Raw genomic sequence first — 230,686 nt, forward strand, 5'->3', positions numbered from 1 at the left:
CGCTGATCGAGCTAGCTAATCCCGTCGACTCGTGAGGCTCGCCGAGCTTTCATGCGCGCCAAGCGCTGCTGCGTGGTAGGCGCCGTCCACATGTGCATGCCGGCGCCCTTGACCCAGCGTTGACCATGCGAACGTTGCTCAGTTCCGCACCAGCGGCACCCGCTGGGTGTCGGTGCAGTCGCGTGTCGTACGTCGTAGTGCAGTTCTGAGGGCATGGCCTACCTCCAAGCCTTGATGTAGTCAAGGATGACACGGGGGTATGACACTTTCTAGCCACGCTCAAGATCGACTATAAGCGGTATTGTCACTCGGTGCTGTACCTGCCGCTACACTGCGATCATGGTGGGGACGCTGAAGCGTAGATGACGGCGCCCCGTTGGGTGAACGAGCTGACGCGGGCAACTACGCACGGCACAGTGAGGTTGCGTTCGCACCAAACGAAGCTGAGCCAAGTCTCGCTGCAGGTACTCGGCGAAGGCGGAGAGCCTGCAGAAGATTTGCAACTTTGGTGGATCCCCAAAAATCAAGGACCGAGCACGTCACGCTCTTCACGGCGTGGCAGACCGTTGTGAACGGTTAAATCGCAGGTCAAACGAGCTTCGGCGGAGGAGTTGATCGAAGGCAGCGGGCCGCCGCGATCGTAGTCGTCTTTGAGTTCCATGCGTTCGAAGAAATGCAGCACAACAAGTTCGAGGTCGTGTTGGCTGAGGAAGTCGCGTAGGTAGCTGGCCCGGACCAACAGGGCACGGTTGCTGCTGCCGGGCTCCTGGTAGAACGTGAATATCGGTGATCCTTGGGTGTCGAGCCAGCTCGGCCCCCGCATGTCGAAGGTCAGCCCGGCTGTCTGCTGTAGCAGGGTGGAGGGCAGCAGCGTGTTCGCAGTCTCGCCGATCGAGCAGTCGTAGATGTTGCCTTCCCATGTGTAGGGCTCAACGGTGCGACCGATGGTGAACCGCTTGTCGGCTACGGAGACGGTGTCGAAGCCGGCGTGGCGGTGGTGACAGGCTGGCCCGGCACGGCCGACTTCGCCGACGTAACAGCAGTCGACATGCCCGTGGCTATCGATCAGGTCCAGAGCCCGATACCGACTTCGCTCGGCGAGCGTGGTGAGAAAACCAGCTGCGCCGGTGGCTGCGATGAGCAGGGTGTGGACGGAGCAGGACTGTTGCAGGCCACGCCAGCTTTTGTGCGCGGCAGGGTCAGTCACTCTTGTAGAGCTCTCGAGCACCACCCAGTCGGTTCCGTCAGTGTCGCGGAGGAACGTCGAGTTGCTGATGGTGGGTTCGGTAGCGGTGTCGGCCAGCAGCCGTTGAATGTCGCCGTGGTAATGGCGGAATTCGAGGTCCACCGCAGGCCAGGTGGTGAGGCGGATCAGGGTTGGTTGCCATGCCGTCGCGTCGAGGCCGTCATGTTCGCTGAAGACGCGGAAATCGATCGGCGGGAGGCTGGGGTCGATCTCGCGGTCACCGATGAGGCGGTGCAGCCCATCGTAGGTGGGGGAGTCGTCGTAGCGATCGGCGCTCGCGTAGTTGTCGGCGACGCGGGCGAGGAGCTCGTGGTACGCCATCCACTGGTACTTCTTACCCCACCGTTCGCTCTTGTGACCTTCGCGGCCGCGGCCTTGGCCGATCGTGCGATCTTTGGCCCGGAAGCGTGCTGGCGTCCAACCCAGGCTCAGAGTTCTGCGGAAGACCCACCGGCGGGCCTGGTCGGCCGGGTAGTCGTCGTCGACTATTTCCGGGTATTTCCAGACGGCGTCGAGAAGCTTGTGCTGCTCGGGTGTGAAGGGGTCTTTACCAGTAGTGAGGCTGTATCGCCGTAGGGCAATGGCGTGAGGCTGAGGGTCGGCCAGCCAGGCGGCGTGCTCAGTCTTCTGCTGCGGGCTCAGGGAAGCAAGGAACCTGGCCCAGCGATACTTGATCAGCCTCGGTCCGGCCCGCTGGGGCCCGCGGCTTGGGCGTGACTGACCTCGTCTATGGCGGGAGAAGTAGTGCATGCCGGACTCGACAACGTAACGGCCGAAGTCGCCCATTCCGAGCACCGAGACAAAGACCGACAGATAGTCCTGATCGGCCGGCACGTCGTCGTAGCGGCCGTACTTGGCGTCGAGGGTCGCCTGCGTGGGTGCCGCGCCCGGCAGTGGCAGGCCGTAGGGACGTTCGGCCGCTCGTGACGCGGTAGCGGGTAGGAGCAGATGGGCCACGGCCCAGCGGGTGATACCGCGGGCAGCGTCCAGCAGCAGTTCATCAGCACGGACCGGCCGAGCGAACACACGGGTGTGCACAGCGGTGGCCAGGGCTGCGGCGTCAGCGGCCTGCGTGGGTGCGCTGCGCAGCAGCGCGCCGTAGGCGATTGCGATAACGCGTTGTACTACGTACGGGTCGTCGACGTTCCAGAACCGCTCGACCAACGCGCGCATCACGTCGAGATGCCCGTGCAGCAGTTGGACGAGAGCCTTTGTGATCCAGTCGCGCATGTATCGGTTGGGCGATGACAGCAGCCAGCACAGGGGGATGCATGCGAGCTGGATGACGAGGGGATCGTAATGTGGATATGGGCCGGTTGCTGCCCATCGAGCGAGGCGAGGTACCGGGCTGGAGTCGTCGAACAGCTCGTCGTAGGTGGCGAACCCGAAAATGGTGTCGCGTTCAGGCATACGCATCAGGGTGAGACTGCGGTGCAGGCGTTCGGCGTTGAGCAGGTTGCCCGGCTGCGGGGCGATCGCGAATAGCACCCGGTAAAGGTCATTGGCAGAAAGCCCGGGTGCGGCGTTGAGCAGCTCGACGGTTCGCTCGGTGACAGCTGTGGTTGCCCGGTACGGCAGCATCGCCGTCAAATTGTGGATGAGGCGCTCTGCGCGGTTCCGCCGTTGAAGATTGCTTCCTCGGCTAGCGGCAGGGACGTCAACGCCCAGCACGTCGGGCAGTTCGGCGCCATAAACCTCGGGGAACACGATAGTGGCTGCTTCTACGATGCCCTCGCTGGCGTCTTGTGCCAGCCACTGGTGCAAGTCCGTGTCGTTGAGCGGATCCGGTGAGGTGGTCAAGCGGCGTATGAGCAGCAGGAAGTCGGAGAACGCTTGGAAGGTGATACGGAAGCCGTCACCGAACGTGCCGGCGCCCAGGTGGAGCCGCTCGCGGTTGAGGACACCTTCGTCCTGCAGTAGGCCGAGGATCTTGGTGGGTGGCAGCACCGTGTCTTTCAGTGCTGTCTGGACGACAGTGTCGGCCTCGCTGCTGGTCAGTCCTTCGCGCCCGAGTAGTGCCATCTCGTCGACGAGCGTGTCAAGAACGGCCCGGATACGGGCCCGGGCCGCTTCTCGCTCGGAGTCAGCGACCGCGTCTGGGGTGAGTCTGCGGGCGACGGCGCCGATCTTCGCCTCAAGGTAGTTCTCGAAGATTGTTACCCGGCCTTGGTGGCCCTCGTAGGTCGTGGCCGGGCCGGTGTAGGCGACGCTTTCGCAGTACATGCGCAGGAACAGCGGCAGTGTGAACTCTGGCGTTAGCAGCGGAATCTTCGGCGCTTCGAGGCCGAAATGCGCGAAATACTTAAGAGTGGCCTCGATTTCATGGCCGGCGAAGCCAGGATGGGTGCGCTGATGGAAACGAGCCTGTTCGGCGCGGTCCGCCACAATGTTTCGGTAGGTGTCGCGGCATGACACCACGAGCGCAACATGCGGATACTGGGCGACCTTCGCGCGCAGCCCCGCAAGCCGCGAGTACCAGAAGTCCGCCGGCACGGTCTCGTTAACGGCATCGATGATCAGCAAGAACCGGCTGCCGTACCTGGTGGCGGCTTCCCCTGCGGTATCCATTGCCTTGAGCAGCACGTCAGCGCCGAGATTCTCCAGCCCCAACTGATCACAGATGCTCGCCCACAACTCGCCCCGGCCTAGCTGTGCGCCGGCCAGAAACACAGCGGGCCGCCCCTGATCGAGAGCCCGTCCGGCGGCGTCGAGCAGCAGGTGCGTCTTACCGGACCCGGCCACCCCAGACAGGAAATAGGCCTGGCGTCGCAACGTTCGCCCCGGTGAGGAGAAAAGCCAGGATGACAGCTCGCGGACGGCTTTGAGTAAGTCACGAAAGTCGGTTCCGTGCTGTATTTGTTGCTCGCCGTCAGCGGTGGAACGCTCTTGCCGGATGAGCGCCTCGGCGGCTCGCTGGACGTCCTCCAGCCGAGTTTCGAGTCGCTCCAACGTCACGACGGCATCGCCGGCTTGTAGATCGAACCCGGCGGCTACCGTTGCAAGCCGGTCCACAGCCTGCGCCACCGCCGCATACAAATGGCTGGGCTTAGCCGGCGGATAGCGTCGCGACTCCGCAATGCCTGCGACGACCTCGTGCACCAACAGCCGCAAGTGCTCGCGTACCCTGGCGTCGAAGCCAAGCGCCAGCAAATCCTCCTGGATGGGAACGTCGACCTGCAGATCGGGACGGTATTTCTCGCCCGCCACCTCCGCCTGAACGGCGAAGTGATCGCGCAGCCAGGCATGACCAAGGACAGTCTCGCCCCACCAGAACCAACGACGTCCTACATGTTCTGGCTTGGACAGCTCGTCGAGTAACTCGCTACCCTGCACCAGCTCAAAAGCGATCTTGTCGGCGCCTGGGATGGTCTTCTTCCATACGGCGATCTTGTCGTTGAACTTGTCACGCTGTGACTTGAGCTGTCTTCCCTGACGGACCTGCCGGCTGGACCCCAGGTTCCACGAGATGACGAACGTCAGCGTTCGCAGCGTGGGCCGCTCCTTCGCGACCCGCTTGACCGATTCGGTCATCGCTGTCAACAACGGTCCGATCTCGTGTACATGCTTGGCCTGCCAACCATGCTCCGTACCATCCGCCTCGACCGCGTACCACTCGACGCCGCCATCCGGATTGCCCGTGCGGATCGCCCGCGTCCCAGCCGGCACCCGATCCCTGAGGAGCTGGTACGAAAGCTCCTCGAAAGCTCGGCTTTGCTCACCCTCCCACTGACGCAGCGTGTCGAAGCTCGTCACCGGAAACCGGGACATACTTGGGCCTCCCCCCTGGCGCTTCCCGTCGCGACCAGGTCGGGGCAAGCCGCTCCATACTAGTAACGCCCCCGACATCGGGTGAGCGCCACCACGCGCCACGCTAGACGCACGAGAGCTGTTGACTCTGCCTCTCACCACACGGGCCGCGTTCCACGGTGCAGCGGCTCGAATGCTGAAGGCCAGTAATCAGGCAGCCGGTGGCTAGCAAGAGTGAGTGATCATTCGTCCGCCTGGCCGCTGCTGGCTGTACAAAGCGGTTGATCTGTCAAGCAGTCACGAGCCCGGTGCCGAGACACCAGCAGCGGCGGAGCCTTGCCAGCTCGGCCACCGAGGTCAAACTCGTCGACGTACATCACGTCAACTGCCGGCACTCGCCCCTGGCAGTCGATTCCATAGACGCTGCCCCGGTCCAGCGGCCGCTGATGCAGCCGGTGCCATACGAACAGCAAAGCGGATTCAACTGCGTGCTGATCTACTCGCGGAATCCGGATCTTTACAAGACAGCTCTTCGCCTTCGCTTCAAAACGAGCCTGTAAATCAAAATCAACACACCGCGCGATGTCCTCGACGATCTCCGGACTCTTCACGTATGCATGCTCGCCATCGATCGGTTCAAGAGCATGCTGACGTACGAGCGACGCATAGGGCCCGTAGTGGGCGGGGGTGCCGAACTTCAGGCGATACGTCCAGGCACCATCTCTGTCATGTAGCGGCGTTCGAGTATCGCCCTCGAGCTCTTGCCGGAGAGCACTCCACTGCTCAGGCGTCATCCGATCGACGCAGAGCGTATGCAGGTCGATCCAGAGCCGGTCGAGCATGTTGTCCAGTGGTAAGACACCTTCAGTAAGGAAGGAGTGCGGGTCCAGAACGCGGCTGCCGTGAAAGTAGTGGGCGCCATCGAAGCCGATCTTGGTTATGTCTGCGCCCGCCTCGGCGCACAGTGCACGTGGAGCAGCCACCCACGGATCCTCCTCACCAAACTCATTGAGCTGGTCGGGGTCATGCGCCAGTAGAGCCCGGCGGAGCAGCAGCACATCGACGCCCGCAGCCGCGGCAAGCGATCGAAGCGCCGTGGTGGAGGTCTCACAGTCGAGAATTAGCATCCAAGCTCCCAATTCACGAGTAACCGCGGTTGCATGGCTCGCGCTGTATACCGAACGGCGATCGTCATGCCGTCGACGTCATACTACGAGCCATGTATCTAGCTGATTACACCCGCCTCTCAAGATCATGCAATGAGGGCAACTCCGGCTTCACGTCCTTCAAATACCATCCCGACGTCTTGGAACTGCAATGGCCGGACGACGTTCTAGAGCAATGGCTATACGACCACGCAGCCAACGAGTCGTTTCTCGACGACTACGGCGCCATTGATCTTTCGCGCCTTCAATGGAAAGTAGAGGCGGTTTCAGTGGAAGATTTCGTTCAAATGCCAACCGGACCCTCCGACGATGGTTACATCGACGAGATTGCAGAAAATCCTGATCACTGGATCGGCAACCGAAATATGGGAGTACATGAAGGCGTCGCTTTGTGCTGGCAGATACACGGCACCTGGAAGCGGTGGCCAATCCTCCTGCATCGATCAGTCCTCAAGTCGTCGGGGACAGGTCTACAGGTCGTCGAAGGCAGAACCCGCGTCGGAATCCTCAAAGGCCGACACCTCAAAGGTGACCTCGTTGCCGCGAACCACCTCGCATGGGTTGGTCGCCTACGGAAATAGATGCCCATCGGGTATCATCAAATTTGCACGAGCCGTTCCGAGTCGGCAGGCCTTTCGGTGGCGGGTGAGGGTTGTGGCCCTCATTAGGTGTCAAGTGCCCGCTACTGCAATCGTGCCTTTGCATCTCTCGCAGCGCGTCGGAGATGAGCGAAGCCAATTCCTGGAATCTGCTGCTCATTGGCACTGCACTGCTGTCCTTTCGAGCACTCAAGAGCCGCAATGGACCGAATGGCACGTACCGCACTTGATCGGCTGTGGTCACGCGCCTGGTCACGGCGTTGATCAACTTCTGCTGGATCGGTTGAAATTGGACGGCATGGCGGTGCCGCTCTGTCCGTTCTCGTGTACATTTAGACATAAGCTGACAGTGCTTAACCGAATTGCAACGCGACCTGGGGGTCAAGGGGTCGCAGGTTCAAATCCTGTCAGCCCGACTTAACAAAAGGCCAGCTTAGCTGGCCTTTTGCATGTCCGGACATCGATGCAACCGCAGCGCCGTGACACGCATTTCTGCACGTACGCGCGTACGGTTTACGCCGGGATTCCGGCCGATCTTCGCGGCCGGTTCGTAATCGATAGCTCTTGAGCTTTCTCTCCGTGTCGATCTCCTTGGCGGGGACCCTGGTTGAGCAGGGCGTTGATGGGCGGACTGAGCGAATCTCGATGTGACCGGCCTTCTTGCGGGTGATGTCGATCGTCGATGCGAAGCGGCATCCTATGTGGATGATCGCGACACCTCGATGACACGAACGCCCGTACGGTGATTTCGTCGGTCCCGTCCGGGGCCGGTAATTCCATGATCGTGGTTGCTTGTGGGGTTCGGAAGTTGGCTGCGGTTGTCCCTGGTTGTCCGCAGTAGTCCCGGCTGGTTGATAGGCCTGTCGGGGCGGCTCCAGGCCGGTGGCGGGAGTCGTTGCTCACGAAGTTCAGCGGCCACTGGTCATTGCCGGTTCCTGAGGCGAAGGTGCCGTTGGTGGAGGCTGGTGTGCGCACTGCATCGGATGGTGGCAGGGTCGGGCCCGGCCGTGATCGTCAGGCCGGAGTTCACGGTCCGGTGCACGCGTGCCCGGCGCCTGTGACCGCATGATGTCTGATGCCGGTGAACCACCTGTCCGAGGTTGAACGTGTCGAGCGGCAGCTTGCGTCGGTGATGGCCGCGCGTCCGCGTGACGATGGTGCCTGCCTGGCGGCGTTGCCGGAGGTGGTCGCGCTGACCCGCATTGACGCGGGCGCTGCCGGGGTGTTCTACCTCCCGGAGCTGCTCGACGAGCTGGCGCAGGCTTACGCCGACACCGGGCGGTTCGACGAGGTGTTGCAGACCAGCCGCGAGGCTGTGGACGCCGGGCTGGCGGGCAGCCGGACAGTCGGTGCCGTATCGCTACCGGCTTCCTGTTCCCGTGCAACCTCGGCCCGCTGGTTGTCGTCCACCCGGACGACATCTGGTACCAGCATGTCGAGCCAGAAACCGCTCGCCGGATCCGCCGACGAACATCCGCGGGACGGCCGCCGGCTCGGCGGCCGCGGCCCACGAAACGCCTGAAATTCACGCGTGTGCGCGGCAGCCCACAGTTGCCACACCTATGCAACAGCCCGAGGGTGTCAATATGCTGCCGCGGAATCGTGAAGGAGAAACGGTGGATACGACGGTAGCGATGCACATCGCGAACGGGATCATCAACGGTCCCGTCTCGCTGCTCTTCATAGCGATAGCGGTGGCCGGCCTGGCGGTCTGTGTCTGGCGGGCCAAGACCGATCTCGATGACCGGCTCGCGCCTATGGCGGGCCTTGTCGCGGCGTTCATCTTCGCCGTGCAGATGCTCAACTTCCAGGTGCTGCCGGGTGTCTCCGGGCATCTGCTGGGCGGCACTCTGGCGGTCATCCTGGTCGGCCCGTGGGTCGGTGCCCTCTGCGTGGCGACGGTTCTGCTGGTGCAGTGCCTGGTTTTCGCCGACGGTGGCCTGACCGCGATCGGGCTCAACGTCACCAACATGGCGCTGATCGGTACCGCTGCGGCGTACCTGCTGGTCGCCCTGCTGCTGCGGGTCCTGCCGAGGACTCCCGGTGGCCTTGGCGCGACCGCTCTGATCGCCTCGATCGTCGGGGTGGTGGTCGCCTCTCAGGGATTCGTCGTCGAGTACGCCCTCGGCGGCACCACCGAACTGTCGCTGGGTGGGATCGCGGCCACGATGGCCGGTGTGCACGTGTTGATCGGCATCGGTGAGGGCCTGATCGCCGCCACCACCGTGGTCACCGTCGCCAAGGTTCGCCCCGACCTGGTCTATGCGCTGCGCGCGTTCCGTACGCGGTCGATGGGAGTGAAAGCATGAAGAGGTTCCTGATCGGCGGCCTGCTCGTCGCGCTGCTGCTGGCCGGTGTCGTCTCCAGTTTCGCCTCCGGCAGTCCGGACGGTCTCGACTACGCGGCCCGGGAGGGCTGCACGTTCAACGCCGACGACGAGATCACCGGTGGCTCCTGCATGCTGCAGCGGGAGCAGGACCACCAGCTCGGGGACAGCCCGTTGGCTGACTACGGCATCAAGGGCATCGACAACGAGTACCTGTCCACCGGGTTGTCCGGGGTGGCGGGGGTGCTGCTCACGTTCGCGATCGGCGGCGGGCTGTTCTGGCTGATCAGGCGCCGTCCGACGGTCGACGGGAAAGCCTGACGGCGGCATTGGCGTGTCGCGAAGGGGCGTTTCGGTCGTGGTGATCCAGTGGCCGGGACGCCCTTCGCTGTTCAGGGGTGTTGCTGGCGGCAGTCGCCGCAGATTCCGGTCAGGGTGATGCCGACGCTGTCGAATGCGAAGCCGGTGGCTTCGGCAGCCGTGGCCAGGGCCGGTGCGACGGCCGACGCCGGGATCTCCGCCTCGTGGCCGCATCGTGCGCAGACCGCGTGGTGGTGTGGCTGGTCGGCCATCCCGTACCGGGCCTCGCCCTGACGGCCGAGCACGTGCACCACGTGCTCGTCGGCCAGCGTCAGCAGCACCCGGTGCACCGTCGACCGGTCGATCTGCGGGAACCGTGTGGTGATCTCGTCGTGCACCTCCTGCACCGACAGGTGACCGCCGTGGCCGATCAACGCCTCCACAATCGCACCCTTGGCGATCGTCCAGCGGCGCCCGCCGGCGCGGACCCTTTCCCGGACCGCTGCCAGCCTCTCGTGCTGATGCACCGCCATCACAACCCACCTCGTGTTCCGTCGCCCCCGCCGGCAGCCACGTTATCCCGGATGGTCCCGTCCTCCGAGGGTGAGGCCAACCGTGGCCGGCGGGTCGCTGCCGGCCCAGGCGGTGAGGGCTGCCAGGGCCCGCCGTGCCGCCGTCATGCCTGCGGCGCCGATCTGGTGAGTGACCTCCTGCTGGAGTTCCTCCTGCAATCTGCGGTCGAGGTCGTTGGCGGCCCGTCCGGCCGCGGAGATGACGACGACGCGGTGGCGGATGTCGCCTGCCGTACCTTGACGGTGTGCGTAGGCACGTGCCTCCAGCAGGCCGATCCGCTGGGCGGCGTCGTGGACGGTGATGCCCAGCATGGTGGCGAGCTCCCCGATGGTGTGGTCCTGGGCGGCGAGCGCGGTCAGGATCGGCATGAGGCCGCTGTGCAGGCCGGGGTATCCGGCCCGGTGCAGCCGGCTGCGGCGGTGCTGTTCACAGGCGGCCTCGGCCTGGCGGCAGAGAGCCACCAGGCCGAGGGTGTCGTCGGTCATCGGGCTCAGGCGCCTGAGGTGATGGCGGGCAGGTGGCTGCGGACCCAGTCGGCGACCCCGGTGGCGGTGCGGTCCTCGGTCAGGGACTGGAAGATCGTGGGCAGGTCACCGCGGCGGGCGCGGGCGTCGCGGTCCATCACCGACAGATCGGCGCCGACCATCGGGGCGAGGTCGGTCTTGTTGATGACCAGCAGGTCGGCGGTGGTGACGCCGGGGCCGCCTTTGCGGGGGACCTTGTCGCCTCCGGACGCGTCGACGACGAAGATGTGCACGTCGATCAGGCCTTTGCTGAAGGTTGCGGTGAGGTTGTCGCCGCCGCTTTCGACCAGGATCAGGTCGAGGTCACCGAGAGTGCGTTCGAGGTCCTCGATGGCGTCGAGGTTGGCGGAGATGTCGTCGCGGATGGCGGTGTGCGGGCAGCAGCCGGTCTCGACGGCCCGGACGCGTTCGGGTGGCAGGACACCGTTGCGCAGCAGGAAATCGGCGTCCTCGGTGGTGTAGATGTCGTTGGTGACCACCGCCAGGCGAAGTTCCGCGGCCAGGGCCCGGCACAGTGCGGCGACGAGCGCGGTTTTCCGGAGCCGACGGGGCCGCCGATGCCGACGCGCAGCGCCCGGCGCCCGGCGGAAAGGGGTGAGTGCGGGTCGACGCCGGGTTCGGGGTGGGTGTGCGGGACGTCATCGGGTCCGTGCACATGCGGCTCGGGCGCCATGGGGCCTCCGGAGCGTGTTCGCCGTGAATGTTCGGCTCGGGGAAGTCGCTGCATGCTACGCGTTACTGCAAGCCGACTGCAGGAAGCCGCGCGACAATTTCCCGGGATGAAACATGGCCGGGTGGGATCGGCGGCAGTTCGCCGCTTCTTCTTGCATCTCTATTGCAACTACTAGAGAATCGCAGCAGGAGCACCGGTGTTGCTTGGCCGTGACCCGTCGTTCCGTCGTCAAGGGTGTTCCGGCAAGCGATGATCCAACCTCGCCGGAACGCCCTTGACTGTCTGCCGGCCCAGGCGACCTAGCTGCAAGTCAATTGCAGTAGCAGCTAGAGTGCGGCAATGCCCGCGCGACCGATCACGCACTACGGCAATCCCGTCCTGCACCGGCGGTGTGCCGACGTCACGACCTTTGACCAGGCACTCGCTGACCTGGTCGCTGACATGTTCGACTCGATGTACGCCGCCAACGGTGTCGGCCTGGCCGCCAACCAGATCGGCGTCGACCTGCAGGTGTTCGTCTACGACTGCCCCGGCGACGACGGCGTCCGCCACAAGGGGCACATCGTCAACCCGGTGCTGCAGGCCGCCTCGGCGCTGGCCGGCGACGTCACCGCCACCGAGGGCTGCCTGTCGGTGCCCGGCCCCAGCGCCGAACTCGCTCGCGCCGCGCTGGCGTCGGTCACCGGCTTCGACCAGGACGGCACACCGATCACGATCTCGGGCACCGGCTACTTCGCCCGCTGCCTGCAACACGAGACCGACCACCTCGACGGCACCCTCTACGTCGACCGGTTGCCCGCGAGACGACGTGACGAGCTGCTGCGTGAGGCCGGGCTACGCTGACGTGCCACTGATCCTCGGTATCGAGACGTCCTGCGACGAGACCGGCGCCGGCCTGGTCCGCGACGGGGTTCTGCTCGGTGACGCGCTGGCCTCCAGCATGGACGAGCACGCCCGCTTCGGCGGCGTCGTGCCGGAGATTGCGGCCCGGGCCCATCTGGAGGCGCTGCCGCAGATCGTGCGGGCCGCCGTCGACCGGGCCGGTGTGGGTTTCGGGGACATCGACGCGGTCGCGGTCACCGCCGGGCCCGGCCTGGCCACCGCGGTCCAGGTCGGTCTGGCCGCCGGCAAGGCGTACGCGCTGAGCCTGGGTGTGCCGCTCTACGGGGTGCATCATCTGGCCGGGCACGCCGCTGTCGACGTGCTGGAACACGGTCCGCTGCCCGGGCGGTGCGTGGCGCTGATCGTCTCCGGCGGGCACACCTCACTGCTGGTGCTCGACGATCTGGTCCGGGATCCGATCGTGCATCTGGGTGACACCGTCGACGACGCGGCGGGGGAGGCCTTCGACAAGGTCGCCCGTCTGCTCGGCCTGCCGTATCCGGGTGGGCCGGCGATCGACCGGACGGCCCGTGACGGTGACCCGGCGGCGATCACGTTCCCCCGTCCGCTGACATCGGCGCGCGATGACCCGTACGGCTTCAGTTTCTCGGGTTTGAAGACCGCTGTCGCCCGCTGGGTCGAGCAGCACCGCGGCGCGGTGCCGGTCGCCGACGTCGCGGCCTCGTTCCAGGAGGCCGTCGCCGACACCCTGTCGCGTAAAGCCGTTGCCGCCTGCCGGGAACACCGCAGCGCGACACTGCTGATGGTCGGTGGGGTCGCTGCCAACAGCCGGGTCCGGTCGCTGATGGCCCAGCGATGCGCGGCGGCGGGGATCGAGTTGCGGGTGCCGTCGCCGCGGCTGTGCACCGACAACGGGGCGATGATCGCCGCGGTCGGTGACCTGCTGCTCCGGGCCGGGCTGCCACCCAGCACACTCGGTCTGGGCATGCGCCCGACGGTGACGCTCAGCCGGGCCCTGATCGGGTGAACCCTCGCCGGTGCGGGCAACTCGGTGTCGTCGCCTCGTTCGCGCATCGGCCGCGACGGTGAACGCTCCGATCGCGAAACCGACGGGCGCCCCTCCCGCATGACCTGCCAACGAGCAGGGATCTCCCAGGAGCGTCCACGTCGGTCAGCGGGCAGTTTCGGTGTTGAGGTCTTCGATGCGGTCGGTCCAGCGGGTGAGCAGGGCGGGATCGTGGCTGACGACCAGCACGCCCATGCCGGTGTGCTGCTGCTGGTCGGTGATCATGGCGGCGACATGAGCCTGGGTGGAGGCGTCGAGCATGGTGGTGGCCTCGTCGCAGAGCAGGTAGTCCGGGTCGTGGGCGAGTGCCCGGGCCAGGCAGGCGCGTTGCAGTTGGCCGTCGCTGACCGCGTGGGGCCGGCGGTCCAGCAGGTCGGGGGTCAGACCGGCGCGTTCGGCGAGATCTGTCACGCGGCCGGTGATCTGTTCGCGTGGGTGCCGGACGGCGCGCAGCGGTTCGGCGATCAGGTCGGACAGGCTCAGGCGTGGGTCGGCGGCGGCGCGTGGGCTCTGGAAGAGGACCCCGATTCTGGTACGAACGGACGCCGGCACCCGATGCCCGTGACCGCGAATCCGCTGCTCGTCGAGGGTGACGTGCCCGGAGTCCGGGGGATGCAGCAGTGCCAGCACCCGGACCAGGGTGGACTTGCCGGTGCCGGACGGGCCGCGCAGTCCCACGGTCTCGCCCCGTTCGATGGTCAGTGACACGTCGTGCAGGACCCGGCGGCCGCGATAGCCGGCGTGGATCCCGGAAGCGGTCAGACTCATGCGGCGGCCTCCGTGACCAGAGGGTGATGGCAGGCGACCGGTGGTCCCGCGGGCAGGGTGGCGCAGGCCCCGTCCGCGTGGGTGCAGCGTGGCGCGAAGGCGCAGCCGGCCGGCAGTGCGGTCAGCATCGGCGGATGCCCGGCGATCGGCTGGAAGGCCCGGTCCGGCAGGGCGTTCAGCAGCGCACAGGTGTACGGGTGAGCCGGTGCGGTGAACACGTCGGCGGCCGGCCGGTGTTCGACGATGCGGCTGGCGTACATGACCGCGACGGTGTCGGCGACCCGCTCGGCCGCCGCCAGGTCATGAGTGATCAGCAGGACCGTGCCGCCGGAGTCGCAGCGGCGCCGCAGCAGGTCGAGGGTGTGATCGACGAGTGGCCGGTCGAGGCCGGTGGTCGGTTCGTCGGCGATCAGCAGCGCCGGATCCGGTGCCAGTGCGAGGGCGGTGACCAGGCGCTGCGCCATGCCACCGGACAGTTCGAACGGGTACTTGCCCAACGCCGCCGCGTCCAGGCCGACCTGCTCGGCCAGTGAGTCCGCGAGGGCCGGATCACGCTGGTGGGCGCGCAGGGTCTCGGCGAGCAGCCGCCGCCCGGTGCGGACCGGGGTCAGCGCGGTGGCGGGGCTCTGCGGCACCAGCCCCAGCCGGCGGCCCCGGATCTCACGGGCGAGTCGTTTCTCGCCGCAGCCGATCAGGTCGACGCCGTCGAGTATCGCCCGGCCGCTGACCTCCGCGTTGCGGGGCAGCAACCCGAACAGGGCGTGCGCCAGCACCGATTTGCCGCACCCCGACTCGCCGACGATCGCGAGCAGTTCTCCCCGCCGTACCGCGAAGGTGTGATCGGAGACGGCCTGGACCGTCGCATCGCGCAACCGGAAGCGGACGCTGAGCCCGTCGATGTTCAGCAGTGTCACAGGTCCAGCTCCGCTCGCACACGAGGGTCGAGATGATCGCGCCAGCGGGCGCTGAGCGCCGCGATGGCCAGGGTGACCACGATGACGGCCAGGCCGGGGACGATGCTGGCCCACCAGGCGCCGGTCAGCAGCGACCGCTGGCCGTCGTTGATCATGTTGCCGAGCGACGCCAGGTGTGGTGGCAGGCCGAGACCCAGAAACGACAGGGAGGTCTCGTGCCAGACCGCGTGCGGCACCATCAGCGTGGTGGCCAGCGCGATCTTCGGCAGGACGTGCGGCAGCAGGTGCCGGGTCAGCACCCGGGCCCGGCTCGCACCGCCGGAGATGGCGGCGTCGATGAACGGCCGGGTGCGTAGCGACAGCAGTTCCGAGCGCACGATCCGGGCCGTGGACAGCCAGTGCGTCAGCCCGATCGACAGGATCACCGCGCCGAGGCTGGGCCGCAGCATCGCCACGATGAAGATGCCCAGCAGCAGGTGCGGCAGGGCGGCGACGGTGTCCACGACGCGCATCAGGATCCGGTCGGGCCATCCGCCGAGCAGCCCCGCGACACCGCCGAGCAGCCCGCCGACCAGGGTGGCGGTGACCGCGGCGATCACGCCGACCAGCAGCGACACCCGCAGCCCGTAGATGCTGCGGTGCAGCACGTCGCGGCCCAGGTCGTCGGTGCCGCCCGGGTGTGCCCACGACGGTGGCAGGCCGACCTGGTCGAGGGCGACCGCGCTCTGGTCCAGCGGCCACAGCACCGGCACGGCCAGGCAGACGACGACCGCGACCACGAGAACCGTCGCGGCGACCACGGTGCCCCGGGCCCCGGGCCGCAGCCAGCGTAGGCGTCGGGGCCGGGGGAGAGTCAGTTCAGCCATCGACGCGCACCCTCGGGTCGGCGGCGGAGTACGCCAGGTCGGTGACCAGGTTCGCCGCCAGTACCACGGCAGTGGTGATCAACGTGATCGCGGCGAGCAGCGGGAAGTCACTGCCGAGGGCCGCCTGCACGCTGACCGCACCCAGTCCGGGTAGCGAGAACACGGTCTCCACCAGCACCGACCCGCCCACGAGTTCGGGCAGGTGGGTGCCGATCAGGGTCAGGTAGGGCAGCAGCGCGGTCCGCAGAGCGTGCCCGAACAACACCGTGCGGCCCGGCAGCCCCCGGGCGCGGGCGGCCAGCACATGGTCGTCGCGCAGACTGTCGGCCACCGAGTCCCGGACGAACAGCAGGAACCACGGGGCCTGCGAGATCGCCAGCACGGCCACCGGCAGCACCAGATGATGAGCCACGTCCCCGACACCGGTGCCGGTGGCGCGCACGTCGGTCAGCCCGCCGGCCGGGAACCAGCCCAGGCCGAGGGCGAACACCGCGATCGCGGCGAGCGCCAGCCAGAACACCGGCATCGACTCGACCGCGTACGCCGCCGCCCGCACACCCCGGTCGAACAGCCCACCACGGCGGTACGCGGCGATCGTGCCCACCAGCAGGCTGCCGGCGAGCACCACCAGCAGGGTCACCCCGATCAGCAGCAGCGTCCAGCCGGCCCGGGCGCCGATCACCTCCGCCACCGCCTGATGCCGCGACGTCGACCAGCCCAGATCACCCTGCGCCAGGTTGCCCAGCCAGCGCAGGTACTGCACCGGCAGAGGGTCGTCGACACCCCAGTTGGCGCGGATCTGCGCCAGGTTCTCCGGGCTGGCGGTGAACGCGGCGGCGCCCGCGTACTGCGCTGCCGGGTCGTTCGGCGACGCCGCGCCGAGCACGAACATGCCCACGCTGGTCGCGAACAGCACCGGCACGGCGACGGCCAGCCGCCGGCGGATCAGTCGGATCACGTACGCGTCCAGGTGTTGATGTTCCACCACAGGCTGTTGGCGACGTCGTGCTCGTGCGGCTCGACCCGTGGCGTGACCCCGGCGATGCCGTCGGCGACCACATAGGTGTGCTGCAGATAGGTCAGGAACACCCACGGCACATCGGTGGCCAGTTGCTTCTGGAAACTCGTGTACGCCGCCAGCCGCTGCTCGCTGCCGGTAACTGACCGGCCGTCCTGCAGTGCCTTGTCGACGACCGCCGACTGGTAGGAGCCCGGGTTGAAGTAGCCCTGCTCGGCGAACTGAGAACTGAACAGCTTGTAGGAGATGAAATCCGGGTCGTACGGGGTGCCCCAGCCCATGATCAGCGCGTCGTTCTTCATCCGCGGTGTGATCGCGTCCCAGGTCAGTCCCTCCGGCGTCACCTCGATGCCGATCTTCTTCGCGTCGGCGGTGACGGCGAGCGCGAGTTCCTTGCGCAGGCTGTCGGTGGCCGGGTACATCAACGTGAACGCGGCCTTCTGCCCGTTCTTCGCCCGAACGCCGTCGGCTCCGGCGGTCCACCCCGCACCGTCCAGGATCGTGGCCGCGTCCGCTGCCGGTGTGATCGACGGGTCGGCGTAGGGCGAGGTGGGTGGGATCGGGCCGTAGGCGGGCTCGCCGGCGCCGCCGAGGACACCGGCGACCATCGCGGCCCGGTCCACGGCCGCGTTCAGCGCCTGCCGGATCGCGACGTCACCGGTGACCGGGTTCTTCATCGGCAGCATCACACCGCGGTAGTCGCCGGTCGGTACCTTGACCGCCTTCGGGAATCCGGCGGCCAGCTTCGGCGCCAGCTCCACGGCGTCGAACTCCCCGGCCCGGGCCCGCTGCGCCCGCACGTTGTCGTCGGGCACGAACGCGACCACCACCCCCGAGTTGGACGGCTTACCACCCCAGTAGGAGTCGTTCGCCGCCAGCACCAGCCGGTCACCGGGCGTCCACGCCGTCACCTTGTACGGCCCGGTGCCGATCGGCTTCTGATTGAAGGCGGCCTTGTTGACGTCCTGGCCGTCCAGCGCCTTCGCCGGGACGATGCCCAGGGTGAGCCGCTGCAGGAACGGCGCGTACGCGTACTTGAGCGTGAACACCACCGTGGACGCGTCCGGCGCCTCCACTTTGTCGATCATGTCCAGGTCGGAGCGCAGCGTGGAGTCGACCTTCGGATCCAGCACCGTCCGGTAGGTGAACACCACGTCCTGCGCGGTCAGCGCACTGCCGTCGTGAAAGGTCACCCCGGGCCGCAGCTTCGCGGTCACGGTCGTCGCGTCCACGGTCGGCAGTTGCTCTGCCAGCGCCGGGACCAGCTCGTTACGCCCGTCGCGGGCCACCAGACCGTCGAAGATCAGCGAAGCGCCGTCCGTGCCGTACCCCAGCACCGGGTTCAATGTGTCCGGCTCACCCGAGGTCGCGACGACGAGCGTGTTCGCCGTGTTGCTGCTGTCGGTAGTGGACGGGGTGGAGCAGCCGGTCAGCAACAGGACTGCTGCGGTCAATGCACTGATCAGGTGTACGCGGGGACGGGAGCGCATCATAATTGCCATGATCTACTAGTTGCAAAAGGCTGGCAATAGTGTGTGATGGGCTGCGACGGCGCGGGCCGCCCTCCGTGGGCGTCCCCGTGACCGGGCAGGGCTGCCGATCAGTCGGCTGCGGCCAGGGCGGCGATCCGCAGCGACAGGTCACGGACCACGTCCGGTACGGGCCGGCCGCTGCCACCGCTCACCAGGGTCAACGAGACCTCGGTGAGCAGCAGGAACGCGTGTGCTCGCTCGGCGTCGTCGGTGAACTCGGCGGCCAGCGCCTGCGCGCCCGCGACATCGCCGTGGTGGCGGGCCGCGATGATGCCGAGGGCGCGCTGCATGCCGGCGAGCAGGGCAGCCGAGTCCGGTGTCATGCCGTGCGGGTGAGATCTCGCAGGCGTACGAGCAGGTCGGCCGGATCGCCGGTGGCCCTACCTTGGGCGAAGGCGTCGTTGCCGCCGCCCCGCCCGGCGAGCAGCTGCTTGATCAGGCCCGCGGCGGACAGGCCGCGCTCGGCGGCGGCCGGGGTGACGGTGACGACGATGCCGGCGCCCGCGATCACACCGATGACGCCGGGCCGGTTGCCGAGCCGCTGGCGGACCTTCTCGGCCAGGCGTTTGCCGTCGCCGGTGGTGGTGACACCCACGTAGGCGATGCCGTCGACGTCGACGGCGTTCGCCGCGAAGTCCTCGGCGTCCAGATCGACGAGCCGGTCGCGAAGCGTCTCGGCCTCCTTCTCGACCTGCTTCATCCGGGCCAGCAGGGCGGCCACCCGATCGGGCAGCTCCTCCGGGCGGGACTTGAGCTGGGCGGCGAGCCGGCCGACCAGATCACGTTCGCGCGCCAGGTAGCGGAACGCCTCGATCCCGGTGACCGCCTCGATGCGGCGCTGCCCGGCGCCGACCGACGACTCGCCGGTCACGGCGAGGGACCCGATCTGCGCGGACCGGTCGACGTGGGTGCCGCCGCACAGTTCCCGGGACCAGTCGCCACCGATCTCGACGACCCGCACGGTGTCGTCGTAGGTCTCGCCGAACAGCGCCAGCGCCCCCTCGGCGCGGGCCTGATCGAGGGGGACGTAGCGGACGCCGACCGGCAGGTCACGGCGGATCGCCAGGTTGGCGACCTCCTCGACCTCGCTGCGGGTGGCATCCGACAGGCCGCCGCGCCACGCGAAGTCGAGCCGCAGGTAGCCGGGACGGTTGTAGGAGCCGGACTGCAACGCGGTCGGGCCGAGCACGTGCCGCAGCGCGGCATGCACGATGTGCGTGCCGGAGTGGGCCTGTCGGGCGCCGGTGCGCCACTCGGGGTCGACGGCCGCGTGCACGGTGTCGCCGGTGGTGATGGTGCCGTCGAGGATCCGGACGGCGTGCGCGATCAGGCCTTTGACCGGCCGCTGCACGTCGATGATCTCGGCCTTGAGGTTCGGCCCGGTGAGCAGGCCGGCGTCGGAGTCCTGGCCGCCGCTCTCGGCGTAGAACGGGGTCCGGTCCAGGAACACCGTGACGATGTCACCCGCGCCCGGCAGCACGGCCAGGACCTTCGACTCGGTTTCCAGAGTCTCGTAGGCCAGCCAGGTGGTCGGCCCGTTGGCGTCCAGTACCGCGCGGTACTGCGACAGGTCGGCGTGGCCGGTCTTTCGGGCCTTCGCGTCGGCCTTGGCACGGGCACGCTGCTCGGCCATCAGCGCCCGGAACCCGTCGGCGTCCACGGCCAGGCCCTGCTCGGCGGCGATCTCCAGGGTCAGATCGATCGGGAAGCCGTACGTGTCGTGCAGTTGAAACGCCTTCGCACCGGACAACTGGGCGCCGCCGGACGACTTGGTATCGGCGATGGCGGTGTCCAGGATGGTGGTGCCGGCGCGCAGCGTACCGAGGAAGGTGTCCTCCTCGCCGTAGGCGATCTGGCTGATCCGCTCGAAGTCGGCGGCCAGCTCCGGGTAGGAGGGGGACATGCAGTCCCGGGCGATCGGCAGCAGCTCGGGCAGTGCCCGGTCGTGCCAGCCGAGCAGCCGCATCGCCCGGATCGCCCGGCGCATGATCCGGCGCAACACGTAGCCGCGGCCCTCGTTGGACGGGGTCACACCGTCACCGATCAGCATCAGCGCGGTACGCACGTGATCGGCGATCACCCGCAGTCGCACGTCGTCCGCGTGACTCTCGGAAGCGGCGTGCCCGGACTGCTTGCCGTAGACCTTGCCGGTCAGCTCGGCCGCACGGGCCAGGATCGGGCGGACCTCGTCGATCTCGTACAGGTTGTCGACGCCCTGCAGGATCGACGCCATCCGTTCCAGGCCCATGCCGGTGTCGATGTTCTGTTTCGGCAGGTCACCGACGATCGTGAAGTCCTCCTTGGAGGTCACGTCGGTGATCTCGTGCTGCATGAACACGAGATTCCAGAACTCGAGGTAGCGGTCCTCGTCGACCTCCGGGCCGCCGTCCGGGCCGTAGGCGGGGCCGCGGTCGTAGTAGAGCTCCGAGCACGGGCCGGCCGGGCCGGGGATGCCCATCGACCAGAAGTTGTCCTTCTTGCCGCGCCGCACGATCCGCGACTCGGGCAACCCGATACCGCGCCACAGCGCGTACGCCTCGTCGTCGTCGAGGTAGACGGTCGCCCAGATCTTCTCCGGGTCGAGGCCGAAGCCGCCGTCGGCGACCGGCTTGGTGGACAGTTCCCAGGCCAGGCGGATCGCGTCGGCCTTGAAGTAGTCGCCGAACGAGAAGTTGCCGTTCATCTGGAAGAACGTGCCGTGCCGGCTGGTCTTGCCGACCTCGTCGATGTCCGGCGTCCGGATGCATTTCTGCACGCTGGCGGCCGTCGCGTACGGCGGGGTGCGCTGGCCGAGGAAGAACGGCACGAACTGCACCATGCCGGCGTTGATGAACAGCAGGTTCGGGTCCGAGATCGCGGGCAGCGGAGCCGACGGCACCACCGTGTGCCCGTGGGCCGCGAAATGCGCCAGGAATCGTCGCTTGATCTCCGCCGTCTGCATCCGCGCACCCCTTATCGCAACACCATTGCAGTTGCATCCTATTGGTGATCAGTGGCAGCGTGGGCAGCGGGTCGACACCGTGACCGGGCCGAGGGCGAAGCCGGCCGCGGTCACCTCGGCGAGCAGGGCGGTTGCGGCCGCGGCGGTCAGCGGAACCGTTCGGCCGCAACTCGGGCACGTCAGGCAGTGCTCGGCGCGGTCGGCGATCCGGTATCCCATCGCGGAGTCGCGGGGGATCGGGACCACGGCTCCGGCCTCCGTCAGGCGCCGCAGGATCCGGTGCACGGTGGTCAGATCCATGCGGACGTCGCGCGCTCGCAGGTGGGCCTGCACCTCGGCCGCCGTGGGGCAGTCGTGCCGCACCAGCACCTGGGCGACCGCACGCGTGGCCAGGGTCCGCCGCATTCCCGCCCCGCTGAGTCGAGTGAGCAGGCGATCCACCGCAACGGATGAATCCGGCTCGTCAACGATCGTGATCACGGTCACCGAAACTCCGACACGACATCGATGAGAAGTCCTTCCGCCGTACGACCGAACCTGATTTATTGCAAGATAGTCGCAAGAGCCAAGACTAGGCAGAAGAGAAGGTTCACCAATGGCGGTCTACACGCTTCCCGACATGCCGTACGACTACGGCGCACTCGAGCCCGCGATGAGCGGCCAGATCCTCGAGCTGCACCACAGCAAGCACCACGCGGCGTACGTCAAGGGCAGCAACGACACCCTCGACCAGCTCGCCGAGGCCCGCGACAAGGGCGACTACTCGGCACTGGTCGGCCTGGAGAAGACCCTGGCGTTCAACCTGTCCGGGCACGTGCTCCACTCGATCTTCTGGAACAACCTGCGCCCCGGCGCCAGCGCCGACCGCCCCGAGGGCGACCTCGAAGCGGCGATCGTCGAGCACTTCGGATCGTTCGAGGCGTTCTCCGGCCAGCTGTCCACCGCGACCAAGGGTGTGCAGGGTTCCGGCTGGGGTGTGCTGGCGTGGGAGCCGCTGTCGCAGCGGCTCATCGTCGAGCAGATCTACGACCACCACGGCAACGTCGGCCAGGGCTCCACGCCGATCCTGGTCTTCGACGCCTGGGAGCACGCCTACTACCTGCAGTACAAGAACGTGCGCCCGGACTACGTCGACCGCCTGTGGAGCCTGGTCAACTGGTCGGACGTGACCAAGCGGTTCGACGCGGCCCGCGCCGCCGGCAACCCGCTGATCGTCGCTCCGTGACCGACGCCGGCCCCGGGCCGGCGTTCCTCGCGGCGCAGCAGGCGGCCGGAGTCATCGCGGCCAAACACCGCGGTGACTTCGCCGGCGCCGAGGAACTGCTCGCCACCATCGGGGACGAGAGCACCCGCACCCGCGGGTTCATGCTGCTCGCCGAACTGGCGCTGACCCTGGTCCGCACCCAGACCGGGCAGAGCATGGACGAGTTGGTCCAGGAGCTGTCGCTGCTGATGGCCGAGGCCGGCTGACCTTGTTCACGATCACGGCGGCGACCGCCGAAGAACTCCGCGAGCAGGTGAACCGGCTGCACACGGTCTACCGGCAGTGCTTCGCGGCGCCGCCGTGGAACGAGACCCCCGAGGACATCGCCGCCTACCCGCGGCAACTCGACCGCCAGACCAGCTATCCCGGCGCCCACGGGTTCATCGCCGAACACGACGGACAGATCGCCGGAGCGGTGTACGGCTGGCCCGCCCCACCACGGCTGCCGGAGAACAACGAGTACGACCTGGCCGTCCGCGACGCCGCCGGCCCGGACGTCGCGGATCTTCTGGTCGCACCCGCCGTGATCGTCGCCGAACTGATGGTGGCGCCCGCCCACCGCCGCCGTGGCCTCGGGCGCACGCTCCTCGCCCGGTATGTCGCCGGGCATCCCCGAGCCTGGCTGGCCACCCACCCGCAAGCCCCAGCGGTCGCCCTCTACGAGACAGAAGGCTGGATCCGCCGCGCCGCCTACCTCGTCGGCCGCAAGCCGCTCGTGCTCTACACCCGGGAGGCGACGACCGCGCGGCACATCGTTGCCGGCGGCGGCATGTTCGCGACGCCGCTACCCCCGGACCGCCGCCCACGAAGCCGCCCGTACTGATCCTCGGACTTGCATCCGGTACCGGGGTACAGGCTTACCGTCGAACCATGAGCACCGATGACCTGCTGTGGGCGCCCGAGGCGTGCACCCTGCCCACCGCCGAGCGGCCACTACGCGTCGCCGAGTTCGACGACCTGTTCACCACCGCCCTGCGTGACCAGCAGCGGCTGTCACCCACCCTGCTGCGCTGGCACCTCGACCCCGCCGCCGAGGCGATGGCCCGGAACTTGACGGCGCGCGAGACCGGCTGCTGCTCGTTCTTCTCGTTCGCCTTCACCACTGACGGCGGGGCGTTGCGGGTGGACGTCGAGGTGCCGGCGACGCAGGTCGAGGTTCTCGACGCCCTCGCCGACCGGGCCGCCGTGTGGATGCCGCGATGACCGGGCTGCGCAGCAGCCAGCTCGCGGCAGCCGCCGGGGTCAACCAGCAGACGCTGCGCTACTACGAACGCCGCGGCCTGCTCGCCGAACCCGAACGGACCCTGGGCGGGCACCGGATCTATCCGGCCGAGGCCGTCACCGTCCTGAAGGTCATCAAGGCCGCCCAGCGACTCGGATTCACCCTCGACGAGGTCGCCGACCTCGTCGAGACCGGCCGGCACCGGCACGGCTCCGGCCCGGACGCGGGTCTGCAGGCTCGCGCGCGGACCAAACTCGACGAAGTGCAGCAGAAGATCGACGACCTGCAGCTGATAGCCGGCACCCTGCGGGCGGCGATCGACGCCGGCTGCGACGACCTGGTCACCTGCGCGGGACAGCCGTGCTGCCCGATTCCGTTCGCCGCGATCACGGTAGGAGCACCGGATGCCGACCCCCACCACTGACCGGCGTGGTCGTCTGCTGCCCAGCGGGCTGACCGGGCTGGCGGGCGCCGCCTGCGCGGCATGCTGCCTGATCCCGATGCTGCTCGCCGCCGGTGTGCTCTCCGGCGCCGGGTGGGCCGCGGCGGGAGCATGGATGCCCGGCATCGCCGTCGCGCTCGCCGGACTCGCCGCCGCGGCCTGGTGGCTGACCCGCCGCCGACGTCACCGCACCGGCTGCCGGGGCGGGACCTGCGCCTGCGGCACCCCGTGATCACCACGCCCGGCGCCGGGCCGATACGGTGCCGGTCGTGACCGTACTGCGCTCCCTGATGCTGTTCGCCCTCGCCGCCGTCGCCGAGATCGGCGGGGCATGGCTGATCTGGCAGGGCTGGCGGGAACACCGCGGACTGTGGTGGATCGCCGGTGGAGTGATCGCGCTCGGCGCCTACGGGTTCGTCGCCGCGTTCCAGCCGGCCGCCAACTTCGGCCGCATCCTCGCCGCCTACGGCGGTGTCTTCGTCGCCGGGTCACTGATCTGGGGCATGGTCGTCGACGGGTTCCGCCCGGACCGGTGGGATCTGATCGGCGCCGGGATCTGCCTGGTCGGCGTGGCCGTCATCATGTACGCACCCCGGGCCGTCGGCTCCTGACCGGCCACCCGCCGGTCAGAGCACGCCGGCCACATCCGGCCGGAAACCGGCGAGCAGCTGCCACAGCCGCGGCCGCCGAAACCGAACTGGTGCCGGCCGCGGCGATGTCCGGGCTCGTCGCGGGGCGTTCCACCCTGATCATCGCCCACCGCCTGTCCACCATCCGCACCGCCGACCGGATCGCCGTCCTCGACAAAGGGCGACTCGCCGAGACCGGCACCCACGATGATCTGCTCGCCGCGAATGAAACCGACGCCCACTTGATAAAGCCCAGACGAACTGAGGCGACCACCTGTGCCTCACAGCCGACCTCCCGCGAAACCCCTCGGAGCCCGCTGGGAGGGGGCGTCGTCAACTTCACGATCCCCGGGTCCGTCCCGGCCCGTCTTCTCCACCTTGCAACGGCCACGCCGATCGCCGAGAGAGTCGCTGTCAAGCCCGGGGAAGATCAATGTCTCCATCAAACCCGGAGCGGAACACCCGCCGCGGAGCGCACCTGTTGCTCCAGGCAAAGGGCAACCAGCCCACTCTTAATGCCCAGCTCAAGGCAGTTCCCGGGCGCGATCCCGGTCGGCGACCGCACCCGTGACCGCGGCCACGGCCGCAAGGAGACCCGCACGGTCAAGGCCGTCACCATTCAGGCCTTGGACGGGATCGCGTTCCCGCACGCCCGGCAAGCCGTCCGGATCACCCGGACCCGCACCACCAACCGCAAGACCCCCCGGGAGACCGCTTATTTGGTCACGTCCGTGCCCGCCGCCGGCGCTCGACCCGCTGACCTGCAGAAGTGGGCAATTCGGAGCGGCTGATCGAGAACCAGATCCACAACGTCAGAGATGTCACGTTCCGTGAGGATCTTCATGTGGCCCGGACCGGCACCGGACCCGCCGTCATGGCGACACTGCGCAACACCGCGATCGGCTGGCACCGCATCAACGGCGAAGCCAGTGTCGCCCGCGCCAACCGACGTGTCGACCGCCGTTCAAACGACCTCATCACGGCCGTGACCAGCAGCTATCCGAACATGCAATGCTCTGGGCCTGCCGGCTGCGGGGCGGGTGCCTTCTTGCGGGTCGTCGACCGCCTCCTCGAACGAGTTCCGGCGCACGATGCCGATCAGTGGCCACGCGCGGACGAGGTCGACCGGGCGTGGCCGGGAGCGTTCGAGAGCGGAGGTGCGCCTCGTAGGGAATGGGATGACGCCCGGGTCAGGTTGCTTTCTTGAGGCATTCGAGGATTTTGGGGCCGGCGCTTTCCGGCGGGGCCTGGCCGGCCAGGAATGCCTCGCGGGTCTTGTCGGATGCGTCGGTCGTGTACCAGTCCGCGATGCAGTCGACGACCGCGTCCGGGGCGTCCGCCATGTCGGGGTCGGCTCGGATCTTGGCGACCACGGCGGCTCGGTCGGGGCTGTCCGACGAGCAGGCGGCGACCGGCAGCAGCAGGGCGGACATGCAGGACGAGATCAGCAACGCGAGGATCCGGCGGTGTGCGGGCACGGCGGCAGCGTAGCCCGTAACGCCCCCCGGCCGGTGCCCCGTCCGTACCGAACTTTTATCGTCATGTGTCAATCTTTAAACTTTGCTTGCTGATGTTGGAGTGTTTCGGCAGGTGAGTCGGCCGACGGGGGGCAACAGTGGCGGAAAAGGGGGCGGCGGCCGGCGGATTGTTTCGGTTACGTTGACGCCGATCGATGGACTGGCCCATTGATCTGATCTTTCGGGGGGATCAATGCGGTTCCGTCTGCCTGCTCATCTGATCCACGTCGCGGTCGCCGTGACCGTCGCGGTCGCCGGACTTCCGGCCGCGGCGGCCGCTCAACCCGCCCCGCCAGGGCAGCATCCCCCGACAGCGAACGCTACAGCGCACGCGGCGGCAGCGGCCGGGCCCCGGGAGTTCTTCTACGACGCCGCCGGACAACTGGCCGGCGTCACCGACCCCGCCACCGGGTCGGCGGCCTACCGCTACGACGACGCCGGCAACCTGCTGCGCACCGAGCGGATCGAACCCGGCGCGGTGGCCGTGTTCGCTCTGGTCCCGGCGCGGGGCCCGGTGGGGTCGTCGATCGAGATCGGCGGCGCCGGGTTCAGCGCCACGACCACCGCCAACGAGGTGACCGTCGACGGCATCGCGGCCACGGTCAGCCGCGCGACCACCGGCCGGCTGCGCATCCAGATCCCGAACGGCGCCACCGACGGCGTGGTGAAGGTCAGCGTCGGCGACCGCTCCGCCACGAGCCCCCGCCCGTTCCGGATCGAGGACGGCACGCCGGCGCCGGGCATCACCACCCTGTCGACCGACCGGGGCAACAAGAACGACCTGGTCACCATCACCGGCACCGGCTTCGACACCGACCCCGCGCGCAACGTGGTGATGTTCCACCGCACCACCGCCCGGGTGCAGGAGGCGAGCGCCACGACGCTCAAGGTGCGGATCCCGGCGGCGGCACAGTCCGGGAAGGTGTCGGTGCGTACCGCCGGCGGCACCGCGGAGAGCGCCGGGGACTTCTACGTCGCTCCGCGGGGCTTCGTGATGAGCGACCTGGTGCCCAGCGGCCGGATCAAGGCCGGCAGCCCGACGCTCACGGTGACCGTGCCGGCGGGCAAGGCGGCGCTGGTGCTGATCGACGGCGTCGCGGGCGAGAACCTCAACCTCAAGTTCGACGGCAACACCGTACCCAAGCGCTCCGCTCTGTGGCTCTACCAGCCCTACGGCGGCAACTTCGCCCGCGGGGTGCTCGGCGACCCCCTCGACCTGTGGTCCGGCGGGCCGCTCAGCCAGGACCTGCCGAAGCTGACCGCCACCGGCACGTACGCCATGGTGATCAAGCCCAACGACGGCGCGTCGGGCAGCATGCGCATCACCGCGTCGAACACGCTGAGCGGAACCGCACTGACCGCCGACGGATCCGGGGTCCCGTTCCAGATCACCGTGCCGCAACAACCGTTCCAGACCACGTTCACGGCCACCGCCAACCAGTGGATGAGCTTCGGCCTCACCGAGCTCAGCGAGCCGGCCAACACCTACGTGGTCAAGGTGACCGCGCCCGACAACTCGGTGTTCACGTGGCAGGCGTCGCTGACCCGTTACACGCCCACGATGGTGTTCAAGCCCAAGCAGACCGGCACCTACAAACTCTCCATCACCTTCGGCGCCAACGAGCTCGGCTTCGGCCGGGTGTGGCTGTCCACCGTCATCAACGGCGCCACGATGACCGTCAACGGCTCCTCCGTGCCGGTCACCATCCAGCGTCCCGGACAGTCCGTCCGACTGCCGTTCGCCGGCACCACCGGTCAGGTGCTGCAGCTCGGCTACACCGACAACACGCTGCAGCAGAACGACCGGCCCGCCTACCCGGCGGCGATCATGGTGGAGCCCGACGAGGTCCAGGTGACCCTCGAGACCGGGTGGGCCGAGTCGCGGGACATCCCCACGCTGCGCAAGACCGGGCAGCACAGCATCTTCGTCACCGGCTGGCACGCCGTCGGCGGCCTGGAGGCCTGGCTGTCCACCCGGGCCGAGGGTGGCGAGTTGCCGGTCAACTCCATGAAGACCGTGACCGTCGACCGGCCCGGCCGTGACGTGTGGCTCGACTTCAACGGGGTGCAGGGCCGGCCGCTCTATCTCGGCACGACCGACCGGTCGCTGCCCGGCGAGGTGAACCTGCGCCTCTACAAGCCGGACGGGTTCCTGGTGTCGCTCGGCAGCGGCCGCACCATCGACATCGCGGCGCTCCCGGTCACCGGCAAGTACCGGCTGCAGGTCGATCCCGAGTCCGCCGGCAAGGGCACCCTCGCCGTGGTCGCGGCCGAGCCACGCAACGTCGGCGCGCTGACCCCGGACGCGCCCGCCACCAAGGCCGACGTCACCCTGCCGGGCCAGCGCATCGTGGCCACGTTCACCGGCACCACCGGCCAGCGGCTGTCCTTCGGCGCCACCGGCGACATCGACTTCGTGCTGACCCGCATCTACAAGCCGGACAACGCCCAGCTCGACTTCTGGGGAACCATCGACCTGCGCTACGGCATCGACCTGCCCGCCCTGCCGGCCACCGGGACCTACCGCATCGAGCTGACCCCGAACAACGCGGCCACCGGCGCGTACAACCTGCTGCTGTCCTCGGAACTCAACGTCGGCAAGGCCGAGGTCGGCGGCGCCGCCAAGAGCTTCACCATCACCCGGCCCGGCCAGAACGGGCTGATGACCTTCGACGGCACGGCCGCGGTCACCACCCAGATCACGCTGTCCAACCTCAACCTGGGCGGCAACACGATCTACTTCACCGTCCTGGACCCGACCGGCGCGGTGCTGGCACGCCGCTGGCGCATGTACTACTTCACCGAACTGCTGCCCAACCTGCCGACGACAGGCACGTACACCCTGATCTTCGACCCGGGCAACGGCGCCACCGGATCGTTCGACATGGCCGTGCACCGCAAGGCGGCCGTCACGGCCGCCAAGGCGCCCTTCAAAGAGGAGCCGGGTACGGCCGGGGCGGTTCTGCCCAGCTGCGCCACCGGCGCCGAGCAGACACCGGCACTGAGCGCTCCCGTCCTGCAGCAGCCCGGTGAGCCCGCTGCGGCTCCCGCGCCGCAACCGGCGACCGCGCCGGCGTGCGAGGACACCGGCTGGACACCCGACGCGAAGAACCTGGCCGGCGTGGACTGGTCCACCCGCCGTGCGCCGGCGCCGACCCGGGAACGGGCGCTGCAGTTCCCCGCCGGCGTGACCGGTGTGGTGGGCCGGGTGCTCGCCACCGGCGGCAACCCCCTGGGCGGTGTCACCGTCAGCGCCCGCGGCAAGACCACGACGACCGGCGCGGACGGCCGGTTCGCCCTCGCCGGCCTCCCGTCCGGGCATCTCGCGCTGCACGTCGACGGCCGCAGCACCACCGGCACCGCCCGCGGCACGTACGGAGTCTTCGACATCGGCGTGGACGTCACCGAAGGTGAGGTGCTCGTCCTGCCGTACACCGTCTTCCTGCCCAAGATCGACACCCGGGCCACGGTGTCCGTGCCGAGCCCGACCACCCGCGAGATCGTGCTGACCACGAAAGCCATCCCCGGCCTCGAGGTGCACATCCCGAAGGGCACCGTGATCCGCGACGCCGACGGCAACGTGGCCCACGAGCTGAGCCTGACACCGATCCCGATCGACCGGCCCCCGTTCCCCCTGCCGCCCACCCGCGTCCCGGTGTACTTCTCCGTCCAGCCCGGCGGCGGGGTCCTCTTCCCGCAGGGCGCGCGGATCGTCTACCCGAACTACACCAAGGAAGCGCCGGGCACCCGGACGCAGTTCTGGAACTACGACCCCGACGTCAAGGGCTGGCACCTGTACGGCCTGGGCACGGTCACCCCGGACGGCAAGCAGATCGTCCCCGACCCGGACGTCAAGTTCTACCGGCTCACCGGCGCGATGACCGCCGTGCCCGGCATGAACCCCGCCCAGAACGCGCCCCGCCCCAACGGCGCCCGCGTCGGTGACCCGGTGGACCCGTCGACCGGCCTGCTCGTCGACGAGACCGTCGACCTGACCGTCGACGACATCGTGCCGATCGAGATCAAGCGCACCTACCAGCAGGGCGACGTGGACACCCGGGCGTTCGGCGTCGGCACCAACTTCGACTACGGGCTGTTCCCCTGGTCGCCGGGGCAGATCGGCAACTTCGACTTCCAGCAGTTCGACCTCGTCCAACCGGACGGCAGCAAGATCCACTACACCCGGACGTCCCCCGGCAACGACTACGCCGGCGCCATCTTCAAAGCCGACCCCACCCCGACCCGGTACGACGGCTCGACCGTGGCCTGGAACGGCGACGGCTGGGACGTCAAACTCCGCGACGGCACCGTGTACGTGCTCGGCGACGAGTCACCGGTGCAGGAGATCCGCGACAAGTTCGGCAACACCACCACCATCACCCGGGCCACCGCCGCACCCGGCACCGACGGCAAGGTCCGCCTCAACGGCGCGGTCACCCAGATCACCTCGCCGAACGGCCGATGGGTGAAATTCGGCTACGACCAGGCCAACCCGCCGAAGATCACATCGATCGAGGACAACATCGGCCGCAAGGTCGGCTACACCTACGACACCGGCAACCGGCTGTCCACCGTCACCGACACCCGCGGCGGCGTCACCCGCTACACGTGGGAGAACGGCCTGCTCAAGAGCATCACCAACCCGCGCGGCACCGAATACCTGGTCAACACCTACGACGCGAACAAACGGGTGAAGACCCAGAAGGGCCCCGACGGCGGCCTGACCACCTTCGACTACGTCACCTCCGGCACCTCGGTCACCGAGACGACGATGACCGACCCCGAGGGCAACAAGCGGCGCTTCACCTTCAACACCCAGGGCCAGGTCCTCACCGACACCAAGGCGTACGGCACCAGCCTCGCCCAGACCACGACCACCACCTACGACACCTCCGGCGTCCGCCGCGCCACCACCGTCGACGCCCTGAACCGGCGCACCGCCTACACGTACAACACCGCCGGACAGGTCAACAAGATCACCGTGCTGGACGGCACCGCCCAGGCCCGCAGCGAGACGTTCGACTGGACCGGACCCTACGCCGAGCTGACCAAGCACACCGACGGCTACGGCAAGGCGACCGTCTACGAGATCGACGGCAAGGGATACCTCAAGAGCGTCACCGACCGGCAGAACCGCAAGTCACTGATCACCACGGACGCGGCCGGCCAGGTCACCCGGCTCACCGACCCGGCCGGCAAGACGGTCACCACCGTGTACGCCGGCTCCGACGCGGTACAGACGACCGACGAGACCGGCAACGTCAGCCGCACCGCGTACGACGGGATCGGCCGTGCGGTCCGGGCCACCGACGGCCTCGGCGTGCGCACCGACACCACCGTCGACGCGGCCGGCCTGGTCCGCGCCGTCACCGACGGCCTCGGCCGTACCGTCCGCTTCGACTACGACGCCAACGGCAACCGCACCGAGGTCACCGACGCCCGCGGCGGCACCACCCACTTCGACTACAACACCCGCGACCAGGTCGAGACCGTCACCGACCCGGCCGGGAAGTCCGAGGCCTACGAGTACGACCTCAACGGCAACGCGGACAAGCACACCAGCCGCCGCGGCGTGGTCACCGAGAACACGTACGACGAACTCGACCGCCTCCACCAACGCACCGTGGCCGGCGGCGGCACGATCACCTACGGCTACGACGCGGGAAACCGGCTGCGCCGTACCGAGGACAGCGTGTCCGGCGTGGTCACCACCGACTACGACGACTTGGACCGGATCACCGGCGAAGGCACACCCCAGGGCAGCGTGACCTACGGCTACACCGCCGCCGTTCGGGACCGGACCCTCACCGTCGCCGGGCGTACCGCGACCCGGCACCTGTACGACGCCAACGGCGCCCTCCAGGAGATCCAGCAGGGCGGCACCGCGGTGACGACCGTCGGACGCGACGCCACCGGCCGCGCCGAACGGGTCGGCGCCCCGAGCACCGGCATCAGCCAGACCTACGCGTACACCGACGCCGGCCAGGTCAAGACCATCACCTACCGCAACGGCACCACCGTGCTCGGCGACCTGGGCTACGAGTACGACGCCGCCGGCCGGCCGATCCGTGTCACCGGAACGTACTCACGGACCGCCCTGCCGCCGGAGTTCGGCCCGGCCACCTACGACGCCGCCAACCGGATCGAGAAGATCGCCGACACGACGGTCACCCACGACGCCGACGGCAACATCACCTCCGACGGCGTCACCACCTACACCTGGAACGCGCGCGGCGAACTCGCCGCACTGTCCGGCCCGGACCACAGCGCCTCCTTCACCTACGCCACCGACGGGCGCCGCACCGGACGGACCGTCGACGACGCCACCACCACCTACCTGCACGACGGCCCGAACCCGTTGCAGGAAAGCGTGAACGGCGCCGTCACCGCCACCATGACCAGCGCGGGCACCGACGGCTTCCAACTGCGCGAGAGCGGCGGCACCACCCGCCGCTACCTCACCGACGCGCTGGGCAGCACGGTGGGCCTGGTCGACACGACCGGAGCCGGGGCGCAGTACACCTACGAGCCGTTCGGCGCCACCACCGTCACCGGCGCCGACAACGGCAACCCGTACCGCTACACCGGCCGCGAGGACGACGGCACCGGACTCTACTTCTACCGCGAGCGGTACTACAGCCCGATCCTGCAACGGTTCCTCAGCGAGGACCCGATCGGCTTCGCCGGCGGCCTCAACCTGTATGCCTACGTCAGCAACCAGCCGACCCTGCTGACCGACCCCACCGGCGAGAAACCGGCCAACCCGGGCGGCGGCTCCACCGGCACCGGCGACGACGGCTACATCCCCGGCTACTACCTGCTGGACAAGGGCTTCAAGGCGCCGAAACAGACGACGCCCGGCACCCGGATCATCGAGGGCACCTACAACAACAACCGAGGCCCCGGCGGTGAACGGCAGGAACCGTGGACCGCTCATTACGATCAGTACGGCCGGCTCATCGGGCGCACCGACTACAACGCCGGACTGCCGGGCCAGGGCATCCCCGACACCCATTACCACCGGTTCGTGTACGGCCCCGGAAAGAACGGCCACGAGATCGAGAAACACGTACCGGGAGAGTTCACACCATGACCATCGATCCACTGGCGGCCTACGACGCCCTGCTCGCCCGCGCCGCGTGGGTGATCGGGCGGGTCGAGATCGACAACGCCGCCGACGGCCTGCGCCTGTCCATCCAGGCGCGGGCCACCGCCCCCGGGGCAGGCGAGGCGCCGGTGCTCCACTTCACCGGAGTCACCGGGCTCGAATTCCACCAGGAGGCCGGCGACCTGCCGCTCGGGCTCCAGATCGTCGACATGGCCGCGGACGGCTGGGAGGACCTGCGCTGGCGGGTCACCGACCCCGAGTACGGGATCGCCTCCTTCTGGTGCGCCGGCTTCACCGTCGGCGAGCACTGACCACGAGTACGCACATGGGGGAGGACACGATGGGAAGACGTACCCGGCGACTCGCCGGAACGATGCTCGCTGCCGCGGTCGCCGTCACGCTGACCGGTGCCGCCGGCAGCGCGGCGGCGGCGCCCCTGACCGGCCCGGTGCACGTGCCGGCCGCAGGAGCCGTCAAGGACCGCTACATCGTCACGCTCAAGGCCGACGCCGGACCCGCGGCCCTCGCGTCGGACTCGGTCACCGACCGCTACGGCGGGGAGGTCGTCCACTCCTACGGCACGGCCCTGCACGGCTTCGCGCTACGGGCGACCGAGACCCAGGCCCGCCGGCTCGCCGCCGACCCCCGGGTGGCCCGGGTCGAGGCCGACGCCGTCGCGTACGGGACGACGTCGCGACCGTACCCGTTGTGGAACCTCGACCTGGTCGACCAGCGCTCGTCGGTGCTGGACGACATGTACAGCTTCCCGGACTCGGCCGGCAGCGGTGTGACCGCCTACGTCATGGACACCGGCATCCGCACCACGCACAGCCAGTTCGGCGGGCGCGCCACCATCGGCGTGGACACCGTGCAGGACGGCTGGAACGGCCAGGACTGCAACGTCGACGGGCACGGCACCCACGTGGCCGGCACGGTGGGCGGCGCCACCTTCGGCATCGCCTCACGGGTGTCGCTGGTCTCGGTGCGGGTGCTCGGCTGCGACAACGCGGGCCTCTACAGCGAGATCATCGCCGGCGTCGACTGGATCACGCAGAACGGCGTCCGCCCCGCGGTGGTCAACATGAGCCTGGGCGGCTCGCGGTCCACCGCCCTGGACACCGCCGTCACCAACTCGATCAACGCCGGCTTCACCTATGTCGTGGCGGCCGGCAACTGGAACGCCAACGCCTGCGACTACAGCCCGGCGGCGGTGCCCGGCGCGATCACCGTCGCAGCGAGCAACTCCATCGGGGAACGCGCGACCGGCTGGGGCGGCACCCAGTCCGGCTCCGACTACGGCACGTGCGTCGACCTGTTCGCCCCCGGCCAGGAGATCCGGTCGGCCCACAACGCCACCGACAACGCCACGCGCGTCCTCAAAGGAACGTCCATGGCGGCGCCGCACGTCGCCGGGGCCGCCGCGCTGCTGCTCGCCGACCAGCCGACACTGACACCGGCCCAGGTGGCCGCCGCGCTGACCGCCAGCGCCACCCCCGGTGCGCTGCGCGCGGACACGCTTCTCGGCTCACCCAACCGGCTGCTCTACGTCGAGCATCCACCGGTCGAGAGCCTCCGCCGCCGATGACCGGCCCCCGTCGCCGGACAGTGCTGGCCGCCGGGCTCACGAGCGCGGCGGCCGGCCTGACCGGCTGCTCCGATCCCGATCCCGCTCCCGCTCCGCCACCGGTGCGGACCGCCCCCAGCGTGCTCACCGGCAACCCCGTCGTGGTCGCGCCGGTCCGCCGGGCTGCAATCCTGACCGCCTACGACATCAGCGGCGCCGACCTGGCGGCGCCGCTGTCCGCCCTCGAGGAACACCTGCGCGGCACCGCCGCCACGATCGCGGTAGGGGCGTCGCTGTTCGACGGCCGGTTCCCGATCGACAGGCCCCGCCTGCTCAGCCAGATGCCCGCCTTCCGAGCCGACGTGCCCGACCCGCAGTGGTGCCACGGCGACCTGCTCGTGCAAGCTGTCGCCGACGACCTCGAAACGCTGCGCGCGCTGACCCGCCCCTCCATGCCGGGCCTGCGACGGCGATGGAGCATCGAGGGCTCCCACCCGAACGCGCCCGGACCCGGCACCCGCAACGCGTTCGGGTTCCAGGAAGGCCTCGGCAACCCGGACGCCGCCGACCGGCAGCTGATGGGCGAACTGGTCTGGGTGCAGCCCGGCGACGGCGAACCCGCCTGGTGCACCGGCGGCACCTACCAGGTGGTCCGGCTCATCCAGATGGCGATGCCGACCTGGGACTCCGATCCGGTCGCCGAGCAGGAACGCGTGATCGGCCGGCGCAAGGACACCGGAGCCCCCCTGAGCGGGCAACGACAGACCGACGAACCCGACCTCGACGGCGAGGCGATCGCCGTCGACGCCCACATCCGCCTGGCGAACCCGAGAACACCGGACAGCATGGCCCACCGCATCCTGCGGCACGGCTACACCTACCGGCTGTCCGCGGAGAACACCGGCCAGATCTTCATCTGCTACCAGCGCGACGTGGAGAAGGGCTTCGCCACGATCCAGCGCCGCCTCGCCGGCGAGGCGATGGAACGGTATCTGCTGCCGTTCGGCGGCGGCTACTTCTTCGTCCTGCCACCGGCCGGCGTCCGGGCACTCATCGGCTAGCGGCTCGTCGAGGGGCGGCGCGGCCGGACGACCTCACCGACAGATCCCACGATCCGGCCCGTCCTCGTTCCCGGCGTCGACAGCGGTCGTGGGTGCCGCCCTACAGTCCTTGGTCCAGCTGGGCGATCAGGGTGGCCAGGTCACGCCGGCGGGAGTCGGCCGGCCAGACCGCCCAGGTGCGCCGGACCAGCGGGGATCCGGTCAACGGCCGCCAGACCACGCCGGCCGGCAGTGGCGTCGACCAGTCGCGGGGCGCGAACGCGAACGCCTGACCGGAGCTGACCGCAGCGAACTTCACCTCGGCGATCAGGAACCGCCCGGGCGCCACGGCCGGCCTCGGCGACGGCGACGAAGGTCCGCAACTCTCGCAGCTCCACCCCGGCATCGCACCACATCGGCCCTGATGACGGCCGATAAGCCGGGCTTATCGCGGCCGGGATGGCGGCGCCCGGCGATCGGCTTACACCCTTCGCGAGCCCGATCCGGGGCCGCGGAACAGAGAAGGTGTACGGACATGGCAACTGCACTGTCGGGCAAGACGGCCCTGGTCACCGGCGGCAACAGCGGGATCGGGCGGGCCACCGCGACGGCGCTGGCCGCCCTGGGCGCCACGGTGGTGATCACCGGCCGTGACACGCTGCGCGGCGAGCAGACGGTCCACGAGATCGCCAAGGCCGGCGGCACGGCGCACTTCGTCGCGGCGGACCTGGACGGCGAACGGTCGGCCCGGAAACTCGCGGCCACCGCGCAACGGCTCGCCGGACCGATCGACATCCTGGTCAACAGCGCCGGCGTGTTCCCGTTCGGGCCGACCGCCTCGACGACCACGGAGCAGTTCGACCAGGTCTACGCGCTGAACGTGAAGGCGCCGTACTTCCTGGTGGCCGAACTCGCTCCGAAGATGGCCGCCCGCGGTGGCGGCACGATCGTGAACGTGACCACGATGGTCGCCGAGTTCGGCATGGCCGGCATGGGGTTGTACGGCTCCAGCAAGGCCGCGATCGCGTCGCTGACCCGCTCGTGGGCCGCCGAGTTCGGCCCGGCCGGGGTCCGGGTCAACGCGGTGAGCCCGGGCCCGACCCGTACCGAGGGAACCGCCGCGATGGGCGAGAACCTGGGCAACCTGGCGTCCGCCGCACCGGCCGGCCGCGCGGCCGGCCCTGAGGAGATCGCCGCCGCGATCGTCTTCCTCGCCGGCGACGACGCCTCCTTCATGCACGGGGCCGTGGTCCCGGTCGACGGCGGCCGCACCGCGGTCTGACCCGACGCGGACGGGCGGCACCGGCCGCCCGTCCGTCCCGGGTGGATCACGACCCCTCCGAACCTCGGCACGCGCGCGTGCCGGCGGCCTTGCCCGCCCTCGCCTCGATCGGTGATCATGACTGTATCGGGGGAGGGGTGGATGATGGCTCGGTGGCGCCTCGGTGGTGTCCGGCACCTGCGGACGCGTACCGTGCTGATCGGGGTCCTGCTGTTCGCCACCTCGGTCGGCATGCTGGTGGCGGCCCGGTCCTTGCACGGTTTCTACAGCGATCTCCTGCTGAATCTCGGCTCCAGCATGGTGCTCGCCGCCGTGTCCTACGTGATCTTCGATCCGTTGTTCGAGGAAGCCCGGAAAGCGCGCGTGCAGGAGCACGACCGATTCGACCAGACCGCCTTCATCGACCGGATCCGGGAGACCCGCCGCAACATCCGGATCCTGGACACCTGGACCATCCTGCTGCAGGGCAAGGCCCGAGCCCGCACGTTGCACGCGATGCGGGAGGCACTCGAGCAGGGCGCGACCATCCGGGTGCTGCTGCTCGACCCCGGCTCGGCAGCCGCGCAGCAGCGCACCGACGAACTGGAGCGCCGTCAGATCGACGTCGCAGCCCAGATCATGGAGAACCTGCGGCACCTGCACGCGTTCCGCGAAGGACTCGACAGCGCCGAGCAACGCTCACTGCTGAAGGTCTGCGTGTACGACGCGTCACCCTCGATCCAGCTCTACCAGTGGGACGGGCGCGCGCTGATCTCGTTCTTCCCGATCGGCAAGGTCTCCTTCGACGTGCCGCAACTCGAGGTCGACATGGCGAGCCCCTGGGGCCAGTTCGTGGACCGGCGCTTCGACGAACTCTGGGACCACCGCGACTACATCCGCACCCTCGACCGGTATTGGCGGCTCACGGTGACCCTCACCCACGGCGGGACGCCACTGGAGGCCGTTCCCGTGCCGTACATCAGTGCCGAGGACGTCATCTACATCGACGGCACCGGCCCCCTCGCCAACCAGTTCGCCGCACGGATGCTGCCCGGCCCCGGCGAGCAACCGCACACCGAGGCGTCGTTCGGCGCGCTCGCCGTCTGGCCGCCCCGCCGGTCGGGGCAGCAGAGCCGGGAGTTCGACCTGATCCGCCTGGACGAGGACCAGGTACCCGGCACGACGGCCGAGGTCCTCGCCCAGTTCGAGAAGAAGTACGGCGGCTACCCGCCGGACCGCGCCGGGGCCACGCTGCTGCTTCGCCTGGTCCCCCGGTAGCCGCCGGCCCCTTGCCCCGTACCCGTGTGCTGCGGCTGCTCCGCCCGCCACGACAGAAGACCGATCATCTCCTCCACGGTCAGGGTCTCGGCGCGGGCCTGTGCCTCGGCCCGCACATCGTCGTCGAGTGCCGCCAGCCGGGACCTCAGCGCCGCCATGGCCGGCGGGTCGGCGTTGTCCAAGCGGATGCCGCGGCGAGCCGCGTGACCGAAGACGGCCACGACCAGCGTGGCAGCCGTTCCGGTCCGGCCGATGCCGAACAGGGCGACGGCGCCGTGGGCCAGGCAGGCCAGCACCTCCGACAGGTCGTCCTCGGCACGGAACCAGGTGATCGCGTCGTGCAGCAGCGCGATCGCCCGATCCGGATCCTCCGATAGCCACGAGCGGGCCAGCAGATGGGATGCCAGGCCGCCGCTCCACCCGTACCCGGCTCGCCGCGCCTCGCCGATCGCGGTGTCCAGCAGCCGCCGGCCGCCGGCGACGTCCCCCTGCCCGATCAGCGCCGCACCGAGCGCGGCCTGCGGCAGCACCCCGAACCAGGCGGCCCCGGTCGTGGCGGCCAGCGCGACCGCCTCCCGGGCCGCCGCGGCGGCGCTGTCGAAGTCGCCGTCGGTGCTCAACAGCAGCGCCTCGTAATAGCGCAACTGCCCCAGCAGCCGGTGGCCCTCGTCGCCGGACGGCTCACCCAGCGCGCCGACCGCCTCATCGAGCCTGCGGCGGACCTCGGCCAGATCACCACCGATCCAATGCAACGCGGCACACGCCGACAGAGCCCGCGCCCGGTCCTCCGGCGGCGCGCCGGGCGCCCCCTCCAGCGCCGCGGTCAGCACCTGCAGACCCTCCACAGTGTGCCCACCACGCAGCCAGAACCACTCCAGCAGGGCCGCCGTGCGCAGAGCGGCGCCGGGATCGGCGGCGAGGTCGTGGAGCAGCCCGGCCCGCAGGTTCGGCAGCTCCCGGTTGAGCACCCGGATCGCCCACGCCGACCGCGCACCCCGCAACTCCGGCACGGTACGCGCCACGAGCCCCCGCACCCACGCGGCATGCGCGGCCCGGCTCGCCACCGCATCCGGATCATGGTCGCGGCAGTACGCCCGGATCATCTCCAGCAGCCGGTACCGGGCCGGCGTGACAGTGGTGTCCGCAACCACCACCGAGCGAGTGACCAGCGACGACAAGGCAGCCAGGTCGGAGCCGAGCGCGGCCGCGCCCTCCAGGGTGAAACCGCCCTCGAACGGCCACAACCGCAGGAACAGGCGCCGGTCCCGCGGTGGCAGCAGGTCCACGCTCCACGCCACCGTGGCCTCCAGGGTGGCGTGCGGGGAGAGACCGCCCCGCGGGGACCGGCCGAGTGCCGGGAACCGTTCGCCGACCAGATCGGCCAGCTCCTCGATGCCGAGCACCCGGGCCCGTGCCGCCGCCAGCTCCAGGGCCAGGGGGATGCCGTCCAGGCTGGCCGCCAGCCGGTCCAGCGGGGCGACGTCCCCGGCACCGGGGCGCCAGCCGGGGCGTACCGCGGCGATCCGATCGGTGAGCAGGGTGACCGCGTCGGCCCGGGGCAGCGGATCCACCGGCAGCAGCCGTTCGCCGTCGACGCCGAGCGCCTCCCGGCTGGTCGCCAGGACCCGTAGCCCCGGACTGTCGGCGAGCAGGGCCAGCACCAGGTCACCGACCGGCTCGATCAGATGCTCGCAGTTGTCCAGCACCAGCAGCCCGCGGAATCCGGTGAACCGGGGCGGCGTCTCCACCAGGCCCAGCGCCGTGGCCACCGCGGACGGCAGGTTGCCGGGCGACCGGACGTCGGCGAGCCGGACCAGGAAGGCGTCGGCCGCCCACTCCACGGCCAGCCGGGTCTTGCCCGCGCCACCCGGCCCGACCAGCGTGACCAGCCGCGACTCCCGCAGCGCGGTGGTCAGCAGGGCCCGTTCGGCGGTACGGCCGACGAACCGCGACAGCGGCCGGGGCAGCGACGGCGGACGAACCGACGGCGGCGCCAGCAACAGCGCCGGGTCCTGCGCGAGCAACCGGCGCTCCAGGCTCTGCAACTCCGGGCCCGGGTCGACACCCAGATCGTCGGCGAGCAACGCCCGCACCTCACGCAGCGCCGACAACGCCTCGCCCTGACGCGCGCTGCGATACAGGGCGAGGATCAGAAGCTCCCAGCGGCGTTCCCGGTACGGCTCCTCACGTACCGCCGGATGAAGCTCTCGCACCGCCGCCGGAGCGTCGCCGACCGCCAGCAGCGCCGCCGCCGTCTCCTCGGTCGCGACCGAGCGCAGCTCGGTGAGCGCCGCCCGGTCCGGGCCGGCGTACTCCTCCAGCTCCGGATAAGGCCGGCCACGCCACAGCCGCAGCGCCGCCCGCAACGCCGGCAGCGCGTCGCCGGGCCGTCCCGCCCGTAACGCCTCCCGGCCCCGGGCGACCGCCGCCTCGAAATCGGCCACGTCGCTGGCCGCGGCCAGCGACCAGCCGCCCGCGCCACGGGCCAGCGCGCCGGCGCCGGACGAGCCGAACGCCCGGCGCAACCGCGACACATACGCCGCCAGCGACGCCGCCGGGTTCGCCGGGGGAGCATCGCCCCAGACCGCCTCGGTCAGCCGGTCCTCGGTCACCGGCTCGCCCCGCGCCGCGACCAGCGCCGCCACCAGACGCCGGGGCCGGGGACCGCCGAGGTCCACCCGATCGTCGCCGGTCAGCACCTCCAACGGCCCCAGCACCCGACACGTCAGCACGCGCTGCAGCATACGCACCTCCCGACGACTGCAAAGAAACTGCAAAACCCGGCCGTCAAGGTGCTTCCATGACCAACACGACCACACCTGTGGACACCTGGGAGATGGTGCTGGCACACCGCCTCTACCGCCGCGAGTTCCGGATCCTGCCGGCCGTCATCCGGGCCGTCCCGGCCGGTGACCTGGCCCGTTCCAGGACCGTCGGCGGCCACCTCGCCACCGTCGTCACCATGCTGCACCACCACCACGAGGCCGAGGACGAGCTGCTCTGGCCGATCATGCTGGACCGGGTGGGGCTGCACGCCGACCTGGTGCACCGGATGGAGGCGCAACACTCCCGGCTCGAGGGTCTGCTGTCCCGGCTGATCCCCCTGAACGGCTCCTGGCGGGCCACCGCCTCGGCCGACACCCGCGATCAGCTCGCCGACCTGCTCGCACAGGCGTCGGCGGTCCTCGACGAGCACCTCGACGACGAGGAACGCGACCTGCTGCCACTGGTCGCCGCCCACGTCACGCAGGCGGAGTGGGACGCGATGAACAAACGCGCCCGCGGCGGGCCGCCGGTCAACCTCAAGCTGGCGCTGATCCAGCTCGGCGCGATGCTCGAGGACGCCACCGCAGAGGAGCGCCGGCGGTTCCTGACCGAGCTGCCGCCACCGGCGCGGCTGCTGTGGCGGATGTTCGGCAAGAGCACCTACGCGAAGGCACGTGACCAGGTCCGCCGTGGTCCCGCCCGGCGTGCCGCATGATTTGATGACCCGGCATCGGGGGAGGAGCGGATGATGCGCCTCGAGCTTTCCCTGCTCGGCCCGCTGACCGGCCGCCGCGACGGCCGCGATCTCGACCTGGGCGCGCCGCAGCAGCGGGCCCTGCTGGCGGTCCTGCTCGTGCTCGGCGGCGACGAGCCGGTCGGCACCGACACGATCATCGACGTGCTGTGGCGCACCGGGTCGGCCGCCGACCCGGCCACGATGGTGCACCAGTACGTCAGCCGGCTGCGCCGTGCGCTGGGCCCCGCGCCCGGCGGCGGCCGCTGGATCGAACGATCCCGCGGCGGCTACGTGCTCACCGGCGATCGCGTCGTGGACCTGGCCCGCTTCCGGCAGCTGCGAGCCGGCGGCGCGCTGGTCGAAGCGCTGCGGCTGTGGCGCGGGCCGGTCGCCGCCGACATGCCGTCCACCGTCCGTGAGCATCCCGCGTTCGTCGCCGTCGGCCAGGAGTACGTGACAGCGGTACGCGCGGCGGCGGACTCCGCCCCGCCCGAGCAGGTGCTGCCACTGCTGGAACAGGGGGCGGCATGGCACCCGTACGACGAAGGGCTTCAGGCCCGGCTGCTGCGGCTGCTCGCCGGGAACGGCCGCCGGGCCGACGCCCTGACCCGCTTCCAGCAGCTGCGTGACCGGCTGGTGGACGAGCTGGGCGTGGAACCCGGCGCCGACCTGCAACGGGCACACCGCGACCTGCTGCGCGATCCGGCCCCGGCGACTGTCGCGCCACCTCCCGCCGAACCGGCACGGCCCGCACAGTTGCCCGCCGCGCCGGCCGGATTCACCGGCCGTACCGATGAGATGCTGGCCCTCGACCGGCTCGCCGGCGACTCCCGCGGCGTGCTGGCGGTGATCTCCGGCCTCGGTGGGGTCGGCAAGACCGCCCTGGCCACCCACCTCGCCCACCGCTTCGCGCCGAGCTTCCCGGACGGCCAGCTCTTCGTCGACCTGCGCGGCTTCGCGCCGGTCGCCGAGCCGGTGCGCCCCGCCGTGGCGCTGCGCGGCTTTCTGGAGGCGCTCGGTGTGCCCGGCGCCCGCCAGCCGGAGGATCTGCCCGGGCTGTCCGCCCTGTACCGCAGCACGCTGGCCGCACGGCGGATGCTCGTCGTGCTGGACAACGCAGCCGACGAGGAACAGGTACGGCCGCTGCTGCCGGGCGGACCGGGCTGCGCCGTCGTGGTCACCTCCCGCCGCTACCTGGGCGGGCTGGTCGCCTACGAGGGCGCCGAGGCGGTGGTCCTCGGACCGCTGCCGGCCGAGTCGTCGCGTGCCTTCCTGGCCGCACGGCTCGGCGACGCCCGGGTCGGCGCCGAGCCGGAGGCAGCCGACCGCATCGTCGGCATCTGCGGCGGCCTGCCGCTGGCCCTGGCCGTCTGTGCGGCGTGGGCCGGCCGGCACCCGCGGTTCCCGCTGGCCGCCATCGCCGACGAACTCGACGCCGCGCCCGGCCTGGACGCGTTCACCGTCGCCGGCGCCCGCCACGACGTCCGGACCGTCTTCTCCTGGTCCTACCGGCACCTGTCGGACCCGGCGGCCCGGCTGTTGCGGCTGACGGCGCTGCACCCCGGCCCGGACGTCGCCCGAACCACACTGGCGAGCACCGCAGGGCAGGACCCCGCAGCGATCCGCGGGCCGCTGGACGAACTGGTCGACGCCAACCTGCTCACCGAACGACGGCCGGGCCGGTACGTCAGTCACGACCTGGTCCGGGCGTTCGCCGCCGAACTGGTCGACGGCGACCCACCCGCCGAAACCGGGGAGGCGGTGCGCCGGCTGCTCGACCACTACGTGCAGACCGCCGTCGCCGCAGTACACCGGATCAACGCGAACCGGTCGCACGTCGACTGCGGTCCGGTTCTGCCCGGCGTCACCCCACTGCGGTTCGGCGACCAGGCGTCGGCCACGTCGTGGTTCGCCCTCGAACGCGACAACCTGCGCGCCGCCGCCGACCTCGCCACCGAGTCCGGCAACGACAGCCATCTGTGGCGGCTGTCCTGGGCGGTCAACCCCTACCTGCAGCACCACGGCGGAGGCTGGCAGGAGTCGACGGCGCTCGCCGAGCGAGCGCTGGCCGCGGCACGCCGACACGGCGAGAGCTGGTGGCAGTGGTATCTGCTGAACACCCTCGGCCGTGCGGCCATGGCGCTGTGGGATCCGGTCGCCTCCCGCGGCTGGGCCGGGCAGCTGGTGGACCTGGGCCGCGCGGAGGGCGACGACCTGTGGACGGGGTACGGGCTGGGCGCCCTCGCGGCCACCTACTGCGACCTGATGGACCCGCCCGGCCCGGACGGCGCCGCGATGGCCGAGCGGTACGCCGACGAGGCACTGCGACTGTGCGACCGCATCGACGCGGCCGGCGGCCCCGCGGACCGGGCTGCCAGCGCCCGCCGGCTGCGCATCGCGGTGACCCCGATGAAGGCCTGGAGCCTGCTCCACGGCTCCGGCGGACCGGCCGCGGCGGTACGGCACCTGCACCGCTCCCTCGACGCCTGCCGGACCGCCGGCGACCGGATCGGCCTGCAGAACACCTGGAACGAGCTGGGACGCGTCCACCTGTTCACCGGCGATCACGCGGCGGCCGCCGCCGCGTACACCGAGGCGCTCGCCCTGCTGTTGCCGCACGAGACACCCCGCCCCGACATGCTCGCGAGCCTGGCCGTCTGCCGGCACGAGCTGGGCGACCGGGAGGCGGCCGCCCGGCACCGCGACGAGGTGCTGCACCTGATCGACGGCGTTCATCACAGCGTCGCGCAGCGGCTGCGCGAGCAGATGCGCGGCCTGGACACCGCCGGTCATCCGGACTCGGCGGTCAGGTAGAGGTAGCCGTCGGCGTCCAGACATCCGGTGTCGCCGGTGTCGATCCAACGGTCACCGGTGCCGGCCGTCCACGCCTGGACCAGACCGGGCCGCCCGGTCGCCAGCGCCCGCCGCGACGCCGGGTCCACGATCCGCAGCAGCACCCCCGGCAACGGCCTGCCGACCGACGCCAGCCGCTGCGTCCGGCTGCCGTCGCGGTGGTCCTCCGGACTCAGCAGCGTCAGCATCCCGCCGATCTCGGCACACCCGTGCAGACGCGCCAGGTCGGTACGCAACTCCGTGGTGCACGCCCGAGCGATGGCCGGAGTGAGCCGGCCATGGGCGTACAGAACATGGGGCCGTGCCGGCAGCGGGCCGATCCGGTCGCGGGGCTCGGCGACGACCGCGGCCAGCAGGCCCGGCGTCACGAAGGCGTGGGTGACCCCGGCCCGTGCCATGGTGTCCAGGACGGTGGCCGGTGACCCGTCGACCGGGAGCACCGTGGTCGCGCCGTACCGGATCGCGGTGACCGCCTGGACGAAGGCCGCCGCGACGATCAGCGGGGCGGCGACCAGGTTGACGCTCGCCGACCGCAGGCCGGTGACGCCGGCCAGGGTGTCACCGGCCGCGGCCACCGCGGTGTGGGTCAGCACGGTGTCGCCGTCGGCGGGGAACCGGCAGAACGGCGCGTCACCCTGCGGCCCCGCCGGCGGTGTGCCGGTGGCGCCGGCCAGCAGCCGTTCGTAGTCGCGGCCGAGGTCGATCAGGGTGCCGGTCCATGCCCGGACGGCGGCGTTCGCGGGCCCCGCCAGGATCACCGGCGCGCCGCACCGGGACGCAGCGTCGACGAGCGCGTCCGGCGACGACCCGGCCGCCATCGGGGTGAAGACGGCGCCGATCCGGGCGCAGCCGAGCGCCACCTCCAGCGTGGCCGGCCCGAGGGGCGCGGCGAACACCACCCCGTCACCCGGACGTACGCCGAGCGTGTGCAACATCGCCGCGACGGCCCGCACACGTCCCGCGAAGACCGGCCAGGAGTGGGAGACGGCCCCGTGGACCAGGGCGGCGCGGTCCCGGCCGCGGCGGGGCACATCGTCGGATCTCATGGCTACAGCGCACCAGCCGGCTGTCAACGCCGCGATGACACGAAAACCTGAACACGGCGTTCAGGTTTTCGCTCAACGTTCGTATCGGCGCGCCCTCCTACGCTTCCCGGCATGGTTGATGTCGTTCGTGAGTTCCCGACCTTCAGCGTTCTCGGCCCGGTGCGGGCGTGGCGCGCCGGCGCCGAGATCGATCTCGGTTCGCCGCAACAGCGGACCACCCTGGCGATGCTGCTGCTCAATGAGCGTGCGGTGGCCACCCTCGACGAGTTGATCAAAGGGATGTGGGGAGATCAGCCACCCCGGTCCGCGGGGACGACCATCCGCACCTACATCTCCCGCCTCCGGGCCGTCCTCGGCGCCGGCTCGCGCCTGGTGTCGATCGGCGGCGGATACGCCTTGGACGTGCCGCCGGAGGCGTTGGACCTGGCGCGGTTCCAGCGGCACACGGCACGCGGCGCGGTGGCGGCCCGCTGTGGTGACCACGACGCCGCCGCCCGGGAGCAGACCGCCGCCCTGGCCCTGTGGCACGGGCAGCCGCTGGCCGGGACGTCCGGCCCGTACGCCGGCTGGCAGCAGTCGCGCCTCCAGCAGCTGGTGGACACCGCCCGGGTGGATCTGCTGACCGCGCAGCTGGCTCTGGGCCGGCACCGTGAGGTGCTGCCCGAGGCCGTCGCGATGGCCGCCGCGAACCCGCTGTGGGAGGACGCACAGACGCTGACCATGCAGGCCCTGTACGGCAGTGGCCGGATCGCCGAGGCGCTGGAGCACTACCGCCGGGTCCGCCGGAACCTGCTCGACGAGCTGGGCCTGGAACCGGGGCCGCGGATGCGTGACGTGCACCGGCGCATCCTGGCCGGCGACCCGTCGCTGGCGCCCGCACCGCCGGCCGCCACCGCACCGGCACCGGCCCGCCGCCGTCCCGTCCGCCGGACCCTGTCATCGCGCGCCGGCACCCATCTGGCCCGGACCTCGCTGCGCCGCGTCGGATGACCGCGGTGTCAGGCCGTCGCCGTGGTGGTGAGCGCCGCCAGCCGGGCCCGCAGGCCGGCCGCATTGGAGTGGTAGACGCCGTCGAGGTCACGCAACACCCGGTCGCGGACCTCGGCGAGCCGGTCCGGATCGCCCAGACGGGCGTGGCACTCGGCGACGGCGGTCAGCATCGCGGTCGTCGCCCACGCGTCGTCCCCGAGAGCGATCGCCTGCTCGTAGGTCCGTACCGCGGCGGCGTCGTCCCCGAGACGGCTCCGGAACCGGGCCATGTTCTCCAGCAGCCACACGGTGAGGTACGGCGCGTTCCCGTGGATCCGCAGCCCGTTGCCGAGTTCGGCCTCGGCGGCCGCCAGGTCCCCGGTGCGGTGCAGCACCCGTAACGCCGTGAACGAGTACGTATCACCCAGGATCTGCCGGGCCCGGACCCGGTCGGCCTCCGTCGCGGCGGCGACCCCGTCCAGGACCCGGACGCAGAGCACCACGGCCTCGTCGGCCAGCGCCCCCGCTCGTTCGATCTGCTCGCCGCTGGGCCAGCCACCCGGGTCGACGAGTGCGGTGGCGATGTGCACGAGCGCCCCGGCGGTCCGGATCGGATCGCCCGCCGCACGCCCGATCGCCGCCGTGGTCTCGAGCTGCCGCAGCGCCTCCGGATGGTCCCCACGCTGGTAGTGCCAGGAGGCGAGAGCGTGGTGCAGATAGCCGCGCCACCACACCTCACCGGCCCGCTCGGCGGCGGCCAGAGCCCGCCGCACCAGCGACGGCGTCTCGTCGGAGCGGCCCAGGGTGGCGGTGAGGAAACTGTCGAACGCCCAGCACGTCAGCCACAGCGGCGCGTCCGCCCCGGCCCGCTCCGCGGCGTCGAACGCGGCCAGCAGGTTGTCGTGCTCGGCGGCGAACCAGGCCAGCGCCTGTTCCCGGCCGGACGGGGTCCACGCGGTGACACCCGGCGCGGGCGTGCCGGCGTCGACCGGGGCGCGATGCGGGGCCACCGTCATGGCGCAGCCGATCAACGTATGCAGGTAGTGGTCCACCACCCGCCGCAGGGTCCGCTGCCGCTCCCGCGGGTCGCCGAGCTCGATGGCGTACGCCCGCACCAGATCGTGCATCGCGTACCGCCCGGGCTGCACCTCGCTCACCAGCTGGGCGTCGAGCAGCTCGGTGAGCAACCGCAGCGTCCCGGCCCGGTCGAGCCCGGCGACACTCCGCACGGTGGTGGCCGCCACATCCGGGCCCGGGTGGGCGCCGAGCGCCCGGAACAGTTCCGCCGCCTCCACCCCGAGACCCTGGTAGGACCACGAGAACACGGCCCGCACATCCCGCCCGGCGGCGACACCGGTGAACGCGTCCAGCCCGTCGCGCTGCCGCAGCTCGGCGGCCACGTCGGCGAGGGCGAACCCGGGATGCCGCCGGGCCCAGGCCACGCACAGCGCCAGCGCCAGCGGCAGCCCGCCGCAGACCTCCGCGATCACGGCCGTCGCGTCCGGCTCCGCGTCCACCCGGGCGCCGAGCAGCGAACGCAGGTAGGCGCGCGCCTCGGCGCCGCTGAACAGGTCCAGGCCCATCGACCGGGCGCCGTCCTCCACCACCAGCCCACCCAGGTGGCTGCGGCTGGTCACCACCACAGCGCACCCGGCGGCAGCGGGCAGCAGCGGGCGGGCCTGCTCGTCGTCGCGGGCATTGTCCAGCACCACGAGCACCCGGCGCCCGTCGAGCCGGGTCCGGTAGAGGGCGGCCAGCTCCGCGAGCGACGACGGCTGGTTGGCACGGGCCACCCCGAGGGCCTCCAGCAGCGTGTGCAGCGCCTCGGCCGGCTCGACCGGCACGTTGCCCGGGGCGAACCCGCGCAGATCCACGTAGAGCTGGCCGTCCGGGAAATCGGCCACCCGGCGATGAGCCCAGCGCAGGGCCAGGGTGGTCTTGCCGGCGCCGCCCAGGCCGGTCACCACGGTCAGCGGCCGGTCACCGGTCATCAGGGCGTCCAGCTGCTCGATCTCGGCCGTACGCCCGCTGAAGGTCCGCGGGTCGGCCGGCAGCATCGCGGGCCCGCCCGGCACCGGCTCCTGCCGGGACTCCGCCGGAGACGGCTCCGGATCGGCGAGGACCAGCCGGTGAGCATCCTGCAGCAGCTTCCCCGGCTCGACGCCCAGCTCGCCGGTGAGGGCCTCGCGGACCGTATGGAAATGGCGCAGCGCGTCGGCGCGCCGGCCGGTCGCGGCCAGGACCCGAATCAGCCGGGCATGCACCGCCTCGTCGTACGGATACCAGGTCACCGCAAGCTGCAGGGCGCCGGTCAGCTCGCCGGCCCGCCCGGAGGCCAGCGCCTGATCAGCGGCCGCACACAGCACCGCCGCATGCTCGCGAGCCAGCCCCGCGAAGACCGGATGCTCCCGCGACTCGGCCGGCAGGTCCGCCGCGACCGGCCCCGACCACACCCGCAGCGCCTCCCCGGCACGCCCACCGGCGACGAGTCCCCGCCACGTCAGCACGTCGAGGTCATCGCCGTCGAGCCGGTAGCCGCCACGGACCCGGCGGATAACATCGGGCGTACCCAGCGCACGGCGCAGCCGGCTCACATACTGCTGGATCGTGGACGACGCGGACCGCGGCGGATCGTCGCGCCACAGCACGTCGGCGATCGTCGCGGCGGCCACCGGGCCACCCGCCCCGGCCACGAGCACCGCCAGCACGACCCGCTGCTGCGGTGTCCCCAGATCGGCCTCGGCATCGTCGCGGCCGGCCCGGACCGGCCCGAGGACACGAAACCAGGAGCCGCCACGCATGGACGTGGATTCTACGGCCGCCGGCATGACGACATCGACCAGCCGTCGACAACCGGCCGGTGCACTGGACCCATGACGACGACCACCGTACGTACCCTGGCCGACCTGCCGATCCCGGACGGGATGCCGGTGGTGGGCAACCTGCTGCCACTGGCCGGACCCGGCCGGCATCACGCCCTGGCCCAGTGGTGCGACGAGCACGGCTCGACCTTCCGGCTGCGGGTGCCGCAGGAGATCCTGGTGACAGCCGACCCCCGGATGATCGACACGATGCTGCGGGACCGGCCCGGCGCCTTCCGGCGCGGCGCGCGGGTGTCGAACGTCCTGGATGAGATGGGCGCGCACGGCGTCTTCACCGCCGAGGGCGAGGAGTGGAGACGGCTGCGCCGGGCGGCCACCCGCAGCCTCAGCGCGGCCTACATCAACGCCTACTTCACCACCCTCGTCCGCAGCACCGAACGGCTGCGCCGCAAGTGGCGGACGGCGGCGGCCGCCGGCTCGCGGGTCGACGTGCTGGACGACATGCTGCGCTACACCCTGGACAACACCGCGGGCCTGGCCATGGGGTACGACCTCAACGCGCTGGAGAGCACCGGCGACGGACTGCACGCCCGGCTGCCGGAGATCTTCCCGGAGATCGGGCGGCGCACCGGGGCGCCGGTGCCCTACTGGCGCTGGCTGCCCCTGCCCCGGCACAAGCGGATCGCGGCCACCCTGGCCGAGCTGAACGACCTGGTGGCCGAACGGTTCGCGGTGGCCCAGCAGGTGATGGCGACCGGGGCGTCACCCAGCAACTTCCTCGAGGCCCTGGTGGCGCCCCTGGCCGACGAACCCGCCCTCACCCGCGACGAGCTGTCCGGCAACGTGGTGACCATGCTGCTCGCGGGCGAGGACACCACCGCGGCCCTGGCCGCCTGGGCGGTCTACTACCTGGCCACCCACCCACGGGTGCACCGCCGGGTCCGCGAGGAGGCGGACCGCGAACTGGGCACCGACACGATCGCCGCCGACGCCGGAAAACTGCGCCGCCTGCAGTACGCCGAAGCGGTGGTCAGCGAGGCCGTGCGGCTGCACCCGTCCGCGCCCACGATGGCCCTGCAGGCGATCGACGACGTGGTGCTCGACGGGGTCGACGGGCCGCTGCTGGTGCCCGGCGGCACGACGATCTTCGTACTGCTCACCAACGGCGCCCGCACCGACGCCGACCGGTTCCCCGACCCGGACGACTTCCGGCCGGAGCGCTGGCTCGACGGCGGCCCGCCACCGCCGGCGCCGGACGCACAACCGTACCTGCCGTTCGGTGGGGGACCCCGCTTCTGTCCCGGCCGCAACCTCGCCCAGATCGAGGCGCGGCTGGTGGTGGCGATGGTGGCGGCCGAGTTCGACCCGGTTCCCGAGACGTCGGCCGGGCCGGTCACCGAGCGCAGCGCCTTCACCGTCTTCCCGGAGAACATGGGACTGACCCTGCAGGCCCGGACCCGCTGAGAACGATGACGGCCGGCCCCCACCCGAGGGGCCGGCCATCACCGTCCTCTCAGGGCCGCGCCGGGCGACCGGCGATCAGCACGGTGTGCACGTCCGCCGGCGTGCTGCCCTCGATCAGGGCGGCGACGTCCCGGCATCCGCGAGCCGGGACGTCCAGGATGATCAGGTCGGCGCGGGCACCCGGCGCCGGCGTGGCCCCGCTCGCCTCGGCGCCCGGCACATGCTGCCAGAGGTGCCGGTGAACGGGCCGGAAACCGAGGATCACGATCATGCCGGAGACGTCGATCGCCACGGCGTCCACGGCGTCGACCCACAGCCCGATCTCGGTGATCACCGCGCCGTCGATCAGCACGTCCCCGGAAGGCAGATCGCCCCGGGCCGGGTCCAGGGTCACCACGTGGCCGCCGTAGAACAGTGTCGAAGCCATCAGATCCCCTCGTAGAGACGCTGGTAGAGCGGATACAACTGCGGAGCCGTCGACGGCCTGACGATGTCGTGCTCCAGGTTCAGCACGGCCGGCAGGACGTGACCGGTCAGCGTGGCCCCGGAGGCGCCGGCCAGGGCACCGGGCACGGCCACCGCCTCCCGCTGGTCGATCAGCGTGTCGCCCGGGGCCACCACGACGGCGGTGCTGCGAAGTACGGTGTCCGCCGGCGGCGGCCCGAGGTTCGCGGCGATCCGCAGATACTGGGCCAGCGCCGCATACGAGTAGCCGCGCCCGTTGACGTGGTCGGGCAGCAGCCGGAAGCCGTACCCGACGAGCATCGGCCGGACCGCCACGGCGGGAGCCTGTGAGCTGCCCGGACGGTAGAACGGCGACAGCGCCAGCAGATGCCGCACCGAGTCGGGGCGATGGTGGGCCAGCCAGGTGGCCAGCACCGCGCCGGCCGAGACACCGGTCACCCCGGCCTCGTCGCCGAGCGCGGCCGTGACGTTCCAGGCGCTGTTCGCATATCCGGTGAGCTCGGGCGCCTCCACGCCGGCGTGGGCGGCCCGGTCGGTCAGGCCGTGCCGGGGCGCGCGGGGCACGTACACGTTGTAGCCCAGCCGGAAGAAGTGGTCGGCCAGGCCGGACATCTGATCCGGACAGGCCGTGTAGCCGTGCAGCAGCAGCACCGCCTTGGCGGTGGCCCGGCCGTGCGACAGCAGACGGGTGGCGCACTCCGGGCGTACACCCGGGTCGGCGGCGTCGGCGTCGGCGGCCCGGCGGGCCTCGGCCTCGGCGGCGGCGAACGCCATCGGGGCCACCTCCGCCCGGTGCAGCCGCTCGTCGTCGAGCGGCCAGGTGAACACGGCGATCACGGTCAGCAGCAGCAGAGCCGACACCGCGGCGCCGGCGATCGTTGCGATGCGCCGGCGCCGCCGTACCGGCCGGTCGTTCTGGTCAGGCAAGGGACTCGTCTCCGGACAGGCGGCGTCACGCGCCGCACGTCGGCGCGCGCGGTCGGGCGCGCCTGCTCCCAGTCCACCGGCGCGCCGATGGTGTCCGGTCGACGCCGTGTCGACGTGCCGGTCACCGCCGGGGTTCGGGCCCGCCGAGACGCCGGTAGAGGGCGGCGACCTCGTCGGTGAGCGGCCGGCCGAAGCAGCGCATCATGAAGACCTCGGCGACGAACTCCCGCGGGTTCTCCTGGGCGTAGTGGCTGACCGTCTCCGCGGTGCGGCGGGCCGCCGGCTCGTACGCGGCGAGCTGCAGGTCGGCGAAGAGGCCCGGGCTCTGGCGGTGGTGCAGGAAGTGACCGAGCTCGTGCACCATCGACGCGACCCCGAACGTCTTCAGCTCGTGTTCCGGACGGACGGCGTTGACCTCCCGGTCGAGCTGGGTGGAGAGATACGCCGGCAGCGGGGTGCCGTAGGCGTGCGCGGACAGCAGCAGGGTGCCGTGGACGTACTCGTTGCGGAAGATCTTCTCCCCGACGGTGATCCGGTCCGGCGCCAGGATCAGCTTCCGGGAGTACCGCGGCAGCCGTACGGTCAGCTCGGGAATCTCGAAACCGGCCGCCCGGACCCGGCCGACCGCCTCCCGCAACAGCTCGTACCGGGGCGCGTAGTGCTGGTCGGCGGTGTCGCCGATGACGAAGATCGGCGCCCCGGGCACGTCCATGGTGCGGACCGAGACGGTGTTCCACCTCGCCGTCGGCACGCCGTCGGCGAGGTAGGAGGCGACCTCCGGGTACTCGCTGGTCCCGGTGACCGGGTTGGCGTACGAGCCGGCCAGGTCCCGGACCTCGGTGTCGGTCATCGACGGGTCCCGTTCGATGCCGGCGTGGCCCAGGGTGTCCAGGCGTTCGGCGAGCGTCTGGCCGTTGCGGTTCTCGATGGTGGCGACCGAAGCGGGGCTGAGCCGGCCCTCGTCGTCGCGGTCGGCCAGGAACGCCCGGTGGACGGGCGCGTCGGGATTGACGGTCGGGCCACGCCGGTGCGCGATGCCCTGCAGCCGGGGGTCGATGCGCTGGAACAGCTCCGTCGCCGCCGCGGACCTCTGCCGCTGTCTCTCCTGGTCGGCGACCTCGGCGCCGGTCTCGGTGAGCGCGGCGGCGAGCCGCTGGGCCAGCGCCCGGATGTGCGGGGCGCGGGCGCTCCGGGCGACACGGTCACCCTTCGACAGGCTCCACTCGACGACGGCCTGCTCCACGTGGCGCAGCCCCTGCATGGTGGGGATCGGCGCCTGGGAGGCCTGGTACTCGGCGGCCCACCCGGCCAGCGCGTCGTCGATGCGCCGCAGCGGCGCGGAGCGGTTGCGGGTCCGCCATCCCTGCGAGGTACGCGACCAGGTGCCGGCGTAGGCGAGCAGGGCGCTGTTGGCCGGCTGATCACGGCGGACGGCCCCGGTCCGTTGCACTCCGACCGCCGCATCGGTCCGGGGAGCCCGCCGGTCATGTGCCCGGGGTGTCACCGCGCGGGCCTCGGTTTGCGGAACTGAACCTGGGAGGCGTCGAAGCGGACCTCTTTCTGCAGCAGCGCCTGCGGCCGCAGGAAGGTTCGCAGCAGCACGTTGACCAGCTCGTCACCGGACTTGTCGATCAGTTTCTGGGCGGCCAGCGGATGACCCTTGCGTATGTAGGAGATCTCCAGGACACAGCGGCGGGCCAGGCCGGGGATGACGTCGCCACCGACCAGCGTCATGTCCGGCCGCCTGTCGTAGCGGATCGCCTTGGCCGAGTTGCGGTACGCGAAGTTGTTCGCGTGTGCCGGCCCGTAGTAGATCTGCTGGTAGCGCTCCCTCCGTTCCTCGACTCTGAGGTTGGGGTCGTTGTCCGGGCGGTAGGTGCGTACCGGGTGCCGGAAGCGCTGGACCTCGGCCAGGGCGCGTTCGCACTCGTCGTTCGCCTTCGTCAGCTCGGCGAGGGCGTCGTCGTACCAGGCCCGGTAGTCCGTGTCGAGAGTTCGCAATTGCTCGATGTACTCCAGCGCCTTCGCGGAGTCGGAGGTGGCGGCGAGCTCCGCGAGAACGGCGGCGTTCTTGCTGATCTGGCGGGCGATGGGGAAGGTCTTGCCCAGCTGCTTCTGCAGTTCGTTGTACCGGGCCCGGGCGACCTTCAACGCCCCGTGCGGGGAGCCGGCCGCGACGGGGAAGGTCTCCATGACGTCCGGGCCTGTCTCGGCGCGGGTGTAGGAGACCAGCTCACCCTCGTCGTCGGCGCGGATGGTCGGGAACTCACGGTCGGCGAAGTCGTTGAGCATCACCCAGCCGTTGCGGCTGGCGAGCAGGTCGATCGGAACGGTGACGCGGGCCGGGTCTTCCCCGCCGAAGCGTGATTCACGGAAGTCCGCACCGGCCGGTTCGATGTAGAAGAATACGAACCCGGTGTTGGCGAAGTCGGTCTGGTCGACCTCCTCGGTGTTGTGCTCGACCGGGCGGCCGGTGTGCCGCAGCAGCTCCAGCGACTTCAGCATGCGCTGGTCGTCCGGGCCGTCGAGGATGCGCTGCAACCGGTCCGCGGGCGCGTAATGCCGTAGCACGCACTTTCGCAGGCTGGCCTGGACCTTGCTGTCGACCTCGTCCATCCAGGCGTCGTCGCCGGTGCGGTTGCCGTCGAGCGACCGTGTCATGGAGGTCAGGTTGCGGGCCGAGACCTGCTCGAACGGACTGGCGAACGAGTTGCCGACCGGGTATTGCCCGATGTCGAAGTCCGACTTCCAGATGGTCCCGAACTGGCGCATCAGGTAATAGCCGTAGTCGTCCCACTTGCGCTGGGCGGTGGCCCGCTCGTCGGTGACCGTGTCCACGACGTGCTGATACCAGTCATCCGGTCGGGTGCGGAACCTGGCGCCGCCCTTGACACCGATCTCCTCCAACAGAACCATCATCCGGTCGAGCAGGACCATCTCGGTGTCCGGGCGCCGGGCCGTGGCACGGATGTGACCACGGAACTCCTTCAATTGCCCGCGTAGCCGCCAGAGCAGCGGCCAGACCCTGGGCGGCGCCGTCAGGAATGCCGGGTTCAGGTCCTTGCCGTGCATGGCCGACGGCACCCGCTGGACGGCCGTTCCGGCCGCCGGGGCCAAGGCCGGCCCGTGCAGGTGCTTGGTCGGCGCGGGCCCGGCGAGGACGCGGGTGGCGTTGGCCTCGGCGGCCCGTTCGAAACGGTCGCCCGGGTCGGACATCGACAGGCCGTGGCCGTCCGGGGTGCCGGCGACCGGGCCCTGGCGCTGCTGGATCACGTGGGTCAGCTCGTGGGCCAGGGTGTGCCGGTCACCGCCGCCCGCACCCAGCACCACATGGCTGCCGGAGGTGTAGGCGCGCGCCCCGATCTCGGCGGCCGACCGCTCGGCCAGGCCACCGGTGTGCAGCCGCACATCGGAGAAGTCCGCCCCGAGGCGGGCCTCCATGTCGCGCCGGACACCGTCGGCCAGCGGACGGCCGGTGCCGCGCAGCACCTCCGGCACCAGCGAGCGCTGGACCGCGGCGTTGCCGCCGGCGCGTTGCAGCGCGGCGAGCCGGTCCTGGTCGGGGCGGCGCTGGGTGGACCTGGCCGGCGGGGCGCCGGAGCCGCCGGCGCCCCGGTGCTCATGCCGGTGCACGGAACAGCTCGATCTCACAGATGGCGACCTGCCGGCCGCCGGTGGCGCCGTAGGCGGACTCCAGCACGACCTGCACCTGCCGGGCCTCCGGCACGTCGATCTCGGCGAGCAGCGGCTTGCCGTCCTCCAGGCGGTAGCGTTTCTCGCTGCCCTTGCCCTGCCCGTCGGTGACGATGACCCGGATCTCCCGGGGGCGGGCCTGCTTCTCCTTGTCGGCGGGCCGGGTGGAGACGCCGGGGTGGATGCGGATCGCCCGCAGATGCACCGGCCGGACGTAGCGGGCCTGCACGGCCTCACCCTTGCCCTCGCCGGCCCGGCCCGGTCCCCACCAGGAGTCGGTCACCCCGTCGAACGCGTTGCGCACCGGATGCTGTGGATCCTCCCGGGTGGCCTCCGCCTGCTCCGGCGGGGCCACCACCAGCCCGGCCGGCACCAACGCGTCGCCGCCGGAGAAGGCCCGGACCGCCGCGACGATCCCGGCGACCAGCGCCAGGCAGGCCAGCACGGCGACCGCGATCAGCAGCGGCTTCTTCAGACTGCGGCGCGGCGGTGGGGGCAGCTGGAGGGTCGGCGGATTGCGCAACTCGGCGCCGCAGTTGCGGCAGAAGATCCGGTCCTCCCGGTTGCCGAAGGAGCAGTTCCAGCAGGTCAGGCCGCTCTCCTCGGCGGGCGTGGCGAGCCGGGTCGGCGGCTGGGCCGGCTCGGGGCGGCCGGGCAACACGGCCGGCACCCCGTCGCCGTCGAGGTCCTGGGTGCCCTCCGGCTCGGACACCGGCAGCAGCAGCGCCCGCGCCCGGTCGGCTTCGGACGGCGGCGCCGGGTCGCCGGGACGGCGCGGCGAGGTGGGTGAGGTCATGATGATCAGGTCCTTTCCGGGAGTACCGCGACGCGGTAGGGCAGATGGGCCGGCCGGGCGGCCGCCACGACGGCGTCCAGCCGGGCCGGGTCGACGGCGGACGGATCCGGCACCCGGAGGGTCACCGTCAAGCCGGGCGTACGGTCGCCGGGGAACGGCCCGAGCGGACGCGCCGACCAGACCGCCCCGCCGCTCTCGGTGATCTCCGGCAGCACACCGAAGGCCAGTCGCACCGCCGCGGCCAGCCCGGCCCGGGTGCCGCGGCGGCGGTGCCGGTCAGCGGCCAGCGCGACCGCCTCCCGCAGGTGCTCGGCGGCGACCAGCGCCGGTTCGACACCGGTCCAGGCGCCGAGGAGATCGACGAAGTCGTCCGGGGCGGTGCCCGGCCGGAAGTAGGCGTCCAGGTTGTCCAGCACGCCCAGCAGCGGGGCCAGCAGGTCGTCCAGGCCGCCGGCGAACGCCTGCATCAGCACGTCGTCGGCGTACACGGCCGGGAGCTGGGCGCCCAGCGGGTACGGGCTGCGCAGCCCGTCGATCGCGGCGCGCATCAGTCGTCCACCCGTACCGAGTGCTCGAAGGAGAAGAACAGCGCGGCCGGGCTCAGGTCGATCCGGTCGCCGGGCTCGCCACGGCGGCCGGTCAGCGGGTCGGCCGGGCTCAGCAGCACCTCGTCGACAAGGTCCACGCCGGGCACCCGCTGCAGCGCGGCGAAGATCTCACCCGCCCGCAACGGCCTGCCGAACGGCCAGCCACGACCGTCGGCGCCCCCGGTCAACGGGTCGAGATAGCGGTGGATCGCGTCGAGGGCGGCTGCCCGTACCTCCTCCCGGCGGCCTCGGGCACGCTGGACCCGGACCGTCGCAGCCACCGAGACGCCCTGGTAGAAGGGCGGACCGATGGACAGCCGGGTGCCCAACGGACGGCGCTCGTCGAGATGGCGGGTGATCCGGCCGAGCAGGTCGTCGCCGGGGATCAGCTGCTCGAACCGCAGCCGGCCACCACGGTCGGCGACGGCCTGCGGCACCACCAGCAGCCGGACGGCGTTCTGCCCGCCCTCGGCCGGATCGACGCCCAGACAGGCGATGCGGGCGGCCTCCGGCGCGGCCTGACGGGCCAGCTCCTCGTAGTCGCGAACGGTCACCGCCCGGTCCTGGGCACGCAGGGTCACCGGCGCGCGCACCTTCGCCTCGGCCACGGTCTCGCCGTCGACGCCACCGGTCGCACCCTCCCGGTTCTCCACCCGCGCCACGTACGGGATCGAGCTGCGCAGCACCCGCACCGCCCCGCGGGCCACGTTGCCGGCCCGGCCACCCCCGGCCCGGTAGAAGCGGGCCCGGATCGTCGCCCCCGCCACCGGCACCGCACCGTAGTGACGCAGCGTGCCGTCGCTCTCCCGGACCGCCGGCCCGAACGCGACCTCCCCGGTGGCGGCGTCCAGCACCACGTGCCGGTCGTCCGGCCCGGACCGGGAGAAGTCCGGCACCACCCGCCAGTCGTCCCAGCCGTCACCGGCCGAGACCTGCACCAGCAGCGCGGGGTCACCGGCCACCACCGGCGCGCGCGTCAGCCGGACCCGCTGGCCCGGCACCCCGGCCGACTCGCCCAGCGGCTCGTCCCGGACAGCCTGGGCGTGCACCGCCCGCCCGGTCGCGCCGATGGTGAACGCCGCACCGCCCCGCACGGTGGGGGAGGTGCCGTAGAACGGCTGCCCGACAGCCGGGTTCACCGCCCGGCAGCGCAGCCAGCCGGCGTCGTGGCCACCCACCTCCGAGCGGGCGTGCCCGTCCGGGACGTGCAGGACCACCTCACCGGTCCGGTTCAGCCCGCCGGTGGTGTCGTCGTCGACCTCACAGCCGACCCAGCCGTCGGCCGTCCACGCCTCCCAGCGCAGCGGCGGTTTCCGCGGGTCGACGCCGACACCGTCGACCCGGCTCTCCAGCCGCAGCACCACCACGGCGCCGGGCACCGCCGCCGACAGACCCAGCAACAGGGCGTCACCGGGCTGCGGCGGCTCGGCGAAGACGGGCACGTCACCGTCGCCGAGCACATCGTTGGTACGGTCCACCGCCGGCTGCCCGGCATGCTGGACGAGCACCCGCTCCAGCGAGCACGGCGGCACCACCACGTCACGGTCGGTGGTGAAGACCACCGCCTCCTCGGTCTCGGTGCGCTCCGTGGCGACCTCGGTGCCCACCGGCAGCGTCACCGGCTCCGGCTGCGGCGCGGACAGCCAGAACGTCACCGGCACCCGGGCCGCGGCCGGCGGGAACAGGCGTACGCCCAGCAGGTCCAGGAACGCCAGATAGCTCTTGTCGGGCACCCGGTTCAGCCGGTAGACGAGCTGGTCGACCATGTGCGCGACAGCCTCGATCAGGGTCACCCCCGGATCGGAGACGTTGTGGTCGGTCCACTCGGAGCCGCGGCGCTGGATGTGCCGTTTGGCGTCGTCGACGAACTGCTGAAAGCGCCGGTCGTCCAGGTTCGGGGTGGGCAGCGCCATCAGACGGTTCCTTCGATGCCGGGGATCACATAGAACGGGAAGACCAGGTTGCGGGGGTCGTTGGTGCCGCTGACCGTGTAGCGGATGTCGATGAGCAGGGTCGCGTCGTCGTCCTCGGCCAGGCGCACCTCGACGTCGGCCACCTCGATCCGCGGCTCCCAGCGCTCCAGGCTGGCGCGGACCTCGTAGCGGATCCGGCCGGCGGTCGCCTCGTTGGCCGGCGCGAACACCAGCTCGTGGATGGCACAGCCGAACTCCGGGCGCATCGGCCGTTCCCCCGGCGCGGTCGCCAGGATCAGCCGGATCGCCTCCTCGATCTCCCGTTCGCGCCGGACCAGCGCCACCCCGCCGGACGCGTCGGTCCGCAGCGGAAAGGCCCAGCCGGCGCCCACGAACTGTGCGCCCATCAGAACGGCAGCCCGTTGCGGGTGGTGACACCGAGCAGCGCGATCGTCGCCGAGGTGACGGTGGTGTTCGCCGGTGACGTCAGGGTGATCGGGCCGACCGACTTGACCTGGGCGGTGCCGACCGCGTCGAGCATCACCGCGCCGCCGGCGTTGACCGCGAACCGGCCACCGGCGCGCACGTTCACCTGGCCGTTCGCGGAGATGTTGACGGCCCCTCCCGCGGTCAGGTTCAGGTCACGGCCGGCGCGCACGTCGACGGTGCGGGTGCCCTCGATGCGGACGGTGCCGTCACTGCGTACCACCACCGTGGTGTTGGATTCGTCGAGGTGCACGGTGAGCGAGCCGTCGCCGGTGCGAAGCCGGATCCCGCTCGCGCGCCGGGCGTTCGCGTCCAGCAGCTGCACCTGGTGGCCGCCGCGTGAGGCCAGGCTGCGCCAGTTCACCGTGCCGGCCACCGGATCGACGGCCGGCAGCGCGTCCGGGTCGGCGGTCGGCGCGTCCACCCCGTTGTAAAGGCCGGCCAGCACGTACGGATGCTCCAGCGACCCCCGGTCGAAGGCGGCCAGCACCTCGTCACCCACCTCGGGCAGCACCAGCCCACCGCCCCGCACCCCGCCGAGCTGCGCCACCCGGCACCAGTCCGACTCGTACGAGTCGCTCAACCAGGGAAAACGAAGCTTGACCCGGTTCAGCCGCATCGGGTCCTTGATGTTGCTCACCGTCGCCACCACCACACCCGGCATCGGCGGCGCGTCCGAGCCACCACCGGACGCCAGCCCGTACAGCGACCGGAACTCGCGGCCGGAGACCGTCACCCGGGTGATGTACTGGCGGCCCGACCGGAAGATGTGCCGGGCGCCGGTCACCGTGTACCGGCCCTCGAACGCCGGACCCGCGCCCTTGAACGCCACCGGGACGCCCGGCCGCAGCAGCGGATTGCCGGTCACCTCCACCTCCAGGTCGGCGAAGGACCCGGCGACGTCGTGTGCCAGCGCCTGCGCCGCGTGCCGCACCTGAGCCTGGTCGGTGTACGGCACACCCGTCTCGACCAGCTCCGCCGGACCGAACCGGGCGCTCAGCTCGGCCGGCGTCACGTCGGTGCGGACACCCGGCGTCGAACCGGCGGCCACGGTCGCGGCCAACGGCCGTTTCGTGGTGACGTTCCACCCGCGTACCGAAACCGTCCGTACCTGCCCGGCGGCGGTCACCCCGGCCCGTGCCGCGAGCGTGTTCGCGCCCAGCTCCAGCACGAACGGGCTCTGCCGCGACGGCGTCGAATCCGGCGGCGCGGTCGACGCGTCCGGCAGCGCGGAGAACCGCAGCCGGCCCTCCTCGTCGAAGTACAGCCGGACGTCGTTCTGCCGGGCCAGCCGGGACAGGAACGCCCAGTCGGTGATGTTCGGCTGGGTGGCCAGCGGATACACCGCCGCGGTGGCGTCGACCTGCCCGATCCGCAGGCCGAGCCGGCCCGCCACCCGGCGCACGATGTCGGCGGCCGTCATGTTCGGGTAGCCCTCCACCCGGCGCGACCGCAGCAGCCGGTGGCCCGGGTCGTAGCCGCGAACCACGAGCGTCCGCCCGCCGCCGTCCGCGTCCACCTCCAGGCCGGTCACCTCACCGGTCAGCAGCGGCCCACCCCGCGTGCCGCCGGTCACCGGCAACAGCCGGATCTCCGCACCGACCTGGACCTGCGGAAACTTCCGGAGGATCTCGCCGCCCGGGTCGGTGAACGCCAGCCGGAACGCGGCCGGCACGTCGGCGCCGGCGTCCACCCAGCCGTCGACGAGCAGTGCGGCCAGCGGATCCGGCAACGGGGCGCCGGCCAGCTCCACCCGCAGCACACTGGTGAACGTCTCGGTGCTCACGGCTGCGTCCTCTCGTACCGGGCGGCCGGCACCTCGTCGGCGGCGGGCAGCAACAGCTCCCGGCCCGGTGACAGCCGCATCGGATCGTCGATGTCGTTGGCCTCCGCGATCACCCGCCAGACGGTCGCGTCGCCGTACTCCCGCCAGGCCAGCGCGGCCAGCGAGTCACCGGCCACCACCTGATGCACCCGGCGCGCCGACAGCGCCCCCGACGTCGGGTTCTGGCCCTTCGCCGGCAGCGGGATCTCCCGCAGCGACAGCTGACACGTCGCCCGCAGCGGCTCCCCACCGGCACTGAACAGCGTGTACGCCACCGACACGCTCTCCACGTGCGCGGCGAACTGCACCGTCGTGAACGAACCCCAGGAGAACCTCACCCACGGGGTCTCCGGTTTCGCCGACGCCACCGTCTGCGGGTCCACCTCACAACAGGACAAAATCTTCTCGACCTGGGTACGCACCAGCGAGCCCCCCGGCGACACCGACGCGTCCAGGAACAACTCCAGCTGCATGCTCGCCGGCTGCGACCCGGCGAACTCCGGGGTGGCGCCCCGCTGGAACGCGACCGCCGGCTCGGAGTGCCAGCTCGCCGACCGGCTCAACTGCACCTGCGACGGGTTGAACTGGAACGGCACCTCACCGGCACGCCCACCGCTCCCCGCCGGCGGCCGGTGCACGGCCAGCGTGGCCCGGGCCAGATTGCGTCCCGGCGGCATCAGGCACGCCCCGCATCGGTGAACCCGTGATGCGCCAGCTCCAGGGTCTCGGTCGCCACCGCCGGGCCGGACGGATCCAGCGTCGGACCCTGCCAGCGCACCGGCAGCACCTCGACCAGCCCCCACTGGGCGACCGTCGAGCCGTCCGCCCGCAACGCCGCGATCTGCGCGGTCGGCCGCTGCACACCGGTCGTCACCGACGAGATCCAGGCGGCCACCTTCGCGGTGTCCGGGGTCAGCGGCCGGGTCAGGCGTACGGTCGAGTGGGTCACCCGGGTCGGCAGCTGCCAGACGAACCCGTTGTTGCCGCCCTCCTGACGCTGCTCGACCTCGACCTCGGCGGCGAGGCCGTCACAGCCGTGGAACAGACCGAGGTCCCGGCCGTCGACGGCCAGGCGGAAGAACACGGTGGACGCGGGATCCGGGACGGTGGGCATGACAGGTCCTTCTCGAGTCGTTCGTCGTACGTCGGATGGGTCAGAGAGGGTCGCGGAGCCGGCCCAGACGCTCACGGTCGGCGCGCAGCTCGGCCCGCAGCAGGCGGCTCAACGGGTCGAGCAGACGGTGCGCCAGGACGTCGAGTTCCGCCTGGGGCGGGGCCGCCCGGCCGGAGGGCGGCGAACCGGCCGGGGCGCTCGCCCCGGCGGGCCGGGTGGTCCGCGTCGTCGTCTCCGGTGTGGTCGTGACGCTCCGTGCGGGCGCGGCCGGACCGGGCACCGGAAAGGCGGTCACCGCGGGCCCGGCGGTGTCCCGTTGGATGGCCGGAGTGCCGGCGATCCGGATCTCCGGACTCACCTGCCCGGTTGCGAGCCGCTGGGTGGCCGGTGGTTCGGGGGCGGTTGCGGCGAGCTGCTGGATCGGTGGTGGTTCCGGTGTGATCCCGGTGAGCTGCCGGGCCGGCGTTGGCTCGGGTGCGGTCCCTGTGACGGATCGCTGGACGGGCGAGAGATTCCGGGAGCGTTCCGGTGTGCCCGCCCACTGCCCGCGGTGGACCGCTGACGGTGCCGCCGGACGGGCGATCGGGACAGCCGGCGTCGCCACCGTGTCCCGGACCGGTTCCCGCGCGGGATGAGGTTGTCCGGTCGTCCCGATCTCGGCCTGGCCCGCCGACGCCGTGGCGCTCGGGGGCCGGCGTTGTACGACGGCCGCAGGCGTGTGCGGGAGCGGCGACGTTGTGGGATTCGCGGTCCGGCGTTGTGTGACGGGTCCGGGCGTGTGCGGGAGCGGCGACGTTGTGGGATTCGCGGTCCGGCGTTGTGTGACGGGTCCGGGCGTGTGCGGGGACGGCGACGCTGCGGGAGTCGCGATGTGGGGCAGCCCGCTCGCGCCGGGCCCGCTCCCCGACGGTGACGCGGCGGGAGCCGTGGTGGTGCGGTGATGCACGCCTGCCCGGGCCGGCCGCGGCGAAACGGCCGGGGAGGCCGACTCGCGCCAGTGTCCGGCGGAACGAGCCGTCGGGGGAGCGGGGTGGAGACTCGCCGGGACCGCTGGGGTGGTCCCGGCGAGCCGCCCAGCAGCCGTGTCGGCTCCCTGGGGTGAGCTGGCACGAGCTGCTGAGTTCCGGTGCGGGCGGGCGACGCTGCGCGCACGCTGGACCGGCGCCGATCGACGCGGCCGCCAGCCCGCTGTGCCCGACCGGCCGTCGCCGCCAGGCGCTGCCGTGTCCGACCGGCCGTTGCTACCGGGAGTGGCGACGGCGGTCATCGCGCGGCGCGCTGCCCGTAGCGGTGCCGTCCACGCCGACCACCGGCCGGAACTGCCGGACGGTGCGCCGGTGGCGTTCGGAGACGCTGCGGTGGGTGCGGGTGCCTGCGGCCGGACGGTTCGGTCTGCTCCGGACGACCTGGGCGGGGCGCTGTCATCGGGTGCCGAACTCCGCTGGACCGTGGGCATCGCCGTCGCTGAGGTCCGTAGCGGTCCGAGACGCTGCGGGGAGGACGGCCGGATCGCGGCTCCCGTCCGCTCATCGCCGGGTGCCGTCATCACCGGTCGCCGGCCCGCCGCGCCGGGCTGAGCCGTACGCCGCGGCGTCGTGCCGAGGCCGGCCGACGTCACGTGGGTGGCAGTGTGTTGCCCGGACCGAGCTGAGGAAGCGATGGCCGCGTCTTGCTGGACTACCACCGTCGCCCGCGTATCGGTCTGTGCGGCTGCTCCCCGGGCGACCGGGGTCACCACCGCAAGCTGCACGGATGGGGCTGTGGTGGCGTTGCCGGCCGACGGCTCGCGGAGGGGAACAGCGGATCCGGGCACGATCGCGTCGCCCGGCGGCGTGGCCCGCTGCGTCGGAGCTGGCGGCGTGGCCCGCTGCGTCGGAGCTGCAGGCGTGTGCGGCGCGGCAGAGGCGGTGGCGGCGGTCACCGAGGTCGCCGGGCGGGTTCCCGGGGAGGCGCTCTGCGGCGGTGGGACCGGCACGGACGGCGGTGTCGTGCGCAGCAGGGGAACGGTGGGCTCGGCCAGCGGCAGTGCCGTGCGCTGAACAGGTGAGGCGGAGGGTGCTGCCGATCCCGGCACCGGGATCGGGATCGCCGGGCCAGGTGCCGGATCACCGGTTCGCCCTGACCGAAGCGGCAGGGACGTCAGTGCCGTGCGCTGCGGCGGCGCGGAGGCGGCGTTCGTGGCGGGTGTGGTGCTCGGGAGCGCCACACGTTGTACCGATGTGGTCGGGGGCGCGGTGGGGGTGGTGTTCGGGAGCGCCACATGCTGGGCCGGTGCGGTCGGGGGCGCGGTGGGGGTGGTGTTCGGGAGCGCCGCACGCTGGGCCGGTGCGGTCGGGGGCGCGGTGGGGGTGGTGTTCGGGAGCGCCGCACGCTGGGCCGGCGCGGTCGTGGGAGTGGTGGGGGTGGTCTGCGGGAGCGCCGCACGCTGGACCGGTGCGGTCGCGGGAGAGGCCGCCTCCGCCGTCGGCTGCACCGGGCTCGGAGATCCGGGGCCGGTTTTCGGTGCCGCCACCGTGGTCTGGCCGGAGACGGGTGCCGTCGTCCGATCCGGAGACCGCGGCGCACGCTGCACCGAGCCGGAGAGTGGAGCGCCGAGACCGAACCGACGTTGAGCAGGGGACGGGCCGCCCTCAGGCGCCGGCGGGTGCGCTGAGACCGCCGGTGGCGCGGATGCGGGGACACGGTTCGTCGGTTGAGGCGGTGGCGACGGCCTGGCGCCGCCCGTGGTGGGAGCCACCGCGTCGACGGCGGCTCGCTGGAGCGTCTCGTCTCGCTGCGCGGCCCGGCGGCGAACCGTGCGGTGCGAGGCGAGCGTACCGGCCGGTGGTGTGGCCGCCCGCTGAATCGCAGCCGGGTCGGCACCGTCCCGAGCGGGCGGCCCCGTCGTCTCCGGCGAGCGGCCCGAAGCGGGCAAGCTGCTTCGCTCAGGCGACCGTATCGCCTCCGCCGGGTCGACCGGCGCCGATCCGGTCGTGGCCGGCCGCCCGTCGCCGCCGGTCGACGGCGACGGCCCGCTCGCGGAGAGCCGCCGCTGCACGGTCGCCACCTGCCGGACCTGGCCGGTGGTGGCTGCCCCGGCCGGCCGCACGCGAGGCGCCGGAAGCCCGGACCGGACCCGGCCCTCGACGCCCGGCGACGGTGCCCGCCGCACCACGGCGGCGGCCGGCCCGGCAGCCGTGGGTCCGGTGACCGTGGGTTCGGCTGCGGCGGGCATGACAGGTGGGCCGGAGACGGCCGGGGCAGTGGCCGGCGGGGCGGCCGGAAGCGGCGGCACCGACGCGGACGGGGCGGGCGGGACCGACCGCTGGATGCGCCACGGACCCGACGGGGGCGGCAGGAGGACGATCGGCGGCGGTGGGGACGGTTCGAGGGATACGGGCACGACCGGGGGCTCGGCGCGCTGCACCGGGATCGGCAGGTCCAGCATCGGCAGACGGCGGTGCGCGTCGACCGTACCCATGCGGGGGTCGGCGAACCTGGGGTCGTGGTGTGCCGGAAGCGAACCGCGGACGTCTGCCGTGGCGGCCGGGGTGAAGGGCGCGGAAAGCGCCCGCCGGACCGGTGCTGCCGAGATCCAGGCCGGTGCAGCCGGCGGGTTCGCCGGTGTGACGGGACGGCGGCGGAAGAACGCCATGCGGGCGCCTCCTTCCTAGGGTGCGAGAGCGTCGGCGAAGCGGCGACGGTCGTGGTGTTCCAGATCGAGGATCGAGTCGAGCGACCAGTGCAGGGTGTGTGCGACGTACGCGATCTCGGCGATCAGGTCGCCGGGCGCGTACGTCACGATTCCCCCAGGCGGCTCCCGCCGAGATCGATCTCGAAGCCGGTGTCGCAGTGCGGGCAGACGACCCCGGCGCGGGTGTGGCCCTCGGCGTTGATCTGGCGGTAGAAGTCCTGCAGGAACGCCAGGTCGGTGGCGAAGAGGCCCTCGACCACCCCGTCGGAGATCACCGGCAGGGTGCCCAGCGCGGTGACGACCCGGGCCAGCAGCACCACCGACAGGTAGGCCGGGTTCTCCTGGACCCGCAGGTCGCGCAGGGGAACCAGCTCGTCGCGGGCGGTGGCGAGACGCATGACGCCGGACCGGTGGACCGTGCCCGCCTCGTCGACGTAGCCGCGGGGCAGTTCGAACCGGAACTCGGTCTGCAGGGACCCCGGCGGGGTGGCCGAGCGCGACATCACTCGATGACCAGCTCTTCGAACACGATGGTCACCTGCTCGGTGAGCGCCGAGGCGTCGCCGGCGCGGACGCCGCTCGTCTCGATCCGGCTGCACCAGGCGTTGCGCAGGTTGTACCGCTTGACCGTGGCGCCCTGATAGTCCATCAGCATGATGGTGGCGTTCTTACGGGCGCTGGCCATGTTGCCGGCGATCGACTCGTTGATCCACTGGTTGAAGGCGGGTGACTGGGTCATGCCGCGGGTGACGCTGCACTCGCCGGCCTTCTTCACGCCGGGCATCTTGCGGGTGATCGGCCGGCCGGCCGCGGACACCTGCTGGTATTCGATGACGTCCTGTTCCATCGACAGGCCGCTGACCTCCTGCAGGTACTCGACCATGACGCCGTCGATCTGCAGGCCGAAGTTGTGCGCGGCGAGGGCGTCACCGGGCTGGAGACTCATCTGGGTTCGCTTTCTGGTGGACGGGATCGGTTATTCGGACAGCTCGGCGGCGCCGCCGGAGAACTGGGACAGCCGGAAGACCACGAACTCGGCGGGCTTGACCGGCGCGATGCCGATCTCGCAGACCACCCGGCCGCTGTCGACGGACTCCGGGGTGTTGGTCTCGGCGTCGCACTTGACGTAGAAGGCGTCCTCGGCGCGGGCGCCGAACAGCGCGCCGGAGCGCCACTCGTTGACCAGGAACGCCGAGATGTTGCGGCGGATCCGGGCCCACAGCGTCTCGTCGTTGGGTTCGAAGACCACCCACTGGGTGCCGAGCAGGATCGACTCCTCGACATAGTTGAAGTAACGGCGCACGTTCAGGTAGCGCCAGGCCGGGTCCGACGCGGCGGTACGGGCGCCCCACACCCGGATGCCGCGGCCGGGGAACGCCCGGACGCAGTTGACGCCGATCGGGTTGAGCAGGTCCTGCTCGTTACGGGTGATCTGCAGCTCCAGGTCGACGGCGCCGCGGACCACCTCGTTGGCGGGCGCCTTGTGCACGCCGCGCTCGCTGTCCGAGCGGGCCCACACCCCGGCCAGGTGGCCACTGGGCGGAACCAGCCGCTGCCGTCCGGCGGCCGGATCGAAGACCTTCAGCCACGGGTAGTAGAGGGCTGCGTACGGCGAGTCGTACCCGGCCGTCTCCTGCCGCCACTGGCGCACCTGGCGGACGTTGAGGGCGGGCGGCGGGTCGAGCAGCGCCATCCGGTCGCCCATCTGCTCGCAGTGCGCGATCATGCCGAGCTGGACGGCCTTGACCCCGTCGGCATCGAGGGCGCCACGCTGGTAGGCGGCCATCAGATCGGGCGCGGCGACGATGCTGATCTCGTCGATCGCCTCCAGCCCGCCGAAGCCGGTCCGGTCCGCGGGGTCGCCCAGGAACCGGCCGCTGTCCAGGCGGGCCACCGCGGACGTGGCAGCGGCCGGGCGCGGCGCCGGCACGGTGACGGTGACAACCTGGTTGGCCGGGCGGGCCAGCTGCGCGGGCGGCGCCGCCTCGTCGACGCTGATCAGCTTGGACCGCTGCCGGACCTGGTTGACGACGTAGGCGCGGTTGTTCTTGCGCGACGACACCTCGAAGGTCTCCACGACGGTCTCGCCGTCCTTGACCAGCAGGGTGAACCGGTCGTCGCCGCCCTCACCGGTGGCGTCGGCGACCTCGACGGTCAGCGCGCCGTTGCGGGCGCCACCGCCCAGCGCGGCCACCCGGAAGGTGCCCAGCTGGGCCGGCTCACCGGCGGGAAGGGCGGCGGGTGCACCGTCACCGGACGGCCGGTCGTCCTGGCCGCCACCGACCCGGACGACGTACGCGGCGGAGCCGCCGTTGGTGAGGAAGCCGTAGACGGCGTGGGCGAGGTAGTAGTCCTCGTGGAACTCGCCGAACTCGCCGACGTACTGGGACCAGTTGGTGACCAGCACCGGCTCGTTCATCCGGCCGGCCGGGGCGAGCCCGACGAACGCGGCGACCGAGGTGCCCACGCCCTCGATGGGCCGGGAGCCGCCGGCGACCTCCTCCACGTAGACGCCGGGTGACAGATACGTGGGCATGTGTTCTCCTCGAAAGCATCGCGGTCGGGTTGAGGCTCCACCCTCGCCCGTCACACGCCCCCCGCACACGGTCCCGCGACTCCCGCCGAGGGCAGCGGCCGATGACCGGAAGGGCAACGCCGGTGGCCCGCGGGTCTGCCCCCGCGTCCGCTGTCCGCGCCGTGCCGCGCACCTACGGTTCGGGGAATGAGTGTGTGGACATCGCTGGAGCCCGTGTCGGTCGCGGTCGATCCCGGCGGCACGGGTACGGCGGTGCTGCGGCTGCGCAACGACGGCGACACCGTGGAGGAGTACCAGCTGACCGCCCTGGGCCCGGCCGCCGCGTGGACGCGGATCGAGCCACCGGTGGTGCGGTTGTTCCCCGGGGCGCGCGGGCAGGCCGAGGTCGTGTTCGGTCCGCCGCGCACGTCCGAGGCGGTGGCCGGGCTCATCCCGTACGGCATTCAGGTCCGCTCCCGGCAGCATCCGGCGGTCGTCGACGTGGCCGAGGGGGCACTGGCGATGTCGGCCTTCGGTGACGTGCGGGCAGAACTGTTCCCGCTGACCGTGCGCGGGCGGCTGTCCGGCCGGTCCGAGGTGACGGTCCGCAACCTGGGCAACGCACCGACGCAGGCGGTGGTGCGGGCCCGCGACGACGAGGACGTGCTGGGATTCCGGGCGGATCCGCAGGTGCTGCGGGTGCCACCGGGCGGCGCGGCGACCGCACGGGTCCGGATCCGGCCGCGCGGGCTGCGGTTGCTGCGGGGCTCCAGCGAGCATCCGTACGCCGTGAGCGTCTCCCCGGACACCGGCGCGGGTCTGCCGGATCGCCTGGACTGCCGGGGCACGTTCGTCCGCCTGCCGCTGGTGCCGCGCCCGTTGCTGCTGCTCGCGGCGGGCGCCGTGGTGCTGGCGGTGCTGAGCTCGGGCGTCTACTACGCCGCGGCCGCCACCCGCGACGACACACCGCAGGCGCCGCAGCCCGTGCTCCAGCAGCCCCAGCAACCGCAGCAACCCCAGCAACCGCTCCCCCAGCAGCCGGCCCCGGTCACGCCCGCGGCGTCGCCGGCTCCGACGACGCCGCCCGCCCCCTCACCGACGCCGCCCCAGACCACCGCCGCGTCGTTCACCATCGCCACCGCGGACGGCTCGTTGCGTCTCGGACTGTCGGAGAACCGGGCGTTCGCCGGCGCGGCCGTCACCCAGCGGTGGACGGTCACGGACACCGGACAGGGCCGCAACGTGCTGGTCCCGGCCGCGGGCCAGGCGCTGTCGCAGCAGAACGGAGCGACCGGCGTCAACGCGGAGCGGGACGTCGCCGCCGGCCGGCAGCGCTGGCGGCTGGTGCCGGACGGGGCGACCGTGAGCATCGTCAACGCGGCGACCGGGGACTGCCTGACGGCAAACGGCGCCCAGCGGACCGCGTCGGCCGTGCCGTGCAGCGAGGTCCGGGCCGCCCGGCAGCGCTGGACGCTGGTCAGCGGCTGAGCTCAGCCCGCCGCGAGCCGGCCGCTCTTGGCGTATTCGCGGCGGGCGCCGGTCTCCACGTCGGCGGCGGTGATCGCGGTGTCGCGGGCGGCGGCCAGGTAGGCGGCGGTCACCGCGGCCGCCCGGATCGAGCCGCCACCCAGCTCGAAGCGTTCCGCGACGCCCGGCAGCGCCCCGTCCAGATCGGGCACGCACGGGGCGCCGTCCAGGACGTTCCGCCACAGCAGCAGGCGCGCGGCCGGGCCGGGGAACGGGAAGTCGATCACCAGGTCCAGCCGGCGGGTGAAGGCGTCGTCGATGTTGGCGCGCAGGTTGGTGGTGAGCAGCGCGACGCCGGAGAACGACTCCAGACGCTGCAGCAGGTAGGCGCTCTCCAGGTTGGCGTACCGATCGCGGGCGTCACGGACCTCGGAACGCTTGCCGAACACCGCGTCGGCCTCGTCGAACAGCAGCACGGCGGCACCGCGCTCGGCCGCGGCGAAGACCCGTTCCAGGTTCTTCTCCGTCTCACCGATGTACTTGTCGACCAGCGCCGACAGGTCGACCACGTACAGATCCACACCGAGGTCGGCGGCGACCACCTCGGCGGCCAGCGTCTTGCCGGTGCCCGACTCGCCGGCGAAGAGACCGACCACGCCGTGCCCCCGGCCACCGCCGCGCAGCAGCCGCCAGTCGCCCAGCACCCGGCCGCGCTGCCGGGCGCGGACCACGAGTTCACGCAGCATGGCCTCCGGTTCGGCGGGCAGCACGAGATCGTCCCAGCCGACGGTGGGGCGCACCCGCCGGGCGTGCCGGTCCAGGCCGGGCCCGAACGTCTCGAACGGGACACCGGAGCCGGCCAGGGCGCGCAGCACCGCCTCCGGGCGCTCCGGCATCGGGCCGACAACGAGCCGCGTCCCGCGCAGCCGGGCCTCCCGGATCGCCGCCGCGATCACGGTGCCGTCGGCCCCGGACGGGTCGAACCGCAGGCCCGTCTCCCCGGCGCGGGCGACGCCGGTCAGCGCGCCGTCCACGGTGTCGTCGCCGAGCAGATGCGCGACCACACGCTCGGGAACCCGCAGCGACCGGGACGGCAGCGGCCGGTCCGGGTCCTCGAGTTCGAGCAGCCCACCGGCGATCAGCGGCGCCGACGGGTGGAAACGGCCCCGGGCGGCCGGGTCGTGCACGGCCAGGCCGGTCAGTTCCAGAGCCAGCGCGACACTGGCCCGGCGCCGGCTCACGTCATCGTTGAGATAGCCGTAGAGCGGTTCGAAACGCCGGTCCACATCCGGCGCCAGGGCCACCAGCAGCAGATCCACATCGAGAGGCGAGAGATCGAAGACCTTCATCAGTATGGTCATCCGGTCGCCGCCGGGCTCGGCCAGCCGGGCGTACGGGTCGTCGCCGCTCACGGTGACCGTCGGCCGGTGCAGCACCTCGGCCGCCATCGCCGGGGAGACCAGCAGGCCCCGCAGCGGATCACCGGCCGTCGGATCGTCCTGCGCCCGCCGGTCGACCAGCTCCCCGACGCGTACGCCGAGCGCCGCCAGCGAGTCGAGCAGTGTCACGAGCGCGCGCCGAGGTCACGGACGATCGCCACGGTGGGTTCGAGCACCGGCGGTCCGGCCGGGTACTCCGGCACCACCGGGAACGGTAGGGTGACGGTCACGTCGAGGGACGGTTTCAGCTCCCCGTCCAGGGCTGACCAGACATCGGGGACCGAGCGGCCCTCGACCGGCACGGCCACCGACAGCGGCAGCGACGCCCCGAGGCCGGTCAGCGCCGTCCCGAGGACCTCGGCCGGCAGCGCCTCGTGCCGCAGCAGGCACGTCAGCACCGCCGACAGCAGGCGATGCTCGTCCTCGGGCCGTTTCGTCCAGGCGGTGACCAGATAGGACAGCCGGAACCAGCGGGGTGGCCGCTGATGCCGGACGATCCGGTCGGCGGCGTCGCGGACCGCGATCATGCCGCGTTCCCGCCGGCCGGTGTCCTCGCGGATGTCGTACAGGTACACATCGACGGTGGGGGCGTTGCGGCGGGCCGCCCAGTCCCGGTTCGGCGCGTCGAAGACGACCTCGCCGGTGCCGGCCGGCAGCGCGTCACGACGGATCAGCCCGCGTAGCGCCTCGTCCACCTCGTTGATCATCAGATGTGCCCTTCCCGTAGCGCGTACGCCACGGCGTGCGCCCGGTTCCGCAGCCGCAGCCGGGTCATGAGGTTGTGCAGGATGTTCTTGATGGTGCGTTCGGAGTAGCAGAGCTTGTCGGCGATCTGCCGTGTCTCCAGTCCCTCGGCCACCAGCCGCAGGACGTCGACCTCGCGTTCCACCAGGCCGAACGGGGGCGGGGCGCCGGCGCCGCCGGCGCCCCTGCGCAGCCGGCCGAGCAGCTCCAGCAGCCGGCCGACGATCTCCTGCGGCAGGTCGTTGCCACCGCGGGCGGCGGAGCGCACCATCGCCGCGAGCCGTTCACCGCCGGCCTCGTGCCGCCACAGGATCCCGTGGATCCGGCACTCCAGCACGTCCAGCAGCTCCGGCTCGCGCAGCTCGCCGGTGACCAGCACGACCCGGCACGCGTTCGTACGCGACAGCCGCCGCAGCTCGCGCAGCCGATCGTCGTCGAGCCGGTCGGTGACGACCACCGCCACCTCGGGACCGTCCGGCTCACCAGCGCCGTCGGGCACCCGTTCGCGCAGCGTGATGCCGGGCTGGTGGCCCAGCTGCCGCCGGACGCCGTCGCGCAGCAGCGGATCCGCCGTGTGCACGGTGACGGTGATGCGTTCCATCCGTGTACCCCTCCCGCGTCCGGCCCGCCGTCAGCTCTGGCCGGCCTTCTGGCCCTCCGGGTTGATCACGAACCAGGTGCCGCCGACGCCCTGCCCGGTGATCTGGCCGGGCGCGGTGTCCAGCGAGTAGCGGTAGACCGGCCAGCCGCCGATGGTCACCTGGTGGGTGCCGTCGGGACGGGTGACCGCGCCCAGCCGGTCCTTCTTGATGCCGGAGAACTGGATGGTGTCCTTGGTCAGCACCGGCGGCCAGGTCTGGGCGCACTTGTCGAAACACGTGGTGGTCGGCGGCTTGGCGTTGTCGTCGTCGAAGCGGTACAGGGTGAACCCGTCACCGTCGACGACGACGTTCCCCAGCTGGGGGTGGTCCTTCTTGATCACCTGAGCGGGCCAGTAGCCACCCGCCGGGTTCTGCTGGCCCTGGGGCGCGGACGGGGCGGCGCCGGTGGGCGCCGGGGCGACAGCGCCGTCGGCCGGCGCGGCCGCCGGCGGTTGGACCTGGACCGGCGCCGGATCGTCGCTCTCGAACACCGAGCAGCCGGAGAGCAGCACGGCACCGAACACGACGACGGCCGGAGCCAGACGTTTCACAGACACGAGAAGCGGTCCTTTCGCGGGGTCCGGCGACAGTCGCCGGACTACTGATCAAGCACATCGAGCGGTCGTCAACGCCGGGATGACCCGGTGTCAATGCCGCCGTGCGCCGGTTGTCAGAAGCCGGCCAGAACGGTCTTGCCGATGGCCCCGCCGGACTCCTGGATCCGGTGGGCGGTCCGCAGGTTCGCCGCCGTGATGCCGTCCAGGCGGCGGGCCTCGGTGGTCTTCAGGACGCCCTTGTCGACCAGGCGGGCCACCTCGGTCAGGATGTCGTACTGGGCGCTGCTCGCCGCGTCATGCAGGGCCCGGGTGAACATGAACTCCCAGTGCCAGGCGATGCTCTTGGACTTCAGCGGCAGCAGCTCCAGGCCATCCGGCTCGTCGATGGCCACGATCGCGCCGAACGGCCGCAGGATCCTCGCGTAGGTCTCGATCATGCCCGCCGAGTGCGGGGAGACGATGTGGTCGACGGCGTCGTCGAGCCCGGCGAAGCCGTCGTGGTGGTCCACGACGCGGTGCGCGCCCTGCGCGGCGACCCAGTCGCGGGACGCGGGGCGGGAGGCACTGCCGATGACGGTGAGGCCGGTCAGCCGCCGGGCGAGCTGGACCAGGATCGAGCCGACACCACCGGCGGCGCCGACCGCGAGCAGCGTGCCCGTGCTCGCGTCGTCCAGACGGAGCCGGTTGAACAGCGCCTCCCAGGCGGTCAGGGCGGTCAGTGGCAGCGCCGCCGCAGCCGCGAAGTCGAGCGTCGACGGCTTCGGCCCGACCAGCCGCTCGTCGACCAGATGGAACTGCGCATTGGTGCCTGGCCGGTTGATCGACCCGGCGTAGAAGACCTCGTCACCGGGCTGGAAGAGGGTGACCGCGTCACCGGTGCGCTCGACGACGCCTGCCGCGTCCCAGCCGAGGACGGCCGGCTCGCCGTGCGGGTCGCGGCCCGCCCGCAGCTTGACGTCGACCGGGTTGACCGAGACGGCCTCCACCCGGACGAGCAGGTCGTGCGGGCGCGGCTCGGGCACCGGCAGGGTCAGGTCGAGCAGGCTCTCCGGGTGGTCGACGGGAAGGCTCTTGCGGTAGCCGACGGCTTTCATCGTGTTCGTCATGCCAGGCAAGGTAGAGGCGCGGCCCCGGTTACCCGCAATATTGCCTAGTATCCTCGAGGAAACTGGGTCGTACCCGATGTCTTCGCAGGTCATCGTGGTTTTCCGGGTTGCCGGGCGGGGTCTTTTCGTGACCGGCGCCACGACGTTCGTCGATAACTCACCCGTTTCGGTGGCCTTCGGCGCCGCCGGCGGCCTCCCGAGGGCGACAGGGCCCTTCCGATCTCCCGCATCCGTGCGATCCGGGGTGCGGCAGTCCCGCGGTTGGCTGATGTCGCCGCCGGACGAGGGGTCCGGCGAGCGGGAGGAGTCACATCATGAGCAGCAACGAGACGACCGTCGTCCTGGTGCACGGCGCATTCGCCGACGGTTCGTCCTGGGCGGACGTGGTCGCCGGCCTGCAGGCCCGCGGGATCCGGGTACGGGTCTTCGCCAACGAGCTCCGGGGCGGCGCCGCCGACGGTGAACGCCTGGCCGCGACGCTCGGCGGGCTGGACGGCCCGGTGGTGCTGGTCGGCCACTCGTACGGGGGCGTGGTGATCACCGAGGCGGCCGCCCGGGCCACCAATGTGACCAGCCTGGTCTACGTCACCGCCTTCGCCCTGGAGGAGGGGGAGGCGCCACTGGAACTGCTCGGACGGTTCCCGGCCAACGGTCTCGGCGCCGCCCTGGTGGCGCAGCCGGTGCCCGGCCCGGCCGGTGAGGAGACGCTGCTGTCGCTCGCGCCGGACAGGTTCCACGAGATCTTCGCCGCGGACGTCCCGGTCGAGCGGACCCGGATCGCGGCGGTGTCCCAGCGGCCCATCGTTGCCTCCGCCTTCGAGGAGAAGGCCGGCCGGGCCGCGTGGAAAGACCTGCCCAGCTGGTACCTCGTGGCCGCCGCCGACGAGTCGATCCACCCGCAGGCGCAGCGGGCGATGGCCGAGCGGGCCGGCTCGGCCGTCGTCGAGGTCGGCGCCTCCCACTCGGTCGCCGTGTCCCGCCCGGACGCCGTCGTCGAGCTCGTCGTCGCCGCCGTGACCGCGACGGAAAACCGGGGATGAGGCGCCGCACCTTGGTCGCGCCACGGACGCCGGAGCGGTGGTGGCCGATCCGGCGCGCCGCCCGCGGACACTGACGACCGGAACCGACGCTGCCCGGCACCCACCCCGTGGTGGATGCCGGGCAGCGGCCGTCTCACGGGTCGTGGCGGGTCGCCTCGTGCACCCGCGCGGCCAGCCGGACACGCGAGTTGACGTCCAGCTTGCGGTAGGCGGCCCGCAGATGGGTGGCGACCGTGTTCGGCGACAGCACCAGCCGGGCCGCGGCCTCCCGGTTGGTGTGCCCGTCGGCGATCAGCAGGGCGACCTTGCGTTCCATGCCGGTCAGCGCGGCCCACCCGGTCTCCGGCCGGGGCTCAGCGGCGGACCGCCGGCGGCGGCGCACCCCGGCCCGGTGCAGTACCCGCAGCACACGGGCCGCTCCCGCGTCGGAGCCGAGTTGCTCGTATCCGGTCAGCGCCCGGTCGAGGACGGCCAAAGCCCCGTCATGGTCGGTGGCCAGGACGGCCCGGCCGGTCTCCTCCTCGGCCCGGGCCAGCAACAGTTCCCGCCCGCTCGTTCGCAGCAGCGCGACCGCCCGGCCGGGATCACCCGTCAGCAGGCCCTCGGCCAGCGCCGCGGCGCCCGCCGGCCCGGCCGCTGAGGGATTCGCCGCGGCGAGCCGGCCGAGCCGCCGGGCCGCTGCCTCCAGCGTGGCGGTGTCCCCGCTGCGGTGGGCGGCCACGGCGACCCGCACCAGTACGTCATCCCACCAGAGCGAGCCCGGAGCAGACGAAGACGACCGCAGCAGAGTGGCGGCTGCCGCCGGATCACCGTCGCGAAGGGCCAGGAGGCCCCGCAACACGGGCAGGTCCGCGCTGGTACGGGGCACTGCCGCCAGGTGCCGTGCGGCCTCGGCGGTCGAGGTGCGCTCCAGCGCGACCGCGACGAGGATCGCCCGGACCCGTCCGTCGAACGTGGGGTCGCCGAGGTCGTGCATGGCGGCCAGGGACTCCTGCGCGGCCAGCCGTGCCGCTTCCAGACGTCCCGCCCCGAACTCGAGATCGGCGCGGGCCCAGGCGTACTCGGCGGCGTGCCACGAGTCGGCGTGCCGTGCCGACGCCAGCGTCCTCCGGGCCGCCTGCGGATCGTGCCGGGCCGCCGAGGCGATCTCGCGGATCTCCACCTGTGCCGGATCGGGTGCGCCGGGCTCCGACCCCACCGTCAGCTCACGAGCCTGCCGGTAACCGGCCGCCGCCTCGGCGTACCGATGGCCGGCCAGCGCCTGCTCGGCACGTCCGAGCGCCGTCACCGCCGCCGCGACCGCGTCGGCGGGCTGGTCTACCCGGTCGTCCGGCGGGGTGTCGGCGGACTGGTGTCCCGGGGCCTCCGGCACGGCGCCGGTGAGGGCGCTCCAGGCGGTCAGCCGCTCCCGCAAGGCCGCGGCGGCCCCGGCGGCCCGCTCGTCGGCGGCGCGGCGGGCGAGCTGATCCCGGTCGCCGGCGGCCCACAACCGTGGGAGCAGCAGAAGCTGGACGAGCGCCACATGAACCGGGGTGCCCGGCCGGTCGCGGAGGATCTCGTCGGCGAAGTCACGGGCCTCGGCGTGGTGGCGGGCCAGTGAGAGCACCCGGACCACGTCCCGGCCGAGCTCGGGCGAGAGCGACCGGTCGTCGGCCACCAGGGCGTCGGCGTGCCGGATGAAGGTGATCGACGTGATCACCATGGTCGCGAGCAGGTCGAGCGCGGCCGTCCGGAGCAGTGCGGCCGCGGAGCGGTCACCCGGTGAGGCGGTGGTCAGCACATGCGGGGCCGCCTCCGCCGCGCTGCGCCCGGTGGTCACGCAGTGCTCCGCGAAGGCGCGGTGCATGGACCACCGTACCGACGGCGCGATGGTCTGATAGACCGCCTGCCGCAGCAGGTCGTGCCGGAACGACAGGACCGCGCCGGCGTCGGTGAGCAGACCCAGCCGGACCGCCTCGTCGACGGCCTCACCGAGGTCCGCGACGGTCCGCCCGGTCAGCTGGGCCGCATCGGCGAGAGAGAACCGCTCACCCAGGACGGCCCCGGCGCGCAGCAGCAGATGACACCGCTGCGAGGCCGGTACGAGCCGGCGCCGGACCGCGTCGACCAGGCCATCGGCCGCCCCGCCGTCACCGGGATCCTCGACGATCTGGGCGGCCAGGAACGGATTGCCGGCGGCGGTGGCCAGCCGCTGGGCGAGCACGGTCCCGGCCGGGTGGCCGAGCCGGTCGGCGGCGATGTCCAGGACGGCGTCGCCGGACAGCGGCGCCAGGGCGATGCGGTGCACCGGCACCGTCGCCTCGACCGCGTCGGCCACCGTCGCTGCGGGGCCATCGGGCAGGTCGCGGGTGGCGAACAGCCAGCAGATCCGGTGGGCCGGCAAACGGGCGGGCAGCAGCCGCAGCACGAAGACGCTCAGCGGATCCGACCACTGGAGGTCGTCGACCACCACGAGCAGCGGATCCTTCTCGGATCGCCGGGCCAGCAGGGAAGCCAGCCGTTCGGCGAGCCACAGCGGCTGCTCGGTCAGCGCGGCGAGGCCGAAGAAGTCGTCGGCGTCGATCAGCGGCTCCCGGCCCGAGCGCAGCGCCGGCCCGAGCGAGGACAGCGGGCTGATCCGGTCGCCGTCGCGGGCCACGGCCGTGCCGATCGTGTAGCCCAGGCGGTCCGCTTGCTCCACGGCCGTGTCGAGCAGCGCCGACTTGCCGATGCCGGCCTCACCGCTGACGATCAGCACCGCCGGCTCGCCGTCGCGTCCGGCCCGCAACGCCCGCAGGACGGTGCTGACCTCGCCGGATCTGCCGCGCAGGGGCATCCCGGCCCAGGCCCGGGATGCCGGGGGAGGCGCGCCACTCACGCGGCCATCGTAGCCATCGGTACCCGAGCGGCCGTTACTACCTTCTGGGTACTGTGTGGGGCATGCGATCACCGCTCGACGAGTGCGGCCCTCGTGATGTGTACTCGGCCGCCTGCCCCTGCCGCGACATGCTCGATCTGCTGGCCAACAAGTGGAGCGCCCTGGCCCTGGGCGCGCTGGAGGGCGGGCCGCAACGCTTCGGCTCCCTCCGGACCCGGCTGCAGGGCATCAGCCCGAAGGTTCTGACCCAGACCCTGCGCCGGCTGGAGGAGCACGGCCTCGTCGACCGCACCGTCTACCCGGCCGTGCCGCTGCACGTCGAGTATGCGCTGACCGCCCTGGGCCGCGACGCCTGCGAGCCGCTGGCCGCCCTACGCACCTGGGTCGAGCACAACATCGGGCGCTTCCCGGTCGGCGCAGGTGTGGCCTGACCCGGCCCGCCTGATCAGGAGCGGGTGACGTCGCCGCCCGACGATTCCGCGGATCGGGTTGTACGTGCCATCGAACGTCGATCTCTTCGTCGCTCTCACCTGGGCCGCATGCTTCACACCCGTGTTGCTGAACCCCGCGAGACAGAGCGCCGCCCTGGATGGCGGCCGGCGACGCCGGGTTCAGGCGGCCGCGGACTCGGCCGACCGGCGTTCGGTGTTGATCCGCAGAAGTCCCTCGATGCCGCGCAGGAAGGTCTCGACGACCAGCGCGGGGTCGAAGAGGCAGCCGGCCGCCATCGCACCGTCGCGGAGCATCACGAAATGGCGGGCGGCGGGGTCGGCCGTCTCCTGGTGCACCTGGGCCATCAGCGTGGTGAGCGTGTCCAGGAACCACTGCCGGTGGGCGATGATCTCCTGGTGCACGGGGTGGGCCTCGTCCGGGTATTCCGCGGCGGCGTTCAGGAAGGCGCAGCCGCGGAAACCGGGCGACCGGATTCCCGCGGCGATGGCGCCGGCGACGGCCAGCGCCTGGTCGGCGGGGGAGGGGCCGGCAGCCGCGATGGCCGCCTCGATCCGGCCGCGGTCCATGGCGTGAACTTCGCGCAGGTAGGCGAGGATGAGGTCCTCCTTGCCGGGGAAGTGCCGGTAGAAGGTGGCCCGGGTCACTTTGGCCTCGGCGATGATCCGGTCGACGCCGACCGCGTGGATCCCCTCCGAGTAGAAGATCCTGGTGGCGGTGGTGAGAAGCCGGGTTCGCGCCTCGGAGGGCCGGATGTCGGTTGCGCCGCGCGTCATGGATCCAGCCTAGCGACAGAACGTTCAGTCTGCTACGCGTGAGGAGCCGGGGAGCCGGCGGCGCCCAGGAGGCATCGACCTGCGGCAGCGGCCCTTCGAGATCGGGACCCTGCGGGTCCGGCCGGCCCGCTGAGGGTGCCGGCCGGTGGGGGCGCGGGCCCGGTGTGACGGGTTCGGGTCGGGCTTCCGGCGGTCAGGGCGGATCGCCGGCCGCGTGGACCTGGAGGAGCTTTTCGACCCCGTCCCGGAAGGTGTCACCGACCAGTTCCGGGTCGAACAGGCAGCCCGCGGTCATGGCGCCGTCGCGCATCATCACGAAGTGGCGGGCGGCCGGCCCGGCCGGCTTCTCGTGGACCTGGGCGAACAGCTCGGTGACGGTGTCCAGGAACCACCTGCGGTGGGCGACGACGGCCCGGTGCACCGCGGAACCGGGGTCGGGGTGCTCGGCGACGGCGTTGAGGAAGGCGCACCCGCGGAAGCCGGGCAACCGGATGCCCTCGGCGATGGACCGGCTGAGGGCCCGAACGGCGTCGGCGGGCGTCAGGCCGGCGGCGACGACGGTGCCCGTCTGGCCCCGGACGGCTCGGTCGGCCTCGGCGAGGTAGGCCAGGACGAGTTCTTCCTTGCCGGGGAAGTGCCGGTAGAGCGTCGCTCTGGTGACCTGGGCCTCGGCGACGATGCGGTCGATGCCGACGGCGCGGATGCCTTCCGCGTAGAAGATCCGGGCAGCCGTGCGGAGCAGGCGGTCCCGTGCCTCGGACGGCCGGCCCTCGAATTCGCTGTTCACCATGCCACCACCATAGGGGGTAGAACGTTCTGTCTTGACAGCCGTGATCCGAGGCTCCATCCTTTAGGAGACAGAACGTTCTCTTCACCGAAGAGACATCGACTAAGGGGTTACCGTGACCACCACCGCTGCTTCGCCGGGCATCGCCCAGACGGCTTCCGCGCTGCGCCGGCTCTACTTCATCCGCTTCGCGTTCGCCATCGTGTGGGCCGTCGTCGCGATGACCACCGCGAAGGAGATCAACCCGCTCACGGTGACCCTGTTCGTGCTCTACCCGCTCTTCGACGTCGGCGCCGCCGTCTACGACCTGCGCACCTCACGGACGGCCACCAAGCCGGCCCTCCTCTACGTGAACATCCTGGTCAGCCTGCTCACCGCGATCGGCCTGGGCGCGGCCGCCGCGTCCGGCATCCCGGCCATGCTGCGGGTGTGGGGCCTCTGGGCGATCGTCGCCGGTCTGGTGCAGCTGATCGTGGCGATCCCGCGCCGCAAGCTCGGCGGCCAGTGGTCGATGATCCTCAGCGGTGGCATCTCGGTGCTCGCCGGCGGCTCGTTCATCGCCGGCGCCTCCGCCGCCGATCCGGCGCTGACCAACGCGGCCGGCTACGCCGTCCCCGGCGCCGTCTTCTTCCTCATCTCCGCCATCCGGCTCGGCCGCGCCGCGAAGGGCAACTGACCATGACCACCCTCGAGTACGACGTCATGCCCGACCACGTCGCGAAGGGCAATTGACCATGACCACCCTTGAGTACGACGTCATGCTCGACCACGTCGCGGAGGGCAATTGACCATGACCACCTTTGAGTACGACGTCATCTTCGGCCGTGTCGGGAAGGGCAACTGATCATGACCACCTCTGAGTACGACGTCATCGTGATCGGCGCCGGCCCGGTCGGGGAGAACGTCGCCGACCGCCTCGTGCAGGGCGGGCTGACCGCGGCGATCGTGGAGCGCGAACTGGTCGGGGGCGAGTGCTCCTACTGGGCGTGCATGCCGACGAAGGCGCTGCTGCGCAGTGCGGCGGCGCTGCGGGCCGCCCGGCAGCTGCCGGGCGCCCGGGAAGCGGTCACCGGCGAGCTGGACGTGACCGCGGTCCTGAGCCGGCGCGACTCCTTCGCGTCGAACTGGAAGGACGACGGCCAGGTCTCGTGGCTGGAGTCGGCCGGGATCGACCTCTTCCGCGGCCAGGGCAGGATCAGCGGCGAGCGGACCGTCGAGGTCACCGGCGCCGACGGCACGGCGACCACGCTGACCGCCCGGCACGCGGTGGTCGTGGCGACCGGCAGCAGCGCGCTGGTGCCGGACATCACCGGCCTGCGCGACGCCCGGCCGTGGACCAGCCGGGAGGCGGCATCGGCCCAGCACGTGCCGGCCCGGCTGGTGATCATCGGTGGCGGGGTGGTCGGCACCGAGATGGCGACCGCGTTCACCGCTCTCGGCTCGTCGGTGACGCTGCTGGCCCGCGACGGCGTGCTGCCTCAGGCCGAGCCGTTCGTCGGGGAGCGGGTCATCGCCTCGCTGCAAGCCGCCGGCGTGTCCGTGCGGGTCGGCGCGGAAGCCGCCGAGGTCCGGCGCGACGCGGACGGGACGGTGCGCGTCACCCTGGCCGAGGGTGGCCAGGTCGAGGCGGATGAGGTGCTGGTGGCGATCGGCCGGACGCCGAACACCCGGGACATCGGGCTGGACACCGTCGGGCTCGAACCGGGTGCCTGGCTGACGGTCGACGAGGCCCTGCGCGTCGTCGGCGCCGGGGACTGGCTCTACGCCGCCGGGGACGTCAACCGCCGGGTGCTGCTCACCCACCAGGGCAAATACCAGGCACGCAACCTCGGTGACGCGATCGTGGCCCGGGCCAAGGGCGAACCGGTCGACACCGGCGCCTGGGGCCGGCACGCGGTGACCGCTGACGAACGAGCCGTCCCGCAGGTCGTGTTCACCGACCCCGAGGTGGCCTCCGTCGGCCTGACCGTGGCCGCGGCCGAGGCGGCCGGGCTGCGCACCCGGGTCGTCGACTACGACCTGGGCTGGGTGGCCGGCTCCTCGCTGCACGCCGAGGGCTATCAGGGCACGGCCCGCATGGTCGTCGACGAGGACCGCCGGGTGATCGTCGGGTTCACCCTGGTCGGCCCGGACGTCGCCGAGCTGGTCCACGCGGCCACGATCGCGATCGTCGGCGAGGTTCCGCTGGACCGGCTGTGGCACGCGGTTCCGTCGTTCCCCACGGTCAGCGAAGTGTGGTTGCGGTTGCTGGAGACCTACGGCCGCTGACCGCGGCGGCTCCTCCCCGTACCCCGGAATCTGTCGAAGGGTTTGATCCTCATGCGTTTTCCCGTCTCCCGCCGGGCCGGCGTCGTCGGCGTCGCCGGTCTGGCCCTGCTCGCCGCGGCCGGAGTCCCGGCCACGGCGGCCACCGGCAAGGCCTCCCCGCCGGTCAGACCGACCGTCGTTCTCGTGCACGGCGCCTGGGCCGACTCCTCCAGTTGGGCGCCGGTGATGCGGCGGCTGCGCGCGGACGGCTATCCGGTACGCGCCATCGCCAATCCATTGCAAGGCCTCACCAGCGACACCGCGTACGTCACCAGTTACCTGGCCACCATCAGCGGGCCGAAGGTGCTGGTCGGCCACTCCTACGGCGGCGCGGTCATCACCAACGCCGCGACCGCCGTCCCGGACGTCAAGTCGCTGGTCTACATCGCCGGTTTCATCCCGGCCCAGGGCGAGACCATCGGTGAGCTCGCCGCGCGGTCGACCCCGCCGCTGCCACTCATCGCCACGCCGGTGCCGGGCGGCACGGAGGTCGTCATCGACCCGGCCGGGTTCCGGGACGCCTTCGCCGGTGACCTCGACAAGAGCACCGCGGCGGATCTGGCCACCGCGCAACGCCCGGCCAACACCGACGCCGTGACCGACCCCAGCGCGGTCGAGGGTTACCGGCAGATCCCGTCGTGGGACCTGATCACCCGCCAGGACCGGGCGATCAACCCGGACCTGCAGCGCTTCATGGCCACCCGGGCCCACGCCCGGGTCACCGAGGTGAACGCCTCGCACGCGGTCATGCTGAGCCGCCCCGACGCCGTCACCAAGATCATCGAGCAGGCCGCGCGATGACCGTCCCATCCGAGGAGAACACCATGCCCACCAAGATCACCATCATCATCGACAACCCGGCCGACACCGACGGCTTCGAGCAGATCTACGCCGAAGTCAAAGCGGCCGCGGCGACGTTCCCGCGACTGCGCCGCCTCGAGTCCGCCAAGGTCTGGCCGAAGGAGGACGGCACGGCCACCCCCGCCTACCGGACCCTCGACCTCTACTTCGACAGCTACGAGGATGCCTCGGCCGCGGTCGCGACACCGGTCGCCGGCGAGGTCTTCGGCCCTCTCGTGGGCAGCCAGGTGCCGTTCAAGGGACTGTTCTCCGACATCGAGGCCTGACCGGCGCGGGCGCGCGGCACCTCCCCAGGGGTGCCGCGCGCGGTACAGCGACGGCGGGCGTGGAGAACCCACCCGGTTGATCAGATGTCCCAGTGGCCGAGCAGCCAGTCGGCCACGGCTCGGGCCAGGCCGGCGGCTGCCCCTTTGACTGCCGCGCCCCGCATGTCGTCACGAGACTGCCGCTCACCTTCGCGGCTCGAAGAATTATTTGCGGCCTTCCCGTCGGCCGGCGTGGAATCGCCGGGGCGAACGGAAGGTGATCGTGAAACCTTGGATGCCCACCTTTTCATCGTGGGGCCTTTCTGCTGACACAGCTGTGAATACCAAGTCGGGTGTGACGACTGCCTGAGCGCTGGCGAATTTCCTGGTGGACTCAGAGCATCGTCGAGGCGCGCAGAGCGGCCGTGATAGGTGCAGATCAACACAGCGCCTGATCAGACGCACAGGATCGTGCCGGCTCGAATATCGAGCCCTTCCTACTCGGGATTGCTCGGCGAAACCCTTCCGACTTGAGCTGGGGGTCGGCAGAATACTTCTTACTTCAGCCGGTTCGGTCGAACTCCTCCTGACCGCGCCGGGTCAGGAGACGTGTGCCGGTATGGGCCGGCGTGGGACCTCCGCTGCCGAATCCGGCTGTGAAATCGCAGAGGTGCTGAAGGTTGACACGCGTGAAGTCTGCGAGCGTGGACTCCAGCGAGTCGTCGCCTTCTACGTCGGTCCTCATTCCTCCACGCTAGCGTTCTTCGGTCCTTTGGCGCGGATCATTCAACCCAGGGGTGACCAACTGCTCCGCACACGATCGTGTCCGCGCCGGACCCGAATCCCACGGGCGGGCGGTCCCGCCCGTGGTGCCGGCCCGCGGATGAGCAGCGGGCCGGCACGGTGAGGGCGGATGCCGTCAGGACCGTTCGCAGGCCGCCCCGTTCAGGGTGATCAGCTCCGGCGTGGGGTTCGGGCCGCCCGGGGTGGTGGCGTTGAAGCCGAAGTACACCGTCGCCCCGGGCTGGATGCGCCGGTTCGTGGTGGTGTTGCGGGCCGTCACCGTGGCGCCGGCCTGTGTCGCGTCGGCCGACCACGCCTCACGGACACGCTGGCCGCCGAGGAAGGCAAAGCGCACCGCCCAGCCGTCGATGGTCGTGGTGCCGGTGTTGGTGACCTGCAGTTGCGCGGTGAACCCGCTCCTGTCCGCCCAGTCGCCGTAGTTGGTGTAGCTCGCCCGGCAGGACACCGCAGGAGCCGGCTGACCCTTCTCCTGATCGGCCAGGAAGGACGCCACCCAGGCCAGGGCGGAGTTCCAGTTGATGGCGATCTCGTTGGTCGCGTACGACTCGATGTCGTCGACGTAGCAGAACATCGGCTTGCAACCGGTGAGCAGCGCCTTCGCGAACGGGTCGTCCAGCCCGGCGTTCGCGCCGCCGGCCAGCGATCCGGCCGGCGGGTGCGGCAGCGCGGCGTCCTTCTGGTGGGCGTAGATCCGGGTGTGCTGGTTCTGCGACGCCTTCTCACCCCAGCCGGTGACATACGACTGGTTCAGCGCGTTGCGGCCGAAGATGTAGTCGACGCCCTGCACCGCACCGTCACGGTACTTCGCCGCACCGGTCAGGTCGAACGCGGTCGCCAGCACCTGGACGTTGTTCAGGATGTTGCTGTTGGCGCCCCAGAAGTAGCTGCCCGCGTTGCCCGGCATCGGCAGTCCGTACGCCTGGGCCTGCAGGGTGGTCAGATAGCCGTCGGCCGCGGTCACCACCGATTGGCGGATCCGCTGCCGGTCGGTGGCCGGCAGCGCGCTGGGCACCGTGGCCAGGTCGAGCCGGCCCAGCGCCGCGGTGCTGCCCCAGCCGAACCCGGTGCTGGCGAACACGTCACCGGTGTGGTGCCGTGACGCGGTGACGTCGGCCAGGAACGCCGCCTCGCCGGTCGTCAGGTACAGCTCGGCGGCGGCCCAGTAGAACTCGTCGGACACGTCGTCGTCGCCGTAGCCGCCACCGCCGCCGCCCAGGTCCTGGGCGAGCTTCGCCGGGTTGGCCTCGGCCGCGGCGTACGCGGTGCGGGCGGCGGTGAGGCACTTGGCCGAGAACGCCGCGTCGTACGGCGCGAACAGCCGCGCGCACTGGGCCGCGGTGGCCGCCAGGTTCAGCGTCGCGGCCGTCGACGGCGGCTGCAGCTCCCGCTGTTCGGGGTCGTCCTGGGGCTGCATCGGAAGGCCGGTCCAGTTGGCGTCGTGCATCTTGTGGTGCGCCATCCCGGCGAATGGCTTACCGGTCGGCACCTGCATGCGCATCAGGAACTCGAGTTCCCAGCGGGCCTCGTCGAGGATGTCGGGAACCCGGTTGCCCCGCTCCGGCACCCGCAGCGTGCTGTCGGCCAGCCCGGCGCCGTGCGCGGCGGTGACCGCGGTCTTGGTGCGCTCGAAGCTGCTCATCAGCTGCTGCACGGCGATCCCGCCGTTGACCACGTACTTTCCGTGGTCGCCCGCGTCGTACCAGCCGCCGCGCACGTCCAGCCGGTAGTCGCAGGAGTTCGCCCGGCACGGCACGTCGGTGTCGCCCTTGTTCGGCGCCACGCCCAGGTGGCCGGCGGGGCGGGCGTACTGGTCGCCGACCAGTTTGCCGTCGATGGCGATGCCGCTGCGCTGGATGTAGAAGAACTGCAGGGCGTCCGACCGCAGCTGCTGGTACAGGCTGCCGGAGATGTCGAACGGGTGGCTGGTCTGCCCGTCAGCGACGAGCGTGTAGCCGGCGCCCGCCGTGGTGTGGGCGGAGAAGTCGATGGTGTGCACGTTCTGTCCCGACGCTGCGTCGACGCCGCGCGGCCTGGTCCGGCCCGACGCGGCGACGTCCCCGGCGGCGTTCTTGAGCTGCCACTCCAGTGCCTCGGTGGACTCGGTGACCAGAGTCGCGTTCTTGGGGCCGCCCGGGAGGTAGCCCACCTGGTTGACGCGGACCCGGGGGCCGGTCTCCGGCACGTACGGCGGCTCCTCCTCACCGCCGATCAGCGACACGTTGTCCAGGCACAGCCGGTACTCCGCGTTCGCGCCGCCGACCTGGAAGGCGACCTGGCCCGCGGTGGTGTCCTCGGTTGCGGTGAAGGTGTACTCCAGGTGCTGCCGGGCAGGGGTCAGCGCGACGTCGCGGCTCAGATAGGAGGTGTACGGCTCCGCGCCGAGCTGGACGGCGGCCCGCACGGTGGCGCCCGGGGTGGCCGTGGCGTCGAACGACAGCGTGTACGAGGAGCCGGCCTGCAACGTGACGTTGTTCTGCCCGATGCCGGCGTCCCACGGGTTCGCCAGCCCGGTGGGCACGGTGGCGCACAGCTGTCCGTCGTCGACCCCGGTGGCCGTGGTGCCGTAGGAGTACCAGCCCGCGGTGCCGTCGGTGAAGTCGCCGTTCTCCAGCTGCTCCGGGCCGGCCGGTGGGGTGGCGGCGTCGCTGGTCAGCGAGACGTCGTCCAGGCAGAAGCGGAACGCGTCGGCGCTCCCGCCGAGCTGGAACGTCAGCGTGCCGTTGGACGAGTCGAGGCTGGAGGTGAAGGTGTACTCGAAGGTCTGCGCCTCGGTGGTCAGCGCCACCGCCCGGGACAGCGCCGCGGTGTACGGGGTCTCGTTGAGCTGCACGTTCGCCCGGACGCTCACCGGCACGCTCGCGTGCGCGCGGAACCTCAGCTGGTAGGCGGCGCCGTTGACCAGCGGGATGTCGTTGTGCCCGAGGCTGACGTCCCAGGCGTTGGTGGTGCCGCCGGCGACCTCGGCGCAGAGTTCCCCGCCGGTGGCGGACAGGGGCGCGTTGTCGGTGGACCACCAGCCGGCCGTCCCCGTCGTGAAGTCGCCGTTGGGAATGTGCTGCGTCGGTTCGGCCGAGGCCGGTTGAACCGTCAAGGACGTCAGCGCCAGCGTGGCCGCCGCAGCGGCCGCCGTCAGCGCGGTGAGCCGCCCGCGTAGGGATGAGGTCACGGACTTTCCTTCCAAACTTCGCAGAACGGTGAGGGACCGGTTGGGAGCGCTCCCAGCCCGTTCATCGTTGCCGCAATGTTTCGGCGAGTCAATCGACGTGCGTGGATCACCGGCTCCGTCCTCGCGGGCACGGGCGCATCGGCGCTGGTGGGCGGCATTGACATGAGACGTATGATGTTTGCGGTACAGGCTGTGGGTGCGCCCCGGTCTGATGCCCCTCTGCGTCATTTCCGAAATGGGGAGTCGAGGCGCTCGACAAATGCCGGCGCTCCGATGAGGCCGCTCGACGTCCGGACTATTCGTTGAGCCGGTTCCTGCTGGTCACTGGTGGTCGAACCCTTCGCCATCCGGCAAAAAACATCGACCAGAAACTGTTATGCGAGCGAATCCTCGAACGCTTCCAAACATCGACGCACTTCGCTTGATGAGCCGGAAACAATCTGGCAATCTGAGCGGCGAATGGGAGCGCTTCCACCCCCGCCGCCCGGAAGGGAACGACGAACAGATGACGACACGTGAGGATCGAAGGCCGTCCCGCGGCTGGGCCGCGGCCGCCGGTCTACTGCTGGCTGTGACGGGCGCGGTGGTCGTGAACCCCGCGCCCGCGCAGGCCGCGACGGCCATCACCATCAACGGCGCGTCCGGCGGGCGCACCTTCGACGGCGTCGGCGCCATCAGCGGCGGTGGCGGCAACACCCGCCTGCTCGTCGACTACCCGGAGCCCCAGCGCAGCGACATCCTCGACTACCTGTTCAAGCCGGGGTACGGCGCGGCGATGCAGATCATGAAAGTGGAGATCGGCGGCGACACCAACTCGACCTCCGGCGCCGAACCCAGCCACGAGCACACCCGCGGCCAGGTGAACTGCGACCGCGGCTACGAGTGGTGGATGATGGCGCAGGCGAAGGCCCGTAATCCCAACATCAAGCTGGTCGGATTGTCCTGGGGCGCACCGGGCTGGATCGGCAACGGCAACTTCTGGTCCAGCGACTCGATCGACTACCTGATCGCCTGGCTCGGCTGCGCCACCTCCCACGGGCTGACCATCGACTACCTCGGTGGCTGGAACGAACGCGGCCGGGACCTGAACTGGTACAAGAACCTGCGTTCGGCACTGAACTCACGCGGATACCCGAACGTCAAGATCGTGGCCTCCGACGACTTCGGCTGGGGCTCGGCGGACGACGCGCTGCGCGACCCCGCGTTCGGCTCGGCCATCTCGGTGGTCGGCAGCCACTACGTCTGCGGCTACCGCAGCTCCCAGACCAGCTGCCCCAGCTCGGCCAACGCGGTGAACTCCGGCAAGACGCTGTGGGCCAGCGAGAACGGCTCGGACGACTACAACGGGGGCGCGCCGGCCCTGGCCCGCGGCATCAACCGCGACTACATCGACGGGAAGATGACCGCCTACCTCAACTGGCCGGTCATCGCCGCGATCACCCCCAACATCCCCTGGGCCACGACCGGTGTGGCCGTGGCGCCGCAACCGTGGTCCGGCTACTACTCGATCGGCACGAGCACCTGGGTCATGGGCCACACCACCCAGTTCACCGCACCCGGATGGCGCTATCTCGACAGCTCCTCGGGCTACCTGGGCGGCAACCGCAACAACGGCAGCTACGTCTCGCTGCGGTCGCCGACCGGCAGCGACTACAGCACCGTCATCGAGACGATGGACGCCGGCTCCGCCCAGGACCTTCAGTTCACCGTCACCGGCGGGCTGTCCACCGGGACCGTGCACGTGTGGTCCACCAACGTCCGGTCGGGAAACCCGGCCGACCAGTTCGTCCGCCGCAGCGACATCACCCCGTCCAACGGAGCGTTCTCGCTGACCGTCCAGCCGGGCTACGTCTACAGCATCACCACGACCACCGGACAGGGCAAAGGCACCGCGACCAGCCCCGCCCAGGGCGCCCTGGCACTGCCCTACAGCGACGACTTCGACGGGTACGCCACCGGGCGCGAGGCGAAATACCTCTCCGACCACCAGGGCTCGTTCGAGGTGGTCCCGTGCGCCGCGGGCCGTACCGGTCAATGCGTACGCCAGATGTCGGAACAAGCCCCGATCTTCTGGACCTCCGGCCACGCCGAGCCGTTCACCCTGCTCGGCGACGTCAACTGGCGCAACTACACGGTCTCCTCCGACGTCCTGCTGGAGAAGAGCGGGTACGCCCAGCTCGTCGGCCGGGCCGGCAACTACAACCACGACAACCCGCACAACCTCAACGCCTACTACCTGCGCGTCGCCGACAACGGCTCCTGGTCGATCCGCAGCAACAACACCAGCGGCAACCAGCGCACCCTGGCCAGCGGCACCACCACCGCCCTGGGCACCGGCCGCTGGCACAAACTGGCCCTCACCCTCAACGGCAGCACCCTGACCGCCACCCTCGACGGGACCACGCTGGGCAGCGTCGCCGACTCCACCTGGGTCGCCGGCCAGATCGGGTACGCCACCGGCCAGGGCGTGACCGCCCAGTTCGACAACCTCACCATCACCCCGCTCGGCGGCGGCACCAGCCCGACCGGCACGATCCGCGGAGCCGGATCGAACCGATGCCTGGACGTCAACGGCCAGAGCCAGGCCGACGGGGCGGTCGTGCAGATCTGGGACTGCAACAACGGCGCCAACCAGACCTGGACGGCGACATCGGGCAACCAGCTGACCGTCTACGGCACCAAGTGCCTCGACGCCCCCAGCACCACCACCGGCGCCCGGGTCCGGATCTGGTCCTGCACCGGCGCGGCCAACCAGCAGTGGCGGCTCAACGCCGACGGCACCATCACCGGCGTCCAGTCCGGCCTGTGCCTGGACGTAACGGGCGCGGGCACGGCCAACGGCACCGCCGTCACCCTGTGGACCTGCAACGGCGGCAGCAACCAGAGATGGATCCGGTCATGACCACATCCCTCGCGAAGTCCCTGCTGGCGGTCACCGTGGCGGTCGCCGCCACCACCACGGTCACCGCCGTCACCGGACAGCCCGCCGCCGCGGCGGTCCAGGCCACCTACTACGTCGCCCCGGACGGCGACGACACCAACGCCGGAACGATCACCGCACCGTTCCGGACCGTGCAACACGCCCGCGACGTCGTCCGTACCGTTAACGCGGCCATGACCGGCGACATCAACGTCTATCTCCGCGGCGGCAGCTACCCGGTGAGCAGCACCATCGAGTTCGGGCCGGGCGACTCCGGCACCGGGGGCCACCGCGTGGTCTACGCCGCCTACCCGAACGAGACGCCGGTGCTCGACGCCGGCGTCCCGGTGACCGGCTGGACCCAGCACAGCGGCAACATCTGGAAAGCGCCGGTCAACCGCTCCGGCAAACTGCGTGCCCTGTACGTCAACGACAAACGGGCGTTCATGGCCGCGAAGACGATCAACTCGGCCGGCTGCCAGGGCACCTACACCATCACCGCCGGGCAGGCCGACTGGGCGTGGGAGTCGGGATCGCAGTGCGCCGGCGCCCGCTACAGCACGTCGGACTTCCCGGCCATCGCCGCCAACCAGGACGACCTCGAGATCGAGACGTCGACCACCTGGACCTCGGCCATCGTGGGCGTACGCCAGGTGACCACCGACGGCGGCAACCGGGTCGCGGTGTTCCAGCAGCCCGGCGCGGCGATCGCCCAGGGCGCGTACAACGGCAACGCGCAGGTCGGCGGCTCCCACAAGGTCATGAACGCGTACGAGTTCCTGGACACCCCGGGGGAGTTCTACTTCGACAAGACCGCCCGGACGCTCTACTACTACAAGAGCGACGCCGAGAACATGCCGGCCGCGACCGTCGTCGCCCCCGGCAACGTGACCACCGTGCTGCGGGTCGCCGGCACCTCCACCGGCAACCACGCACGCGGTCTCACCTTCTCCGGCCTGACCGTGCGGCACTCCGACTGGAACCTGACGAACGTGGCCGGTTCCGTCTACAAGCAGGCGCAACAGGGCAATCTCAGCGCCATCGCGTACGCCAAGCAGAACTTCCACGCCTACTACTACCGCAACGTCGACACCACGCCCGCCATCGTCCAGATCCAGAACGCCGACGGCATCCTGCTGCAGCGCAACCTGATCCAGCACACCGGCGCCGACGGCATCAGCATGGTCAACGACGTGCAGAACAGTCAGCTGATCGGCAACCACACCAGCGACATCGCCGGATCGGCCATCTCCATCGGCCACCCCCAGCACGTCTACATCGGCGACGCCGGGTCGAGCAGCCGCGAGAAGTACCCGGCCTCGGTGGAGGGACTGCCGAAGAACATCGAGATCAAGAACAATTTCCTGTACGACAGCGCGGTGCTGTTCAACGGCCACAGTCCCGTCTCGGCCTACTTCGCCGACACGCTGACGATCCAGCACAACCGGATCGAGAAGGCGCCGTGGTCCGGCATCACGCTCGGCTGGGGCTGGTGGAACTTCGACGGCTCGTCAGGGTCGATCGCCCCCAACCGGCCGACCACGACGGCCCGCAACAACACCATCAGCGACAACCACATCATCGACACGGTGCAGCGCCTCAGCGACACGGCGCCCATCTACACCCTCGGCAGCCAGCCGGGAACCACCATCACCGGCAACTATCTGCAGGGTGTGCCGTCCGGCCACAAGTACGGCCTCCACCCGGACGAGGGATCGGCATACCTCACTTTCCGCGACAACGTGCTGAGCGTGGACAAGAACGTCACCTGGATGATCAACTCCGACGACTTCGGCCGCAAGCACGATCTGAGCCTCACCAACACGTACGGGCCGATCAACAAGGTCTCCAACAAGAACCTCCCGAACAGCACGGTCCAGGACATCCTGGTCTCCTCCGACTACGTGTGGCCCGCGGCCGCCTACGGCATCGCCGTGAACTCCGGCCTGGAGGACGCGTTCCGCGACATCGTCCCGCCGGCCCGTCTTTCCCTGCCGAACCACGTCCTGCCGGCCAGTACCTATGTCGGCAGCGGCACCGCGTCCATCCCGGTCCGCAGCGCCGGTGATCCGAGCCGCAGCATCTGGCTGGCACCGTCGGGCACCACCAGCTTCGCCGCCGGGCCGACGATGACGACCGCGGGCGGCGCCGCCACCTCGATCGCGGTGCCGTCGTCGCCCGGTGACTACCGGCTCTTCGTCCTGGACGCCGCAGGCAACCGGTCGGCCGAGTCCGCGTCGATCGTCCGGCGGCAGGGCGGCGGCAGCCAGCAGAGCGGGCAGATCGTCGGCGGCCAGTCGGGGCGGTGCGTCGACGTGCCCAACGCCACGACCGCCAACGGCACCCAGGTGCAGTTGTGGGACTGCGACGGCAGCGCGAAGCAGCGGTGGTCCCGCACCACGGGCAAGCAACTGATGGTGTACGGCAACAAGTGCCTGGACGCCTCCGGAAACGGCACGACCAGCGGCACCGCGGTCATCATCTGGGACTGCCACGGCGCTCTCAACCAGCAGTGGAACGTCAACACCGACGGCACCGTCACCAGCGCCCAGTCCGGCCTGTGCCTCGACGCCAACGGTGCGGCCACCGCGAACGGCACCAAGCTGATCCTCTGGACGTGCAGCGGCGGCGCCAACCAGCGATGGACCCTGACCTGAGCCCGCACACTGGGTCAGGTACCCGCCGGGAGCCTACGACCGCGAGGCCGGTGGCTCCCGGCGGGCACGCGTCGCTCCCTGTCGATGCTCACGCGGGGTGATGCCGTAACACCGCTTGAACTCGCGGCTGAAGTGGCTGGCGTCCGCGAACTGCCAGCGTGCGGCCACGTCCGAGATGCGAGCCGGACCGCCGGACGGTGTCGGCGCGGTGAGTGCCGCACGGGCCTGCGCCAGTCGTCGCGCTCGGACGTAGCCCGTCACCGACTGATCCTCCGCCGCGAACGCCCGTTGCAGCGTCCGTACCGAGACGTTCAGTTCCCGGGCGAGGACCTCCGGGGAGAGGTCCGGCCGGGTGAGCCATCCGTCCGCCAGCCGGCGCGCGGCGGCAGCGAGGGCGGGGGCGAGACGCGGCTCCACATCGTCCAGACGGCGGTGGATCACCGCCCGCGCCAGTTCGATCAGTGTGCTGCGGGCGGCCTGCAGACCGGTCGCGCTCAGGTCGTCAGCGTGCGCGAGCACGGTGCTCGCGTGGGCGGTCAGCACCCGCACCTCGGGCAGGCGGGCCGGGCCGAGCATGGTCACGACGCCGCCGTCGAGAGCCTCGGCGGGCACGGTGAGCAGCTGAGTGCTCGTTGCCGGAGCCGAGGCGAAATGACTCATCGGTCCGTGGGACATCAGGAACTGCCCGGCTGCCACGGTGTGCTCGGTCCGCTGCCCGTCACCCACGTGCCACCCGCCGCGGCGCACGATCCAGAGGCGTACGAAATCGGTGCTCGCCGCGAAACCCGCGGTCTGGATGACGGTGGTCGAGTCGACGCGGTTGAAGACGACGTCATGAAGGCGGAAGGCGTGCGCCCGGGCCCGGAAACGGGCCTTCGTCATCTCCTCGAACGAGGGCATGGCGAAGCGGTCGCCCATGCGCTGCCGCCACTCGGCCGCGAACCCGGCGAAGCCACCGCCGTCACGGGCGTCCCACGACAGGATCTCGGCGGTCGCCCCGGTCACGGTTCTCTCCACATGTCGCGAATGTTCCACCCAGTGTGGCGTGCTGGTACAAGACCGCACGCCGAGCCCGTTCGTACGCTGCGAGACGATGAGTACAGCGATGGAAAACCCTGTCACCTGGGCCTTGGTCACCGGATCGTCCAGCGGGATCGGTCGCGCGACGGCGTTGAAGCTCGCCGAGGACGGCTACGCCCTGGTGGTCTGCGGCCGCGATCCGGCCCGCACGGCGCAGACCCGCGAGCTGATCGAAGCGCGGGGCGGGCGGGCCGTGGATCTCACCGCGGACCTCAGTGTGCCGGCCACGGTGATGTCACTGGTGGAACAGGTCCGCGCCGTCATCGGCGGTGAACCGCTGGACGTCCTGGTCAACAACGCGGGCGGCGGCGGCTTCGCCCCGACCGAGGAGACGACCCCGGAGATGTTCGACACCACCTTCAACCTCAATGTGAAGGCGCCCTATCTGCTCACCGGTGCGTTCGCGCCGGCCATGGCGGCGCGGGGCGGGGGCGCGATCGTCAACGTCGGCAGCCTCAGCAGCACCATGGCGGCCAACGGCACCAGCGCCTTCCAGGCCGCCAAGGCGGCGTTGCAGATGCTGACGAAATCGTGGACGGCCGAGTACGGGCCGCGCGGCGTGCGGGTCAACTCGGTCGACCCCGGCTTCATCCTGACGCGGGTGAACGAGCAGATACGCGACATGTTCACCGGGTACCTCGCGACTGTCCCCGCAGGCCGAGGAGGTTCCGCCGAGGAGGTGGCCGAGGCGATCCGCTTCCTGGTCTCGCCCCGGGCCTCGTACATCCAGGGCGCCGTCCTGTCCGTCGACGGCGGCAAGACCTCCGTCGTGGCGATGTGACCGGGAGCGGCCCGCAGCCGCGCGCGACGTGGACCGGCCGGATCAGGTGTACGGGGTACGTGCCGGTCCGGTCCGGCGGGTGCGCCACCAGATGACGGCGGTGATCAGGACGACGGCGGCGGTGGGGACGAGCTGGTAGGGCGTGCCCACTCCGGCCGAGCGGTCCCGTGTCGCGCTGCCGAGGTCGACCCGCAACGCCGTGGCCAGGACGAAGGTGAACGTGTTGAGCACGGCGTGCAGCATGACCGCGATCTCCAGACCGCCGGTGCGCCAGGTGATGAGGGCCAGCCCGGTCCAGAGCACGAGATACCAGACGATGATGTACGGGTCCGTCGCGCCGTGCAGAGCCGTGAAGAGCACGCTGGTGACCAGCGTCGCGACCACCAGGCCGGCTCGCGGGCTGCGGGTCCAGCTCCCGATGACGCGGAAGATCAGGCCGCGTACGCCGTACTCCTCGCCCGCCGACTGCAGGGGGGTGAGCAGCATGGTGATCAGAAAGATCGCGATGAGGTCGGACTGCGACCACGGGGACTCCTCGACCGGCCGCAGCGCGCCGAGGGTGTTGACGATCAGCCAGGCCGGGCCGAGGACGAGCAGCGCTCTGCCGAGCAGGCCGAAGCGGAACCGTGCGGTCACCGAGTGCAGGGACGCCCCGGGCACGCCGTAGAGCCACCGCTGGATGAGCATGCTCCACGGGATGAGCAGGGCGAGGGAGAGCATCGTGCTCGCGTGGTACAGCGGTGTGTAGTCGGTGCCGCCCAGGATCGGCGGCACCCGGCCCATCCGGGTGTCGAGGAGTGCGGCCGCACGGCCGATGACCGTGGGGAAGATGACGAGTCCCGCGGTCAGAAGGACGATCGCGAGGAGGCCGCGGCCGATGCGGCGCTCGTCTCCGGCGAGCACCCGGTGGTATTCCACGCCGGCGGGCAGGGGCACGCGGTGTCTGGTCGAGGTCATGGGGGTTCCTTTCCGGAGGGTCATTTGCCGGCCTGGTCGAGGAGGCCGTATCGCAGGCGCAGGGCCCGCTCGGTGCTGGCCAGGACCGCCGCGACGGCGAGCGTGAAGTTGAGCCAGATCGGCAGGTGGACGGGCGATTCGTAGGGCCCGATGCGCTCGGCGATCGACGGGATCCGCGCGATCGGCTCGGCGACCTGCAGCACGTTCAGTCCCACGCCGGCGAGCAGGATCAGCACCGAGAGGAAACCGATCGTGCGGCTCAGGGCCGGATGGTCGCGGTCCATCCGGGCTCGGCGGCCCTCGGCGGTGCGCGGATCGGGGATCAGTCGATGCTCCACGCCGGCGGTGGTGACATAACGGCAGCGCTTGATACCGAAGGCGCTGACGGCCACCTCGATGGTGCCGCCCTCGATCGGGAACGCCGCCGGCAGCTTCGACTCGGCCTGGCGCCTGCCGTCGCGATACAGGTGTGCTCGCGCCTTGCCGCTGCCGGTGTCGGCCCGGTACGGAAGGTCGACCGCATACACCGTCTGCCGGCCGTCCGGGTGGGTCAGCGGCAGGTAGAACAGTGCCCGGAAGGGCAGCTGCCACCAGCGTACGGGCTTCAGCTCCCGCCCGTCCCCGGCCGTGATGCGTCCGGCCGCCCGCCGTCGCCGCCACTGTTCGATGCTCATTCCTCGCCGCTCCCGACTGCCGCAGCACATGACTAGCACACTGTGTTAGTCACGACGCTAGCACGGCGTACCAGTAAAGTGGGAGGGGAGGTGACGCGGTGACTCAGGACGAAGGGCCCACCGGCTCGCGGGAGAAGATCCTCGCGGCCGCGGCGGCGATGCTCGCCGAAGACGTGACGGCGAGACTGAGCGTGCGTGCGGTCGCCGCGCGCGCCGGCGTGAGCACCGGCTCGCTGCGATTCCACTTTCCGACCCAGCGGGAGCTCAAGGACGCCGTGCTGGCCAGGATCTACACCCACGTGTTCCCGGACGACCCGATTCACGACCGGTCACTCGCGCCCCGCGACCGGCTGGTCACCTGCCTGCGCCAGGTGCTCGCGCCCGCCGGGGTCGGCGAGCAGGCGCGGCAGGCCTGGACCCTGGCCCACCAGAGATACATCGCGTCCGACCCCACGAACGAGGTGCGCACCGAATATCTCGCCATCGAACGAGGAGGATGGCAGCGCATCGAGCACTGGCTGTCGGTGCTGGCCGACGAGGGCGCGCTCCCCGCGGAGGATCACGCGCGCCGGATCAAGTTCCTGCTCACCGTCCTCAACGGGTTGTCGATCGAGCGAGCCCTGCCCGCCGAGGACTCGATCCTGAAGACCGAGACCGAAACCCTCTACCTCGCGGTGGACGCCGTCCTCGCCCCATGAGCCCGGCCCGGAGTTGTCATACCCCGGTGACAGGATCGAGCGGTGGATCAGGACAACGCGGTGCGGCCGCTGCGCGACCGGGCAGAACTGCACCAGACGCTCTCGCTCGTGCTCCGACGCGCCGACCCGGACATGTCCGGCCTGCGATATCGACTCGTCGGCACCGGCGCGGCGCTCGCGCAGGCTGTCTCCCTGCCCACCGGAGACATCGACATCCTGGTGGCACGACGAAGCGACGTGGACGCGCTCGCAGCCGCCCTCGCCGAGTTCCCCTGCCTGACCCCGCCCGTGTGGCTCCCCGACGCGCGTCAATATTATGCGCGCTTCGCGGTCGAAGGAATCGACGTCGGCTTCAGCACCGTCGAGTGGCCGGTCGACACCGACACCTTCGAGTGCGCCGGCTCCGGCCCCTGGAGCCACTACGTCACCATCGCGATCGGCACCCACCTCGTCCCCACGGTCCGTCTCGAGCTGCGGCTGGTCTCGGAGCTCGTCCGGAACCGCCCCGACCGGATCCGGCCGCTGGTCGCTCACCTGCGACAACAGGGCGGTGACCTCGACCTGGTGCACAGATCCATGCAAGACCGCGGCGTCGCCCCACTGCTTCGACAGCAGATCGATGACCAACTCCGCGGGCGTTGACTCCGGCCCCTGGCCCCCGACCGGCGACGGTGCACCTGACCCGATCGGGTGCCATCGGCTCAACAACGGTGCCGTCGCGTCGATGAGCAAGAGGTGGCACGTCATCGGTTTCCGGTCCGGTCGAGCGCCGTCATCGTGTGCTGCCTCGCGGCTCTCGCCCTGGTGATCGGCGTCGGCTTCTACCTGAACGACATCCACGCGGCCGCGCGCGACCGGGTGCACCGGGACTTCGCCGACCGCAGCAAGCTCGCGGCCGGCCTCGCCGGCAACACCCTCACCGCCAGCGACGCCACCAACCGGCCGGACGCGGAACTGTCCTACGCCGGACCGGCGCAGACCCTCCGCGACACCATCGCCGGACTGCACGACGGCATCGCCTGGGCGATCGTGCTGCGCGGCGACGGCAGCCTGGTCGCCGCCGACCCGCCGTCGATGACGGCCCGCGCCGCCGAACTGGCCGGCGGCCCCCAGTTCGCCATGGCGGTGCGGACCGACAAGCTGACCCTCGGCGACGTCATCGTCGACCCCACCGGCCCCGCCGTGCCCGTCCTGCAGCCGTTCCGGGGCGTCGACGGGTTACGGATCCTCGTCCTGCCGGCGCCGATCGAGCAGGTCGCCTCCGTCATGTCCAGCTCGTTCGACATCACGGCCAGTCACGCGTACGCCGTCGACAGCCGTGACACCGTCATCATGTCCTCGGGTGGGGAGCCCGCCGGTCAGCCCATGCCCCGACCGGCGCCCGCCGGCGCTCCGGGCAGCCAGCGGCAGGGCGTCGTCGGCAACGACTACTACGTGTCGAACCCGGTTCCCGGCAGCATGTGGCGCGTCGTGAACGTCATCCCCGAGGAGGAGCTGCTGGCGCCGCTGCAAGCGCCCGAACGCGCCGCCTGGAAACTGTTCGCCGCTTTCGCCGCGGCCGTCCTGTTCCTCGTGGTGATCGGGGTGGTGGCGGTGGTCACCCTGTTCCGGCTGGCCCACGCCCGCGCCCATGACGTGCTCACCGGCCTGCCGGCCCGGGCGCTGTTCATCGACCGGACCGACGCCGTCATCGCCGAGCGACGACGGCGCCCCGGAGAGTCGACGGCGGTCCTCTTCATCGACCTCGACGGATTCAAGCCGATCAACGACAGGTGCGGCCACGCCACCGGGGATGCCCTGCTCAAGGCGGTCGCCGCCCGGTTGCGCGAATCGATGCGCCCCGACGACTACGTCAGCCGGTTCGGCGGTGACGAGTTCATCGTCCTGTGCCGGCACCTGCCCGACGCGTCCGACGCCCACGCCGTCGCGGACCGCATCCGCCGGTGCGTCGCCGAGCCCTTCGAGATCGACGGCCACCGGCTGCACGTCGGCACCTCCATCGGCATCGCCCTGATCGACGACCGCACCGACGACGCGATGACCGTGATCCACCACGCGGACCTGGCCATGTACGAGGCCAAACGAAAGGGCAAGGGCCGCATCGAGCAGTTCACCCCGGACCTGGTCGGCGCGTAGCCGGAGGCCGGCTCAGCTCAGAGCAGCACCAGCTCCTGCGCGAGGGTGTCGGTCCACGTACGCCGGGCGAAATTGCAACCGGAATGCTCGGCGAACTGCTGAGGAGTGCGCACCGGGCCGACGCCCAGCCGGTCGGCGGGCGGGGTGTGCAACATGTAGAGCACCCGCCGGCGGCTCAGCTCCTCCAACCTGGCCCAGTCCTCGGCGGCGTGATCGCTCCAATGCCGCGGCTTGTCCTCGCGGATGTAGTAGTGCCAGGTCAGCACCTCGGTCGGATGGAACAGGTCATAGCCCCAGGTGAACGCCCGCAGCGCCAGAGTGATCTCCTCGCCGTGGAAGTAGATGTTCGGGTCGTAGGGGACCTCCACGGCGAACGAGCCGGGCGCGAAGAGAAAACCGGCGGCCAGGAAGTTCGCGGGTTTCGGTGGCACCCCCGGCGCGGCGCCCTCGATCAGCCGCTGACCGAACATCGGTATGCCGAAAGCCGTCCAGTCGTTCACGATGATCTCGGCGGGCTGCCCCTCGCCGGTGAACTCCTGGTCCGGCTCGTAACTGGCCGGGTACGCGGTGAGCACGGGCTTCGCCACACCGGTCTCGGCTGCCATCCGGATCATCCGGGCATCCCAGTCCGGGGCGAAGCGGGTGTGGCTGTCCACCTGCAGAAGCCAGTCCTCACCGCGGTACCGCTGGAAGGTCTTGTCCCGGGCCCAGCAGGCGCCACGGCTCTCCCTGGCGTCGTACTCCTCGATGTCGACCTGGGGCAGACCCCGGATCGCCGAGATGTCCTCGTCACCGAGGTGCTGCCAGCAGACCGCGATGCGCAGCTCGTCCGGCCGCGCCGCCTTGGCGATGCAGTCCAGGACCGTCGGGACGAGCTCCCGGTCGCGGTACGACGCGATGGCCACGAAGATCGTCACGGCACCGCCACCACGGCGTGCGACTGGAACAGCACCGCCAGCGCACGGTGCTCGTCGGCCGGGTCGGTCACCGGCAGCAGCGGGCCCCGCGACCGGATGTGCTCGGTGAACTCCGGCTGCGGCGCCAGACCGTACTCCCGGGTGTAATAGGCGACCGACTCGGGCCACAACCACCGGCCGTCGGTGCGATACGTCATCGGAACCACCTCGCCGCGATCCGGACGCACCACGTCGATCGTCCGGGACGTGGTGGCCAGCACCGGGGCGCCCGCGTCCAGATAGGCCACTACTCGTGCGAGATCCTCGCCGGACAGCCGCTCGTGCCCGTCGTCGAAACGGGCGCCCGCATCGTCCACGACGTCGAAGACCCGCGCGACCCGCAGCGGTGCGGCGTCCCGGTCGGCCCACAGCAGCGCGCTGGAGTTGCGGGCCGCGGCCTGATACGGCGGCAGCTTCTCACCGGTGACATACACCTCGACCAGAGGCGCCGTGATCCCGGCCGCGGCCAGCGCCCGCATCACGGTGGCCGCCGCCGTGGCCGGTGCGCCCGTCGTCTCCAGGACGTAGACCGCGGCCGGCGGGATCACGTGCGCCGCCCAGTCCGGGGCGATCCGCCAGCTGCGCCACAGGGCCACCGCCCCGGGCAGATCGGCGACCGTGCGTACCGCGACCTGATCGGGCCCTTCCATCAGGCCGGCCCGGCCGATCAGGTCGACCAGGGGCGGCGCCTGCCCGCTGAAAGCACGCTTGCCCGGCTGGGAGACGGTGAACGTGAACGCCAGCTCGACAGTGCTCTCCGGGTGCGGAACCGACACCGTGCCGGTGTCGGCGAGCCGGAGCCTGGCCTCGGCCAGCATCGCGTCGGGGACCCGGCCGCCGAGGTTCAGCAAGGCGGTGTGGAGCCGGTCCTGGTCGGTCATTCCGGCATTCGACCACGCCGGTACGCGCGCGTGCGGACCCGGGCGCGCCGCCGTGCCCCAACGAACCGCAAGCGGACCCGTTCGTACCCGGCCACGCCTCGGTGGACCCGGACGTCCAGTCGCGGTCCAGTTGCCGTCCAGCGGACGCCGAGACCGTTACGGGACGACGATCTCGTGGAGGACGACATGCGAACACGGAGAAGGCGGCGTCTCGGCGGCGCGCTGGCACTCGCGACGACTCTGGTGGTGGCGCTCACCGGCGGTGCGGCGCACGCCCGCGCGGCCGGCGACCAGGCCACGCCCTCGGTGCCCGGCCGGACAGCGACGGCCCGGCCCGGAGTGTCCGTCACGGCCCCGGCGACGGGCCTGCGCGCCGGGGCCGGGCGCTCCCTGGCCGGTACGCCGGCCGGCCAGGGGATCACGCTCGGCCGACAGCGCACCGGCCCCGCCCCGCGCACCGTCGAGGCCGGGCCGGACGATCCCCCGGGCGGCCTGGTCTGTGTGCCGTACATCAGCCGGATCGTGACCCCGAACGGCACCGCGTTGTCACGGGTCGACTATCTGGCCGAGATCCTGTGCAACTTCTACCTCGCGGGCGCGGGCCAGGCCTACCTGATCGACCGGACCGGCGGCGTGCAGACCAGCAACCAGGTCGTCGCCGCGGCGCCGGTGTTCTCCTTCGCCAACTCCTACTACGGCGGCAGCCAGGGCGCCGTGTTGATCGACGGGCGGCTCTTCGACGGCGGACGGCAGCTGGAGATCGGGTTCGACCTGGTGCTGCAGACGCTGAACGGGGCGCCCTGGGGCGGCTGCTTCGCCCTCGCCGCGCCGCAACGCTACCTGTCGCCGTGCGTCGGCCTGGGCACCCCCACACTGCGGGTGTCGGTGGGATCGGGGGAGTTCGGCAGCGGACTTGCGGCGTACAACCCGGCGGCCTTCATCCGGGACATCCCCGGAACCGAACAGCTGACCTTCCACGTGGGCGGCCAGCCCGACCCGGCGTCCACGGCCCGGCAGAACATCGTCGACACAGCGAACGGCATGCCGGCCAAGACCAGCACCTTCAGTGACGTCGGCCAGAAGGACGTGACCCTGCGGCGCACGATGCTGGAGGCCATCCTGAGAATCCACCTGATCAACGGCCTCAGCTTCCGGATCACCGCGATCGCCGGCGGCGACCACAGCACGACGTCCCCCCACTACTCCGGGAGAGCCTTCGACATCGACCGGCTCAACGGCAGCCCGGTCAACGCCTCCAACCCGTTCAACCAGGCCTTCCGCAACGCCTGCGCCGCCTACGGCGCGACCGACGTCAGGGGACCGGGCGACGAGGGCCACGCGACCCACATCCACTGCGCCTGGGACTAGGTTTTCTGGACGTGAGGACCTTCGGGTGAGGTGGAGCTTGTCGAAGGTTCCGTTTCACCCGGAGGTCCTTGTGCCCCACGCAACGCTCCGTTGACCGAACGCGGCCGCCCGCAACCTGCCGTGCCATCCTCCGCAGGGCCGGCGCCGCCAGACTGTCTCAACTGGACCGGGCCACCGCCGAACCGATCCGCCGCTACGAACTCCCGGCGCCCGGTGACCTGGTACACGTCGCCTACGCCAAGTGCACACCGGCAATCATCACCGCCACCGGCGGGGGCACCCGCCAACCGCGTACCTACCCTGGCTGGGCGATTCCGGCCGTGATGTATGTCCTCACCGAGGCTGACGTGGTCTGGATCCGCGCGTGGTCCGATGAACCTGGCACTGGCACTGGCGTCGGGGATCGACACCTGCAGGCCATGGCGAAGCCGTACGGACGCATCATGAGCAGCGGTGTGTCCGCGGTGTCGGATACCAGTTCCCCGGAGGAGGTGGAGCTGGCCGCTGACGCCTTCGACTACCTGGGTTTACCGGATCTTGCCGGCCTGACCCGGCGACTCGTCAACGCCGACCGGGAGTCCGAGGACAATCTCGAGAACGCGCTCAACCATGCTTTCTATGGACTGGAGGGGGCGCTTGCGGGCGCGTTCGAGCGCAAGTACGCCGAGTCGCCGGAGGACTTCGACGCGGTCGCCGCCGACGGAGTCGTCCGGCAGCCGGGATCATGGCTGCCGGGCGGTGGCCAGGGAAAGAGGTCTGCACGGGTGAATTGATCGTGCATCACCGAGACGTCGAGTGTTCGCAACGCGAGGCATGCCCGGGGATCACGCCTCCTGTACTGCATTTTCGATCGCGCTTGCGTGAGGAAACCGGATCGTAAGTGGCGACTCCGTGACGGTGGAGGACCGATCGCCGACAGGCATGAACGCCGCTCGGAGGCATGACCGCCGAACATCCTCACTTGCCGATGAGAGTGCGTCGTCGCATTGGGCACATTCACTCTGCGGCCTCCGCCTTTGCGCGATGCTGAGCAGCGACCTCCGCTACCTTGATCGTATGGGCCTTCTACGGGTGTTCGAAGATGATGGCTACCAAGCGGAGTACAGCCTCCTCGTCTTGAACGACCCAGCCGTCGAATGGCCCGACGAGGAGCCGGAAATACCGCACTACCGCGACCGGGGCGATACTCCGAACGGCACGTTTGCCGGCTCAGGTGCCGGCTGGATCTACGTTGACGCCCCCGGCCTGGACGGTCACCGCGTGCGCCTCGAACTGCACGACGAACCGCCGCCTGCCGGCGAACTGCAGTTCGATGAGGCCCTTGAGACACCGTACCGGTCAAGCTCCGGCACGATATCTCTCGCCTCGGTAACCTCTGGCCCTGGCGATCAGGTAGACCTCGAGCTCGGCCACGCCGAATGGTTCCGCGTTCGGATCGCCCTCCGACGAGAAGGCCTCGGGGAACGCCCCGGATTCCACCCCGGTTTCCGCTCTCACTGGTTACTGCAATTCTGGCCTGACACGGCTGTAGCGGCTCCCGTGTGGCTCGCACGTAGCGAGGCGGTCAGCAGCGCACTCCTCGCACAAGACTTGGAAGCGATACTGCGATGGACGCCCCAGCTACCCCTACAGACCTCAATCCCAGACCTGGCGAAACGCCTCCTGGTCAGCGAGGCGGATGTCCGCGACGGTCTCACTGCTGCTGAACAGTCCGGCCTGCTGCATGACGAAGGCAAGGAACCCCTGCGACTAACGCTCGGGCCTGCGGCGGGCTCCTGAATACGAGGGAATGCCTTCCTTCGGGATGTCCTCATTTGGCGATCCGAGTGATGAGTCCAGGGAGGCTACGCGAAGAAGGCGGCCAGCTCAGCGGCGAAACGCTTCATATCCTCGCCGGCATCCAGTTGCACGCAGGCGGAGGCTTCCCAAGCGTCCGCCTCGTAACCTCGGGGTCCGCGGACGGCTATTCGAAGTGAGACATGGGCCCGTTGGTCGTGGGTCGCCTCGATGCGGAGGTCCTGCTCCAGCGAATTCCAGCTGCGAACGCCCTCCCACCCGGCATATGACTCCGCCAGCTCAGCCATCCAGGTGGGCAGCGCGTCCCCATCGAGCGTGCGGACCATCCTTGTGGCACTCAAACCGGCGTCGGCGATTTCGCACAGGAAGTCGAGGACTTCGTCGTTCCACGGCCTTTCGACGGCACGAAGGCGCACACTCCCACGACCGGGCTCAGCGGTGATTTCGAGACCGTCGTCCAACTGTTTCAGCACGGATCGAGCATGCCACTCCGAGGTAGTTGCGATCGATAGCGTTCGTCCCGTCGGGCCCGATCCCGGTCAACTCTCCTGCCGCTGTCCGCGCTCGGACCAGATGTCGCAGCCGCGACCGGCGTTCGGCCCTCCGGGCCTACATCTTGTCGTGGCCGATGTGAGTGCGGTCCACAAATGTCAGGTCAGGTGACGAAGTTCTCCACAGATCGGGCAAAAGGCCTGCTTCGCGGTAGAGGTAACGTCAACGCCGCATCGCCGACAGCGGCCTTGCTCGAATAGGCCCGATTCTGGACCGAATCCACCGCCGTAGTAGTCCCGATCCGGCCAGGCGACTACCTCGATAGGCACTGCCCGATCGTCGGCGGTGTTCGATATACCGTCTTCGAAGACTGTGACCTCCGCCAACACGAGCTTCCGGGCCAGCCCGTTACGCTCCTCCTCGTCAACAGCGTGCGAAGGCAACACATGGCGCAGAACGTCACTAAGTTCTGGCAAAGATAGTGAAAGCAGGTGATCGGTGATGGCTTGCCGCTCGCATTCGTTCCCTGTCACCTGCTCATTCACGGCGGCCATCCTGCCCGCCCAAGAGGGGTGCGAGCCACCGAATTTCGGCTGATTCGTCCGCACAACTCCCGTGCCGTGGAGAAGTTGCGTGGCTCATCCTGCTTGGGTTGCGGTGACCCCACGCTGCTACTCCGAGAAGCTGAACCTTCCCTACAAGAGAACATCGTGCTGAGTAATCAGTGCCGGGAACCACCAGCACTCCTCAGGGGATTCACGCTCCTGGTTCGCCATGTCGGCGACGAGTCGCGCCTCGGCGAGAGTGCTGAGCAGACCTTGCGCGGCAGGGAGGACGTCGAGCCGATCGGCGGCGGCTATGTGCCAGCCGTAGCAGAGCCAGGTGTGGAATTGGCTCTCGTCGAACCCGAGCACCTCGAATCCGAGAGCCTGACCCATGGGCGGCGCTGCGCCCATGGCCAGATTCACCTGGAACGGGCCCGGGAAGTCCCCCATGCATTTCTTCACCAGGGTGAGAAGGGCGGCAGCGTCGGAGGTCGGGACGCTCATCGCCAGCGTGTGGACGGCGCCTTGCGCAACGGCATGCTCAACCGCCGGAGAGGTGATGCGCCTCAGAATCCGCTTGATGACGTGCTCGGGGGGCACGTCTGCGGCACAGTCGACGGTGTCTCTGGCTGCGTGGAGGGCGTCGTCGAGCGATAGGTGCCATGGATGAGTGTGCATTGACTGCTGGGCGTGCGGATGGAAGTCGGTTAGGCATTCACTTACGGAGACGACCTCAGCCGGCAGGTGTGCGGCCCGAAACGAGGTCGGCGGCAACCAGCGGTGTGCCGCCACGAAGGCGGCTACGACGAACGCCTCATCTTCTGACACGCATGAATAGTCGACCACGGACTTCGCCAGGTCTACCCACTCGTTCTCCCACGCCCACCCGGCCTCGAACCGGCGGGACATTCCCCTCGACAGGCCCCGCGCCATCAAGGTCAGGTGCACTGATCTGCACCCCTCTGTGTCAAGAGGCGGTGAGAAGCGGTGTTCTGGGCTGGGGTTCGGCGGGTCCGGGAAGTGACTTCTCCGAAGTGTCAATCTTGGGGTTTGGGTCGGCCGCGCTTGATTGCAGAGTCGCCCCCACGTGTCCTCCCGGGCCCGTCTTGAGGTGTTTCGCGTCGGCGATCATCCGTCGGTAGACGATGTCGGACAGTCGGCGTTTCAGTGCTCGCATCGGACGAGCTAAGGCGAGGGCGAGGGCGCGGGCGCGGTCAGCGCGACCATCGCGCGGTGCTCGGCGACCGGGGACGGCTCGGTGAAGACGTGGTCGCGCTCGCGGATGTGGGCGAGCAGCTCCGCGTCGGGGCTCAGCGCGTAGGCGTTCAGGTAGTGGATGACCGCGTCCGTCCAGATCCAGGTGCCGTCGGTGCGGAAGCTCATCGGGATCACGCCGCCGGCCCCGGGATCGAACACGTCCGGCTCGGTGACGGTGGTGGCGGTCAGCACCCGCCCCCGCCGCAGGTAGTCGAGCACCCGGGCTCTCTCGTCACCGGCGTCGAGCAGGGGATGATCGGTCTCGAACCGGCCGCCGCCGACCGGATCCCAGGAGTCGAAGACCCGCGCCACGGTCACCGGACGCGCCGGCTCGGCGGCCCAGAGCAGGGCCGAACGGCCCAGAGCCAGACGCTGGTACGGCGGCAGGCCGACCCCGGGACCCCACACCTCGACCTGCGGGTCGCCGACCCCGGCGCGGGCCAGCTCGCCCTGGATCCAGTCGGCCGCGCCGGGCAGGTCGGCGGCGTCCGCCCCGCTGTGCACCAGGTAGACCGGGACGTGCCGTCCCCCGGCCGTGGACCGCCAGGAACGCCACAGCCCGAGCGGGTGCGCCACCTGGCCGAGCGCCTGCCGCGCGGCGTGATCCGCGGGACTCACCGCGACGGTGGCGCTCAGGTCCAGCACCGGAGGCGGCGTGTGAGCGGGAGCGAGAACCGGGGCGAAGGCGTACGCCGGGCGTTGTGTCCCGTCCGCGGGGACCGCGCCGGCGAGCAGCGCGATCTCCGGTACGTCGGGCAGCATCCGGGCGAGCAGCCCGGCGTCGTCGGGACGGATCGGGATCCGCCCGGCGACCACCACGCTCAGCAGCGAGCGGGCGACCTCGGACAGCCGGCCCTCGGCGAGCCTGGCCCGCAGCAGGCAGACGACCTCGTCCGGCGCCCACCCCGCCACCCGCAGCAGAAGCAGATGCAGGCGCGGCAGGAGCCGCTCACCGTCGGACATCAGGTGACCACCCCGGCCCGGACCAGCGAGGCCAGCGCCCGGTGGACGGCGACCGCGTCCGCCGGGTCGTGCGGCTCGCGCAGACGCGACCGCAGATGCTCCAGCAGATCAGGATCGGTCAGAGCGGCCTCGTCGAGCACCCGGTCGGCCACCGACGCCGGCCAGACCCACTCGCCGTCGGTGTGCAGGCCGGGCACCACGGTCGGCGCCGACCGCAGATAGGTGACCACCGGCAGGACGTCGTCGTCGGCCACCGGCACCGAGGCCGGGCCGTCGGCGGCCAGCCGCACCTCACCGGCCGGCCACGGCGCCCAGATCAGGGCGGATCGGGACCGGGCCGCCCACTGGTAGGACGGGAGCGGCAGACCCGGCTGGAAGACCTCGACCAGCGCGGCGTGACCGGCCGCCGCGAGCGCCCGCTGCCCGCGGACGGCGACCGCCGGCAGCTCCTCGACGGACTCCATCGTCTCGACCAGGTAGACCCGGACCGCGCTCGCCTCGTCGCCCGGCCCCAGGGTGATCCGCCAGCAGCGCCACACCCCGGTCGTACGCCGCAGGTCCAGCACGCCGAGCAGGGCGTGATCCAGATCGTCGACCACGCCACCCGCGGTCTCGTCGACGACAGTGGGCGCCGACACCGCGTAGTACGGCAGATCGGCCGGCGGAAACGGGACGAACGGCGTCGTCACGGGCGCGTCCAGATCGGCGTCGGCGGCCGGCGCGGGCAGCGGCGTGCCCGGCGGCAGCAGCCCGGCCAGCGCGTCGATCTCCTCCGCCGCCTGCGGGAAGGCCCCGAGCAGACGGCCGGCACAGGCGACCGGGTCCCCGTCGGCGACCATCACCCGTAGCTCGGCCAGCTCGTCGTCGGGGATCCGGCCGGCGGCGCGCAGGCAGAGCAGATGCAGCATCCCGGCGCTCATCGGCCGTCCCGCCCCACGGCCCGCTGCGGACCCGGCAAGTCCTGGCCCGCACCACCGGCCGTCTCCCGCAGGAAGTCCACGGTCAGCCGGGCCGGGGCCGGTCCGCCCGGGTTGACCAGCGCGTCGTACCCCTCCGCGGCGGTGACCGCCAGCAGCTGATCGAGATCGGTCAGCCGCCAGTCCGGCGCGGCCACCCGCGCCCGGTGCGGCGCGCTGGTCGCCACGATCACGCACAGCACGTCGTCGGGCGAGCGGTCCACCAGCGGGTTGCCGTCACCGTTCATCGCCAGCGCGAACGTCGAGTCACACAGCACCGTCCGCAACCGCGCCATCTCCGTGTCACCGTCCAGGGCGAGCCGCAGCATCGCGTCGACCGGATCGGACGGGGACTCCTCGAAATGCGGGAAGTACTCCGGGTTGCTGCGGAACCGGCCGGTCGTGCCGTCCGGGCCGACCGGCCACACCCCGACGACCGCCTCGATCGGCGGCTCGGCGCCCTCCTCGTCGCTCTCCCACTCCGGGTCGACCAGCAGCACGGCCTCACCGGCCGGCAGGCCGTCGGTCAGAGACTCCACGGCACCACCTCCAGGCTCCGGCCGCTCAGCGACTCGCGGACCGCCTCGTACGCCTCGGTGATCTCCTCGTCGCTCATCAGCAGCGCCTCCCGGACGAAGTCGCCGATCAGCCGGAACGGCAGCACGCTGCCCGGATTGAACAGCACGTCCACCCGGTCCGGCAGCAGCGACACCAGCTCGGTCAGATCGATCCGCCGCCACTGCGGCGCGGTGGCCTGCTCCCGGCGGGGGCCGCTGGTGGCGATCACCATGCACGGCACGTCGTCCGGCGAACGCATGATCAGCGGGCGACCGTCGCCGTTGAGCCCCACCTCGAACAGCGAGTCACGCAGGACCAGCTGGATCTGCTCGGCCCCGGCCCGGCCCTGAACGGCCAGCCGGAACAGCGCGTCCAGCGGATCGGCGACCGCGTCGGCGTCCCGCGGAAGATAGTCCGGGTTGCCGCGGAACGCGCCGACGACGCCGTCCCCGGCCACCGGCCACACCCCGATGACCGCCTCGATCGCCGGGACCGCCGACGGTCCCTCCGGCTCCCGGTCCGGATCCAGCAGCAGGAAGTAGTTCTCCGTGCTCATCGGGCGCCCATCTCCCAGGGAACGATCGTGACGCCCTCGGCGTCCCGGAACACCTCCTGCAACTCGGCGACCTGCTCGTCGCTGAGCTGCGCGGTGTGCCGCAGGAAGTCGCCGGTGAGCCGGACCGCCGCCGGGCCGTTCGGGTTGATCATGACGTCGATGCCGTCGGCGAGCCGCTCGACGAGCGTCTCCAGCTCGACCCGGTGCCACTCCGGCGCGAACACCCGCTGCTGATGCTGCCCCGACGTGGCGACGACCACACACGGCACGTCGTCGGGGGAGCGGACCACCAGAGGGCGGCCGTCACCGTTCATCGCCAGGTCGATCAGCGTGTCCCGGAGCACCAGCTGCACCTGCTCCATCCGGGCGTCGCCGCGCATCGCCAGGCGCAGCAGCGCGTCGATCGGGTCGGTCGGCGACTCCGGGCGCAGCGGAACGTACTCCGGATTGCTGCGGAACCGGCCCATCGAGCCGTCCGCGTGCATCGGCCACAGGCCGACCACCGACCGCATCGGCGGCGTCTCGTCACCCTCCCGCCGCTCCCACTCCGGATCCATCAGCAGGAAATACGACTCGTCCGGCTGGTCAGTCATGATTCTCCGATCAGCCGCGCGTCAGCAGCAGGGCGAGCGCGCGGTGCTCCGCGGCCGCGTCCACGTCGACGGCGGCGTAGTCGTTGGCCCGGATGTGGCCGAGCAACTCGGCATCCGGGGCCAGCGAGTATGTCCGCAGGTAGTAGGTGACGGTGTCGGTCCAGATCCACCGGCCGTCGGTGCGGAAGCCGGCCGGCACGATCGGCCCCAGCTCCGGCGCGAAGACGTCGGGGGCACTCCTCGTGGTGGCCAGGATCGGCTCCCCGCCGTCCAGATAACCGGCGACCCGGTCCCGCTCGGCCCCGGACAGGCGCTCGTGGCCGGGGTCGAACCCCACACCGGCCGCGCCGCCCCGGTCGAAGACCCGGGCCAGCCGCGGCGGCGGGCGCTCGTCCCGCGTCCAGATCAGGGCGGACGCTCCCCGGGCGGCGTGCTGACAGGGCAGGAGATCAACATCGCTGTGGTACGTCTCGACCTGCGGCGCGGTGAGCCCCGCGTCGAGCAGCGCCGTCATCACCGCCGCTGTCAGCCGTGGCAGTGTGGCCTCGGCGGCTCCCGCTTCCAGCACGTAGACCCGGACCGGCGGGGCGGCCGTCGCGGGAATCCGCCACGACCGCCACAACGCACGTGCGCCGCTCTCCCCGGCAGCCGCCTCCGCGGCGGCCCGATCCAGCGGATCCAGGTCACCGGCGGACAGGTCCAGCAGCGCGGGACCACCCGGATCGGCCGAGGCGGCGAACGAGAACCGATGGGCCACCGACTCCCGCAGGTCCGGCAGCACCCCCTCGGCGAGCCGCAGCCGGGCGGCGGCCAGCACCTCGTCCGGCACCCGGCCGGCGAGCCCGAGAAGCACCCGATGGGCCCGCGCCACGGCGTCGTCGTGGTCGACCATCGTTGCGCTCACCCCCGGCTCCCTGATCCGTCGGAAACGTATTCGACCACACCCGGGACACCGGGCCGGTCGCCCGTCGCGCGCCCTTGCCCGTCCGGCACGCCTTCCTACCTTCTTGTCCTCTGCGACGGCGCGAGCCGCACGAACTTGCCGTCCTGGATGCGCAGCCAGTTCTCCGGATGCCGCGACGACGGCTTGAACCGCAGATCACCGGTCGGGCCGTAGACCGTGCCGAGATGACCCAGCTCCCGCAGCCGCCGGATGAACCGCCGGGCCGGGGCGCCCGGGTCGTCCTCACCGTGCCCGGCGTTGCCGACGAGCAGCACGATCGGCTTGCGGCGGGCGTCGCCGACCATCTCCGGGACGGTGTTGACCAGCAGATCGGCGACCTGCGTGCCGCTCGCCGAGTTGGCCACCACGTCCATGTCCGGGTCGCTGTCGCGCAGCATGTTGCGGGTGTCCACCCAGAACGGCCGCTCGGCGTTCCGGCCCGCCCACGGCACCACCCGGGACAGCGTCATCTGCCCACGCCGGTCGAGGCGGGCGTACGTCTGGGGCTCCTCGCTGTCGATTCTGCCGACCTCGTCGCCGATCTGCGCGGCGTCACGGTCGCCGTAGGGCATGCCGAAGCCGTACGGCCGGCCGCGCCGGTCGACGATCCGCACCACCTGGTGCCGCGGCGCCGGGGGAACGACGGGTTCCGGCTCGCTCGCCACCGGCTCCGCCTCGTCATCACTGTCCTCCTCCCCCTCCTCCTCGACGATGATCTCGTTGTCGCTCTCCTCCTCCTCGACGATGATCTCGTCGTCCGCGGGTGGGGCAGGCTGCGGGACCGGGTTGTAGTTGATCGACTGAGCGGCAGGTTCGTCCGGGAAGACGGGCGGAACCGTGGATTCCTCGGCGTCGCTCGCCGCATCCTCCTCGCTGTCCTCGGCCTCGCTCTGCGCCGGCTCGTCCTCCTGGTCGGATTCTGGCTCGCTCTCGGTGTCGTCGGTGGGGGTGGCGGGCCGGGGCGGCGGGTTGTAGTTGATCGACTGGGCCGGTGGCTCGTCCGGGTAGACCGGCGGGGCGGCGGGTTCGTCGTCGCTCGCGTCGTCGCTGTCCTCGGTGTCGCTCTGTGCCGGCTCGTCTTCCTGGTCGGATTCGGGCTCGCTCTCGGAGTCGTCGGTGGGGGTGGCGGGCCGGGGCGGCGGGTTGTAGTTGATCGACTGAGCCGGCGCCTCGTCCTGGAAGGCCGGCTCGTCCTCGGATTCCGGCTCGTCGTCGGAGGCGGACTCGTCGTCGGACGGCTCCGGGGTGTGGACCGGCGTGGGCCGGTACGCGGCATCGGCACGCCACGGGTAGTCCTGCTCGTCCGTGTCGTCGACGGCCGTCTCCACCGGTGGCATCATGACCGCTTCCGGGCCGGGGACCGCCTCGTCGCCCGGCGGTCGCCCGTACGCCCGCATCCGTCCGTTGTCGTTGAGCGCCGCACCGGTCTCGCTCATCCTCAGAGCGGTGCCCGGGCCGAACACCTGTCCCCGGTGGCCGCCCTCGCGCAGGGCGTCGCCGATCTCCTGGATCGGCCCGGCGTCCGGGTCGGCGCCGGCCAGCGAGGTCCAGACCACGAACGGCGTGTACGCGGTGACGCCGGGCATCCGCAATACGCCGCCCTTCACCAGCAGCGCGCCCAGCTGAGCCCGCGGGATCTCGATGATCCCCTCGCGGCGGTGCAGCACCCGGACGCCGGCGCCGGCCCGCATCGGCGGCACGAACAGCGAGAAGTGCGGCTGCTGCCCGGCCCACGGCACCGGGCGGACCACCGGCGACCCCTCGTCGAAGCGCCCCGGGAAGGACCGGTAGTCCGGCGCGCCCGCCCCCTCGGAGAGGATCCGGAACCGCTGCGCCATGTCGTCACCGATCGGGAACCCGAACGCGTTGACCCGGCCGGCGTCGTCCAGGTACTCGATGACCCGCAGGTCGGCCAGGACGAGACCGTCGCGCCACCGTACGCCCGGAGTCTGATCGTTCCGGTCCGGGTTCTGGTTGTCCGGCGCCGGGCCTAGCCGCTTCACCGGCGGCAGCACCGGAAGGATGCCCGGCGCCGCCGGATCGGTCGGGTGCACCACACCGGCGGGCGGGAACGCCGAGTACACGCCGTCGCGGTAGACGCCCAGGGTGCCCTCGACGAAGCCCATCGACACGGTGTTGCTGCCGGCCCTGATGCCGCGCTTGTCGCCCAGCTCGTGAAGGCGTCGCCCGAAGGCCGCGGCGGGGCCGTCCGGCCACGTCTGGGTGCCGACGTGGCAGACCACGCCGAGGTATCCCCGGAACTTGTCCGGCGAGAACCGGGCCAGGTAGCGGCCGTTGTTCAGCAGGTCGGCGAGCACGTCGCCGTTGACCCCGAACCGGTCGGGGTTGCGCCCGTTGCGCATCTGGACCCAGAACGCGGCCTTCATGCCGTGCGCAACGATCAGCGCGTCCCACTTCTCGTCCTTGCGCCGCAGGTCGTACTCGGGCGCGCCGACGCTGCTCTCGCCGATGTGACTGGTGTAGGTCAGCGGTCCGCCGGGGCGGACGTTGAAGACGAACTGCCGGTCGAGGGCGGGGTCGTCCAGTGACGCGGGCAGCGTGACGCCGGCGAGCTGCCGGTCCGCGTAGTACAGCGGCCTCATCTCGACGTCGCGCGGCATCAGCGGCGACGGTTGGTCGGTGCGGATCCAGGTCGGCGGGGTCAGCCGGCCCCACTCGGTCATCCGGGAGCCGACGACGGTGTGGACCGTCCGGTAGAGGCCGTGCCGCCGCAGGTCGTCGCGCACGCTGTCGGCGACCTGGCTCGCGCCGGCGTCGGAGAAGCCGGCCGGCAGCAGCACCAGCACCTGCCGCAGGTTCGCGCCGGTGGCCGAGGCGCTCGTGATCAGGTGACCGTTGTCCTCCGCCGCGGCGTCGAGGAACGCCTTCGAGGCCAGGGCCAGCCGGCCGGCGGCGTCGGCCGAGACCGTGATCGACGTGCCCAGACCATCCGCATCGCGGACCAGGATGGTCCGGCCGTCGGCCGAGCCGAACCGGACCACGGCGGGCAGCGCGTCGCCCCACGGTGTTTTGTTCGGCGAGGCGAAACCGGCCTCGTCCGCCCATACCTCCATGGAGTAGTTCGTGACGTTCGCCAGCCACTTGTCCGTCTCGGTCGGCAGGAGCGTGTGGTATTCGTCCGGCGTCGGGAAGAACGCGCCCACCGGGCCGGTGTAGGACTGCCCGCTGACCAGCGGAAGGGACCGGACCTCCTCGAACCGGACCTCGGCCACCCGCGGCGCGGGCCCGGCCACCGGCAGGACGCCGGAGGTGGCGGTGACCGTGACCGGCCCGCCCGGCGGCTGCAGGCCGATCGCGAAGTCGTAGCCGGTGTATCCCAGCTCGTTGCGGGCGCCGGCCAGCGGCGACACCAGCCGGATGCCCGCGGCCGGCGGCGCGCTCAGCGCCTGCGACAGCGCGGCATGACCGGCCACCGCCTCGGCGAACGCGTCACCGTCCAGCTCGACACGGCGCCGGCCGTTCCCGGTGGCCGCCCAGACCCGGTGACCGTCACCGGCCACGCCCACCAGGAACGCGCCGCCCTGCGCCGAGGCGGACGCGGACCGTACGGCCGGGGCCACGTCGGCGGGATCACCGGGCAGCGGCAGCACGATTCCCCGTCCGCCGGGCAGCGTCTCCACGGTCAGGTCCTCCGGGCGGGGGCCGCGGGCCATCCGGTACTCGCCGCTGTCCAGGTAGAGGTGGCTGGCGCTGTGATGCTTCTGCAGGTACGCCGTACCGGTCGGGTAGTAGACCTTGCGGTACCCGCCGACGGCGATCATGCCGTCCAGGAACTCCTCGGCGACCTGTTTCGGGTCGGGGGCGCCGGCGGCACCGACCAGGACCAGGACGATCGGCCGGTTGAACGGCCCGGCGTCGACCTTCTGCCAGTCCGGGTTACGGGCCAGTTCGCGGGCCAGATCGCGCGGCGCCACCAGGTCGTCGGTGCCGTCGCGCCGGGGGATCTGGAAGTCCTGAGTCAGGTAACCGTTGCGCACGAAGACGAAGAGCGGCCGGTTGCCCTCCCTGGGCGAGTCCCGGGCCCACGGCGCCCGGACGGTCTTGTTCTTCTTGTCCTTGCCGGGGGCGCGCACGGTGTCGAGCGCGTAGTAGCTGGTGTCCTGGGCGAACAGGCGCAGCCGGTCCCGGTCCTCGCCGCGGGTGAGCAGCGAGATGCCGAAGACCTCACCGAGCGGGTCGAGGACCGGCCGGGCCTCCACCATCGAGGACGGCGGCGGCGCGGCGGGACTGCCCTGCAGCGGGTGCTGGAAGTCGGCCGGCGTGTACAGCGGTGGGTCGTAGTGGTGCTCCTCGTCCAGGATCTCCAGGCCGGCCTTCTCGTCGACGCCCGGCTGCGGCTCGGGCTCGGGCGCGGGCTCCGGCGCGTCGTCGACGCCGGACGGGTCCGGTGAGAACCCCGGCGGGGCCGCGAAGAAGTGGGCGAAATCGCCGCCGAAGTCCAGCGCCAGCCGGCCGCCGGTGAACGACGGGGCGGTCTGTGGGGCGTACAGGTCTCCGCGGTAGTCGTAGACGCGCTGCGCCGCCGCCATCAGGTCGTGGCCCAGGTTGCCCGGCTCGGTGTGCGAGCCCGGGAAGGCGGACAGCAGGACCAGGGAGGTGGCCGGGCCGGCGCCCCGTACGTCGAGCAGGCCGGTGCCGTTGACCAGCCTGATGAGGTCCTCGCCGCGCAGCGCCCGCCGCCCGCCGCCGGCCGTGGGCACCGACGCCTCGACGCCGTCCGAGCGGTCGAGGTGGATGACGAACGGCCGGCGTCCGCGGCTCGCCGCCCAGCCCGCGGTGGCGCGGTCCGGGGTGCCCCGGCCGGCGGTGGCGGGGTAGGTGTCGACGGTCCCGTGGGACTCCAGCGGCTTGCTGGCCGCCCACGCCGTGACCGGCCCGCTGTCTCTCGCGTAGCTCACCCCGAAGACGCGGCCGGTGGCGTCGCGCAGTTCCCTCGGCGGAAGGATCTCACCCGGAGTGGTGTCCGGCTCCGGCTCGGGTGCCGGTGCGGGCGCGGGCGCCGGGACGGCCGCGGGGGTGCTGCCGTCGACCGGGACCGGCGCCAGGTCGGCGTCGTCCTCCAGGTGGCCGTGCTCGTTCCAGACCACCGGACCGGGCAGGCCGAGCACCTGATGGCGGGCGGGATCCAGCCCCAGGCCCCGGCCGAAGTCGCGGCCCAGACCGGCCCGTGCCGAATCCGGCGAGGCGAGCAGCACCCGCAGACCGGGGTCGTCGGCGAGCGCCCGGTGCAGCGCCGGATGCCGCGCGACGATCCGGCCGAGCGCCGCGCCGGTCAGCTCCAGCTTGCGGTTGCCGAAGGTCATCGCCCAGACCCGGTCGCCGTCACCGTTGACCGCGATCACGAACGGCGCGCGCCCCCGCCCGGAACCGGACACCATGGCCAGCGGGACCAGGTCGCCCGGGTGCCGGTGCAGGGGCAACGCCAGGCCGCGGCCGCCGGGCAGCCGGCGCAGGTCCAGGTCGGGCAGCCCGGGCTCGGCCAGCAGGGCGAACCCGCCGCCGGTCACGGTCAGCGGCGATCCGTCGGCCGAGGGCGTCAGTGTGATCCGGGCCCGGTCGCCGGTGGGCGCGTAGATCGGGCGGTAGCCCTCGTCGACCAGGCCGTCACTGATCTCGGCGGCCTCCCGGTCACCGACCCCGGCCGGGGATCCGAGGACGACCAGCAGGATCGGCGCCGCCCAGTCCGGGTCGTCGACCGACGCGAACCCGGTCTCCCGGTACAGGTGCCGCATCAGGTCGGCCGGCCGGACCCGCCGCTCGGTGCCGTCGGCGCCGGGGACCAGGAAGTCGCGCCCGTTCGGCGCGCGCTCGACGAAGACGGCGAGCGGGCGGGCGCCCGGCCGGTCCGTGCCCGCCGCCCACGGCGTGCCGGCGGGCAGCAGCGAGCCCAGCGTGCCGGGGCGCAGGCCGGCGGCGAACGCCGCGACGTCGGCGTGCCGTGCGGCGGTGACCGCCGAGTAGCCGACGGTGGCGCCGGCCCGGTCGCTGAGCCGGCGGGCGCCGAACCCGACGACGGGCGGGCGGGCGGCCGGCGGGGACACCGGTGGCGGCGGCGCGGACGCCGGCGGCCGGGAGTCGAAGTCGGTGGTGCCGCTGCCGGCGCCGAACCGTCCCGCGGCCACCCGGACCGGGCGGGCGTCACCGGAGACGTCGAGACGGCCGCCGGGCTGCCACCGTACGTCCCCGGGAACCGCCCAGACCGCACGGATCTCCGGGTCGATCGGCAGCGCGTCGGCCAGGTCCCGGCCCACGTTGCCGGGCAGGTCCACGCCGCCGGCCCGCGGCGAGACGACGACCAGGCCGGTGTCCGGCTCGGTCGTGACGACCCGGTCGACCGACGGGTGCGTGGCCAGCATCCGGCCCAGCTCGGATCCGGTCAGTTCGACCGGGCGGCCCTGCGGCGGCCTGGCCCACACCCGGGTGCCGTCGCCGTTCACCGCGATGCCGAAGTCCCGCCCTCCGCGCGGCCCCGGGTGCAGCAGCGCGCCGGCGGTGACATCGCCCGGCTGTCCGGTCGGCAGCACGAGGCCCCGGTCGCCGGGCATCGCGGCAACCTCGAAGTCGTCCAGCCGCGGGGGACGTGCCAGGGCGAACGCGCCTTCGCTGAGGGTCAGGACGGTGCCGTCGGAGGGCCGTACGCCCACGCGCACCGTCACGTCGGCGCCGCGCGGGAAGAAGATCCGCCGGTAACCGCCGGTCTCGATCTGGCCCTCGAGGATCTGCCCGGCCTCGGTGTCGGTCAGACCGCCGTTACGGCCGAGCACCACCAGCACCAGCGGCCGGTTGAAGGCGGAGGTGTCCAGCGATCGGAAACCGGGGTCGCCGGCCAGATGCCGGGCCAGGTCCCGGGGCCGGACCGTACGGGGCGTGCCGTCCGGGGAACTCACCGAGAAGCCGGCGCCGTCCGCCGACCGTTGCAAGAACACCGTGACCGGACGCCCCGCCTCGCGATGCGCGTCGGCGGCCCACGGCGAGCCGAGCATCTGACGGTCGACCTGCCCGCCACCCAGCGACGTCTCCAGGACGATGCGCCGCATCCCCGGATCCCGCAGGTCCCCGGCGAACGCGACGACCTCCCGCGACAGTTGCGGGTCGGTGACGGCCGAGAAGACCGCCGGGTTCCCGTCCGGGCCGGACAGCACGCGCGACGGCGGCGTGGGCTCGGCCGGAGCCTCCGGCACGACCGTGTCGTCGCTGGGCGAATCGGACACGACGCTGGTCGCGGTGACGCTCTCGATCTCCAGGTCGAACGCGGCCGGCCGGTAGCGCTGGAACGAGCCGCCCTGGGGCAGCACCACACCGGCGAACCCGGTGAAGTCGGTCATCGCGTCCGGCGCGAAGACCGGCGCCTCGTGACCGGCCTGCTCGTACACGTACTGGGCGAAGTCGTTCGCGAGACCGCCCGGGGCGTGGTCGCGGCCCTGGAAGCCACCCCACAGCACGACCGACGCGTCAGCGCCGCCCGGCCCGTCGTAGAGCCCCGCCTCGACCGCCAGCCGGGCCAGGGTGGCCCCGCCGACCTGCACCAGACGGCCGTTGCGCAGACGGATGACGGCGAAGCCCGAGCCGGAGCTGACCGCGTTCACCGTCCGGGGCGGCACGGTGAAACCGGCCCAGGGCACCGGGACCCGGTCGTAGGTGCCCGGATAGTACCGGTTCGGGACGTGGTAGACGTCGGCGTACGCGTAGCCGGCGGCCCGCCGCATCCATCGATCGGTCGGCACGTCCAGGGGGAAGAACAGGCCGAAGGTGTCGCCGTACCGGTCGCGCCGGCTGTCGTGGATGACCTCGTGGATCGACACGTTGTCGACGATCGGCAGCCGTGGGTCCGGTGGGATCGACGGCCGGGCCCGGTCGGTCCAGACATCCTCGGCCGGGTCCGCGGACCGGGCCGTCCGGGGCGGTTCGGCGGCGAATCCGACCCGCCGGCGCGGGACGTCACCGAACCGGACGAAACGCCCACCGTCGCCGACAGCCACGTGCACCTGGCCCTGCCCCACCGGATTGGTGTACGTGCGGGTGGTGGACGCGTACGTCTCACCCAGGTGACTCTCGCGCAGCTGCTCCCGGAAGTCGAAGGCGGCGCCGCCGCGCTCCTGCAACGCGGCCACGTCACAGGAGAGCAGCACGACGGGCGACCGCGGGCCGTTACGGGCCTCCCGCAGCGACGTGGCCTGCGCCGCGAGCCGCGCGAACTGCGTGCCGGACAGGCTCAGCTCCCGCCCGTCGCGCAGCGTGACGGCGAAGCCGCGCTGATCCCCGTGCACGTCGAAGTAGACCGGGCGGCCGGTCCACGGCGTCGCCTCGTCGGTGTGCGCGGACCCGGGACCCTCCTCGAAACGGCGGTACGTGCCCAGGTCGGCGTCGTCCACCGCGGCCGCGAACCGGGGCATCGTCGTCGCGTCGCCGTCGCGGCTGGGGAAGCCGTGCCCGACCAGCTCACCGCGCGCGTTGATCAGCGGCACGGTCACCACGTCGTCGATGCTCAGCGTGGCGGGCAGTTCCGGGTCGTCCGGCCGGGCCACCTCGGCCTCGTGCGCCCGGTACGCCTCCCACCACGCCTGCTCGGCGTCCCGGTACGCCTGCTCGGCCTCGGCCGCCGGCTCGCGGCGTGCGGTGACGGCGTCGAGTGCCGCCGCCGCCTCGGACCAGGCCTTGCCGGCGGCGGCCACCGCGGTCGCCGTGGCGCGGACACCCGGCGGCACCTCCCGGCCGGTACGGGCGGTGGCCGACGCCTCGTCCATCCGGATCACGTAGCCGCCCGGGACCCGTACCTCGGTGCCGCCGCGATGCCGGCCCGCCCGGTCCCGGGAACGGGCGACGAAACGGAACTCCACCCCGTACTCCAGGGCCTGGGTCAGGTCGTTGTCGTCGTCCGTACGCTCGCCCGGCTTCTGGGTGATCTTGGCCGTGTCGCGCGTGCCCTCGTCCTTGACCACCGACGCGGCGTCGGTGCGGTAGAGCGGCTGCTCGACGAAGGTGGTGCCGCTGACCGCGTGGAAGGTCTCCCGTTCGCCGATCCGGCTCGCGCCGCCCGGGTGGTTGGCGCCGGCGGTGACCATCGGCCCGGTCATCCGCAGCGTGAACGAGTGCCCGGCGGTGTTCTCGAACTTGTCGTCGCGGTTGCGTTTCGCCGCGCCGCCGATCGTGACGTCGGCGTCGGTGCGCAGCACCTTCGGCCGGGCCACCAGCCGGGCGTCGAGGAACAGGTCACGGCCCAGCGACGTCGGCATCGGCAGGTGCAGGACACCACCCTGCATCGCGGGCAGGGCCTTGGCCTGGGTGACGGTCAGGCTGTTCCGGATCGCGGCGCGGGTCTCGCCGTCGACCCGTACGCCCGACGCGGTCAGCGCCTGCGCCGCCGCCTCGTGCAGGTCCGGCAGGTCGACCAGCACGTCCTCGACCGCGAAACGGCCGGGCTCGGGCAGCCGGTCGAAGCCGTGGGCCTCGCGCCACATCCGCCGGGCCGGGCCGGAGGTCTGCGCCACCGGGATCGACGTGACCGGATCGGACACCGCGAGCGGCCGGCCCTCGGAGGCCGACAGCGCGGTCACCTCGTGGACGTCCTGCACCGACACGCCCTCCGGCGGCAGGCCGGGGCCCTCGACGGTCAGGGTGAAGCGCATGCCGCCCTGGTAGGTCGGCACCGGCCCGGTGGTGGTCAGCGACTGCTCGACGGTGTGCTCGCGGCCGTGGGTCTGCTTGGTGGCGCGCTCGTCCAGGTTGACGGTGCCGGTCAGGCCGCCCCCGACGGTGGCGCTCGTCGGGCCGTGGCCGGTGGTGTCCGTGGCGTCGCCGTCGACCCGGTCGGTCTCGGTGCCCTGGGCGCGCACGCCCACCGTCACCGACCCCACGGTCCGGGACGCCGACGCGGTGTCCGACTCGCCGATCGTGGTGCGGTCGGTGATCGACAGCTCGTCGACCAGGGTGATGCCGGTGAACCGCGGCTCGTGCACCGGCTCGGCGGTCAGCGTCACCTGGTAGGTCGCTCCGCGGAAGCGCCGTTCCATCCGTACCGTCTCGGTCCGGCCGCCGTTGAGAGCGCTGGCCAGATGCAGGTTCGCGGCGCCGATGAAGCTGCCGGCGGCCAGGCCACGGACGTTGTCGTACGCGCTGCGCCCCAGCTCGACGGGGAAGAGGGCGTGGGCCAGATCCTCGCCGGCGGCCTCGGCCAGCCGGCGCCGCAGCCGGGGGATACGGCCACTGAGGTCGACCGGGGTGACGACACCGCCGATGCCCAGCGACCGCTGCGGACCGGGCCGGAACTCCGGCAGGCTCACCTCGGCCGGGACGTCCGTGGCGGCGGCCTCGCGGGCCTGCTGCTCCCGTGCCTCGCGGACCAGGTCGCGCTCGGCCTGCTGGTGGGCGGCGAGGATGTCACGTTCCTGCGCCTGCGCCTCGTACAGCCGCCGGGTGGCGTCGGTGTGCTCGGCGGTCAGCCGGTCCAGTTCCTGCCGGTGACGGGCGGGCAGACCGGTGGGACCGGTGTGCCCCACGGCGTCGTTGGCCTCGGCGCGCTGGCGCCGCAGCAGGTTGCGGCGCTCACCGGTCTGCGCCTCGGACAGCCGGGTGCGCTGCTCGTGGTGCTCGGCGCGCTGGGCCTCCGCCCGCTCCGCGTGTTGCAACTGCCGGCGCACGTCGGAGATCTGCTGGTCGCGGAGCCGGTCCTGCTCCCGCATCGCGGTCAGCTCGTCGACGGTCATCGGAATGACCACCGACCGGTGCAGGGGGACCCGGCGGCCGGCCCGGCGGGTCGGCGAGGCCGGCCACAGCCGCAGCGGCATGTTGCTGTCGTGCCGCGCCTCGGCGACGATCTCGGCGTCCACGTCGACCTGCACCATCAGCTCACGCTCCGGCCGGCCGGTGACCCGCAGCTTGGAGACGCCGGCGAGGCTCTGCTCCCGGACCGTGCCCCAGACCCGCCGCCACGGGGTGACCGCCAGCGTGACGGCCGCGCCGGGCGTGCCGGTGCTGCCGCCGTGGTCCAGACGGTCCCCGCGCGCCACGGCCGTACCGGAGACCGAGGCGCTCAGCTCGATCGACCGGCCGTGCCGGCTCTTGCTGGACGAGCCGCTGGCGAAGGTCCGCTTGATCCGGGCGAACTCGGCGTCGTCCAGCACCCGGGGCCTGGTCGGGGTCAGCCGGATCCGCACCTCGGCGGTGGCGTCGCCGGCCCGCCGCCCGTGCCACAGGTTGCTCAGTGTCAGCGGACGGCTGAACAGCTGGGCGTCGCCGGTCAGACGCTCCGGCGACAGCTCGTCGGCGATGACGGTGGAGATCCGCCCGTCCTCGAACGTGTAGATCGGATCCTCGCTCGCCTCGGCGAGCGTCTCGATCACCGCCTCCTGCAGACGCTCCGCGCCGAGGAACGACACCACCCGGCGGCTGTCGAGCGGGTGTGGGTAACCGCCGGTCAGCAGACCGATCGGCAGGGGATGCTCGATGCGTTCCGCCTCCTGCCAGGACGGCCCGGGCCGGGCGTGCGGCGGGCGCCGGGAGACCTGGTTCTCCGGCACCAGCATGCGCACGTCGAGCCGCCGGGTGCGCGGCGCCTGACGCATGCTGCCGATCGTGGCGGGCAGCCCACGGCCGTACGAGCCGACGGACAGCGACCGGCCGGTCTGGTTGGCCCGCACGAACGTGTGCGTCGTGATGGTGACGTCGAGGCTGCCGGCGAACTCGCGCAGCCGGACGCCGGTGGGCTTGCCCTCGTCGTCCAGGGCCGGGCCGTAACTGCTCTCCGCCGCGTACCCGCCGGTGAGCCCGTGTTCGTCGGTGGCGCCCCAGCTCACCCCGGCACGGGGCCCGCCGAGCAGTGTCGACGCGGCCCGGCCGACCGGGCCGAACACGCGCGCCTCCAGGCTCAGCTCCACCGACCGGCTGGTGTCCACGGTCCCGGTGACGGTGGACCGGCTGCGCTTCTTGTCCGACGTCCCGGTCGGGCCACGATCGATCACCTCACCGTCGGACAGGCCGCTCAACCGGCCCTGGATGGTGACCACGGTGGTGCGGTCGACGAACGTGCCGGTCCGGATCAGGGGGATCTTCAGACCGGGGCCGACGATCCGGTTCGCCAGATGACGCAGCTGGTCGGGGGAGAGCTGGGTACGTGTGTCCGCGTCCCGGGCCAGCGCCGTCTGCACCTCCGGGCTCAGCCCGCGCGCGAACTCCGGGTCGTCGAAGTGGCGCAGCAACTCGTCCGCGGTGGGCAGCCGGAAGCCACCGGTGCCGGGCACCGACCGGACGGCGTCCGCGACGGCGTCGTAGAGCCCGCCGTCACCGAGCCGGGTGAGGAACGCGCCACCGAACGACTCGCCGCGCTCGATGCGGGCCGGCGCGTAATGGGTACGGTCCGTCCCGGTCCGGCCGTGCCACGCCTCGGCCCGCCCGCGCGTGTCCGGGTCCAGGGCGGTGTCGCGCAGCCGGTCCCGGGTCGTCCACTGGAACGTCTCCACCAGCCCGGACAGCGTCTTCGGCCGGCGGCCCAGGACCCGCACCTGCACGCTGTACTGCCCCCGGTAGCGCACGCCGGGAGCGGTGGCCGTCAGGGTCTGCTTCGTGCCGGTCTGCTCGACGATCGACTGGGTGAAACCGCGCTCGTGGCTGCCGGCCAGCCGCGGCGCGATGACCAGGCTCAGCGGGGACACGTCGGCGCCACCACCGACACTGCCCCACAGATTCCACAGGCGCTTGGCGGCGTTGGTGTCGGTGCTCTCCCCGGACAGCGCGGACGTGTCGGTGTGCGCGGCGTCGTCGACACCCTGCACCTCGTCCAGGCCGCGGGCGACCAGCCGTACCTCGATCTGCTGGCTCCGGCCCGGGAAGTACCGTCGCGGTCCCTTCTGCGCGGCCCGCGGCAGCGCACCGGAGCGCACCCAGCCGCCGTGCCGGTCGTCCGGATCGGTCACCACCATCTTCGCCAGGTTGCCCGAGAAGCCGGCCGCGCTGAACAGCTGCTGGATCACCGGGCGGCCGGGCGCGCCGACCCGGACCAGGTCGCCCATGCCGTCCGCGATGAGCAGCGCCTCGACCTGGTCGAAGAAGGTCTCGCCGGGCAGGCTGTGCCGGCTCTGCACGCTCTCCACGCCGAACCGTGCCGGGACCGGCGCGCTCAGCGTCGCGGCGGAGTCGGCCAGGTCGTCCGACGCCGGCCTCGTCAACGTCGTCGGCACGCCGAGCGCGACGGTGCCGGTGGCCTCGACCGGATCGGGCGCCGGCTGTCCCGGCACCGACAACGTCGCGACGAACCGGATCGGCACCTCGACCTCGGCCAGGTCGGCGACCTTGACCGTGGTGGTGGACGTGTACCTGCTCTTGTGCGCGGTCGAGTGGTCGACCGACGGCGCGAGCGGCAGCGCCCCACCCACCCCGATGACCAGGCCCGGTGCGGCGCTGACCGTCGCCTTCGGTTCGAGCCGCCGGTCGCGGTTGTGCTTGAGCGTGTGGGTGACGGTCTCCTGGACCTTGGAGCTCAGCTTGCCGGGGGTGTCCCGTACCCGGTCGACGCTCATGGCGTCCCAGTCCAGGACGGCCGTCACCCGCAGCTCGGCCGGCCGGCCGCCGACGGTGACCGGATAGGGCCGGCCCTCGCCGAGGAACTGGTCGATGTCGTCGACGGCGTCGTTCTGCACGTCGCGGATCACGTCGTCGGGCAGACGGACGCCGAAAGTGCGCAGCGCGGCGTCCAGGGCCAGATTCCCGGTGGCGCGCAGCTGCTCGGCGATGCCGAGGGTGTGGCTGTCGAGCAGATACCGCGGCAGCTTCTCGCGGATCCCCGCCGGGGTGGGCAGGACGCCGTCCTTCGCCGCGGCCCTCTGCACGGGCGCCGCCGGCTGCGGCGTGGGCTCCGGGGCGGTCTCCGGCGCCGGGGCCGGCGCGGGCGGGCGCTCGTTCAGGTCGGCCAGCCGGTCGGCGGCGTCCTCGATGCGGTGGACCGCACGCTCGTACGCGCCGAGGGCCGCGGCCTCCCGCTCCAGGACGCCGGTGACCACGGCGCGGGTGTCCTCGAACCGGGCGGCGACGGTGTCCGGCGCTGCGGCGAGCGGTCCGCGCCGGAACTCCGCGGCGAGCGCCACCGCCTCGTCGCGGGCCTGGCGGGCGGACGCCGCGGCGAAGTTCGACCGGGCGAACGCCTCGGCCATGGTCAGGTGCAGCAGGGCACGCTGCTGCACCCGGTCGGGCGCGGTGGCGGCCAGCTCCCGAAGGGCCTGCTGCGCGGTACGGGCGGCCTCGGCGGCCTGTGCCGCATACCGGCGGCTCTGGGTCAGCACGTGCTGGAACCGCTGACCGATCTCACCGAGCGACTCCAGCTCGCCGAGCGTCCGCGCGGCCACGGTACGGGCCTGGACGGCGCTGTCCCGGAAACCGTCGACCACGTCACGCTCGTGACGGGCCTGGGCGAGGGACCGCTGGACCGTCCGGTCCCGGCGGGCGTCGCCGGGCCGGTCGATCCCGGTGATCCCGGCCCCGATGTCCGACAGCATCGTCTCGGCCGTCGCGGCCAGCTCGGCCGCCTCGTCGTGCCACTGCCGGGCGTTCTCGGTCAGCGGCAGGACCCCGCCGATGCGGTCCACGATCCGCTGCGCGTCGGGGGCGAACTCGTCCAGATCGGCGACGGTGAGCGCGGCGTACCCGTCGATCACCGCGGCGAGACCCTCCGGGTCCGGCTCCCCGATCGGGGTGGCCGGGCTCAGCACCTGACCGAGCTCGGTGACCGTCACCGCGGTGTCCGGGCCGGCGACCAGCGACAACCACCGGCTGTCCGCGGTCACCGCACCCGGCACCGGCAGGCCGAACTCGTCGTAGGTGTCGGCGTCCGAGACCACCACGTGGCCGCCCGCGCCGGCGAAGGCCGTGCCCCGGGGCGCGACGATCCGGGTGCCGGGCAGCTGTCTCGCCAGCCGTGCCGCGAAGCCGTCCCGCGCGTCGACACCGGTGTCACAGGCGACCAGCACGACCGGCTGCCCGTGCCAGTCCGGGTTCGCCCGGATCATCGCGGCGAGCTGCTCCGGGCTCACCCGTTCGGCGCCGACGTGCAGGCTGGTGCTGTCGGCGTGCGCGAAGACGTGGAAGCGGTCCGCGGCGGGCGGGAACTTCGCGGCGATCACCGGTGTGGCGGTGTCGTCCGGGCCGGCCAGCAGCAGACCGGCGCCGACCCGTCGTGGCGAGACCTCCGCGGGCGTCTCGGTGGCCGGGTCCGGGGCGAACCGGTACCGGCCCGGATCGGGGGACATCGGCGAGTAGGACACCCGGCCCTGCGCGTCGATCGTGCGCTTGAGCTCCAAACTGCCGAGGGGCCGGGCGCCCCGGACCGGGTGGGTCCGTGGTGGGTTGCCGCTGTCGTCGTGGATGGTGAGCTGGACCTTGGTGCCGGTGGCGGCGGCGAGTTCGACGACGTCGTGTGCGGCGGCGATGCGGGCGATCTCGGCGGCGTCGAGTGGATCGGTGCGCCGGGTGGTGGCCGGGACGTCCGGGGCCAGGGCCGCCCGGACGAAGTGCGCGTTGTCGTACGGCCCGGCCTGCCGCATCTCGACAGCGGTCTCCAGCGACATCCGGTCACGGCCGGCGGTGATCGTGTCGGTGCGCAGGACCGCCGGATCGGCGCCGGGCCGGGCGGCCGCGATGGCGTGGTAGAGCGAGCCCGGTTGCAGGCTGAGCCCACCACGGCCGTTCATCACCGCCGCCGCGTCGAACTGCTGCTGGATCGTGCCGGAGTCGTTGGAGGTGGCGACCAGGTGCGCGGCGACCAGCCGCTGACCGTCCGGCACACCGATGGTCCGGGCCGGCTTCGACGGATCCAGCTCGGGTCCGGCACCCTCGGTGGCGGGCTGCGAGATGGTCCGCAGCATCCGGTTGTGCGGTTGCGCGCCGAGCTGCTTGAGCTGACGGGCCGACAGCGACCCCTGCCACGTCCGGGACTCACTCGCGGGCGTGGTGAACGGCACGGCGGGCGCTTTCCGCGGATGCCGCAGCTCGGCCTTGTACTCCTTGAACCCGGTGCCCTCGGTGTTGAACAGCTGCCGGTTGACGGTGGTCGGCACGGCGTGCGACTGGGGCAGGAAGTTGCCGGCCGCGAAGTCGGCGGCGAGGCGGGACAGGTCGGTGGGGGTGGCCGCGCCGACGAAGTCGGTGAGGAAGGCCTGGTCACGGTCGGGGTGCCGGTTGTTCTGCGAGTCGACCTGCACCTCGGTGGTGAGCACGTCGTCGTCCAGGTCGGCCAGGGTCGGCGCCCCGTGCGCATTGGCGAGTTCGAGCCCGTACGTGTCGTGCAGGGTCTCGCTGAGCATCAGGAACTCGGCGCCGGCGTCGCCGAAGCGGATGTCGGGGCGGCCGAGGGTGAGCAGGCCGTCGATGAAGAGGTTGGGTTCGGGTGAGTACGGCAGCATGGCGTGGATGCCTGCCTGCCGGTCGCGGGAGCGCATGTCTTCGTCGACGGCGGTGCTGAAGTCGTGGACGAACTGTTGCCGGCCGGCTTCGGTGGCGAGCTTGTCGATGCCCTTCTCGACACCGCGCAGCTTCTGCCGTTCGACATCGAGTTCCGCGGCGGCGTCGGGGCGGCCGGTCAGCTCGGCGATCCGGGTCTCGTGCTCACCTCGCCGGCTCTCCAGGCGTTCGCGGGTGCGCTGGACGAGTTGATCGGGGTCGCCGACGCGGTAGCCGCCGGAGATCATCATCGGGCGGGCGGGGGAGTCGGCGTCGCCGCGGGTCCGGGTCTCCAGGTGGTCGAAGATGTGGGTGCCGTCGGCCAGTGTGCGGGCGCCGGTGTCGAAGTCCTGGATGGACAGATAGGGGTAGGTGTCGTCGGCGGCTAGTCCTTGGATGACGGCGGTGGTGTCGGGGTCGCGCAGGACTTGGTTGCGCGTACGGCCGTAGGGGAATTTGTCGTTCTTGGTGCCGACGGCGTAGCCGTTGACCGCGACCGGGACGTCGAGGTCCTGGATGAGGCGGGTGGCTTCGGCGATGGTGTCCTGGAAGTTCTGGTCGGGGGTTTCGGCGGTGGTGTTGATGCCGAAGACGAAGGCGACCTTGGTGTTGTCGTCGAGGCCGTCGGTGATCGAGGCGATGACGGCGGGGATCTGGTGGATGTCGGCGGCGGGCATCATCGCGTTGACGACGAAGCTCAGCGGTACGCCGTCATTCTTGAGCTCGATCGTCGTCTGACGGTAGTTGGCCGGCGTGACCTCCCGGGACTCCTGGGTGAGCGTGTCGAACGCGCTGTTACGGCCACCCTCCACCCGGATCGGCGTGAACGACGGGACCTCGACCGTGGTGGCCGGTGGCGGCGCCGGCGGAGGCGGAGCCGCCGATGGGGTGTGCGGATTGGCGGCCAGCGCGGAGTGTGTCGCCGCGGCCACCTGGATGAGCGTCTTCGTACCCGAGCCGCGGTTGTTCTTCAGCTCGGTGGCGATGTTCTGCTGCGTGGTGGGGCTGATCGGGGTGACGCTCTTGAACGCGAGCTGGGTCAGGCCTTCGACCTGGTTCGCGTCCATGTCCGGATAGAACGTCTGGATGTAGTTCTGGACCTGTTTCTTCCAGGTCTCGGCGTCGGCGTGGCTCTGCGGGATGCCGTCCGGGTTGCTCGGATCGTAGTTCTGCAACAACCGGCCGGCCTGCGTCTGGATGGCGATGCCGGGATCGAAGGAGCCGAAGGTACGGGGATCCATGCCCTGGAAGAGGCGCTGCTGGGCGACCGACTGGGCGAGTCCGCGGCCTTCCTTGGACGTGTATTTCAGTTCGCCCTGAGGGTCGTTGCGCACGCCGAACGTGATGTCGGTTTCCAGGCTGCGGTTGTCGACGCGCAGGAACGTGTTGGGTTCGGGCATGTAGACCGAGCGGGGGTCCACCCCCGCCATCGCTTTGCGGACCTGCTGGTCCCGGTGATTGGCCCGCTCGGCCACCGCAGAGGGCGCGGCGTCGAAGGTGTAGCCGCCGCTGATGATCTGGATGTCGGGGCGGTTGGTGATGGCGGTGTCGGCGTTGTTGAACAGGTGGGTCATGGAGGCGACGTCGGCGTCGCCGGTGTGCAGGAAGGTGGGGTTGCCGTCGGCTTGGTCCTGCAGGTTGTGCAGGAGTTGTTCGGTGTGGGGGTGGCGGGCGAGGGTTTCCCGGATGGCGGCGTACGGGATGGTGTCCTGGCCGGGGTTGTCGTTGGGGCCGATGCGGGTGTTGTTCCAGGAGAAGCCGATGACGGTGACGGGGAACGGTGGGTTGAGGGTGCGGATCTGATCGACGGTGTTCTGGATTTCGGTGTCGGAGAAGTTGCGGGTGAAGCCGTTGACGCCGATGACGAGTCCGAAGCGGCCGTCGGCGGTGCCGGGGCGGAAGCCTTGGGCGTACGTGTTGATCAGGTCGTGGAGGTTGTCGTTCGGGGTGACCGGAACCGTGGCCAGGTAGGCCGGCTTGTCAGCGGTCTCGGCATTACGCGGGCCGAGCTGCCCGATCGTGACCGGAGTGCCGACCGGCTTGAACTGATAGGTGTTCTGCGCGTTCTGGAACGCGCGACTGCCCCTGTCCCCCAGCATCGGCGCCCTCGGCTTCGGCGCCGGCGAATCCGTGTGCACGTCGCCACGGGTTCCCGGATCCGCTGAGGCCGGTGCGGGAGCCGTCCGCGGGACCGGCCCGGCGGTCTCCGACACGTTCTCGATCAGCTGGAGATCGTGGTCGTTGAGATAGGTCGTGGGCCGGCCCGGATCGGCGGCCGCCTCCGCCGCGGTCGACGGCAGGTCGTAGACCTCGGGGCCCATGACACCCGGGCGGTCCTGGGTGTTGAACAGGTGATGGTCGGCGTGGTAGCCCTCTTTGGCGCCGAGGTAGTGCATGACCTCGTGCACCAGGACGGCCGGGTTGTTGTTGATGTTCCAGCGGTGCTGCTGGGTGGTGTTGCCGTCGTTGCTGTGGTCGTCCGGCCGGGCCGGATCCGGCAGCGGCTCCGCGGTGATCTCCACCGGCGGCCGGCCGCCCGGCTGGTCCTGCCAGGTGTCGATCAGGTCGGCGGACCACGGGGTGGTGTCGACGGTCAACTGCACGTGCAGCTCCCGGCCGTTGGGCAGGGTGTGCTTGCCGTTGACCATCTGATCGATGGTGTTCTGCACCGTGTCCGCGACCTGCCGGAGCTGCTCCGGGGTCATCTGATCGTTCTTCGAGGTCAGGTCCAGCTTCACCTCGAACGACCGGTAGTCCTTGCCGTCGACGGTGAAGTCACGGGTGGTGAAGTCGATCGTGGTGATCTCGCCGCGGAGCAGATGGGTGCCGGGGACGATCGTGTCCTTCGACGGGTTGTAGCGCTCGGTCCGCAGCTGCTTCGGTTCGGCGTTGTCGTACGCCTGGCGCCACTCGGGACTCTTCGGGGCCGGCGTCGCGCTCGGCGGCAGCTCCACCCCGGTGGTGACGACACCCGGGTTCGGTGGCGGCGACTGCGACGTGGTGTGCGGATTGCCGGACAGCGCGGTGTGGGTCGCCCCGGCGACCTGGATCAGCGTCTTCGCGCCGTTCGGCAGGTCGGCCTTGAAGTCGTTGAGGATGCTCTTCTGCGTGGTGGGGCTGACCGGCTCCACACTCTTGAAAGCCAGCCGGGTGAGCCCGTCGGCCTTGTTCGCGTCGATGCCGGGATAGAAGGTCTGGATGTAGTTCTGGACCTGCTTCTTCCAGGTCTCGCGGTCGGCGTGGCTCTGCGGGATGCCGTCCGGGTTGCCGGGGTCGTAGTTCTGCAGCAGCCGCTCGGCCTGGGTCTCCAGCGAGACGGCCGGGTCGAAGGCGCCGAACGCCAGCGGGTCCATGCCCTGGAAGAGGCGTTGCTGGGCGACGGACTGGGCGAGTCCGCGGCCTTCCTTGGACGTGTATTTCAGTTCGCCCTGAGGGTCGTTGCGCACGCCGAAGGTGATGTCGGTTTCGAGTGTGGCGTTGTCGACGCGGACGAACGTGTTGGGTTCGGGCATGTAGACCGAGCGGGGGTCGACGTCGGCCATGGCCTTGCGGACCTGCTGGTCGCGGTGGTTGGCGTGGGTGGCCTGGGCCGGTGCGGAGTCGAAGGTGTAGCCGCCGCTGATGATCTGGATGTCGGGGCGGTTGGTGATGGCGGTGTCGGCGTTGTTGAACAGGTGGGTCATGGAGGCGACGTCGGCGTCGCCGGTGTGCAGGAAGGTGGGGTTGCCGTCGGCTTGGTTCTGCAGGTTGTGCAGGAGTTGTTCGGTGTGGGGGTGGCGGGCGAGGGTTTCCCGGATGGCGGCGTACGGGATGGTGTCCTGGCCGGGGTTGTCGTGGGGGCCGATGCGGGTGTTGTTCCAGGAGAAGCCGATGACGGTGACGGGGAACGGTGGGTTGAGGGTGCGGATCTGGTCGATGGTGTTCTGGATGTCGGTGTCGGAGTAGGTGCGGGTGAAGCCGTTGACGCCGATGACGAGTCCGAAGCGGCCGTCGGCGGTGCCGGGGCGGAAGCCTTGGGCGTACGTGTTGATCAGGTCGTGGAGGTTGTCGTTCGGGGTGACCGGAACCGTGGCCAGGTAGGCCGGCTTGTCCGCGGTCTCGGTGTTGCGAGGACCCAATTGTCCGATCGTGACCGGCTCGCCGACCTGCTTGAACTGGAACTGGTTCTGGGAATTCTGGAACGGGCGCCCACCCCTGTTCCCCAGGATCTCCGCCATCGGGCGGGTTGCGGGGCGCGAACCCGATGGCGCCGGGGCGGGACGCCGGGGCGCCTGCGACGGGGTGTGCACACCGGCCGGTGGAAGGGCGACCGGCTCGGGAGCGGCCTTGACGTCGGGTGCGGTCTCCGTCTCGTCGTCGCCGAACAACGACTCGGTGTCGGTGTCGGAATCGAAGCCGGGATCCGCCTGGCTGAAGATCGAGTCGGTGTCGCTGTCGTCGCTGAAGATCGAGTCGCTGTCGGTGTCGAGGTCCGGGCCCGCTACCTCGACGGAGAACGGCACCGCCGCCGTGGGTTCGGCCGCCTTGGGCTCTATTGCCTTGGGCTCTATTGCCGCGGCGGGAACGGCCTGGGGTCCGGGCTGTTTCGGATCGGCCGTGGTGGGGACCTGCGGCGTGTTCGTGGTGGGGACGTCGACGGTGATGCCACTGATCGGAGCCTGCGCGGGCGGCGGCGTCGAACGATCGGTGGCCGGCGTCGGTGACGTCTGAGCCGGGGGCTGCTGTGTGCTGGACTGTTGTGCGCCGGGCTGTTGCATCGACGGCGTCTGGGCGGCGGGCGGCGAGGTCGGTGCCTGCGTCGTCGGCGTCTGTGCCGTCGGGGTCTGGACGTTGGGCGCTGGAGCAACGGGGATCTGGGCGGCGGGTGTCTGAGTCGTCGGGGCGTGCGTGGACGGGGCCGGGGATGCGGGGGTTTCGACGGTCGGTGACGGTGCCTGGTTGGTCGGCGTCTGCGTCGCGGGGGACGGTGCCGGTGTCGTGGCGTCGGTGACATCGGCGGCCGGCTGGGCCGTCACCGGCGTGCCGGTTGTGGGCGTGCTGGTCGTCGGCGCGTTGGTGGACGGTGTGGCGGTCGTGGGTGCGCTGGTCGTGGGCGTTTCGGTCGACGGTGTGGCGGTTGTGGGTGCGCTGGTCGTGGGGCCGTTGGTGGACGGCGTGCCGGCTGCGGGTGAGCTGGTTGTAGGGGCGTTTGTCGAAGGCGAACCGGTTGCCGGTGCGTTCGTCGAGGGGGCGCCTGGCGACGGTTTGCCCGTTGTGGCATCGCCGGGAGCCGGGCTGGTGGAAGGCTGCGCCGATGGGGTGCTGCCCGGAGCCGAGGTCTCGAAGCCGGGCAGGCCGCCGTCCTGGGGGACGACAACCCCGGTGGAACCGTTCGCGGCAGGGACGCTTCCGGTAACCGGGGCGCCGGTTTGAGTCCCGGTGCCCGCCGGCGTTCCGCTGCCTGTCTGGGGTGCGGCACCGATGTCGGTCTGGTTGCCGGTGGTGTTCGGTGTGCCGCTGCCGGTTTGAGCGCCAGGGGTGTTCGGTGTGCCGGTGCCGGTTTGAGCGCCAGGGGTGTTCGGTGTGCCGGTGCCGGTTTGAGCGCCAGGGGTGTTCGGTGTGCCGGTGCCGGTCTGGGTGCCTACGCCGGTGGTATTGCCCGCCCCGGTTTGGCTGCCGGCTTCGCTCGGGTTGCTCGTGCCCGTCTGGCTTTCCGGGCCGACCTGAATGTCGACCCCCGTGTTGACACCTGTCCCAGTGCCTGCGCCGGCCCCGACACCGGCGCCTGTCCCCGTGCCGGTCCCGCTGCCGGTTCCTGCCCCGGTTCCCGTGCCTGCCCCGGCGTCTGCGCCGGCACCCGTCGGGGTCCCGGTTCCGGTGCCGACGCCAGTGCCGATTCCTGTGCCCGCGCCGGTCCCGGTGGTGACGCCTGTTCCCGTGCCCGTCCCTGTGCCCGTGCCCGTGCCCGTGCCCGTGCCCGTTCCCGTCCCCGTTCCCGTCCCTGCGCCCGTGCCCGTGCCGGTCCCGGTGGTGACGCCTGCGCCCGTTCCCGTCCCTGCGCCCGTGCCCGCGCCGGTCCCGGTGGCGACGCCTGCGCCCGTTCCCGTGCCTGTGCCGGTTCCCGGGCCGACGGCGGCGCCGGCTCCCGCGCCGGCTCCCGTGCCGGCGCTCGTACCCCCGCCGGTTTCCGCGGTACTGCCGCCGGCCTGACCGCCGCCCCCGGCCGCCGGGCCGGCTGCTGAACCGCCCCCGGCCGCCGGGCCGGCTGCTGAACCGCCCCCGGCCGCCGGGCCGGCTGCTGAACCGCCACCGGTCTGCGGGCCGCTGCCCTGCACACCGGGACCCGTCTGAGGGCCACCGTCGCCGACGCCCGAGCCGACCGGGGAGCCGCCGCCCGTCGGAATCTCCGGCCCGTCGACGCCGGCCGGTGGAGGTGTGTTGAGGTTGGGGATGTCAAGGTTGCCGCCGCCGGGCGGCGGCACCTGGTGGGCGCCGGGCCCGTAGCTGTTGCCGACCTCGGTCGCGTAATGGTGGGCGAATCCGCCGATCAGCGACGAACTCATGGTGGCCCACGGATTGAAACCGCCGCCGCCCACCATCATGGTGAACAGGCCTTCCATGAACGTCTCGGCGGCCGCCGACAGCGTTTCCCGGGAGATCACATTGGTATTGATCTTCGGGAAGAATTTTCCGCCGATCATGTGGAAGCCGCTGACACCGCCACCGATGAAGGCGCCGCCGGCGAAGGACAGCAGCAGTTCCTTGTATTTCAGCGTGTTCGTCTTGCCCTCGGCGATCTGGGTGAGGCCGGCGGCGGCGCTCTGCCACAGTTCTTCGAGGCCTTCCTGGAATGCTTCCCAGGCGAGCCGCATCAGCATGTTCTGCAGACGCTGACGGAAGAAGTTGATCAGCGTCTGAACGATTTCCTGGCCGATCTTGATCAGCGCGGGCACGGCCGCCGCACCGAAGCCCGAGGCCATCGCGATGGCAATCTCCACGACCTGGGTGAAGGCCGCGATGATGATGTTGTACTGGGTGTTCTCGGAGTCGAGCGCGAATTCGTAGGCCGACCCGCCGAGGGCCAGCGAGATGTTGCCGCCCGCCGGGACGTTCTTGGTGATGCCGACCTGGAACTGCTGGAACGCGTCCATCGCCGGTCCCTGCAGGCTGCCGGCCAGCCCGTAACCGAGGTTGGCGGTGGCGCCCATCCCGTTCAGGATGGTGCTGCTGAGCTGGTACAACTCGTCGCCCATGGCCCGCAGGGCGGCAGGGTCGGCCTTCGGGAACTCCCCGCCGGTGGCGACGAGGATCAGGTCGTACGCCCACTGCCACTGCGGGTCGTTGGGGATGTGGAAGTCGGGCATGTCCGGCCGGGGTGGGTCGGTGGCTCAGAAGCCGGGAATGAGCGGGGTGGGTGTGCCGTCGGGGGCGTAGCTCAGCACCAGCGGCTCGTATCCGGGCGCCGTCGGGTCGACGTTCGGGTTGTCCTTGACGACGAAGAACTGCCCGCGGCCCGGGTCGATGACGGTGCCCTCCGGGGTGGTGACGGCGACTCCGGCCAGCGGGGTGACCGAGTCGTAGAGGTTCGCGTCTACCCGGGCGCTGCCGTCCTCGAACGTGTTCAGCGAGATCAGCTGGTAGCCCGCGGGCAGCGCCTGGCCGCCGACGTACGCCGTCGTGTACTCCGGCTTCATGAACATCGACGAGATGGCGGGCATGGCCGGTTGCACCGGACTGTCCACGTACGCCCGGGTCGGCTCCATCGGGGTGAACTCGCTCTCCACCGGCTCCTCGAGCGGGCGGCGGGAGGCGTAGGCGACGTGCCGCTCGGTGGGCAGCAGCGGCAGGCCCTCCTCCCGCCGGGCCGGGACGTTCTCGGCGCGGGCCCTCTCGTAGGCGGTCGTCGCCCGCATGACCACGGGCTCGTCCGGCTCGGCGACCCGGGCCCGGACCGCGTGCTGCTTGGTCAGGTGGGCGGGCTGGAGCGGGGTCGTGGTGCCCTCGGTGGCCGTGACCGCGTACGAGGGCTGCCCGAGGCTCTCGAAGTTCCTGGCCATCTTGTGCCCGACCTCGGCGGCGGCCTCGTCGGCCTCCCGGTAGGCCAGGGCGCTCTGGGTCAGGCCCTCGGCGGTGTAGGCCAGCGTTCCCTTGACCCCGCCGATGATCGCTTCGAGGTTGTCGATGCCTTCGAGGAACTTGGTGGAGAACTGCTCGCCCATGTCGTCGTCGCCCCACGCGTTCGCGTACCGGGAGCGCAGGGCGGTCAGCTGGGCCAGGTAGGTGTCGTACAGCTCGACGTGCCCCTGGTAGGCCAGGCCGAGCCCTTCGACGCCGTCCGGGTCGACCCAGAGCCGGCCACCGGGATTGTTCTCGATCATTCGTTCGTCCCCCGGGTGAGGAGCTCCCGCACGCTGGTCACCATGCGGGGCTGTTCGGGCAGGAACGCGTCGGCGCCGGCCTGCCCGCGGACGAGTTTGTGGGCGTCGAGGCCGTCGGGCAGCATCGGCGCGAGCACCGCGGCGGCCTGGTTCATCACCTGTTCCTTGGCCTCCGCGTACGTCTCCATGATCATTTTGGTGAGGTCGGCGGTGGTCAGCCTCTTGTGGGCGGAGGACGGGAACTGGATGTCGGTCAGCACCCCGTTCTGGCCCACGGTGACGCTGACCTCACGGCGCGGAGACATGGCGGTGGCCGAGAGGGCGCTCATCTTCGCCTGCATCTCGGTGAGGCTGCTGCGCTGCTTCTCGTACTCCTGGAACAGGCTCTCGATGCGCTCGCTGTAGTTCAACCCGGACCACTCCCTCGACGTCGCCGTCTGAAAGACGCCGGGATCCAGTGAAGGTCCTCGCGACGGCCATCGGAACCGTGCCCGCCCCTTCGTGTCTGAAAGTGCAACCGGTCTTCCCGGCTTTCGGCACGTGGCCGCCGGGCCGGGGGCGCTGCCGTGCAATGTTCGGTGACGTTCGGACATCGAGGCCGGAACGGAGTTGTCGGCAGGTACGTCCTTCGATCAACTCTTCATTGCCAAGTTCGCGACGTGAGGAGTCCGGCCGTGCAGTTGCCTTCCGTTAGTACTACCGAACCGGGTATGCAGAAGGCCGCCCAGGAGTTTTCCGACAAGGCGACCCTTTTCACCGGTGATCTGCGCGCGGTGAACGGCCAGATGGCCATCCTGATCAGCTCCTGGACCGGTGACGCGTCCCGGGGGTTCAACGACGCGATGGACAACTGGGAGAGGTCGTTCCAGCAGGTCATCAACGAGCTGCTCAAGATGCTCGAGGTCATGGGCATCACCACCAAGGGCTACCAGACCGCCGAGAGCGACGCCGCCGACGTGGCGAAGTCGTTCGCCGCCGCCCTGCCTCCGCTGCCCGGCTTCTGAGCCGGCCGTCTGCATCCCTGACATTCCGAAAGGACTGACATGTCCAACTACACGTTCGACTTCGTGCAGGCAGACGCCGTGCTGACCGACATGAACAACATCAACAAGCGGATCCAGACCTCCATCGACGAGATGGAGTCGACGGTCGAGGCCAGCCTCAAGGACTGGACCGGTGCCGCGCGCGAGCAGTACGCCATCTCGAAGGTCGCCTGGAACAACGCGGCCGACAACATGGTCCTCTACCTGGAGCAGGCCCGGCAGACGCTGCTGACCATCTCGGACAACTACGGCTCCACCGAGAAGCGCCACGCGATGATCTGGAACGACGTCCGCGGCGGCTGAGCCACGTCGCGTGGCTGCCGCGCCCTCCCGGCGCGGCAGCCCCAGCTGCCCCACCCCGGCCCGGTGCGCTCCTTCGACCCGGGCCGCCGGGCTTTTCCGACTCTGATCCGTACGCCGACGAGCGAGTGGAGTGACCACAATGGCAAGTATCGACTGGGGCTACCCCCACGATGAGGCAATCAACGCGATGCACGCCTATTCCACCCACGACACGGCCAAGGGCTATCCGGAGGGCACCACACAGGCGGCGTACGACTCCTGGATGGCGTACTACAACAAGCACCAGGACGACGCCCTCGGTGTCGACTACAACAAGTGGAAGGACGAGGTCCGGGGCGAGCACCCGCAGTGGGTCGAGGCCCGGGAATGGTACGACGCCAACATTCTCGACATCGACGGCTGGAAGAAGCTGGTCAGCGACTACAAGGCGAAGATCACCGACCCGTCGAACGTCAAGCCGCCGGCCTTCAACTCGCAGGGCGACTGGATCGACGAGACCAAGACCCCGACCGGCTCCGGTTTCAAGCCGCCCACCATCGACGGCTTCAAGGGCGACGCGGCCGCGACCAACGGTGTGGCCGTGAACACCGCCGCACTGGAGTGGTTCGCCAAAGAGGTGCTCCAGAAGATCACCGGACCGGGCAACATCCTGCTCTCGACGGTGAACCAGCTCAATGCGGTCGACCCCAAGCCGGGTGGCTTCGCCCGGGCCGAGGTGCTGCGCCAGGCGATCGTCGGCGCGACCGCCCAGGACGGCGGCGTCAAGGGCGACATGAAGGACATGCTGGTCAACATGAACACGTCCCTCATCGCGGTGGCGGACGCCCTGCTGAAGATGGCCGGCGACTACAAGAACCTCGAAGAGCTCAACAAGCTCACCGGCGACAAGCTCAACGAGATCATGGGCGAGTCGTTCAAGGGACTCGACGGCCTCGGCACCTACGGGACGAAGACCGTCAAGACCGACGGCAACTGACGACGTCGTACGGTCGTAGTGCTCGCATTGAGGACAGGTAATGGGCAACGGTCTCGGTGACAGCAAGCTCGACGGGTGGAACGACCCGGCGGAGTCGGCATCCACATTCCCGCCGAAGGTGATCCCGGTCGGGGATCTGTACGACTACAAGACCTGGGCGACCGAGACCCGCGGGTGGCGGAAACTCGAAGCCGCCATCAACGGCGGCGCGGCGCTCACGACCGAGGCGGGCGCGAACTACGCGGCCGGCCGGGTCAACGTGGCGTCGGTCATCGAGGCCGCTCGTGCCTTCCAGGCGACGCAGGACCTGCTGATCTGGCTGGAGCAGACCATCCGGTCCGCGACGAAGTCGATGATCGGCGACGACAAGGCCTGGAAAGGCCCGGCCGCCACCGCCTTCCAGGACAAGATGAACTTCTACGCCGACCTTCTGGGCAAACAGGCCGAGCATCTGGCCGGCGGGGCGATCCCGCACTCGGACACGCCCGCCAACGCCATCAACTCCTCGACCAACCTCAACTCGCTGCCGTCGCAGCTCTACGACGCCGCCAACTACCTGTCGTGGGCGCAGCAGACGATCTCCTACCTGGACCGTGCCTGGGCGACGATCGCCTCCCAGAACGGCGTCGGCGACAAGCCCGGACCGGTTCCGATCAGCGGCACCGAGTACGAGAAGCCGATGGCCGAGCAGATGGCCCAGGTCGTCGACACGGTGGCCACCCAGTACAAGATGACCACCGACAAGGCATCGACGTCCGGGGTGACCATGCCCACGTCGGCCATCACCACGCCGACCAAGCCGAACCTGACGACGCCCAACCTGACCACCGTCGCCTTCACCACCCCGTCGCTGACGACGCCGGGGTTCACGACGCCCAACCTCAGCGGGGTCACCACACCGAACATCACGACGCCGAACCTCAAGAACGTCACGACGCCGAACCTGAACAGCATCACCACCCCCAACCTGGCCGGTGTCACGACGCCCGGCCTCGGCGGCGTCACCACACCCAACCTGGCCGGCATCACGACGCCCGCCCTCGGCGGCGGGCCGGGCGGCGTCACCGCACCCGCCTTCAAGGGCCCGGGTGAGATCGGCGGCCCGCAGACCGGTGGCACCGGCGGCGGGACCGGAACCGGCCTTCCCGGTTTCGAGGCGCCGGCCATCAACGGCCCGGGCGGTACCGGCGGCGGCCTCAGCAACGCGGCGGTCGTCCCACCGGTCATCAAGCCGCCGTCGAGCGGCAACAACGGCAACAACGGTGGCTCCGGCGCCGGTTCGGGCAGCGCTTCGGTGAAGCCACCGGCCTTCGACGGGCCCGGCGAGGTCGGTGGTCTGACGCCCGGCGGTGGTGGGGCCGCCGGCGGCGGTAATCCCGGGTTCAACGCGCCGAGCATCCCCGGCTTCAACTCCCCGGGCGGCGGTGGCACGGGTGGCGCCGGCGGCGGTGTCGGTCTCCCCGAGACCCCGGACGCCAACGGACTGCTCGGCGGTGACGAGAACTTCAAACCCGGCGGCATCGCGGGCGTGGACATCCCCGCCTCGCCGGGCGGCGCCTCGCCGGGTGTGGGGAGTGGTTTCCAGCCGCCGATGATGCCGGGTATGCCGGGTGGTGGTCCGGCTGGTGGGGGTGCCGGTGGTGGGTCGGGTGTTCCTGAGGCGCCGGATTCGAAGGGTCTGGTCGAGGGTGATGCGTCGGATTGGAAGCCGCCGTCGTTCGATGGTGTGGAGGGTCCGGGGTCGTCGTCGGGTGCTTCGCCGGGTGTGGGGAGTGGTTTCCAGCCGCCGATGATGCCGGGTATGCCGGGTGGTGGTCCGGCCGGTGGGGGTGCCGGTGGTGGGTCGGGTGTTCCTGAGGTGCCGGATTCGAAGGGTCTGGTCGAGGGTGATGCGTCGGATTGGAAGCCGCCGTCGTTCGATGGTGTGGAGGGTCCGGGGTCGTCGTCGGGTGCTTCGCCGGGTGTGGGGAGTGGTTTCCAGCCGCCGATGATGCCGGGCATGCCCGGTGGTGGTCCGGCCGGTGCGGGTGCCGGTGGTGGGTCGGGTGTTCCCGAGGCGCCGGACTCCAAGGGCCTGGTCGAGAGCGACGGCTCCGACTGGAAGCCGTCCGTGCCCGAGGTGGGCCTGCCGGACGGGCTCGGCGGTGCCGTGCCCGGTGGCGGCGGCTTCGCGGGAATTACCGCTCCGGCCGGCTCGGACCTCCCGTCCGCCGGTGTCACGCCGGAGACCTCGCCCGGCACGACCGTGCCGTCCGCCGGCGCACCAGGGGCCGGACTGCCGGGTGCGGGGATGCCGGGCTCACCCGGCGCACCGGGCGGAGGCACGCCGGGCGGTGGGGTTCCGGAGTCGCCGGAGTCCTCGGGGCTGATCGGCGCGGACGCCGGTGACTGGAAGCCGTCCGGTGCTTCCGGATCGGGACTGCCCGAGGCGCCGGTGGGCGCGGGCGCCGGCGGGGCCGGGCTGGAGACTCCGGACTGGTCCCCCTCAGGCTCCGGGCCGACGGGGGCGGACGCCTCCGTCGAGGTGCCGGCCACCGTCGACGTGCCCTCGTGGGAGAGTTCGGCGACCGATGCCGGGGTACCCGTTCCGGCAGCTTCCGGGACCGGTGGCATGCCTCCCATGCCCGGATTTCCGGGCAGCCATGCGCCCGGTGACGCCACACCTCCCGGCCCGACCGACGCATCCGGCCTCGTGGAACAGGACGGGGCGGACTGGTCGCGGCCCGGCCCGACGGACGTGACACCGGGATCCGCCGGCGGGACCGTGGCCGGCGGCGCGGGCCTGGAGGGGGCTGCCACAACGATCCCCGACCCGGGCGCGCCGGACCTGAGCGTGCCGGACCTGAGCGTGCCGGACCTGAGCGTGCCGGACCTGAGCGTGCCGGACCTGAGCGTGCCGGATGTGGGTGTGCCGGATCTGGGTGTGCCGGACCTGGGCGTGCCGGTGGACTACAGCGCGGTTCTCGGCGTGCCCGACATCGGCGCGCCGGACATCCCGGCCGCTGTAGAGCCGGAGCCGGTCGCCTCGGTGGTCGACACGCCGGTCGTGGGAATCCCGGAGAGCGAAGAGACCACCGAGGTCACCGCGCCCGAGGCCACTGTCCCGGACGTGACCATTCCGGAGACGACCGTTCCGGAGGTGCCGGCGGCCGATCCCGAAGTGATCACCCCGGATGTGCCGGCACCGGATGCGCACGTTCCCGGCGCGACGACTCCCGGGGCGACGGCGCCGCCGGAGTCCGTCGCGCCGCCGGAGTCTGTCGCGCCGCCGGAGTCTGTCGCGCCGCCGGAGTCTGTCGCGCCGCCGGTCGATCTTCCGCCGCCGCCCGTGGCGATCGATCTCCCGACCACTGTGGATCTTCCGGGTGCGCCCGTCGCTGAAGTGCCGGGCGGCGAGGCAGCGGTGGGCGGTGTTCCCCCGATCGCTCCGGTGGTCGTCGGAGCTCCCGGGCCGGCCGGCCCGTCCGGCCCCATCGGCCAGGTGCCGCCGCCCGGCCCCTCCGCGCCCTCCGGCCAGTACGGCCCGCCAGGCCCGGCAGGTCCATCGACTCCGTCGGGTTCGGCGGGTCCGTCCGGTTCGGCGACTCCGCCGGGTCCGGCAAGCCCGTCTGGCGCGTCGGGCACGTCCGGCACGTCGGGCACGTCCGGCACGCCGAGCGCGTCCGGCACGTCCGGCGCCTCGGGCACAGCCGCTCAGCCCGGCACCACGGCCCAGTCCGGCGGGACCGGACAACCGGGACAGAACGGCCCGGCCGGGCAGCCGTCCGGTGGGGCCGCGGCCGACACGGGCCCCAAGAAGCCCGTCGCCGGAGCCGAGACGGAGGAGAAGGCCGTCGTGGTGGTGCCCGGTGTGGCCTTCGGCGGGGTGGCCGGCGTGGGCGTGGCCGCCGGGCTCGGCAGAGCGGGTGCCTCTCTCGACGGTGAGGACAGGAACGGTACAGTCCCCCGGCGATCCGATCGGGACGACGAGCGCGAGGAGCAGAGCCGCCCGGATTACGCCGGGCTGCTGCGTGCGGACGGCGCCGTCTGGGGTGACGACGGGACTCCGCGCCCGCGGCCGGTGGGCGACGACCACGTTCCGCTCGTGCGGCCGGACGACGAGCCCGACGACATGTCGGGATGGGACGACGTCAGCGACTCGGATTGGCTGATCGGCGACAAGCCGTCCGACGACGGTACGGAGAGGTGACCATGTCCGAGACCCCGCAACCCCCGCGGGCCGTGTGGCGGAGGGTCGCTCCGCCGAAGGCGCCGGCTCCGGCGACCGGTGGCGTGCCCGACTTCTTCAGCGCCGACCGGGACCGGATGCGCGTCTGCGGCGAGGAGGGGGTCAGCGACGCCGAGTTCATGAGGTCGCTGGCGAAGGCCGAGGAGGAGCAGTCCGAGCGGGCGAAGGCGTACTGGGCGGAGCAGGAGCGCCGACGCAAGGACGAGGAGGAGGCCCGCAAGAAGGAGAAGAAGCGGGCGGCCGAGGAGGACGACGACGTCAAGGTGGCCGAGCGGTACCGCAACGACCGCTACTCGGTGAAGCTGCTGCGCCAGGAGAACACCGCCTGGGGCGGTAGCGGCGACGACTCGGGGATTCTCGGATGAGCACCGTCACGGTCAAGCGCCCGCCCCGCGCGGCCGGTCCCGAGGCGCCGGAGGGCTCCATCGAGTTGCAGGAGCCGCCGCTGATGGCGGAGGAGGCCCCGCTCGACTTCCGGTCGTTCGCGATGGTCGTGCCGATGGGCCTCGGCATGGGCGCGATGCTCGCCATGTTCGGCCTCTACAACCGGACCCCGGTGATGTACGTGATGGGTGGCGCCATGGCCGGCGGCATGCTGCTCATGGGTGTCATGCAGATCGGCCGGGCGGCCGCCGAGCGCAAACGCAAGATGCGGGGCGAGCGCCGGGACTTCCTGCGCTACATCGGCCAGCTGCGCAAACAGGCCCGGGAGGCGGCCGACCAGCAGCGCCGGTTCGTGCTGTGGAACAACCCGCAGCCCAGCTGGCTCTGGTCGATCGCGATGGGCAGCCGGCTGTGGGAGCGCAGGCCCAGCCACGACGACTTCGGCCGGGTCCGGATCGGCCTGGGCCGGCAGAAGGCGATGCTGAGGTTCAACCCGCCGTCGACCAAGCCGATCGAGGATCTGGAGCCGCTGTCGTCGATCTCGCTGCGGCGTTTCTCCGAGGCGTACCAGACGGTCTCCGGCATTCCCACCTCGGTCGGCCTGACCAGTTTCACCAGCATCGAGTTCGAGGGCGCGATCGACCCGGCGATCGATCTGGCCCGTGCCATGGTGGCCCAGCTGGCGACCTTCCACGCCCCGGACGAGCTGCGGATCGCGGTGCTCGCCGCCGAGGTCCACCGTGGCCCCTGGGAGTGGATCAAGTGGCTGCCGCACAACGCGCACCCGACCGCCTTCGACGCGGCCGGGCCGGTACGGATGTTCGCCGGCACCCACGACGCGCTGATGGACATGCTCGGCACCGACGTCACCGACCGCGGCGACCACGACAAGAACGTCCGGCCGACCGCCACCGAGCCGCTCGTCGTGATCATCGCCCACCTGGTCGACCTGCCGGACAGCTCCCGGCTGCTCGGCGCCGGCATCCGTAACGTGGTGCTTCTCGACCTCACCGGCGCGATGCCCGGCGGCCCGAAGGTGCTGCGGCTCACCGTCAAGGACGACGTGGTCGAGTTCCCGGCCGGCGCCACCACCGGTTCGGCGCAGCGGGACAGCCTGGACGACGTCCAGTGCGAGACGCTGGCCCGGATCATCGCGCCGAAACGGACCAGCGGCACCCTGGAGGTCTCCGACGAGCCGCTGGAGACCAGTTTCGAACTGACCACCCTGCTCGGGATCCGCGACGCGAAGACCTTCGACGTCCAGGCGCTCTGGCGTACCCGTACGCCGCAGCGCAACCGCCTGATGGTGCCGATCGGTGTCACCGAGGAGCGCGAGGTCATCGAGCTCGACCTCAAGGAGTCGGCGCAGGGCGGCATGGGTCCGCACGGCCTGCTGATCGGCGCCACCGGCTCCGGCAAGTCGGAGCTGCTCCGTACCCTCGTCTGCGGTCTGGCAGCGACGCACAGCTCGGAGATCCTCAACCTGGTGCTGGTCGACTTCAAGGGTGGCGCCACCTTCATCGGCATGGAGAAGCTGCCGCACACCTCGGCGGTCATCACCAACCTCGCTGACGAGCTGCCGCTGGTCGACCGCATGCAGGACGCGCTCAACGGTGAGATGACCCGCCGCCAGGAGATGCTGCGGGCCAGTGGGTACGCCTCCCTGTTCGACTACGAGAAGGCCCGTGGCAACGGCGCCCAGCTGGTGCCCTTCCCGGTGCTGCTGATCATCGTCGACGAGTTCAGCGAGCTGCTGTCCAGCAAGGCCGAGTTCATGGACCTGTTCGTCTCCATCGGACGTCTGGGCCGGTCGCTCGGCGTACACCTGCTGCTCGCCTCGCAGCGTCTGGACGAGGGCCGGATCAACCGGGTCGAGGGCCACCTCTCCTACCGGCTGGCCCTGCGGACCTTCTCGTCGATGGAGTCCCGGTCGGTCATCGGCGTGGGCGCGGCCTACGAGCTGCCCCCCGAGCCCGGCAACGGCTACCTCAAGATCGACACCACCAACCTGGTGCGGTTCAAGGCGGCGTACGTGTCCGGCCCGTACACCGGCAGCGGCCGTGACGCCGGCAGCGCGCAGACCGACGACGACCTGCCCGCCGACGTGGTCCCGTTCACCACCCGGCAGGTCGCGGTCCGCCACGACCCCGGCCAGGACCGCCCGGAGCAGGCCGAGCCGGAGACACCCGCGGCCGCCAACGGGCCCAGCCTGGTCGAGGTGCTGCTGGAACGGCTCGCCGGGTCCGGCCCGCCGGCCCGCCAGGTCTGGCTGCCGCCGCTGTCCAACGCGCCCAGCCTGGACTCGCTGCTGCCGAGCGTGGTGCCCGACCCGGACCGGGGCATGACCCTCGACGACCCGTACCTCCGTGGTGGTCTCCGGGTCCCGGTCGGCATCGTCGACCGGCCCGCCGAGCAGCTGCGGGAACTGCTGATCGTCGACCTGAACGGCGCGGACGGGCACGTCGGGATCGCGGGCGCGCCGCAGAGCGGCAAGTCGACCCTGCTGCGCAGCCTCATCCTGGCGCTGTCGCTGGCCAACACCCCGCGCGAGGTCCAGTTCTACGGGCTGGACTTCGGTGGTGGCGGTCTCTCGTCGATCTCCGGGCTGCCGCACGTCGGCTCGGTCGCCACGAGGATGGAACGCGACCGCGTGGTCCGTACCGTCGAAGAGGTCCTTCAGGTCATGGAGCGGCGTGAGGCCGAGTTCGCCGCCCACGGGCTCGACTCGATGGCCACCTACCTGGCCCGGGTCGCCGACGGCGTGATCGAGGACAACTTCGGCCACGTCTTCCTGGTCATCGACGGCTGGTACACGATGAAGCAGGACTTCCAGGACCTGGAGCAGAAGTTCCAGGAACTCGCCTCGCGCGGCCTGTCGTTCGGTGTGCACGTCATCGTCACCGCCACCCGCTGGTCGGAGATGCGCACCTGGATGCGGGACCTGCTCGGCACCAAGCTGGAGCTGCGGCTCGGTGACTCGATGGAGTCCGAGCACGGCAACCGCAAGGCCCAGACCGTGCCCAACCAGGTCGGCCGCGGCCTGACCGACGGCGCTCTGCACTTCCTCGCCGCCCTGCCGCGGATGGACGGCAGCTCCGAGGTCACCGACCTGGCCGAGGCGACCAAGTCGGTGGTCGAGGAGATCGGCACCTTCTGGCCCGGCCCGGCCGCGCCACCGGTACGGATGCTGCCCGCTCACCTGATGGTCGAGCACCTCCCCGAACCGGAGCCGGAGTTCAGGATGGTCGTCGGCCTGGACGAGCAGCGGCTCGCCCCGGTCTGGCACGACTTCATGGCCACCCCGCACATGCTGGTCTTCGGGGACAGCGAGACCGGCAAGACCAACATGCTGCGCCTCGTGCTGCGCGCCATCCAGCAGCGCTACCGGCCGGAGCAGGCCAAGGTCGTGCTCGGCGACTCCCGCCGGGACCTGGACACCGCCATCGACGCCGCCTACCAGGTGGGCTTCGCCTTCACCGGCGACAAGATGTACGAGCTGGCCGGCCAGGCCGCGGTCTCGATGAACAAGCGGATGCCCGGCGCGGACATCTCCTCCGAGCGGATGCGTAAACGCGACTGGTGGGAGGGCCCGGAGCTCTTCGTCATCGTCGACGACTACGACCTGATGTCGAAGGGCACCGGCATGGGCTCGGCGCTCGACCCGGTGCTGCCGCTGCTGGCCCAGGGCATGTACATCGGCCTGCACCTGATCATCGCGCGGAGCACCTCCGGCGCGATGCGGGCGATGATGGACCCGGTGATCCGGCGGATGTGGGAGCTCGGCACCCCGGCGATGCTCTTCTCCTACCCCAAGGAGGAGGGCAAGTTCCTCGGCGAGGCGAAGCCCCGGCAGCTGCCGCCGGGCCGGGCGCAGCTGGTCACCCGCCGCGGTGTGCGCCTGATGCAGACCGGTTTCGTATCGGACACGGCCCCGTGAGCGCCGGACACGGTCCCATGAGAAAGGCTCGCTGGTGAGTACAGCGTTGAACGAGCAACTGTGCCGCATCACGGTGATCGGGCCGGAGCGCAAGGTCGACCTGGCCGTGCCGATGCGGATGCCGGTCGGCAACCTGATGCCGATGCTGGTGCGGCACACCACCAATCTCGGCCGGGTCCCGGACGGCGACGCCGCCGACGAGTCGTGGGTGCTGCAACGCCTCGGGCAGGAGCCGTTCGAGCTGTCCGGCACGCCGGAGAGCCTGGACTGGCTGGAGGGCGAGGAGCTGCACCTGCGCCCCACCCAGGACCCGCTCCCGGAACTCGCCTTCGACGACCTCGCCGAGGGTGTCGCCACGATGGTCAACCGGCGCGGCGACCGATGGCAGCCGGAGTACCGCCGGGTGCTGTTCCTGGTGCTGTCCCTGGTGGCGATGGGCGCGCTCGCGGCCGTCCTGGTCGACCGTGGCCCGGTGCTGCCGCAGGTGATCGGCGGCGGCGTGCTCGCCGCCGGACTGGTCATCGCCGCGCTGGTCAGCGCGCTGCGACAGAGCGACGGCGCGTTCCCGCTGCTGTTCGGGTACGGCGCGGCGTTCTTCGCCGCGGTCGGTGCGTCCAGCGCCTCCGACGGCGACCCGGACGGCGTCGCGCTGAACGGCCCGGCCCTGCTGTCGGCGGCCGTCGCGGTCACCGTGGTGTTCGCGTTCCTGCTGGTCGCGCAGCGCACCTTCGCACCCGTCATGCCGTTCCCGCCGCTGCTGATCGGCGGCGTGACGGCGGTGATGGCGGTCCTCGTGCTGCTCACCCGCGGCATCGCCGAGATGACCGTTCCGGCGGTCTCGGCCACCGCCGTCGCCCTGATCCTGACGCTCGTCGTGCTCGCCCCGCGGATGGCGGTCAAGTTCTCCCGGCTGCGCGGGCCGCAGCTGCCCAAGACCGGCGCCGACATGTCCTACGACATCGAACCCGAGGATTCCGACCTGGTACGGACCCGGGCCAACGACGCCGACACGTACCTGACGGTGTGCATGGTCTCGTCGGCGCTGGTGCTGCCGTTCCTGATGTACTTCACCATGGCCGTCCCGGGGTGGTCCGGCTGGACCCTGGTGCTGGTGACCTCAAGTGCAATCCTGCTGCGCTCGCGTACCTTCTTCGGCCTCTGGCAGCGGATCGCGCTGGTGGTGGCCGGTACCGTCGGCTACCTCATGGTGGTCATCGAGTTCTCCGACATGTTCGGCCCGGCCGGCCGCTACGTGCTGCTCGGCGGTCTCGCCGCGCTGCTGATCCCGCTGGTGACGGCGGCGCTCCGGCCCTGGCCGCGGCGCATGCTGCCGTTCTGGGAGTACACGGCCACCGGTCTGGACGTCGCGACCGGCCTGGCCGTCCTCCCGGTGCTCGCCCAGGTGCTCGGGCTCTACGCCTGGGCCCGCGGACTGTTCGGGTAGGCGGGGTGCAGACTCAGCGCGACCACGTGCACGCCCATCAGTTCATGATGGGCCGGTTGAGCTCCGCGCTCGTGCAGGGCGACCCGTCCACCGCGGAGATCCCGGGCCGGCGCGCGCTGACCGGGCTGTCCTTCGGCGTGCTGATCAGTGTCCTGGTGGTGGCCGGGTTCGCCGTCTACGGCTGGATCGTCCCCGGCGGCAGCAAGGTGTACACCCAGCCCGGGATGATCCTGGTGGAGAAGGAGAGCGGCACCCGTTTCGTCTACCTGAACGGGATGCTGCGGCCGACCCCGAACCTCACCTCCGCCATGCTGATCCAGGGCCCGTCCGGCACCGTCAAGCTGATCTCCAAGGAGTCGCTCAAGGACGTGCCGCGCGGCCCGTCGATCGGGATCGAGGGCGCCCCGCAGGCCATCGCGACCGACTCGATGGTCACCGGACCGTGGCTGGTCTGCCTGCCCGGTTCGGTGTCCGACGAACCGGGTGAGGGCCTGGGCCTGAACCTCGACCCGCGGGTCACCGGCACCGCGGTGCCCACCGACGGCTTCGTGGTGGTCCGGGGTCCCAAGGCGGCCACCTACCTGGTGACCGCCGAGCGGAAACACCGGGTCGACGATCCGGCGGTGCTCGTCGCGCTCGGCGCCAGCACGGTCCGGGAGGTGCGGGCCCCGCAGTCCTGGCTGGACTTCCTGCCGGACGGTCCCGCGCTGGCCCCCGCCAAGATTCCCGGCGCCGGTGAGCCGGGCAAGGTGGGGGCGGCGAGCCATCCGGTCGGCACACTGTTCCGGCAGCGGCCGGACGCCGGCACGGAGCAGCTGTTCGTCCTGCGGCGCGACGGCCTGGCGGCGATCAGCCGGACCGAGTTCCTGTTCGCGACCGCGACCAGCGACCGCGAACCGGTCGAGCTGAACGCCGCCGACCTGGTCTCGGCCCGCAAGTCCGACGACCGCTCGCTGCTCACCCGCCTGCCCGACCTGACCGGCCTGACCCCGCGGGAGCCGGGACGGGAGGCGCTCTGCCTGCGGCAGGCGCCGGTGGGGGAGCAGCAGTTCGCCAGTGCCGCGGTGTTCGTGCCGCTGGACCGGTCCGGGGTGGACCCGGCCGGGCGCACGTCGGTGCTCACCGCCCCCGGCTCCGGCATGGCCGTCATCCCGGCGCCCTACCAGGCCGGTTACAGCAAGCCCCTGGCCACTTACATCGCGGACGACGGAAAGGCCTACCCGATCGGTGACCCGGACTCGGCAGCGGCGCTGAAGCTCGACAAGGTCGCGACCGTCCCCTTCCCGAAGAACCTGCTCGCGTCGCTGCCCACGGGCCCGACGCTGAGCGTGAGGGCCATCGCGGCCGCAGAAGTAAGGTGAGTCGATCTCATGGCATCCCGGTTTCGTGACCTGCTCGGCGGTGGCAAGGACCGGCCCGACGGCGGCATCGTGCAGCACACCGTCGGCAACGCCCTGGTGGTCCACTCCGAGGACGCGATCAGCTCCGAGGCGCAGTCGCTGGCACTGTCGATGATCGAGGACGCGGAGAACGACGTCGTCGTGCTCGACCTCGGCGACGGCATGCCGATCACCGCCTGGGAGTCGGTGGCGGTGGTGCTGCCCCGGCGCCGCCGTGGCATCCGGCTGATGGCGTGCGGGCGGCACCAGAACTCCGCCGCCATGGCCGGGCAGTGGCTCTCCGAGCGGCTGAACCGTACGGTGATCGCCCCCGACGGCGACCTGGTCCGCGGCGCGGCCGGCGCGCTGTTCGTGCACTCCGTCCCGGGCAGCGGCTGGGTGCGGTTCCGGCCCGGCCGGCCGCCGACCTGGGACGCCAAGCGATACCCCACCCCCGTCTGGGACCGGGCCTCGGTCGAGACCCGGGCCTCCAGCGCGACCGGCGAGATCGAGCCGATCCCGGCCGGCGTGTGGATCCACAGCACCCGTAACGCCGAGGTGGTCGAGCAGCACCGGCAGCGGCTCACCGCGTACGTGCCGTGCCATCCGGACACCATGACGGTGCTGCTGGGCTGCCCCGGGACCCCGGCGCTCTCCCTGGACGACGTGGTGCGCTTCTGGCGCGGACTGGACGAGGAGAACCGGCAGCGGGTCCGGTTCGCGCAGTTCGGCGACGTGCGGATGCCCGAGGGCGAGGCGTTCGGGCAGGCGCTGGCCGACCTGCTGAACACCAGCGTGGTCTGCTACACCGGCATGCCGATCGGCAGCCCGCAGAAACACGAGATCCGTACGGTGCTGCCGGACGGCACACTCGGCTGGGCCCCGTTCTCCCTCGAACTCGTCTACACGCCCCGGGCGCATCCGAACTCCCGCGCCCGCCGCCCCACCGTGCTGTCCCACCGCCCGCCGTTGCCGACGGCCGAGGAGATCTCGCCGCGTGTCTACTGGTTCGCCCCCGGCGCGGTGGTCGAGGTGGTGCAGACCGGTCTCTGGGTACGGGCGGCCGACGAGCCGAAGAACGCCGAGCAGGTACGCGCCGCGATGCTCGACGCCGAGGGCGGTGTCCTCGTCTTCGACGACACCATCCACTCCGCCACCGGCCGGATGCGCGAGCTGGCGGTCGACCTGGCCGCCCGGGTCAGCGGCATGGAGGGCAGCGGCAGCGCGCTGATGCCGGCCTCCGTGCTGGTGCCGGGCGCGAAGCCGGCCAGCCGGGCGCAGGCGGTCATCGACCTGGAGGAGGAGACCCGCAAGGTCTCCCCGGTGGCGCCCATCCCGGTGTACGCCGATGTCGCCCCGCCCGCCCCGGCGGCCGCGGAGAGCGTGGTCATCGCCGAGGTGTCCCTGCCGTCGCGCCGGGAGGTCGACGCCCCGGCCGACCCCGAGCAGATCCAGTTGCCGGCCGCCCGTCAGCAGGTGTGGCCGGAACTGCCGGTGCGCCCGGTGGACGTGCCGCCCGCGACGGCGGCGCCCGCACCGGCGGCGTCCCGGATCCGGGTGGAACCGGCCGCGGCCCCGGCCGCCGGGCCGGCCATCACGTCGGTCCCGGGACTGGTCGCGAAACCCGTCGTGCCGCGGGCCGCCGAGCCGGTCAGATCGTCGTCGGTCCTGGGCCCGTTCGGTTTCCCGGAGCCGGTCGCCGAGCCGGCCGTGCCGGCGTCCGCCGGATCCGAGACCACCGGCCGGGTCGCTCCGGGGGTTCCCGAAGCACCGGCCGTGCCCGAGCCCCTGACCGAGCCCTCGACAGCGTCCGAGCCCGTGCCCTCGACAGCGCCCGAGCCGCTGACCGTGCCCGAGCCTCCGACAGTCCCCGAGCCTCCGACAGTCCCCGAGCCTCCGACCATGCCCGCGGGCTTCGGCGGCTCCCTCAGCACGGAGACGTCGCTGCCGGTGACACCCGTCGCCGCCGAGCCCGTCCTCGCCGAACCCCTCGTCATCGCCGAGCCCCTCGTCATCGAGCCCGCCGTCCTCGCCGAGCTCACCGTCGTCGCCGGGCCGCCGGCCCCACCGGCTCCCGCCACCGAACCGGTGATCGCCGTCCCCACGGCCGCCGAACCCGTGGCGGACGGCCCCGCGGCCGCGGAGCCGGTGACGGACGGCCCCGCGCCCGAGGCGGCGCCGGCCACGTCGCGGGCCGGCGTCCAGTGGCAGCCGGTCCCGGCCGCCGGCGCGAGCGCGCTGCTGCGGGAGAAGGGACTGACCGACGAACGGGCCTGGCTGCGCCGCACCCTGAGCCGCGAGTTCGACGTGATGGCCAGCTCGGTCTCCCGGACCATGTCCGAGCACCCCGGCATGCAGGGCTCCGGGCTGTCCACCGAGGACGTGCTCGCCGACTCGGTGGCGCTGCGGCTCTACCTCACCGCCCGGGGCCCGGGCGTCGACGCCGGTCTGCGGTCCGGGCGCAACGGGCCGCACGTGCCGTTCGCCCGCTGCGTGGTCTCCGGGCTGTCCCGGATGTCGTCGTTCCGTGGCACGACGATCTACCGGATCACGCCGACCGCGGACGAGTGGGACCTCTACGAGCAGCGCAAACTCGTCACCGACTGGGGTTTCGTCAACGCTCTCACCCAGCCGTGCTCCAGCCAGGACGGCGACACCGACGTGCTGATCTGGTCGATGACGGCCCGGCGTACCACCGTGCTGGAACCGGAGGGTGACGAGGCGGTCGAGGACCGCGTGCTGTTCCTGCCGGGCACCAACTTCAAGATCCTCGAGCTGCGCCGGCCCTCCGCGGGTGAGCGTGGCGCGGTCCTGATCCGGGAGATCGGCACCAACGAGATCGACGACAACGGCAAGGTCGACGCCAACCGGGTCTCGCTCGACGAGCTGGCGGTGACCTCGCTGCGGCGCAGCGTCGACCGCTGGGCCACCGCCGAGCCGCGCCGGCGGATCGGCGCCAAGGCCGGTGGACGCAATTGGACACTGCCCGGACTGGAACGGAACACGCAGCCCGGATCGGAGCGGAAGGGATGACGCCATGAGTCGCCAGGTTCTCGTGGTCGGTGACCGGAAGCCGGGTTCCTACCCGACGATCGGCGCGGCGATGTCCCGGGCCGAGCCGGGCGCGACCATCAGCGTGCACCCGGGCCGGTACGTCGAGAAGCTGATCGTCGGCAACCGGGTGACGATCAGCGCAGCCGAGCCCGGCACCGTCGAGGTGCACGTCGAGGAGGGCAGCGTCCTCGTCGTGCACGGCGAGGGCGCCCAGCTGCGCGGTGTCGCGCTCAGCAGCGACGACCCGAAACTGGCCGCCGTCGACGTGTACGCCGGCGAGGTCGCCCTGGACGACTGCCGGGTCCGCGGCGCCTCGTGGGTCGCCCTGCTGGCCCGCCTGCAGGGTTCCGTCGCGCTGCGCGGCTGCGACATCACCAACGCGGTCGGCGCCGGGGTGGTGGTGATGTCGGTGGGGTCCAGCACGATCGAGGACACCGTCATCCACGACGTCGCGACCACCGGTGTGGTGGTCGGCGAGAAGAGCGCCCTGACCCTGCGCCGCTGCCGGGTCACCGCCGCCGCGGCGAACAGCGTCTGCGCCGGCGGCGACTCGCGGCTCACCGCCGAGCAGTGCGAGATCACCGGCTCCGGCAAACCCGCACTGGTCATCGAGCAGCGCGCCTGGGCCCGGGTACGCGCCCTGACCGTCACCGAGAGCGGCAACGTCGACGTCTTCGTGCGCGGCGAGGCCGACGTGCAGATCAGCGACTCCACCTTCACCGGCGCGGCCGTACAGTCGGTGCACCTCACCGAGGGTGGCTCGCCGGCCTTCCGCAACTGTGTCTTCAAGGGCGCCAAGCACACGGCGGTGCAGGTGCTCAGCGACGCGAAGCCGACCTTCACCGACTGCACCGTCAGCGACGTCCCGATCGGGATCAGCACCGGCAGCAACGCCGCACCCCGGTTCGTCGGCCTGACCGTCCGCGGGACCGGCGACCACGTCGCGCTGATCGGCGGCGACTCGGCCGTCACCATGCAGCGGCTCCGCGCCGCGGCCACCAAGGGCACCGGTCTGCTGGTGCAGGAGAACGCCTCGTTCGACGGCGCCGACCTGGTGGTGGACTCCGGTGGCGCGGCGGGCCTCACCCTGACCGGTCCGGTCCGGGGAACGGTCCGCGAAAGCCGTTTCAGCGGTACGGGCGCGGCCGGCGTACAGGTGGGCGCAGGCGCCGAGCTGACCCTGGAGTCGTGCGTCCTGCGCGGCACCGGCCTGGTCGTCGAGGGCGCCGTGCAGCTGCGCGACAGCGAGGTGGTCGACGCGGCACGCGACGGCCTGCGGATCAAGGGTTCGGTGACCGCCACCCAGACCCGGGTGCGTACCGCCCGGGCCGACGGGATCAGCCTGGAAGCCGGGTCGTCGGGCTCCTTCGTCGACTGCGAGGTGCTCGACAGCGCGGCGGTCGGCGTGAACGTGGACACCACCGAGCCGGTGTCGCTGACCCGGTGCGTGGTGCGCGACAGCGGCAACGACGACGTCCGCCGGGCTCCCGGCGCCCAGGTGGCCACCGACGCGCTGACCGTCGGGCGGCGTCCCCAGCCGGCCGCGCCGGGCGGTGTCTCGCCGGTGTCGTCCGAGCCGGTTCCCGCCCCGCCGCCGGATCAGTCCGGTGACGGCGGCGAGAGCGGCAAGGACGAGCTCAGCGAGCCGTTGCGGGAGCTGAACAGCCTGATCGGCCTGCGCGGGGTGAAGCAGGAGGTCACCGCCCTCATCAACCTGATCAAGATGTCGCAGGTACGGCTCCAGATGGGCCTGCCGATGCCGCCGATGAGCCGGCACCTGGTCTTCGCCGGCCCACCCGGAACGGGTAAGACCACCGTCGCCCGGCTCTACGGCTCGGTGCTCAAGGAGCTGGGCATCCTCTCCAAGGGCCACATGATCGAGGCGGCCCGCGCCGACCTGGTGGGCCAGTACATCGGGTCGACCGCGATCAAGACCACCGAGCTGGTCACCAAGGCGATCGGTGGGGTGCTCTTCATCGACGAGGCGTACACCCTGTCGGCGGGGTCGGGCGGTTCCGGACCGGACTTCGGTCAGGAGGCCATCGACGCCCTGATGAAGATGATGGAGGACCACCGCGACGAGCTCGTGGTGATCGTCGCCGGGTACTCCGAGCTGATGGAACAGTTCCTCGCCTCCAACCCCGGCATGGCCTCCCGTTTCACGCGCACCGTCGAGTTCCCGAACTACTCGGTGGAGGAACTGGTCACGATCACCTCGAACCTGGTCAGCAAGCACTACTACGAGCTGACCGACGACGCCACCGACGCCCTGACCGAGTACTTCACCCGGGTCCCGAAGAACTCCACCTTCGGTAACGGCCGTGTCGCCCGCAAGCTGTTCGAAGCGCTGATCAACAACCAGGCGTCCCGCCTGGCGATGATGCCGCCGACCCGGGACAACGAACTCAACAGGCTCACCGCGGCCGACGTCGAGCCCGAGCTGGCGCAGCTGGCGGACCTGCCGGTCGAGCGGACCGCCCAGCCGGACGCGGCCACCGATCCGACCGGGGCCATCAACGCCGCCCGCAGCTGGAAGCGGTTCTGCGACCTGGTCGGCGGCCGTGCGGTGAAGGAGGCGGCCGGCCAGACCCTGCTGCAGCTCTGCGAGGGACGCAACCGCCGCCGTGGCCCCGGCAAGACCGGCAACGTGCTGATCAGCGGGCGTCCCGGCAGCGGCCGTGGCGAGTACGCCCGCCTCTACGCCGCCGGCCTGTCCGAGCTCGATCTCGTGCCGGTCGGCCAGCTGGTACGGGTGAGCACCGGCGTGGAGCTCGCGCCGCAATGGCCCGGCCAGGCGCGCAGCCTGGTGGCCGCCGCGCTCGACGACGCCGCCGGTGGCGTGCTGCAGATCGGCTGGTCGGATGACGGCAGCGGCTCGGCCCAGGAGATCGGGGAGGCGCTGGCCGACCAGATCCGCTCCCGCCTGGGTGATCCGGTGGTCGTGCTGATCGGCGAGGAGACCGAGCTGGCGAGTCTGCGCGCGTCCGTGCCCGCGATCGGCGAGGTGTTCGGCCAGCAGTGGTCGGTGCCCGACCTCAGCACCGACGAACTGGCCGCGATCGTGGTCCGGCACCTGGTGCGACGCGGGCACGAGATCCCCGAGGAGGTACGGGCGGCGCTGACGGACCTGGCCGGGCAGCTGCCCGAGCGCACGGTCCGGGCCGCCCACCAGTTCTCCCTGGCTCTGGCCCGGCGCACCGGGTCTCGTACCATCGCGCTGGCCGATCTGGCCCTGCCGCCCGCAGCCGCCGTGAGCGGTCAGCCGGTCGGCCTGGCAGCGGTCGGCTGACCGAGTCCCCCGTCAGAAAGGCGCCGCCGTGCAACCCTCCTCCTCACCCGTCCCGCCGACCTTCCAGGAGTTCATGGAGAACGCCCAGCGGCTCGAGGACCGGATGCGCCAGGGCCAGGCGGAGCTGGAGAAGTCGGTCGTCACCGGCCGCTCGCAGGACGGGACGGTCGTCGCCGTGGCCACCGGTCTGGGCCGGCTCCAGGCCGTCCGGGTCGACCCCCGGATCTACGAGCAGCGTGACGTGGCGTCATTGCAGAGAGCAATCATGGAGGCGATGCGGGCGGCCGGTGAGAACGCCGCCGCCCTGGCCGCGGAGAAGATGGGACCCGTCGAGATCAACCTCCACTGAGGACGCCCGAATCTCGGCCGGAGGTCTCTGAGCTGGTGATTCGTACGACCTTCATGGACCTTTGAATTCGTTGAGGTTGCCGTGGAGATTTTTTGAAGAACGTTTAAAGACACTCGCTCCGCCCACATTGAGTGACGGAGGTGTCTGTGGAGAAGGTTGATGTCGCGGTGCACGCGCCGGACCCGTTGACCCATGCGGGGCTGGTGAGTCATCTTCGGACGCGGTCCGGCATCACCGTGCTGCCCGCCGAGGAACGGTCCCGGGCCGATGTGCTGATCGTCGCCGCCGAGCGGCTCACCACCGATGTCATCGCCATGCTGCGTCTCGCGGCCGGTGAGGTGGGCGCCCCCGTGGTGCTGGTCGCCGGCGAGATCAGCGAGCAGGAGCTGCTGATCGCGGTGGAGTGCCGGGTGGTCGCCATCCTCCCGCGTGCCGTGGTCACCGCCGAGCGTCTGCTGCACAGCGTCCTCGCCGCGGCCTCGGGCGGCGGCGTCCTGCCGCCGAACCTGGTCGGCGAGCTGCTCAAGCACGTCGAGCGTCTGCAGCGCGACGTGCTCACCCCCAACGGGCTGAACGCCTCCGGTCTCACCGCCCGCGAGATCGACGTGCTCCGGCTGATGGCCGACGGTCTCGACACCAACGAGATCGCCGACGAGCTGTGCTATTCCGAGCGGACCGTGAAGAACGTCATCTACGGCCTCAACCACCGGCTGAAACTGCGCAACCGTTCGCACGCGGTGGCCTACGCCGTGCGCTCCGGCGTGATCTGAGGCGCTCGTGCCGGGTTCAGCCGTGATCGCGAGGCACACCGTCGGCAGCGCCCTGGTGCTGCACGCCCGTGAGCAGATCAGCGCGGAGGCCCGGTCGATGGCGCTGTCGGTGCCGAGCGACCCCGACAACGACATCGTCATCCTCGATCTGCACGACGAGCTGCCGTTCGACGTCTGGGACTCGGTGGCCGCCGCGCTGCACCGCCGCGGCCGGGGCATCCGGCTGATGGTCTGCGGCGCGCACCCGGAGACCGGGGCGCTCGCCGGCCAGTGGCTGTCCGACCGGCTCGGCCGGCCGGTGATCGCCCCGTTCGGCCGGCTGATCCCGGGAGCGGCGGGCCTGCTGTTCGTGCACGCGGCGGACCTCGGCGGCTGGGTCTGCTACCGGCAGGGCCGGACGCCGGTCTGGCAGTCGAAGCGCTATCCGGTGCCGGCCTGGGACGGCGCGGCCGTCGACTACCTGCCGATCAGCTCCACCACGGCGGCGGAACCCCTTCCCGGCGGTGTCTGGCTGCGCGAGAGCCGGGACGAGGCGGCGATAGCCGAGCACTGGCACCGTCTCATGTCGACGATGCCCTGCCAGCCGCACGCGATGTCGGTCATCCTGGGGTGCCCGGGCACCGCCCCGCTCAGCCTCGACGACATCGCCCGGTTCTGGCGCGGTCTGGCGCCCCAGGGCCGCAGCCACGCCCGTTTCGTTCACTACGGCCCGGTCGCCCTGCGTACCGGCGAGACGGTCGGCCAGGCGCTGGCCGACCTGCTGGAGAGCCCGGTGGTTCTCTTCGGCGGCGTGCCCGCCGGCAAACCGTCCGAGCCGGGCCTGTTCACGGTCGGCTCCGACGGCCGGCCCGGCTGGCAGGTCTTCGCCCGGGAGCTGGCCTACCATCCCCGCGACAGCCGAGGGTCCGCGGCGAGGACACCCCGCATCCTCGGGCACCGCGCCCCGGAGCTGCTCGGCGAGCCGCTCGGCGCCCTCGCCTACCGCTACACCGACGACGCGGTCGTCGAGGTGATCCAGTCCGGCCTCTGGCTGCGCGGCGAGGAGCCACCCGGGTACGCCGACCGTATCCGCGCCATCCCGGCCGATCCGGACAGCATGCGCATCGTCGTGGACGACGCGGCGCCGGCCCTCGTCGACCGCTACCGCGAACTCGCCGGCGACCTGGCCGGCCGCCTCGACCCGGCGACCCGCGACCGGACGACGACGCCGCTGTCCTCGGTGGCCGTCCGGGCCGGGCTGCGGGCGCCCGGCCCGGCGGGTGGCGTGGTGACCGCCCCGCAGGATGTCCCGGGCCGTCCTCCGCACGATGTCCGGGACCGTCCTTCGCACGATGTCCCGGGCCGTCCTCCGCACGATGTCCAGGGCCGTCCGGAGCCCGCGTCGGTGCCGGAGCCCGCCGTCGCTCCGCCGAATCTCACGGTGGCCGGCCCCGCGGTCGTGGCCGAGCCGGCGCCGGCGGAAGGTGTAGCCGCCCCGGCGCCGGCGGAAGCTGTCGCCGCCCCGGCGCCCGTGGAGCCGCCCACTTCGCCACCGGCGCGGCCCTCGTGGGCCGCCGGCCCGACCATGGCGTTGCCCCTGCGGCGTCCGGACCATCCCGCGGCCCCGTCGAAACCCGCTCCGGCCTGGGCCGCCGTGACCCTGGAGATCCCGGCAGTCGCCTCTCCCGCGACCGCCCCACCGCCGCCGGCAGTCGCCTCTCCCGCGACCGCCCCACCGCCGCCGGCAGTCGCTTCTCCCGCGACCGCCCCACCACCGCCAGTCGTCCGGGAACCCGCCGAGGCCGGCGCATCCGGCTACTTCCAGCAGACCCCGGGCGACGAGGTACGCGCTTACCGTCCCGACCTCGACCCGGCAGCGGAACGGGCCTGGCTGCGCCGCGCCTTCAGCCGGGAGTTCGAGGCCGTCTCCGGTGGCATCGCCCGGATCCTCGCCGAGCACGCCATCCTGCAGAGCGGTCCGGAGGCGCTGGAACACGCCGTCGCCGTCCGCCTCTACCTCTCCGTCTGGGGCGACAGCGTCGACAAGATGCTGCGCCTGGCCGAACCGGGCGTACACGTCTCCTTCGCCCGGTGTGTGGCCACGGGGCTGAGCCGGCTGCCCTCGCACCGCGGTGTCACCTACGCGGCGGCCGACCTGACCACCGACGAGATGCGGCAGCTCACCCGCCGGGAGACGCTGACCGACTGGGGGTTCACCAACGCGCTCATCGAACGGCCCGCCGGCCTGCCGGGCAACGTCGAGGTGATGCTCTGGTCCACCACGGCCCGGCGTACCCGGCTGCTGGAACCGGAGGGCGACGCCGGCCTGCCGGGGCGGGTCCTGTTCCTGCCGGGGACGTCGTTCAAGGTGCTGGAGCTGCGCGAGCCCGCCGACGGCGCCCGCGGGCTGCTCCTGCTCCGGGAGTTGGTCCGGGACGAGGCCGGGTTCGGCCGGCGGGTTCCGCTGGACGATCTGGCGCTCGCCGCCCTGCGCCGCAGTGTCGAGCGTGACGCCGGCGCCGGGCCGTCCCTGCCGACGAGCATCGCGAGCCGGTTCCTCGGTGTGCCCGGGATGATCTGATCCGGTCAGGTCGACGCGGGCCGTGCACCGGCCGCGAGCTGCCGCAGGGCCGACTCCAGCGACTCCCGTTGCGACCCGGTGCACCGGCCGTCGGCCAGCACCCGGCCGATCAGGTCCCCGGCCTGGCCGGGCGACTCCCGCACCAGCTCACCACCGTGGGCGGCCAGCCAGTCCACCATCCACGTGTCGATCTCGGGCGTACCCCTGACCAGGTGTTCGGCGACCCGGACGACGGTGCCGCCGCCGGCGGCCAGCACCTGCGCGGCGTGCCGGTGCAGGGTCGGCCGCAGTGCCGCCGGGACGCTCTCGACCAGGGCCTGCCGCAGCACCGGATGCCGGAACGCCAGGGCGGCGCCGCTGTCCACGACGACGTCCGCCTCCCGCAGATCGGCCTCGACGGTCGACGCGGCGCGCCCGGTGAACGCCGCCACGTCCGCGACGGTGAACTCGGCGCCGAGCAGCGCGGCGTGGCGCAGCGTCTCCCACCGGTCCGGGTGGAGATGGGCGAGGGTCTCCTGCGCCGTGTCGAGCAGTGATCGGGGAATCTCCGAGACGTGCTCGTCCACCTCGGCGAACCCGTCGACCACCCGGACGGCCCGCTGCCGCACCAGGCCGTGGGCCAGCTCCCGGGCGTACAGCGGGTTGCCGCCGGTCAGCTCGGTCAGCGACCGCAGGGCCGGACCGGGTTCCCCGCCCGCCACAGCGCCGACGATCCGCTCGGTGTCGCCGCGGTCCAGCGGCCCGAGGACCATGACGTGCCCGCCGTACGCCGTCACCCGGTCGCGAAGGCGGGCCGACTCGCGGCCGTTCGGCTCGGGCCGGGCCGCGCCGACCAGCAGGAGCGGCAGCGAGCCGGTGAGCTCGATCAGCCGTTCCCAGACCAGCAGGCCGACCTCGTCCATCCACTGCATGCCGTCGACGGCCAGCGCCAGTGGGCCGGTGGCGCACAGGTCACCGACGTATCCGACGATCCGCTCGACACCCTGGGGATCGCCGGTCAGAGCGAAGGCCAGCGCGGCACGATGGGGGTCGGCGGCGGTGGTCTCCAGACCCAGCGCCCGCATCACCGCCCGCAGCGGGACGCGGCTGCTGAACTCGTCGGCGACGCCCCGGACGACCCGGCACCCGGTCCGCCCGGCCTCCTCCAGGACGACCGCCATCAGCTCGGACTTGCCGATCCCCGGTTCGCCCTCGATCCAGAGAGCGGTGCCGTGGCCGGCGGCCGCCCGGCCGGCCAGGCGGTGCAGCAGCCGTACCTCGGTGTCCCTGCCGACCAGGACGGGAACCGGCGTCCGGGTGGCGGCCGGCACGGACGCCGGCGTGTGCCGCGGCGTCGGCGGCGTGGTGGGCGGCTCCTCGGATCCGGCCAGGATCCGCCTCTGCAACGCGCGGATCGACGGGCCCGGCTCGACGCCGAGCTCGTCGACGAGGGTCCGCCGGGCCGCACGGAACGCGTCGAGCGCCTCGGTGGCACGTCCCGCCCGGTGCAGCGCCGACATCAGCAGCTCGTGGAACGGCTCGTGCAGCGGGTGCCGCCGGACCAGGGTGGTGAGGTCGGCGATCAGCCCGTCGTCGCCGCCGGCCGCCAGGATCAGCCGGGCCCGCTGCTCCGCCGCGGCGATCCGCAACCGCTCCAGCCGGTAGCGGTCCAGCTCGACGAAACGGCCGGTCAGGTTCGCGTAGGCGTCGCCCTGCCAGAGCGCGAGCGCCTCGTCGAGGCCGGCCACCGCCTCGTCGGTCCGGCCCGCCGCGGCCGCCGCCGTGGCCGATTCGTAGAGGTGGTGGAACCGGTCGGCGTCCAGGGCGTCCGGGGCGAGCCGCAGCGTGTAACCGGCCGCCCCGGAGAGCAACGGCCCGTCGCTGCGTCCCGGTTCGCGGTGCGGTTCCAGGCTTCGCCGCAGCCCGGAGACGTACGTGTACACGTTGCCCGCCGCGGTCGTCGGTGGGAAGTCCCCCCACAGCGCCACGATCAGCTCGTTGCGGCTGACCACCCGGTTCGCGTTGGCCGCCAGCACCGCGAACAGCGCACGCCGGCGTGCCGTGCCCAGGTCGATCTCCCGGCCGCTGCGCCAGGCGCGCACCGGTCCCAGGACGTTGACGCAGAGCCCGGTCATCGGACGGCCGAGCACTCGTCCGGGACCAGCCCGGCCCGGAGCAGGGACTGCCTGAGCCGGTCGGCGAGCAGCTCACGCGACTGCGGCGACAGGCTGGGCGAGGAGACGGCGTGCCGCAGCACGGCGATCGCCGAGGCCGGGACCGTGGCGCTCAACTGCTCGACGTTGGCCGTCAGCCACTGCTCCACCCACGCGTCGATCGGGACCGGCCCGGCCAGCAGCTGACCCGCGACGCGAGGGAGATCGCCGCCGGCCTCGGCGATCCGCTGGGCGAGTTGCCGGTGCATGGTGACCCGGAGCGCGGTCGGGATCGCGCCGCGCAGCACCTGATGGACCACCGGGTGGCGGAACCGTACCCGGTTGCCGTCCTCGACCAGCACCCCGGCGGCCATCGCCTCCTCCACGAACGGCACCAGCGCGGGCAGGGGCTTCCCGGTCACCGCCGCCAGGTCGGCTGTCCGATGGTTGGCGCCCAGGAACGCGACCGCGTGCAGCAGCTCCCGGGTGTCGTCGGTCAGCGGCCGCAGATGCCGGTGGACGGCCTCGATCAACTCGGGCGCCGGCGTGTCGGGGCTGAGCCCCTGCCGTTCGGTGATGACCAGATGGCGCAGGTAGAGCGGGTTGCCCCCGGCGGCGGCGACCATCGAGCGGACCGCGCCCGGCTCGATGTCCGCCCCGAGGGTCCAGCCACGCACCAGCTCGGTCGCCGTCGGGTCGTCCAACGGGCCCAGCTCGATCAGGGTGGTGCCGGTACGGGGCAGCAGCCGCCGCAGCAGACGCATCTCGTGCCCGGTGGGCAACGGCCGGGAGGCCGACACGAGCAGCAGCGGCAGCCGGTCGGTGAGTTCGTGCAGGGCGTGCCAGACCAGCAGCGACGTGTCGTCCGCCCACTGCATGTCGTCCAGGACGAGCAGGACGGGACTCTCGGCGCACCGGACGACCACGAACGCCTTGACCGCGTCGATCACGGCCATCGTCGGCGGCATCGTGCCGTGCGCGGCGTACAGGGGGGCGAGCAGATCGTTCGCCGTGTCGCGGGGCAGGAACTCCGGCAGCAGACTCAGCGGCGCGCCCCGATCCGGCTCGTCCCCGACACCCCAGCCCACCTGCACCGCGGCGGTGGCGGCATCACGCAGGCCCTCGGCGAGCAGCGCGGACTTGCCGATCCCCGCCTCACCACTGATCCAGAGGCTGCCGCCGTGGCCCCCGTCGGCCAGAGCGGCGACCGCATGCCGGAGCCGGGCGACCGCTGCGGTCCGCCCCCGGAAACCGGCGTGCCGCGGAGGCGCCGGCGAGCGGGTCCGCACCGGGCGGGCGGCCTCGTCGGCCAGCTGGGCGTGGATCCGCGCCACGGCGGCGCCGGGCTCGGTGCCGGACTCCGTCGCCAGGCGTTCCCGCAGTTCGGCGTAGAGCGCGAGCGCCTCGTCGGCGCGGTCCTCGGCGGCGAGCGCCAGCATGGTCACCGCGTACAGGCTCTCCCGGGTGGTGTGGCGCGCGGCGAGGTCCAGCAGACCATCGGTGACCTCGGCGGCCCGGCCGAACCCCAGCATCAGCTCGGCGTGGCGCTCTACGGAGGCCAGGTGGAGCTCACCGAGCCGGACGCGCTGGGCCTCGGCGTGCGGCCCGGGCACCCCGGCCAGGGGCTCGCCACCCCGCCACTCGGCGAGCGCGGCATCGAGGGCGGCCAGTTCGTTACCGGCGTCCCCGGACGCGCGGAACGCCCGGCTCTCCTCGCGTGCCCTCTCGAAGCGGTGGACGTCCACCTGCTCGGCCGGCACGTGCAGGCGGTAGGTCCCACCCCGCGACGTGAGAACCGTGTTGGCGGACCCGCGGTCACGGCCCGGTTCGAGGGCGCGGCGCAGCGCCGAGACGTACGTGTAGAGGTTGCCCATCGCGCTGGACGGCGGGTTCTCACCCCAGACCGCGGCGATCAGCTCCTCCCGCGGCACGGCGCGGTCGGAGTGCAGGGCGAGGGCGGCGAAGACGGCTTGGCGGCGGGCGGCGCCCAATGCCACGTCTCGTCCCGCGAGTGTCACCCGGGGCGTGTCCAGCAGACGGATGTCGAAGCTGATGGGCACTGCCGTCATGGAGTTCCTCGCGATATCCCCTGCTTGATCAATCAACTATTCGGCCGAAATATTAGCCGAAAGTCGGATGGGAGCAACCGTTGGTGTGACGCCGTCGATGGAATCCGTTCGTCAGGCTCGCCGCTGACGGCGAGGAGGGGCATCGTGCCTAGCAGAGCCGGGCACTGTCTGTCCCGGCACGCTGTCGAATCATCGGCCGGGGTGATGAACTCGTAATCGTTTCCTCCCGGCGAGATGCCGGAACGACGGGTACTTGGGGGCCGGATTGAGCGACGAATTCGCGGGCGAGATCTTCCTCACCCTGGCGAACGAGGGCCGGTTGATAGTCGCTCCGGACGAGGCCGATTCCCTGATCGCCGGCCTGGAGGAGACGATCGCCATCCTCAACGAACGGTTGACCCTGCTCGATCTCTGGCGGCGGGCCCCGGGCCTCGGCGAGATGCCGCCGGCGGTCTCCGGCGCGATGGTGGACACCGTCTTCGCCGATCAACTTTGCCCGGGCCGCATCGAGCGCGCCGCCCGGGAACTCCCGAAGTACGTCGCGGCGCTGCGCCTGGCCCGGCGGGAACTCGCCGTCGACTGAGTCAGCCGGCCCGCCCCGGCGGTGACAGGGCGGCCGGGCGCCGCCGCCACAGGTGTGCCACCAGCAGCATCGTCACCAGCACGCCCAGCCCGATGGCGACCGCGATCAGCACGGTGCCCAGCGTGCCCAGACCGCTGCGCGGAGCCGGCTCCGGCGCCGCGACGGCCGCCGGTTCGACGGCCGCCGGCGTGGTGACCGCGGCGACCGGGGCGACCACACCGCCGGCCACCGTGTCGAGCACCCGCCGGGTCACCTGCACCGCGGACATCCCGGGGTGGGCCGAGCGGACCAGCGCGATCGTGCCGGCCACGAAGGCGGCTGCGTACTCCGGTCCGGTGCCGGCACGGCCGATGGTCGCCACCTCGGCGCCGGGAGCGAGCAGATCCGCCGCGACGGAGGTGGACGGGCGGCCGTCCCGGCCCGCCGCACCGACCCGGAGCAGACCGTCCACCGCCGGGGCCGCGGCGGCGGCCGGGATCACCACCACCACGTCGCCGGCGATCGCCTCCTTGATGGCGGCGCTCACCTGCGGGTTTGCGGCATCGACGGTGGCGCCGACGAGCAGCACCCCGGCACCGGACGAGGCCGCCACCTCGATGGCGGTCGCCGCGAGAGCCGGCGCCGGCTTCGTGGCCCCGGCCTTGACCGGTATCACCTTCGCGCCCGGCGCCACACCGAACGTCCGTCCCGCGGCGCCGTCGTCGCCGGCCACGATGCCCGCCAGCGCCGTACCGGAACCGGTGCAACTGTCGTCGCCGCGGCCGGTGCCGCCGGCCACGTCCGTGCCGGCCAGGACCCGGCCGGCCAGCCCGGGGGCCGAGCCGTCCACCCCGGAGCCCACGATCGCCACCTTGACGCCGGAGCCGTCCGCCACGGTCCACGCCCCGCTCGGCGTGAGCAGGGACTGACCCCACGACGCGGCGTCCGGCACGGCGGTGCTCCACCGGCACTTCGACGGACGGGCCGCATCGGCCGGCAGGGGGCCGTGCTCTACCTCCGCGCCGACCGCGTCCCACGGCAGAACCAGACGCCAGCCCGGCTTGAGGTCGTCGAGACCGGTGAGCCGGCCGCCGTCGGGTTGCACCCGGCCCACGTTCAGCTCGAGGATCTCTCCGGCCCGCTGCGGGTCACCGAGGAAACGCTCCGCGATCTCCCGTAGATTCTCCGGCGCGCCCTGATGGCCTCGGGTGACCGTGTAGAAGTACTGGTTCCGTACCGCGTCCGCGGGGGGCTCCGCCCGGGCCGGCAGGGCAGACCCGGTGACCGTCGCCACGACCGCGGCGACAACCAGCGCGACCGGACGTGTCGTGGCCGGCATCGCCCTCACCATTCGGACTTCTCCACGAGCGCCCACTCGTGATCGTCGTTCGCCTTGCACGGGAAGAGGGACAGCCGGGTGTCGGGACCGCCGTCGGCGTCACCGTTGACGTCGAGACACATGTCGGAGGCCGAGTTGCGCAGCCAGTAGTAGGCGAAGCCGCCGGAGGTAGTGCGCGGCTCCAGCCGGAAGTACTGGTTGTCGTCGTCGAAACAGTTGGACTCGTTGAGCGCCGTCCGTTCCGCCACCGCGCCGTTGCCCGGCGGGTCGATGCAGTAACCGTCGTCGACGTTGCGGATCCAGTAGAGCTGGGACCCGCCCGCGTCCACCCTCCGCGGCTCGAACGTCCACTCCTGGTTGTCGTCACCGGTCTTGGCGCAGGGGAACTGGTTGACCGGGCCGTCCACCGAACCCGCCTGGTAGTTGGGCACGTCGACGCACATCCCGGTGGCGAGATTGAGGACGAAGTACGGGCCGTAGGCGGTGCCCGAGGCGCCGGCTCCCTTGACGGCCGGCTGATTGGTCCGGCCCGGAGCCGCCGATGTGGGGCCGGTCGTCGTACGGCTGGGCCGCGCGGAGGACGGGGCGGACGACGGCGCCGACGGCTTCTTGACCGGCTGCAGCCGGGAGTCCTTGGCGTACTGGGTCTGTGCGGTGGACACCCGCTCGGCCAGGTCGGTCACCGCCGCGGCCCGGTCGCCCCGGGTGAACGCGGCCAGCGCGAAGGTGTACCCGCCGTTCTTCTTGATCAGGTCACACATGGTGCGGCCGAGTGCCGGGATCGCCACGGCCGGATCCCACGGCGACCTGCCGGGCGCCGCCTTGACGGTGCTCGACCACACCCGTGGCGGGAACTGCGCGATCCCCTGCTCGCCGGCCGCGCCCAGCTTGTTCGGGTCGAAGCCGGAGGTGGCCATGATCTGTGCCGCGATCCGGGCCGGCGGCATGTCCGGGCAGCTCTTGCCGGCGGTGGCGATCGCCGGCATGTACATCGCCGGGACCGGGACCACCGTGTCACCGGCGGCAGGGGCCGGCGCCGGGGACGGGACCACGGCCTGACCGGCGAAACCGGGCTGCAGGGCATACCAGTTCGCATACCGCTCGACGGTCGTCACATACTCGTCCGCCGCGTCGGGGACACCGCCGGCCGCGATCACCGGCTCCATGCCGAGCCGGTGCGCCGCCAGCGCCACCCGCCACGGATCCTCGTCCAGGTTCACCGTACGGGCCTGGCCGACGAGCCGGCACATGTGATGGGCCAGAGCGGTCACGGCGGCCTCGCGGTCGGTGATCCGCGCGCCCTCCCACGGCACGTTCTCCTGCCACTGGGCCGGGGTCAGCGCCGCCACCCCGGCCGCGCCGCCGCCGCTCATCGCCGCCACCGGCTGGTCACCGAAGCTCGACGCGACCATGACCTGCCCGGCCAGCCGGGGCGCGGTGAGCGCGGTGCAGGAGGACGCCGCGCCGACGAGGATCCGCACGTCCTGGGCGGAGACCCGGTTGCCCGTCTCCTGCTCGCCGGCGCCGGCCGCTCGCCGGGCGGCCAGGCCCCCGGCGCCGGTCAGGACCGCGAGCGCCAGCACGACGCCGAGGACGACCGGGCGGCCCAGACGTGACCGCCGGGACGGGGCCGACGGCCGGGGCGTGGAAAGGACCTCGGTGGGTTCGTCGGTGCCGGTCGACCCGGTGGACGCCACCGCCGGGACCTCGGCGGGCTGCTCCACGGGGTCACCGGCAGTCTCCGTCACCGGGGCCGGGGCGGCGGCCTCCTGCTCCCATCGCAGAGTGCCGACGACCGCGTCGAACATCAGGACCACGGCCTGGACCGCGTCGGCGTCCACGTCACCGTCACTGACCGCGGTGAACGTGACCAGCCCGTAGGCGCCGGGAATCCGGGGATGGGCGACGTAGTACTTGACCTGGCGGGACGGCATCCTGTTCTCGGCCGGCCCGCTGCTGGACACGGTGGACACCCGGACGGCCTGGGAACCGCCGATCTCCAGGTAGGTCCCGTCCGCCCCGGCTCCGGCGAGGACCGACGCGAACAGCTGCTCCGGGGCGGTGCCCTCCTCGACGTCCTCCACCACAGTGACGAACAGCGAGCCCGGCAGCCGTACGCCGTCGAAGTCCCCGATCGGCAGCAGCACCGTCCGCGCCTGGTGGCGGCTCGCCTCGTCGAGCGCGGCGGTCACCTCGTGGCGCAACGCCCGCTGCCAGGGGCCGGCCTTCCCGGCATCCGCGGGCGCATGCCCGCGGACCAGCTCGTCGATGATCCGGGCGCGGTCACCGGCGCCGGTCGAGCCGGCCGGGATCTGCGCCCAGCCGTCCGGGACGATGATCTCCAGGTCGATCACGATGGTCCCCCTGGCGGCGGATCGGGATGTACAAAGCGGCGGTAACCATAACGCAGCCGACCGCCCCGGAAGCGGCCCGATGCCCCGCCCCTGCACGGGCGCACCCTCAGGTCTGCCCGCCCCACAACGCATCGACCGTCACGCCCAGCACCCGGGCCGCCGGGAAAGCCGGGGCCGCCGCCGACGCGGCAGCCCCGGCGCGGTTCTCAGGGGTGCGTCAGATCCAGCGTCTTCACCCCGGTCGCCGGGATGCCGACCTTGGTGGCGGTGCTGATGTCGGTGGCGCCGGCGTGCCACAGCTTGGTCTCCGAGCCGCTGTACAGGTCCCACTTCAGCTTGACCTGCTGGCCGCCGATCAGCGGGATCTCGTACGCCGTCACGCTGTTCCCACCGTCGTACCCGTGGAAGTAACCGACCAGGTCGCCGGTGGCCGCGTTGTGGGCCAGCAGCCGCACCTCGCGGGCGCCCGGGCTGACCGAGCCGCGCAGCGTCGCGCCCTTGACCAGCCGGAAGTCGTAGGTGCTGGAGCCACCCGCGGTGACCGGGATCCGGACGGCCTGGAAACGGTTGCCGGTGTTGCCCGACCACTGGAACGGGTAGCCGTCGGTGAGCGAGAAGAGCAACGGCCAGGCGTACGGGCCGAGCTTGCCGACCACGTAGCGGCCGGACGCGTCGGTACGCACCCCACCCGGCTCACCCGAGCCGAAGTCCGCGGTCGCCTGGTAGTTGACGTTGACCCCGCTCACCGGGGCGCCGGAGGTTCCGGTCACCACACCGGTGATCGATCCGGCCCGGTCCAGCCGCACCTTCGGAGCCGTCACGGTGGCGCCGGCCTTGACCGTGATCCGGGCGGCCGCCCGCTGGTCGCCGGTGCCGCCGGACGCGCCGAGCCACTGGTGGCCGTAGGTGCCGGGAGCCTGGACGAAGACCGTGTACGTGCCGGGCGCGGCCGGGGTGTACAGCGTCCCCGTGCCGTCGTGGCCGGTGCAGCCGCCGCTGAAGTTCTCCGGCCGGCCGATCATCTTGAGCGTGACACAGGCGTCGGCGACCGTCGCCCCGGTCAGCCGGTCGACGGAGGTGATCGCGACCTGGCCGCCGAGGACCAGCGGCACGGTCACCGTGGTGGTCTGGTTCGCCACCGCCTGCGCGGTCACGCCCCGGCCGGCCAGGTAGAGGGCGGAACCGCTCGCCTCGACGTCGAAGCGCACCGGCCCCGCGGGCACGTCGCCGAGGGTGACGCCGGCCGCGTCACCGCACACCGGGTCGGGAAGCTCCCACGCCTGCACGCAGAAGTCACCCACCGGCGCCCCGGTGACCGAGTCGACCGCCTTCACGACCAGCGCGGTGGGCGGCGGCAGCGTCCCGTCCGCGGTCGTCGTCGCGTCGGCGGCCACGGTGAACGTGCCGGGCAGCAGGTGCACGGCCCGGTTCCAGCCGAACGCCACCTGGTACTCACCGGGCAGCACGCCGTCGAAGGTGTAGAAACCGTTCTCGTCGGTGTAGGCGTAGGCGGCCGGCTCCCCGCCGCGCCGCAGCGTCACCTCCGAGCCGTACAGCGCGGCGCCGTCCCGCCCGGTGAGGTGGCCGCTCAGCGTGCCGGTGGCCAGCAGTTGGTCGTCGACCCGGACGGTCTGGCCCTCCGCGACCGGGAAGGTGGCCGCCTGGTCGGCGCTGACCTGCCGGTGCGCCCACTGGGTCAGCGACCGCCAGCCGAACGACACCCGGTAGGTGCCGGGCGTCACGTCGGCCGAGTAGGCGCCGGTGTCGTCGGTGTAGGTGTACTGGGCGCTGCCGTCGAGGTTCTCGACGGTCACGAAGGCGTAGGGCACCGGCCGGCCGGACGAGTCGGTCAGGGTGCCGGCGACGGCGGTGCTCTCGGCGGCGGCCGCGGGGGCCGTCAGCGCGCCGGCCGCCAGGAACCCGGACAGGAGGGCGAGCCCGAGCCGGGCTCGGAGTGATCTGCGCAAGGGGTGTCCTCGAAAGGGAGGTGAAGGAGAGCCGCAGCCGTGGAGGATGTCCGCTGCGATGCGGTGATCATAACCGTCCACTTCGACGCGTGGTGCCCCGTCGCAGGGCGTCCATCTCCTGCCGGATCACCAGCTCCCGATGGGGGCGATGCCGGTGAGAGTCGTGACGAGGTCGCTCATGAGGTGTCTCCTGGAGAGAGGGGTTCAGGTGTCGCGGCGGGTGAAGGCGACCGCGCCGGCGGTCAGGGTCAGCAGGACGTATCCGGCGGTCACCGCGGCGGCGCCGCCCTGCGAGAGCAGGTAGGGGTGGTCGCTGCCGGCCAGCTGCGGGGTCAGGTTGGGCAGCAGGACCGAGGCGAGCCGCAGCTGCCACACCGTCGGCAGGAAGTGGGCGAAGATCGGCGCCACCAGCACCAGCGAGCCGATGACGGTCAGCGCGCCGGCGGTGGAACGCAGAACGGCGCCCAGCCCCATCGCGACCAGGCAGGTGACGGTCACGGTCAGCGTCGCGCAGAGGACGGTCGGGATGGCGTCGGTCCACCGCGGCCACGGGTTGATCGGCTGCGGGCGGTCGCCGAGCAGCAGGCGGGCGTCGGCGAAGGCGAGCAGCGAGAACAGCGCGCCGCAGCCGAGGCCGACGAGACCGGCGACGGTGGCCTTGGCGCCCAGCAGCAGGCGGCGCCGCGGCACGGCCAGCAGCGCCGGGCCGATCGAACGGGTCGCGTACTCGCTGGTGACGAGCATGGCCCCGATCGCGCCGACGAAGAACATCACGAACGGCATGGTCACGACGGTCGGATCGGCGGTCTCGTAGCCGGCCCGCTCGGCGGGGGTGGCCGCATCGTAGGCGCTCACCAGCATGAACAGGATCAGCGCCCCCAGGGCGGTCGCGGCCACCCCGCCGGCCAGGAACGCCCACGTGGACCGGAGGCTGCGCACCTTCATCCACTCGGCGGCCACCGCATCCCGAAACGTGCGATCCATCAGAGCTGTCATCAGTGATTCTCCTCGGAGGCGGAGGCGGAGGCGGAGGCGGAAACGGAGGCGGAGGCGGGAGCCGAATCGGTGGGGGAGAGGGCGGAAGACGGCGCGGCGGCCCGATATGTGGTGGTTGAGCTGGTCATCTGCAGGTAGACGTCTTCGAGGGTGGCGCTGCGCGGCGTCAGCGCGTGGATCGGGATGCCGGCGGCCGCAGCGGCGTCACCGATGGCGGCCGCGTCCACGCCCACCGCGATAAGCGCCCCGTCGCCGGTGGTGCCGACCGTGGCGCCCAACCGGGCCAGGACTGCGGTGAGATCGGCCGGGCGCGGGGTGCGTACCAGCACGTCCTGTTCGAATCGCTGCCGCATCTCGTCGACCGACGTGTCCTCCAGCAGCCGTCCCCGGCCGATGATCAGCACCCGGTCGACGGTGACCGCCATCTCGCTCATCAGGTGGCTGGACAGCAGCACCGTACGGCCCTCGGCGGCCAGCGACCGCAGCGTCGATCGGATCCACCGGATGCCGGCCGCGTCGAGCCCGTTGACCGGCTCGTCGAGCAGCACCACCGCCGGGTCGCCGAGCAGGGCCCCGGCGATGCCGAGACGCTGCCGCATGCCGAGCGAGAACCCGCCGACCCGCTGGTGCGCCGCGCTCTCCAGGCCGACCTGCTGCAGCACCGCGCTCACCCGCGCCTTGCCGATGCCGTTGCCGCGGGCCAGACAGGCCAGGTGGGTGAAGGCGCTGCGGCCCGGGTGCGCGGCGTCCGCGTCGAGGACCGCGCCGACCTCGTGCAGCGGGCGGCGGATCCGGTCGTACCGGCGCCCGTTGATCAGGGCCTGGCCGGAGGTGGGCCGGTGCAGGCCGAGCAACATCCGCATGGTGGTCGACTTGCCGGCCCCGTTCGGCCCGAGGAAACCGGTCACCGCACCCGGACGTACCTCGAAGGACAGCCGGTCGACCGCCGTCGCCGGTCCATATCGCTTGGTCAGCTCCAACAGCTCGATCATGCGTCCCATGGTGTCGGCGGCCAGGGGTCCGGCGAGTCTGACCGGGGTCGGAACGCAAGGTATGACCTGGGTCAGACGCGCCCCCGGGACCCACCGGCTAGCGTGGGCGCGTGACAAGGGCCTTCGGATCCGGGGTACGGGGCACGCTCGCCGACGTGGCGGTCGCCGCGGCCCTCACGTACTGGATCGTCGCCGCGACCCTCGACCCGCCGGGCCCCGCCTTCACCGGCCCGCCCGCACTCGCCTGGCTCGCCGGCGCCGCCGTGGCGGCGCCTCTGGTGCTGCGCCGCCGCCGGCCGCTGCCGGTGTTCGCGGTCGTGACCGCGGCCGCCGCCGTCGCCACCGCGACCGGGGTCACCGGGTTCGGCGTGATCTTCCTGTCCTGGGTGCCGGTCGCGCTCGCCCTCTACAGCGCGGCCGCCGTCGCCGACCGGATCCCGGCGGTGTTCGTGCTGGCCGCGGGCCTGGCCGCGCCCGGCGTCACGATCCCCTGGCTGTATCTGCGGACCGGGGTCACCTCCGCGTCCGCGCCGGAGAGCGAGGCGCCGCTGTGGTGGCAGGTGGAGACCGGCATCGCCGTCGTCGTCATCGCCGCCGCCTGGTCGGCGGGCCGGCTGATCCGCTGGCGGCGCGCCCTGCAGGCCGAGGCGGCCCGCCGTCTGGCCCGCGACGCGGTCGCCGACGAGCGGCTGCGCATCGCCCGCGAGCTGCACGACATCGTCGGCCACAGTCTCAGCCTGATCACCGTGAAGGCGACCGTCGCCAACCATCTGGCCGAGGAGCGCCCGGCGGAGACGCGGGCGGCGCTGCAGACGATCGAGCGGGCCAGCCGGTCGGCGCTCACCGAGATCCGGCGGCTCCTCGACGTGATGCGTGAGGGCGACGGCCCGGCCGCCGACCTGACGCCCGCGCAGGGCCCCGCCGGCCTGCCCGAGCTCGTCGAACGGCTGCGTTCCGCGGAGCTGCGCATCGACCTGGAGGTGACCGGAGCCGGCGACCTGCCGACCGCGGTGGGGCTGACCGTCTACCGCATCGTGCAGGAGTCCCTGACCAATGTGATCAAGCACGCCGGCGCGAGCCGGTGCGGCGTCACGGTGCGGGCGGCCGCCGGAACCGTCCACATCGAGGTGTGCGACGACGGGCGCGGGCGGCCGCCGACGCGCCGCCGGGGCGGGGGACAGGGGCTGATCGGCATGCGGGAACGTGTTTCGATGTACGGCGGCCGGCTGTCCACCGGCGCCCGCCCCGAGGGTGGGTTCCGGGTGGCCGCCGACCTTCCGTACACACCGGCCGAGGAGACCGCGTGACCCCGGACATCAGGGTGCTGCTCGTCGACGACCACCCGTTGATGCGGGAGAGTTTCCGGGCGCTGCTCGACGCGTCGCCCGGCTTCACCACGGTCGGTGAGGCCGGCACCGGCGGCGAGGCCGTCCGCCTGGCCCGGGAACTGCGGCCGGACGTGGTGCTGATGGACGTGCGGATGCCCGGGATGGACGGCATCGAGGCGACCCGGCAGATCTGCGCCGATCCGCGGACCGGCACGGCGCGGGTGCTGATCCTGACCACTTTCGACCTCGACGAGTACGTGTACGGCGCGCTCCGGGCCGGCGCCAGCGGCTTCCTGGTCAAGGACGCCACCGCGACCGAGCTGCTGCACGGCGTGCGGCTGGTGGCCGCGGGCGAGGCGTTGCTCGCGCCACGGGCCACCCGCCGCCTGATCGACGCCTTCCACGGCGGGGGCGGACCCTCATCCGGTACGCCGCGCGGCCTCGACGCGATCACCGGCCGGGAACGTGAGGTGCTGTCCCTGATCGCCGCCGGCCTGTCCAACACCGAGATCGCCGAGCACCTCCACCTCGGTGTGGGCACCGTGAAGACGCACATCGGCCGTCTGCTGCACAAGCTGGCCGCCCGCGACCGCGCGCAGCTGGTGATCACCGCCTACGAGTCCGGCCTGGTGACCGCCCGCGGCGCCGGGGAGGCCGGCTCCCGGTAGGACGCCGGCCCCCGGGCCGCGGGCGGTCGCCGGTCAGACCAGGCGGCGGAGCACGTAGTTCTTGCTCCAGATCTTCTGTTTCGTGACCGTCTTGCCGGTTCGCGGCGCCGACCACATGGTGCCGTGACCGGCGTAGATGCCGGCGTGCGTGCCGTACGAGCCGGTGCGGATGATGACCAGGTCGCCGGGGCGGCCGGCGGCCTTGCTGACCGCCTTGCCGTACCGCTGCTGCAGGTTCGCCTTGTGCGGCAGCTTGCGGCCGGTCGTCTTGCGATAGACGTACATGGTGAAGCCGGAGCAGTCGAAGCGGGCCGGGCCGATGGCGCCGTAGAGGTAGCGCTTGCCCTTGTGCCGGGCCGCCTCGGTCACGACCAGCATCCCGGCCCGCGGCGCCGTGACGGCCCGCGGCGCGGCTGCCCTCGCGGCCTGTAGAACGGCGGCCGGCCGGGCGGCCGGGGACGCGGCCGCCGGGGCGACGGCAGGTGGAGCCGAGACGGCTCGTGGGGCCGCGGAGACGGCTCGGGGAGTGCCCAGCCCGCCGGTGACGAGACCCAGGATCACGGACAGGGCGACGGTGCCGGCTCCGAGGGTACGGACGGGCCGGCTGAAGGTGCGAACGCGCACGGTGAAGGAATCCCTCCGGCACGCCTGCGAGGTTAGCTGTCGGGTTCGGGCGCGAAGGATTGCCCGGCCGCGTGCTGCGGCTTCACCCCGAGGTACACCGGCCGGGCCACCGCGAACGGTGTGCCGGCCGGGGACCGATGTGTGGTTCCCCCGTCCCTGCCCCCGAGTGCCTCATGACTGGTCATGCGGGTACGTGTCGCCGGACCGGGGCAGGGCTCGGCGTGGTCCGGGTCGACACGACCGGCGAGCAGATGCCCGCCGCCCTTCCTTGATAGCCGAGGCCCCGGACCGGGCCGTCCGCCTGTGCTCATCACGGTCAGTAGTGAAACCGGCGACCGATGTCCCGTTGCCGCCGAAGCTGCGAGGATCGCCGGCACGCTGCGTTCACCGCAGGGGCCCCGGGAAGGAATCCGGCCGGTGAAATGGAACACCGCGCAACCCGTCGAGCCGCGCCGACCGGCCCAGGCCGCGACCAGCCGATCGGCTGCCGGACGGCCGCCGACCGGAAGTCAGGACTTGACCAGTCGGGCGATCGCCTCGGTCGCCTCCTTGATCTTCGCGTCCACGTCGCCCTCCGACGCGGCGTGCACCACGCAGTGCCGCAGGTGGTCCTCGAGCAGGCCGACGGCCACCGCGTGCAGGGCGCTCTTGGCGGCCGAGATCTGCGTCAGGATGTCGATGCAGTACGTGTCCTCGTCGACCATCCGCTGCAGCCCGCGGATCTGTCCCTCGACCCGCTTCAACCGGGCCATCAGCGCCTGTTTCTCCGCCGAATACCCGTGCGGCCCGGCCGGTTTCGCCTCACTCATGCCGTGCAAGATACCCCGTACCCGTATCCGCCGGCCGCGTCACGAGCAGCCCTCCGGGCGGTGTCCTCACCCACGGGTCGAGGACACCGCCCGGCCGGGTCGGTGATTCAGCTGCGCTGGAGGACTTCCCAGCCGCCTGCGCCGTCGCCGCCACGGTTGAGGTAGACGGACGTGGGCTCGCCGCTCGCGGTGTTGATGAGCAGGTAGTCGTCCTTGCGGTCGCCGTCGAAGTCCTGGAAGCGGACCAGGGTGCGGTCCTTGGTGAGGCCGGACGCGACCTTGCCGCGGTTCTGCCAGCCGCCCGCGCCGTCACCACCACGGTTGAAGTAGACGGTCACCCCGCCGTTGTCGTCGAACAGCAGGTAGTCGTCCTTGCCGTCGCCGTCGAAGTCGTGGAAGCGGACCTTGGTGCGGTCGGTGGAGAGACCGGACGCGACCTTGCCGCGGTTCTGCCAGCCGCCCGCGCCGTCGCCACCGATGTTGACGTACGCGTCGACCTGGCCGGTGTCCTGGACGATCAGGTAGTCGGTCTTGCCGTCGCCGTTCAGGTCGGCGAACCGGACCTTGCTACGGTCGGAGGTGACGCCGGACGCGACCTTGCCGCGGTTCTGCCAGCCACCCGCGCCGTCACCGCCGCGGTTCAGGTAGAGGGTGACCGCGCCGGCGTCGTCGAACAGCAGGTAGTCGGCCTTGGCGTCGCCGTCGAAGTCGGCGAACCGGACCTTGCTGCGGTCGGTGGTGACGCCCCGCGCCACCTGGCCCAGCGGCAGCCAGCCACGGCTGCCGCCGCCCCGGTTCAGGTAGACGTCGACCGCGCCACTGGCCTGGATGAACAGGTAGTCGTCCTTGCCGTCACCGTCGAAGTCGGCCCAGCGGCCGCTGCCGGTGTGCACGTCGCCGCTGTTCGCCGGCAGGACCGTCACCGGCGTCGTCACCGAGGTCACCCAGGCCGCGATGTCGTCGACCCGTGCGCCGACCGCCCCGGCGGGCGCGTCGCTCGCCGCGCCGACACAACCCTGCTGCCCGCCCGTGCTGGTCACGGCGACGAGCTGCGCGCTCCCGCCGGCCTCGCGGAAGATCGGGCCGCCCGCGTCGCCCTTGCACACCGTGGTGTCCGGCTGGTTGTCCAGCTGGAGCGAGGCGGTCGCCGGCGCCGATGCGACGGTGAAGTCACCGGCGTGCTGCACGCGGGGCACCCATTCGGTACGGGTACGCCCGTACCCCGCCAGGCGCAGCGCCTCCCCGGCGGCCGGCGCGGTGGCGCCGAGCCCGATGGTGGCGCCGGTGGTCGACGGGCGGACCAGCTGGACCAGGGCCACGTCACGGTCGGGATGCGACACGACCCGGGTGGCCGCCAGCACCTGGCCGCCGGTGGTGGACAGGTCGGGGCGGCCCACGGTGACCGAGGTCGCCTGCGGCGGCGCGCCGTCGGCGATCGGCACGCCGTTCTGCGCGAAGCAGGCGGCGGAGGTGACCACCCACTCCGCGCGCACGAGGGCGCCGGTGCAGGCGCGGGCGTCCGCCGCGCCCGGCGTGCCGACCTCGATCTTGGTGACGAATCCGTAGGCGCTTGCCGTCGTCGCGGTCGCCGCCAGGGCGGGCACCGCGGCCCACGGCGTGACCGCCACCGCGGCGCCCACGGTGAGCACCGACAGGGCACGTTTCTTGAGCAAAGCTGTCCTCCAGGCAGAAGTCGACATGAGCCGTCGAGCGCCCGGGCCGGAGAAGAGCGGCACCCTATCCGAACCGTGAACTCCGAGCCGGGCGCACAGGCACAAAAGGCACACCGAGGGAGGGCACGTGGAAAGGCAGACAAAAACTTGCACGCAAATCGGTCGCGTCGATCCCCCCGTGGACCGAGTAGCGCCCCAAAACATAGATGAGCACCGAGCTGAAGTAAACCGGCCCCCCTGTGACATCAGCAACCGGGCGTGGCTGAGCGGAACGGGCCGTCGTGATGCCTCCGTCGCGCCCGGAGAGCAGCCCTGCCGCCGCGTCGCTGATCTCCTCGGGGGTTCCGCGGCGTCCGGCGGGTCGTGCCGGGCGCCGGCCGCGAGTGGTGCGGCCGTCCGGCTTCCGGGCCTGCCGGGAGCCGGACGGTGGTGGCCTGCCCGGGAGCCGGACCTGCTGGAAGCCGGATGGTGGGGCCCGTCGGGAGCCGGACGGTGGTGGCCTGCCCGGGGGCCGGACCTGCTGGAAGCCGGATGGTGGGCCCGTCGGGAGCCGGACGGTGGGGGCGGATCAGGCGACGATCACCGTCTTGCCGGGCAGCGTGCCCGCGGCGGCCTGGGCGTGCACGGACGGCAGGTCGGCGAGCGGGACCCGCTGGACGACCTCGACCCGCAGCTCGCCCGAGTCGACGAGCCCGGCCAGGTGCGCCAGCTGGGCGGCGTCGCTGCGGACGAACAGGTCGATGCCGCGGACACCGCGCTGCTCGTCGCTCGGGGCGGGCATCCACACCGTGGTGTTGACCAGGACGCCGCCGGGGCGGATCACGCCGAGCAGGGCGGCCAGCCGGTCCGGGTCGATCGGGGCGAGGTTGACCACCACGTCGACCGGGTCGACGGTGGTGTGGTCGATGACCTCGTCGGCGCCGGCCAGTTTCGCGCGGTCGGCCGTGCGGGCGCTGGTCGTGGCGATCACGTGCGCCCCGGCGATCTTGGCGAGCTGCACGGCGTAGCCGCCGACCGCCCCACCGGCGCCGTTGATCAGGACCCGCTGGCCGGCGGTGAGTTTCGCGTGGTCGAACAGCGCCTGCCAGGCGGTGAGGCCGACGGTCGGCAGCGCGGCGGCGTCGGCCAGGTCGATGGTGGTGGGCGCGGGCGCCAGGATCTCGGCCGGAGCCGTCACGAACTCGGCGGCGGCGCCGTCACCGGTCATCGGCAGGAAGCCGACGACCCGGTCGCCGACCGCGAGGCCGGTCACGCCGTCGCCGAGCGCCGCCACGGTGCCGGACACGTCGATGCCGGGCGTGTGCGGCAGCGCCACCGGGATCGGGCCCTGCATGAAACCGGCGCGGATGTTGCCGTCGACGCCGTTGAACGACGTGGCCGCAACCCGGATCAGCGCCTGGCCGGCGGCGGGAACGGGCTGGTCGACGTCCTCGTAACGCAGGACGGTCGGGTCGCCGTACGCATGGAATCGCATTGCCTTCATGGGTTTGCCCTCGCCTCTTCGACCGTTGGTGCTTCGGATTCGAAGCACTCCTGAACCATAGCTCGCTTCGAATTCGAAGCAAGTGGGTGATGGTGTGAGCCGGCCGACACCCGGGCGCCGCCGACCGGTCAAGCGTCGCGCGACCCGGGGACCGGGGGCAGGCCGCAGTTATCCGCGGACGATTCGTCCCTGGATGAGCCGCTGCAGCTTCGCCTCGCTCGGCGAACCCGGCGCGGCCGTGAAGACCAGCAGCTCCTGGTCCTCGTCCGGATCCACCAGCCGCCGGGCGTACAGCTCCAGCTCGCCTTCCTCCGGATGCCGGTAGCGCTTGAGATCGTTGTGGTGGGTGACGTCCACCTCGTGCCGCCGCCAGACCTCGGCGAACGCGGGGCTGACGGCCAGCAGCGCCTCGACGATCTCCCCGGCCGTGCCCGCCGGATCCGCTGTGTACGCCGCCCGCAGCTCCGCGGTGAACACCCGGGCCCGGGTCGCGTGATCCTCCGGCGGATACAGCGCACGCTGCGCCGGATCGGTGAACCAGCGATAGGCCAGGTAACGGGACATGCCGGTGAACCGGGTGTAGTCGCCGAGCAGCGCCACCGCCGGCCCGGTCTGCAGCAGCGCCTCCCCGAAGCGGGAGAGCACGATCGCCGGGACGTCCGCGAGACGCTCGATGATCAGGGACATGGCCGGACTGGCCCGCACGTCACGCCGCACCCGGCGCGGCGCCGAATGCCCGCTGAGCGCGAACAGGTGCTCCCGCTCACCCGGGCTCAGCTGCAGCGCCGTGGCCAGCGCGGCGATGATCGGCTCCGACGGCGCCGGGCCGCGCTGCTGCTCGATCCGGCTGTAGTAGTCGGCCGACATGCCGGCCAGCGCCGCGACCTCCTCCCGGCGCAGCCCGCCCGTCCGGCGGCGCGAGCCCCGGGGCAGCCCGGCGTCCTCCGGCTGCAACGCCTCCCGGCGGGCCCGGAGAAAGTCCGCGAGCAGAGCCCGGTCCATCCGGTCAGCCGGTCCGCTTGCGGCCGGCCCGCGGCTTCGCCGACCTCGGGGGTACGGCCCGCATGTGATCACGCACCCGGCCCAGGATCGACCCGAGCCCGGCGAGGTCGGCCTCGGTCATCGAGGCGAACAGCAGCTCCCGGACCCGCTCGACGTGCCCCGGCAGCACCCGGGCGACCAGCTCCCGCCCGGCGCCGGTGACCGTCACCATCACGCTGCGCTCGTCGTCCGCCGACGGCGCACGGGTGATCAGGCCCCGCTTGTCCAGCAGCCCCGCCTGATAGGTGAGGCCGCTGCGGCTGTACACCACACCGTCGGCAAGATCGGTCATCCGCAGCCGCCCGTCCGGGGCGTCGACCAGCCGGGCCAGGATCTGGAACTGCACGTAACTCAGATCGCCGTCGGCGCGCAGATGCTCGTCCACCGCGTACTGCAGAAGGCTGCCGACCTCGATCAGCGCGAAGTACGCCCCGAGCTGTTCCGAGTTCAGGCCGGCCGCGGGTTCGCTCATCGCACGATCCTACGTGCTTCGAATTCGAAGAGCGTGGACCGTCGGTCCCGGCCGACGGGTCTGATAGTCCTGCCCGTGCCGTACCCCGCGGTCCTAGCGTCGAGGTATCGGCCGGCCCCACCCGAGGAGGAGACGTGCGGACCACCGTCGAGACACTCGCGGAACAGCCCTTCCTGGCCGGTCTCACCGACCATCAACTGAGCCTGCTGGCACCGCTGACCAGCCGGTCGATGTTCCACGCCGGGAACCGGATCTTCCGCGAGGGCGCCCCCGCCGAGGAGTTCTGGCTGATCACCGAGGGCCGCGTCTTTCTCGACTGCGAGGTGCCCGGGTACGACAGCTTCGTCCTGGAGACCCTGCGTGCCCCGGCGGTCCTCGGCTGTTCGTGGCTGTTCCCGCCGTACCGCTGGCAGTTCGGCGCCGTCTCGATCCACACCACGGAGGTGCTCGCGTTCAACGGCCCGCAGACACGCGCCCTGCTGCAGAGCGACCCCGGCCTGGGCCACGAGCTCACCACCCGCTTCCTGCGCGTGATGGGCGATCGCCTGCACGCGGCCCGCCGCCGCCTGGCCGACTGCCGGCGCGAGACCGGCCACCGCGCCGACCTCTGACGCCGCAGTCCTGATCGGAGCCGCGGTATGTTGAGTTCCGGTGGCCGATCGTATGCCAGGGGTGTTCATGACTGCCGAGATGGTCACGCCGGCCTGGATGCATGAGCAGATCACCGCCGAGCAGTACGCGACCTGGACCGAGGAGCAGCGCGCCGACGTCGAGATCATGGACGGCATGGTCTGCGCCGGGCCGAGCGCGTCCAAGCGGCACAATCGCCTCGCCCGGTTGCTGGCGAACGCTCTGGACGACGCCGCGGGACCCGATTGGAACGCGGACACGGACTTCGATGTTCGCCTCCAGGACGTGCCGCTGAACAATCGCCGTCCGGACGTGACCGTGTATCGGGCGGACACCATCGACATCTCGCCGACCCGGCCGGAGCACGTGCTCCTGGTGGTCGAGGTGGTCTCGCCCGGTTCGGAGACCACCGACCGCATCGTCAAGACCGATCAGTACGCGCGAGCCGGGATCCCGTTCTACTGGCGCGTCGAGCAGGCGGTGACCGGCGCGCCCCTCGTCTACACGTACGTTCTCGATCCGGCGACCGGCCGCTACCGCGACAGCGAGGTCTTCACCGGCGTGGTCGTGGTGACCGCGCCGTTCGCCGTCGAGGTCGATCTCGGGCACATCTGACCCGGCGGCCGGTCCGCGTCTTCCGGAGTGTCGTCAGCCGCGCCACCGGGCGGCGGGGATCAGGGGGAGTGCGGCGGGGCGTTCGACGGTGGTGGTCAGGTCGATGCGGCGGCCCTCGGCGGCCGAGTGGAGCAGGGACGTCATCGCGTCGAGGACGTGCAGGGCCAGGGCGCCGCTCGCCCGCGGGGTCTCCGAGGTCAGCATGTCGAGCAGGCCGATGCCGCGGGACGAGCCGGCGTAACCGGCCGACGGCTCCAGGGTGCGCCAGTCGGTGGCGCCCAGCTCGAACAGGCGCACGTCGCCGGCGAAATGGTTGGGGTCGGGGACCTCGATGGTGCCGGTCTCGCCGTGCACCTCGATCGGCGCGGCCGTGGTACGAACCGCGTCGAAGCTGGTGGTGATGGTGGACAGCGCGCCGCCCGCGTGATGCAGCACCCCGGTGACGTGGGTGTCGACCTCGACCGGGATGCGTTCGCCGGCGCGTGGCCCGCTGCCGACGACGCGGGTGGTGCGCTGGCGGGACGCGGCGCCGGTGACGGCGACGATCGGGCCGAGCAGGTGGATCAGCGCGGTCAGGTAGTACGGGCCCATGTCGAGCAGCGGGCCGCCGCCGGGCAGGTAGTAGAAGTCGGGCTGGTGGTGCCAGCGTTCGTGGCCGGGGGTGGCCATCACCGCGACCGCCGACAGGGGACGGCCGACGGCTCCGGCGTCGACGGCGGCACGGGCGGTCTGCACCCCGGTGCCGAGGACGGTGTCGGGGGCGCACCCGATCGTCACGCCCCGTTCGGCGGCCTCGTCGAGCAGGGTGCGCGCGGTGGTCATGTCGGAGGTGAGCGGCTTCTCCCCGTACACCTGCTTGCCGCTCTTGATCGCCGCGGCGGCGACCTCGGCGTGCGCGGCGGGGACGGTGAGGTTGAGGATCGTCGCGATCGAGTCGTCGGCCAGCAGGTCGGCGAACGGCAGCGCGCGGCAGCCGGGAAGGCCGTCGGCGACCGCCGCGGCCCGGGCGGGGTCGAGGTCGGCGACCGCGGCGATGGTCACCGCGGGATGGTCACGCAGGGTCTCCAGGTAGGCGCCGGAGATCCACCCGGCGCCTACGATGCCGATCCGGTGCGGCTCGCCCACAGCATGCCCCTTTCGATGACGGTACGGACGGACGGGTGCGCGAGCACGTCGAGGCTGTGCCCGGGGGTGCTGACGACGATCCGGCCCTCGCCCCACTGCCGGGTCCAGATCGCCGGGGAGACGATCGGCCGGTGCCACGGGTGCCAGGGCTGGACCGGATGGGTGGTGGTGGCGAGGACGTCGCAGAGGTCGTCGTGCAGCACCCAGTACTGCTCGGTGGTCAGGGTGAAATCGGACAGGCCGGCGGTGATCGGGTGCTCCCGCCCGAGCGGGGTGAGATCGATGGTGTGGGTCAGGAAGTTGTCGGTCTCGTCGTGGACGAGGCAGCCGGGCTCCTTGCCGGGGTGGGTGGCGAACTGGCCGCCGACCAGCTGCAGATAGTCGGACGAGGCGCGGTACGAGTCGGCGATGCCCCCGTGCCAGCCGGTGAACCCGGTGCCGGCCGCGACCGCCGCGCGCAGCCCGTTCACCTCGTCACGCTCGATCGTCGACATCGTCATGCACTGCACGATGAGATCGGTTTCGGACATGACCGCGGCGTCGGCGTAGACCGCGGGCGAGTCGTGGATCCGGATGTCGTAGCCGTTCTTCGTCAGGAACGGCAGGAAGAGTTCGGTCGCCTCGACCGGACGATGACCCTCCCAGCCGCCGCGGACCACCAGAGCGTTAGCCATCATCAACGCCTATCAAATCCCGGCCCACCGCGACGACCCGGTTGGTCAGTATCCCGAGTTCCGGGCACCAGATCTCGATCGTGTCGCCGGCGCGGACGGTGAAGTCGGCGTCCGGGACCATGCCGGTCCCGGTCAGCAGCACCACGCCGGCCGGGAAGCTCAGCGCCCGGAACAGCCAGGCGGCCAGGTCCTGGAAGCTGCGGGCCATCGCCGAGGTGGAGGTGGTCGCGGTGTACGCCTCGCCGCCGTCGCGCAGCACCCGCAGCCCGATCTCGAACGGGCCGGGCCCGGCCGCCCAGCTCGGCACGATCGCCGGTCCGATCGCGCAGGCCCGGTCGTAGATCTTGGCCTGCGGCAGGTAGAGCGGGTTCTCGCCCTCGATCGAGCGGCTGCTCATGTCGTTGCCCAGGGTGTAGCCGAAGAGTTCGCCGCCGGCGTTGAGCACCAGCCCGATCTCGGCCTCGGGCACGTCCCAGCCGGAGTCGGCGCGGATCCCGACCGTGTCCTGGTCGCCGACGACCCGCCACGGGCTGGACTTGAAGAAGATCTCCGGCCGGTCGCCGGTGTAGACGTGGTCGTAGAGTGCCCCGTGCCCGGACTCCTCACGGCGTCCGTCGCGGCTGCGCCGGTAGGTCACCCCGGCCGCCCAGATCTCCTGCTGGTCGACGGGCGGTCTGATCCCGCGGAAGCGCAGGTCGCCGGAAACGTTGCCGGCGGCGGCCTCGACGACCTTCCGCGCCCGGCCCACCGGCATGGCGAGCAGGTCGGCGAGGGTGTGATCGAGTTCGGCCCAGGAGCCGTCCTGGCACACCGCCCAGCCGGTACGCAGGTGGTGTAGAGAGATCGGCATGTGACCCTCCGTTAATCTGTGGCGAGATCGAAAGGACTATCGACGTGGCCCGTGTGGTACCGGCGGTCATCCGCGCGCTCGACATCCTCGAGCTGTTCCTGGACCGGCCGGAGCTGTCGGCCCGTGAGGTGATCGAGCGGCTGGACCTGCCCCGCACCACCGTCCACGAGCTGCTGGTCACCCTGGTGGAGCGGTCGTACCTGGTGGTCGTTCCCGGTCAGCCGGTGCGGTACCGGCTGGGGATGCCGCTGTTCCAGCTCGGCTCGGCCTTCGCCGGGCGGCTCGACCTCGTCCGGGAGGCGCAGAGCGTCGCGCGGGGCGTGGCCGCCGCGTGCGACGAGGCGGTGCATGTGGCGGTGCTCGACGGCGCCGATGTCGTCTACCTGGTCAAAGTGGACAGCACGCACCCGGTCCGGATGGTGTCCGGGGTGGGGCTGCGGCTGCCGGCGCACTGCACCGCCGTCGGCAAGGTGCTGCTGGCCGATCTCGACCGGGCGAGCCTGAACGCGGTGCTGGCGACGGGGCCGCTGGCGGGCATGACGCCGGCCAGCATCACCGACCCGGACCGGCTGCGCGCCGAGCTCGACCGGGTCCGCGCCGACGGTCTGGCCGTCGACATGGGCGAGTCGGACACCGCGATGCGCTGTGTCGCCGCGGCGGTCCGGGATCACTCCGGCGCCGCCGTCGCCGCGATGAGCGTCTCCGCGCCGATCATCCGCTGGACCCCGCAGGCGCAGCCGCGGTGGACCGAGCTGGTCCGGGACGGCGCGGACTCGCTGTCGGCCCGGATGGGATACCAGCGCCGATAACCGACTCGAAACATTGACACCTCTCGTGGGTCTGTCCTAGCGTCGCGTCCACCCGATACGGTATATCGAACCACGTTCGAAATCTCGAACAAAGGGGTGAGTGGCCTTGGATAAAGCGATGTGGTCCCGGCGCGGCTTTCTGGGGATGGGCGTGGGAGTGCTCGGCGCGGCCGGGCTGGCCGCGTGCGGCGGCGGCTCCGACACTCCACCCAAGGTGGCGGCCGAGGTGCCGAAGGAGCTGCTCGACGCCGCCGTGGCGGTCAAGGGCACCTCGATGGGCATGCTGTCGCAGAAGCTGTACTCGACGGCGGCCAACGAGCAGCTCGACGCGTCGATCAAGAAGTTCGCCGAGGCCACCGGGACCACCATCGAGAACAACCTGGTCCAGGCCGACGCGGGCGACGTGGTGGCCAAGATCCACGCCGAGGTCGAGGGTGGTGTGGCCCGCGACCTGGCGTTCATGACCGACTCGCGGTTCGTCGCGCAGTTCCACGCGCTGGGCGACCTGGAGGACGTCACCGACATCGTCGAGGCGCTCACCAAGGTGTACGGCGAGCCCTGTGCCGAGGCCAAGAACTTCTGCGTCTTCGACGGCAGGTGGTTCGCGATCCCGTACCACTTCATCGGGATCGGATCGTTCCTGCGCAAGGACTGGATGCAGGAGAAGGGCATCACGCCGAAGGACGTCTACAGCTGGGAGGAGCTGCGCGACGTGTGCCTGGCCATCTCCGACCCGGGCAAGCGCCGGTTCGGCTGGGGCATGACCGTCAACCGCTCCGGCGACGGCAACGGCATGATCGAGGCGCTGATCAACTCCTACGGCGGGGCGATCGCCTCCAACGACGGCCGCAAGGTCACCTTCGACACCCCGGAGACCGTGCAGGCCGTCACCTTCCTCGGCGACATCTACACCAACCCCAAGTACAAGGCGATGCTCCCGCCGGGGGTGGACAGCTGGACCGACACCAGCAACAACGAGAACTGGCTGGCCGGGGTCCTCGGCTACACCCGCAACAGCTTCAGCGTCTACGCCGACTCCAAGACCAAGAAGAATCCGGTGTACGGCAACACGCACGTCTTCTCCGACTGCATCGGCCCGGCCACCGACAAGTCGCTGCTGCTCGGCCAGTCGCAGGGCTTCGTCGTCTTCAAGGGCGCCAAGAACGGCGCCCTGGCCAGGCTCCTCGCGCAGTACCTGATCACCGCGCCCGCCCTGGTCGGCGTGGCCAAGGAGGCGCCCGGCCTGGCGATGCCCGCGTGGGCGAAGGTGTGGGACGCCGACCCGTTCTTCAGCGGCGGCGACCCGGCCTTCCCGATGCTGCGCAACATGTCCCAGCAGACGCTGCCGCTGCCCACCAAGAACGGGCTGTCCTTCCCGCAGAAGGCCAGCGCCGGCCAGCAGGCGGTGGTCGCGGCCTACGTCCTGACCGACATGATGCAGCAGGTCGTGCAGGGGGCGGCGCCCGCGCAGGCGGTCAAGGACGCGCACTCCAAGATGGTGCAGATCTTCTCCCAGCAGGGGCTGCCGCAGTGAGCTCACTCCGCACCGCGCCGGCCCCGGTGGAGAAGGGGACGTCTCCACCGGGGCCCGGCTCCCTCACCCCGGTCCAGCGCCGCCTGGGCCGCGACTGGCGGCTCGCGGTCCTGTTCCTGACGCCCACCGCGATCCTGGTCGGCGCGCTCGTGCTCGTGCCGATCATCCAGTCGTTCATCACCAGCACCACCGAGCGGCACGGCGCGGAGAGCGTCTTCGTCGGGCTCGACAACTACCTCGCGCTCCCCGGCGACCAGCAGTTCCGTACCGGCGTGGTGAACTCCTTCGTCTTCACCGCCTACGCCGAGGTGTTCAAGGTCGTCCTGGGCCTGGCCGCAGCCCTGCTCCTGCACCGCCTGCGCCGCGGGCGCGCCCTGATCACCGGCCTGCTGCTGGTGCCGTGGGTGGTGCCGACGGTGGTCACCGCGTTCAGCTGGCGGTCGCTGTTCGACCCGATCTTCGGCAGCGTCAACACCCTGCTCACCAGCTCCGGCATCGGCCCGCTGCTGGCCGATCTGCACCTGGTGGACACCTGGCCGGCCGGCTGGCTCTCCGATCCGGCACTGGCCATGCCGTCGGTGATCCTGGTCAACGTGTGGAAGGGCGTGCCGTTCTTCACCGTCTGCTTCCTCGCCGGGCTCAAATCGATCCCCGCCGAGCACTACGAGGCCGCCACCATCGACGGCGCCTCGCCCTGGCAGCAGTTCCAGCACGTCACCCTGCCCGGCCTGCGCCACGTGATCACCGTGACGGTGACCCTCTCGTCGATCTGGACGTTCAACAACTTCGACCTGATCTGGCTGCTCACCCAGGGCGGCCCGGGCGACGTGACCGCGCCGTACGTGCTGATCGCCTACTCCAAGGCGATCCTGCAGCTGCAGTACGGCGCCGGCGCGGCCGTCACGCTGGTGATGCTGCCGATCATCGCCGGGCTGGTGTTCGTCCTGGTCCGGCTGCTGCGCCAGGACGCCGGCAACCGGCCGCCGCGGTGGACCGGCCCGACCCGCACGGCGTTCCCCTGGGTGGTCACCGCGGTCGTCACCGGCCTGCTGTTCTGGGCGTCGCCGGACATCTTCTGGAAGGCGGCGGTGGTCCTCGGGGTGATCCTGCTGATCGCCGCCGCGGTCGGCAAGGTGGTGTCGGTGCTCGGCGACCGGGGCGGCCGCCGAGCCTCCGCGGTGGTGTCGCGAGTCGGCTCCGGTGTCGCGCTGGCCGGCCTGCTCGCCTTCGTGCTGGGCCCGATGTACTGGATCGCGGTCACCGCGTTCAAGTCCGAGACCCAGGTCGTCATGCGCGACAGCGACCTGTGGCCGACCCCGTGGACGCTGGAGCAGTTCGGGGCACTCTTCACCAACCAGCCGTTCGGTCGCTGGTATCTCAACACCCTGATGGTGTCGGCGGCGTCGACGGCGGTGGCCCTGCTCTGCGCGGCCCTCGGCGGTTACGCGCTGGCCCGGCTACGGTTCCGCGGGGCGCAGGGCTTCACCGTCACCGTGCTGCTGACCTACGTGATGCCGGGCGCGCTGCTGTTCATCCCGCTCTACCAGCTGCTCATCGAGACCCGGCTGACCGACTCGCTGTGGTCGCTGGTGCTCACCTACCCGACCTTCACGCTGCCGTTCGCCACCTGGCTGCTGACCGGCTACTTCGCGTCGATCCCGGTCGACCTGGAGGAGGCGGCCCTGGTCGACGGCAGCACCCGGGTGCAGGCGTTCCGCCGGGTGGTGCTGCCGCTGGCCAAGCCCGGTCTGCTGGCGGTCGCCCTGTTCACCCTGACCAACGCGTGGAACGAGTTCCTCTTCGCCTTCGTGTTCATCACCAAGGACGAGTACAAGACGCTGCCCGTCGGCATGCAGTCGATGATCGCCGGCGACGTCGTGCCGCAGGGGCAGCTGGCCGCCGCGTCGCTGCTGGTCAGCATCCCCGTGGTGATCATGTATGCGTTCGGGCAGCGCTTCCTCACCGAAGGGCTCACCGCCGGGGCGGTCAAGGGATGAGATCAGAGGCCGGGATCCCAGTACGCCGGAAGCAGCCCCGTGACACCCACGTGCGCGGTGAACAGCCGGCCGGACAGCGGATGCGCGGCCAGATCGGCGGCGGACATGTCCTGGGTGGCCGTGGTGATCACCAGGACGTCCAGGTCCGGTCCGGCGAACGCGACGCTGGAGGTGTGCGGGGCGTCCACCTCGACCACCGCCACCAGCTCGCCCGCGGGTGTCCGGCACTCGACCCGGCCGCCACCCCAGATCGCCAGCCACAGGTTGCCCGCGGCGTCCACGCACAGCCCGTCCGGATGCCCGTCCTCGACGGTGAACAGCACCGACCGGTCGCCCGCCGGGTAGTCGCGGACGTAGACCGTGCGGGTGAGCGTGTCGACGCTGTAGAACCGGTCCCCGGACGGGCTCCAGGCCAGCCCGTTGGAGAGGGTCAGGTCGTCGTCGATCGTCGTGCAGCCGCCGCCCTCGAACCGGACCAGCACCTCCCGGCCGGTGCCGAGGCTGCCGACCAGGAACCGGCCGGACGGGTCGACCGCGCCGTCGTTCAACCGGCCGGGCGACCCCGCCGGCAGCACCCGCGCGAGCGGCGCACGGCTGCCGTCGGCATGCACCCGGGTCAGTGTCTCCCGCTCGGCGACCAGCAGGTCACCGCCGGCCGAGACCGCCACGGCGCCGACGCTCCGCTCGAACGACCAGGTCCGCACCGGCTCGATCCGGCCGCCGGCCAGCCGGCCCTCGTGCACGTCACCGGCCATGATGTCGACCCACAGCAGCCGCTGCCGGGCCGGATCCCACACCGGCCCCTCGCCGAGGAAGTGGGCGGAGCCGGTCGCCGCCTGCGCGGTGTGTCGCCTGATCATGGGTGCTCCATGGTGATGTCACGTCAGTCAATGAGATGGTAACGATCGGGGAGGTCGACGATGCAGCCGCGACGCAGCGCCCAGTGGTACGCCGGTGACGATCGGAACAGCTACATGCACCGGGCCTGGATGCGGCGCGGGTTGCCGGCCGACGCCTTCGACGGGCGCCCGCACATCGCGATCGCCAACACCGCGTCCGATCTGACGCCGTGCAACAGCCACCTGAACGAGGTGGCCCGCAGCGTCGCCGACGGCGTCCACCGGGCCGGCGGCATCGCGCTGAACCTGCCGGTCGTGTCGATCGGCGAGACACAGGTCCGGCCGACCGCGATGCTGTGGCGCAACATGGCCGCGATGGCGATCGAGGAGATGCTGCGCGCCAACCCGATCGACGGCGTCGTGCTGCTCGGCGGCTGCGACAAGACCATTCCCGCGCTGCTGATGGGCGCCGCCTCGGTGGACCTGCCGGCGGTGGTGATGCCCGGCGGCCCGATGCTGACCGGCACCTTCCGCGGCGTGCCGCTGGGCTGTGGCACCGACGTGTGGAAGCTCTCCGAGGAGGTCCGCGCCGGGACGCTGAGCGCCGCCGAGTTCCAGCGCTCCGAGTCGTCGATGATCAGGAGCAAGGGCCACTGCAACACCATGGGTACGGCGTCGACGATGGGCCTGCTCGCCGAGGTGCTCGGGATGACGCTGCCCGGAGTGGCCGGCACGCCCGCGCCGGACAGCCGCCTGCTCGAGTCCGCGCACGCGACCGGGGTGCTCGCCGTCGACCTGGTCGAGCAGGGGCGCCGCCCCAGCGACGTGATGACCCGCGGCTCGTTCCTCAACGCGATCGTCGCGCTCGCCGCGCTCGGCGGCTCCACCAACGCGGTCGTGCACCTGCTGGCGATCGCCGGGCGGCTCGGCGTGCCGCTGACCCAGGACGACTTCGACACCACCGGGGCCGGGGTGCCGCTGCTCGTCGACCTGCTGCCGGCCGGCCGGTTCCTGATGGACGACCTGTACCGCGCCGGCGGCCTGCACGCGGTGCTCGCCGAGGTCCGTGACCTGCTGGACCCGGAGGCGATCACGGTCACCGGGCGGCCGCTCACCGACCACCTGGACGACGCGCGGGTCTACGACCGGGAGGTGATCCGGCCCCGCGCCGAGCCGCTGCGGCCGCACGCCGGGATCGCGGTCCTCTACGGCAACCTCGCCCCGGACGGGGCGGTCGTCAAACCGGCCGCCGCGTCACCGCACCTGCTGCGCCACCGCGGCCCGGCCGTCGTCTTCGACTCCGTCGAGGACCTGCACGCCCGGCTCGACGACCCGGATCTCGACGTCACCGCCGACTCGGTGCTGGTGCTGCGCGGGTGCGGCCCGAAGGGCTATCCCGGCATGCCGGAGGTGTCCAACATGCCGCTGCCGGCGAAACTGCTCGAGCAGGGGGTACGCGACATGGTGCGGATCTGCGACGGGCGGATGTCGGGTACGGCGTACGGCACCGTGGTCCTGCATGTCGCCCCGGAGGCCGCCGCCGGCGGACCGCTCGCCAAGGTCCGCACCGGCGACATGATCGTCCTCGACGTCGCGAACCGGCGTCTCGACGCCGACGTCCCCGCCGCGGAGTGGGCGGCCCGCGAGCCGTCGCCGGAGGCGGCGAAGTCCTACGCCGCGCCGTCGCGCGGCTGGGAGCGGCTCTACGTCGACACCGTCGGCCAGGCTAACACCGGCGCCGACTGCGACTTCCTGCTCGGCGCGAGCGGCGACGAGGTCTCCCGCGAATCCCACTGAGTTCCGGAACCGGCGACGACCTGCAATTTCCGACATTCCCTCACATCTGGGCTTGTGAGCCGCACCATCCGCCACTAGGTTCGTTGCGGCTTGTCCAAAGGTGAGTGTTTCGGGAGTGTTGCAGCGTGAAGCGCCGGATCTGTCTGGTGGTGCCGACCAACCGGGAGTGCACCGCCACCCTGGCCGAGGTGATGGCCGAGGCCGAGTACGCCGAGCGCCACCACGACGCCGACGTGCGCCTGCTGGTGCTCGACTCCTCCGACGACTTCACCGCGCACGCCAAGACCCTGGCCGACGCCCGCGCCGCGCTGCACCTCGACGAGCCGCGGCAGCGGGAGTTCCTGCGGCAGGTCGTGGACCGGTCCGGCGCCGCCGACCCGGGCCTGCTCCTCGACCTGCTGCTGCCGGCGCGGCCCTCCTACGGCGCCTGCACCAACCGGGCCTTCCTGATCGCGGCCGCCCTGGGCTGCGAGTCGGTGCACCGGCGCGACTCCGACCTGTACTTCCAGACGTACGCCGGGGAGAAGGTCTTCCCCATCCACGCCGAACTGTCCGCGCTGGGCCGGCCCGCCCGCAACGTGACGGCCACCGAGGACCGGCTCGACGACAGCCGCCGCGACCTGACCGTCGCCATGGCCGGCGCCTCGTTCGTCGGCGACATGTCCGTCGACGTCGAGGACATCCGCGGCGCCGACGGCTACTACGACCTGGTCAGCCTCTGGGCCGCGCCGGGTAGCACCGAGGCGGAGAAACGCGCCCTGGTCGAGGAGTCCTTCACCGGCAGCGCCCCGTTCGCCGGCGACCACTGGGTGCTGTCGGTGGTCGATCCGATGCGCGTCGACATGCACAACATCAGCTTCCACGGCCTGCACGAGCGGGTGCCGCTGCCCCCGGCCACCGACACGATCGGCAGCGACTACTTCCTCATCCACGTCGCCGACCGGGCCGGGCTGCCCGGCCTGCTGCACAACCGGCACATCGTCAACTTCCACACCGGGGAGCGCAAGACCGACGCCGGGTTCCTCGCGTACCAGATGCGGTTCGCCAAGTTCATCCTGTCGATGTACTACTTCCACTTCATCTACGAGCGGATGACCAGCGACGATCCGGCCGGCATCGCCGCGATCGCCAGGGCCTCGACGTGGCAGCCGCGGGAGCCCAACGAGCAGCAGGCGCACCTGATGGAGAAGGCGTACCGGCGGCTCGGCGGCCGGTTCACCGGCGTGGCCGACCGGATCGCCGAGCACCGCGACCGGCTGCTCGTCGAGGCCCGCCGCGACATCGAGGACTTCGCGACGCTCATCGACGCGTGGGCGGCTCTGGTCGCGGCCGCCCGCGAGACCCCACTGCCGCATGCCTGACCGCGAACGCCTGCGTCCCATCGAGGAGACCGACTGGCCGGCGATCCTCACGCTGGAGGCCGAGACGTACGGCGACAAGGGTCTCGCCGAAGGCGGCGACGCCCTGCGGTCCCGGGCGCACCCGCCCACCTCGTTCGTGCTGGACACCGGCGGCCGGCTCGGCGGTTACCTGCTCGCCCTGCCCTACCCGCGGGGCGCCTTCCCCGACCTGCGGCGGCCGGAGGACCGGGCCTTCGACACGCCCGACCTGCACCTGCACGACATCGCCATCGCCCCGGGGCTGCGCGATCACGGCCGCGGGCGGCGCCTGGTGCGGCATCTGGTCACCCTCGCGCGACTCCGGGCGTACGAACGGATCTCGCTCGTCTCGGTCGGGAACGCGGCCGGGTTCTGGACCGCCTGCGGGTTCCGCCCCGACCCCCGCTGCGCACCGCCCGGCTCCTACGGCCCGGGCGCCGTCTACATGTCCCGTGACATCGGATAGGACACGCATGTCGTTCCGCCGGTCGCAACTGTCGATCGCCGCCCTGTTCGGGTCGCTCGGCTTCCAGTACTCGACCTGGGCCTCGCGCATCCCCGCCCTCGCCGACCGGCTGCACCTGTCGTCCGCCGAGGTCGGGGTGCTGCTGCTGGCCGCCGGCGCCGGCGCGGTGATCTCCGCGCCGCTGGTGCCGAAGCTGATGGCCGCCCTCGGATCACGCCGTCTCGCGCTCGGCGCGGTGCTGGTGCTGGCCGCCGCCTTGGCCGGCCTGGTGGCCGCCCCCGCCTACGGGCTCCTGCTGGTGGTGCTGCTGATCGACGGCGTCGCGGTGGGCTGCCTGAACGTCGCCATGAACGCGCAGGGCGCCGCCCTGGAGCAGCGGTCCGGCCGGACCACGATGGCCCGGCTGCACGCCACCTTCAGCGGCGGGATCTTCGCCGCCGCCCTGCTGGCCTCGGCGATCACCGCGGTGACCGGTTCGGTGGCGGCGCATTTCGCGGTGGCCGGCGCGGTCCTGCTCGCGGTGACGGCCGCCGGCCCGGGCCTGCTCACCGAGGACCTGCCGCCCGCGCCGCGGCCGGCCGGCCGCCGGTTGGTTCGCCCGTCCGGCGTGGTCGCTGGTCTCGGCCTGGCCATGCTGCTGGCCACGATCACCGAGGGCGCGGTCACCGACTGGTCGGCGTTGTACCTCGAACTCGTGCACGCCGCCGACCATCTGCTGCCGCTCGGCATCGCCGTCACCTCCGGGACGATGCTGACCGCCCGGCTCTTCGCCGACCGCTGGCGCGACCGCTGGGGCGACCGGACGGTGGTCGCCGCCGGCGCCGCGCTGGCCGGCGCGGGCCTGCTCGCCGCGCTGCTGGCCGGTGGGGCGGGGCCGGCGCTCGCCGGTTTCGCCTGCGTGGGCCTGGGCATGGCCGCGGTCAGCCCCTGCCTCTACGTGGCCGCCGCGCGGCACGGCCCGGCCGCTCTCACCGCGGCGGCCACGATGAGCACGACCGGTCTGCTCGCCGGCCCGCCCGCCATCGGCTTCCTCGCCGAGGCGGCCGGGCTGCGCTGGGCGCTGACCGCGGTGGTGGGCACCGCCTGGCTGCTCGTGCCGTGCGCGCTGCTGCTGCGGCCCCGCCTGTTACCGGAGCGCGACCAGAGCCTGGTCCCATGACGACTCCGCCGCCGGGACCGGGAGCACGCCGTGCCGCTCGGCCCCCGGCGGGGTGACGAACTTGTAGCCGACCTGCCGGACCGTGCCGATCATCGTCTCGCAGCGGGGGCCGAGCTTGGCCCGCAGCCGGCGCACGTGCACGTCGACCGTACGGGTGCCGCCGAAGTAGTCGTAACCCCAGACCTCGCGCAGCAGCTGGTCGCGGCTGAACACCCGGCCCGGGTGCTGCGCCAGATACCGCAGGAGCTCGAACTCCTTGTACGTCAGGGCGAGCGCCTCGCCGCGCAGCCGGGTCGTGTAGCTGTTCGCGTCGATGACCAGGTCACCGACCTGGAGCAGGCCGTCGCCGGTGGCGGTCTCCCGGCTGCGCCGCCCCGCCACCATGCTCAGCCGGGCAGCGACCTCGGCCGGGCCGGCGGTGGTCAGGACGAAGTCGTCCACGCACCAGTCGGCGCCGACGGCGACCAGGCCGCCCTCACGGACCACGGCGATCAGCGGCGTGGCCGCCCCGTTGCCGCGCAGCGCCCGGCAGGTGGCGCGAGCCTGGTTCAGTTCGGTGGACGCGTCGACCAGGATCACCGCGGTGTCCTTGGCGGCGACGGCCCGCTCGTCGCGAGGGGCGACCTGCACCGTGTAGGGCAACAGGTCCAGGGCGGGCAGCACATCGGCGTGGCCGTCGGTCAGCAGCAGAAGATTCACGTCAGGCCTTTCCACGACATCCCGGACCGCACGAAGGCCGTCCCGCTGGGCTTGCGCGCAACGCTAACCGCGAACTGTTACCGCCGGATATCGCGGCGAGGGTCATAAGGTCGCGAGGAGTGGGGCAATGAATTATTGACAGAGGTAAATGTCCGATGCGACGGTGCGTACGCCACCCCGGCGCGGGCGTGCCGCAGACCCGGCATGCCCCGCCACCATGTCAGCGGTGGGCCGTACACGGGCCGCCGCCCCGCAGTGAGGGGAACCTTCATGCGCTTCCGACGGGCACTAGCCATCGGCGCCACCACGCTCGCGGCCATCGCGGGCGTCCTGTCCGGGCCCGCCGCCCCCGTCCAGGCGGCCGCTCCCGCCCCGACCGCCGTCGCGGTGACGCTGGCCAGCACCATCGCGCTGAGCAACTGCTCGGCGTCGCTCGTCCGGTTCCCCACCTCGCTCAGCACCGACAGCGCGATGATGCTCACCAACGGGCACTGCTACGAGGGCGGGTTCATCGCCGCCGGCCGGGTCATCCAGAACGTGTCCAGCACCCGTACCGGCACGCTGCTCAACAGCTCCGGCGGCTCGGTGGCCCGGGTCCGCGCCAACCGGGTGATCTACGCGACCATGACCGGCACCGACGTCACGCTCTACCGGCTCAACACCACGTTCGCGGCGCTGTCCTCGTCGTACGGGGCCGTCCCGCTGACCATCTCGGCCGCGCACCCGGCCGCCGGCACCGGGATCGGGATCCCCTCCGGCTACTGGAAGCGGGTCTGGAACTGCAGCATCGACGGCTTCGTCACCACGCTGCGCGAGGACACCTGGACGTGGAAGGACTCGATCCGCTACAACTCCGGCTGCGACACCATCGGCGGCACCTCCGGCTCGCCGATCGTCAGCACCGCCACCGGTGAGCTGATCGGCATCAACAACACCGGCAACGAGGACGGCGGCCGCTGCACGCTGAACAACCCGTGCGAGGTCGACGCGGCGGGCAACGTGACGGTGCTCGCCGGGCGCAGCTACGGCCAGCAGACCTACTGGTTCACCACCTGCGTCAACTCCAGCCGGACCATCGACCTGAGCGTCTCCGGCTGCCTGCTCACCAAGCCCTGACGCCGGGCGCCCGCGGGCCGGTCCACGAACCGGCCCGTGGGCACACGGTCAGTACCCGTAGATCATCTTGTAGGCGACCTCGGGCAGGAACTGCCCGGCCGACGAGCCGCCGCCGACGCCGCAGTTGCCGTCGGACTCACCGGGGGTCTTGAGCCACAGCAGCATCTCCGCCCCGCCGCCCAGCTGACTGGGCGTGCCGAGCCGCCGGCCGGCCGGGTTGCACCACTGGCCGTTGGACCCGTTGCCGTTGCGGCTGGTGTCGATCACGAACGGCTTGCTGTAGCCGAAGCGCCGCAGCTCATTGGCGACCCGGTTGCCGTAGTTGCTGTTCTCGCCGGTGGTGAAGTAGTTCGACACGTTCAGCGCGAACCCGCGCGCCCCGGCCACACCCGCCTGGTTCAGGCGCTGCGCCATGGTCGTCGCGTCGACCCAGCCGGAGTTGCCGGCGTCCAGGTAGACCCACGTGTTCGGGGCCTTGGACCGGAACTGGTTGATCGCGCGCGACAGCATGCCCGTACGGTCGTTGATCTGGCTCTGGCTCATGCAGTTGAAGTCGCCGAGCGAGTCGGGCTCCAGGACGACCACGGCCGGGCGGCTGCCGACCGCGCCGGCGAACGAGGCGGCCCACGCGTCGTAGGCGCCGACGCTGCCCGCGCCGCCGCCGGAGTGGCCGCCGCAGGCGTCCCGGCCCGGCAGGTTGTACGCCACCAGCAGCGGCAGCTTGTCGACCGCGTCGGCCGCGCCGACGTAGTTGCGGACCGCCGTGGCGATGTCGCCGCTCCAGTTGCCGAACCAGCTGGCCATCGGTTTCTGCGCGATCGAGGTGCGGATCGCCGCGGCGCGGCCGTCGCCGGGGTTGGCGGCGACCCAGGACGCCGGGCTGGAGTACGGGTTGACGTAGAAGCCACTGGTCTGGCTGAGCGGGTCGGCGTGGGCCGGGGACGGGCCGAGCAGCACCGCGGGGACGATCATCGCCAGCGTGGCGAGGACTCCGGTGAGGGTTGGTCGTCTCATCGACAAGCTCCAGGGATGGGGGATGGGGACTGGAAGCGCTTCCAGAAATGTCGATCCATGAATCTCGATTTCATGCTCGACATGACCGTGGTCCATGTCAAGAGATGTGGCTGGTTCCGGGAACAGGGTGGTCCTGGGCCTGGGACCGCTTCCAGAAATCGACGCCTGTCGACCAGCGGCTCGGTCGCCGATACGATCAGGCGCATCCGACTGGAAGGACCCGGCACCGGCGATGGCGGCAGCGACACCCCGCAGGCAGCCCACCCTCGACGAGGTGGCCGAGCGCGCCGGCGTGTCCCGCTCGGCGGCGTCCCGGGTCCTCAACAACGCGCCGTACGTCAGCCGTCCCACCCGCGAGGCCGTCGAGAAGGCGATCAAGGAACTCGGCTACCGGCCCAACCGCACCGCCCGCGCGCTGGCCACCCGGCAGACCGGCATCGTCGCCCTCGCGCTCTCCCACGACGACCCGGCGCTGTTCGCCGACCCGTTCTTCGCCCAGGTCATCGTCGGCGTCTCGGCCGTCCTCGAGGAGACCGACCTGCACCTGCTGCTGTGCCTGGCCAGCTCCGGCCGCGGCCGGTCCCGGCTGACCAACCTGCTGCAGGCCCGCGGCGTGGACGGCATCATGCTGATGGCCCTGCACGGCGACGACCCGCTCACCGGCATCGTCGACCGGGCCGGCCTCCCGGTGGTGCACGGCGGCCGGCCACTGCACGTCGAGCCACAGTGGTATGTCGACTCCGACAACCTCGGCGGCGCGCGACTGGCCACCGAGCACCTGCTCGCCCTCGGCCGGACCCGGATCGTCACCATCACCGGCCAGATGGCCACCCAGGTCGGCGAGGCCCGCCACCGCGGCTACCGGGAAGCGATGATCATGGCGGGCCGTGAGCCGTACGGCATGGCGGAGAGCGACTTCACCGAGGCCGGCGGCGCCGCGGCGATGAAACTCCTGCTCGACCGCCACCCCGACCTCGACGCCGTCTTCGCCGCCAGCGACAAGATGGCCGCCGGGGCGCTGCGCGTGCTCAGCGACGCCGGGCGATCGGTGCCCGCCGACGTGGCGGTGGTGGGTTTCGACGACCTCGACGTCGCCGCGCAGACCGACCCGCCACTGACCACCGTCCACCAGTCGATCCAGGCCCTCGGACGGGAGATGGCCCGGATGCTGCTGGCCCTGATCGCCGGGGAGAGCCCCACCTCATTGATCCTGCCCACCGGCCTCATCCGGCGCGGGTCGGCCTAACCTGGCACGGTGGACGACGACATCGCACCGATCCGGATCGGCCTGGCGCTCGGTGGCGGGGCGGTGCGCGGCGCGGCACACATCGGCGTCCTCGATGCCCTCGACCGGGCCGGGCTGCAACCCGCGATCATCACCGGGACCAGCGCCGGCGCCCTGGTCGGGGCCCTCTACGCCAACGGGATGAGCCCCGCCGAGATCGCCGAGGTGGCGCAGACCCTGCGCTGGGCCCGCCTGGTCCGGCCCGGGCGCACCCGCAAGGCGCTCTTCGAGACGTCGAAGCTGGGGCTGTTCCTGGAGACCACCCTCGGCGGCGTCGGCTTCGAGGGCCTGCGGCGCCCGTTCGCGGCGATCGCCTGCGACCTGACCACCGGCAGCGAGGTGGTCCTGCGGTCCGGGCCGGTGGCGAGCGCCGTGCTGGCCAGCGCCGCCATCCCCGGGGTGTTCCCGCCGGTGGAGCGCGACGGGCACCTGCTCGTCGACGGCGGACTGGTGACGATGGTGCCGGCCGCGCTGGCCCGGCAGATGGGCGCCGACATCGTGATCGCGGTCGACGTGTCCGGCCCGCTGCCGCGCCGCCCGCCGACCACGGTGCTGCACATCCTGGTTGCGGTCAGCACCCTGCAGCCCGGCGGCCGCGACGCGCTCGACGAGCAGGCGGACCTGGTGCTGAAACCGGAGGTCGACGCGTACGCGTTCTGGGAGCTGACCCGGATCCCGGAGTTCGAGGAGTCCGGCCGGGAGGCCACCGAGAAGGCGCTGCCGGTGATCCACGCGCTGCTGACCGCGGCCGAGGCCCGCCGCGACTGGCAGCGCGGCCTCTGACGGACCGGCCGCCACCGCCCGCTCTTCCCGGCTCGGCCACCGTCTCATCGGGTGCGGATCAGCCGGTCCAGGATCTGTCGCAGGATGAGTTCGTGGCCGGCCGGCGTCGGGTGCACACCGTCGGCCTCCAGGAACCCGGCCGTCGCCCCGGCGCGGGTGGTCTCGTACAGGTCGACGGCGTCCGGCGCCACCTTGCGTACCGCCTCGGCGACCTCGGCGACCGCCTCGGCCGTCCAGCGCACCGGCGCGCCGGCGAAGGAGGCGTCGATACGGTCCTGGTCGACGGCGGGTGGCGTGACGACCGTGATCGAGGCGCCCAGCTGGTGGGTGATGAGATCGATCAGCGCCCGGAGGTTGCGTTCGGTCTCCGCGATGGTGGCCATCCGGTATCCCGGGGCGCGGCCGTGGAAGCGGGCGTCGTTGGTGCCGATCATCAGCAGCACGTGGCCGGGCCCGGCGGCCTCCAGGGTGTCGAAGCGTTCCAGGATGTCGGCGGTGGTGTCGCCGCTGACGCCGAGATTGACGAGCGCGGCTCCGGTCGGGCCGGTCGAGGCGGCCAGCAGCTCGAACCAGCCGAGGCGGTCGGCCGTGATCGAGTCGCCGACGGCGACGATCCGGTCGTCCGGCCTCAACCGCAGACCGGCCACGGCGCTGCGGTAGCCGTCGTCGGCCAGCATCCGGGCGGCCCTCGCACGGGTCTCGTCGTGCATCGCCCGGATCATCGACGCGACGGTGTCCGGCCTGCTGGCCAGCATGCCGGCGAGCAGGCCGAGGTGCCCGTCGTCGTCGATCGGGAACCGCTGGAGCATCGGCCACTGCGGGGTACGGGTGTAGCGCAGGAAGTGGCGGCGCTCGTCGTCGCTGTAGGACTGCGCCGGGTTCATGCCGGCCCGCACGGGACGGCGGGGAAGTGTCGTACGCACATGTCTCAGCCCTTGATCGAACCCTGGAGCAGCGCCGCGACGAAACGGCGCTGGAAGACGAGGAACACGGTCAGCGTCGGCACCAGGATCAGCAGGGCGCCGGCGCACAGCAGCGGGATGTCGGTGCCCCACTGCCCCTGGAAGGCGCCGAGAGCCCCGGCCATCGTGCGTTTCGCCGGGTCGTCGACGAGCACGATGGCCAGCAGGAACTGGTTCCACGTCCAGAGGAACAGCAGGATCGCCAGGGACGAGAGCGCGGGCATGGCCAGCGGCACGTGCACCCGGCGGAACAGTTGCCAGGCGCCGGCGCCGTCGACCCGGGCCGCTTCGGAGAGATCGCTGGGCATGGTGACGAAGTGCGCCCGCATCCACAGCACGGAGAAGGGCATGAACAGGCCGATGAGCGGCAGGATGATCGCCCACCGGGTGTTGAGCAGGCCCATGTCGCGGACCTGGTAATAGAGGGGGGTGATGATCCCCTCGAACGGCAGGGTCAGGCCGAGCACGAAGACCAGGAAGCCGGCGCGGTGCCCCGGCATCCGGAGGTGGCCGAAGGCGAAACCGGCCATGGTCCCGAACAGCAGCGACGCGGGTACGACGCCGAGCACGATGAGCACGCTGGAGTAGAGCAGCGTGCCCATGCCGGCGGCCCGGAAGGCGTCGAGGAAGTTGCCCCACTGCGGATCGGCCGGCCAGGACAGCCCGGACGGGTAGGTGCCGGACGGGTGCAGCGCGGTGACGAAGAGGCTGACGAACGGCAGCAGGGTGACGGCCATCAGCAGGACGAGCAGGACCCGTCCGGTGAGGTTCTCGCGCACTGTGGTCTTCAACGGGAGCCGTCCCGGGTGAGGCGCTGGATGGGCAGGACGCAGGCCAGCACGAGGACGATGAGGGCGACGGCCAGGGCCGAGGCCATGCCGACCTCGCGTTCGGAGAAGGCCAGGTAATAGATCTCCAGGCCGGGGACCATGGTGGCGTTGCCGGGACCGCCCTGGGTGGCGATGTAGACGATGTCGAAACTGGCCAGGGCGGCGATCACGGTGACCGTGACGCAGACGCCGATCTCCTGGCGCAGGCTGGGCAGCGTGATCGACAGGAACTCCCGGACCGGGCCGGCGCCGTCGAGCCGGGCGGCCTCGTACAGCGACGGGTCGATCTTGCTCATGCCGGCAAGCAGCAGCAGGGTGCAGAGGCCCACGAGAACCCAGGCGCCGATGACGCCGACGGCGGGCAGCGCGGTGCCGAAGTCGCCGAGCCAGGCGCGGGTGAGGTCGCCGAGCCCGACGGCTGACAGCAGCTCGTTGGCCGTGCCGGTGGTGGACAGCAGCCAGCTCCACATGATTCCGGCCGCGACCAGGGGGATGACCTGCGGCAGGAACAGCACGGTCCGGGCCACCACGGCCAGCCGGCTCTGGGCGATGTCGCGGATGGTGGCCGCCACGAACAGGCCGAGGATCACCGGGACGCCGCTGAAGAAGATGATCAGCTCGAAGGCGTGCAGGATCGAGGCGGACAGGTCCTCGTCGGTGAGCAGCCTCCGGTAGTTGTCCAGGCCGACCCAGGTGGAGGCGCCGATGCCGTTCCAGTCGTACAGCGAGTACTGGACGGTCAGCAGTAGCGGCCGCAGGACGAACGTGGCGTACATGATGACGGCCGGCGCGGCGAACAGCCAGCCCAGCCAGATCGCCCGGGAGCGGCGCGCGCGGTCCGCGCGCCGCTCCGTGACCGGTGCGGACATCAGTTCTTGACCTGGGACTCGTAGTCCTTCTGCACCGCGGCGAGCAGGGCTTCGGGCGTCTGCTGGCCGGCGGCGAGTTTCTGCAGCTGAGGAGTCCAGCTCTTGGCGTAGATGGCGCCCGTGGCGTTGGCGATGAAGTCCATGGCGCCGTTGTCCTGGCCGATGACCGCGCCGGCGGCGAGGGTGGCGGCGGTGACGCTGCCCTCCTTGACGGCGGGCATGTAGGCGTCGGCCGGGCCCATCGGGTGCGAGCCGCCGACCGTGACCGCGATGTCGCGGGCCTTCTGGTCGGTGGCGACCCAGTTGAGGAAGAAGACGGCGCAGTCGGCGTTCTTGGCCTTGCTGCCGATGCCGTAGGTCAGCGGTGCGGACATCGCGGCCTGCTTGCCACCGGCCTGTGCCGGGGGCATCAGGAAGAAGCCGACGTTGCCGGCCATCTGCTTGTCGAGGTTGCCCGACTCCCAGTCGCCGTCGAAGATGAACAGGTTCTTGCCCTCGATGAAGCGGCTCATCATGGTGGCGTAGTCCTGGGAGTTGATGTCCGGGGCGAAGAACCCCGACTTGATCCACTTCTCCAGGTGCTGGGTGGCCTGCAGGTTGGGCGGGGTGTCGATGGTGGCCCCGGACCGCTGGAAGATCCAGTTGTTGATCGCGCCCGCGTCGCCGTACGCCGCCATCAGGTTCTGCAGGGGGAAGGCCAGGCCGCCGGTCGCGCCGCCGTTGAACTGGTTGATCGGGGTGACACCGGCGTTCTTCGCCTTCTCCAGCAGGGTGTCGAACTCCGCCAGGGTGGCCGGCGGCTGTGTCATGCCGATCTGGGTGGCGAGCTTCTTGTTGTAGAAGACGCCGGTCATGCTGAAGTTGAGGCCCATCGCGTAGAGCGGGCCGTCGCCACGCCGGCCGTCCGGGCCCACCCGCATCTGCTGCAGCTGGGAGGCCGGCCAGCCGGTCCAGCCCAGGGTCTGGGCGTAACCGTCGAGGTTCTTCAGCAGACCGTCCTTGACCAGCTCGGAGACCTGCGGCAGGCGCATCAGGTCCGGCGGGTCGTCGGCCAGCACCCGCGGGGCGTTCTGCGTGATCACCGCGAACTGGTCCTCCCGGATGTCCCAGGTGACGTTGGGGTGCTGCTTGGTGAACTCCTCGGTCAGGCTCTTCGGGAGCGGGAACCCGGTCTCGAAGTACGCCTTGAGCGTGATCGGCGCCGTGCCGCAGGTCGCGGTGGTGGCGGGCGCGGCGCTGGAGTTCGGATCGGCGCTGCTCGCGTCGCTGCCGGGGGCGCTGCACGCGACGGTGGCGAGAAGGGTGGCAAGGGTTATCGCGGTCAGTAGTGGTCGACTGGTGGTTCCGTGAGCCATGTCAGGCCTCCAGGATCGCAGAACTTCCGGTGGTGAGGAGATCACCGCCGGTCGTGCGATGACGTGGTTATCGGTATTTCGTCCCGGCCTGCGTACGGCTGTCGCCGTGTTGCCCAGCCCCGGTGGCAGCCGTCCCACGTTCGTGTAACAAGCACGAAACCGCATCGCGACAGACGTGTCAAGCGTTTCTATAAAAGCACTTTTATCGCTGGGGCGAGGAGCTCAGAGACCCCTCGGGCCGGGCATGTCTCAGGTCGTGGACCGCTGGACCAGCTGTACGTCGAGCACTGTGGTGGACCGCGGGCGCGTGCCGTCGACGTGGCCCAGCAGCACCGACAACGCGATGCCGCCGGACTCCTCGAACGGCTGCCGGACAGTGGTCAGATCGGCCGCCGTGGCGGTCTCGCCGTCGTCGAAGCCCATCACCGCCAGGTCGGCCGGCACCCGCAGCCCCCGGTCGCGGGCGGCCAGCAGCACGCCCACGGCGAGCGTGTCGTGATGCGCCATGACCGCGGTGGGCCGCTCCGCCAGGTCGAGCAGCTCCGCCGCGGCGCGCCGGGCCGCGTCGACGGAGTTGTCGCCGGTCGCGACGATCACCTCACCGCCGGCGGCCTCGATCACCCGCCGGAACCCGGACAGCCGCCGGATCGCCTGCGACTCGTAGTCGGACACCTGTCGCTCCAGCAGGTAGCCGACCCGACGATGGCCCCGGTCGCGCAGGTGGGCGGCGGCCAGCCCGCCCCCGTCGCTGTCGTCGATCACGACACGGCTGAACAGCGAGCTGTCGGCGTCGACCGCCACGGTCGGCAGACTCCGCTCGCGGAGCCGGTCCGCGATGGCGTCCTCGATCCGCAGGCCCATCACGATCAGACCGTCCAGCCGGCCGTGCAGGGGCATGCTCGCCAGCACCGGCGACGACGCCAGAGCGGCCGACTCGTGATCGAAGACCACGACGTCGATCTCCAGCTCGCTCGCCGCGCTCAGCACCCCGGACAGCCGGCGCAGATACGACCCGTACGACGTGAACGGCGCCATCACACCGATCCGCCCGGCCGCGCGCCGGGCCAGGCTGACCGCCTGCGCCTTGGGGACGAACCCGAGCTCGTCGGCGGCGGCCAGCACCCGCGCGCGGGTCGCCGGGCTGACCCGGTCGGGCTTGTTGAGAACGTTGGAGACCGTCGAGATACTCACCTGGGCGCGGTCGGCGACCTCGTAGATGGTGACCCGATCATCCGCCGCCACGTCCGCCCCATTCCGATGTGCCGCCCGCCGCGCTCCGAAGCGCTTTACCGAAAGCACTGTACCGACCGGGACCCCGGCCGGGGGGTGGCCTGTCAGCCGGCCAGCGGGGGCCGGATCCGGAAGCTGCTGTCGGCGCGGAACCCGTCACTGCCGTCGTTGTAGCCGATGCGCAGCTGGGCGCCGGTCCACCGCAGGCAGAGCTGCGGGTAGTTGTGCGACCGCAGGATCACGGCATCCGGGGTCGCGCCCGGCAGCGCGCAGTAGGTCGCGTCCTTCGGGAAGACGGCCGTGGCGTCCCGGGCGTCGGTGCGGGCCAGCAGCTCGTAGTGCCGCAGGTACCGGCCGTCCAGGGTGCGGAACGAGTAGCAGTCCGGGTCGGCCAGCCCGGCGACGGCCACGAAGGTGGCCCGGCGCCGCGCGCGGTCGTCACCCGGGGCCGGGGCGATCACGGCCACGTCGTCGTCGCGGGCGGTGAGGAACCCACCGTCGGCGAGTTGCAGCGACAGCCGTCCCGGCCGGATCGCAGGCGGGGACGGGGAGGCCGGCGGCGGGTTCGTCGCCGAGGTGGTGGTGGCCTGCGGAGCGGTGACCGTGCGCGGCGCCTCCGGCGGCCCGTCCTGCAGGACGATCGGGACCGCCACCGCGGCGGCCACCGTCGCGCTGGTCACCGCGGCGACCAGCGGATGGGTGGACAGCAGCTTCACCACGGTGGCCTTCAGGCCGGTGGCCACCGTGCCGGACGCCGCCGCCGGGGCCGCCTTGGCCAGGACCAGATCGGTGAGACCGGCCGGCACGGCGAGAGCCGGCAGGCTCGCGAGCAGCCGCTCGATCGGCAGATGCCGCTGCGCCGCCGGAGCGCACACCGGGCAGGCCCGCACGTGCCGGGCCAGCCGTTTGCGCCACACCCGATCCGGCCGGCCGTCCCACCCGGCGGTCAGCCCGGCCAGCTCCGGGCAGTCGCCGCCGAGCGCCGTGACCAGCGTGCGGGCCGTGTCGAGCTGCTCCCGCATACGCTGGATGCGGACACCGGTGTGCGCGACGCTCAGATCCAGGGCGGCGGCGATCTCCGCCCGGTTCATGATTCCGGCGACCTCCTGCCACCAGAGCGACAGCAGGATCCGGTCGTCCGCGTCGAGCCACCGCCCGGCCCGGGCGACCTCGCGGCGCTGGGCGCTCAGCTCGGCGCGCAGCAGCCCGGCGCCCTCCGGATCACCACCGGGGTCGGGCCGGCCGATCGCGTCCTCCAGGACCGTGGTGCGGCCGGCCCTCGACTCCTGCCGGGTCCGGTAGGTGCCGACCTGACGCACCGCGATCGACGTCAGCCAGGTCGGGAAGCTTCCCGGGCTGCGCAGCGTCGACAGGTCCCGTACCGCCCGGACCATCGTGTCCTGCACGATGTCGTCCACGTCGGCGCTGTCGTCCACAGCGCGGCCCACGACGTTGCGGATCAGCGGAAGGTACGTGGAGACGAGCTCGGTGAGCGCGCGGCGATCCCCGTGTTGTGCGGCGGTGACCGTGGTGGCCAGGTTGGTGTCCGGTGCCCTCATAGCGGGATCCACCCTATGCCCCTTGATCGCGATCCCGGCCGGTCCGGTGTCGTTTGCGCGGACAGTACGAACTTCAGCGATCTGAATCATCCGCGGTTGAAAAACCGTTACGTGCGGTGGTGCCGCATGGTCGTCCGGTACTTGAGAAAGAATTAAGAAAGCAGTTCAAGGCAACCTGTTATGCCCGTGCGCGGTACCTGGTCTGGACTTGTTTCTGCAGCTCAGTGTGGTTTTGGAATCAATTCTTTGCCCCGGCTTGAGGCCGTGGAAATGCTCTGCAATCATGGGTCGTCGCCGTGGGAACGTTCCCGGCGCATTTGTCGGCGAGCATTTCTCGCCGCATTCGTCCACTGATGGTGGACTGCCGGCCGCCGCCCCCAACGGCGGCACATCATCCCCTGAAAGGCACCGTCGTCATGACCACATCGAGCCGTTCACGCCGGTTGCGTACGCTCCTGCCCGTCCTGCTGACCGCCACCGTCGCCGGGAGCGCGGCGATCGTCTTCGCCACCACCTCGGAGGCGGCCACCACCCTCGGCGCCTCGGCCGCGGCGAAGAACCGCTACTTCGGCGCCGCGATCGCCGCGTCGAAACTCGGCGACAGCACCTACACCACGATCCTGAAGCGGGAGTTCACCTCGGTCACCGCCGAGAACGAGATGAAGTGGGACGCCACCGAGCCGTCCCGCGGCGTCTTCAACTACTCCGCCGGCGACCGGATCCTCAACCAGGCGCAGTCGAACGGGCAGAAGATCCGCGGGCACGCGCTGGCCTGGCACTCGCAGATGCCGGGCTGGGCGCAGTCGCTGTCCGGCAGCACGCTGCGCTCGGCGATGCTCAACCACATCACCCAGGTCGCCACCCACTACAAGGGCAAGATCCACTCGTGGGACGTGGTGAACGAGGCGTTCGCCGACGACGGCCGCGGCTCACGGCGCGACTCCAGCCTGCAGCGCACCGGCAACGACTGGATCGAGGCGGCCTTCAAGGCGGCGCGGGCCGCCGACCCGGGCGCGAAGCTCTGCTACAACGACTACAACACCGACGGCGTCAACGCGAAGAGCACCGCCGTCTACACCATGGTCAAGGACTTCAAGGCACGCGGCGTCCCGATCGACTGCGTCGGCTTCCAGTCGCACCTGACCAACAACGCTCCCGGCGACTACCAGGCCAACCTGCAGCGGTTCGCCGACCTCGGCGTCGACGTGCAGATCACCGAGCTGGACATCTCCGGCAGCAACCAGGCCGCCGCCTACACCGCCGTCACCAAGGCCTGCCTCGCGGTCTCGCGCTGCACCGGCATCACGGTCTGGGGCATCCGCGACAGCGACTCGTGGCGCACCGGCACCAACCCGCTGCTGTTCGACGCCTCCGGCAACAAGAAGGCCGCCTACACCGCGGTGCTGAACACCCTCAACAGCGGCGGCGGCGGGACCACCACCACGGCGCCGTCCGGCACGATCGACACCAACGCGTGGTACGTGCTGGTCAACCGCACCAGCGGCAAGGCCCTGGACGTCTACAACCTGGCCACCGGCGACGGCGCCCGGATCACCCAGTGGACGCGTAACGACCAGGCGCAGCAGCAGTGGCAGTTCGTGTCCTCCGGCAACGGCCTCTACCGGCTCAAGTCGAAGCACTCCGGCAAGGTCCTCGATGTGCAGAACCGGTCGACCGCCGACGGTGGCGGCATCGTGCAGACGACCGACGCCAATGCCGCGGGCCAGCAGTTCAGCGTCCAGACCATCGACGGCTACATCCAGTTGATCAACCGCAACAGCGGCAAGGCCGTCGAGGTGCAGGGCGCGGCCACCACCGACGGGGCCAACGTCGTGCAGTACAGCGACTGGAACGGCGCCAACCAGCAGTGGCAGCTCGCTCGCGTCGGCTGACGGCGTACCCCCTCGTCTTGAAGGAGATCGACATGGAACACCGTGCCGGGCGCCGCACACGCTGGCGCACCGCTCTCGCCGCGATGGTCCTGCTCACCGGCGGCGGCGCCATCGCCGTGACCGCCTCCACGGCCTCCGCCGCCACCATCGACACCGGCGCCTCCTACGTGCTGGTCAACCGCACCAGCGGCAAGGCCCTGGACGTCTACAACCTGGCCACCGGCGACGGCGCCCGGATCACCCAGTGGACGCGTAACGACCAGGCGCAGCAGCAGTGGCAGTTCGCCGACGCCGGTGGCGGCTACTACCGGCTCAAGTCGAAGCACTCCGGCAAGGTTCTGGACGTGCAGAACCGGTCGACCGCCGACGGCGGCGCGATCGTGCAGTTCACCGACGCCAATGCCGCCAGCCAGCAGTTCAGCGTCCAGGACATCGACGGCTACATCCAGCTGATCAACCGCAACAGCGGCAAGGTCGTCGAGGTGCAGGGCGCGTCGACCGCCGACGGGGCCAACGTCGTGCAGTACAGCGACTGGAACGGCGCCAACCAGCAGTGGCAGCTGGTCCGGGTCGGCGGCAGCACGCCGACCAGCCCGGCCGCCTCGTCGCCGGCCGGGTCGTGCGCGCTGCCGTCGAGTTATCGGTGGTCGTCGAGCGGGGTGCTGGCCAACCCGAAGTCCGGGTGGGCGTCGCTGAAGGACTTCACGCACGCGCCGTACAACGGGCGGCAGCTGGTCTACGCGACCACCCACGACAACGGCACGTCCTGGGGCTCGATGAACTTCAGCCCGTTCACCAACTGGTCGGACATGGGCTCGGCGAGCCAGAACGGGATGAACTTCTCGGCCGTCGCGCCGTCGCTGTTCTTCTTCGCGCCGCGCAACATCTGGGTGCTGGCCTACCAGTGGGGCGGGCCGGCGTTCTCCTACCGCACCTCCAGCGACCCGACGAACCCCAACGGCTGGTCGTCGCCGCAGACGCTGTTCTCCGGGAGCATCTCCGGCTCCGACACCGGCCCGATCGACCAGGCCGTCATCGGTGACTCCACGAACATGTACCTGTTCTTCGCCGGCGACAACGGCAAGATCTACCGGGCGAGCATGCCGATCGGCAATTTCCCCGGCAGCTTCGGCACCGCGTCGACGGTCGTGCTCAGCGACACCAAGAACAACCTGTTCGAGGCGGTCCAGGTCTACAAGGTGGCCGGCCGCAGCCAGTACCTGATGATCGTCGAGGCGGTCGGCAGCCAGGGCCGCTACTTCCGGTCGTTCACCGCCACCAGCCTGGGCGGGACGTGGACGCCGCAGGCCGCGACCGAGAGCAACCCGTTCGCGGGCAAGGCCAACAGCGGCGCCACCTGGACCAACGACATCAGTCACGGTGAGCTGATCCGGAGCAGCGCCGATCAGACCATGACCGTGGACCCCTGCAACCTGCAGCTGCTCTACCAGGGCCGCTCGCCGAGCTCCGGTGGCGACTACGGCCGGCTGCCGTACCGGCCGGGTCTGCTGACCCTGCGACGCTGACGGACCGGTCGACGGCTTCAGCGGGCCCGGCGCGATGCCGGGCCCGCTTTCCGGCCATGAATGCTGCGAAAAATGCCGCCGGGAAAACTGTTATAACTGCTCCTCATGGGTGCTGAACTGCGCTTCCATGACGTCGGCCGAATTCATCATTTGTTGCCATGGGAGCGCTCCCGTAACATTCGCGCATTGCTCCTGATAAATGTCTTGAGGCGGAGGCCCCCGAATGGCGGAACGAAGAACACCGAACCGGAGACTCCTCGGCGTGGTGGTCGCCGCCGCGGTGACGATCATGGCCACCGGCGCGGCGCTGCTGACCGGCGGCACCGCCCAGGCCGCCACCACCGCCGGCTGCGGCAAGACCCCGACCCTGCGCGACGGCAGCTACACCATCCAGAGCGGCGGCCGCGCCCGCACCTACCTCCTGCGGCTGCCCGGGAACTACTCCAGCAGCCAGGCGTACCGGCTGGTCGTCGGACTGCACTGGCTCAACGGCAGCGCCAACGACGTGGTCGGCAACGGCTTCTACGGACTGCAGCAGCGAGCCGCGAACAGCGCGATCTTCATCGCGCCGCAGGGCCTCGACGCGGGATGGGCCAACACCGGCGGGCGGGACGTCACCCTCGTCGACGACATTCTGCGTACGGTCGAGAACGACCTCTGCGTCGACACGTCACAGCGGTTCGCCCTCGGCTTCAGCTACGGCGGCGCGATGAGCTACGCCCTCGCCTGTGCCCGGCCCACCGTGTTCCGTGCGGTCGCCCCGATCGCCGGCGCCAACCTCAGCGGCTGTGCGTCGGCCGCCCAGCCGGTCGCCTACTTCGGCATCCACGGCACCCGCGACAGCGTCCTCAACATCTCCCAGGGCCGCAGCCTGCGCGACTCCTTCGTCCGCGCGAACGGCTGCACCGCCCAGAACCCGCCCGAGCCGGCCGCCAACAGCGGCACCCACATCACCACCAACTACTCCGGCTGCCGCGCCGGATACCCGGTCCGGTGGGCCGCCCACGACGGCGACCACGTGCCGCTGCCGACCGACCGCAACGCCTCGTCGTCCTGGGTGTCCGCCGAGGTCTGGCAGTTCTTCACCTCGCTCGGCAGCACCACACCGTCGAGCCCCGGCCCGTCGAGCCCCGGCCCGTCGAGCCCCGGCCCGTCCGACCCGGTGCCGTCCGCTTCCAGCAGCTCCCCGCCCGGCCCGTCGTCCTGCCGGGTCAGCAGCAAGGTCAACGCGTGGGGCAGCGGCCTGACCGCCGACATCACCGTCACCAACACCGGCAGCGCCGCCGTCAACGGCTGGTCCGTGGCGTTCACCCTGGCCTCGGGCCAGACCGTCACCAGCGGCTGGAACGCCACCTACGCGCCGTCGTCCGGCCGGGTCGTGGCCACCAACGTCGCCTACAACGCGGTGGTGGCGCCCGGGGCGTCGGTCAGCTTCGGGTTCCAGGCCACCCACACCGGCAACAGCGGGGCGCCCACGGCGTACACCCTCAACGGCGCGACCTGCACCAGCGCCTGACAGACCTGCCTGGGGAGGCGAGGGGCCGCCGCCGGTCACGGCGGCGGCCTCTACGCTTGCGGGATGAAGGTTCTGTCCATCCAGTCGGCGGTCGCCCACGGGCATGTCGGCAACTCGGCCGCCGTCTTCCCGCTGCAGCGCATCGGTGTCGAGGTCGTCCCCGTCCACACCGTCAACTTCTCCAACCACACGGGGTACGGCGCCTGGCGCGGCCCCCTCATCCCGCCGCCGGATGTGGCCGAGATCCTGCTCGGGGTGGAGGAGCGGGGCGTCTTCCCGCAGATCGACGCCGTGCTGTCCGGCTATCAGGGCGGGGCCGGCATCGCCGACGTCATCATCGACGCGGTGCGCCGGGTCAAGGCCGCCAACCCCGCCGCGGTGTACGCGTGCGACCCGGTCATGGGCAACGCCAAGTCCGGCTGCTTCGTCGCGCCGGAGATCCCCGTGCTGCTGCGCGACAAGGTCGTGCCGGTCGCCGACATCATCACGCCCAACCAGTTCGAGCTGGGCTTCCTGACCGGCACCGAGCCCGCCGACCTCGAGTCGACGCTCGCCTCGGCCGACCTGGCCCGCGCGATGGGCCCGTCGACGGTGCTGGTCACGAGCGTGGAGCGGCCCGACCGCGAGGAGGGCACGATCGAGATGCTGGTCGTCGACCCGTCCGGCGCGTGGATCGTGAACACGCCGCACCTGCCGTTCAAGGCCAACGGCTCCGGCGACGTCACGGCTGCCCTGTTCACCGCGCACTACACGGCCACCAAGGATGCGGCGGTGGCGTTGGAGCGTACCGCCTCCAGCGTTTTTGACCTGATCGATCTGACCTTCCGGTCGGGGGAGCGGGAGCTGCGGCTGGTGCAGGCGCAGGAGTTCTACGCGAGCCCGCGCCTGCAGTTCAGCGCCAAGCAGGTGCGCTGACCGGCTGCGCTGGCCGGTCAGACTTGAGCGGAGTAGGCTCAAGTTTGGAGGAGGTGCCCGGATGAGTTCCATCGTGGCCTGCGAGAGATGCGGGCAGCGCAACCGCACCCGGCCGGCGGCGCCCGGCCGACCCGTCTGCGGCAAGTGCAAGGCCGCCCTGCCGTGGATCGCCGAGGCCGACGGGCGTTCCTTCCCCGAGGTGGTCGAGAAGTCGCCGATGCCGGTGCTCGTCGACTTCTGGGCCCCCTGGTGCGGGCCGTGCCGCCAGGTGACCCCGGCCCTGGAGCAGGTCGCCCGGCAGCTCGCCGGCCGGATCAAGCTGGTGAAGGTGAACATCGACACCGCACCCGGCCTGCAGCGCCGTTTCCAGGTCCAAGCCGTCCCGACCCTGCTGGTCGTCACCGGGGGCCGGGTCACCGCCCGCCGCTCCGGCGCGGCTCCGGCCGGCGCCCTGCGGCAGTGGGTGGAGCAGCACCTGCCCGCAGTGCCGGCGCGGACGCCCTAGCTGTGCCCGGGGGCCGCCTCACGGTTTCCGGGCCACCGCGCCGTAGACCGAGACCTGCGCATCCGACGGCGTCGCTCGGCCGGCCGGCTCACCGGGATCGGGCCGCCACGCGGGCAGGATCCGCAAACCCGGGTCCACGACGTCCAGGCCGGTGAAGAACCGTTCGATCTGCTGCCTGGACCGGACCCGCATGGTGACGCCCTGCCGGCGGTAGACCTCGGCCACCTGTTCCCACGCCTCCGGACGGAAATCGCCGGTCAGGTGCGACAGCGCCAGGTAGCTGCCCGACGGCAGGGCGGCCATCAGCCGCTCGACGATGCTCCACGGGTCGTGCTCGTCGCCGAGGAAGTGCAGGATCGCGATCAACAGCAGCCCGACCGGGCGGTTCAGGTCGAGGGTGTCGTTCAGAACCGCCGAACGCAGGATGCCGTCGACGTCGCGCAGGTCCGCCTCGAGGTAGTCGGTCCGGCCGCCGGGATGGCCGGCCAGCAGCGCCCGGGCGTGGAGCAGCACGATCGGGTCGTTGTCCACGTAGACGATCCGGGAACGCGGATTGATTTCCTGAGCGATGTGGTGGACGTGCGGCGCGCTCGGTATCCCGGTCCCGATGTCGAGGAACTGGTCGATGCCCTGCTCCGCCAGATACCGCACCGCCCGGCCCAGGAACAGCCGGTTCTCCCGCGGCGGGATACGGCTGTCCGGGTTGGCCCGCAGACCTCTCTCGGCCGCCTCCCGGTCGGCCGCGAAGTTGTCCTTGCCGCCGAGCAGGTAGTTGTACACCCGGGCCGGGTGTGGGCGGTCGGGGTGCAGGTCGGCGCGGGTTCCGGGATCGGGCTCCGGTTGCTCGGCCATCGATGACCTCTCCTTCTCCGTGGTCCTCCGATCAGGACCGAATGTCGCAGAGGCCCGGACGATCGTCCACCCGGACGGTGGTCCGCCGCAGCAGGGTGTGGCAGATCGCGTACAGCAGGACGCCGTCGAGGTAGTGGCAGAACATCGCACCGGGATACGTCGGGCCGCCCCATGCGTTGCGGGGGAAGTTCGGGTCCAGGCCGGCGAAGACCTGCAGTCCGATGCGCCAGGCCAGGTACACCTCCAGCAGTACGAGAAAGGCGACGGCGAGGCAGCGCAGCAGACCCGCAACGGTGGAGCCGGACCGGAACGTGGCGCCGATCCGTGCCGTGATCGGCCGCCCGAGCGGTGTGAAGATCACTTTCCAGCCGAGCGGGTCACGGCGGGAGGCCACCACGAACCAGACGGTCACGACGGCGAGGACGCCCATGTGCGGCAGCCACGCCTCGGTGCCCGCGATCTGCGGTTCGAGTGTGCCGGATCGGTGCGAATACCTGACGACGCCGCTGGCCAGCCCGGCGATCAGGGAAACGCTCGCGATGACGACGGCGGGACGGGACAGCTGCAACCGGTGGTTTGTCATGGCGGGAACCTTGCGCCCCGCCGACCGGCTCCGGCGTCACTCTCCAGCATGATCCGGGGCATCCCTCGGGAGTCGCCCTGTCATTCCTCAGCATGACGCCTTCGCCGGTCCGTCTCGCTAAGTTGATCCACATGCGAGTCGACCGGGGTGTCCGGCTGTCACCCGACCTGCTGGACATCACTCTCGCGGCCGGGTCGTTCGGGCTGTTCACCCTTCCCGTGCTGCTCCGTGGTTCCGGTCATTCGCCGACGGCGGCGGTCCTGGTGCTCGGCGTCGCTGCGGCCGTCCCGCTGGCGGCACGCCGGGCGGCGCCGGTCCCGGTGCTCATCACGGTCGCGCTGGTCCTCGGCGTGGCGGCGCTGGCCGATGTCGGGTTCACGGTGTTTCACAGCAACGCGGGTCCGGCGCTGGCGATCGCGGTGATGACGGTTGCCGATCGGCTTCCGCGGGCGGTGTCACTGCGGGCGAGCGTGGCCGCGGCCGGGCTGATCACCGTGGCGGAGCTGATCGGGATGGAGTTGCATCCGGCCACCGGGCGCAACGCCGTCCAACTGGTTCTCGCGATGGTGGCCTGGCTCGTGGGGTACGCGTTCGGCGCTCGCCGACAGGCGGAGCGGCGATTGGCCGCGGAGACCGCGGAGCGTGCCAAGGAGGCGGAGCGGCGGGTCCGGGCCGAGGAAAGGGTCCGGGTGTCGGCGGATGTCCACGACATCGTGTCGCACACGCTGAGCATGATCGCGGTCCGCTCGGGGGTGGCCCGGGTGGTGCTCGAACAGCGGCCGGAGGAGGCGCTGGCAGCACTGTCGGCCATCGAGACGGCCAGCCGCAGCGCCTTGGACGAGCTGCGCGCGGTGTTGCATTCGTTGCGGGACGCCCCGGGGGACTCGCCGGGTGCGGCGGCCGCCCCGGCTGTCGAGCGACCGGCGCTCGCCGACGTCCGGTCGCTCGTCGACCGGTTGCGCGACGACGGTTACCCGATCACGCTGGCGTTGCCCGAGACGGCCACCGCATCGCCGGCGGTCGAGGAGTCGGCGTATCGCGTCGTGCAGGAGGCGTTGACGAACGTGGTGCGGCATGCCGGTCGGGTGGCGACCTCCGTCGAGGTCGGGAGCAGCCCGGAGGGGCTCGGCATCGCGGTGCGGAACGCCGCTCCGGCCGCCGGTCCGTCCGGGGCCGGACGAGGCAGCGGACATGGGCTGGCCGGGATGCGGGACCGTGTGGCGTTGTACGAGGGCACCGTTGCGGCAGGCCCGGAGCCGGACGGTGGTTACGCGGTGCGTGTTCACTTTCCGGCACGACCGATGAAACGGACGGCACGTGCTGACCGGACCGCGGCGAAGCGTCATGGCTGACCTGACCACCGGCGCCGATGGAAGCGCCGGGCCGATCCGGGTCCTGGTCGTCGACGACGAGGCGTTGGTACGAGCCGGATTCCGGGTGCTGCTGGAGACCGCGCCGGGGCTCACCGTGGTCGGCGAGGCCGCCGACGGCGCCGCGGCGGTCCGGCAGAGCCGTGCGCTGCGGCCGGACGTCCTGCTCATGGACATCCGGATGCCCGTCATGGACGGCCTGGAAGCCACCCGGCACATCGCTGACGACGACAGCATCCACGCCCGCGTGCTGATGGTCACGACGTTCGGGGAGGACGAGCACGTCTTCGCCGCGCTGCGCGCCGGAGCAAGCGGTTATGTCCTCAAGGACACACCCCCGGAAGACCTGCTCAGCGCTATCCGCATCGTCGCCGGCGGCGAGGCGCTGCTGACCCCGCGGGTGACCACTCGGCTGGTCGCGGAGTTCGTGCGCGGCACGTCCGGCGGCAACCCCGTGGCTCCCGCACCGGAAGCGCTCGGCGAACTGACCGAGCGTGAACGTGAGGTGCTGGTCCAGGTCGCGGCCGGCCGGTCGAACGCCGAGATAGCCGACCACTTCACCGTCAGTCTCCACACGGTGAAGACCCACGTGAGCCGGTTGCTGTTCAAACTGTCGGCCCGCGATCGGGTCCAGCTCGTCGTGCATGCCTACGAGGTCGGTCTGGTGGTCCCCGGCAGGTGAGAGAGCGTGACAGCGAGTAACAGAAGTATAGTTCCCGGAACTATGCTTCTGTGAAGGGCGCCGGACCGGTGGAAGAGCGGATCACCAGGTCGGTGCCGAGTTCCACGTGGCGGGCGTCCAGGTCGTGGCCCTTCAGCATGCGGGTCAGCATGGTCACCGCCATGCGGCCCATCTCGGCCAGGGGCTGGTGGACCGTGGTGAGCATCGGGTCGGTGGCCTGGCCGATGTCTGCGTCGTCGAAACCGGCTATCGACAGGTCTCGTGGCACCCGCAGGCCCCGCTCGCGCGCGGCCCGCAGCGCGCCGACCGCCGTCTTGTCGTTGAAGCAGGCCAGCGCGGTCGGGCGGTCCGGCAGGCCGAGCAGTTCGGCGGCGGCGCGGTAGCCGTTGGCCATGCTGGGCTCGCTGACGAACCGGATGCGCTCGGGGGACGGCAGCACCCCGGCGTCGGCGAGCGCCGCCACGTAGCCGGCCATCCGGGAGGTGGTGACCAGCCACTCCTGCGGGCCGGCGATGATGCCGACCTGCCGGTGGCCGAGCTCGACGAGGTGGGCCATCACCAGCCGGGCGCCGGTGACGTGCGCGCTCGACACGGCCACGATGTCGCGGGGCGGGCTGGTGCGTGGGTCCAGCACGACGAACGGGAAACCCTGGTCACGCAGCCGGGCCAGCTCGTCGGGTGACTCCGGCGGCAGGATGAGGACGCCACCGGCGAGCCCGGCCGTCCTCGGCAGGGCGGTGAGCATGCCGGGCCGGCGGGCTGCGGTGCCCGCGTTGACGACGGCGGTCATGCCGTGCAGCTCGATGGTCTCCACGATCGACGAGACCATCGGGCCGAAGTAGTCGTCCAGAAGGTACGGGCAGCGCACGAACACCGCTCCGGCCGGAGCGCGGGTGGCCGGTCCGTCGTGGCCGAGTCGCCGGGCGGCGTGCAGGACCAGCTCACGGGTGCGTGGCGACACGTTGTCCTGACCGTTGAGGACCCGGGACACCGTGGCGATGGACAGGCTGGTCTCGGCGGCGATCTGCCGTACCGTCGCGCGCTTTTTCAACGAGGACCCCATCCGGTGTTCCATATCTGGATGTAACAATGTAACAGATCCGGAACCGGTTTCGACCAGCGTTTATGTCGATGGTGAGACGGGCGTGCATTGACATGTATAAGCCGCGAGTGTTCCATCTGCGTTACGTCGGCTGGGCAGGAGGTCCGCGGCGTTCCGTTGTCCACACAGGGAGTCCCCCATGCCGTTGACAGGCATCCCGTCAATCCGGCGACGGCTACTCACCGTCGCCACCTCCGCCGCCGTGATCACCGGCGTCGGCTTCCTCGGCATCACCAGCGCCTCCGCCGCCAGCGCCGGCTCACTCGTCGGCGCCGGCAGCGGCAAGTGCCTCGACGTCGCGAACAACTCCACCGCCGACGGCGCCGCCATCCACATCTGGACCTGCTACAGCACCGTCGCCAGCCAGCAGTGGACGCTCGCCGACAACGGCCAGGTGCAGACGCAGGGCAAGTGCCTCGACGTCGCCGACAACGGCACCGCCGACGGCTCGCTGACCCACCTGTGGACCTGCATCGACAGCGTCACCACCCAGAAGTGGTCGCTGAACGCGTCCGGCGGGCTCGTCAACCAGGCCAGCGGCAAGTGCCTCGACGTCAAGGACAACGGCACCGCCGACGGCTCCCGCCTGCAGATCTGGGCGTGCGCCGGCTCCGCCAACCAGCGCTGGACACTCTCCGGAGGCCCCGTCACGCCACCCACCACCCCGCCCGGCGAGACCCCCGTCACCAACCCCGACCTGGGCCCCAACGTGTCGGTGTTCGACCCGTCGATGTCGGCCTCGACCATTCAGAACCGGCTGAACACGGTCTTCAACCAGCAGGTCACCAACCAGTTCGGCACCCAGCGGTACGCGCTGCTGTTCAAGCCCGGCACCTACAACGTCGACGCGAACGTCGGCTTCTTCACCCAGGTCGCCGGCCTCGGCCTGGTCCCCGGGCAGACCACGATCAACGGCCGCGTGCACGTCGAGGCGGACTGGTGGCCGGACGGCTCGCAGAACGCCACCCAGAACTTCTGGCGCTCCGCCGAGGGCCTGGCCGTCAACCCGACCGGTGGCCTCGACCGCTGGTCGGTGTCGCAGGCCGCCCCGTACCGCCGCATGCATGTCCGGGGGAATCTGGCGCTCTCCGACGGCGGCTGGTCGTCCGGCGGATGGATCTCCGACACCAAGATCGACGGGCAGATCGACTCCGGCACCCAGCAGCAGTGGATCACCCGCAACTCGCAGATCGGGTCGTGGACCGGCCGCAACTGGAACCAGGTCTTCGTCGGCGTCCAGGGCGCCCCGGCCACCAGCTTCCCCAATCCTCCCTACACCAACATCGGACAATCCCCGGTGGTACGGGAGAAGCCGTACCTGTACGTCGACGCCGCCGGCGGATACCGCGTCTTCGTCCCCGCCCTGCGCCGCAACACCAGCGGCACCACCTGGGCCGGCGGCAGCCCCGCCGGTGAGTCGATCTCGCTGAGCCGGTTCTACATCGTCCGTCCCGGCGACACCGCGGCGAACATCAACACCGCGCTCGCCAACGGATACCACCTGCTCGTGACACCCGGCACGTACAACATCAACCAGACCATCAACGTCACCCGCGCCGACACCGTCGTGCTCGGGCTGGGCCTGGCGACGTTCGTGCCGCAGAACGGCATCGTGCCGATGCGCGTCGCCGACGTCGACGGGGTGAAGGTCGCCGGCATCATGTTCGACGCCGGGACCACCAACTCGCCGGTGCTGATGGAGGTCGGCCCGAACGGCTCGTCCACCGACCACTCGGCCAACCCGACGTCGCTGCACGACGTGTTCTTCCGCATCGGCGGCTCGATCGCCGGCAAGGCCACCGTCAGCCTGCAGGTCAACAGCGACGACGTGATCGGCGACCACACCTGGATCTGGCGTGCCGACCACGGCAACAGCGGCACGGTGGGCTGGAACATCAACACCGCCGACACCGGCCTGATCGTCAACGGCGACGACATGACCTTCTACGGCCTGTTCGTCGAGCACTACCAGAAGTACCAGACCATCTGGAACGGCGAGAACGGGCGCACGTACTTCTACCAGAACGAGATGCCGTACGACCCGCCGAACCAGGCCGCCTACATGAACGGCTCGACCCGTGGCTACGCGGCCTACAAGGTCGCCGACGCGGTCAACAACCACCAGGCCTACGGGCTCGGCTCGTACGCCTACTTCAACGTCAACCCGGCGGTGGTCAACGAGCGGGCCTTCGAGGTCCCGGCCAAGGCGGGTGTCCGCTTCACCAGCATGGTCACCGTCTCCCTGGGCGGCACCGGCACCATCAACCGCATCATCAACAACACCGGGGCGACAGTGAACAGCGGCAGCCAGGTCGCGTACCTGGTCACCGGCCCCTGATCCACCGATCTCGCACGTGAAGGCCGGGCCCGCGGGCCCGGCCTTCGTTCGTGTACGTCAGCCACCCGTTGGAGGCGCACGGCGTATCCCCGGCCCGGCGGCGGCGGTTGTCCCCGTGCCGACCCGGCGTGCAGCGGATCGCGCCGGGCGCCGACTGGGGAGCTGAGCGGACGCGATGAGCAGGTTGACCTTCGAATCGGTGCCGGTGCGGGACGACCGTGAGCCGCTGGTGGATCTGGCCGGCTATCCCTTCGCGCTGGAGCCCGTCTACCACCGGGACGGCTTCGCGCCGACCGGGGACATGTTCCTGCGGCAGGGCGTCGCCGACCGGCTCGCCGAGCTGCAGCGACGCTGGCAGGGGCGATACACCTTCAAGATCTTCGACGCTTACCGCCCGCGGTCGGTCCAGCATGCGATCTATGCGGGGTACGAGGACAGCCTGCGCCGGGAGCACCCGGAGTGGGACGAGGACCGGCTGGGGGACGAGACGCAGCGTTTCGTGACCAGGGCGACCGACCCGTCCCGGATCCCGCCGCACGCCACCGGCGGCGCCGTCGACCTGACCCTGGTCGACGAGTCGGGACGGGAACTCGACATGGGCACCGGGTTCGACCATTTCGGGCCGGAGGCCGCGCCGGGCCACTTCGAGGCCGCGGGTCGTGACCCGGTGGTCCGCGAGCACCGGCGTCTGCTGCTGCACACCCTGCTCGACGCGGGCTTCACCGTCGACGACGCCGAGTGGTGGCATTTCGACCTGGGCAACCAGTCGTGGGCGATGCGGTCGGGCGGGAGCGCGGCCCGCTACGGCGAGGTCACCGAGGTGCGCCCGCCACGCCGGCGCGGCGCCGTCGGCAGCGCCCGGACGGCGTGAGCCCGGGACCGCTCACCGGGCCGGCTGGTCGGGTCGCGCGGGTAGCCGTACGGTGAAGGTGCTGCCCTCACCGAGAGTGCTGACCACGGTGATGTCGCCGCCGTGGGCCTGGGCCAGCTTCCTGGCGATCGAGAGGCCGAGCCCGCTGCCGCCGGTGGCCCGCGCGCGGGCCCGGTCGGCGCGCCAGAACCGGTCGAAGACGTGCGGCAGGTCCGCCGCCGCGATGCCCTCGCCGGTGTCCGCGACGTCGACCACCAGCAGCCCGTCCGTGACATCGGCGCGGACCTCGACGCGGCCGTCCGCCGGGGTGTGCCGCCAGGCGTTGGTCAGCAGGTTGCCGACGATCTGCCGGAACCGGATCGGGTCGACGACCGCCCACGGATCGCCGCCGACGGTCAGCGTGGTGCCCCGGTGCGCCTCACACGCCTGCGCCAGCAGGTCACCGACCGCATGGTCACCGAGGGTGAGCGCCAGCGTGCCGGCGTCGGCGTCGGCCAGGTCGGCCAGGTCGTCGACGATGTGCTGCAGCAGCGCGGTCTCCTCCAGCAGCAGCCGGACCATGTCCTGGTCGAGGTCGGCGAGACCGTCCTGACCGGCGGTGAGCCAGTTGCGGATGTTGGTCAGCGGGCTGCGCAGCTCGTGGGCGATGTCGTCGACCATGGTGCGGCGCTGCTGCTCGCTGTGCTCGCTGCGGTCGGCCAGCGCGTTGAAGGCGGCGGCGAGCCGGCCGATCTCGTCGTTGCGGGTGATCCGCACCGGCGCGGGCCGGTTCGCGGCGCCGTCCACCGCGGCGGTCAGCTTGCGCAACGGCCGGACCAGCCGCAGACCGACCACGAGCGTGGTGGCGACCGCGACGGCCAGCACCAGCGCGGTGACCACGGCGATCCGGCGGGTGCTGTCCGGCGACAGGTCGAACACCGGCACCGGCTGCCGGGGCGGGCTGGTCAGGTAGAGGCGGGCCGGTCCGGCGACGTACGGCCGGAGCTGCTCGCGGCGTCCCCGATCGATGCAGTCCTGGATGGCCTGGCTGTTGCCGACGTTGGTCGGGTCACGGTGGATCGGGACGAAGTCGGTGGTGTAGAAGGAGATCTCGCTCAGCAACCGCCCCTTCAGGCAGATGGTCACCCGATCCTGCAGCTTGTCCAGCGCGGCTCGCTCGCCCGTGGTCGGCGCGTCCTCGCGGAACGAGCAGTCGTGCCGCTGGAGGCGGTTGTCGGCGGCCAGTTTCACCACCAGCCGGCCGGCCGGTGTCTCCTCGGCCGTCGCCTTGAAGCCCTGATCGTGCAGGCAGCGCAGCCGCTTCTCGGCGAGCGCGTGCTGCCGGGCCTGGTCACGGCCGGTGAGGCGGTACGGTCCGACCACCCGCGGGTCGATCGTCGCGCCCAGCGGATCAATGACCGCGTCGGCCCGAGCCGGGACCGGGGCGCCCGGATTACTGGCTGCGATCACCGTGCCGCCGGTGGTGGTGACGGTGATCTGCCGGCCGCTCTCCGCCGCCAGCCGCCGCACCAGCGGCGCCACGTCCGTCCAGTCGCGGTGCTCGGCCGCGTAGCCGAGCAGCGTGTCGTGGATCAGGGAGTCACCGGCCAGCGACTGGCTCTGCTCCTGCTGCACGGCGCGGGTCGCGGTCTTCGCCGCGAGCCAGGCGGCCGCGCCGACCGACAACACCACGATCAACACCGAGGTGCCGAGCAGCCGTACGACGAGACTGCGTGTCATCCCGCCGCCCCGCCGGTCAGCTTGTAGCCCACCCCGTGGACCGTCAGCAGGTGCTCCGGGCGGCGCGGGTCCCGTTCCAGCTTGCGGCGCAGGTTCACCACGTGCATGTCGATGCCCCGGTCGGTGGCGTTGCGGTCCAGCCCACTGATCCGTTCCGCGAGCTGGCGGCGGCTGAACACCCGGCCCGGCTCGGCGGCCAGTGCCGCGAGCACCGCGAACTCGCCCCGGGTGCACGGCACTTCGGCGCCGTCGACCCGTACCGTATGGCCGGCCGTGTCCACGACGATCCGCCCGACCCGCAGCCCGTCGTCGGCCGGCGGCCGGGCCGTCGCCCGGCGCAGCAGCGACCGCACCCGGGCGACCAGCTCCCGCGGGTCGTAGGGCTTGGTCAGATAGTCGTCGGCGCCGATCTCCAGACCCAGCACCCGGTCGTCGGCGCTGGACCGCGCGGTCAGCATCAGGATCGGCAGATCGTGGTCGACCCGCAGCACCCGGCACACGTCCCGGCCGTCGATCTCCGGCATCAGCACGTCCAGGACCAGCAGATCCGGAACCCGCTGCCGGATCGCGGCGATCGCGGCGCGGCCGTCACCGACCACCACCGGATCCCAGCCGGCCGCCTGCAGGTAGCGGCGGACGATCTCGGCCTGCCGAGGATCGTCCTCGGCGATCAGGATTCGCTCGGGCACCGCCCGACTCTAGGTCGCCCGTTCCACGCGGCCGGGAAATCTGACAATCCCTCGACAACTCCCTGACGGCACGGCGACGAACCCCCGGCACCGTGGGTCGGCATGTGGCACCTGAGACGACGGAACACCCGATGAGGCGGCGGCGCGTGCTGGCGCTGCTGGCCGGCATGACGGCGGCCGGGGCAGGCGGCGGGTTCGCGGCGACCCGCTGGGCCGCCGCCGACGGCACACCGGCGAGCACCCCGAGCACCGCGGCGGTGGCGACGGTCGCCGTCGAACGCACCGACCTGTCGACCGCCCGGACCATGCCCGGCACCCTCGGATACGGCACGCCCCGCACGATCCGCGGGCAGAGCGGCACCGTCACCTGGCTGCCGGCGGCGGGCACGACGGTCACCGCCGGGCAGCCGCTCTACCGCAACGACGACCAGCCGGTCACCCTGCTCTACGGGACGACACCGATGTTCCGCCCGATCGACGGCGCCGGGCTGACCGGCCGTGACGTGCGGGTCATCGTCGACAACCTGCGGGCGCTCGGCTTCCGTACCGGCGACCAGCCGCGCGGCATCCGCCCCGGCGACGCCCGGGTGACCCCCGGCCTGATCGCGGCCATCAAGAAATGGCAGGAGCACCTCGGGGTGTCCGCGACCGGCACGATCAGCCCCGCGCACGTGGCCGTGCTGCCCGGTCCGGTCCGGATCGCCGAGATCACCGCCGAGCTGGGCGCCCCCGCCACCGACGGTGTCCTGACCGTGACCGGCCGCAAGAAGGTGGTGACCGTGCCGGTCGGCGCCGCCGACGTCGGCGCGGTCAAGAAGGGCGACAAGGTGCGGGTCGAGCTGCCCGGCGGCGCCACCACCGACGGCACCGTCGCCTCGGTGGCCCGCGACGCTCGGCCCGGAGACGGCTCGGAGAGCGCCCAGCCGCTGGTCGACATCACCGTGACGGTGAAGAACACCGCGGCGGTCAAGGCCCTGGACACCACCCCGGTCCAGGTCTCGTTCACCGGCGAGACCCGCGAGGACGTACTGGTCGTGCCGGTCGCGGCGCTGCTCGCGCTGCGCGAGGGCGGGCACGCCGTCCAGATCTCCGGCGGACCGCTGGTCGCCGTCGAGACCGGCATGTTCGCCATGGGCATGGTCGAGATCACCGGCGACGGCCTGGCCGAGGGCACCCGGGTGGTGACCGTCTCGTGAACCCGACCGTCCTGGCCGTCCACGACGTCGGCATGGTCTACGGCACCGTCACCGCCCTCGACCGGGTCGACCTCACCGTCACCGCCGGGGAGTTGCTGGCCATCGTCGGCGCGTCCGGATCCGGCAAGTCCACCCTGCTCAACATCATGGGCACCCTCGACCGGCCGACCAGCGGCACCGTCACCGTCCGCGGCCACGACGTGCTGACGCTGTCCGACCGGCGGCTGTCCGCGCTGCGTGCCCGCCACCTCGGCTTCGTGTTCCAGCAGTTCCACCTCACCGACGGCGTCACCGCCACCGACAACGTCGCCACCGGCCTGCTCTACGCGGGCGTGCCCCGGCGCCGGCGCCGTGCCCTGGCCCGGGAGGCGCTCGACCGCGTCGGCCTCGGCCACCGCCTCGACCACCGGCCGCACCAGCTCTCCGGTGGCGAACGCCAGCGGGTGGCGATCGCCCGCGCTCTGGCCACCGGCCCCGACCTGCTGCTGGCCGACGAGCCGACCGGGGCGCTCGACACCGCCACCGGCCGGGCCGTGCTCGACCTGCTCGTCCAGCTCAACGCCGACGGCACCACGATCGCCGTGATCACCCACGACCGGGACATCGCCGCCGCCCTGCCCCGCCGTGTCGAACTCCGCGACGGCCGGATCGTCACCGACACGGGCTCGTCATGAAGGCCGCCCGTCTGTCACCGGCCGACATCGTCGCGCTCGGGCTCGTCGGACTCCGCGTCCGCCGGGCCCGGGCGGCGCTCTCCGCGCTCGGCATCGCCATCGGCATCGCCACGATGGTCGTGGTCATGGGCATCCCCGCCTCCAGCGAGCAGGCCCTGATGCGTGACCTGCAACGTCTCGGCACCGACCTGCTCCAGGCCAGCGCCCTGCCCGACCAGCAGCCACCGGCCGCCTTCGACGAGCGGGCCACCGCGATGACCCGGCGCATCGGCCCGGTCACCGGCGCCTCCGCCATGGCCAACACGCACAGCACCATCGCCCGCAACGAACGCGCCGACAACGCCGCCGCCACCACCGTCCTGGCCACCGAGCCGGGCATCCTCGACCTGCTCGACGGCACGGTCCGCGCCGGCCGCTGGTTCGACGCCACCACCGAGACGTTCCCGGCGGTGGTGCTGGGCGCCGAAGCCGCCGGCCGCCTCGGCATCGAGGACCCGGCCGGCGGCCCCCAGCTGTACATCGGCCGCCGCTGGTTCACCGTCACCGGCATCCTCGACCCGATCCCGCTCGCCCCCGAGATCGACCGTGCCGCGCTGATCGGCTGGCCGGCCGCGAAACAGCAGCTCGGCTTCGACGGCCGGCCCACCGTCATGTACGTGCGCAGCCACGACTCCGCCGTCGAGACCGTCCGCGAGGTGTTGCCCGCCACCGTCCTCCCGCAGGCGCCCGGCCTGGTCCGGGTCACCCGCCCCTCGGACGCGCTGGCCGCCAAACGCGCCTCCGAGACCACCTTCAGCGCCCTGTTCCTCGGCATGGCCGGCGTGGCGCTGCTGGTCGGCGGCATCGGCGTGGCCAACACCATGGTCATCTCGGTGTTGGAACGACGACGCGAGATCGGCCTGCGCCGGGCCCTCGGCGCCCACCGCGGCCAGATCCGCGCCCAGTTCCTCGCCGAGTCGGTCGCCCTGTCGCTGCTCGGCGGACTCACCGGCACCCTGCTCGGCGCCGCCGCCACCGTCGCCTACGCCCTGCACCAGCAGTGGCCGCCGACCGTACCCCTCACCGCTCTCGCCTCGGGCACCGGTGGCGCGCTGCTCGTCGGCGTCCTCGCCGGGGTCTACCCCTCGATGCGGGCCGCGCGTCTCACCCCCACCGAAGCCCTCGCCTCCACCTGACCCTCCCCCTGACGAAAGGCACCTCACCATGCGTACGACCCTCGCCGTCACCCTGACCACCCTGTTCCTGGCCGGTCTCGCCGCCGGATGTTCCGCCGAGAAGGAGAAGGAGGCCCCGCCGCAGGTCGCCTCGCTGCAGTCGCCCGACAGCGTCCCGTCGAAAGGGGCGGTGTCCGCGGCGGCGCCGGTCATCCGTCCCGACACCACGGCGGCGGAGGTGCAGCGGATGCAGCAGCCGTGGTTCCAATGCCTGAAGGAGCACGATGTGCCGACCCGCACCACCGAGGAGGGCCTGCTCGACCTGGACGCCAGCGCCTCGGTCAACGGCCGGATCCGCGCGTCCGAGCCGGACATGGTGAAGGCGTGCGGCAAGCTGGAGCCGGTGCTGGCGCCGGAGCTTGACGAGGACCGCAACCCGTACTGGGCCGACGACGACGACAACTATCACAAGTGCCTGGTCGAAGGCGGCGTCGACCTGGTCAAGAAGAACGGCGAATGGGTCCCCGGCCCGACCTGGGGCGAGTACAGCCCCAACGAGAGCCTCGAACTCCGCTGCCAGGCCAAGGCCTTCGACGGCCGCAAGGGCTGACGCAACGACGCGGAGAAGCCACTAACAAATGCCTAACACGCCTTGATCAGGCTGGTGACATGCGAAAGACGAGCATGACCACTATCGGTCTGGCGATGCTGGTGCTGTCCCTCGGCGCGTGCGGCGCCGAGCCGGACACGACGGAGCCGCAGGTGGCCGCGATCCCGGGCGCGGCCACCTCGGCGGCGCCCGGCGCGACCGGCGCGAACAACGCGGCCGTGCGTCAACTCCCGCTCGGCGCGACCATGGAGGAGATCGACCGGGCGTACGACGCCTACTACGCCTGCTGGACACGCAACGGAGTGCCGTCGAAGCCCATGCCGAACGGCAGCCCCGGCGGCCCCCTGCTCAGCTACAAGATGGACCCGAAGAAGTATCAGCCGGCCGTGGACGCCTGCGCCGACCAGGAGCCGCTGAACGCCCCGGAGCTGGACCCGCAGCAGAACGCCAACTTCGCCGACGACCTGCGCGAGGAGAAGGCGTGCATCGAGAGCCACGGCATCAAGATGGAGATCCGGGGTACGGGCGACGACGCCAGTCTGTGGGCGGTCGACACCAAGGCCAACATCGCGAAGGCGAACAGCGACGAGGGCATGGAGTTCCAGCGTCAGTGCGAGATCTCCGCGTTCACGCAGAAGTAGCCGGCCGTGGGGAAGAGGACTCTCACCGTCGTCGTCACCGCCGGGGTGATGGCACTGGGCGGGGCGGCGTACGCCGTACAGTCGCGGGCCGGGTCCGAACCGGACGCGGTCCGGCCGTCGCCGGCGACCGTGGCCACCGCCGACGTCGTGCGGACGGACCTGTCCGACTACTGGACCGAGACCGGCACGGTCGGTTACCGCAGGCAGCGCACGCTGCGCGGGATCACGCCCGGAGTGATCACCTGGCTGCCGAAACCGGGCCGGACCGTCGCCCGCGGCGACGTGCTCTACCGGGTCGGCGACCGGCCGGTGATGCTGTTCTACGGGTCGTCGCCGATGTTCCGCGACATCACCACGGTGGGCATGCTCGGCCGCGACGTCCGGGTGCTGGCCGACAACCTGCAGGCGCTCGGCTACCGGATCGGCAAGCAGCCCGCCGCCGGAACCACCGTCACCGTCCAGGGCGCGCCCGGCTCCGGCGACACACCCGCGCCCAGCGCCTCCGGGGCGCCCGCGCCGGCGGGGACGTCCTACCGGACCGTGGTCACCGCCCAGGACGCGGTCTTCACCGCCACCCTCAAGGACGCCGTGAAACGCTGGCAGACAGCCCAGGGCGTACGCCCGGCCGACGGCACGCTGACCCTCGGCGACGTCATGGTGCTCTCCGGCGCGGTACGGGTCGGCGCGGCCGCCGCCCAGCTCGGCGACGACGCGACCGGCAACCTGATGGCGGTCAGTGACCAGGCCAAAGTCGTGACCGCCGACATCGACGCGAGCCGGGCCGACGACCTCAAGGCCGGGCAGAAGGTGCGGATCGTGCTGCCGGACAGCACCACCACCGGCGGCGCCGTCACCTCGGTCAGCGGCAACGTGCAGACCACGGCCGGGGACGGCGCGGGGCCGGAGAGCCCCAAGGTGCGGGTCGTCATCACCGTCGACAACGCATCGGCGATCACGAACATCAGCTCGGCCGACGTCGAGGTACGGTTCGCCGGCACCACCCGGCGTGACGTGCTCGCCGTGCCGGTCGGGGCGCTGCTGGCGCTCAGCGGCGGCGGGTACGGCGTACAGATCTCCGGAGGGGCCCTGACCGCCGTGACGGTGGGCCTGTTCGCCGACGGGATGGTCGAGATCACCGGCGCCGGCATCGAGGCCGGCACGAAGGTGGTGACGACCTCGTGACCGCGGTGCTGGAGATCCGGAACGCGACCCGGCGATACGGCGAGGACGTGACGGCACTGCGGGACGTCTCGCTGCGGATCGACGAGGGAGAGTTCGTCGCGATCATCGGCCCGTCCGGGTCGGGCAAGTCCACTCTGCTCAACATCATGGGCACCCTCGACCGGCCGACCGAGGGGCAGGTGTGGATCGGCGGGCACGAGGCCACCACGATGTCCGACCGGCGGCTGTCCGCCCTGCGCGCGCGGTGGCTGGGATTCGTGTTCCAGCAGTTCCACCTGACCGACGGGCTGACCGCCGCCGACAACGTCGCGACCGGGCTGCTCTACGCCGGGGTGCACCGCCGGCATCGCCGGGAGCAGGCGCTGGCCGCGCTGGACCGGGTCGGCCTGGCCCACCGCGCGCGGCACCACCCGCATCAGCTGTCCGGCGGCGAACGCCAGCGGGTGGCGATCGCCCGGGCCCTGGTCACCCGGCCCGCGCTGGTGCTGGCCGACGAGCCGACCGGGGCGCTCGACACCGCCACCGGCCGGGCCGTGCTCGACCTGCTCGTCCAGCTCAACGCCGACGGCACCACGATCGCCGTGATCACCCACGACCGGGACATCGCCGCCGCCCTGCCCCGCCGCGTCGAACTCCGCGACGGCCGGATCATCGCCGACACGGGCTCGTCATGAAGGCCGCCCGTCTGTCACCGGCCGACATCGTCGCGCTCGGGCTCGTCGGACTCCGGGCACGCCGCGCCCGGGCCGCGCTGTCCGCGCTCGGCATCGCCATCGGCATCGCCACGCTGGTGCTGGTCACCGGCATCCCCGCGTCCAGTCAGCGGGCGCTCGACGAGAAACTGGCCGCCCTCGGCACCAACCGGCTGCAGGTGACCCCGGCGCCCAACCACGATCCACCGGTCAAGCTGCCCGTCGAGGCGGTCGACATGGTGTCGCGGATCGCGCCGGTGACGGTGGCCAGCGCGACGGCCGACTTCGGGCTGAACGTCACCCGCTCCGACCGGACCCCGGCGGGCGACTTCAACGCCATCGCGGTCGTCGCCACCAAGGCGAACCTGCTGACGGCGCTGGACGGCCGGGTCCGTACCGGCCGGTTCCTGGACGCGGCGATGGAACGCCTGCCGACAGTGGTGCTCGGCTCCACCGCCGCCCAGCGGCTCGGCTTCGACGGCGTCGACCTGTCCCGGCCGCTGCAGGTCCATCTGGGCCGGCACCGGTTCACCGTGATCGGGATCCTCGAACCGGTGCCGCTGTCACCCGAGATCGACCGCTCCGCGATGATCGGCTGGGAGGCGGCGACCCGATGGCTGCGCTTCGACGGGCGGCCCACCCGCATCTACGTGCAGACCACCGACACCCAGGTGGCGGCGGTCCGAGCGGTGCTGGCCGCCACCGCCAACCCGCAGCATCCGGGCGAGGTGCTGGTCAGCCGGCCCTCCGACGCGCTCGCCGCCAAGCAGGCCGTCCGGCAGACGTTCAGTTCGCTGCTGCTCGGGCTGGCCGGCGTCGCGTTGCTGGTCGGCGGGATCGGGGTGGCCAACACGATGTACATCTCGGTGCTGGAACGACGACGCGAGATCGGCCTGCGCCGGGCCCTGGGCGCCCATCGGGGCCAGATCCGGATCCAGTTCGTCACCGAGTCGATAGTGCTGTCGGCCCTCGGCGGGGGAGCGGGCGTCCTGGCCGGCGCGCTGGCCGTCGCCGGGTACGCCGCCCTGCAGCACTGGCCGGTGGTGCTCCCGGCGGCCGCGGTCACCCTCGGGCTCGGCGGCGCCCTGGTGATCGGCGTCCTGGCCGGCGCCTACCCGGCGGTACGGGCGGCCCGGCTCGATCCCACCGCGTCGCTGTCCAGCGTCTGAACCGTTCCGGAGAAGCCGATGCCACCACCTATGATCTCGGCCATGGACGCTTCCGCCATGGGCGTCTCCGCCGCGGGTGTCACCGCCGGCAGCGCTTCCGCTGCCGGTGGCTCCG

Annotated in this window: 177 protein-coding genes and 1 riboswitch (1 of these 178 running past the window's edge); of the genes, 87 read left to right on the top strand and 90 right to left on the bottom strand. The window is 71.6% G+C overall.

Going from position 1 to position 230,686, the window contains the following annotated elements; all coding sequences use genetic code 11:
- On the top strand, window positions 1–35 hold the end of the coding sequence (locus BM290_RS47430; RefSeq protein ID WP_143133864.1) for an AAA family ATPase. Its footprint begins 1,900 nt before the window's first position; only the last 35 of its 1,935 coding nucleotides appear in the window; the start codon falls outside the window, past its left edge; its stop codon occupies window positions 33–35.
- Between the two features lie 488 nt (window positions 36–523).
- Here BM290_RS47430 and BM290_RS21700 read toward each other — a convergent pair whose 3' ends face one another.
- Together BM290_RS21700 and BM290_RS21705 are read right to left on the bottom strand one after the other, a co-directional pair.
- Window positions 524–4,999 carry an NACHT domain-containing protein gene (locus BM290_RS21700; protein WP_143133865.1) on the bottom strand — a complete coding sequence of 1,492 codons (4,476 nt, stop codon included), beginning with the start codon at window positions 4,997–4,999 and terminating at the stop codon, window positions 524–526.
- A 236-nt stretch (window positions 5,000–5,235) separates the two neighbouring features.
- On the bottom strand, window positions 5,236–6,120 hold the full coding sequence (locus BM290_RS21705) for a hypothetical protein (protein ID WP_143133866.1): 885 nt from the start codon (window positions 6,118–6,120) through the stop codon (window positions 5,236–5,238).
- A 92-nt stretch (window positions 6,121–6,212) separates the two neighbouring features.
- Between BM290_RS21705 and BM290_RS47435 the strand changes: the two genes are divergently transcribed.
- The 4 genes from BM290_RS47435 (at window position 6,213) to BM290_RS21720 (ending at window position 9,405) form a co-directional block, all read left to right on the top strand.
- Window positions 6,213–6,740: a hypothetical protein gene (locus BM290_RS47435; protein WP_143133867.1), complete on the top strand. Its 528-nt coding sequence runs from the start codon at window positions 6,213–6,215 to the stop codon at window positions 6,738–6,740.
- Between the two features lie 1,093 nt (window positions 6,741–7,833).
- Window positions 7,834–8,280: a hypothetical protein gene (locus BM290_RS21710; RefSeq protein ID WP_093616894.1), complete on the top strand. Its 447-nt coding sequence runs from the start codon at window positions 7,834–7,836 to the stop codon at window positions 8,278–8,280.
- Window positions 8,281–8,392: 112 nt separating this feature from the next.
- Window positions 8,393–9,067 carry an energy-coupling factor ABC transporter permease gene (locus BM290_RS21715; protein WP_093616896.1) on the top strand — a complete coding sequence of 225 codons (675 nt, stop codon included), beginning with the start codon at window positions 8,393–8,395 and terminating at the stop codon, window positions 9,065–9,067.
- Window positions 9,064–9,405: a PDGLE domain-containing protein gene (locus BM290_RS21720; protein WP_093616898.1), complete on the top strand. Its 342-nt coding sequence runs from the start codon at window positions 9,064–9,066 to the stop codon at window positions 9,403–9,405. Before BM290_RS21715 ends, BM290_RS21720 begins: the two co-directional genes overlap by 4 nt.
- 71 nt (window positions 9,406–9,476) lie before the next feature.
- On the opposite strand, the gene BM290_RS21725 is transcribed toward BM290_RS21720, so the two are convergent.
- The 3 genes from BM290_RS21725 to ureG are packed head-to-tail and all read right to left on the bottom strand — an operon-like array spanning window position 9,477 to window position 10,960.
- The gene (locus BM290_RS21725) at window positions 9,477–9,917 is read right to left on the bottom strand and encodes a Fur family transcriptional regulator (RefSeq protein WP_093616900.1); all 441 of its coding nucleotides are present in this window, start codon (window positions 9,915–9,917) and stop codon (window positions 9,477–9,479) included.
- 42 nt (window positions 9,918–9,959) lie between these two features.
- Entirely contained in the window at window positions 9,960–10,442 is a 483-nt protein-coding gene (locus BM290_RS21730; RefSeq protein WP_093616902.1) for a MarR family winged helix-turn-helix transcriptional regulator, read from the bottom strand.
- 5 nt (window positions 10,443–10,447) lie between these two features.
- A complete protein-coding gene (gene ureG / locus BM290_RS21735) occupies window positions 10,448–10,960 on the bottom strand; it encodes an urease accessory protein UreG (RefSeq protein WP_239143982.1) in 513 nt (170 codons plus the stop codon).
- A 533-nt stretch (window positions 10,961–11,493) separates the two neighbouring features.
- Here ureG and def point away from each other — a divergent pair.
- Together def and tsaD are read left to right on the top strand one after the other, a co-directional pair.
- Window positions 11,494–11,997 carry a peptide deformylase gene (gene def / locus BM290_RS21740; RefSeq protein ID WP_093616904.1) on the top strand — a complete coding sequence of 168 codons (504 nt, stop codon included), beginning with the start codon at window positions 11,494–11,496 and terminating at the stop codon, window positions 11,995–11,997.
- A gap of 1 nt (window position 11,998) precedes the next feature.
- Window positions 11,999–13,024, top strand: a complete 1,026-nt coding sequence (tsaD, locus tag BM290_RS21745; RefSeq protein ID WP_093617461.1) for a tRNA (adenosine(37)-N6)-threonylcarbamoyltransferase complex transferase subunit TsaD — start codon at window positions 11,999–12,001, stop codon at window positions 13,022–13,024.
- Window positions 13,025–13,168: 144 nt separating this feature from the next.
- Here the strand turns inward: tsaD and BM290_RS21750 are convergent, their stop codons facing one another.
- The 8 genes from BM290_RS21750 to BM290_RS21780 all read right to left on the bottom strand — a co-directional run bounded on the left by BM290_RS21750 (window position 13,169) and on the right by BM290_RS21780 (window position 21,507).
- Window positions 13,169–13,831, bottom strand: coding sequence for an ABC transporter ATP-binding protein (locus tag BM290_RS21750; RefSeq protein ID WP_093616906.1), 663 nt, complete (start codon window positions 13,829–13,831; stop codon window positions 13,169–13,171).
- A complete protein-coding gene (locus tag BM290_RS49205; RefSeq protein WP_203779665.1) occupies window positions 13,828–14,745 on the bottom strand; it encodes an ABC transporter ATP-binding protein in 918 nt (305 codons plus the stop codon). The genes BM290_RS21750 and BM290_RS49205 overlap by 4 nt, the downstream gene beginning before the upstream one ends.
- A complete protein-coding gene (locus BM290_RS49210; RefSeq protein ID WP_203779667.1) occupies window positions 14,742–15,611 on the bottom strand; it encodes an ABC transporter permease in 870 nt (289 codons plus the stop codon). Before BM290_RS49210 ends, BM290_RS49205 begins: the two co-directional genes overlap by 4 nt.
- The gene (locus BM290_RS21760; protein WP_239143984.1) at window positions 15,604–16,569 is read right to left on the bottom strand and encodes an ABC transporter permease; all 966 of its coding nucleotides are present in this window, start codon (window positions 16,567–16,569) and stop codon (window positions 15,604–15,606) included. Before BM290_RS21760 ends, BM290_RS49210 begins: the two co-directional genes overlap by 8 nt.
- Complete coding sequence (locus tag BM290_RS21765) at window positions 16,566–18,122, bottom strand: ABC transporter substrate-binding protein (RefSeq protein ID WP_239143985.1); 1,557 nt, start codon at window positions 18,120–18,122, stop codon at window positions 16,566–16,568. Before BM290_RS21765 ends, BM290_RS21760 begins: the two co-directional genes overlap by 4 nt.
- Window positions 18,123–18,229: 107 nt before the next feature.
- Window positions 18,230–18,484, bottom strand: coding sequence for a hypothetical protein (locus BM290_RS21770; RefSeq protein WP_093616908.1), 255 nt, complete (start codon window positions 18,482–18,484; stop codon window positions 18,230–18,232).
- A complete protein-coding gene (gene alaS, locus BM290_RS21775) occupies window positions 18,481–21,102 on the bottom strand; it encodes an alanine--tRNA ligase (protein WP_093616910.1) in 2,622 nt (873 codons plus the stop codon). Before alaS ends, BM290_RS21770 begins: the two co-directional genes overlap by 4 nt.
- 48 nt (window positions 21,103–21,150) lie before the next feature.
- Window positions 21,151–21,507, bottom strand: coding sequence for a transcriptional repressor (locus tag BM290_RS21780; protein ID WP_093616912.1), 357 nt, complete (start codon window positions 21,505–21,507; stop codon window positions 21,151–21,153).
- A gap of 190 nt (window positions 21,508–21,697) precedes the next feature.
- Between BM290_RS21780 and BM290_RS21785 the strand changes: the two genes are divergently transcribed.
- From BM290_RS21785 to BM290_RS21825, 9 genes are all read left to right on the top strand, one after another.
- Window positions 21,698–22,327 (top strand): superoxide dismutase, encoded by a 630-nt coding sequence (locus BM290_RS21785; RefSeq protein WP_093616914.1) that lies wholly within the window; start codon window positions 21,698–21,700, stop codon window positions 22,325–22,327.
- Window positions 22,324–22,572: a superoxide dismutase gene (locus tag BM290_RS21790; RefSeq protein ID WP_093616916.1), complete on the top strand. Its 249-nt coding sequence runs from the start codon at window positions 22,324–22,326 to the stop codon at window positions 22,570–22,572. The genes BM290_RS21785 and BM290_RS21790 overlap by 4 nt, the downstream gene beginning before the upstream one ends.
- A 2-nt stretch (window positions 22,573–22,574) precedes the next feature.
- The gene (locus tag BM290_RS21795) at window positions 22,575–23,189 is read left to right on the top strand and encodes a GNAT family N-acetyltransferase (RefSeq protein ID WP_177319832.1); all 615 of its coding nucleotides are present in this window, start codon (window positions 22,575–22,577) and stop codon (window positions 23,187–23,189) included.
- 47 nt (window positions 23,190–23,236) lie between these two features.
- A complete protein-coding gene (locus BM290_RS21800; protein WP_093616919.1) occupies window positions 23,237–23,569 on the top strand; it encodes a hypothetical protein in 333 nt (110 codons plus the stop codon).
- The gene (locus tag BM290_RS21805; protein WP_093617469.1) at window positions 23,566–24,012 is read left to right on the top strand and encodes a MerR family transcriptional regulator; all 447 of its coding nucleotides are present in this window, start codon (window positions 23,566–23,568) and stop codon (window positions 24,010–24,012) included. The genes BM290_RS21800 and BM290_RS21805 overlap by 4 nt, the downstream gene beginning before the upstream one ends.
- Window positions 23,993–24,262 carry a hypothetical protein gene (locus tag BM290_RS21810; protein WP_093616921.1) on the top strand — a complete coding sequence of 90 codons (270 nt, stop codon included), beginning with the start codon at window positions 23,993–23,995 and terminating at the stop codon, window positions 24,260–24,262. Before BM290_RS21805 ends, BM290_RS21810 begins: the two co-directional genes overlap by 20 nt.
- Window positions 24,263–24,299: 37 nt before the next feature.
- Window positions 24,300–24,641: a YnfA family protein gene (locus tag BM290_RS21815; protein ID WP_093617471.1), complete on the top strand. Its 342-nt coding sequence runs from the start codon at window positions 24,300–24,302 to the stop codon at window positions 24,639–24,641.
- A 104-nt stretch (window positions 24,642–24,745) separates the two neighbouring features.
- Entirely contained in the window at window positions 24,746–25,450 is a 705-nt protein-coding gene (locus BM290_RS48510; protein ID WP_203779682.1) for an ATP-binding cassette domain-containing protein, read from the top strand.
- The gene (locus tag BM290_RS21825; RefSeq protein ID WP_093616923.1) at window positions 25,429–25,866 is read left to right on the top strand and encodes a hypothetical protein; all 438 of its coding nucleotides are present in this window, start codon (window positions 25,429–25,431) and stop codon (window positions 25,864–25,866) included. Before BM290_RS48510 ends, BM290_RS21825 begins: the two co-directional genes overlap by 22 nt.
- Here BM290_RS21825 and BM290_RS21830 read toward each other — a convergent pair.
- Complete coding sequence (locus BM290_RS21830) at window positions 25,850–26,137, bottom strand: hypothetical protein (RefSeq protein WP_093616925.1); 288 nt, start codon at window positions 26,135–26,137, stop codon at window positions 25,850–25,852. The genes BM290_RS21825 and BM290_RS21830 overlap by 17 nt on opposite strands.
- Before the next feature lie 232 nt (window positions 26,138–26,369).
- Between BM290_RS21830 and BM290_RS21835 the strand changes: the two genes are divergently transcribed.
- From BM290_RS21835 to BM290_RS21850, 4 genes are read left to right on the top strand one after another with little or no spacing between them, the layout of a single operon-like run.
- On the top strand, window positions 26,370–33,269 hold the full coding sequence (locus tag BM290_RS21835) for an RHS repeat-associated core domain-containing protein (RefSeq protein WP_093616926.1): 6,900 nt from the start codon (window positions 26,370–26,372) through the stop codon (window positions 33,267–33,269).
- The gene (locus BM290_RS21840) at window positions 33,266–33,595 is read left to right on the top strand and encodes a hypothetical protein (RefSeq protein WP_093616928.1); all 330 of its coding nucleotides are present in this window, start codon (window positions 33,266–33,268) and stop codon (window positions 33,593–33,595) included. Before BM290_RS21835 ends, BM290_RS21840 begins: the two co-directional genes overlap by 4 nt.
- Window positions 33,596–33,624: 29 nt before the next feature.
- On the top strand, window positions 33,625–34,869 hold the full coding sequence (locus BM290_RS21845; RefSeq protein ID WP_239143986.1) for a S8 family peptidase: 1,245 nt from the start codon (window positions 33,625–33,627) through the stop codon (window positions 34,867–34,869).
- A complete protein-coding gene (locus BM290_RS21850) occupies window positions 34,866–35,909 on the top strand; it encodes a Dyp-type peroxidase (RefSeq protein ID WP_093616932.1) in 1,044 nt (347 codons plus the stop codon). The genes BM290_RS21845 and BM290_RS21850 overlap by 4 nt, the downstream gene beginning before the upstream one ends.
- 100 nt (window positions 35,910–36,009) lie before the next feature.
- Here the strand turns inward: BM290_RS21850 and BM290_RS21855 are convergent, their stop codons facing one another.
- Window positions 36,010–36,237, bottom strand: a complete 228-nt coding sequence (locus tag BM290_RS21855) for a LysR substrate-binding domain-containing protein (protein WP_177319834.1) — start codon at window positions 36,235–36,237, stop codon at window positions 36,010–36,012.
- 186 nt (window positions 36,238–36,423) lie between these two features.
- Between BM290_RS21855 and BM290_RS21860 the strand changes: the two genes are divergently transcribed.
- Complete coding sequence (locus tag BM290_RS21860; protein ID WP_093616934.1) at window positions 36,424–37,170, top strand: SDR family NAD(P)-dependent oxidoreductase; 747 nt, start codon at window positions 36,424–36,426, stop codon at window positions 37,168–37,170.
- 141 nt (window positions 37,171–37,311) lie between these two features.
- Window positions 37,312–38,427: a hypothetical protein gene (locus BM290_RS21865; protein WP_093616936.1), complete on the top strand. Its 1,116-nt coding sequence runs from the start codon at window positions 37,312–37,314 to the stop codon at window positions 38,425–38,427.
- On the opposite strand, the gene BM290_RS21870 is transcribed toward BM290_RS21865, so the two are convergent.
- A complete protein-coding gene (locus BM290_RS21870; RefSeq protein ID WP_177319835.1) occupies window positions 38,373–41,159 on the bottom strand; it encodes an ATP-binding protein in 2,787 nt (928 codons plus the stop codon). The genes BM290_RS21865 and BM290_RS21870 overlap by 55 nt on opposite strands.
- A 68-nt stretch (window positions 41,160–41,227) precedes the next feature.
- Between BM290_RS21870 and BM290_RS21875 the strand changes: the two genes are divergently transcribed.
- Window positions 41,228–41,908, top strand: a complete 681-nt coding sequence (locus BM290_RS21875; protein ID WP_093616940.1) for a hemerythrin domain-containing protein — start codon at window positions 41,228–41,230, stop codon at window positions 41,906–41,908.
- Between the two features lie 33 nt (window positions 41,909–41,941).
- Entirely contained in the window at window positions 41,942–44,743 is a 2,802-nt protein-coding gene (locus BM290_RS21880; protein ID WP_177319836.1) for an AfsR/SARP family transcriptional regulator, read from the top strand.
- On the opposite strand, the gene BM290_RS21885 is transcribed toward BM290_RS21880, so the two are convergent.
- A complete protein-coding gene (locus tag BM290_RS21885) occupies window positions 44,719–45,828 on the bottom strand; it encodes a class I adenylate-forming enzyme family protein (RefSeq protein ID WP_093616944.1) in 1,110 nt (369 codons plus the stop codon). The two genes, BM290_RS21880 and BM290_RS21885, sit on opposite strands and share 25 nt — an antisense overlap.
- Window positions 45,829–45,939: 111 nt before the next feature.
- Between BM290_RS21885 and BM290_RS21890 the strand changes: the two genes are divergently transcribed.
- Window positions 45,940–46,818: an AfsR/SARP family transcriptional regulator gene (locus BM290_RS21890; protein WP_093616946.1), complete on the top strand. Its 879-nt coding sequence runs from the start codon at window positions 45,940–45,942 to the stop codon at window positions 46,816–46,818.
- Between the two features lie 8 nt (window positions 46,819–46,826).
- Here BM290_RS21890 and BM290_RS21895 read toward each other — a convergent pair whose 3' ends face one another.
- Entirely contained in the window at window positions 46,827–49,598 is a 2,772-nt protein-coding gene (locus tag BM290_RS21895; protein WP_177319837.1) for an AfsR/SARP family transcriptional regulator, read from the bottom strand.
- 72 nt (window positions 49,599–49,670) lie between these two features.
- Here BM290_RS21895 and BM290_RS47440 point away from each other — a divergent pair, with 72 nt between their 5' ends.
- Window positions 49,671–51,083 (top strand): cytochrome P450, encoded by a 1,413-nt coding sequence (locus tag BM290_RS47440; RefSeq protein ID WP_143133871.1) that lies wholly within the window; start codon window positions 49,671–49,673, stop codon window positions 51,081–51,083.
- Between the two features lie 49 nt (window positions 51,084–51,132).
- Here BM290_RS47440 and BM290_RS21905 read toward each other — a convergent pair whose 3' ends face one another.
- The 16 genes from BM290_RS21905 to BM290_RS21990 form a co-directional block, all read right to left on the bottom strand.
- Window positions 51,133–51,510 carry a hypothetical protein gene (locus BM290_RS21905; protein WP_093616952.1) on the bottom strand — a complete coding sequence of 126 codons (378 nt, stop codon included), beginning with the start codon at window positions 51,508–51,510 and terminating at the stop codon, window positions 51,133–51,135.
- Window positions 51,510–52,475 (bottom strand): alpha/beta hydrolase, encoded by a 966-nt coding sequence (locus BM290_RS21910; RefSeq protein ID WP_093616954.1) that lies wholly within the window; start codon window positions 52,473–52,475, stop codon window positions 51,510–51,512. The genes BM290_RS21905 and BM290_RS21910 overlap by 1 nt, the downstream gene beginning before the upstream one ends.
- Window positions 52,476–52,596: 121 nt before the next feature.
- Window positions 52,597–53,925, bottom strand: coding sequence for a hypothetical protein (locus BM290_RS21915; protein ID WP_093616956.1), 1,329 nt, complete (start codon window positions 53,923–53,925; stop codon window positions 52,597–52,599).
- A gap of 50 nt (window positions 53,926–53,975) precedes the next feature.
- Complete coding sequence (locus BM290_RS49215) at window positions 53,976–56,108, bottom strand: eCIS core domain-containing protein (RefSeq protein WP_203779669.1); 2,133 nt, start codon at window positions 56,106–56,108, stop codon at window positions 53,976–53,978.
- Complete coding sequence (locus BM290_RS21925; RefSeq protein ID WP_093616958.1) at window positions 56,095–56,964, bottom strand: NADase-type glycan-binding domain-containing protein; 870 nt, start codon at window positions 56,962–56,964, stop codon at window positions 56,095–56,097. The genes BM290_RS49215 and BM290_RS21925 overlap by 14 nt, the downstream gene beginning before the upstream one ends.
- 5 nt (window positions 56,965–56,969) lie before the next feature.
- A complete protein-coding gene (locus BM290_RS21930; RefSeq protein WP_093616960.1) occupies window positions 56,970–57,512 on the bottom strand; it encodes a phage tail protein in 543 nt (180 codons plus the stop codon).
- The gene (locus tag BM290_RS21935) at window positions 57,512–59,464 is read right to left on the bottom strand and encodes a putative baseplate assembly protein (RefSeq protein ID WP_093616962.1); all 1,953 of its coding nucleotides are present in this window, start codon (window positions 59,462–59,464) and stop codon (window positions 57,512–57,514) included. Before BM290_RS21935 ends, BM290_RS21930 begins: the two co-directional genes overlap by 1 nt.
- Window positions 59,464–59,871, bottom strand: coding sequence for a GPW/gp25 family protein (locus tag BM290_RS21940; RefSeq protein WP_093616964.1), 408 nt, complete (start codon window positions 59,869–59,871; stop codon window positions 59,464–59,466). Before BM290_RS21940 ends, BM290_RS21935 begins: the two co-directional genes overlap by 1 nt.
- Complete coding sequence (locus tag BM290_RS21945; protein WP_093616966.1) at window positions 59,871–61,736, bottom strand: VgrG-related protein; 1,866 nt, start codon at window positions 61,734–61,736, stop codon at window positions 59,871–59,873. The genes BM290_RS21940 and BM290_RS21945 overlap by 1 nt, the downstream gene beginning before the upstream one ends.
- On the bottom strand, window positions 61,733–62,452 hold the full coding sequence (locus BM290_RS21950; protein WP_093616968.1) for a CIS tube protein: 720 nt from the start codon (window positions 62,450–62,452) through the stop codon (window positions 61,733–61,735). The genes BM290_RS21945 and BM290_RS21950 overlap by 4 nt, the downstream gene beginning before the upstream one ends.
- A complete protein-coding gene (locus BM290_RS21955) occupies window positions 62,452–62,889 on the bottom strand; it encodes a phage tail protein (protein ID WP_093616970.1) in 438 nt (145 codons plus the stop codon). The genes BM290_RS21950 and BM290_RS21955 overlap by 1 nt, the downstream gene beginning before the upstream one ends.
- A 40-nt stretch (window positions 62,890–62,929) precedes the next feature.
- The gene (locus BM290_RS21960) at window positions 62,930–63,247 is read right to left on the bottom strand and encodes a hypothetical protein (RefSeq protein WP_093616972.1); all 318 of its coding nucleotides are present in this window, start codon (window positions 63,245–63,247) and stop codon (window positions 62,930–62,932) included.
- A 3,291-nt stretch (window positions 63,248–66,538) separates the two neighbouring features.
- Window positions 66,539–66,670 (bottom strand): DUF6760 family protein, encoded by a 132-nt coding sequence (locus BM290_RS50720; protein WP_093616978.1) that lies wholly within the window; start codon window positions 66,668–66,670, stop codon window positions 66,539–66,541.
- Window positions 66,667–67,065 (bottom strand): hypothetical protein, encoded by a 399-nt coding sequence (locus BM290_RS21980; protein WP_203779671.1) that lies wholly within the window; start codon window positions 67,063–67,065, stop codon window positions 66,667–66,669. Before BM290_RS21980 ends, BM290_RS50720 begins: the two co-directional genes overlap by 4 nt.
- Complete coding sequence (locus BM290_RS21985) at window positions 67,065–67,508, bottom strand: phage tail protein (protein ID WP_093616980.1); 444 nt, start codon at window positions 67,506–67,508, stop codon at window positions 67,065–67,067. Before BM290_RS21985 ends, BM290_RS21980 begins: the two co-directional genes overlap by 1 nt.
- A gap of 30 nt (window positions 67,509–67,538) precedes the next feature.
- Window positions 67,539–69,098, bottom strand: coding sequence for a phage tail sheath subtilisin-like domain-containing protein (locus tag BM290_RS21990; RefSeq protein WP_093616982.1), 1,560 nt, complete (start codon window positions 69,096–69,098; stop codon window positions 67,539–67,541).
- A gap of 186 nt (window positions 69,099–69,284) precedes the next feature.
- Between BM290_RS21990 and BM290_RS21995 the strand changes: the two genes are divergently transcribed.
- A complete protein-coding gene (locus BM290_RS21995; RefSeq protein WP_093616984.1) occupies window positions 69,285–70,565 on the top strand; it encodes an RICIN domain-containing protein in 1,281 nt (426 codons plus the stop codon).
- A gap of 2 nt (window positions 70,566–70,567) precedes the next feature.
- Here the strand turns inward: BM290_RS21995 and BM290_RS22000 are convergent, their stop codons facing one another.
- The 5 genes from BM290_RS22000 to BM290_RS22020 form a co-directional block, all read right to left on the bottom strand.
- Window positions 70,568–72,112 (bottom strand): ATP-binding protein, encoded by a 1,545-nt coding sequence (locus BM290_RS22000; RefSeq protein ID WP_203779673.1) that lies wholly within the window; start codon window positions 72,110–72,112, stop codon window positions 70,568–70,570.
- Window positions 72,109–72,690 carry a Pvc16 family protein gene (locus BM290_RS22005; RefSeq protein WP_093616986.1) on the bottom strand — a complete coding sequence of 194 codons (582 nt, stop codon included), beginning with the start codon at window positions 72,688–72,690 and terminating at the stop codon, window positions 72,109–72,111. The genes BM290_RS22000 and BM290_RS22005 overlap by 4 nt, the downstream gene beginning before the upstream one ends.
- Window positions 72,690–73,328, bottom strand: coding sequence for a helix-turn-helix transcriptional regulator (locus BM290_RS22010; protein ID WP_093616988.1), 639 nt, complete (start codon window positions 73,326–73,328; stop codon window positions 72,690–72,692). Before BM290_RS22010 ends, BM290_RS22005 begins: the two co-directional genes overlap by 1 nt.
- A 30-nt stretch (window positions 73,329–73,358) precedes the next feature.
- On the bottom strand, window positions 73,359–73,925 hold the full coding sequence (locus BM290_RS22015) for a hypothetical protein (protein WP_093616990.1): 567 nt from the start codon (window positions 73,923–73,925) through the stop codon (window positions 73,359–73,361).
- A 113-nt stretch (window positions 73,926–74,038) separates the two neighbouring features.
- Window positions 74,039–75,031 (bottom strand): zinc-binding alcohol dehydrogenase family protein, encoded by a 993-nt coding sequence (locus BM290_RS22020; protein ID WP_239143987.1) that lies wholly within the window; start codon window positions 75,029–75,031, stop codon window positions 74,039–74,041.
- A gap of 314 nt (window positions 75,032–75,345) precedes the next feature.
- Between BM290_RS22020 and BM290_RS22025 the strand changes: the two genes are divergently transcribed.
- Window positions 75,346–76,071 (top strand): alpha/beta fold hydrolase, encoded by a 726-nt coding sequence (locus BM290_RS22025; RefSeq protein ID WP_093616992.1) that lies wholly within the window; start codon window positions 75,346–75,348, stop codon window positions 76,069–76,071.
- A 133-nt stretch (window positions 76,072–76,204) separates the two neighbouring features.
- On the opposite strand, the gene BM290_RS22030 is transcribed toward BM290_RS22025, so the two are convergent.
- Window positions 76,205–78,928 (bottom strand): ATP-binding protein, encoded by a 2,724-nt coding sequence (locus tag BM290_RS22030; protein WP_143133872.1) that lies wholly within the window; start codon window positions 78,926–78,928, stop codon window positions 76,205–76,207.
- Between the two features lie 62 nt (window positions 78,929–78,990).
- On the opposite strand from BM290_RS22030, the gene BM290_RS22035 reads away from it, so the two are divergent.
- Window positions 78,991–79,359 carry a winged helix-turn-helix transcriptional regulator gene (locus BM290_RS22035; protein WP_203779675.1) on the top strand — a complete coding sequence of 123 codons (369 nt, stop codon included), beginning with the start codon at window positions 78,991–78,993 and terminating at the stop codon, window positions 79,357–79,359.
- A 180-nt stretch (window positions 79,360–79,539) separates the two neighbouring features.
- Here the strand turns inward: BM290_RS22035 and BM290_RS22040 are convergent, their stop codons facing one another.
- Window positions 79,540–80,154: a TetR/AcrR family transcriptional regulator gene (locus tag BM290_RS22040; protein ID WP_093616996.1), complete on the bottom strand. Its 615-nt coding sequence runs from the start codon at window positions 80,152–80,154 to the stop codon at window positions 79,540–79,542.
- 193 nt (window positions 80,155–80,347) lie between these two features.
- Entirely contained in the window at window positions 80,348–80,944 is a 597-nt protein-coding gene (locus tag BM290_RS22045; protein WP_093616998.1) for a TetR/AcrR family transcriptional regulator, read from the bottom strand.
- A gap of 112 nt (window positions 80,945–81,056) precedes the next feature.
- Between BM290_RS22045 and BM290_RS22050 the strand changes: the two genes are divergently transcribed.
- From BM290_RS22050 to BM290_RS22065, 4 genes are all read left to right on the top strand, one after another.
- The gene (locus tag BM290_RS22050) at window positions 81,057–81,617 is read left to right on the top strand and encodes a hypothetical protein (RefSeq protein WP_093617000.1); all 561 of its coding nucleotides are present in this window, start codon (window positions 81,057–81,059) and stop codon (window positions 81,615–81,617) included.
- 170 nt (window positions 81,618–81,787) lie between these two features.
- Window positions 81,788–83,209, top strand: coding sequence for a dihydrolipoyl dehydrogenase family protein (locus tag BM290_RS22055; protein ID WP_093617002.1), 1,422 nt, complete (start codon window positions 81,788–81,790; stop codon window positions 83,207–83,209).
- A 51-nt stretch (window positions 83,210–83,260) separates the two neighbouring features.
- The gene (locus BM290_RS22060) at window positions 83,261–84,049 is read left to right on the top strand and encodes an alpha/beta fold hydrolase (protein ID WP_093617004.1); all 789 of its coding nucleotides are present in this window, start codon (window positions 83,261–83,263) and stop codon (window positions 84,047–84,049) included.
- Window positions 84,046–84,375, top strand: coding sequence for an EthD domain-containing protein (locus tag BM290_RS22065; protein WP_203779677.1), 330 nt, complete (start codon window positions 84,046–84,048; stop codon window positions 84,373–84,375). The genes BM290_RS22060 and BM290_RS22065 overlap by 4 nt, the downstream gene beginning before the upstream one ends.
- A gap of 898 nt (window positions 84,376–85,273) precedes the next feature.
- Here BM290_RS22065 and BM290_RS22075 read toward each other — a convergent pair.
- The gene (locus tag BM290_RS22075) at window positions 85,274–88,324 is read right to left on the bottom strand and encodes a glycoside hydrolase family 9 protein (RefSeq protein ID WP_093617008.1); all 3,051 of its coding nucleotides are present in this window, start codon (window positions 88,322–88,324) and stop codon (window positions 85,274–85,276) included.
- 505 nt (window positions 88,325–88,829) lie between these two features.
- On the opposite strand from BM290_RS22075, the gene BM290_RS22080 reads away from it, so the two are divergent.
- Together BM290_RS22080 and BM290_RS22085 are read left to right on the top strand one after the other, a co-directional pair.
- Window positions 88,830–91,226 (top strand): ricin-type beta-trefoil lectin domain protein, encoded by a 2,397-nt coding sequence (locus BM290_RS22080; RefSeq protein WP_093617010.1) that lies wholly within the window; start codon window positions 88,830–88,832, stop codon window positions 91,224–91,226.
- Window positions 91,223–93,901, top strand: a complete 2,679-nt coding sequence (locus BM290_RS22085; protein WP_093617481.1) for a ricin-type beta-trefoil lectin domain protein — start codon at window positions 91,223–91,225, stop codon at window positions 93,899–93,901. The genes BM290_RS22080 and BM290_RS22085 overlap by 4 nt, the downstream gene beginning before the upstream one ends.
- Before the next feature lie 33 nt (window positions 93,902–93,934).
- Here the strand turns inward: BM290_RS22085 and BM290_RS48515 are convergent, their stop codons facing one another.
- On the bottom strand, window positions 93,935–94,906 hold the full coding sequence (locus BM290_RS48515) for a helix-turn-helix domain-containing protein (protein ID WP_203779679.1): 972 nt from the start codon (window positions 94,904–94,906) through the stop codon (window positions 93,935–93,937).
- A gap of 100 nt (window positions 94,907–95,006) precedes the next feature.
- Here BM290_RS48515 and BM290_RS22095 point away from each other — a divergent pair, with 100 nt between their 5' ends.
- On the top strand, window positions 95,007–95,762 hold the full coding sequence (locus BM290_RS22095; protein WP_218163298.1) for an SDR family NAD(P)-dependent oxidoreductase: 756 nt from the start codon (window positions 95,007–95,009) through the stop codon (window positions 95,760–95,762).
- A 42-nt stretch (window positions 95,763–95,804) separates the two neighbouring features.
- On the opposite strand, the gene BM290_RS22100 is transcribed toward BM290_RS22095, so the two are convergent.
- Both BM290_RS22100 and BM290_RS22105 read right to left on the bottom strand, forming a co-directional pair.
- Window positions 95,805–96,719 (bottom strand): CPBP family intramembrane glutamic endopeptidase, encoded by a 915-nt coding sequence (locus BM290_RS22100; RefSeq protein WP_239143988.1) that lies wholly within the window; start codon window positions 96,717–96,719, stop codon window positions 95,805–95,807.
- Between the two features lie 20 nt (window positions 96,720–96,739).
- Window positions 96,740–97,393 carry a hypothetical protein gene (locus BM290_RS22105; protein ID WP_093617015.1) on the bottom strand — a complete coding sequence of 218 codons (654 nt, stop codon included), beginning with the start codon at window positions 97,391–97,393 and terminating at the stop codon, window positions 96,740–96,742.
- Window positions 97,394–97,491: 98 nt separating this feature from the next.
- On the opposite strand from BM290_RS22105, the gene BM290_RS22110 reads away from it, so the two are divergent.
- The 3 genes from BM290_RS22110 (at window position 97,492) to BM290_RS22120 (ending at window position 100,227) form a co-directional block, all read left to right on the top strand.
- Entirely contained in the window at window positions 97,492–98,091 is a 600-nt protein-coding gene (locus BM290_RS22110; RefSeq protein ID WP_093617018.1) for a TetR family transcriptional regulator, read from the top strand.
- 42 nt (window positions 98,092–98,133) lie between these two features.
- Complete coding sequence (locus BM290_RS22115) at window positions 98,134–98,733, top strand: hypothetical protein (protein WP_093617020.1); 600 nt, start codon at window positions 98,134–98,136, stop codon at window positions 98,731–98,733.
- A 93-nt stretch (window positions 98,734–98,826) separates the two neighbouring features.
- Complete coding sequence (locus tag BM290_RS22120; protein WP_093617022.1) at window positions 98,827–100,227, top strand: GGDEF domain-containing protein; 1,401 nt, start codon at window positions 98,827–98,829, stop codon at window positions 100,225–100,227.
- A gap of 17 nt (window positions 100,228–100,244) precedes the next feature.
- On the opposite strand, the gene BM290_RS22125 is transcribed toward BM290_RS22120, so the two are convergent.
- The gene (locus BM290_RS22125) at window positions 100,245–101,144 is read right to left on the bottom strand and encodes a GlcNAc-transferase family protein (RefSeq protein WP_093617024.1); all 900 of its coding nucleotides are present in this window, start codon (window positions 101,142–101,144) and stop codon (window positions 100,245–100,247) included.
- Window positions 101,141–102,064 carry a hypothetical protein gene (locus BM290_RS22130; protein ID WP_093617026.1) on the bottom strand — a complete coding sequence of 308 codons (924 nt, stop codon included), beginning with the start codon at window positions 102,062–102,064 and terminating at the stop codon, window positions 101,141–101,143. The genes BM290_RS22125 and BM290_RS22130 overlap by 4 nt, the downstream gene beginning before the upstream one ends.
- A 186-nt stretch (window positions 102,065–102,250) precedes the next feature.
- Between BM290_RS22130 and BM290_RS22135 the strand changes: the two genes are divergently transcribed.
- From BM290_RS22135 to BM290_RS47450, 3 genes are all read left to right on the top strand, one after another.
- On the top strand, window positions 102,251–103,432 hold the full coding sequence (locus BM290_RS22135) for a hypothetical protein (protein WP_143133873.1): 1,182 nt from the start codon (window positions 102,251–102,253) through the stop codon (window positions 103,430–103,432).
- A gap of 320 nt (window positions 103,433–103,752) precedes the next feature.
- Window positions 103,753–104,205 (top strand): hypothetical protein, encoded by a 453-nt coding sequence (locus BM290_RS48520; protein WP_093617030.1) that lies wholly within the window; start codon window positions 103,753–103,755, stop codon window positions 104,203–104,205.
- A 250-nt stretch (window positions 104,206–104,455) separates the two neighbouring features.
- Window positions 104,456–105,211, top strand: a complete 756-nt coding sequence (locus BM290_RS47450) for a hypothetical protein (RefSeq protein ID WP_143133875.1) — start codon at window positions 104,456–104,458, stop codon at window positions 105,209–105,211.
- A gap of 65 nt (window positions 105,212–105,276) precedes the next feature.
- Here the strand turns inward: BM290_RS47450 and BM290_RS22145 are convergent, their stop codons facing one another.
- The 12 genes from BM290_RS22145 to BM290_RS22215 all read right to left on the bottom strand — a co-directional run bounded on the left by BM290_RS22145 (window position 105,277) and on the right by BM290_RS22215 (window position 137,302).
- Entirely contained in the window at window positions 105,277–105,702 is a 426-nt protein-coding gene (locus tag BM290_RS22145; protein ID WP_093617032.1) for a DUF6228 family protein, read from the bottom strand.
- A gap of 177 nt (window positions 105,703–105,879) precedes the next feature.
- The gene (locus tag BM290_RS47455) at window positions 105,880–106,266 is read right to left on the bottom strand and encodes a hypothetical protein (protein ID WP_143133876.1); all 387 of its coding nucleotides are present in this window, start codon (window positions 106,264–106,266) and stop codon (window positions 105,880–105,882) included.
- 150 nt (window positions 106,267–106,416) lie between these two features.
- Window positions 106,417–107,214 carry a hypothetical protein gene (locus tag BM290_RS22150; RefSeq protein WP_093617034.1) on the bottom strand — a complete coding sequence of 266 codons (798 nt, stop codon included), beginning with the start codon at window positions 107,212–107,214 and terminating at the stop codon, window positions 106,417–106,419.
- Window positions 107,215–107,451: 237 nt separating this feature from the next.
- Window positions 107,452–108,486 (bottom strand): hypothetical protein, encoded by a 1,035-nt coding sequence (locus tag BM290_RS22160; RefSeq protein ID WP_093617036.1) that lies wholly within the window; start codon window positions 108,484–108,486, stop codon window positions 107,452–107,454.
- Entirely contained in the window at window positions 108,486–109,406 is a 921-nt protein-coding gene (locus BM290_RS22165; RefSeq protein WP_093617038.1) for a hypothetical protein, read from the bottom strand. The genes BM290_RS22160 and BM290_RS22165 overlap by 1 nt, the downstream gene beginning before the upstream one ends.
- Window positions 109,403–109,981, bottom strand: coding sequence for a type VII secretion system-associated protein (locus tag BM290_RS22170; protein ID WP_239143989.1), 579 nt, complete (start codon window positions 109,979–109,981; stop codon window positions 109,403–109,405). Before BM290_RS22170 ends, BM290_RS22165 begins: the two co-directional genes overlap by 4 nt.
- The gene (locus tag BM290_RS22175) at window positions 109,969–110,556 is read right to left on the bottom strand and encodes a type VII secretion system-associated protein (RefSeq protein WP_093617040.1); all 588 of its coding nucleotides are present in this window, start codon (window positions 110,554–110,556) and stop codon (window positions 109,969–109,971) included. The genes BM290_RS22170 and BM290_RS22175 overlap by 13 nt, the downstream gene beginning before the upstream one ends.
- Entirely contained in the window at window positions 110,553–111,149 is a 597-nt protein-coding gene (locus BM290_RS22180; RefSeq protein ID WP_093617042.1) for a type VII secretion system-associated protein, read from the bottom strand. Before BM290_RS22180 ends, BM290_RS22175 begins: the two co-directional genes overlap by 4 nt.
- A 10-nt stretch (window positions 111,150–111,159) precedes the next feature.
- Window positions 111,160–112,053, bottom strand: a complete 894-nt coding sequence (locus BM290_RS22185) for a hypothetical protein (RefSeq protein WP_373871135.1) — start codon at window positions 112,051–112,053, stop codon at window positions 111,160–111,162.
- A gap of 95 nt (window positions 112,054–112,148) precedes the next feature.
- The gene (locus tag BM290_RS22190) at window positions 112,149–135,878 is read right to left on the bottom strand and encodes a hypothetical protein (RefSeq protein WP_177319838.1); all 23,730 of its coding nucleotides are present in this window, start codon (window positions 135,876–135,878) and stop codon (window positions 112,149–112,151) included.
- 24 nt (window positions 135,879–135,902) lie between these two features.
- Complete coding sequence (locus BM290_RS22210; protein ID WP_093617052.1) at window positions 135,903–136,892, bottom strand: hypothetical protein; 990 nt, start codon at window positions 136,890–136,892, stop codon at window positions 135,903–135,905.
- Window positions 136,889–137,302, bottom strand: a complete 414-nt coding sequence (locus BM290_RS22215) for a YbaB/EbfC family nucleoid-associated protein (protein WP_093617054.1) — start codon at window positions 137,300–137,302, stop codon at window positions 136,889–136,891. The genes BM290_RS22210 and BM290_RS22215 overlap by 4 nt, the downstream gene beginning before the upstream one ends.
- Before the next feature lie 264 nt (window positions 137,303–137,566).
- On the opposite strand from BM290_RS22215, the gene BM290_RS22220 reads away from it, so the two are divergent.
- From BM290_RS22220 to BM290_RS22280, 13 genes are all read left to right on the top strand, one after another.
- Window positions 137,567–137,896 carry a WXG100 family type VII secretion target gene (locus tag BM290_RS22220; protein ID WP_093617487.1) on the top strand — a complete coding sequence of 110 codons (330 nt, stop codon included), beginning with the start codon at window positions 137,567–137,569 and terminating at the stop codon, window positions 137,894–137,896.
- A gap of 39 nt (window positions 137,897–137,935) precedes the next feature.
- On the top strand, window positions 137,936–138,238 hold the full coding sequence (locus BM290_RS22225; RefSeq protein WP_093617056.1) for a WXG100 family type VII secretion target: 303 nt from the start codon (window positions 137,936–137,938) through the stop codon (window positions 138,236–138,238).
- 139 nt (window positions 138,239–138,377) lie between these two features.
- On the top strand, window positions 138,378–139,214 hold the full coding sequence (locus BM290_RS22230) for a hypothetical protein (protein ID WP_093617058.1): 837 nt from the start codon (window positions 138,378–138,380) through the stop codon (window positions 139,212–139,214).
- Window positions 139,215–139,254: 40 nt separating this feature from the next.
- A complete protein-coding gene (locus BM290_RS48525) occupies window positions 139,255–143,403 on the top strand; it encodes a hypothetical protein (protein ID WP_177319839.1) in 4,149 nt (1,382 codons plus the stop codon).
- Between the two features lie 2 nt (window positions 143,404–143,405).
- The gene (locus BM290_RS22240) at window positions 143,406–143,807 is read left to right on the top strand and encodes a hypothetical protein (protein WP_093617060.1); all 402 of its coding nucleotides are present in this window, start codon (window positions 143,406–143,408) and stop codon (window positions 143,805–143,807) included.
- Window positions 143,804–147,763 (top strand): type VII secretion protein EccCa, encoded by a 3,960-nt coding sequence (gene eccCa, locus BM290_RS22245; RefSeq protein WP_093617062.1) that lies wholly within the window; start codon window positions 143,804–143,806, stop codon window positions 147,761–147,763. Before BM290_RS22240 ends, eccCa begins: the two co-directional genes overlap by 4 nt.
- Before the next feature lie 34 nt (window positions 147,764–147,797).
- The gene (eccD, locus tag BM290_RS22250) at window positions 147,798–149,207 is read left to right on the top strand and encodes a type VII secretion integral membrane protein EccD (RefSeq protein WP_093617064.1); all 1,410 of its coding nucleotides are present in this window, start codon (window positions 147,798–147,800) and stop codon (window positions 149,205–149,207) included.
- 5 nt (window positions 149,208–149,212) lie between these two features.
- The gene (gene eccB, locus BM290_RS22255) at window positions 149,213–150,568 is read left to right on the top strand and encodes a type VII secretion protein EccB (protein WP_093617066.1); all 1,356 of its coding nucleotides are present in this window, start codon (window positions 149,213–149,215) and stop codon (window positions 150,566–150,568) included.
- Between the two features lie 9 nt (window positions 150,569–150,577).
- A complete protein-coding gene (locus BM290_RS22260) occupies window positions 150,578–153,619 on the top strand; it encodes a hypothetical protein (RefSeq protein WP_093617068.1) in 3,042 nt (1,013 codons plus the stop codon).
- Window positions 153,620–153,623: 4 nt separating this feature from the next.
- Window positions 153,624–156,929, top strand: coding sequence for a right-handed parallel beta-helix repeat-containing protein (locus tag BM290_RS22265; RefSeq protein ID WP_177319840.1), 3,306 nt, complete (start codon window positions 153,624–153,626; stop codon window positions 156,927–156,929).
- A gap of 73 nt (window positions 156,930–157,002) precedes the next feature.
- Window positions 157,003–157,278, top strand: coding sequence for a YbaB/EbfC family nucleoid-associated protein (locus BM290_RS22270; protein ID WP_177319860.1), 276 nt, complete (start codon window positions 157,003–157,005; stop codon window positions 157,276–157,278).
- Window positions 157,279–157,424: 146 nt separating this feature from the next.
- Window positions 157,425–158,048 (top strand): response regulator transcription factor, encoded by a 624-nt coding sequence (locus tag BM290_RS22275; protein ID WP_093617491.1) that lies wholly within the window; start codon window positions 157,425–157,427, stop codon window positions 158,046–158,048.
- Between the two features lie 22 nt (window positions 158,049–158,070).
- Window positions 158,071–160,608: a hypothetical protein gene (locus BM290_RS22280; protein ID WP_093617072.1), complete on the top strand. Its 2,538-nt coding sequence runs from the start codon at window positions 158,071–158,073 to the stop codon at window positions 160,606–160,608.
- Window positions 160,609–160,613: 5 nt separating this feature from the next.
- Here BM290_RS22280 and BM290_RS22285 read toward each other — a convergent pair whose 3' ends face one another.
- Together BM290_RS22285 and BM290_RS22290 are read right to left on the bottom strand one after the other, a co-directional pair.
- Window positions 160,614–162,722: an ATP-binding protein gene (locus tag BM290_RS22285; RefSeq protein ID WP_239144089.1), complete on the bottom strand. Its 2,109-nt coding sequence runs from the start codon at window positions 162,720–162,722 to the stop codon at window positions 160,614–160,616.
- The gene (locus tag BM290_RS22290; protein ID WP_239144090.1) at window positions 162,719–164,809 is read right to left on the bottom strand and encodes an ATP-binding protein; all 2,091 of its coding nucleotides are present in this window, start codon (window positions 164,807–164,809) and stop codon (window positions 162,719–162,721) included. The genes BM290_RS22285 and BM290_RS22290 overlap by 4 nt, the downstream gene beginning before the upstream one ends.
- A 265-nt stretch (window positions 164,810–165,074) precedes the next feature.
- Here BM290_RS22290 and BM290_RS22295 point away from each other — a divergent pair, with 265 nt between their 5' ends.
- Window positions 165,075–165,392: a hypothetical protein gene (locus BM290_RS22295; protein WP_239144091.1), complete on the top strand. Its 318-nt coding sequence runs from the start codon at window positions 165,075–165,077 to the stop codon at window positions 165,390–165,392.
- A 1-nt stretch (window position 165,393) separates the two neighbouring features.
- Here BM290_RS22295 and BM290_RS22300 read toward each other — a convergent pair whose 3' ends face one another.
- From BM290_RS22300 to BM290_RS22320, 5 genes are all read right to left on the bottom strand, one after another.
- Entirely contained in the window at window positions 165,394–166,710 is a 1,317-nt protein-coding gene (locus BM290_RS22300) for a S8 family serine peptidase (protein ID WP_093617078.1), read from the bottom strand.
- Window positions 166,711–166,715: 5 nt separating this feature from the next.
- Window positions 166,716–169,064 (bottom strand): RICIN domain-containing protein, encoded by a 2,349-nt coding sequence (locus tag BM290_RS22305; RefSeq protein ID WP_143133879.1) that lies wholly within the window; start codon window positions 169,062–169,064, stop codon window positions 166,716–166,718.
- A 206-nt stretch (window positions 169,065–169,270) separates the two neighbouring features.
- On the bottom strand, window positions 169,271–171,031 hold the full coding sequence (locus BM290_RS22310) for a carboxypeptidase-like regulatory domain-containing protein (protein WP_177319842.1): 1,761 nt from the start codon (window positions 171,029–171,031) through the stop codon (window positions 169,271–169,273).
- A gap of 204 nt (window positions 171,032–171,235) precedes the next feature.
- The gene (locus BM290_RS22315; protein WP_093617084.1) at window positions 171,236–172,027 is read right to left on the bottom strand and encodes an ABC transporter permease; all 792 of its coding nucleotides are present in this window, start codon (window positions 172,025–172,027) and stop codon (window positions 171,236–171,238) included.
- A complete protein-coding gene (locus BM290_RS22320) occupies window positions 172,027–173,019 on the bottom strand; it encodes an ABC transporter ATP-binding protein (protein ID WP_093617086.1) in 993 nt (330 codons plus the stop codon). The genes BM290_RS22315 and BM290_RS22320 overlap by 1 nt, the downstream gene beginning before the upstream one ends.
- Window positions 173,020–173,129: 110 nt before the next feature.
- On the opposite strand from BM290_RS22320, the gene BM290_RS22325 reads away from it, so the two are divergent.
- Window positions 173,130–174,326, top strand: a complete 1,197-nt coding sequence (locus tag BM290_RS22325) for a sensor histidine kinase (RefSeq protein ID WP_093617088.1) — start codon at window positions 173,130–173,132, stop codon at window positions 174,324–174,326.
- Window positions 174,323–175,015 (top strand): response regulator, encoded by a 693-nt coding sequence (locus BM290_RS22330; RefSeq protein WP_093617090.1) that lies wholly within the window; start codon window positions 174,323–174,325, stop codon window positions 175,013–175,015. Before BM290_RS22325 ends, BM290_RS22330 begins: the two co-directional genes overlap by 4 nt.
- A 33-nt stretch (window positions 175,016–175,048) precedes the next feature.
- Here the strand turns inward: BM290_RS22330 and BM290_RS22335 are convergent, their stop codons facing one another.
- The 6 genes from BM290_RS22335 to BM290_RS22360 form a co-directional block, all read right to left on the bottom strand.
- Window positions 175,049–175,639, bottom strand: a complete 591-nt coding sequence (locus BM290_RS22335) for a C40 family peptidase (RefSeq protein ID WP_093617092.1) — start codon at window positions 175,637–175,639, stop codon at window positions 175,049–175,051.
- 6 nt (window positions 175,640–175,645) lie between these two features.
- Window positions 175,646–175,837: riboswitch (cyclic di-AMP (ydaO/yuaA leader) on the bottom strand.
- Window positions 175,838–176,148: 311 nt separating this feature from the next.
- On the bottom strand, window positions 176,149–176,448 hold the full coding sequence (locus BM290_RS22340; RefSeq protein ID WP_093617094.1) for a metal-sensitive transcriptional regulator: 300 nt from the start codon (window positions 176,446–176,448) through the stop codon (window positions 176,149–176,151).
- 107 nt (window positions 176,449–176,555) lie between these two features.
- A complete protein-coding gene (locus BM290_RS22345) occupies window positions 176,556–178,121 on the bottom strand; it encodes an FG-GAP-like repeat-containing protein (RefSeq protein WP_177319843.1) in 1,566 nt (521 codons plus the stop codon).
- 568 nt (window positions 178,122–178,689) lie between these two features.
- The gene (locus BM290_RS22350) at window positions 178,690–179,604 is read right to left on the bottom strand and encodes an NADP-dependent oxidoreductase (RefSeq protein WP_093617098.1); all 915 of its coding nucleotides are present in this window, start codon (window positions 179,602–179,604) and stop codon (window positions 178,690–178,692) included.
- A gap of 168 nt (window positions 179,605–179,772) precedes the next feature.
- The gene (locus BM290_RS22355; RefSeq protein WP_093617100.1) at window positions 179,773–180,606 is read right to left on the bottom strand and encodes a helix-turn-helix transcriptional regulator; all 834 of its coding nucleotides are present in this window, start codon (window positions 180,604–180,606) and stop codon (window positions 179,773–179,775) included.
- A gap of 4 nt (window positions 180,607–180,610) precedes the next feature.
- Window positions 180,611–181,117 carry a MarR family winged helix-turn-helix transcriptional regulator gene (locus BM290_RS22360; protein ID WP_093617102.1) on the bottom strand — a complete coding sequence of 169 codons (507 nt, stop codon included), beginning with the start codon at window positions 181,115–181,117 and terminating at the stop codon, window positions 180,611–180,613.
- 134 nt (window positions 181,118–181,251) lie between these two features.
- Here BM290_RS22360 and BM290_RS22365 point away from each other — a divergent pair, with 134 nt between their 5' ends.
- Together BM290_RS22365 and BM290_RS22370 are read left to right on the top strand one after the other, a co-directional pair.
- The gene (locus BM290_RS22365) at window positions 181,252–181,728 is read left to right on the top strand and encodes a Crp/Fnr family transcriptional regulator (protein ID WP_093617104.1); all 477 of its coding nucleotides are present in this window, start codon (window positions 181,252–181,254) and stop codon (window positions 181,726–181,728) included.
- Window positions 181,729–181,795: 67 nt separating this feature from the next.
- Complete coding sequence (locus tag BM290_RS22370) at window positions 181,796–182,362, top strand: Uma2 family endonuclease (protein ID WP_093617493.1); 567 nt, start codon at window positions 181,796–181,798, stop codon at window positions 182,360–182,362.
- Window positions 182,363–182,395: 33 nt separating this feature from the next.
- Here BM290_RS22370 and BM290_RS22375 read toward each other — a convergent pair whose 3' ends face one another.
- Genes BM290_RS22375 through BM290_RS22385 form a run of 3 tightly spaced genes read right to left on the bottom strand, consistent with a single transcriptional unit; the run spans window position 182,396 to window position 185,011 of the window.
- Window positions 182,396–183,487 (bottom strand): Gfo/Idh/MocA family protein, encoded by a 1,092-nt coding sequence (locus tag BM290_RS22375; RefSeq protein ID WP_093617106.1) that lies wholly within the window; start codon window positions 183,485–183,487, stop codon window positions 182,396–182,398.
- Window positions 183,457–184,161, bottom strand: a complete 705-nt coding sequence (locus BM290_RS22380) for a ThuA domain-containing protein (RefSeq protein ID WP_244903944.1) — start codon at window positions 184,159–184,161, stop codon at window positions 183,457–183,459. Before BM290_RS22380 ends, BM290_RS22375 begins: the two co-directional genes overlap by 31 nt.
- Window positions 184,154–185,011, bottom strand: coding sequence for a fumarylacetoacetate hydrolase family protein (locus BM290_RS22385; protein WP_093617110.1), 858 nt, complete (start codon window positions 185,009–185,011; stop codon window positions 184,154–184,156). Before BM290_RS22385 ends, BM290_RS22380 begins: the two co-directional genes overlap by 8 nt.
- 44 nt (window positions 185,012–185,055) lie before the next feature.
- On the opposite strand from BM290_RS22385, the gene BM290_RS22390 reads away from it, so the two are divergent.
- The 3 genes from BM290_RS22390 to BM290_RS22400 all read left to right on the top strand — a co-directional run bounded on the left by BM290_RS22390 (window position 185,056) and on the right by BM290_RS22400 (window position 189,351).
- Window positions 185,056–185,820: an IclR family transcriptional regulator gene (locus BM290_RS22390; protein ID WP_093617112.1), complete on the top strand. Its 765-nt coding sequence runs from the start codon at window positions 185,056–185,058 to the stop codon at window positions 185,818–185,820.
- A 106-nt stretch (window positions 185,821–185,926) separates the two neighbouring features.
- A complete protein-coding gene (locus tag BM290_RS22395; protein WP_239144092.1) occupies window positions 185,927–187,354 on the top strand; it encodes an extracellular solute-binding protein in 1,428 nt (475 codons plus the stop codon).
- A complete protein-coding gene (locus BM290_RS22400; protein WP_093617116.1) occupies window positions 187,351–189,351 on the top strand; it encodes an ABC transporter permease in 2,001 nt (666 codons plus the stop codon). The genes BM290_RS22395 and BM290_RS22400 overlap by 4 nt, the downstream gene beginning before the upstream one ends.
- Window positions 189,352–189,353: 2 nt before the next feature.
- Here the strand turns inward: BM290_RS22400 and BM290_RS22405 are convergent, their stop codons facing one another.
- On the bottom strand, window positions 189,354–190,211 hold the full coding sequence (locus BM290_RS22405; RefSeq protein ID WP_093617118.1) for an SMP-30/gluconolactonase/LRE family protein: 858 nt from the start codon (window positions 190,209–190,211) through the stop codon (window positions 189,354–189,356).
- 60 nt (window positions 190,212–190,271) lie between these two features.
- Here BM290_RS22405 and BM290_RS22410 point away from each other — a divergent pair, with 60 nt between their 5' ends.
- The 4 genes from BM290_RS22410 to BM290_RS22425 all read left to right on the top strand — a co-directional run bounded on the left by BM290_RS22410 (window position 190,272) and on the right by BM290_RS22425 (window position 194,991).
- Window positions 190,272–191,987 (top strand): IlvD/Edd family dehydratase, encoded by a 1,716-nt coding sequence (locus BM290_RS22410; protein WP_093617120.1) that lies wholly within the window; start codon window positions 190,272–190,274, stop codon window positions 191,985–191,987.
- A 125-nt stretch (window positions 191,988–192,112) separates the two neighbouring features.
- The gene (locus tag BM290_RS22415) at window positions 192,113–193,348 is read left to right on the top strand and encodes a DUF6271 family protein (RefSeq protein WP_093617122.1); all 1,236 of its coding nucleotides are present in this window, start codon (window positions 192,113–192,115) and stop codon (window positions 193,346–193,348) included.
- A complete protein-coding gene (locus BM290_RS22420; protein WP_093617124.1) occupies window positions 193,341–193,832 on the top strand; it encodes a GNAT family N-acetyltransferase in 492 nt (163 codons plus the stop codon). Before BM290_RS22415 ends, BM290_RS22420 begins: the two co-directional genes overlap by 8 nt.
- 7 nt (window positions 193,833–193,839) lie before the next feature.
- Window positions 193,840–194,991: an MFS transporter gene (locus BM290_RS22425; RefSeq protein ID WP_093617126.1), complete on the top strand. Its 1,152-nt coding sequence runs from the start codon at window positions 193,840–193,842 to the stop codon at window positions 194,989–194,991.
- Here BM290_RS22425 and BM290_RS49950 read toward each other — a convergent pair.
- Entirely contained in the window at window positions 194,959–195,690 is a 732-nt protein-coding gene (locus BM290_RS49950) for a response regulator transcription factor (RefSeq protein WP_239144093.1), read from the bottom strand. The two genes, BM290_RS22425 and BM290_RS49950, sit on opposite strands and share 33 nt — an antisense overlap.
- A gap of 270 nt (window positions 195,691–195,960) precedes the next feature.
- Here BM290_RS49950 and BM290_RS22435 point away from each other — a divergent pair, with 270 nt between their 5' ends.
- The gene (locus BM290_RS22435; protein WP_093617128.1) at window positions 195,961–196,806 is read left to right on the top strand and encodes a S1 family peptidase; all 846 of its coding nucleotides are present in this window, start codon (window positions 195,961–195,963) and stop codon (window positions 196,804–196,806) included.
- A 48-nt stretch (window positions 196,807–196,854) separates the two neighbouring features.
- Here BM290_RS22435 and BM290_RS22440 read toward each other — a convergent pair whose 3' ends face one another.
- Complete coding sequence (locus BM290_RS22440; protein ID WP_093617130.1) at window positions 196,855–197,820, bottom strand: glycoside hydrolase family 6 protein; 966 nt, start codon at window positions 197,818–197,820, stop codon at window positions 196,855–196,857.
- Window positions 197,821–198,052: 232 nt separating this feature from the next.
- On the opposite strand from BM290_RS22440, the gene BM290_RS22445 reads away from it, so the two are divergent.
- Together BM290_RS22445 and BM290_RS22450 are read left to right on the top strand one after the other, a co-directional pair.
- Window positions 198,053–199,066, top strand: a complete 1,014-nt coding sequence (locus BM290_RS22445) for a LacI family DNA-binding transcriptional regulator (protein WP_177319844.1) — start codon at window positions 198,053–198,055, stop codon at window positions 199,064–199,066.
- A gap of 9 nt (window positions 199,067–199,075) precedes the next feature.
- The gene (locus tag BM290_RS22450; protein WP_093617131.1) at window positions 199,076–199,888 is read left to right on the top strand and encodes a patatin-like phospholipase family protein; all 813 of its coding nucleotides are present in this window, start codon (window positions 199,076–199,078) and stop codon (window positions 199,886–199,888) included.
- A 44-nt stretch (window positions 199,889–199,932) separates the two neighbouring features.
- On the opposite strand, the gene BM290_RS22455 is transcribed toward BM290_RS22450, so the two are convergent.
- The 6 genes from BM290_RS22455 to BM290_RS22480 all read right to left on the bottom strand — a co-directional run bounded on the left by BM290_RS22455 (window position 199,933) and on the right by BM290_RS22480 (window position 206,693).
- Window positions 199,933–200,811: an SGNH/GDSL hydrolase family protein gene (locus BM290_RS22455; RefSeq protein ID WP_143133880.1), complete on the bottom strand. Its 879-nt coding sequence runs from the start codon at window positions 200,809–200,811 to the stop codon at window positions 199,933–199,935.
- Window positions 200,812–200,816: 5 nt separating this feature from the next.
- Window positions 200,817–201,641, bottom strand: coding sequence for a carbohydrate ABC transporter permease (locus BM290_RS22460; protein WP_177319845.1), 825 nt, complete (start codon window positions 201,639–201,641; stop codon window positions 200,817–200,819).
- Window positions 201,638–202,549, bottom strand: a complete 912-nt coding sequence (locus BM290_RS22465; RefSeq protein ID WP_093617135.1) for a carbohydrate ABC transporter permease — start codon at window positions 202,547–202,549, stop codon at window positions 201,638–201,640. Before BM290_RS22465 ends, BM290_RS22460 begins: the two co-directional genes overlap by 4 nt.
- Window positions 202,549–203,904, bottom strand: a complete 1,356-nt coding sequence (locus tag BM290_RS22470) for an ABC transporter substrate-binding protein (RefSeq protein ID WP_093617137.1) — start codon at window positions 203,902–203,904, stop codon at window positions 202,549–202,551. Before BM290_RS22470 ends, BM290_RS22465 begins: the two co-directional genes overlap by 1 nt.
- Before the next feature lie 249 nt (window positions 203,905–204,153).
- The gene (locus BM290_RS22475; protein ID WP_093617139.1) at window positions 204,154–205,146 is read right to left on the bottom strand and encodes a LacI family DNA-binding transcriptional regulator; all 993 of its coding nucleotides are present in this window, start codon (window positions 205,144–205,146) and stop codon (window positions 204,154–204,156) included.
- A 92-nt stretch (window positions 205,147–205,238) separates the two neighbouring features.
- A complete protein-coding gene (locus BM290_RS22480; RefSeq protein WP_177319846.1) occupies window positions 205,239–206,693 on the bottom strand; it encodes a sigma-70 family RNA polymerase sigma factor in 1,455 nt (484 codons plus the stop codon).
- Window positions 206,694–207,109: 416 nt separating this feature from the next.
- On the opposite strand from BM290_RS22480, the gene BM290_RS22485 reads away from it, so the two are divergent.
- The 5 genes from BM290_RS22485 to trxA all read left to right on the top strand — a co-directional run bounded on the left by BM290_RS22485 (window position 207,110) and on the right by trxA (window position 213,047).
- On the top strand, window positions 207,110–208,585 hold the full coding sequence (locus BM290_RS22485; RefSeq protein ID WP_093617143.1) for a glycoside hydrolase family 10 protein: 1,476 nt from the start codon (window positions 207,110–207,112) through the stop codon (window positions 208,583–208,585).
- Window positions 208,586–208,668: 83 nt separating this feature from the next.
- Window positions 208,669–210,111 carry a non-reducing end alpha-L-arabinofuranosidase family hydrolase gene (locus BM290_RS22490; protein WP_093617501.1) on the top strand — a complete coding sequence of 481 codons (1,443 nt, stop codon included), beginning with the start codon at window positions 208,669–208,671 and terminating at the stop codon, window positions 210,109–210,111.
- A gap of 223 nt (window positions 210,112–210,334) precedes the next feature.
- Complete coding sequence (locus BM290_RS22495) at window positions 210,335–211,627, top strand: CE1 family esterase (protein ID WP_093617145.1); 1,293 nt, start codon at window positions 210,335–210,337, stop codon at window positions 211,625–211,627.
- Window positions 211,628–211,690: 63 nt separating this feature from the next.
- Entirely contained in the window at window positions 211,691–212,542 is an 852-nt protein-coding gene (gene pdxY / locus BM290_RS22500) for a pyridoxal kinase PdxY (RefSeq protein WP_093617147.1), read from the top strand.
- 61 nt (window positions 212,543–212,603) lie between these two features.
- The gene (gene trxA / locus BM290_RS22505; protein ID WP_093617149.1) at window positions 212,604–213,047 is read left to right on the top strand and encodes a thioredoxin; all 444 of its coding nucleotides are present in this window, start codon (window positions 212,604–212,606) and stop codon (window positions 213,045–213,047) included.
- A gap of 18 nt (window positions 213,048–213,065) precedes the next feature.
- On the opposite strand, the gene BM290_RS22510 is transcribed toward trxA, so the two are convergent.
- Together BM290_RS22510 and BM290_RS48535 are read right to left on the bottom strand one after the other, a co-directional pair.
- A complete protein-coding gene (locus BM290_RS22510) occupies window positions 213,066–213,899 on the bottom strand; it encodes an SAM-dependent methyltransferase (RefSeq protein ID WP_093617151.1) in 834 nt (277 codons plus the stop codon).
- 31 nt (window positions 213,900–213,930) lie between these two features.
- On the bottom strand, window positions 213,931–214,482 hold the full coding sequence (locus BM290_RS48535; protein WP_177319847.1) for a hypothetical protein: 552 nt from the start codon (window positions 214,480–214,482) through the stop codon (window positions 213,931–213,933).
- Window positions 214,483–214,613: 131 nt separating this feature from the next.
- Between BM290_RS48535 and BM290_RS22520 the strand changes: the two genes are divergently transcribed.
- Window positions 214,614–215,834 carry a sensor histidine kinase gene (locus tag BM290_RS22520; RefSeq protein ID WP_143133881.1) on the top strand — a complete coding sequence of 407 codons (1,221 nt, stop codon included), beginning with the start codon at window positions 214,614–214,616 and terminating at the stop codon, window positions 215,832–215,834.
- Complete coding sequence (locus BM290_RS22525) at window positions 215,827–216,534, top strand: response regulator (RefSeq protein WP_093617503.1); 708 nt, start codon at window positions 215,827–215,829, stop codon at window positions 216,532–216,534. Before BM290_RS22520 ends, BM290_RS22525 begins: the two co-directional genes overlap by 8 nt.
- Window positions 216,535–216,574: 40 nt before the next feature.
- Here BM290_RS22525 and BM290_RS22530 read toward each other — a convergent pair whose 3' ends face one another.
- Window positions 216,575–217,585 carry a LacI family DNA-binding transcriptional regulator gene (locus BM290_RS22530; protein WP_239143166.1) on the bottom strand — a complete coding sequence of 337 codons (1,011 nt, stop codon included), beginning with the start codon at window positions 217,583–217,585 and terminating at the stop codon, window positions 216,575–216,577.
- Window positions 217,586–217,775: 190 nt separating this feature from the next.
- Between BM290_RS22530 and BM290_RS22535 the strand changes: the two genes are divergently transcribed.
- A complete protein-coding gene (locus tag BM290_RS22535; RefSeq protein WP_093617155.1) occupies window positions 217,776–219,974 on the top strand; it encodes a ricin-type beta-trefoil lectin domain protein in 2,199 nt (732 codons plus the stop codon).
- A gap of 175 nt (window positions 219,975–220,149) precedes the next feature.
- Complete coding sequence (locus BM290_RS22540) at window positions 220,150–220,845, top strand: M15 family metallopeptidase (RefSeq protein ID WP_093617157.1); 696 nt, start codon at window positions 220,150–220,152, stop codon at window positions 220,843–220,845.
- A gap of 12 nt (window positions 220,846–220,857) precedes the next feature.
- On the opposite strand, the gene BM290_RS22545 is transcribed toward BM290_RS22540, so the two are convergent.
- Together BM290_RS22545 and BM290_RS22550 are read right to left on the bottom strand one after the other, a co-directional pair.
- The gene (locus BM290_RS22545) at window positions 220,858–222,564 is read right to left on the bottom strand and encodes a sensor histidine kinase (protein ID WP_093617159.1); all 1,707 of its coding nucleotides are present in this window, start codon (window positions 222,562–222,564) and stop codon (window positions 220,858–220,860) included.
- Window positions 222,561–223,253 (bottom strand): response regulator transcription factor, encoded by a 693-nt coding sequence (locus tag BM290_RS22550; RefSeq protein WP_177319848.1) that lies wholly within the window; start codon window positions 223,251–223,253, stop codon window positions 222,561–222,563. Before BM290_RS22550 ends, BM290_RS22545 begins: the two co-directional genes overlap by 4 nt.
- 131 nt (window positions 223,254–223,384) lie before the next feature.
- On the opposite strand from BM290_RS22550, the gene BM290_RS22555 reads away from it, so the two are divergent.
- From BM290_RS22555 to BM290_RS22590, 8 genes are read left to right on the top strand one after another with little or no spacing between them, the layout of a single operon-like run.
- Complete coding sequence (locus tag BM290_RS22555) at window positions 223,385–224,449, top strand: hypothetical protein (RefSeq protein ID WP_143133882.1); 1,065 nt, start codon at window positions 223,385–223,387, stop codon at window positions 224,447–224,449.
- A gap of 32 nt (window positions 224,450–224,481) precedes the next feature.
- Window positions 224,482–225,123 carry an ABC transporter ATP-binding protein gene (locus BM290_RS22560; protein WP_093617509.1) on the top strand — a complete coding sequence of 214 codons (642 nt, stop codon included), beginning with the start codon at window positions 224,482–224,484 and terminating at the stop codon, window positions 225,121–225,123.
- Window positions 225,120–226,298 carry an ABC transporter permease gene (locus BM290_RS22565; protein ID WP_093617163.1) on the top strand — a complete coding sequence of 393 codons (1,179 nt, stop codon included), beginning with the start codon at window positions 225,120–225,122 and terminating at the stop codon, window positions 226,296–226,298. The genes BM290_RS22560 and BM290_RS22565 overlap by 4 nt, the downstream gene beginning before the upstream one ends.
- Before the next feature lie 28 nt (window positions 226,299–226,326).
- On the top strand, window positions 226,327–226,887 hold the full coding sequence (locus tag BM290_RS22570) for a hypothetical protein (RefSeq protein WP_093617165.1): 561 nt from the start codon (window positions 226,327–226,329) through the stop codon (window positions 226,885–226,887).
- Window positions 226,888–226,946: 59 nt separating this feature from the next.
- On the top strand, window positions 226,947–227,528 hold the full coding sequence (locus BM290_RS22575) for a hypothetical protein (protein ID WP_093617167.1): 582 nt from the start codon (window positions 226,947–226,949) through the stop codon (window positions 227,526–227,528).
- Window positions 227,529–227,534: 6 nt separating this feature from the next.
- A complete protein-coding gene (locus tag BM290_RS22580; RefSeq protein WP_239143168.1) occupies window positions 227,535–228,710 on the top strand; it encodes an efflux RND transporter periplasmic adaptor subunit in 1,176 nt (391 codons plus the stop codon).
- Window positions 228,707–229,384: an ABC transporter ATP-binding protein gene (locus BM290_RS22585; protein ID WP_093617169.1), complete on the top strand. Its 678-nt coding sequence runs from the start codon at window positions 228,707–228,709 to the stop codon at window positions 229,382–229,384. Before BM290_RS22580 ends, BM290_RS22585 begins: the two co-directional genes overlap by 4 nt.
- The gene (locus tag BM290_RS22590; protein ID WP_093617171.1) at window positions 229,381–230,571 is read left to right on the top strand and encodes an ABC transporter permease; all 1,191 of its coding nucleotides are present in this window, start codon (window positions 229,381–229,383) and stop codon (window positions 230,569–230,571) included. Before BM290_RS22585 ends, BM290_RS22590 begins: the two co-directional genes overlap by 4 nt.
- Window positions 230,572–230,686 lie beyond the last annotated feature (115 nt).

Origin of the sequence: Actinoplanes philippinensis, assembly GCF_900113015.1 — a bacterium.
Classification (GTDB): Bacteria; Actinomycetota; Actinomycetes; order Mycobacteriales; family Micromonosporaceae; genus Actinoplanes; species Actinoplanes philippinensis.

What these genes read in the sequence shown, in the direction of transcription:
- BM290_RS21705 (WP_143133866.1), bottom strand. Translation starts at nt 6,120, where the DNA reads ATGCTAATTCTCGACTGTGAGACCTCCACCACGGCGCTTCGATCGCTT.
- BM290_RS47435 (WP_143133867.1), top strand. Translation starts at nt 6,213, where the DNA reads ATGTATCTAGCTGATTACACCCGCCTCTCAAGATCATGCAATGAGGGC.
- BM290_RS21710 (WP_093616894.1), top strand. Translation starts at nt 7,834, where the DNA reads ATGCCGGTGAACCACCTGTCCGAGGTTGAACGTGTCGAGCGGCAGCTT.
- BM290_RS21715 (WP_093616896.1), top strand. Translation starts at nt 8,393, where the DNA reads ATGCACATCGCGAACGGGATCATCAACGGTCCCGTCTCGCTGCTCTTC.
- BM290_RS21720 (WP_093616898.1), top strand. Translation starts at nt 9,064, where the DNA reads ATGAAGAGGTTCCTGATCGGCGGCCTGCTCGTCGCGCTGCTGCTGGCC.
- BM290_RS21725 (WP_093616900.1), bottom strand. Translation starts at nt 9,917, where the DNA reads ATGGCGGTGCATCAGCACGAGAGGCTGGCAGCGGTCCGGGAAAGGGTC.
- BM290_RS21730 (WP_093616902.1), bottom strand. Translation starts at nt 10,442, where the DNA reads ATGACCGACGACACCCTCGGCCTGGTGGCTCTCTGCCGCCAGGCCGAG.
- def (WP_093616904.1), top strand. Translation starts at nt 11,494, where the DNA reads ATGCCCGCGCGACCGATCACGCACTACGGCAATCCCGTCCTGCACCGG.
- BM290_RS21750 (WP_093616906.1), bottom strand. Translation starts at nt 13,831, where the DNA reads ATGAGTCTGACCGCTTCCGGGATCCACGCCGGCTATCGCGGCCGCCGG.
- BM290_RS49210 (WP_203779667.1), bottom strand. Translation starts at nt 15,611, where the DNA reads ATGGCTGAACTGACTCTCCCCCGGCCCCGACGCCTACGCTGGCTGCGG.
- BM290_RS21765 (WP_239143985.1), bottom strand. Translation starts at nt 18,122, where the DNA reads ATGATGCGCTCCCGTCCCCGCGTACACCTGATCAGTGCATTGACCGCA.
- BM290_RS21770 (WP_093616908.1), bottom strand. Translation starts at nt 18,484, where the DNA reads ATGACACCGGACTCGGCTGCCCTGCTCGCCGGCATGCAGCGCGCCCTC.
- alaS (WP_093616910.1), bottom strand. Translation starts at nt 21,102, where the DNA reads ATGCAGACGGCGGAGATCAAGCGACGATTCCTGGCGCATTTCGCGGCC.
- BM290_RS21780 (WP_093616912.1), bottom strand. Translation starts at nt 21,507, where the DNA reads ATGCGGCGGACCCTGGCCACGCGTGCGGTCGCCCAGGTGCTGGTGCGG.
- BM290_RS21785 (WP_093616914.1), top strand. Translation starts at nt 21,698, where the DNA reads ATGGCGGTCTACACGCTTCCCGACATGCCGTACGACTACGGCGCACTC.
- BM290_RS21800 (WP_093616919.1), top strand. Translation starts at nt 23,237, where the DNA reads ATGAGCACCGATGACCTGCTGTGGGCGCCCGAGGCGTGCACCCTGCCC.
- BM290_RS21805 (WP_093617469.1), top strand. Translation starts at nt 23,566, where the DNA reads ATGACCGGGCTGCGCAGCAGCCAGCTCGCGGCAGCCGCCGGGGTCAAC.
- BM290_RS21810 (WP_093616921.1), top strand. Translation starts at nt 23,993, where the DNA reads ATGCCGACCCCCACCACTGACCGGCGTGGTCGTCTGCTGCCCAGCGGG.
- BM290_RS48510 (WP_203779682.1), top strand. Translation starts at nt 24,746, where the DNA reads ATGTCCGGGCTCGTCGCGGGGCGTTCCACCCTGATCATCGCCCACCGC.
- BM290_RS21835 (WP_093616926.1), top strand. Translation starts at nt 26,370, where the DNA reads ATGCGGTTCCGTCTGCCTGCTCATCTGATCCACGTCGCGGTCGCCGTG.
- BM290_RS21840 (WP_093616928.1), top strand. Translation starts at nt 33,266, where the DNA reads ATGACCATCGATCCACTGGCGGCCTACGACGCCCTGCTCGCCCGCGCC.
- BM290_RS21845 (WP_239143986.1), top strand. Translation starts at nt 33,625, where the DNA reads ATGGGAAGACGTACCCGGCGACTCGCCGGAACGATGCTCGCTGCCGCG.
- BM290_RS21850 (WP_093616932.1), top strand. Translation starts at nt 34,866, where the DNA reads ATGACCGGCCCCCGTCGCCGGACAGTGCTGGCCGCCGGGCTCACGAGC.
- BM290_RS21860 (WP_093616934.1), top strand. Translation starts at nt 36,424, where the DNA reads ATGGCAACTGCACTGTCGGGCAAGACGGCCCTGGTCACCGGCGGCAAC.
- BM290_RS21865 (WP_093616936.1), top strand. Translation starts at nt 37,312, where the DNA reads ATGATGGCTCGGTGGCGCCTCGGTGGTGTCCGGCACCTGCGGACGCGT.
- BM290_RS21875 (WP_093616940.1), top strand. Translation starts at nt 41,228, where the DNA reads ATGACCAACACGACCACACCTGTGGACACCTGGGAGATGGTGCTGGCA.
- BM290_RS21880 (WP_177319836.1), top strand. Translation starts at nt 41,942, where the DNA reads ATGCGCCTCGAGCTTTCCCTGCTCGGCCCGCTGACCGGCCGCCGCGAC.
- BM290_RS21885 (WP_093616944.1), bottom strand. Translation starts at nt 45,828, where the DNA reads ATGAGATCCGACGATGTGCCCCGCCGCGGCCGGGACCGCGCCGCCCTG.
- BM290_RS21890 (WP_093616946.1), top strand. Translation starts at nt 45,940, where the DNA reads ATGGTTGATGTCGTTCGTGAGTTCCCGACCTTCAGCGTTCTCGGCCCG.
- BM290_RS21895 (WP_177319837.1), bottom strand. Translation starts at nt 49,598, where the DNA reads ATGCGTGGCGGCTCCTGGTTTCGTGTCCTCGGGCCGGTCCGGGCCGGC.
- BM290_RS47440 (WP_143133871.1), top strand. Translation starts at nt 49,671, where the DNA reads ATGACGACGACCACCGTACGTACCCTGGCCGACCTGCCGATCCCGGAC.
- BM290_RS21905 (WP_093616952.1), bottom strand. Translation starts at nt 51,510, where the DNA reads ATGGCTTCGACACTGTTCTACGGCGGCCACGTGGTGACCCTGGACCCG.
- BM290_RS21925 (WP_093616958.1), bottom strand. Translation starts at nt 56,964, where the DNA reads ATGACCTCACCCACCTCGCCGCGCCGTCCCGGCGACCCGGCGCCGCCG.
- BM290_RS21930 (WP_093616960.1), bottom strand. Translation starts at nt 57,512, where the DNA reads ATGCGCGCCGCGATCGACGGGCTGCGCAGCCCGTACCCGCTGGGCGCC.
- BM290_RS21935 (WP_093616962.1), bottom strand. Translation starts at nt 59,464, where the DNA reads ATGGCGCTGCCCACCCCGAACCTGGACGACCGGCGCTTTCAGCAGTTC.
- BM290_RS21940 (WP_093616964.1), bottom strand. Translation starts at nt 59,871, where the DNA reads ATGGGCGCACAGTTCGTGGGCGCCGGCTGGGCCTTTCCGCTGCGGACC.
- BM290_RS21950 (WP_093616968.1), bottom strand. Translation starts at nt 62,452, where the DNA reads ATGCCGCCGGGACGCAATCTGGCCCGGGCCACGCTGGCCGTGCACCGG.
- BM290_RS21955 (WP_093616970.1), bottom strand. Translation starts at nt 62,889, where the DNA reads ATGCCCACCGTCCCGGATCCCGCGTCCACCGTGTTCTTCCGCCTGGCC.
- BM290_RS21980 (WP_203779671.1), bottom strand. Translation starts at nt 67,065, where the DNA reads ATGTCGCGCTCGGCCACCCCGCCGGGGTCCCTGCAGACCGAGTTCCGG.
- BM290_RS21985 (WP_093616980.1), bottom strand. Translation starts at nt 67,508, where the DNA reads ATGAGTCTCCAGCCCGGTGACGCCCTCGCCGCGCACAACTTCGGCCTG.
- BM290_RS21990 (WP_093616982.1), bottom strand. Translation starts at nt 69,098, where the DNA reads ATGCCCACGTATCTGTCACCCGGCGTCTACGTGGAGGAGGTCGCCGGC.
- BM290_RS21995 (WP_093616984.1), top strand. Translation starts at nt 69,285, where the DNA reads ATGAGTGTGTGGACATCGCTGGAGCCCGTGTCGGTCGCGGTCGATCCC.
- BM290_RS22005 (WP_093616986.1), bottom strand. Translation starts at nt 72,690, where the DNA reads ATGATCAACGAGGTGGACGAGGCGCTACGCGGGCTGATCCGTCGTGAC.
- BM290_RS22010 (WP_093616988.1), bottom strand. Translation starts at nt 73,328, where the DNA reads ATGGAACGCATCACCGTCACCGTGCACACGGCGGATCCGCTGCTGCGC.
- BM290_RS22020 (WP_239143987.1), bottom strand. Translation starts at nt 75,031, where the DNA reads ATGACGAACACGATGAAAGCCGTCGGCTACCGCAAGAGCCTTCCCGTC.
- BM290_RS22025 (WP_093616992.1), top strand. Translation starts at nt 75,346, where the DNA reads ATGAGCAGCAACGAGACGACCGTCGTCCTGGTGCACGGCGCATTCGCC.
- BM290_RS22035 (WP_203779675.1), top strand. Translation starts at nt 78,991, where the DNA reads ATGCGATCACCGCTCGACGAGTGCGGCCCTCGTGATGTGTACTCGGCC.
- BM290_RS22040 (WP_093616996.1), bottom strand. Translation starts at nt 80,154, where the DNA reads ATGACGCGCGGCGCAACCGACATCCGGCCCTCCGAGGCGCGAACCCGG.
- BM290_RS22045 (WP_093616998.1), bottom strand. Translation starts at nt 80,944, where the DNA reads ATGGTGAACAGCGAATTCGAGGGCCGGCCGTCCGAGGCACGGGACCGC.
- BM290_RS22055 (WP_093617002.1), top strand. Translation starts at nt 81,788, where the DNA reads ATGACCACCTCTGAGTACGACGTCATCGTGATCGGCGCCGGCCCGGTC.
- BM290_RS22060 (WP_093617004.1), top strand. Translation starts at nt 83,261, where the DNA reads ATGCGTTTTCCCGTCTCCCGCCGGGCCGGCGTCGTCGGCGTCGCCGGT.
- BM290_RS22065 (WP_203779677.1), top strand. Translation starts at nt 84,046, where the DNA reads ATGACCGTCCCATCCGAGGAGAACACCATGCCCACCAAGATCACCATC.
- BM290_RS22080 (WP_093617010.1), top strand. Translation starts at nt 88,830, where the DNA reads ATGACGACACGTGAGGATCGAAGGCCGTCCCGCGGCTGGGCCGCGGCC.
- BM290_RS22085 (WP_093617481.1), top strand. Translation starts at nt 91,223, where the DNA reads ATGACCACATCCCTCGCGAAGTCCCTGCTGGCGGTCACCGTGGCGGTC.
- BM290_RS22095 (WP_218163298.1), top strand. Translation starts at nt 95,007, where the DNA reads ATGGAAAACCCTGTCACCTGGGCCTTGGTCACCGGATCGTCCAGCGGG.
- BM290_RS22100 (WP_239143988.1), bottom strand. Translation starts at nt 96,719, where the DNA reads ATGACCTCGACCAGACACCGCGTGCCCCTGCCCGCCGGCGTGGAATAC.
- BM290_RS22105 (WP_093617015.1), bottom strand. Translation starts at nt 97,393, where the DNA reads ATGAGCATCGAACAGTGGCGGCGACGGCGGGCGGCCGGACGCATCACG.
- BM290_RS22130 (WP_093617026.1), bottom strand. Translation starts at nt 102,064, where the DNA reads ATGACCGACCAGGACCGGCTCCACACCGCCTTGCTGAACCTCGGCGGC.
- BM290_RS22135 (WP_143133873.1), top strand. Translation starts at nt 102,251, where the DNA reads ATGCGAACACGGAGAAGGCGGCGTCTCGGCGGCGCGCTGGCACTCGCG.
- BM290_RS47450 (WP_143133875.1), top strand. Translation starts at nt 104,456, where the DNA reads ATGCTGAGCAGCGACCTCCGCTACCTTGATCGTATGGGCCTTCTACGG.
- BM290_RS22160 (WP_093617036.1), bottom strand. Translation starts at nt 108,486, where the DNA reads ATGTCCGACGGTGAGCGGCTCCTGCCGCGCCTGCATCTGCTTCTGCTG.
- BM290_RS22165 (WP_093617038.1), bottom strand. Translation starts at nt 109,406, where the DNA reads ATGAGCGCCGGGATGCTGCATCTGCTCTGCCTGCGCGCCGCCGGCCGG.
- BM290_RS22175 (WP_093617040.1), bottom strand. Translation starts at nt 110,556, where the DNA reads ATGAGCACGGAGAACTACTTCCTGCTGCTGGATCCGGACCGGGAGCCG.
- BM290_RS22180 (WP_093617042.1), bottom strand. Translation starts at nt 111,149, where the DNA reads ATGACTGACCAGCCGGACGAGTCGTATTTCCTGCTGATGGATCCGGAG.
- BM290_RS22190 (WP_177319838.1), bottom strand. Translation starts at nt 135,878, where the DNA reads ATGCCCGACTTCCACATCCCCAACGACCCGCAGTGGCAGTGGGCGTAC.
- BM290_RS22210 (WP_093617052.1), bottom strand. Translation starts at nt 136,892, where the DNA reads ATGATCGAGAACAATCCCGGTGGCCGGCTCTGGGTCGACCCGGACGGC.
- BM290_RS22225 (WP_093617056.1), top strand. Translation starts at nt 137,936, where the DNA reads ATGTCCAACTACACGTTCGACTTCGTGCAGGCAGACGCCGTGCTGACC.
- BM290_RS22230 (WP_093617058.1), top strand. Translation starts at nt 138,378, where the DNA reads ATGGCAAGTATCGACTGGGGCTACCCCCACGATGAGGCAATCAACGCG.
- BM290_RS48525 (WP_177319839.1), top strand. Translation starts at nt 139,255, where the DNA reads ATGGGCAACGGTCTCGGTGACAGCAAGCTCGACGGGTGGAACGACCCG.
- BM290_RS22240 (WP_093617060.1), top strand. Translation starts at nt 143,406, where the DNA reads ATGTCCGAGACCCCGCAACCCCCGCGGGCCGTGTGGCGGAGGGTCGCT.
- eccCa (WP_093617062.1), top strand. Translation starts at nt 143,804, where the DNA reads ATGAGCACCGTCACGGTCAAGCGCCCGCCCCGCGCGGCCGGTCCCGAG.
- BM290_RS22260 (WP_093617068.1), top strand. Translation starts at nt 150,578, where the DNA reads ATGGCATCCCGGTTTCGTGACCTGCTCGGCGGTGGCAAGGACCGGCCC.
- BM290_RS22265 (WP_177319840.1), top strand. Translation starts at nt 153,624, where the DNA reads ATGAGTCGCCAGGTTCTCGTGGTCGGTGACCGGAAGCCGGGTTCCTAC.
- BM290_RS22270 (WP_177319860.1), top strand. Translation starts at nt 157,003, where the DNA reads ATGGAGAACGCCCAGCGGCTCGAGGACCGGATGCGCCAGGGCCAGGCG.
- BM290_RS22285 (WP_239144089.1), bottom strand. Translation starts at nt 162,722, where the DNA reads ATGACCGGGCTCTGCGTCAACGTCCTGGGACCGGTGCGCGCCTGGCGC.
- BM290_RS22290 (WP_239144090.1), bottom strand. Translation starts at nt 164,809, where the DNA reads ATGACGGCAGTGCCCATCAGCTTCGACATCCGTCTGCTGGACACGCCC.
- BM290_RS22300 (WP_093617078.1), bottom strand. Translation starts at nt 166,710, where the DNA reads ATGCCGGCCACGACACGTCCGGTCGCGCTGGTTGTCGCCGCGGTCGTG.
- BM290_RS22315 (WP_093617084.1), bottom strand. Translation starts at nt 172,027, where the DNA reads ATGACAGCTCTGATGGATCGCACGTTTCGGGATGCGGTGGCCGCCGAG.
- BM290_RS22320 (WP_093617086.1), bottom strand. Translation starts at nt 173,019, where the DNA reads ATGATCGAGCTGTTGGAGCTGACCAAGCGATATGGACCGGCGACGGCG.
- BM290_RS22340 (WP_093617094.1), bottom strand. Translation starts at nt 176,448, where the DNA reads ATGAGTGAGGCGAAACCGGCCGGGCCGCACGGGTATTCGGCGGAGAAA.
- BM290_RS22350 (WP_093617098.1), bottom strand. Translation starts at nt 179,604, where the DNA reads ATGAAGGCAATGCGATTCCATGCGTACGGCGACCCGACCGTCCTGCGT.
- BM290_RS22355 (WP_093617100.1), bottom strand. Translation starts at nt 180,606, where the DNA reads ATGGACCGGGCTCTGCTCGCGGACTTTCTCCGGGCCCGCCGGGAGGCG.
- BM290_RS22360 (WP_093617102.1), bottom strand. Translation starts at nt 181,117, where the DNA reads ATGAGCGAACCCGCGGCCGGCCTGAACTCGGAACAGCTCGGGGCGTAC.
- BM290_RS22370 (WP_093617493.1), top strand. Translation starts at nt 181,796, where the DNA reads ATGACTGCCGAGATGGTCACGCCGGCCTGGATGCATGAGCAGATCACC.
- BM290_RS22380 (WP_244903944.1), bottom strand. Translation starts at nt 184,161, where the DNA reads ATGGCTAACGCTCTGGTGGTCCGCGGCGGCTGGGAGGGTCATCGTCCG.
- BM290_RS22385 (WP_093617110.1), bottom strand. Translation starts at nt 185,011, where the DNA reads ATGCCGATCTCTCTACACCACCTGCGTACCGGCTGGGCGGTGTGCCAG.
- BM290_RS22405 (WP_093617118.1), bottom strand. Translation starts at nt 190,211, where the DNA reads ATGATCAGGCGACACACCGCGCAGGCGGCGACCGGCTCCGCCCACTTC.
- BM290_RS22410 (WP_093617120.1), top strand. Translation starts at nt 190,272, where the DNA reads ATGCAGCCGCGACGCAGCGCCCAGTGGTACGCCGGTGACGATCGGAAC.
- BM290_RS22420 (WP_093617124.1), top strand. Translation starts at nt 193,341, where the DNA reads ATGCCTGACCGCGAACGCCTGCGTCCCATCGAGGAGACCGACTGGCCG.
- BM290_RS22425 (WP_093617126.1), top strand. Translation starts at nt 193,840, where the DNA reads ATGTCGTTCCGCCGGTCGCAACTGTCGATCGCCGCCCTGTTCGGGTCG.
- BM290_RS22435 (WP_093617128.1), top strand. Translation starts at nt 195,961, where the DNA reads ATGCGCTTCCGACGGGCACTAGCCATCGGCGCCACCACGCTCGCGGCC.
- BM290_RS22440 (WP_093617130.1), bottom strand. Translation starts at nt 197,820, where the DNA reads ATGAGACGACCAACCCTCACCGGAGTCCTCGCCACGCTGGCGATGATC.
- BM290_RS22445 (WP_177319844.1), top strand. Translation starts at nt 198,053, where the DNA reads ATGGCGGCAGCGACACCCCGCAGGCAGCCCACCCTCGACGAGGTGGCC.
- BM290_RS22465 (WP_093617135.1), bottom strand. Translation starts at nt 202,549, where the DNA reads ATGTCCGCACCGGTCACGGAGCGGCGCGCGGACCGCGCGCGCCGCTCC.
- BM290_RS22470 (WP_093617137.1), bottom strand. Translation starts at nt 203,904, where the DNA reads ATGGCTCACGGAACCACCAGTCGACCACTACTGACCGCGATAACCCTT.
- BM290_RS22480 (WP_177319846.1), bottom strand. Translation starts at nt 206,693, where the DNA reads ATGAGGGCACCGGACACCAACCTGGCCACCACGGTCACCGCCGCACAA.
- BM290_RS22485 (WP_093617143.1), top strand. Translation starts at nt 207,110, where the DNA reads ATGACCACATCGAGCCGTTCACGCCGGTTGCGTACGCTCCTGCCCGTC.
- BM290_RS22490 (WP_093617501.1), top strand. Translation starts at nt 208,669, where the DNA reads ATGGTCCTGCTCACCGGCGGCGGCGCCATCGCCGTGACCGCCTCCACG.
- BM290_RS22495 (WP_093617145.1), top strand. Translation starts at nt 210,335, where the DNA reads ATGGCGGAACGAAGAACACCGAACCGGAGACTCCTCGGCGTGGTGGTC.
- pdxY (WP_093617147.1), top strand. Translation starts at nt 211,691, where the DNA reads ATGAAGGTTCTGTCCATCCAGTCGGCGGTCGCCCACGGGCATGTCGGC.
- trxA (WP_093617149.1), top strand. Translation starts at nt 212,604, where the DNA reads ATGAGTTCCATCGTGGCCTGCGAGAGATGCGGGCAGCGCAACCGCACC.
- BM290_RS22510 (WP_093617151.1), bottom strand. Translation starts at nt 213,899, where the DNA reads ATGGCCGAGCAACCGGAGCCCGATCCCGGAACCCGCGCCGACCTGCAC.
- BM290_RS48535 (WP_177319847.1), bottom strand. Translation starts at nt 214,482, where the DNA reads ATGACAAACCACCGGTTGCAGCTGTCCCGTCCCGCCGTCGTCATCGCG.
- BM290_RS22520 (WP_143133881.1), top strand. Translation starts at nt 214,614, where the DNA reads ATGCGAGTCGACCGGGGTGTCCGGCTGTCACCCGACCTGCTGGACATC.
- BM290_RS22525 (WP_093617503.1), top strand. Translation starts at nt 215,827, where the DNA reads ATGGCTGACCTGACCACCGGCGCCGATGGAAGCGCCGGGCCGATCCGG.
- BM290_RS22535 (WP_093617155.1), top strand. Translation starts at nt 217,776, where the DNA reads ATGCCGTTGACAGGCATCCCGTCAATCCGGCGACGGCTACTCACCGTC.
- BM290_RS22540 (WP_093617157.1), top strand. Translation starts at nt 220,150, where the DNA reads ATGAGCAGGTTGACCTTCGAATCGGTGCCGGTGCGGGACGACCGTGAG.
- BM290_RS22545 (WP_093617159.1), bottom strand. Translation starts at nt 222,564, where the DNA reads ATGACACGCAGTCTCGTCGTACGGCTGCTCGGCACCTCGGTGTTGATC.
- BM290_RS22555 (WP_143133882.1), top strand. Translation starts at nt 223,385, where the DNA reads ATGAGGCGGCGGCGCGTGCTGGCGCTGCTGGCCGGCATGACGGCGGCC.
- BM290_RS22560 (WP_093617509.1), top strand. Translation starts at nt 224,482, where the DNA reads ATGGTCTACGGCACCGTCACCGCCCTCGACCGGGTCGACCTCACCGTC.
- BM290_RS22565 (WP_093617163.1), top strand. Translation starts at nt 225,120, where the DNA reads ATGAAGGCCGCCCGTCTGTCACCGGCCGACATCGTCGCGCTCGGGCTC.
- BM290_RS22570 (WP_093617165.1), top strand. Translation starts at nt 226,327, where the DNA reads ATGCGTACGACCCTCGCCGTCACCCTGACCACCCTGTTCCTGGCCGGT.
- BM290_RS22575 (WP_093617167.1), top strand. Translation starts at nt 226,947, where the DNA reads ATGCGAAAGACGAGCATGACCACTATCGGTCTGGCGATGCTGGTGCTG.
- BM290_RS22590 (WP_093617171.1), top strand. Translation starts at nt 229,381, where the DNA reads ATGAAGGCCGCCCGTCTGTCACCGGCCGACATCGTCGCGCTCGGGCTC.